The organism is Lentzea sp. NPDC036949, from assembly GCF_055608075.1.
This window is the reverse complement of record NZ_JBVJRA010000015.1, coordinates 1-162,463: the sequence shown is the minus strand read 5'-3', so window position 1 is coordinate 162,463 and position 162,463 is coordinate 1. Positions and strand designations below refer to the sequence as shown.

Annotated in this window: 149 protein-coding genes and 1 pseudogene; 75 read left to right on the top strand and 75 right to left on the bottom strand. The window is 71.5% G+C overall.

Annotated elements, in window-relative coordinates; all coding sequences use genetic code 11:
- Both ACZ7CD_RS33660 and ACZ7CD_RS33655 read left to right on the top strand, forming a co-directional pair.
- A partial coding sequence (locus tag ACZ7CD_RS33660) for an alpha-glucosidase C-terminal domain-containing protein (RefSeq protein ID WP_470376203.1) occupies positions 1 to 449 on the top strand: 449 nt, incomplete at its 5' end.
- Positions 446 to 1,801, top strand: a complete 1,356-nt coding sequence (locus ACZ7CD_RS33655) for a maltokinase N-terminal cap-like domain-containing protein (protein WP_470376202.1) — start codon at positions 446 to 448, stop codon at positions 1,799 to 1,801. The genes ACZ7CD_RS33660 and ACZ7CD_RS33655, both read left to right, overlap by 4 nt.
- Before the next feature lie 153 nt (positions 1,802 to 1,954).
- On the opposite strand, the gene ACZ7CD_RS33650 is transcribed toward ACZ7CD_RS33655, so the two are convergent.
- From ACZ7CD_RS33650 to ACZ7CD_RS33635, 4 genes are all read right to left on the bottom strand, one after another.
- Complete coding sequence (locus ACZ7CD_RS33650; RefSeq protein ID WP_470380504.1) at positions 1,955 to 2,845, bottom strand: hypothetical protein; 891 nt, start codon at positions 2,843 to 2,845, stop codon at positions 1,955 to 1,957.
- A gap of 276 nt (positions 2,846 to 3,121) precedes the next feature.
- Positions 3,122 to 3,520 (bottom strand): ankyrin repeat domain-containing protein, encoded by a 399-nt coding sequence (locus tag ACZ7CD_RS33645; protein ID WP_360388613.1) that lies wholly within the window; start codon positions 3,518 to 3,520, stop codon positions 3,122 to 3,124.
- Positions 3,517 to 5,709, bottom strand: coding sequence for a catalase (locus ACZ7CD_RS33640; RefSeq protein WP_470372021.1), 2,193 nt, complete (start codon positions 5,707 to 5,709; stop codon positions 3,517 to 3,519). The genes ACZ7CD_RS33645 and ACZ7CD_RS33640 overlap by 4 nt, the downstream gene beginning before the upstream one ends.
- 153 nt (positions 5,710 to 5,862) lie before the next feature.
- A complete protein-coding gene (locus tag ACZ7CD_RS33635; protein WP_360388607.1) occupies positions 5,863 to 6,234 on the bottom strand; it encodes a hypothetical protein in 372 nt (123 codons plus the stop codon).
- 211 nt (positions 6,235 to 6,445) lie between these two features.
- Here ACZ7CD_RS33635 and ACZ7CD_RS33630 point away from each other — a divergent pair, with 211 nt between their 5' ends.
- Positions 6,446 to 8,263: a trypsin-like serine protease gene (locus tag ACZ7CD_RS33630; protein WP_470372014.1), complete on the top strand. Its 1,818-nt coding sequence runs from the start codon at positions 6,446 to 6,448 to the stop codon at positions 8,261 to 8,263.
- 211 nt (positions 8,264 to 8,474) lie between these two features.
- Here ACZ7CD_RS33630 and ACZ7CD_RS33625 read toward each other — a convergent pair whose 3' ends face one another.
- Together ACZ7CD_RS33625 and ACZ7CD_RS33620 are read right to left on the bottom strand one after the other, a co-directional pair.
- Positions 8,475 to 10,022: a S8 family peptidase gene (locus tag ACZ7CD_RS33625; protein WP_470380503.1), complete on the bottom strand. Its 1,548-nt coding sequence runs from the start codon at positions 10,020 to 10,022 to the stop codon at positions 8,475 to 8,477.
- A 21-nt stretch (positions 10,023 to 10,043) separates the two neighbouring features.
- Positions 10,044 to 11,615, bottom strand: coding sequence for a S8 family peptidase (locus ACZ7CD_RS33620; protein ID WP_470372012.1), 1,572 nt, complete (start codon positions 11,613 to 11,615; stop codon positions 10,044 to 10,046).
- A 136-nt stretch (positions 11,616 to 11,751) separates the two neighbouring features.
- On the opposite strand from ACZ7CD_RS33620, the gene ACZ7CD_RS33615 reads away from it, so the two are divergent.
- On the top strand, positions 11,752 to 14,646 hold the full coding sequence (locus ACZ7CD_RS33615) for an ATP-binding protein (RefSeq protein WP_470380502.1): 2,895 nt from the start codon (positions 11,752 to 11,754) through the stop codon (positions 14,644 to 14,646).
- Between the two features lie 183 nt (positions 14,647 to 14,829).
- Positions 14,830 to 15,951, top strand: coding sequence for an FAD-dependent oxidoreductase (locus ACZ7CD_RS33610; RefSeq protein WP_470380501.1), 1,122 nt, complete (start codon positions 14,830 to 14,832; stop codon positions 15,949 to 15,951).
- A 19-nt stretch (positions 15,952 to 15,970) separates the two neighbouring features.
- Here ACZ7CD_RS33610 and ACZ7CD_RS33605 read toward each other — a convergent pair whose 3' ends face one another.
- On the bottom strand, positions 15,971 to 16,198 hold the full coding sequence (locus ACZ7CD_RS33605) for a hypothetical protein (protein ID WP_458432040.1): 228 nt from the start codon (positions 16,196 to 16,198) through the stop codon (positions 15,971 to 15,973).
- A 211-nt stretch (positions 16,199 to 16,409) separates the two neighbouring features.
- Here ACZ7CD_RS33605 and ACZ7CD_RS33600 point away from each other — a divergent pair, with 211 nt between their 5' ends.
- The 3 genes from ACZ7CD_RS33600 (at position 16,410) to ACZ7CD_RS33590 (ending at position 19,509) form a co-directional block, all read left to right on the top strand.
- A complete protein-coding gene (locus tag ACZ7CD_RS33600) occupies positions 16,410 to 17,375 on the top strand; it encodes a hypothetical protein (protein WP_360388591.1) in 966 nt (321 codons plus the stop codon).
- An 8-nt stretch (positions 17,376 to 17,383) separates the two neighbouring features.
- A complete protein-coding gene (locus ACZ7CD_RS33595) occupies positions 17,384 to 17,761 on the top strand; it encodes a sunset domain-containing protein (protein ID WP_360388589.1) in 378 nt (125 codons plus the stop codon).
- A gap of 209 nt (positions 17,762 to 17,970) precedes the next feature.
- Positions 17,971 to 19,509, top strand: coding sequence for a GMC oxidoreductase (locus ACZ7CD_RS33590; protein ID WP_470380500.1), 1,539 nt, complete (start codon positions 17,971 to 17,973; stop codon positions 19,507 to 19,509).
- A 16-nt stretch (positions 19,510 to 19,525) separates the two neighbouring features.
- On the opposite strand, the gene ACZ7CD_RS33585 is transcribed toward ACZ7CD_RS33590, so the two are convergent.
- From ACZ7CD_RS33585 to ACZ7CD_RS33570, 4 genes are all read right to left on the bottom strand, one after another.
- Positions 19,526 to 20,020 (bottom strand): carboxymuconolactone decarboxylase family protein, encoded by a 495-nt coding sequence (locus tag ACZ7CD_RS33585; RefSeq protein ID WP_470380499.1) that lies wholly within the window; start codon positions 20,018 to 20,020, stop codon positions 19,526 to 19,528.
- On the bottom strand, positions 20,017 to 21,096 hold the full coding sequence (locus ACZ7CD_RS33580; protein ID WP_470380498.1) for an NAD(P)H-dependent amine dehydrogenase family protein: 1,080 nt from the start codon (positions 21,094 to 21,096) through the stop codon (positions 20,017 to 20,019). The genes ACZ7CD_RS33585 and ACZ7CD_RS33580 overlap by 4 nt, the downstream gene beginning before the upstream one ends.
- 119 nt (positions 21,097 to 21,215) lie before the next feature.
- On the bottom strand, positions 21,216 to 24,272 hold the full coding sequence (gene ileS, locus ACZ7CD_RS33575; RefSeq protein WP_470376196.1) for an isoleucine--tRNA ligase: 3,057 nt from the start codon (positions 24,270 to 24,272) through the stop codon (positions 21,216 to 21,218).
- Positions 24,273 to 24,299: 27 nt separating this feature from the next.
- Positions 24,300 to 25,007, bottom strand: coding sequence for a hypothetical protein (locus ACZ7CD_RS33570; RefSeq protein WP_470380497.1), 708 nt, complete (start codon positions 25,005 to 25,007; stop codon positions 24,300 to 24,302).
- Between the two features lie 108 nt (positions 25,008 to 25,115).
- Here ACZ7CD_RS33570 and ACZ7CD_RS33565 point away from each other — a divergent pair, with 108 nt between their 5' ends.
- Both ACZ7CD_RS33565 and ACZ7CD_RS33560 read left to right on the top strand, forming a co-directional pair.
- Positions 25,116 to 25,988, top strand: a complete 873-nt coding sequence (locus ACZ7CD_RS33565; protein ID WP_470380496.1) for an alpha/beta fold hydrolase — start codon at positions 25,116 to 25,118, stop codon at positions 25,986 to 25,988.
- A gap of 9 nt (positions 25,989 to 25,997) precedes the next feature.
- Entirely contained in the window at positions 25,998 to 26,480 is a 483-nt protein-coding gene (locus ACZ7CD_RS33560) for a winged helix-turn-helix transcriptional regulator (RefSeq protein WP_360388572.1), read from the top strand.
- Here ACZ7CD_RS33560 and ACZ7CD_RS33555 read toward each other — a convergent pair.
- Together ACZ7CD_RS33555 and ACZ7CD_RS33550 are read right to left on the bottom strand one after the other, a co-directional pair.
- Complete coding sequence (locus ACZ7CD_RS33555) at positions 26,455 to 26,937, bottom strand: PaaI family thioesterase (protein WP_360388569.1); 483 nt, start codon at positions 26,935 to 26,937, stop codon at positions 26,455 to 26,457. The genes ACZ7CD_RS33560 and ACZ7CD_RS33555 overlap by 26 nt on opposite strands.
- A gap of 2 nt (positions 26,938 to 26,939) precedes the next feature.
- Complete coding sequence (locus ACZ7CD_RS33550; RefSeq protein WP_458432048.1) at positions 26,940 to 28,115, bottom strand: thiolase family protein; 1,176 nt, start codon at positions 28,113 to 28,115, stop codon at positions 26,940 to 26,942.
- 127 nt (positions 28,116 to 28,242) lie between these two features.
- On the opposite strand from ACZ7CD_RS33550, the gene ACZ7CD_RS33545 reads away from it, so the two are divergent.
- The 5 genes from ACZ7CD_RS33545 (at position 28,243) to ACZ7CD_RS33525 (ending at position 33,631) form a co-directional block, all read left to right on the top strand.
- Positions 28,243 to 28,905, top strand: coding sequence for a hypothetical protein (locus ACZ7CD_RS33545; RefSeq protein WP_470380495.1), 663 nt, complete (start codon positions 28,243 to 28,245; stop codon positions 28,903 to 28,905).
- Between the two features lie 261 nt (positions 28,906 to 29,166).
- Positions 29,167 to 31,863, top strand: a complete 2,697-nt coding sequence (locus tag ACZ7CD_RS33540) for a ricin-type beta-trefoil lectin domain protein (protein ID WP_470372000.1) — start codon at positions 29,167 to 29,169, stop codon at positions 31,861 to 31,863.
- Positions 31,864 to 31,971: 108 nt separating this feature from the next.
- A complete protein-coding gene (locus ACZ7CD_RS33535) occupies positions 31,972 to 32,469 on the top strand; it encodes a DUF2243 domain-containing protein (protein WP_360388558.1) in 498 nt (165 codons plus the stop codon).
- Positions 32,469 to 33,356, top strand: a complete 888-nt coding sequence (locus ACZ7CD_RS33530) for a cytochrome c oxidase assembly protein (protein WP_458432050.1) — start codon at positions 32,469 to 32,471, stop codon at positions 33,354 to 33,356. The genes ACZ7CD_RS33535 and ACZ7CD_RS33530 overlap by 1 nt, the downstream gene beginning before the upstream one ends.
- A gap of 8 nt (positions 33,357 to 33,364) precedes the next feature.
- Positions 33,365 to 33,631 carry an early set domain-containing protein gene (locus ACZ7CD_RS33525; protein ID WP_458432051.1) on the top strand — a complete coding sequence of 89 codons (267 nt, stop codon included), beginning with the start codon at positions 33,365 to 33,367 and terminating at the stop codon, positions 33,629 to 33,631.
- Between the two features lie 65 nt (positions 33,632 to 33,696).
- Here ACZ7CD_RS33525 and ACZ7CD_RS33520 read toward each other — a convergent pair whose 3' ends face one another.
- Positions 33,697 to 34,608, bottom strand: a complete 912-nt coding sequence (locus ACZ7CD_RS33520; RefSeq protein WP_470380494.1) for a LysR family transcriptional regulator — start codon at positions 34,606 to 34,608, stop codon at positions 33,697 to 33,699.
- A gap of 268 nt (positions 34,609 to 34,876) precedes the next feature.
- Here ACZ7CD_RS33520 and ACZ7CD_RS33515 point away from each other — a divergent pair, with 268 nt between their 5' ends.
- Positions 34,877 to 35,983, top strand: coding sequence for a PrpF domain-containing protein (locus ACZ7CD_RS33515; RefSeq protein WP_458432052.1), 1,107 nt, complete (start codon positions 34,877 to 34,879; stop codon positions 35,981 to 35,983).
- 56 nt (positions 35,984 to 36,039) lie between these two features.
- Positions 36,040 to 37,368, top strand: coding sequence for an SLC13 family permease (locus ACZ7CD_RS33510; protein WP_360388545.1), 1,329 nt, complete (start codon positions 36,040 to 36,042; stop codon positions 37,366 to 37,368).
- A gap of 56 nt (positions 37,369 to 37,424) precedes the next feature.
- Here the strand turns inward: ACZ7CD_RS33510 and ACZ7CD_RS33505 are convergent, their stop codons facing one another.
- On the bottom strand, positions 37,425 to 37,877 hold the full coding sequence (locus ACZ7CD_RS33505) for a MarR family winged helix-turn-helix transcriptional regulator (RefSeq protein ID WP_360388542.1): 453 nt from the start codon (positions 37,875 to 37,877) through the stop codon (positions 37,425 to 37,427).
- Positions 37,878 to 37,940: 63 nt separating this feature from the next.
- On the opposite strand from ACZ7CD_RS33505, the gene ACZ7CD_RS33500 reads away from it, so the two are divergent.
- Together ACZ7CD_RS33500 and ACZ7CD_RS33495 are read left to right on the top strand one after the other, a co-directional pair.
- Positions 37,941 to 38,309 carry a VOC family protein gene (locus tag ACZ7CD_RS33500; RefSeq protein WP_360388539.1) on the top strand — a complete coding sequence of 123 codons (369 nt, stop codon included), beginning with the start codon at positions 37,941 to 37,943 and terminating at the stop codon, positions 38,307 to 38,309.
- 96 nt (positions 38,310 to 38,405) lie between these two features.
- Positions 38,406 to 39,092 carry a type 1 glutamine amidotransferase domain-containing protein gene (locus ACZ7CD_RS33495; protein WP_470376189.1) on the top strand — a complete coding sequence of 229 codons (687 nt, stop codon included), beginning with the start codon at positions 38,406 to 38,408 and terminating at the stop codon, positions 39,090 to 39,092.
- A 132-nt stretch (positions 39,093 to 39,224) separates the two neighbouring features.
- Here the strand turns inward: ACZ7CD_RS33495 and ACZ7CD_RS33490 are convergent, their stop codons facing one another.
- Positions 39,225 to 40,091 (bottom strand): MBL fold metallo-hydrolase, encoded by an 867-nt coding sequence (locus ACZ7CD_RS33490; RefSeq protein ID WP_470376188.1) that lies wholly within the window; start codon positions 40,089 to 40,091, stop codon positions 39,225 to 39,227.
- A gap of 91 nt (positions 40,092 to 40,182) precedes the next feature.
- On the opposite strand from ACZ7CD_RS33490, the gene ACZ7CD_RS33485 reads away from it, so the two are divergent.
- The 10 genes from ACZ7CD_RS33485 to ACZ7CD_RS33440 all read left to right on the top strand — a co-directional run bounded on the left by ACZ7CD_RS33485 (position 40,183) and on the right by ACZ7CD_RS33440 (position 49,530).
- Positions 40,183 to 40,737: a TetR/AcrR family transcriptional regulator gene (locus tag ACZ7CD_RS33485; protein ID WP_470376187.1), complete on the top strand. Its 555-nt coding sequence runs from the start codon at positions 40,183 to 40,185 to the stop codon at positions 40,735 to 40,737.
- Positions 40,738 to 40,773: 36 nt separating this feature from the next.
- Positions 40,774 to 41,763: a hypothetical protein gene (locus ACZ7CD_RS33480; protein ID WP_470380493.1), complete on the top strand. Its 990-nt coding sequence runs from the start codon at positions 40,774 to 40,776 to the stop codon at positions 41,761 to 41,763.
- A gap of 20 nt (positions 41,764 to 41,783) precedes the next feature.
- Positions 41,784 to 42,914 (top strand): sensor histidine kinase, encoded by a 1,131-nt coding sequence (locus tag ACZ7CD_RS33475; RefSeq protein ID WP_470380492.1) that lies wholly within the window; start codon positions 41,784 to 41,786, stop codon positions 42,912 to 42,914.
- Positions 42,911 to 43,624: a response regulator transcription factor gene (locus ACZ7CD_RS33470; RefSeq protein WP_360388523.1), complete on the top strand. Its 714-nt coding sequence runs from the start codon at positions 42,911 to 42,913 to the stop codon at positions 43,622 to 43,624. Before ACZ7CD_RS33475 ends, ACZ7CD_RS33470 begins: the two co-directional genes overlap by 4 nt.
- Positions 43,625 to 43,678: 54 nt before the next feature.
- Positions 43,679 to 44,341, top strand: a complete 663-nt coding sequence (locus tag ACZ7CD_RS33465; RefSeq protein ID WP_458432061.1) for a DUF2306 domain-containing protein — start codon at positions 43,679 to 43,681, stop codon at positions 44,339 to 44,341.
- Positions 44,338 to 45,324 carry an NAD(P)-dependent alcohol dehydrogenase gene (locus tag ACZ7CD_RS33460; protein ID WP_470380491.1) on the top strand — a complete coding sequence of 329 codons (987 nt, stop codon included), beginning with the start codon at positions 44,338 to 44,340 and terminating at the stop codon, positions 45,322 to 45,324. The genes ACZ7CD_RS33465 and ACZ7CD_RS33460 overlap by 4 nt, the downstream gene beginning before the upstream one ends.
- A gap of 177 nt (positions 45,325 to 45,501) precedes the next feature.
- Positions 45,502 to 46,683 carry an FAD-dependent monooxygenase gene (locus ACZ7CD_RS33455; RefSeq protein WP_470380490.1) on the top strand — a complete coding sequence of 394 codons (1,182 nt, stop codon included), beginning with the start codon at positions 45,502 to 45,504 and terminating at the stop codon, positions 46,681 to 46,683.
- A 14-nt stretch (positions 46,684 to 46,697) separates the two neighbouring features.
- On the top strand, positions 46,698 to 47,396 hold the full coding sequence (locus ACZ7CD_RS33450; protein ID WP_470380489.1) for a hypothetical protein: 699 nt from the start codon (positions 46,698 to 46,700) through the stop codon (positions 47,394 to 47,396).
- A gap of 74 nt (positions 47,397 to 47,470) precedes the next feature.
- The gene (locus ACZ7CD_RS33445) at positions 47,471 to 47,731 is read left to right on the top strand and encodes an Atu4866 domain-containing protein (RefSeq protein WP_470371990.1); all 261 of its coding nucleotides are present in this window, start codon (positions 47,471 to 47,473) and stop codon (positions 47,729 to 47,731) included.
- 308 nt (positions 47,732 to 48,039) lie between these two features.
- Entirely contained in the window at positions 48,040 to 49,530 is a 1,491-nt protein-coding gene (locus ACZ7CD_RS33440; RefSeq protein ID WP_470380488.1) for a cellulase family glycosylhydrolase, read from the top strand.
- Positions 49,531 to 49,826: 296 nt separating this feature from the next.
- On the opposite strand, the gene ACZ7CD_RS33435 is transcribed toward ACZ7CD_RS33440, so the two are convergent.
- On the bottom strand, positions 49,827 to 50,204 hold the full coding sequence (locus ACZ7CD_RS33435; RefSeq protein ID WP_470376183.1) for a hypothetical protein: 378 nt from the start codon (positions 50,202 to 50,204) through the stop codon (positions 49,827 to 49,829).
- 272 nt (positions 50,205 to 50,476) lie between these two features.
- Here ACZ7CD_RS33435 and ACZ7CD_RS33430 point away from each other — a divergent pair, with 272 nt between their 5' ends.
- Positions 50,477 to 51,238, top strand: a complete 762-nt coding sequence (locus tag ACZ7CD_RS33430; RefSeq protein ID WP_470380487.1) for a hypothetical protein — start codon at positions 50,477 to 50,479, stop codon at positions 51,236 to 51,238.
- A gap of 25 nt (positions 51,239 to 51,263) precedes the next feature.
- On the opposite strand, the gene ACZ7CD_RS33425 is transcribed toward ACZ7CD_RS33430, so the two are convergent.
- Entirely contained in the window at positions 51,264 to 51,560 is a 297-nt protein-coding gene (locus ACZ7CD_RS33425) for an ArsR/SmtB family transcription factor (RefSeq protein ID WP_360388499.1), read from the bottom strand.
- Between the two features lie 70 nt (positions 51,561 to 51,630).
- Between ACZ7CD_RS33425 and ACZ7CD_RS33420 the strand changes: the two genes are divergently transcribed.
- Positions 51,631 to 52,017 carry a nuclear transport factor 2 family protein gene (locus ACZ7CD_RS33420; protein ID WP_360388496.1) on the top strand — a complete coding sequence of 129 codons (387 nt, stop codon included), beginning with the start codon at positions 51,631 to 51,633 and terminating at the stop codon, positions 52,015 to 52,017.
- 201 nt (positions 52,018 to 52,218) lie between these two features.
- Here the strand turns inward: ACZ7CD_RS33420 and ACZ7CD_RS33415 are convergent, their stop codons facing one another.
- Genes ACZ7CD_RS33415 through ACZ7CD_RS33405 form a run of 3 tightly spaced genes read right to left on the bottom strand, consistent with a single transcriptional unit; the run spans position 52,219 to position 55,302 of the window.
- The gene (locus ACZ7CD_RS33415; RefSeq protein ID WP_360388493.1) at positions 52,219 to 52,848 is read right to left on the bottom strand and encodes a response regulator transcription factor; all 630 of its coding nucleotides are present in this window, start codon (positions 52,846 to 52,848) and stop codon (positions 52,219 to 52,221) included.
- Entirely contained in the window at positions 52,845 to 54,137 is a 1,293-nt protein-coding gene (locus ACZ7CD_RS33410; protein ID WP_470380486.1) for a sensor histidine kinase, read from the bottom strand. The genes ACZ7CD_RS33415 and ACZ7CD_RS33410 overlap by 4 nt, the downstream gene beginning before the upstream one ends.
- 34 nt (positions 54,138 to 54,171) lie before the next feature.
- Positions 54,172 to 55,302, bottom strand: coding sequence for an acyltransferase family protein (locus tag ACZ7CD_RS33405; protein ID WP_470380485.1), 1,131 nt, complete (start codon positions 55,300 to 55,302; stop codon positions 54,172 to 54,174).
- Between the two features lie 286 nt (positions 55,303 to 55,588).
- On the opposite strand from ACZ7CD_RS33405, the gene ACZ7CD_RS33400 reads away from it, so the two are divergent.
- Both ACZ7CD_RS33400 and ACZ7CD_RS33395 read left to right on the top strand, forming a co-directional pair.
- Positions 55,589 to 55,915, top strand: a complete 327-nt coding sequence (locus ACZ7CD_RS33400; protein ID WP_360388485.1) for a hypothetical protein — start codon at positions 55,589 to 55,591, stop codon at positions 55,913 to 55,915.
- Positions 55,912 to 59,598, top strand: coding sequence for a hypothetical protein (locus ACZ7CD_RS33395; RefSeq protein WP_470380484.1), 3,687 nt, complete (start codon positions 55,912 to 55,914; stop codon positions 59,596 to 59,598). Before ACZ7CD_RS33400 ends, ACZ7CD_RS33395 begins: the two co-directional genes overlap by 4 nt.
- A gap of 161 nt (positions 59,599 to 59,759) precedes the next feature.
- On the opposite strand, the gene ACZ7CD_RS33390 is transcribed toward ACZ7CD_RS33395, so the two are convergent.
- Together ACZ7CD_RS33390 and ACZ7CD_RS33385 are read right to left on the bottom strand one after the other, a co-directional pair.
- Entirely contained in the window at positions 59,760 to 60,317 is a 558-nt protein-coding gene (locus tag ACZ7CD_RS33390; protein WP_470380483.1) for a hypothetical protein, read from the bottom strand.
- 8 nt (positions 60,318 to 60,325) lie between these two features.
- Positions 60,326 to 60,958, bottom strand: coding sequence for a DUF998 domain-containing protein (locus ACZ7CD_RS33385; RefSeq protein ID WP_470380509.1), 633 nt, complete (start codon positions 60,956 to 60,958; stop codon positions 60,326 to 60,328).
- Positions 60,959 to 60,981: 23 nt separating this feature from the next.
- Here ACZ7CD_RS33385 and ACZ7CD_RS33380 point away from each other — a divergent pair, with 23 nt between their 5' ends.
- Positions 60,982 to 61,767, top strand: coding sequence for an alpha/beta fold hydrolase (locus ACZ7CD_RS33380; protein ID WP_470380482.1), 786 nt, complete (start codon positions 60,982 to 60,984; stop codon positions 61,765 to 61,767).
- A gap of 55 nt (positions 61,768 to 61,822) precedes the next feature.
- Here ACZ7CD_RS33380 and ACZ7CD_RS33375 read toward each other — a convergent pair whose 3' ends face one another.
- The 5 genes from ACZ7CD_RS33375 to ACZ7CD_RS33355 form a co-directional block, all read right to left on the bottom strand.
- Positions 61,823 to 62,776: a cation diffusion facilitator family transporter gene (locus ACZ7CD_RS33375; protein WP_360388474.1), complete on the bottom strand. Its 954-nt coding sequence runs from the start codon at positions 62,774 to 62,776 to the stop codon at positions 61,823 to 61,825.
- Position 62,777: 1 nt separating this feature from the next.
- Positions 62,778 to 63,509, bottom strand: a complete 732-nt coding sequence (locus ACZ7CD_RS33370; RefSeq protein ID WP_470380481.1) for a substrate-binding periplasmic protein — start codon at positions 63,507 to 63,509, stop codon at positions 62,778 to 62,780.
- A 161-nt stretch (positions 63,510 to 63,670) separates the two neighbouring features.
- Positions 63,671 to 64,588, bottom strand: coding sequence for a Dyp-type peroxidase (locus ACZ7CD_RS33365; RefSeq protein WP_360388468.1), 918 nt, complete (start codon positions 64,586 to 64,588; stop codon positions 63,671 to 63,673).
- Positions 64,585 to 65,040, bottom strand: a complete 456-nt coding sequence (locus ACZ7CD_RS33360) for a hypothetical protein (protein ID WP_360388465.1) — start codon at positions 65,038 to 65,040, stop codon at positions 64,585 to 64,587. Before ACZ7CD_RS33360 ends, ACZ7CD_RS33365 begins: the two co-directional genes overlap by 4 nt.
- A 12-nt stretch (positions 65,041 to 65,052) precedes the next feature.
- Positions 65,053 to 72,861: an RHS repeat-associated core domain-containing protein gene (locus tag ACZ7CD_RS33355; protein ID WP_470380480.1), complete on the bottom strand. Its 7,809-nt coding sequence runs from the start codon at positions 72,859 to 72,861 to the stop codon at positions 65,053 to 65,055.
- Between the two features lie 454 nt (positions 72,862 to 73,315).
- On the opposite strand from ACZ7CD_RS33355, the gene ACZ7CD_RS33350 reads away from it, so the two are divergent.
- The gene (locus tag ACZ7CD_RS33350; RefSeq protein ID WP_470380479.1) at positions 73,316 to 75,049 is read left to right on the top strand and encodes an ABC transporter ATP-binding protein; all 1,734 of its coding nucleotides are present in this window, start codon (positions 73,316 to 73,318) and stop codon (positions 75,047 to 75,049) included.
- Between the two features lie 13 nt (positions 75,050 to 75,062).
- On the opposite strand, the gene ACZ7CD_RS33345 is transcribed toward ACZ7CD_RS33350, so the two are convergent.
- The 4 genes from ACZ7CD_RS33345 to ACZ7CD_RS33330 all read right to left on the bottom strand — a co-directional run bounded on the left by ACZ7CD_RS33345 (position 75,063) and on the right by ACZ7CD_RS33330 (position 79,388).
- Positions 75,063 to 76,166, bottom strand: a complete 1,104-nt coding sequence (locus ACZ7CD_RS33345; RefSeq protein WP_470376172.1) for a sensor histidine kinase — start codon at positions 76,164 to 76,166, stop codon at positions 75,063 to 75,065.
- Entirely contained in the window at positions 76,163 to 76,816 is a 654-nt protein-coding gene (locus ACZ7CD_RS33340; RefSeq protein ID WP_360388454.1) for a response regulator transcription factor, read from the bottom strand. The genes ACZ7CD_RS33345 and ACZ7CD_RS33340 overlap by 4 nt, the downstream gene beginning before the upstream one ends.
- 157 nt (positions 76,817 to 76,973) lie before the next feature.
- Positions 76,974 to 78,191 carry a DUF418 domain-containing protein gene (locus ACZ7CD_RS33335; protein ID WP_470380478.1) on the bottom strand — a complete coding sequence of 406 codons (1,218 nt, stop codon included), beginning with the start codon at positions 78,189 to 78,191 and terminating at the stop codon, positions 76,974 to 76,976.
- 111 nt (positions 78,192 to 78,302) lie between these two features.
- Positions 78,303 to 79,388 carry a sporulation protein gene (locus ACZ7CD_RS33330; RefSeq protein WP_470380477.1) on the bottom strand — a complete coding sequence of 362 codons (1,086 nt, stop codon included), beginning with the start codon at positions 79,386 to 79,388 and terminating at the stop codon, positions 78,303 to 78,305.
- 191 nt (positions 79,389 to 79,579) lie between these two features.
- Between ACZ7CD_RS33330 and ACZ7CD_RS33325 the strand changes: the two genes are divergently transcribed.
- From ACZ7CD_RS33325 to ACZ7CD_RS33310, 4 genes are all read left to right on the top strand, one after another.
- On the top strand, positions 79,580 to 80,563 hold the full coding sequence (locus tag ACZ7CD_RS33325) for a GlxA family transcriptional regulator (RefSeq protein ID WP_470380508.1): 984 nt from the start codon (positions 79,580 to 79,582) through the stop codon (positions 80,561 to 80,563).
- A gap of 97 nt (positions 80,564 to 80,660) precedes the next feature.
- A complete protein-coding gene (locus ACZ7CD_RS33320; RefSeq protein ID WP_360388445.1) occupies positions 80,661 to 81,287 on the top strand; it encodes a DJ-1/PfpI family protein in 627 nt (208 codons plus the stop codon).
- 144 nt (positions 81,288 to 81,431) lie between these two features.
- Positions 81,432 to 82,484, top strand: coding sequence for an aldo/keto reductase (locus ACZ7CD_RS33315; RefSeq protein ID WP_470376170.1), 1,053 nt, complete (start codon positions 81,432 to 81,434; stop codon positions 82,482 to 82,484).
- A complete protein-coding gene (locus ACZ7CD_RS33310) occupies positions 82,481 to 83,656 on the top strand; it encodes a winged helix DNA-binding domain-containing protein (RefSeq protein ID WP_470380476.1) in 1,176 nt (391 codons plus the stop codon). Before ACZ7CD_RS33315 ends, ACZ7CD_RS33310 begins: the two co-directional genes overlap by 4 nt.
- A gap of 37 nt (positions 83,657 to 83,693) precedes the next feature.
- On the opposite strand, the gene ACZ7CD_RS33305 is transcribed toward ACZ7CD_RS33310, so the two are convergent.
- The 5 genes from ACZ7CD_RS33305 to ACZ7CD_RS33285 all read right to left on the bottom strand — a co-directional run bounded on the left by ACZ7CD_RS33305 (position 83,694) and on the right by ACZ7CD_RS33285 (position 92,125).
- Positions 83,694 to 84,908 (bottom strand): cytochrome P450, encoded by a 1,215-nt coding sequence (locus ACZ7CD_RS33305; protein ID WP_470380475.1) that lies wholly within the window; start codon positions 84,906 to 84,908, stop codon positions 83,694 to 83,696.
- Positions 84,905 to 87,313 carry an SDR family NAD(P)-dependent oxidoreductase gene (locus ACZ7CD_RS33300; RefSeq protein WP_470380474.1) on the bottom strand — a complete coding sequence of 803 codons (2,409 nt, stop codon included), beginning with the start codon at positions 87,311 to 87,313 and terminating at the stop codon, positions 84,905 to 84,907. The genes ACZ7CD_RS33305 and ACZ7CD_RS33300 overlap by 4 nt, the downstream gene beginning before the upstream one ends.
- A complete protein-coding gene (locus ACZ7CD_RS33295) occupies positions 87,310 to 89,553 on the bottom strand; it encodes a beta-ketoacyl synthase N-terminal-like domain-containing protein (RefSeq protein WP_470380473.1) in 2,244 nt (747 codons plus the stop codon). Before ACZ7CD_RS33295 ends, ACZ7CD_RS33300 begins: the two co-directional genes overlap by 4 nt.
- Before the next feature lie 4 nt (positions 89,554 to 89,557).
- Entirely contained in the window at positions 89,558 to 90,625 is a 1,068-nt protein-coding gene (locus ACZ7CD_RS33290; RefSeq protein ID WP_470380472.1) for an acyltransferase domain-containing protein, read from the bottom strand.
- Positions 90,626 to 90,898: 273 nt separating this feature from the next.
- Positions 90,899 to 92,125, bottom strand: coding sequence for a metal-dependent hydrolase family protein (locus tag ACZ7CD_RS33285; RefSeq protein ID WP_470380471.1), 1,227 nt, complete (start codon positions 92,123 to 92,125; stop codon positions 90,899 to 90,901).
- Positions 92,126 to 92,467: 342 nt separating this feature from the next.
- Here ACZ7CD_RS33285 and ACZ7CD_RS33280 point away from each other — a divergent pair, with 342 nt between their 5' ends.
- The 3 genes from ACZ7CD_RS33280 to ACZ7CD_RS33270 are packed head-to-tail and all read left to right on the top strand — an operon-like array spanning position 92,468 to position 95,684.
- Positions 92,468 to 94,009 carry an HAL/PAL/TAL family ammonia-lyase gene (locus tag ACZ7CD_RS33280; protein WP_470371970.1) on the top strand — a complete coding sequence of 514 codons (1,542 nt, stop codon included), beginning with the start codon at positions 92,468 to 92,470 and terminating at the stop codon, positions 94,007 to 94,009.
- Positions 94,006 to 95,193: a carboxylate-amine ligase gene (locus ACZ7CD_RS33275; RefSeq protein WP_360388420.1), complete on the top strand. Its 1,188-nt coding sequence runs from the start codon at positions 94,006 to 94,008 to the stop codon at positions 95,191 to 95,193. The genes ACZ7CD_RS33280 and ACZ7CD_RS33275 overlap by 4 nt, the downstream gene beginning before the upstream one ends.
- Positions 95,194 to 95,198: 5 nt before the next feature.
- Positions 95,199 to 95,684: a phenolic acid decarboxylase gene (locus ACZ7CD_RS33270; protein WP_360388417.1), complete on the top strand. Its 486-nt coding sequence runs from the start codon at positions 95,199 to 95,201 to the stop codon at positions 95,682 to 95,684.
- Between the two features lie 10 nt (positions 95,685 to 95,694).
- On the opposite strand, the gene ACZ7CD_RS33265 is transcribed toward ACZ7CD_RS33270, so the two are convergent.
- Positions 95,695 to 96,846 (bottom strand): histidine decarboxylase, encoded by a 1,152-nt coding sequence (locus ACZ7CD_RS33265; RefSeq protein ID WP_360388414.1) that lies wholly within the window; start codon positions 96,844 to 96,846, stop codon positions 95,695 to 95,697.
- 39 nt (positions 96,847 to 96,885) lie between these two features.
- On the opposite strand from ACZ7CD_RS33265, the gene ACZ7CD_RS33260 reads away from it, so the two are divergent.
- From ACZ7CD_RS33260 to ACZ7CD_RS33225, 8 genes and pseudogenes are all read left to right on the top strand, one after another.
- Positions 96,886 to 97,086 carry a hypothetical protein gene (locus ACZ7CD_RS33260; RefSeq protein ID WP_470371969.1) on the top strand — a complete coding sequence of 67 codons (201 nt, stop codon included), beginning with the start codon at positions 96,886 to 96,888 and terminating at the stop codon, positions 97,084 to 97,086.
- A gap of 205 nt (positions 97,087 to 97,291) precedes the next feature.
- Positions 97,292 to 98,032 (top strand): glycine-rich domain-containing protein, encoded by a 741-nt coding sequence (locus ACZ7CD_RS33255; protein WP_360388410.1) that lies wholly within the window; start codon positions 97,292 to 97,294, stop codon positions 98,030 to 98,032.
- A 376-nt stretch (positions 98,033 to 98,408) separates the two neighbouring features.
- Positions 98,409 to 99,539, top strand: coding sequence for a cytochrome P450 (locus ACZ7CD_RS33250; protein ID WP_470380470.1), 1,131 nt, complete (start codon positions 98,409 to 98,411; stop codon positions 99,537 to 99,539).
- Positions 99,540 to 99,750: 211 nt separating this feature from the next.
- Positions 99,751 to 100,135: pseudogene (locus ACZ7CD_RS33245) on the top strand (discoidin domain-containing protein); the annotation flags it as partial.
- A 216-nt stretch (positions 100,136 to 100,351) separates the two neighbouring features.
- Complete coding sequence (locus tag ACZ7CD_RS33240; protein ID WP_470380507.1) at positions 100,352 to 101,866, top strand: discoidin domain-containing protein; 1,515 nt, start codon at positions 100,352 to 100,354, stop codon at positions 101,864 to 101,866.
- A gap of 55 nt (positions 101,867 to 101,921) precedes the next feature.
- A complete protein-coding gene (locus ACZ7CD_RS33235) occupies positions 101,922 to 102,353 on the top strand; it encodes a hypothetical protein (RefSeq protein ID WP_470380469.1) in 432 nt (143 codons plus the stop codon).
- A gap of 207 nt (positions 102,354 to 102,560) precedes the next feature.
- Positions 102,561 to 103,595 (top strand): S1 family peptidase, encoded by a 1,035-nt coding sequence (locus ACZ7CD_RS33230; protein WP_470380468.1) that lies wholly within the window; start codon positions 102,561 to 102,563, stop codon positions 103,593 to 103,595.
- A 48-nt stretch (positions 103,596 to 103,643) separates the two neighbouring features.
- Positions 103,644 to 104,636 (top strand): hypothetical protein, encoded by a 993-nt coding sequence (locus tag ACZ7CD_RS33225; protein WP_470380467.1) that lies wholly within the window; start codon positions 103,644 to 103,646, stop codon positions 104,634 to 104,636.
- Between the two features lie 8 nt (positions 104,637 to 104,644).
- Here the strand turns inward: ACZ7CD_RS33225 and ACZ7CD_RS33220 are convergent, their stop codons facing one another.
- The 4 genes from ACZ7CD_RS33220 to ACZ7CD_RS33205 are packed head-to-tail and all read right to left on the bottom strand — an operon-like array spanning position 104,645 to position 107,780.
- Positions 104,645 to 105,535: a class I SAM-dependent methyltransferase gene (locus ACZ7CD_RS33220; protein WP_360401020.1), complete on the bottom strand. Its 891-nt coding sequence runs from the start codon at positions 105,533 to 105,535 to the stop codon at positions 104,645 to 104,647.
- Complete coding sequence (locus tag ACZ7CD_RS33215; protein ID WP_458432101.1) at positions 105,502 to 106,149, bottom strand: cysteine hydrolase family protein; 648 nt, start codon at positions 106,147 to 106,149, stop codon at positions 105,502 to 105,504. The genes ACZ7CD_RS33220 and ACZ7CD_RS33215 overlap by 34 nt, the downstream gene beginning before the upstream one ends.
- Positions 106,146 to 107,222 carry an isocitrate/isopropylmalate family dehydrogenase gene (locus ACZ7CD_RS33210; RefSeq protein WP_470376341.1) on the bottom strand — a complete coding sequence of 359 codons (1,077 nt, stop codon included), beginning with the start codon at positions 107,220 to 107,222 and terminating at the stop codon, positions 106,146 to 106,148. Before ACZ7CD_RS33210 ends, ACZ7CD_RS33215 begins: the two co-directional genes overlap by 4 nt.
- A 27-nt stretch (positions 107,223 to 107,249) precedes the next feature.
- Positions 107,250 to 107,780 carry an EF-hand domain-containing protein gene (locus ACZ7CD_RS33205; RefSeq protein ID WP_360401029.1) on the bottom strand — a complete coding sequence of 177 codons (531 nt, stop codon included), beginning with the start codon at positions 107,778 to 107,780 and terminating at the stop codon, positions 107,250 to 107,252.
- A gap of 344 nt (positions 107,781 to 108,124) precedes the next feature.
- Here ACZ7CD_RS33205 and ACZ7CD_RS33200 point away from each other — a divergent pair, with 344 nt between their 5' ends.
- Complete coding sequence (locus ACZ7CD_RS33200; RefSeq protein WP_470380466.1) at positions 108,125 to 108,565, top strand: hypothetical protein; 441 nt, start codon at positions 108,125 to 108,127, stop codon at positions 108,563 to 108,565.
- Between the two features lie 35 nt (positions 108,566 to 108,600).
- Here ACZ7CD_RS33200 and ACZ7CD_RS33195 read toward each other — a convergent pair whose 3' ends face one another.
- The 13 genes from ACZ7CD_RS33195 to ACZ7CD_RS33135 form a co-directional block, all read right to left on the bottom strand.
- Positions 108,601 to 109,293, bottom strand: a complete 693-nt coding sequence (locus ACZ7CD_RS33195) for a SchA/CurD-like domain-containing protein (RefSeq protein ID WP_360401035.1) — start codon at positions 109,291 to 109,293, stop codon at positions 108,601 to 108,603.
- On the bottom strand, positions 109,290 to 110,843 hold the full coding sequence (locus ACZ7CD_RS33190; RefSeq protein ID WP_470380465.1) for an FAD-dependent monooxygenase: 1,554 nt from the start codon (positions 110,841 to 110,843) through the stop codon (positions 109,290 to 109,292). Before ACZ7CD_RS33190 ends, ACZ7CD_RS33195 begins: the two co-directional genes overlap by 4 nt.
- Positions 110,836 to 111,165: a TcmI family type II polyketide cyclase gene (locus ACZ7CD_RS33185; RefSeq protein ID WP_360401041.1), complete on the bottom strand. Its 330-nt coding sequence runs from the start codon at positions 111,163 to 111,165 to the stop codon at positions 110,836 to 110,838. Before ACZ7CD_RS33185 ends, ACZ7CD_RS33190 begins: the two co-directional genes overlap by 8 nt.
- The gene (locus ACZ7CD_RS33180) at positions 111,150 to 111,608 is read right to left on the bottom strand and encodes an SRPBCC family protein (protein WP_470380464.1); all 459 of its coding nucleotides are present in this window, start codon (positions 111,606 to 111,608) and stop codon (positions 111,150 to 111,152) included. The genes ACZ7CD_RS33185 and ACZ7CD_RS33180 overlap by 16 nt, the downstream gene beginning before the upstream one ends.
- Positions 111,609 to 111,610: 2 nt before the next feature.
- The gene (locus tag ACZ7CD_RS33175; RefSeq protein WP_470380463.1) at positions 111,611 to 111,853 is read right to left on the bottom strand and encodes an acyl carrier protein; all 243 of its coding nucleotides are present in this window, start codon (positions 111,851 to 111,853) and stop codon (positions 111,611 to 111,613) included.
- Between the two features lies 1 nt (position 111,854).
- On the bottom strand, positions 111,855 to 113,111 hold the full coding sequence (locus tag ACZ7CD_RS33170) for a beta-ketoacyl synthase N-terminal-like domain-containing protein (RefSeq protein ID WP_470380462.1): 1,257 nt from the start codon (positions 113,109 to 113,111) through the stop codon (positions 111,855 to 111,857).
- Positions 113,108 to 114,364 (bottom strand): beta-ketoacyl-[acyl-carrier-protein] synthase family protein, encoded by a 1,257-nt coding sequence (locus ACZ7CD_RS33165; RefSeq protein WP_360401053.1) that lies wholly within the window; start codon positions 114,362 to 114,364, stop codon positions 113,108 to 113,110. Before ACZ7CD_RS33165 ends, ACZ7CD_RS33170 begins: the two co-directional genes overlap by 4 nt.
- The gene (locus ACZ7CD_RS33160; RefSeq protein ID WP_360401056.1) at positions 114,361 to 114,750 is read right to left on the bottom strand and encodes a cupin domain-containing protein; all 390 of its coding nucleotides are present in this window, start codon (positions 114,748 to 114,750) and stop codon (positions 114,361 to 114,363) included. Before ACZ7CD_RS33160 ends, ACZ7CD_RS33165 begins: the two co-directional genes overlap by 4 nt.
- Positions 114,747 to 115,355, bottom strand: a complete 609-nt coding sequence (locus tag ACZ7CD_RS33155; RefSeq protein ID WP_360401059.1) for a SchA/CurD-like domain-containing protein — start codon at positions 115,353 to 115,355, stop codon at positions 114,747 to 114,749. Before ACZ7CD_RS33155 ends, ACZ7CD_RS33160 begins: the two co-directional genes overlap by 4 nt.
- The gene (locus ACZ7CD_RS33150; protein ID WP_360401062.1) at positions 115,352 to 115,726 is read right to left on the bottom strand and encodes an antibiotic biosynthesis monooxygenase family protein; all 375 of its coding nucleotides are present in this window, start codon (positions 115,724 to 115,726) and stop codon (positions 115,352 to 115,354) included. Before ACZ7CD_RS33150 ends, ACZ7CD_RS33155 begins: the two co-directional genes overlap by 4 nt.
- Positions 115,727 to 115,865: 139 nt before the next feature.
- Entirely contained in the window at positions 115,866 to 116,156 is a 291-nt protein-coding gene (locus ACZ7CD_RS33145) for a hypothetical protein (RefSeq protein WP_458432107.1), read from the bottom strand.
- Positions 116,157 to 116,233: 77 nt separating this feature from the next.
- Positions 116,234 to 116,383: a hypothetical protein gene (locus ACZ7CD_RS33140; protein ID WP_458432108.1), complete on the bottom strand. Its 150-nt coding sequence runs from the start codon at positions 116,381 to 116,383 to the stop codon at positions 116,234 to 116,236.
- Positions 116,384 to 116,588: 205 nt separating this feature from the next.
- Positions 116,589 to 117,134 (bottom strand): winged helix-turn-helix transcriptional regulator, encoded by a 546-nt coding sequence (locus ACZ7CD_RS33135; RefSeq protein WP_470380461.1) that lies wholly within the window; start codon positions 117,132 to 117,134, stop codon positions 116,589 to 116,591.
- A gap of 42 nt (positions 117,135 to 117,176) precedes the next feature.
- Here ACZ7CD_RS33135 and ACZ7CD_RS33130 point away from each other — a divergent pair, with 42 nt between their 5' ends.
- Genes ACZ7CD_RS33130 through ACZ7CD_RS33115 form a run of 4 tightly spaced genes read left to right on the top strand, consistent with a single transcriptional unit; the run spans position 117,177 to position 120,111 of the window.
- The gene (locus ACZ7CD_RS33130; RefSeq protein WP_470380460.1) at positions 117,177 to 117,956 is read left to right on the top strand and encodes an SGNH/GDSL hydrolase family protein; all 780 of its coding nucleotides are present in this window, start codon (positions 117,177 to 117,179) and stop codon (positions 117,954 to 117,956) included.
- A 44-nt stretch (positions 117,957 to 118,000) separates the two neighbouring features.
- The gene (locus ACZ7CD_RS33125) at positions 118,001 to 118,177 is read left to right on the top strand and encodes a hypothetical protein (RefSeq protein WP_360401077.1); all 177 of its coding nucleotides are present in this window, start codon (positions 118,001 to 118,003) and stop codon (positions 118,175 to 118,177) included.
- Positions 118,178 to 118,180: 3 nt separating this feature from the next.
- A complete protein-coding gene (locus ACZ7CD_RS33120) occupies positions 118,181 to 118,513 on the top strand; it encodes an ArsR/SmtB family transcription factor (protein WP_360401080.1) in 333 nt (110 codons plus the stop codon).
- Positions 118,510 to 120,111, top strand: a complete 1,602-nt coding sequence (locus ACZ7CD_RS33115) for a SulP family inorganic anion transporter (protein WP_360401083.1) — start codon at positions 118,510 to 118,512, stop codon at positions 120,109 to 120,111. Before ACZ7CD_RS33120 ends, ACZ7CD_RS33115 begins: the two co-directional genes overlap by 4 nt.
- Here the strand turns inward: ACZ7CD_RS33115 and ACZ7CD_RS33110 are convergent.
- The gene (locus tag ACZ7CD_RS33110) at positions 120,100 to 120,894 is read right to left on the bottom strand and encodes an SDR family oxidoreductase (protein ID WP_470380459.1); all 795 of its coding nucleotides are present in this window, start codon (positions 120,892 to 120,894) and stop codon (positions 120,100 to 120,102) included. The genes ACZ7CD_RS33115 and ACZ7CD_RS33110 overlap by 12 nt on opposite strands.
- A gap of 177 nt (positions 120,895 to 121,071) precedes the next feature.
- Here ACZ7CD_RS33110 and ACZ7CD_RS33105 point away from each other — a divergent pair, with 177 nt between their 5' ends.
- Positions 121,072 to 121,911, top strand: coding sequence for an RICIN domain-containing protein (locus ACZ7CD_RS33105; RefSeq protein ID WP_470380458.1), 840 nt, complete (start codon positions 121,072 to 121,074; stop codon positions 121,909 to 121,911).
- Here the strand turns inward: ACZ7CD_RS33105 and ACZ7CD_RS33100 are convergent.
- The 3 genes from ACZ7CD_RS33100 to ACZ7CD_RS33090 all read right to left on the bottom strand — a co-directional run bounded on the left by ACZ7CD_RS33100 (position 121,901) and on the right by ACZ7CD_RS33090 (position 123,967).
- Positions 121,901 to 122,263, bottom strand: a complete 363-nt coding sequence (locus ACZ7CD_RS33100; protein WP_360401092.1) for a hypothetical protein — start codon at positions 122,261 to 122,263, stop codon at positions 121,901 to 121,903. The two genes, ACZ7CD_RS33105 and ACZ7CD_RS33100, sit on opposite strands and share 11 nt — an antisense overlap.
- A 116-nt stretch (positions 122,264 to 122,379) precedes the next feature.
- The gene (locus ACZ7CD_RS33095) at positions 122,380 to 122,946 is read right to left on the bottom strand and encodes a dihydrofolate reductase family protein (RefSeq protein ID WP_360401095.1); all 567 of its coding nucleotides are present in this window, start codon (positions 122,944 to 122,946) and stop codon (positions 122,380 to 122,382) included.
- A gap of 79 nt (positions 122,947 to 123,025) precedes the next feature.
- Positions 123,026 to 123,967 (bottom strand): alpha/beta fold hydrolase, encoded by a 942-nt coding sequence (locus ACZ7CD_RS33090; protein WP_470380457.1) that lies wholly within the window; start codon positions 123,965 to 123,967, stop codon positions 123,026 to 123,028.
- A 63-nt stretch (positions 123,968 to 124,030) separates the two neighbouring features.
- Here ACZ7CD_RS33090 and ACZ7CD_RS33085 point away from each other — a divergent pair, with 63 nt between their 5' ends.
- From ACZ7CD_RS33085 to ACZ7CD_RS33070, 4 genes are all read left to right on the top strand, one after another.
- The gene (locus tag ACZ7CD_RS33085) at positions 124,031 to 124,975 is read left to right on the top strand and encodes a helix-turn-helix transcriptional regulator (protein WP_470380456.1); all 945 of its coding nucleotides are present in this window, start codon (positions 124,031 to 124,033) and stop codon (positions 124,973 to 124,975) included.
- 55 nt (positions 124,976 to 125,030) lie between these two features.
- Entirely contained in the window at positions 125,031 to 125,588 is a 558-nt protein-coding gene (locus ACZ7CD_RS33080; RefSeq protein ID WP_470380455.1) for an SMI1/KNR4 family protein, read from the top strand.
- A 266-nt stretch (positions 125,589 to 125,854) separates the two neighbouring features.
- The gene (locus ACZ7CD_RS33075; RefSeq protein WP_470380454.1) at positions 125,855 to 127,117 is read left to right on the top strand and encodes an FAD-dependent oxidoreductase; all 1,263 of its coding nucleotides are present in this window, start codon (positions 125,855 to 125,857) and stop codon (positions 127,115 to 127,117) included.
- A 34-nt stretch (positions 127,118 to 127,151) separates the two neighbouring features.
- Entirely contained in the window at positions 127,152 to 128,297 is a 1,146-nt protein-coding gene (locus ACZ7CD_RS33070; protein ID WP_470380506.1) for an MFS transporter, read from the top strand.
- Here ACZ7CD_RS33070 and ACZ7CD_RS33065 read toward each other — a convergent pair.
- Complete coding sequence (locus ACZ7CD_RS33065; protein ID WP_360401113.1) at positions 128,294 to 128,695, bottom strand: arsenate-mycothiol transferase ArsC; 402 nt, start codon at positions 128,693 to 128,695, stop codon at positions 128,294 to 128,296. The two genes, ACZ7CD_RS33070 and ACZ7CD_RS33065, sit on opposite strands and share 4 nt — an antisense overlap.
- Positions 128,696 to 128,781: 86 nt before the next feature.
- Between ACZ7CD_RS33065 and ACZ7CD_RS33060 the strand changes: the two genes are divergently transcribed.
- The 3 genes from ACZ7CD_RS33060 to ACZ7CD_RS33050 are packed head-to-tail and all read left to right on the top strand — an operon-like array spanning position 128,782 to position 131,167.
- On the top strand, positions 128,782 to 129,111 hold the full coding sequence (locus ACZ7CD_RS33060) for an ArsR/SmtB family transcription factor (RefSeq protein ID WP_470371948.1): 330 nt from the start codon (positions 128,782 to 128,784) through the stop codon (positions 129,109 to 129,111).
- Positions 129,112 to 129,135: 24 nt separating this feature from the next.
- The gene (gene arsB / locus ACZ7CD_RS33055; protein ID WP_470380453.1) at positions 129,136 to 130,209 is read left to right on the top strand and encodes an ACR3 family arsenite efflux transporter; all 1,074 of its coding nucleotides are present in this window, start codon (positions 129,136 to 129,138) and stop codon (positions 130,207 to 130,209) included.
- A complete protein-coding gene (locus ACZ7CD_RS33050; RefSeq protein WP_470380452.1) occupies positions 130,196 to 131,167 on the top strand; it encodes an ArsO family NAD(P)H-dependent flavin-containing monooxygenase in 972 nt (323 codons plus the stop codon). The genes arsB and ACZ7CD_RS33050 overlap by 14 nt, the downstream gene beginning before the upstream one ends.
- A 3-nt stretch (positions 131,168 to 131,170) precedes the next feature.
- On the opposite strand, the gene ACZ7CD_RS33045 is transcribed toward ACZ7CD_RS33050, so the two are convergent.
- Both ACZ7CD_RS33045 and ACZ7CD_RS33040 read right to left on the bottom strand, forming a co-directional pair.
- Positions 131,171 to 132,379: an NAD(P)/FAD-dependent oxidoreductase gene (locus tag ACZ7CD_RS33045; RefSeq protein ID WP_360401126.1), complete on the bottom strand. Its 1,209-nt coding sequence runs from the start codon at positions 132,377 to 132,379 to the stop codon at positions 131,171 to 131,173.
- 137 nt (positions 132,380 to 132,516) lie between these two features.
- Positions 132,517 to 132,681 (bottom strand): hypothetical protein, encoded by a 165-nt coding sequence (locus ACZ7CD_RS33040; RefSeq protein WP_360401129.1) that lies wholly within the window; start codon positions 132,679 to 132,681, stop codon positions 132,517 to 132,519.
- A 142-nt stretch (positions 132,682 to 132,823) separates the two neighbouring features.
- Between ACZ7CD_RS33040 and ACZ7CD_RS33035 the strand changes: the two genes are divergently transcribed.
- Positions 132,824 to 140,089, top strand: a complete 7,266-nt coding sequence (locus ACZ7CD_RS33035; RefSeq protein ID WP_470380451.1) for an SDR family NAD(P)-dependent oxidoreductase — start codon at positions 132,824 to 132,826, stop codon at positions 140,087 to 140,089.
- On the top strand, positions 140,086 to 141,684 hold the full coding sequence (locus ACZ7CD_RS33030) for an aldehyde dehydrogenase family protein (protein ID WP_470371945.1): 1,599 nt from the start codon (positions 140,086 to 140,088) through the stop codon (positions 141,682 to 141,684). Before ACZ7CD_RS33035 ends, ACZ7CD_RS33030 begins: the two co-directional genes overlap by 4 nt.
- A 64-nt stretch (positions 141,685 to 141,748) precedes the next feature.
- Here the strand turns inward: ACZ7CD_RS33030 and ACZ7CD_RS33025 are convergent, their stop codons facing one another.
- From ACZ7CD_RS33025 to ACZ7CD_RS33015, 3 genes are all read right to left on the bottom strand, one after another.
- Complete coding sequence (locus tag ACZ7CD_RS33025) at positions 141,749 to 142,384, bottom strand: hypothetical protein (RefSeq protein ID WP_458432128.1); 636 nt, start codon at positions 142,382 to 142,384, stop codon at positions 141,749 to 141,751.
- Between the two features lie 96 nt (positions 142,385 to 142,480).
- Complete coding sequence (locus ACZ7CD_RS33020) at positions 142,481 to 144,823, bottom strand: molybdopterin-dependent oxidoreductase (RefSeq protein ID WP_470371943.1); 2,343 nt, start codon at positions 144,821 to 144,823, stop codon at positions 142,481 to 142,483.
- A 139-nt stretch (positions 144,824 to 144,962) separates the two neighbouring features.
- Positions 144,963 to 145,514: an EF-hand domain-containing protein gene (locus ACZ7CD_RS33015; RefSeq protein WP_360401144.1), complete on the bottom strand. Its 552-nt coding sequence runs from the start codon at positions 145,512 to 145,514 to the stop codon at positions 144,963 to 144,965.
- A 323-nt stretch (positions 145,515 to 145,837) separates the two neighbouring features.
- Here ACZ7CD_RS33015 and ACZ7CD_RS33010 point away from each other — a divergent pair, with 323 nt between their 5' ends.
- The 4 genes from ACZ7CD_RS33010 (at position 145,838) to ACZ7CD_RS32995 (ending at position 149,542) form a co-directional block, all read left to right on the top strand.
- Positions 145,838 to 147,034 (top strand): zinc-dependent alcohol dehydrogenase, encoded by a 1,197-nt coding sequence (locus ACZ7CD_RS33010; protein ID WP_470380450.1) that lies wholly within the window; start codon positions 145,838 to 145,840, stop codon positions 147,032 to 147,034.
- Entirely contained in the window at positions 147,031 to 147,918 is an 888-nt protein-coding gene (locus tag ACZ7CD_RS33005) for an SDR family NAD(P)-dependent oxidoreductase (protein WP_458432130.1), read from the top strand. The genes ACZ7CD_RS33010 and ACZ7CD_RS33005 overlap by 4 nt, the downstream gene beginning before the upstream one ends.
- A gap of 68 nt (positions 147,919 to 147,986) precedes the next feature.
- Positions 147,987 to 148,487 (top strand): SigE family RNA polymerase sigma factor, encoded by a 501-nt coding sequence (locus tag ACZ7CD_RS33000; protein ID WP_470380449.1) that lies wholly within the window; start codon positions 147,987 to 147,989, stop codon positions 148,485 to 148,487.
- A complete protein-coding gene (locus tag ACZ7CD_RS32995) occupies positions 148,487 to 149,542 on the top strand; it encodes a hypothetical protein (protein WP_470380448.1) in 1,056 nt (351 codons plus the stop codon). Before ACZ7CD_RS33000 ends, ACZ7CD_RS32995 begins: the two co-directional genes overlap by 1 nt.
- Positions 149,543 to 149,591: 49 nt before the next feature.
- Here the strand turns inward: ACZ7CD_RS32995 and ACZ7CD_RS32990 are convergent, their stop codons facing one another.
- From ACZ7CD_RS32990 to ACZ7CD_RS32970, 5 genes are all read right to left on the bottom strand, one after another.
- On the bottom strand, positions 149,592 to 150,767 hold the full coding sequence (locus tag ACZ7CD_RS32990; RefSeq protein WP_360401159.1) for a zinc-dependent alcohol dehydrogenase: 1,176 nt from the start codon (positions 150,765 to 150,767) through the stop codon (positions 149,592 to 149,594).
- On the bottom strand, positions 150,764 to 151,306 hold the full coding sequence (locus ACZ7CD_RS32985) for an SRPBCC family protein (RefSeq protein WP_360401162.1): 543 nt from the start codon (positions 151,304 to 151,306) through the stop codon (positions 150,764 to 150,766). Before ACZ7CD_RS32985 ends, ACZ7CD_RS32990 begins: the two co-directional genes overlap by 4 nt.
- A 188-nt stretch (positions 151,307 to 151,494) precedes the next feature.
- Positions 151,495 to 151,833 (bottom strand): hypothetical protein, encoded by a 339-nt coding sequence (locus ACZ7CD_RS32980; RefSeq protein ID WP_470380447.1) that lies wholly within the window; start codon positions 151,831 to 151,833, stop codon positions 151,495 to 151,497.
- 209 nt (positions 151,834 to 152,042) lie between these two features.
- Positions 152,043 to 152,360: a hypothetical protein gene (locus tag ACZ7CD_RS32975; protein WP_360401168.1), complete on the bottom strand. Its 318-nt coding sequence runs from the start codon at positions 152,358 to 152,360 to the stop codon at positions 152,043 to 152,045.
- An 86-nt stretch (positions 152,361 to 152,446) separates the two neighbouring features.
- Positions 152,447 to 153,367, bottom strand: coding sequence for a LysR family transcriptional regulator (locus ACZ7CD_RS32970; RefSeq protein ID WP_360401171.1), 921 nt, complete (start codon positions 153,365 to 153,367; stop codon positions 152,447 to 152,449).
- A gap of 79 nt (positions 153,368 to 153,446) precedes the next feature.
- On the opposite strand from ACZ7CD_RS32970, the gene ACZ7CD_RS32965 reads away from it, so the two are divergent.
- Together ACZ7CD_RS32965 and ACZ7CD_RS32960 are read left to right on the top strand one after the other, a co-directional pair.
- Positions 153,447 to 154,382 carry an NAD-dependent epimerase/dehydratase family protein gene (locus ACZ7CD_RS32965; RefSeq protein WP_470380446.1) on the top strand — a complete coding sequence of 312 codons (936 nt, stop codon included), beginning with the start codon at positions 153,447 to 153,449 and terminating at the stop codon, positions 154,380 to 154,382.
- 182 nt (positions 154,383 to 154,564) lie between these two features.
- Positions 154,565 to 155,125, top strand: coding sequence for a snapalysin family zinc-dependent metalloprotease (locus tag ACZ7CD_RS32960; RefSeq protein ID WP_360401177.1), 561 nt, complete (start codon positions 154,565 to 154,567; stop codon positions 155,123 to 155,125).
- A 79-nt stretch (positions 155,126 to 155,204) separates the two neighbouring features.
- On the opposite strand, the gene ACZ7CD_RS32955 is transcribed toward ACZ7CD_RS32960, so the two are convergent.
- Both ACZ7CD_RS32955 and ACZ7CD_RS32950 read right to left on the bottom strand, forming a co-directional pair.
- The gene (locus ACZ7CD_RS32955; RefSeq protein ID WP_360401181.1) at positions 155,205 to 155,804 is read right to left on the bottom strand and encodes an NADPH-dependent F420 reductase; all 600 of its coding nucleotides are present in this window, start codon (positions 155,802 to 155,804) and stop codon (positions 155,205 to 155,207) included.
- Positions 155,805 to 155,876: 72 nt separating this feature from the next.
- Positions 155,877 to 156,845, bottom strand: a complete 969-nt coding sequence (locus tag ACZ7CD_RS32950) for an alpha/beta hydrolase family protein (RefSeq protein ID WP_360401184.1) — start codon at positions 156,843 to 156,845, stop codon at positions 155,877 to 155,879.
- Positions 156,846 to 157,086: 241 nt separating this feature from the next.
- Here ACZ7CD_RS32950 and ACZ7CD_RS32945 point away from each other — a divergent pair, with 241 nt between their 5' ends.
- From ACZ7CD_RS32945 to ACZ7CD_RS32935, 3 genes are all read left to right on the top strand, one after another.
- Positions 157,087 to 157,638 (top strand): TetR/AcrR family transcriptional regulator, encoded by a 552-nt coding sequence (locus tag ACZ7CD_RS32945; protein WP_458432137.1) that lies wholly within the window; start codon positions 157,087 to 157,089, stop codon positions 157,636 to 157,638.
- 326 nt (positions 157,639 to 157,964) lie between these two features.
- The gene (locus ACZ7CD_RS32940) at positions 157,965 to 158,528 is read left to right on the top strand and encodes a papain-like cysteine protease family protein (RefSeq protein ID WP_360401188.1); all 564 of its coding nucleotides are present in this window, start codon (positions 157,965 to 157,967) and stop codon (positions 158,526 to 158,528) included.
- Between the two features lie 10 nt (positions 158,529 to 158,538).
- Entirely contained in the window at positions 158,539 to 159,405 is an 867-nt protein-coding gene (locus ACZ7CD_RS32935; RefSeq protein ID WP_470371936.1) for an LPXTG cell wall anchor domain-containing protein, read from the top strand.
- Positions 159,406 to 160,091: 686 nt separating this feature from the next.
- Here the strand turns inward: ACZ7CD_RS32935 and ACZ7CD_RS32930 are convergent.
- Entirely contained in the window at positions 160,092 to 160,715 is a 624-nt protein-coding gene (locus tag ACZ7CD_RS32930; RefSeq protein WP_470371935.1) for an Imm1 family immunity protein, read from the bottom strand.
- The gene (locus tag ACZ7CD_RS32925) at positions 160,712 to 161,206 is read right to left on the bottom strand and encodes a DddA-like double-stranded DNA deaminase toxin (RefSeq protein ID WP_470380505.1); all 495 of its coding nucleotides are present in this window, start codon (positions 161,204 to 161,206) and stop codon (positions 160,712 to 160,714) included. The genes ACZ7CD_RS32930 and ACZ7CD_RS32925 overlap by 4 nt, the downstream gene beginning before the upstream one ends.
- Between ACZ7CD_RS32925 and ACZ7CD_RS32920 the strand changes: the two genes are divergently transcribed.
- Complete coding sequence (locus tag ACZ7CD_RS32920; protein ID WP_470380445.1) at positions 161,176 to 161,430, top strand: hypothetical protein; 255 nt, start codon at positions 161,176 to 161,178, stop codon at positions 161,428 to 161,430. The genes ACZ7CD_RS32925 and ACZ7CD_RS32920 overlap by 31 nt on opposite strands.
- A gap of 418 nt (positions 161,431 to 161,848) precedes the next feature.
- Here the strand turns inward: ACZ7CD_RS32920 and ACZ7CD_RS32915 are convergent.
- A partial coding sequence (locus ACZ7CD_RS32915) for an ANTAR domain-containing protein (RefSeq protein ID WP_470380444.1) occupies positions 161,849 to 162,463 on the bottom strand: 615 nt, incomplete at its 5' end.

The window sequence follows — 162,463 nt, the reverse complement described above, 5'->3', positions numbered from 1 at the left end:
ACGCGGGGTTCTCCTCCTGCGACCCGGGCCGGATCTACCTGCCGGTGATCATGGACCCGGTCTACGGCTACCAGGGCCTCAACGTCGAGGCGCAGGCCCGCAGCCAGTCCTCGCTGCTGAACTGGACCCGGCACCTGATCGCGGTGCGCAAGCAGCACCGGGCGTTCGGCCACGGCGACTTCACCGAGCTCGGCGCGTCGAACCCCACCGTGCTCGCCTACCGCCGCACGCTCGGCGCCGACGTGGTGCTCTGCGTCAACAACCTCTCCCGCTTCCCCCAGCCCGTCGAGCTCGACCTGGCCGAGCACGCGGGCAGCGTGCCGGTGGAGCTCACCGGCGGCGTGCGGTTCCCGGCGATCGGGGAGCTGCCGTACCAGCTCACCCTGACCGGTCACGGCTTCTACTGGTTCCAGCTGACCTCCGACGTGGAAGGTGGCGACAAGAAGTGACGACGAGCGAGGCCGTCGAGGTCGTGCCGGAGCAGCTGGACCGCTGGCTGGTGACCCAGCCCTGGTTCCGCGGCCGCGGGCCGGTGGAGTGCGAACGCGTGACCGTGCTGCGCGACGGTGACCCGACGCTGGCCCACGTCGTGCTGGCGGCGGGCGGACGCCGCTACCAGCTCCTCCTGGGCGTGCGCGACGAGCTGCCGGAACGGCTGGTGCACGCCAGGATCGGCGCCGCGGGCGACCGCCAGGTGTACGAGGCGGTGTACGACCCCGAGCTCACCGCCGTGCTGCTGCGGCACTTCGAGGAGTCCGCGCAGGTGGCGGGCCTGCGGTTCCGCGGCGACCTGCCGCCGCGCTACACCGACGCGCCGGTCGGGCGGCCGTTCCCGGGCCCGCAGCGCAACTGCTCCATCGTCTACGGCCAGCGTCACGTGCTGAAGTTCTTCCGCGAGCTGGTCGCGGGCGACAACCCGGAGCTCGTGCTGCACACCGCCCTGCACTCCATCGACGACCCGCACATCGCACCACCCCAGGGCGCGCTGGAGTCCGAGCTGGACGGGGAGCGCACCACGTTCGCGGTGCTGCACGAGTTCGTCCCGCTCGGCGCCCTGGGCTGGCCGATGGCGACCGCGAGCGTGCGGGACTTCCTCGCGAGCCCCGGCACGGACCCGCAGGCCGCGGGCGGCGACTTCGCCGCGGAGGCGCGCCGGCTCGGCAGGGCCGTCGCGCGGGTGCACGCCGACCTGCGCGAGACGCTCGGCGAGCAGACCGCGGGACCGGACGAGGAGGCCGAGTTCGTGGCGGCCCTGCACCACCGCCTGGACGCGGCACTGGCCGAGGTCCCCGCGCTGGCACCGTTCGAGGCGGGCCTGCGCGCCCGGTTCGACGCCGTCCTGGCCGCCGCGGAGCCGGTCCGCCTGCAGCGGGTGCACGGCGACCTGCACCTGGGCCAGGTGCTGCGCTCACCGCGCACGTGGGTGCTCGTCGACTTCGAGGGCGAACCCCACGGCGGTGCGGCGGAACGGGCCCGGCCACGCCCCGCGGAACACGACGTGGCCACCGCCCTGCGGTCCCTGCACTACGCGGCGGCACAGCTGCTGGTGGGCGCGGACGACGTGGCCACCCTGCTGCCGCGGGCCGCTCGGTGGCTGGACCGCAACCGCGGCGCGTTCTGCGACGGCTACGCCGAGGTGGCGCCGGACCGCCGTCCCGGTGGCGCGCTGCTGGCCGCGGTCGAGCTGGACCGGGCGGTGCTGGAGGTGTGCCACGAGCAGCGCTACCGTCCCGAGTGGACGGTCATCCCGCTGTCGGCGATCGCGGAGGCGGTGACCGGCGAGCCCGCCTGGCTGGTGTAGCCGGGTTTCGGACGGCGGCGGGCCTCAGCGGTCCGGCCGCCGTCCACGGCCGGCGTGATCGCATCGTCGGTGCGGTCGTTGTCGGCAAGCTCGTGGTGGGACCGCGAGCCAGGTCGTCGTCGGCTCTCCGCGTTCGGCACCGCCGCCCGCGGCTCAGCCGGACTTGAGCAGGTTCTGCGTGTCGCCCCGCCGCTGGGTGCCCACGGTCGCGTCCGTGCCGATCAACGACACCGCCGTCGTCCGCACCGGTTCGAGCACCGGGGTGGCCTGGGTCCAGCTGCGCAGCAGGTGCCGGCACAGGGACGCCTCCAGGGCGATCGCGGCGGCAGCGGCGTGCAGGAGGTCCTGGGTCCGGCCGGGGTGGGCGGACAGGTGTTCGCGGCTCTCGTTCAGCATCCTGGCCCAGCGCTCGTCCGGCGCCTCCGCGACGGACGGGACCGGGCGGCCGCCGACGCGGTGCAGGCCCGCGGTGAGGCGGCGGTCGAACAGCAGCGCGATGCCCGCCGCCGCGGTCCGGTGGCCGATGGCCGTGGCGGTGGTGAGGGCCAGTGCGCTCATCGTGTTGTGGGCGGCGATGGCGACGGCGGGCACGCGGTCGATCGCGGGATGCGGCTCGTGCAGCGACTTCGCGGTGACGAGCTCGCGCAGCTGCGTGGTGGTGGCCTTGGTCTCGATGAACGTGTACAGCGCGGTGTGGCTGCTGCGCATCAGGCTGATGAGGTGGTCGCCGATGCGGGCGGGGGAGGCGGTGTCACCGCCCGCGTCCCTGACCATCGGCGCGGTCATCTCCCGCAGGGCGGCCAGCCACCGCTCGCTCAGCAGCGCACGCCACCGCACGACCTCCGGCTCGGCCGCGCGCTCGGCGCCGACGCCGTCGAACTCGCCTTCGTGCAGGGCGATCCACAGGGCCAGCTGGAAGTCCGGGTCGGCCACCAGCCGCGCCGGCTCGTCGACCGCCGTGAGGGCGGGGGGTGCCGTGCGGACGTCGAGCAGTGCGGCGATGACGCCGGCGCTCAACGGTCCTCGGGCGGTGGGCAACAACATCAGTGCCTCCGACGGGGGTGATCGCGATCCCGTGATCACTTACCCCTCCCGGGGTTCGTCAAACGCCTTCCCGGATTCCGGTACCCGGACGTGGGCCCGCGCCCTGCCGCTGAGGCGCCGTACAGGGGCGGCGAGGTCGCGGTCTTCAGGTCGTGTCCGGCTGACCGGACACGACCTGAAGACCGCGCGAGCTGGAGCACCCGCAACCCCGATGACGGCAGGTCGGCGGTCATCTCCCCGGGGGACGACCGCCGCCGACCTCCCGGCCGACCCGGCTCAGGCCGTCCGGGACCCCAGCAGTTCCAGCATCTCCGGCAGGTCGAAGAACCGCGCCACGTCGAGCGCGGACCTCGGCCCGAGTGCCGGGTCCGCCCCGGCCTCCAGCAACAGCCGCACGGAGCGCTCGGAACGGCGGAACACCGCCGCCCCGAGCGCGGTCTGCCCGCGGTCGTTGACCCGCCCGGTGTCGGCGCCGCGCTCCAGCAGCGCGGCGACGGTGTCGGGGTGGTTGTGGTACGAGGCCAGGACCAGCAGCGAGTCACCGGCGCCGTTGGTGAGGTTCACCGGCACGCCCGCGTCGAGTGCCTCGGCCAGCCGCTCGGTGTCGCCGGTGCGGGCCAGGTCGAACATCGACTGCAGGAACGCGAGCTCCTCCTCCGTCAGCGCCCCGGTCATGCGATCGTCGCCGGGAACCGTTCCCACACGCGGTGGGCGCCGAGCAGCGTCATCAGCTCCGTGAACACCTTCGTCGCGTCCTCACCGGCCACCACGCCCGCGGCACCGGTGATCCCGGCGGCCTCCAGGGCAGCGCGGCCGGTGCCCCACGCGCCGATGGCCTTGGCGTGGCGGAAGCACTCCTCGACCATCAGCAGCACGCGCGGGTCGACGGTCGTGCCCGGCGCGCCCGCCTTCGCGTCCCTGGCCGGCACCGCGTCCGGGCCGGGCGGGGGAGCCGCGGCGAGCAGCAGGGCGTCGAACTCGATCGACCGGGCCGTGAGGAACGTGCGCTGCGCGACCAGGCCGGAGTCGCCGATGGGACCACCGGTCGGCGCGATCAGCAACGGCACCATCCCGCCGGCCAGGATCGTCTCGCGGACGGTCCGCACGCCGTCGAGGTCGGCCGGGTCGACCACGATGCCGATGAGGCGGCCGTCGGTCGGCCAGGTCTTCCCGACCTGGGAGAGCGCCGGGCTCGGCGTGACCTTCCTCGGCCGCACGGTGGGTTCGGGCGCGGGCAGGCCGAGGCCGCGGGCGACCTCCGCGCACAGCGTCGGGTCGACGTTGGCGAGCACCCGCAGCTGGCGTTCCTTGATCGCCTGCTCGTAGCACTTGCCGAGCTCGAAGGTGAACGCGCGCACCACGTGCTCCTTCTCCACCGGCGACAGGCTCAGCCAGAACAGCCGCGGCTGCGTGAAGTGGTCGGCGAACGACACGGGCGACTGCCGCACCTTCGCCGACTTCGGCAGCGGCTGCGCCACCTCGACGAACGCCCGGTCCTCCACGCCCGCGGTGAACGGGTTGCCGCCGTCAAGCGTGTTCGGCCGGTACGGCGCCACCCCGGCGTGCACCGCGTGCTGGTGGTAGCCGTCGCGGAACATGTCGTTGACCGGCACGTGCGGGCGGTTGATGGGGATCTGGTTGAAGTTCGGCCCTGCCAGCCGGGTCAGCTGGGTGTCCAGGTAGGAGAACAGCCGCGACTGGAACAGCGGGTCGTCGGTGACGTCGATGCCGGGCACCAGGTTGCCGAGGTGGAACGCGACCTGCTCGGTCTCGGCGAAGAAGTTCATGGTGTTGCGGTTGAGCGTCAGGAGGCCGACCGGCTGCACCGGCGCGAGCTCCTCCGGCACGATCTTCGTCGAGTCCAGCAGGTCGATGCCCTCGAACGTCTGCCGCGGGGTGTCCGGGAAGATCTGCAGGCCGAGCTCCCACTGCGGGTACGCGCCGGACTCGATCGCGTCGGCGAGGTCGCGGCGGTGGAAGTCCGGGTCGAAGCCGTTGGCCATCTGCGCCTCCTCCCACACCAGGGAGTGCACGCCCAGCTTCGGCTTCCAGTGGAACTTCGCGAGCGCGGTCTCACCCTCGGCGTTGACGAGCCGGAACGTGTGGACGCCGAAGCCCTCCATCGTCCGGTACGAGCGGGGGATGCCGCGGTCGGACATGTTCCACAGGACGTGGTGGGTGGCTTCGGTGTGGGTGGACACGAAGTCCCAGAACGTGTCGTGCGCGCTCTGCGCCTGCGGGATCTCCCGGTCCGGGTGGGGCTTGCCGGCGTGGATGATGTCCGGGAACTTGATGCCGTCCTGGATGAAGAAGACCGGGATGTTGTTGCCGACCAGGTCGAAGTTGCCCTCCTGGGTGTAGAACTTCGTCGCGAACCCGCGGGTGTCGCGGACCGTGTCGGCCGAACCGCGCGAGCCCAGCACGGTCGAGAACCGCACGAACACCTGCGTCTCGACGCCGTCGCCCAGGAACGCGGCCTTGCAGACGTTGGCGGCCGTGCCATAGCCGACGAACACGCCGTGCGCGCCGTAGCCGCGTGCGTGCACCACGCGCTCCGGGATGCGCTCGTGGTCGAAGTGCATGATCTTTTCGCGCAGGTGGTGGTCCTGCAGCAACGTCGGGCCGCGGTCACCGGCCTTGAGCGAGTGGTCGGTGTCGTACAGCCGCGCGCCGGCCGATGTGGTGAGGAACTCGCCCTGCTGACCGTTGGCGAGCTTCGGGGCACCGGTGGGCGCTCCCGTCGGTGACACCGTCTCCGGACCGGTCTGGTCCTGCTTGGGCGGCAACGGGCCCCGCGGCTCGGTCGGCTCCTCGAGCGAAGGCGGCTCGCTGTTCGGCACGCCGGGGATCGGCGGGTTCACCATCTCGGTGACCTTGTCGACCGCCTTCTCCAACGCCGCCTTCACGCGCTTGCCCGGCTTCTGGGTCGCCACTTGCTTCCTCCTCGGAGCTTGAACGTCAGCCAGGCAGTACCCGCCTAAACGCCATCTATGCGTGACAACCCGTCCGAGTATTGGTCAGCGCCGCCGTTTCTTCTCCTTCGCCTTCTTCTCCTTCGCGGCGGGCGCGGGCACGATCCGCTCCGCGACCGCAGGTGGCGCGGCGGCCAGCCCCGGTCCACCGGCCTCGACCCACTCGACGACGCCGTCCACCACCTCGTCCTCCAGCACCGACCCGACCCACACCGGCCGGGCGCCCGCGGCCCGTTCCCGCGCGCCGGGCAGCACGACCACGACGTTGGACACCTCGCACGCGTCCAGGCAGTCGGCGACCCGGACACCGGACAGGCGGGAACGCAGGACCGCGAGCTGGTGGTCGTGGTCGACGTCGGGGTGCTTGCGCGCGGTACCGCAGCAGCACCCCCGGCAGACGGTGATCTTGGGCGTCATGCCCTGAGTTCTACCCACCGACCGGCCGCGAGGGGTGTGAACGTGCTGCGGTTCTCAGTCCCGCGATCCGGGCGACCGGCCGATAAAGTGCCGTACCCCTACGGATGCGGACCCTGATTGTTCCTCACCGGACACCGCCTGACAGTGATCGGCAGTGAACTGCCGCCGTCCCTGCCTGAAGGCGAGCGTTCCTGATCCGAGAGGAACTGAAGTGAACAGAACACCACGGTCCTGGGGTCTGCTGGCCCTGGTCGCCGCGGCGGCGCTGGCCCCGGTCAGCACCGCGCACGCGGCACCGGAGAACGCCCAGCGGACCGCCCCGGCGGCCACCTACCTCGGCGACACCGTCCCTGCGAACCTCGGTGACGTCTCGCCCATGTTCGCCGGCGGCCAGAACGCCACGGTGAGCGAGTTCCCCGGCATCGTCGCGGGCATCCGCGCCGGTGGCTCCCGGCCGGAGGGCCAGACCTGCACCGGCACGGTCGTCGCCCCGCGCAAGATCCTCATCGCGGCGCACTGCGCGGACGCGGAGGGGGAGAAGAAGTTCGTCTACGGCCTCGACGACCTCAAGGACTACCGGGGCGGCGCCGGTTCCGGGTTCGCCGTGAACGTCGTCAGCTACAAGAAGCACCCGCGGTACGTCAACTTCGACCAGGGCTACGACGTGGCGGTCGTGACCGTCGACCGCGACATCGCGCTCAAGGGCGGGGCGGCCTACCCGAAGTTCGCCACCTCGGCGGATGCCGGCGGCGCGGCACCGGGCAAGACGGGCCAGGGCTTCGGCTACGGCAAGAAGGACTTCAACGACACCTCGCAGGACGTCACGCTGGACAAGGCGAGCCTGCCGGTCGTCGACGGCGACCGGGTCTGCCAGGGCGTCGGCGCGGGCTTCAAGTCGGCGACCATGATCTGCGCCGGCTACTCCGACGGCCGCACCACGATCCTGCCCGGTGACAGCGGTGGCCCGCTGGTCGTCGACGGCAAGGTCTACGGCGTCGCGTCGTGGAGCCGGTCGGACTTCAAGTGGTACTCGATCTACGGCCGCCTCGACAACGACATGGGCGACTGGGTGAAGACCGAGGTCGGCGAGCAGCCCCCGGTCGGTGACTTCGGGCTGACCGTCGCGCCGGGCAGCGGTTCGGTCGCCGCCGGCAAGGCGCTGTCCGCCGCGGTCAACACGACCGCGGGCTCGGGTGGTGCGGAGAACGCGACGCTGTCCGCCTCCGGCCTGCCCAGCGGCGTGAAGGCGGTCTTCCAGCCGACGTCGGTCACCACCGGTGGCTCGGGCAAGGTCACGTTCGACGCGAGCACCACCGCTCCGAACGGCACCTACGAGATCACCGTCACCGGCACCACGTCGAGCGGCAAGACCGCGTCCGGCAGGTACTCGCTGACCGTCACCGGCGGCGGCGACCCGCAGCCGGGCGACTTCACCCTGGCGGCGACCCCGAGCAGCGTGAAGGCGGCCAAGGGCAAGTACGTCTCGACCACCGTCGGCAGCACCGGCGACGGCCAGACCATCACCCTCTCAGCCTCCGGCGTGCCCACCGGCGTGAAGGCGGCCTTCCAGCCGTCGTCGATCGCCGCGGGCAGCGCGGCCAAGCTGACGCTCGACGTCTCCACCACCGCGGCCGCCGGCACCTCGTCGATCACGGTCACCGGCACCGACGCGGGCGGCAAGACCGCCACCACCACGGTCTCGCTCACCGTCGAGGGCACCGAACCGCCGACCGGTGAGGTCACCGTCACCGCGACGCCGTCGTCAGCGACCGTCAAGCAGGGCCTGCTCGCGCAGACCCTGGTGAAGGCCGCCGGCGGCACCGGGAACCTCACGCTGACCGCGTCCGGGGTGCCCGCGGGCGCGCAGCTGTCGTTCAACCCGGCCACCATCGGCCAGAACGGCAGCAGCAACGTCTGGATCTTCACGAACTTCTCCACCCCGCCCGGCACCTACCCGATCACCGTCAAGGCCACCTCGGCGGACGGCAAGACCGGCACGACGACGTTCACGCTGACCGTCACCCGCTAGCAGCAACAACGACGTGTGGGGTGTGACCGCTTCCCGCGGTCACACCCCACACGTGTTCTCGCTGCTGAGCAGGTTGCCAGCTGTCGTGCCTTCGCCCCCGAGTTCCCGCCCCTGGCTCTGCCGGCGTCTGCAAGTACCACCAACTGGTACTTGCAGACGCCTTGGGCAAGCAAGGAGGGGAGGGGCGGACAAGACTTCTGGCCCCGGGTGTTCAGACCGTGAGAGTCCAGGAGTCGATGGTGCCGACGTCGTAGGTGTAGACGTCCTTCACCTGGAGCTTCCACGTGCCGTTGCGCGTCTCCGAGGAGAGGTCGACGGTGTAGGTCTCGTGGACCCCCGCCGAAGACGACGCGCCGCCGGCCTTCTTGAGCACGTAGGACCGGCCGGACGGGCCGACCAGGTCGATGGCCAGGTCACCGGTGTAGGTGTGGTTGATGTCGACCTTGACGGTTGCCGAGGCCGTGGAGTTGCCGGTGCAGCCCGAGATCGTGACCGAGGACGAGACCGCGGTGCCGTTGTCCGGGATGGACACGTCCTCGCCGTTCGTGCCGGGGCCGCACTCCGGTGCCGGGCCGCCGCCGATGAACCCGCTGTGGAGCAGCTTGTTCGGCGAACCGGAACCGGGGTTGGTGACCTTGCCGCTCGTGGCGCCGTTCACCAGCGCGTCGCGCAGGGCCTGGGGGCTCGCGGACGGGTTGGCCGACAGGTACAGGGCCGCGACCCCCGCGACGTGCGGGGTGGCCATGGACGTGCCGGACATGTTCGTGGCACCGCCGTTCAGCCCGAGCGAGGTGATGTTGTCACCCGGCGCGAAGATGTCGGTGCAGGTGCCGTAGTTGGAGAACGAGGCACGGGCGTCGTTCGACGAGGTCGCGTTCACGGTGATCAGCGCCGCGATCTTCGCGGGGCCGGTGGAGCAGGCGTCGGTCGAGCTGTTGCCCGACGCGACGGCCATCTGCACGCCCGAGCTCACCATGCCGGCGATGGCGTCGTTGCCGATGTCGGCGGTGTCGAACGTCCAGGAGGCGTTGACCACCGCGGGCTTGCGGGCGTTCGCGGTGATCCACTCGATCGCCTTGACACCCGCGGAGTCCGGGCCGTTGCCGGTGCAGCTGGTGCCCAGCATCCGCACCGACACCAGCTTCGCCTTCTTGGCCACGCCGTAGGTCTTCGACCCGACCGTGCCCGCCACGTGCGTGCCGTGGCCGGAGCAGTCCTGGCCGTTCTGGCCGTCCTCGATGAAGTCCGCGCCGACGGTGGCACGGCCCTCGAAGTCGGCGATGCCGGTCTTGATGCCGGTGTCGGTGACGTAGACGGTGACGTTCGACGCGCCCCCGTCCGGGTAGCTGAACCTCTTGTCCAGCGGGAGGTTCGCCTGGTCGATCCGGTCCAGGCCCCAGGTCGGGTTGCTCTGCACCTCGCTGGCCCGCGCCGTGCCGTCCTGGTAGACGGCCTTGACCGCGGGGTCGGCCGCGAGCCTGCGGGCCTGCTGCGAGCTCAGGCCGGTGACCTGGAACCCCTGCATGGCGCGGGAGAACACGGTGTCGAGGGTGCCGCCGTAGCGCTGGACCAGCGTGGAGGAGGCGGCCTGGACACCGGCCAGCGAGATGCCGCCGGCCGGTTTGAGGGAGACGATGAAGCTGTCGCCGGGGGCGGGGTGCTCGGCCCGGACGAAGTCGGCCTCAGCGGCGTGCGCCGCCGGGGCGGTGATGACCGAGAGCGACGCCAGCACGGCGAGCCCGAGAGCGGTGCGTTGCATGACAGGTCCTTCCGGGCGTCGTCAGAACGTCAGGGTCCAGGAGTCGATGGTGCCGCTGTCGTAGCTCCACACGTCCGTGACCTGCAGCTTCCACGTGCCGTTGCGGTCCTCCGCGGACGCGTCGACGGTATAGGTCTCGTGCACACCGGTCGTGGACGACGCGCCGCCCGCCTTCTTGAGGCCGTACTTCGCGCCGGACGGGCCGACCAGGTCGATGGCCAGGTCAGCGGTGTAGGGGTGGTTGATGTCCACCTTCACCTTGGTGGTGGTGGACGCCTTGCCGGTGCAGTTCGAGACGGTCACCGAGGAGGAGACGGCGGTGTTGGTGTCCGGGATGGACACGTCGTCGCCGTTGGTGGCCGCCGCGCACGGCTCGGGGTCGGGGCCGCCGCCACCGATGAAGGAGATGTTGAGCAGCTTGTTCGGCGAGCCCTTGGTGTCCGAGATCTTGTCCGGCGTCGAGTTGTTCACCAGCGCGTCGCGGACCTGGGCAGGGGTGGCAGAAGGGTTCGCCGAGAGGTACAGCGCGGCCGCGCCGACCACGTGCGGGGTGGCCATCGAGGTGCCGCCCATCGACGTGGTGCCGCCGCCGTTCTTCGTGGAGGTGATGTTCGAGCCGGGCCCGAAGATGTCGACGCACGAACCCCAGTTGGAGGCCTGGCCGCCGGTGTAGATCGAGCGCTTGTCGGCCGAGTCGCTGGCGGCCACCGTGATGGCCTCCGGCGTGCGGGCGGGGGAGGTCTGGCAGGCGTCGCCGTTGTTGTTGCCCGCCGCCACGCCGAACGTGACGCCCGCCGCGATCGCCCGCTTCACCGCGCTGTCCACAGTGGAGTCGGCGCCGCCGCCGAGGCTCATGTTCGCCACGGCCGGCTTCTTCGCGTTCTGGGCGACCCAGTCGATGCCCTTGATGATCTGCGAGTACTGCCCGTTGCCCGAGCAGTCGAGCACGCGCACACCGACGAGGTTGACCTTCTTGGCCACGCCGTAGGTCTTCGACCCGACCGTGCCGGCGACGTGCGTGCCGTGGCCCTGGCAGTCCGAGGCGTCCGGGTCGTTGTCGATGAAGTCGTAGCCGTCCTTGGCACGTCCCTCGAACTCCGGGTGAGCCTTGTAGATGCCGGTGTCGAGGATGTACGCGGTGACGTTGGAGGCGGTGTTCGGGTAGGTGTAGCGCTGGTCGAGCGGCAGGTTCGCCTGGTCGATCCGGTCGAGGCCCCAGGTCGGGTTGGTCTGGGTCTCTGACATGCGCGCCCAGCCGTCCTGCTGCACGTAGGCGACCTGCGGGTCGGCCGCGAGCCGCCGGGCCGCCGCCTCGTCGAGCTTCACCGCGAAACCGCGCACGGAGGCGACGTAGGTGTTGCTGACCTTGCCGCCGTGCTTGCGGGCCAGGTCGAGTGCCTTGGCGTTCGTGGTCGGCGCGTCGCTCGCCCCGTCCTTGAACACCACGATGTAGCTGCCCGCGACGGGCTGCGCCACCGCCTTGACCTCGGCCTGCTGGGCGAAGGCGGGGGTCGCCGCCGCAGCCGCGGCGCACAGGGCGGCCACACCGAGTCCGGCCGTGACCAGCCGGCGGGATGTGCGATCGAGTCGCATCTGAGGTTCTCCGTTCTGGGCCGCCTCGGCAGGGAGTGGGCGGCCACGTGCGGATCACCATCGGTCGCGTGCGCACCGCGAACAATCCGGATATCGCTACGTAGGGATACCCGTCTTTCGCCTAAGATCAGTCCGGATGAGTCGGACACCGAGCCAGCGCCGGCCCGGCCCCGCCGCACTGGTGCGGACCAGCTCCCCGGTGCTCGTGGGGCGGGGGGACCAACTCGGCACGCTGCGCGCCGCCGTGCCGAGGCACCCCGCCGTGGTCATGGTCGAGGGCGAGGCCGGTGTGGGGAAGTCCCGCCTGGTCCGCGAGCTGCTCGACTCCGACCTCGGGCCGATCGCCGTGCTGATCGGGCACTGCCAGCCGGTGGGGGAGCCGTTCCCGTACGGGGCGGTGCTGGAGGCGTTGCGCGACTGCGCCGAACGGCTCGCGCGCGGTCCGCGGCTCAGCCCCGTGACCGGTGTGCTGGGCGCGTTGCTGCCGGAGATCGCCGAACACCTGCCGCCGCCACCGCCGCCGACCGGGGACCCGCGGGCCGAGCGGCACCGGGTGTTCCGCGCGGTGCGGGAGCTGGTGAGCGTCCTCGGGCCGGTGCTGCTGGTCGTGGAGGACCTGCACTGGGCCGACGACGGGTCGCGGCAGCTGCTGCGGTTCCTGATGGGCGACCCGCCCGCGAACCTCTCGATCGTGGTCACCTACCGGCGCGAGGACGTGCCCGGCGGGGTGCCGCTGGGGTCGGCGTACCGGCCGCCCGGTGGGACCACCAGCGCGGTGCTGGAGCTCGAGCCGCTCGACGTGGCCGAGGTGCGGGCGCTGACCTCGGCCATCCTCGACGGCGAGCCGGTGTCCGCGGAGTTCGCGGCCAAGCTGCACGAACGCACGGCGGGCATCCCGTTCGTCGTCGAGGAGACCCTGCGCGCGCTGCGGAACCCGGCCGGTGCCGTGCACGCCGACGGTGCCACGGCGCGGCGGCTGCTCGACCACGTGGACGTGCCGGTGCTGCTGCGCGACGCGATGGCCGAGCGGCTGGCCGCGTTGCCGGTGACCGCGACCCGGCTGGTGCAGGCAGCGGCCGTGCTCGGGGTACCCGCGACGGCCGAGCTGCTCGGTGCGGTGGCCGCCATCGGGGAGAACCGGGTGCGCACGGCGTTGACCCACGCGCTGACGGGCCACGTTCTGCACGAGGCCGACGCACGCACCTACGGCTTCCGCCACGCGCTGGCGCGCCAGGCCGTGTACGACACGTTGAGCGGACCGGACCGCCAGCAGCTGCACAGCCGGGCCGTCGAGGCGTTGTCCCAGGTCGAGCCGCTGCCGTTGGTGCAGCTGGCCGAGCACAGCGAACGCGCTGGTCACACCGCTGAGTGGCTGCGCTTCGGCGAGGCCGCCGCCGACCGGGCCGCCGAGCGCGGTGAGGCCGGGACCGCCACCGCCCTGCTGCAACGGCTGCTGTTCGACCCGGCCGTGCCCGCGGCCGACGTGGACCGGCTCGCGATCAAGCTCGGCGAGGTCGCCCACCGCGGCCTCGACCAGCACGCCCCGACCGAGGCGCTGGAACGCCTGCTGTCCGACCGGCGGCTGTCCGTCTCGGCGCGCGGCGAGGTGCGCCTGTTCCGCGGCCTGCTGCTGATCCGCCAGGCCGGCGGCCTGGAGGAAGCCCGCGTCGAGATCGAACGCGCCGTCGCCGACCTGGGCGAACGCCCCGACCTGGCCGCCCGCGGCGCCGCCGTGCTGGGCCTGCCCTACCTCGGCACCACCCCGGTCGGCGAGTGCATGCCGTGGCTGGACCTCGTCGAGGAGCACCGCGCGTCGACCGGCGACGCCGAGCTGCGGCTGTCGCTCTACGCCAACCAGCTCGGCTCGAAGATGCACACCGGCGACCCGTCCGTGCTGCGCGAGCTGGACTTCACCCCCGCCACGACCCCCGGCGAACTGCGCCAGCTCGCCCGCGCCCACTGCAACCTCGCCGACGCGCTGGCCACCACCGGCCACCTCGACCTGTGCGGTGACCTGCTGCGCGACGGCCTGCGCCTCGCCGCCGAGTGCGGCGCCCCGTTCGTGGTGAGCACCGCCCAGGCCACCCGCGTCCGCCTCGACTGGCTGACCGGCCGCTGGGACGGCCTCGCCGACCGCGCCCAGACCCTGCTCGACGAGTACCGCGACCTGTTCCCGGTGGCCAGCGAGCTGAACCTGGTGCTCGGCTCGCTGGCCACCGCGCGCGGCGAGTGGGCGGAGGCCACCAGCCACCTCACCGAGACCGGCGCGTTCGCCCCGGAGGAGTCGATCGCCCCGGTCGCCATCGCCGGCTGCGCCGCACTGGCGTGGACGGTGCTGTCGCAGGACGAGGTCACCCGCGCCTGCGTGGACGTGGACCGCGGCCTCGCCGTCGTGCGCGCCAAGGGCGTCTGGGTGTGGGCCACCGAACTGGGCCCGGTCGCCGTGGCCACGTTCCTCGCCGCCGGCCGCGAAACCGACGCCGAGACCCTGATCGCCGACATCGCCCGCGGCATCGAGGGCCGCGACGCACCAATGGCGGTGGCCGCACTGGCCCAGTGCCGCGCCCGCCTCGCCGAGGCCCGCGGTCAGCTCGACGTCGCCATGACGCTCTACCGGGAAGCCGCCGACCGCTACGCGGCGCTGCCCGCGCCGTACTTCACGGCCCTGGTGACCGAACGCGAGGCCGTCTGCCTGCTCCCGACCGGCCACGAGAAGGCGACCGAGGTCCTCTCCGCCCTGGTGGACACCTTCGACGCGCTGGGCGCGACCCGCGACGCCGCCCGGTGCCGCCACCTGCTGCGCAGCATCGGTGGCGGCAAACCCTCCCGCCGCGGCCGCCGCGGCTACGGCAACGAGCTGTCCCCGCGCGAACAGGAGGTCGCCCGCCTGCTCGCCGCCGGCCACACCAACCGCAAGATCGCCGACGTGCTGTTCCTGTCGCCGCGGACCGTGGAACAGCACGCGGCCAGGGTGCTGCGCAAGCTCGGGGTGTCGTCGCGGGCGGAGCTGCAGGCGGAGGACCTGGGCTGACCGGCTGCGCGGTGGTGTTCAGCCGAGCAGCCTGGCGCACGCCCTGGCCATGCTGTCGCGGTCGTCCGCTGACAGGGCCCGTCAGCGGCTGTCAGGCCCTGCCAGCCGCACGTGCGCCCGGTGCCAGCGCCTCCCACCAGCCTTCTGGGCGTACACCCCCAGAGCTGATCAGGAGTCCACCCCATGCACGTCACGATCATCGGCGCCGGTCTCGGCGGCCTCACCCTCGCCCGCGTGCTGCACGTGCACGGCATCGAGGCCGCGGTCTACGAGGCCGAGCCGTCACCGACCGCCCGCGCCCAGGGCGGCATGCTCGACATCCACGACTACAACGGCCAGCTCGCCATCACCGCCGCCGGGCTGATGGACGAGTTCCGCGCCATCGTCCTGGAGGGCCGCGAGGCCATGCGCGTCGTCGACCGCAACGGCACCGTCCTGATCGACAAGGCCAACGACGGCACCGGTGGCCGCCCGGAGGTGCAACGCGGCGAGCTGCGCACGTTGCTCATCGACTCGCTGCCCGAAGGCACTGTCCGATGGGGGCACAAGGTCAGCAGCGCGCGCACCCTCGACGACGGCCGCCATGAGGTCACGTTCGACAACGGCACCGTCATCGCCACCGACCTGCTCGTCGGCGCGGACGGCGCCTGGTCGCGCATCCGCCCGCTGCTGACGCCTGCGACCCCCGAGTACGCGGGCACGTCGTCCGTCGAGACCTTCCTGCTCGACGCCGACACCCGCCACCCGGGGGCCGCCGCACTGGTCGGCGGCGGCATGATGATGGCCGCCGCGCCGAACAAGGGCATCCACGCCCACCGGGAACGCGGGGGCACGCTGCACGTCTACGTGATGTTCACCGAAGCGCAGGAGTGGTTCGACCGCTTCGACTTCACCGACCCCGCCGCGGCCACCGCCGCGCTCGCGCGGGAGTTCGACGGCTGGGCCCCCGAACTGGTCGCGCTGATCACCGACACCGACACCCCGCCGCTGTGGCGGCCCCACTACGGCCTGCCCTCCGGCCACCGCTGGGAGCGCGTGCCGGGCGTGACGCTCGTCGGCGACGCCGCCCACGTCGCCGCACCGGACGGCGAGGGCGCCAACCTCGCGATGCTCGACGGCGCCGACCTCGCGCAGGCACTGGCCGCGCACCCGCACGACGTCGAGGCGGCGCTGGCGGAGTACGAGCGGAAGATGTTCGGGCGCGTGGAGGCGGGCGTCGACGAGGAGCAGCTGCTGCAAAGCCTGTTCGGGGAGAACGCGCCGCAGAACCTGGTGGACCTGTTCGCCGAGCACCAGGCGTCCTGACCCACGAGGAGCCGGTCCGTCAGACCAGGTCCGCCGGGGCACGGGCCGCGAGCGCCTCCGCGTCCGCCACGCCGAGCCGCCGTCCCCGGACCTGCCGTGCGCGGCCGGAACGCCGGTCGCACCCGCAGGTCTCGAAGCCCTCGTAGCGCAGCCCGGCCGCCAGCGCCGCGGCCACGGCCCTCCACCCGGAGTCGTCCGTGCGCCGCGGCGCCGTGAAGTCGTGGCCCGCGAACGCGTACCGGCACACGCCGCCGACGGTAGCAGGAGCCGCTCAACGTCCGAAGTGGACGAACCGCACCGCGGTGTGCAACGCCCGCGCCACCGGCTGAGCACGTCTTCACGACCGGCGACGTGCGCGGAGTCCACCACCCCGTTTCGGCCACCTGACCGGGTGAAGTTCCGCTCGAACGACGGCAGCGGCTGGCTTTTCGGCCGCGCGGTCCGGTAAGCCCTCCGGCGTGCGTTTGCCTCACGCGGTTTGGGTCGGCGGGCTGCTGGTGCCCGCCCTGCTCGCCGCCACCGGTGTGTTCGTCTACGGCAGTGGCGTCGAACGGTCGCTCGACGCCGATGTCCGCTCGGCGCTGACCAAGGCCGGCTACCACGGCGTCGTGGCGGTGGACGGGCGGTCGGTGGTGGTCAGCGAGGTGGCCCCGCGCGCGGCCGACGCCGTGCGCGCCGTGGTGTCCGACGTGGACGGTGTCGCCACCACCGAGATCCGCGCGGCCGGCCCCGAGCAACTGCTCGTGGCCGTGCGCGGCGCGGAGGTCCTGGTGTCCGGCGCGGTCGCCGACGACGCGGAACGCCGCGCGCTGGTCGACGCCGTCCAGACCCCCGGTCACCGGGTCACCGCGGCACTGCGCCTGGGAGGCACCCTGCCGATCCCGCCCGCGGTGGTCGGCCGGCTGGTGTCGGCCGCGTTGTCCGCCAGGGTGTCCGAGGTGACCACGACCGTCCACGGTGGACATGTCGCCGTGGCTGCCCGCGTGCCGGACGAGGAACGTGCCACCGCGGTCCGCGAGGCCATCCGCCAGGCCGCGAACGGCCTGCGGGTCACCGACCGCGTCGAGGTCGGCCCGTCCACCACCGCCGGCGACCTGGACGTCGCGGCCCTGCACGACTCGATCAGCCGCATGGTCAACGGCAACGGCGCGATCCGGTTCGTGCAGGGCACCACCGCCTGGGAGGGCCACGGCCCGGTGCTCGTGCACCGCGTCGGCCGCATGCTCCTGGTCGCACCCCGCGCCTCCGTCACGCTGGTCGCCCACGGCACCGACCCGGTAACGGCCACCACCCGCGGCCAGATGGTCCGCGACGAGCTCGTGGGCCAGGGCGTCTCCCCAGCCCTGATCGCCGTTGAGACCCGCCCCGCCCCCGACGGCGAGTACGACCCGGCCACCCGCCAGGTCGACGTCGTAGTCCGCTAGGAGTTCCCGTGCTCTGGTTGTTCTCGCAGATGTTCCTGCTGTGCCTGGCGTCCTTCGCCGCCGGCTGCCTGCTCACCTGGCTGGCCGTGCGCAAGCGCCACGCCGAGTCCCCGAAGCCCCGCCTCGCCCTGCCTGCACCCCGCACCGAGAACCCGATCGTGCGCCAGCAGCCGCTGCTCCAGGTCGCGGACGAACCCGTGGTGACGGTGCCCGCCGATGACGAGGAAGCGTTGCCCGTCAAGGGGAACTCGCGAACGATGGTCTACCACACGCCGGACTCGCCGTACTACCGGCGGATGAAGGGCGACGTGATGTTCGGGACCGAGACCGAGGCGCTGAAGGCCGGGTACCGGATGTGGACGACGAAGGCCCGCGTGAAGGCCTGATCGCACTTCTCCAGACCCCTCCGACGTCGAGGAAGGCCCCGTCGATCTGACTAGCAGGTAGTGACTTGCCGCACAAGCGCAGGTATAACTTGTTCTCATGCGGCAAGAGTGAGGATGATCACATGAACCACACAATGACGTGTGATAACGGTTTCAAGGGTCCCTCTCGACGTTCGTTCTTGACTGGAACAGGTTCTATTTTAGGTGGCATGGCCCTGGGTGCCGGTCTCGCACCGGCGGCCAGGGCGAGCACGATCGCCGACGCGGCGGTGGTTCCGGCGCTCGTCATCGGCACCGGGTACGGCGGGTGCGTCGCGGCGCTGCGCCTGGCCCAGGCCGGTGTCGACGTCCACATGGTCGAGATGGGCATGGCCTGGGACACGCCCGGTTCCGACGGCAAGGTCTTCGCCAACACGACCACGCCGGACCAGCGCTCGTTCTGGCTGCGCACCAGGACGAAACAGCCTTTGAGCAACTTCCTCGGCTTCCCGATCGACAAGGCGATCCCGAGGTACACCGGCATCCTCGACGCCGAGGAGTTCGGCGGCATCACCGTCTACCAGGGCCGCGGTGTCGGCGGCGGCTCCCTCGTCAACGGCGGCATGGCCGTCACGCCCCGGCGCGAGACCTTCGGCGACGTGCTGCCCGGCGTGAACGCCGACGAGATGTACGGCACCTACTACCCGCGGGCCAACGCCGAGCTCGGCGCCGGGCTCGTCAACCCGGCCTGGTTCGACAGCACCGCGTGCTACCAGTACGCGCGGGTCGGCCGCAAGCACGCCCAGCGCAGCAACTTCCCGTACGTGTTCGTGCCCACCGTGTACGACTGGGGCTACATGGAACAGGAGGCGGCGGGCACCGTCCCGAAGTCGGCGCTGGCCGGCGAGATCCTCTACGGCAACAACCACGGCAAGAAGTCCCTGCAGAAGTCCTACCTGCCCAAGATCAGGGCGACCGGGCGGGTCACCATCTCGCCGCTGCACCGGGTCGCCTCGGTCCGGCCCACGACCGGCGGCTACGCGGTCACCGTCGAGCAGCTCAACACCACCGGTGACGTCATCGCGACCAAGTCGGTGACCGCGGCGAAGGTGTTCTTCGCGGCGGGCAGCGTCGGCACCAGCAAGCTGCTGGTGAAGCTGAGGGCCACCGGTGCGCTGCCGAACCTGAACGGCGAGGTCGGCAAGGGCTGGGGTGACAACGGCAACGTCATGTGCGGCCGGGCCAACCACATGTGGGACGCCACGGGCGCGCTGCAGTCGTCCATCCCGACGCTGGGCATCGACAACTGGGCGGCCGGGGGAGCGTTCGCGGAGGTGGCGCCGCTACCGACCGGGATCGAGACCTACGCCTCGTTCTACCTGTCGATCACCAAGACCCCGCACCGCGCCGCGTTCTCCTGGAACGCCGCCACGAACAAGGTCGACCTCAACTGGCAGACGGTGTGGAAGGAGAAGTCCATCACCGCCGCCAAGACGATCTTCGACAAGATCAACGCGAAGGAGGGGACGATCTACCGAACCGACCTGTTCGGCGTGTACAAGATCTGGGGCGACCACCTGACCTACCACCCGCTCGGCGGCGCGGTCCTGGGCAGGGCCACCGACGCCTACGGCCGCCTGCACGGCTATCCGGGGCTGTACGTCATCGACGGGTCGCTCATCCCCGGCACGACCGTGGTGAACCCGTTCGTCACCATCACCGCGCTCGCGGAACGCAACATCGAGAAGATCATCGCCACGGACCTGTGACCGGGTCTGTGAAGTCCTACGTGGACGCTCCCAGCTGACTCGGCAGCACGCAGACCGCGTCGAGCCCGAGCACGTGGTTCAACCGGCCGAACGAGAGCCACGCGCCGATGCTCATGGTCAGCTCCACGATCTCCACCTGGCTGTACGACGCGGTCATGCGGGACCAGAAGTCCTCGTCGAGACCGTGGTGGTCCAGTGCGTACCGCTCGGCGTACTCGGCGGCCATCCTGGTGCGGTCGTCGAAGGCGTCGGTGGTGCGCCACTGGGTCACCGCGTCGAGGAACCCGTCCTCGACCTTCCGCCCGTCGCGCTCGGTCCGCCAGTCGAGGCAGAACAGGCACCCGTTGATCTGCGCGGTCCGCAGCCGGGCCGCCTCGAACTCGCGCAGCCCGAGCGTGGTGTGCTGGTAGACCGCGAGCGAGAAGTTCGCCGCGGCGACACCGATGCCCGGCACCATCTCGCCCCACACGTACCCGATGGGGTCCTTGCCCTGCGGGATGTCGACGTTCACCGCGCACTCCTCCCCAGCTTGCCCGCCACCGGTCGCAGCGGCACGTCCAACGCGTCGTAGAGACCGGGTTCCGCCGCGGCCAGCCAGTCGATGGCGTTCACGAGCCGCCCGACCGCCGTCGCGTTGCCGCCCGCGGACCGGTTCTCGCCCTCGTCGTCGGCCTCGACGGACACCTCGATGCGCGGCCGGCCCTCGATGATCACCTTGTGCGCGCCGTCGCCGGAGGGCGGCATCGGCCAGTCGGGCGCGCAGGACGGGTGGATGCGCGTGACGTGCTCGATCACGATCAACGGCTCGCCGCCGACGACCCCCTGCACCTCGAACCGGATCGCGCCCTGCGTGCCGGCCTCGAACTCGCCCATGGTCCGCGTCGTCACCGTCTCGTCGAGCGCACGCCGGTCGACGGTCTCGCGGATCTCGTCGACCTCCACGCCCAGCGCCCTGGCCATCAGCCGGATCTGCCCGCCCCACACCATGGTCGGCACCGCGGGCATCAGCATCGGCGCCTGGTAGTCGAGCGGCTGGCCCATGCCGATCAGCCACCGCACCGCGTCGGGCTGGTCGTAGGTCGAGTAGTCGAAGATCTCCTGGCAGCGCACCGCGTCGATCCGGCTGCCCAGTCCGCTGATCAGCAACGGCAGCACGTCGTTGCCCCAGCCGGGGTCCACACCCGACACGAACAGCGACCCGCCGCCGTCAGCTATCGCCTTCAGCACCGGGTCGCGCAGCTCCGGAGGTGCACTGCGGTGGTCGTAGAGCGCGTACAGCGACGGCGTCACCACCACCGCGCCCGCCGCGATCGCCCTGGTGATGTCGGCGAGCGCCTCGGCCGGCCGCACGTCACCCGAGGCCGCGTAGACGACGGCCCGTGGACCCGTGGCGAGCACCGCGCCGATGTCGTCGGTCGCGGCGATCCCTGTGTTGTAACCGGTTCCAGCGAGATCACCGGCGTCGCGTCCCACCTTGTTGGCGTCGTGCACGACCACCGCGGTCAACTTCAACCCAGGATGGGCCTCCACGGCCCGAATTGCCGCACGCCCGACGTTGCCCGTGCCCCACACCACTGTGGCGATCATGCGCTGTAGCCTAACTAGAACACGTTCCAGTTTCTAGTGCAGTCCCGTTCCCGCTCCCAAATCCACCCGCGGGGCGTAACCCCCTGCCTTCCACGGCATCTGCAACAAGCGGGGTGGGGCTAGGGTTTGTGGAGTTGGACGGTCAGCTCCTTGCCTGGGTGCAGGAGAAGGGACACGGCCAGCGTTTCGCGTTCGACGAAATCGCGGTGCGTGTGAACGGCCGCCGCGACGTCCTCGGGTGCCGTCAGGACGACCTCGATGCGGTCGGAGACGTCGAACCCGGAGTCCTTGCGGGCCTGCTGCACCAGCCGGACCACGTCCCGCGCCAGGCCCTCCGCCTCCAGCTCCGGCGTGAGCGCGGTGTCGAGCGCGATCGTCACGCCCTGCTGCGCACCCACGACCCAACCGCTGCGCGGCGCCTCGGTGACCAGCACGTCATCCGGCGAGAGCGTGACGGACCCGGCCAGCTCGGCCGCACCCGTGGCGCGCAGGGCCTCCGCCAACGAGCGGGGGTCCGCGGCCGTGATCGCCGCCGCCACCTCCTGGGTGCGCTTGCCGAACCGCTTGCCCAGTACGCGGAAGTTCGGCCGCACCTCGATGTCGACCACCTCGCTCGCGGCGTCGAGCGGCAGCACGACCTTGACGTTGAGCTCGTCACCGACGTCGTCGAGCAGCTCCCGCGGCAACGGAACGCTGACCAGCGCGCGGCTCAACGGCTGGCGGATGCGCAGACCCGCGGACTTGCGCGCGGCACGGCCCAGCTCCGCGACCACGCGGGCACTCGCGACCTGCGCGGACAGCTCGGGGGAGACGCGGGCGGGATCGCTGACGGGCCACGTGGCCAGGTGCACCGAGTCCGCGGCGGCGGGGTCGTGCGGCCTGATCACCCGCTGCCAGACCTCCTCGGTGATGAACGGCACGAACGGCGCCAGCAGCCGGGTGAGCACCTCCAGGCACTCGTGCAGCGTCGCCAGCGCGTTCTCGTCGCCGCGCGAGAACCGTTGCCGCGACCGGCGCACGTACCAGTTCGACAGGTCGTCGACGAACCCGGCGAGCAACCGGCCGGCCTGCGCGGTGTCGTACTGCTCCATCGCAACGTCGACAGCGGCCACGAGCGCGTGCAGCTCGGAGAGCACCCACCGGTCGAGCACCGGCCGGTCGGAGCCTGCGGTCCACGTGGCACCCGAGGCGTGGAGGCTGAAGAACGAGGCGGTGTTCCAGTACGTCAGCAGCACCTTGCGCACGATCTCGTCCAGCGGCCCGGCACCGACGCGGCGTGCCGACCACGGCGAGCCCGAGCAGGCCATGAACCACCGCAACGCGTCCGCGCCATGCGTGTCCATCAACGGGATCGGCTCGATGATGTTGCCCAGGTGCTTGCTCATCTTGCGGCCGTCCTCGGCCAGGATGTGGCCCAGGCACACGACGTTCTCGTACGGCGACTTGCCGAACACCAGAGTGCCGATCGCCATCAGCGTGTAGAACCAGCCGCGGGTCTGGTCGATCGCCTCGCAGATGTACTGCGCCGGGTAGGTGGCCTCGAACGCCTCGACGCTGCCGGGCAGGTGCGGGTAGCCGAGCGAGGCGAACGGCATCGCGCCCGAGTCGTACCAGGCGTCGATGACCTCCGGCACCCGCGTGGCCACCTCGCCGCAGTCCGGGCAGGCGAACGTGACCGCGTCCACGAACGGCCGGTGCGGGTCCAGTGTGGACAGATCAGCCCCGGCCAGCCGCCCCAGCTCCGCCCGCGAGCCCACGGCCGTGACGTGCCCGCCGTCGCAGCGCCACAGCGGCAGCGGCGTGCCCCAGTAGCGCGTCCGCGACAGCGCCCAGTCGACGTTGTTGACCAGCCAGTCGCCGTAGCGGCCGTGCTTGATGTGCTCGGGGAACCAGTTCGTCGCCTCGTTCTCCCGCAGCAGCTCCGCGCGCACCTCGGTCGTGCGGACGTACCACGACGGCTGCGCGTAATAGAGCAGCGGCCAGTGGCAACGCCAGCAGTGCGGGTACGGGTGCTCGAAGTCCTCGTAGCGGAACAGCCGGCCGGTCCGGCGCAGCTCCTCGACCAGCACGGGGTCGGCGTCCTTGAAGAACGTCCCGCCCACCAGCGGCACCTCTGCCAGGAACCGCCCGTCCCGCCCGACCGGGTTGACCAGCGGCAGCCCGTTCTCCCTCGCCACGGCCAGGTCCTCGGCGCCGAACGCCGGCGCCTGGTGCACCAGACCGGTGCCGTCAGTGGTCGTCACGTAGCCGGCGAGCACCACCCGGTGCGCGTCGGGGATGTCGATGAGCTCGAACGGCCGCTCGTACCGCAGCCCGGCCAGCTCCGCACCGGTGAGCGCCGCCAGCACCTCGGCGTCGCCGAGAACGGCCTCGACCCGCGGCTCGGCCACCACGAACACGCCGTCCCCGGTGCGCGCGACCACGTAGGTGACCTCCGGGTGCACGGCGACCGCGGTGTTGGACACCAGCGTCCACGGCGTCGTGGTCCAGATCAGCAGCTCGGCGCCGTCGATGCCGTGCAGCGGCTCGACGAGGGGGAGTCGCACGTAGGCGGACGGGTCCGTCACCGTCTCGTACCCCTGCGCCACCTCGTGGTCGGACAACGTGGTCTGGTCGTTCGCGCAGTACGGCGTGACCCGGAAGTCCTCGACCAACCGGCCGTCGGCGTGGATGCGCTGCAACGACCACCAGACGCTGTCGACGTACTCCGGCGTCATCGTCTCGTACGGGTGCGCCAGGTCGATCCAGTAGCCCATCCGCTCGGTGAGCTGCTCGAACGCGCCGACGTGCCGCAGCACGGACTCCCGGCAGTGCGCGTTGAACTCGGCGACGCCCATCCGCTCGACGTCGGGCTTGCCGGACAGCCCGAGCTCCTTCTCGACCGCCAGCTCCACCGGCAGCCCGTGGCAGTCCCACCCGGCCCTGCGCGGCACCGAGCAGCCCTTCATCGTGCGGTAGCGCGGGAACACGTCCTTGAACACGCGCGCTTCGACGTGGTGTGTGCCCGGCATGCCGTTCGCGGTCGGTGGTCCCTCGTAGAACACCCACGCGGGCCCTTGGGCGGTCTGCTCGACGCTGCGGGCGAACACGTCGTTGTCCTGCCACCACCGGATGATCCGGCGGTCCAGGTCACCGAGGTCCACCTTGGACGGCAGCGGGCGGGCGTTCTCGCTCATGCCGGCCATGATCCTCCAGCCGTGCGGTCAGCCGCCGAGCGGCGTGCGGAGCTTCGCGGCCGTGGCTGCTCCGTACCTGGTGGTCAGCAGCTGGTCGACCAGCTGCTCGGAGGTCAGGCCCTCGCGGTTCTTCTGCTGGTTGAACGCCAGGTCGGAGAGGTCGAACAGGGCCGGCAGGTCGAACTTCCACACACCGTCCTCGAGGCCGAAGCCGATCATGCCCGACGCCTGCTCGCCCCGGACGGCGTAGCGGGCCAGCGCGACGCCGTTGTGGATCGTCGGCCGGCTCAGCGCGATGTCGCGGGCGTCGTCCGCGTTGACCAGACCCCGGTCGATGATCGTCTTCACGAGGTCCTGCGGCGAGCCGGTGCGCAGCACGGCGTGGTCGAGCTCGGCGCGCATCGCGTACGTGAGGAGGCGGGCGCTCGGCCGCTGGGTCGCGACCGTCTGCTCGGTGCCGGTGACCGCTTCCCGCCTGATCCCGTCGTAGATCTTGAAGGTGTTGCTCAGCAGCACGGGGAGGGCGGCGGCGCCGTCCTTGGCCAGCGCGGCTTCCCGGTAGGTCTCGAAGGCGGCGGAGATGGCCTGCGGATCACCGGCGGACGTCGGCACGGTCGTCGGCACGGTCGTCGGCGCGCCGCTGGACGCCCCGGTCGAAGGCGGTGTGGCGTCCGGAGCCGGGGTGGTGCAGGCAGCCGCTGCCAGGCACAGGACGGCCGCGATGAGTCGCTTCACGGGCGGAGCGTAGTCGACGAAGCAGGCCGGGACCGCCGGGTTTTGACAACGCAGGCTAATGGCATTAGCTTTTGGCTAACGACATTAGCCGAGGCTCTGGAGAACAGCGTGACCGAGCACCTGGAGATCGACGGCAACACCCTCGCCTACGACCTGATCGGGCAGGGGCCGCTCGTCGTGCTCGCCCACGGCATCGGCGACAGCCGCCACTCCTACCGCTTCCTCGCCCCGGCACTGGCCGCGCAGGGGTACCGGGTGGCGAACGTCGACCTCCGCGGCTGCGGTGACTCCGGCGTCGGCTGGGACGGTTACAGCCGCACCGACATCGCGGGGGACCTGGTGGCCGTCATCCGCCACCTGGGCGGCCCGGCGGTGATCATCGGTCAGTCCATCAGCGGCGGTGCGGCCACGATCGCGGCCGCCGCCGCGCCCGACGTCGTCGCCGGTGTCGTGGAGCTCGCGCCGTTCACCCGCGCGCAGTCCTTCGACGTGGGCGGGCTGCTGCGGGTGCGCCGCTTCCGCGCCGGGTACGCGCAGCTCGCGAAGGTCATGATCGCGGGCAGCCTGCCGGGCTGGACGAGGTACCTCGACCTCGCGGTGCCGGTGAAGCCGGCGGACTGGACCGTGGAGCTCGCGCGCATCGAGGCCAAGCTGGGCGAACCCGGCCGGATGGGGGTGTTGCAGGCCATGTGCAAGACCAGCCCCGCCGACGCCGGTGCGCGGCTGGCCGACGTCACCTGCCCGGTGCTCGTCGTCATGGGCGACGCCGACCCCGACTGGGCCGACCCGCGGGCAGAGGGGGAGAAGGTGCTCGCCGGCCTGCCCCGGGGTCGCGGCGAGCTGGCCGTCATCGAGGGCGCCGGCCACTACCCGCACGTGCAGACCCCGGACGAGGTCCTCGCGCTGTGCCTGCCGTTCCTGGTCGCGACGCTGGCGGACCGCCCCGCCGAGCTGGGTATGTCCGACACTAGCCAGGTGTAGGCTCCCTGCATGCCCATGCAGATGAAGGGCCCGTTGGCCGCGCTGGACCAGTGGCAGCCGGACCGGTGCTCGATCGCGCTGGCGCTGGACGTCATCGGCACGAAGTCGGCGGTCCTCCTGCTGCGCGAGGCCTTCTACGGCACGACGAGGTTCGACGCGTTCGTGCGGCGCGTGGGCATCACCGAGGCCGTCGCGGCCAAGCGCCTCAAGGAACTGGTCGAGGCCGGCGTGCTGGCCAAACGCCCGTACCGGGAGCCCGGCGCGCGCACGCGGTACGAGTACGTGCTGACCGACATGGGCAACGCGCTGCTGCCGGTGGTCGTCGCCCTCATGCAGTGGGGCGACACCTACCTGCGCGAGGACGGCCCGTTGCAGGTGGTGGCCGCCGAGACCGGTGAACCGGTGAGCGTGCACGTCGTCCCCTCCGGCGCCGGGTCGCTCACGCCGGAGGGGTTGCAGGTGCGGATCAACCGAGGAGCAGGCACGTCGTGACGGCGTGCGCGATCACGCGGCCGGATGCGTCGGTGACGCGGCCCTCGGCCGTGGCGGTGCGGCGCCCGCTGGACACCACCCGGCCCTCGCACGTGAGCGTGCCGCTGCCGAGCGTGGCCGGGCGGGTGAACTTGATCGTGAGGTCCAGCGAGGTGTAGCCGGTGCCCGCGGGCAGCCTGCTGTGCACCGCGCACCCGAGCGCGGTGTCGGCGAGCGTCGACAGGACACCGCCGTGCACCGAGCCGATCGGGTTGTAGTGCCACTCGGCCGGTGTCAGCTCGAACCGCGCGTACCCGTCACCGATCTCGGCCATTCTCAGGCCGGTGGTCTCGGCGGCAGGGGGAGCGGGCAGGTCGCCGCTGCCGATCTTCTTGAGGAACTCGGCGCCGTCCAGCTCGCTCGCCGCCCGGGCGAGCAGCCGCGGGTCGCTCCAGCCGTAGGTGCGCGTCCGGTCCACCGTCAGACCCTCTCGATGATCGTCGCGTTGGCGAGTCCGCCCGCCTCGCACATGACCTGCAACCCGAACCGGCCGCCGGTCTGCTCCAGGGTGTTCAGCAACGTCGTCATCAGCCGCGCCCCGGACGCGCCCAGCGGGTGCCCGATCGCGATGGCGCCGCCGTTGACGTTGACCTTCGCCGGGTCCGCGCCGGTCTCCGCCTGCCACGCCAGCACGACCGGCGCGAACGCCTCGTTGACCTCGAACACGTCGATGTCGTTGATCGTGAGCCCGGCGCGGGCCAGCACCTTGTGCGTGGCGGGGATGATGCCGGTGAGCATGAGGACGGGGTCGTCGCCGGCGACGGCGAACGAGTGCACGCGGGCCCGTGGCCGCAGCCCGTGCCGCGCCGCCGCCTCCTCGCTGGTGACCAGCACGGCCGCGGCGCCGTCGTTGACCGGTGAGCTGTTGCCGGCGGTGATCCGCCAGTCCAGCTCGGGGAACCGCGTCTCCCAGTGCTCTGCCCGGAACGCCGGTCGCAGCCCGGCCAGCACCTCGGCGGTCGTGTCGGGGCGGATCGTCTCGTCCACCGCCAGGTCGGTCACCGCCACGACCTGCGCGTCGAAGAGCCCGTCCTTCCACGCCGCGGCGGCCTTCTGGTGCGACTCGGCGGAGAACTCGTCGAGCCGCGCCCGCGACAGGCCCCACCTCCGCGCGATCAGCTCCGCGCTGATGCCCTGCGGCACCAGCCCCTCCGGGTAGCGCGCGGCGACCTTCGTCCCGAGGAAGTCCCTGCCCAGCGCCTGCGACCCGATCGGGACGCGGCTCATCGACTCGACCCCGGACGCGACCACCACGTCGTAGGCGCCGGCCAGCACCCCCTGCGCCGCGAAGTGCAGCGCCTGCTGGCTCGACCCGCACTGCCGGTCCACGGTCACGCCCGGCACCGACTCCGGGAACCCGGCCGCGAGCGCCGCCCACCGCGCCGTGTTGCCCGACTGCTCGCCGACCTGGCCGACGGCGCCGCTGATGACGTCGTCGACCGCGGCCGGGTCGAGCCCGGTGCGGTCGACGAGTGCCTTGAGGACCGCGCTGTGCAGGTCCACCGGGTGGATCTCGGAGTACGCGCCACCGGGCTTGCCCTTGGCCAGCGGGGTGCGGACGGCGTCGACGACGACAGCCTGACTAGTGGAAGGCATAGTCAGGACGCTACCCCCTGACTGTGCTCAAGCCAAGCCAGGTTGCGAGGGAAAACCGCTGTGCCGGATTTGGTTAGATCATCTCCGTGCGCCCGTTGCCGGGCGCGTGACTCCTGGGGGAAACAAGTTGAAGAAGCGCATTTGTGCTGCCGTCGTGGCGATCGCCGCCCTGGCCACGACCGCCTGCGGTGGTGAGCCGGCTGCGGCGCCGCCGGTCACGACGACCACCACGACGACGGCGCCGCCGACCGCGGCGGAGCTGGACCTGCGCGCCAAGGCGGCGATCGCCCCGCCCGGTGCGTTCGACGCCCTGGGCGGCAAGGTCGGGTCGAGCACACCCGCCACCGACACCGACCCCGGCCTGGAGGGCGAGCCGGTCACCTTCGTCTGCAAGACCAGTGAGCTGTTCGCCGACGGCATGTCGGTCTCGCGGACGCGCACCTGGGACGGGCGGGTGGACCTGTTCCAGCGGGTTCACGCCACGGCCGGCCGCCCGGCGGCCACGCTGGTCGAGCGGGTGCGGACCTGGGCGCAGCAGTGCACCCAGTACCGCGGCGCCGACAAGATCAAGCTCGAACTCCCGCTCACCAAGCCGCAGGGCGTCGACGACTTCTACGCCTACTGCGAGACGACCGAGGACCCCGCGCTCATCGACTGGTCGTGCCACGCGGTCATGGGCCGCGGCACGCTCATCACGGTCGTGGTGGCGTTCGGCCCGACGCAGGCGGCGGCCGAGGCGCAGCTGACCTCCGCGGTGCCGATCTTCGCGGAGACGTTCGCGAAGGCGTGACCGTACGCGCCGGTGGTCCGCCACAGCGATGGCAGACCACCGGGTTGCGCAACGCTCACATCGAAACTGTTGCACAGATCTCGCCTGCTCAACAGCCACTAGCGCGGTGCCGTGCTCCATCCGGCCCTTGCTAAAACGTTAGCGCTCACAATCGTGGCAGATATCTGCCATCGGCTGCCCGCCCGCGCCCGGCGTGCTGGAAGGTGGCGGTGATCCGCGGGTGGCTCCCGGCCGGTTCGCGGGGTGAGCGAAGGGGAGAGCATGGGGAGCACAGCCGTGAACGCCGCGAGGTCGCTGGTCGCCCTCGCGGTGCTGGTGTCCGCCGCACTGCTGCCGGCCTCGGCAGGTCAGCTCCGCGCCTCCGCCGCCGTGCAGGAGACGTTCTACGTCGCACCGGACGGGAACGACTCCAACCCCGGCACGCTCACGGCGCCGTTCCGGACGCTGCCGCGTGCACGGGACGCCGTGCGCGCGGTGAACGCGAACATGTCCGGCGACATCCAGGTGCACCTGCGCGGCGGGAACTACCCGGTCACGAGCACCGTCGAGTTCACGCCGGGCGACTCGGGCACGAACGGCCACCGGGTCCTGTACTCCGCGTACCAGGACGAGGTGCCGGTGCTCAGCGGCGGCGTGCCGGTGACCGGCTGGACGCAGCACAGCGGCAACATCTGGAAGGCGCCGCTCAGCCGCGCGAACAAGCTGCGGGCGTTGTACGTCAACGACAAGCGCGCCTTCATGGCCACCAAGACGATCAGCTCGCAGGGCTGCTACGGCACCTACACCGTGACCGCAGGGCAGGCGCCGTGGGCGTGGGAGTCGGGCTCGCAGTGCGACGGCGCCCGCTACAACCCCGGCGACCTGCCCGCCATCACCCGCAACCCCGCCGACATCGAGATCGAGACCGCCACGACGTGGACGACGGCCATCGCCGGCGTCCGCCAGATCACCACGAGCAGCGACGGTGCGAGCCGGGTGGCGTTGTTCCAGCAGCCCGGCGGCGCCATCGCCCAGGGCGCGTTCAACGGCAACTTCCAGTCGGGCGGCAGCCACAAGTTCATGAACGCCTACGAGTTCCTCGACGCTCCGGGCGAGTTCTACTTCGACCGGTCGAGCCAGACGGTGTTCTACTACAAGGCCGACTCCGACAACATGGCGACCGCGTCGATCTTCGCGCCCAACAACGTCTCAACGCTGCTGCGGATCGCGGGCACCTCCACGGCCAACCGCGCGCGCAACATCACGTTCTCCGGTATCACCGTGCAGCACTCGGACTGGAACCTGTTCACCGTGGCCGGGTCGTCGTTCAAGCAGGCCCAGCAGGGCAACCTCGGCAACACCGCCTACGCCAAGGGCAACTTCCACGTCTACTACTACCGCAACGTCGACACCGCACCCGGCGCCGTGCAGCTGGAGAACGCCGAAGGCATCGCGTTGCTGCGCAACAGGGTCCAGCACACCGGCGTCGACGGCATCAGCATGGTCAACGACGTGCTGAACACCCAGCTGGTCGGCAACGTCACCAACGACGTCGCCGGGTCCGCGATCGTCGTCGGCCACCCGCAGCACGTCTACATCGGCGACCACACCTCGTCCAACCGCGAGAAGTACACCGCCCAGGCCGAGGGCCTGCCGAAGAACATCGAGATCAAGAACAACTACCTCTACGACAGCGCGGTGCTGTTCAACGGCCACAGCCCGATCTCCGCCTACTTCGCGGACACGCTGACGGTGCAGCACAACCGCATCGAGAAGGCGCCGTGGAACGGCATCACGCTCGGCTGGGGCTGGTGGAACTTCGACGGCTCATCGGGTTCCATCGCGCCGAACCGGCCGACGACCACGGCCCGCAACAACACCGTCAGCCACAACCACATCATCGACACGGTGCAGCGGCTCAACGACACCGCGCCCATCTACACGCTGGGCAGCCAGCCGGGCACCACGATCACGGACAACTACCTGCAAGGCGTCCCGTCCGGGCACAAGTACGGCCTGCACCCGGACGAGGGGTCGGCCTTCATGACCTTCCGCGACAACGTGCTCAGCGTCGACAAGAACGTCACCTGGCTGGTCAACTCCGACGACTTCGGCCGCAAGCACGACCTGAGCATCACGCAGACCTACGGGCCGATCAACAAGGTCTCGCAGAAGGTCCTGCCCAACAGCACCATCCACGACATCCTGGTGTCCTCGGACTACGTGTGGCCGGCCGCGGCCTACGGCATCGCCGTGCGCTCCGGCCTGGAGGACGCCTACCGCGACATCGTCCCCGCCGCCAACCTCTCCCGGCCCGACTACGCGCTGCCCGCCAGCACGTTCGTCGGCGCGGGCACGGCCTCGATCTCGATCCGCAGCACCGGTGACGCGACCAGGACCGTGTGGCTGGCGCCTTCCGGCACCACGAACTTCGCGGTGGGACCGACGATGACCAGGGCCGGTGGCACGGCGACGACCATCGACGTCCCGGCCACCAACGGCGACTACCGGCTGTTCGTCGTGGACGCGCAGGGCGTGCGGTCGGCCGAGTCGAAGTCGCTGGTGCGGCGCCAGGGCGGTGGCAGCCAGCAGAGCGGCACGATCGTGGGCGGCCAGTCCGGCCGGTGCGTCGACATCAACGGCGCGAGCACGGCCAACGGTGCCGCGGCCCAGCTGTGGGACTGCCACGGCAACACCAACCAGCGCTTCACCCTCACCTCGGCCAAGCAGTTGCAGGTGTACGGCACCAAGTGCCTGGTCGCGAGCGGCGGCGGCACCGGCAACGGCACCGCGGTCGTGATCGGGGACTGCGCGAACCAGACCAGTCAGCAGTGGAACGTCAACGCGAACGGCACGATCACCGGCGTGCAGTCCGGGTTGTGCTTCGACGCCAACGGCGCGGCCACCGCGAACGGCACCAGGATCATCCTCTGGACCTGCAACGGTGCGGCGAACCAGCAGTGGAGCCTGCGTTCCTGACCGGCTCGAAGTGGCCCCTTACGCGGCGGCGTGGGGGGCCACCAGAGTGGCAGCCATGACGAGAGCACCGATCTTCGACGAAGAAGCCCGGTCGAACGGACGGCCCAGGTGACCACCGTCGAACAGCGGACGAGCCTGAAAGCCCCCGGAATCCTGCTCGGGGTGGGCCTCGGCGGGTTCGCCGACGGCATCCTGCTGCACCAGCTCCTGCAGTGGCACCACATGTTGAGCAGCACGAACACCGACAACGCCGGAATCGACTTCTACGACCCGGACACCGTCTCCGGGCTGCGGATGAACACCGCGTGGGACGGCATCTTCCACACGGTCTGCTGGCTGGCGGTCCTGCTGGGGCTGGCCGTCCTGCACTCCAGGGTCACCGAGAACCGGCGCGGGACGTGGACCTCCCGCGCGCTGTGGGGGTGGGTCCTGGTCGGCTGGGGCACGTTCAACCTCGTCGAGGGCGTGCTCGACCACCACCTCCTCGGCGTGCACCACGTGCGCGGCGGGCCGCACCAGCTGTGGTGGGACCTCGCGTTCCTGGCCCTGGGCGCGGTTCTGGTCGTGGGCGGCTATCTGCTGCAACGCAGTCGGCGTGACTCCTGATGGACCACCACGCTCACGGCCCGAGCATCGGCGCGTGGCTGCCCATCGTCCCGTTGTTGTCGTGCGCGGTCGTCTACCTGCTGCTCGTCGGCCGCGCTCGACGGTCGAACCCGGTCCTGGGGTGGAGCCCGTGGCGCACAGCCGGGTTCCTCGGCGGCATCGCCCTGCTGGCCGTCGCGTTGCTGCCGCCGGTCGCACCATGGGCACACACCGACTTCCGCGGCCACATGGCGCAGCACCTGCTGATCGGCATGTACGCGCCGTTGGCACTCGTGCTGAGCGCACCGGTCACACTGCTGCTGCGAACGCTGCCGGTCCGTGCGGCGCGTCGGCTCGTCGCGGTGCTGCACAGCCCGCCGGCACGTTTCGCGGTACGACCGGCGGTCGCGTTCCTGTTGAGCACCGGCAGTCTCGTGCCGCTCTACTTCACGTCGCTGTACAACGTGATCACCGCCGACCCGGCGGGGCACTGGCTGCTGCACGCGCACTTCCTCGCCGCCGGGCTGCTGTTCGCCCACGTGATCGCCGGCCCCGACCCCGCTCCGGCACGACCCGGCGTCCGCACCCGGCTGGTCTACCTCGGCTGCGCCATCGCGGTGCACGCCGTGGTCTCCCAGCTGCTCTACGGCGGCTTCTGGACCCGGGTCGACGCACCCGCCGCCGAGGTCCGCACCGGTGCGGAGATCATGTACTACGGCGGCGACATCGCCGAGCTGCTGCTCGCCGCGATGATCACACCGCTGCTCGGCGAGCGCCGTGCCCGGCGGACGAACCACCCGATCCAGCGACTGTCCACTCGGGCGCGTCGGCTCGTCAGACGCGGCACTCCTCGACAGGCTGTCACGGCACAAAGACCGGAAAGCCTGAGAGGACCGACGTCTCGATGATCCGAATCGTGCCTGCGAAGGACCAGCAAGTGCGGGTGACCTGGGCGCTGCCCCGGCACGAGCCGTCAGGACCCGTCAGCGTGGTCGGCGACTTCAACGGCTGGACGCCGGGCGTGACCGAGCTGCGCGCCCGGTCCAACGGCCGCCGCACCGCCGCCGTCGTCGTCCCGCGGGGCACGACCCTGCGCTTCCGCTACCTCGGCTCCGACGGCCACTGGTTCGACGACGAGGACGCCGCCGCCCGCGACGACCACGGGTGCCTGATCACGGTCTGAGCCCGCGACCGGGCACCTTCGGCGTGGCCGGCGCGCAGCCCTGACCGCCTCGTGAGGCAGCGGTGTCAGGGTTTGGTCTGGTACTCGCGGGCGACGTCGACCAGCAACTGGTGCATCGCGAGCTCGGCCGGTGCGCGGAGCCGGTCCTGGCGGTGCGCGAGCAGCACCCGGCGGGCCGGCATGTCGCTGCCCAGTGCGAGGACGCGGACGTCCGGGTTCGGGTTGCGCACCGCGGTCCTGGGGGCGAGCGCGACGCCGAGGCCGACGCTGACCATGGCCTGCGCCTCCTGGTAGTCGTTGGCCTCGAACGCGATCCGCGGGGTGAACCCGGCCGCGCGGCAGCTGCGTTCGAGCACCTCGGCGACCGGGTGGTCGTGGGCGCGCACGATCCACTCCTCGTCGGCGAGCTCCGCCATGGTGGTGAACCTCTTGCGCGCCAGGCGGTGGTCGGCGGCGACGACCAGCACGGTCGGGTCGTCCAGCAGCGGCGTCAGCGAGATGTCCGGCACGTCGACCCGGTTCCACGCGTAGTCCCACAGCAGCGCGATGCCGACCGTGCCGTTCTCCAGCAGCTCGACCAGCTCGTCGAACCGCGTGCTGCGCACGTCCAGGCGCAGGTCCGGGTACTGGCGGCGGAACCGGCTGACGACCTGGGGGAGCAGCGCGCTCGCGACGGTCGGGAACACGCCCACCGCGATCGTGCCGCGGCGCAGGCCCGCCAGCTCGGCGAGGTCGGCCTCGGCGGCGCTGAGCCGGCGCAGCACGTGGCGGGCGTGACCGGCCAGCACCGCTCCGGCCTCGGTGGGCCGCACGCCCCTGGCCTGCCGGTGCAACAGCGGCTGACCGGCCTCCACCTCCAGCCGGCGCAGCTGCTGGGAGACCGCCGACGGCGTGTAGCCGAGCTGTTCCGCAGCGGCGGTCATCGAGCCCGTGTCCACCACGGCGGCGAGCAGTGCGAGGCGTCGGACGTCCAGCATGAGGCGCTCCTCGGCAGAAAAGTTCGATGCGGTCGTTTCACTGTGCGATGACTTCCGTACAGCTGTGCTTCAGGCTAGCCATAGCCATTGAACAGCGTTTCTCGGCCTCGATGCTGATCCATGGGCATTGATTAGGCTGTTTGAGCGTGAAGGAGGGCTTCACGGGTGTGCAGATTCTCGTGATTGTGTTCAACCTCGGTGCACGTCACGGTTGCCGTCATTCCCCGGTTGTCACGGCGGTGTTGCCACCGCCCGCGAAGGAGTGGCTGTGCGAGAGATACCGGCGACGTGGATGCGCGGAGGCACCAGCAAGTGCTGGGTGTTCGAGCGCGATGTGCTGGCGGTGCCCGGTCGCAGCGTGGACGAGGTCCTGCTGCGGCTGTACGGGAGCCCCGACCCGCGCCAGGTCGACGGTGTCGGCGGGGCGACGTCCACGACCAGCAAGGCCGTGGTGCTCGCGCGGAGCGACCGGCCGGGCATCGACGTCGAGTACACGTTCGCCCAGATCGGCATCGCCGACGGGCGCGTGGACTGGACGAGCAACTGCGGCAACTGCTCGGCCGTCGTCGGCCCGTACGCGCTGCGCCGCGGCTGGGTGACGCCCACCGGAGACGTGACGACGGTGCGGATCAACAACACCAACACCGGCCAGCTGATCGTGGTCGACGTGCCGACGCCGGCGGGCCGTGTCACCGAACGGGGCACCGACCGCATCCCCGGTGTCGCCCAGCCCGGTCTCGGCGTGCACCTGTGGTTCGTCGACCCGGCCGGCCGCACGACCGGTGCGTTGCTGCCCACCGGCAACGCCGTCGACGTGGTGGACGGCGTCCGCGTCACGCTCCTCGACGCCGGAGCACCGGTCGTCCTCGTGCCCGCCGACGAGCTCGGCGCGAACGGGGAGGCGTCCCCGGCCGCGCTCGACGCCCAGCCGGACCTGCTGGACCGGCTCGACCGCATCCGCCGCACCGCCGCCGTGCGCATGGGCCTCGCCGCCGAGGCCGAGCAGGCCGCCCGCGCCACCCCGAAGATCGCTCTCGTCAGCGCGGGCCGCCCCGGCCGCTCGGACGTGACCGTGCGGATGATGTCCATGGGCCGGACCCACCCCGCGCTGGCCGTCACCGGCAGCGTCGCCCTCACCGCCGCCGCCCGCACCGCGGGTACCGTCCTGTCCCGGTTCACCGCCGGTGACGAGGAGGTGCTGCGCCTGGACACCCCGGCCGGAGTCGTGACGACCCGCGCTGACACCCGCGACGGACAGCTCGCCATCGGGGTCACCCGGACGACGCGCCGCATCGGCGACGCGACCCTGGTCCTGCCCGACGACGAACCGCTGGAGCTCCCGCTCACGGAACTGGCCGCCCTGTCGGCCTCCTGACCCGACCGTCCTGCCCGGGCGGAAGCGTCGGGGCCGCATGACCCAAGAGGACAATGATGTCATCACAGCTGATCGCCATCCTGGTTCTGGGCGGCATGTTCGTCATCGCCACCGTGTTGCCCGTCAACATCGGGATCCTCGCGCTGGTCGCGTCCTTCCTCGTCGGCACGTTCGTGTTCGGCTTGGAGGACAAGGAGATCTTCGAGGGCTTCCCCGTTTCGCTGTTCATCACCGTCGTCGGCGTGACCTACCTGTTCTCCGTCGCCAAGCTGAACGGCACGATCGACCTGCTGGTGGAGGGCGGGATCCGGCTCGTGCGCGGCCGGGCGATCCTCGTGCCCTGGGTGCTGTTCGCCGTCGCCGCGACGCTGACCGCACTCGGCACGTTCACCCCGGCCGCGGTCGCACTGCTGGTGCCGATCGGCATGAGCTTCGCCTTCGCCTACCGCATCAGCCCGCTGATGATCGGCATGATGGTGATCTGCGGTGCCCACGCCGGCGCGTTCTCGCCGATGGCGGTGTCCGGCGCGCTGGTCCACGGCATCGTTGCGAAGTCCGGTCTCACGATCTCGCACGCCGCGTTGTTCTTCGCGAGCTTGGGCTTCAACGTGCTGCTGGCCGCCGTCACCTACGTGATGCTGCGCCGCCGTGGTGAGGAGAGCTTCGTCGAACGCCCGGACGACGTGGCCTCCGGCGGCGGGGTGTCCGGTGGTGGGGTGTCCGGTGGCGGGGTGGCGGAGCCGACCGGTGGTGGCGTCGCCACGGCGGTCCGCCCGGAGGCGGTGGCGGTGACCTGGCGCCAGCGGGCCACCCTCGCTGCCCTGGTGGTGCTCGTGATCGGCGCGCTGGCGTTCCACCTGCAGATCGGCTTCCTCGCCCTGGCCGCAGGAGCCGTGCTCGCCCTGCTCGACCGCGAGCACCTCGGCAAGGCCGTCGAGGGCATCAGCTGGCCGACGATCCTGCTGGTCGCGGGCATGGTCACCTACGTGGGCGTGCTGGAGCACTCCGGCACCATCGACTGGGTCGCCCACGGCGCGGTCGGCCTCGGCGCCCCGCTGCTCGTGGCGCTGGTGCTGTGCGTCATCGTCGGCGTCACCTCGGCGTTCGCCTCCTCGACGGCCATCCTCACCGCCACCATCCCGATGGCGATCCCGCTGCTGCTCACCGACGCGCTGCCGGTCGCGGGCGTCGTCGCCGCCATGGCCATCTCCACCACGATCGTCGACGTCTCCCCGTTCTCCACCAACGGCGCCCTGGTCCTCGCCAACGCCCGCGGCGTCGACCGCACCCGGTTCTACCGCCAGGTCATCTCCTACACCTGCGTGATCGTCGGCCTCGGGCCGATCGCGGCGTGGGCGGTGCTGGTGCTGCCCGGCTCGTTCTGATCCGCAGCCCTCGGGGCGGACGTCACCACGGCGTCCGCCCCGAGGGCTGTTCCGGTTCAGGCGCCTTCGTCGCGCAGCGCGTGCACCATGCTCCGCAGCACCCGGAACGCCTCCGCCCGCTCGCCCTCGGTGAGCCCCGCCAGCATCCTGACCTCCACCGCCCGCACCGCCGCCGACGCCTTCTCCAGGCTCCGCCGCCCGCGGGGGGTGAGCCGCGTGGGCAGCACCTTCCCGACCGGCGCCGCCGCGGGCCGGGTCACGTACCCGTCCCGCTCCAGGTTCTGCAGCAGCACGTTCATCGACTGCCGCGTCACGAACGCGCGGCGGGCGAGCTCGGAGTTCGACAGGCCCGGCCGCTGGGCCAGCAGCTCCAGGCACGAGTAGTGCGTCACGGTCATCCCGAGCGGGCGCAGCACCTGCTCCATGGCCGCGCGCAGGACGCTCGACGCCTCCTTCAGCAGGTAGCCGAGTGACGTGTCGAGGTCGATGCCCGCGTCGTCTTGACTCATGTCAGGATTCTGACATAGCGTGGTGCATGTCAGAAAACTGACACGTAGTGGAGGAGCCACGCCATGCCCGTCACCGGACCCGACTTCATCTCGCTGCAGGCCCGCGACCTCACGGCCTCGCAAGCGTTCTACGAGCGCTACCTCGGTCTCGTCCGCTCGCCGGCCGGGCCGCCGCACGCGGTGGTCTTCGAGACGAAGCCCATCGCGTTCGCGCTTCGCGACGTCGTCCCCGGCACCGACCTCGACGCCGTCGCCCAGCCCGGCATCGGTGCCGCGATCTGGTTGCACGCCACCGACGTCCAGGACATCCACGACGCGCTCGCCGCCGACGGGCACACCATCGTCGCCGCGCCGGTCGACGGTCCCTTCGGGCGGACGTTCACCTTCGCCGACCCCGACGGGTACCGGATCACGCTGCACGACCGCGGCTGACCGCCCGAGTCGCCGGGAGCGGACCCGTCGTCCAGGGTGGTGGGCGGACCGGCTTTGACCCTCAAGGCCCCACGACGACGACGGAAGGGTTCCGCGATGAACGTGCTGATCGTTCTGACCTCGCACGACGAGCTGGGGGACACGGGCCGCAAGACGGGTTTCTGGCTGGAGGAGCTCGCCGCGCCGTACTACCGGCTCAAGGAGGCCGGTGCGACGCTCACGCTCGCGTCCCCGAAGGGCGGCCGGCCGCCGCTGGACCCCAAGAGCGACGAACCGGACACGCAGACCGACGACACCCGCCGGTTCGCGGCGGACCCCGAGGCCGAGGCAGCGCTGAGCTCGACCGTCGCGCTGAGCGCGGTCGACCCCGCCGACTACGACGCGGTGTTCTACCCCGGCGGGCACGGGCCGCTGTGGGACCTCGCGGAGGACACCGACTCGATCCGGGTCATCCAGGACACCCTGCGGGCCGGGAAGCCGGTCGCGCTGGTGTGCCACGCGCCGGGCGTGCTGCGGCACGTGACCGGCGAGGACGGTGAGCCGCTGGTGAAGGGGCGGTCGGTCACCGGGTTCACCAACGGCGAGGAGGACGGTGCCGGGCTGACCGACGTGGTGCCGTTCCTCGTGGAGGACGAGCTGAAGGCCAAGGGCGGCGACTACTCGAAGGGTCCGGACTGGGGTTCCTACGTGGTGCGGGACGGGCTGCTGATCACCGGGCAGAACCCGGCCTCGTCCGCGGAGGCCGCCGACGCCCTCGTCGCCCTGCTGCGCGAGGGCGCCTGACCGCCGCCGGGACGGCTCCGGCGGGGGCCGTCCCGGCAAGCCGGTGCTGCCCGACGGTGGTGCTCTTCAGTGCCGCCGCGGTCCAGGTCGACAGCGGCGGGACCGCCGCCACCGCCGTCATCCGGGAGCTCCTCACCTGACCGTCAGCACCAGGCCGTCCGGCCCGCGAACGATCCGGCCGGCCGTCGGCGGCGGGAAGTGCGTGCCCAGCACGAGGGTGCCGGTGTCCGCGAGCGACTCGAGCAGCGCGCGCCGGGTGGCCTCGGCCTGGACCGGGTCGACGTCGGCGCAGCTGGTCACCTCCGGGTGCGCGACCTGCACCGGGTGGTGCAGGCAGTCGCCGGTGACCAGGGCGGTCTCGCCGCCGCTGGTCAGCTCCACCGCGACGTGCCCCGGCGTGTGCCCCGGCGTCGGGACGAGCCGCACCCCCTCGGCCACCTCTGCGCCGTGCGCGCCGACCTCGACCAGGTCCAGCAGGCCGGCGTCCTCGACCGGGTGCACGGAGTCGCGGAACACCTGCTGCCGCGGCTCGTCCAGCACCTGCCCGGCCCAGAACTCGCGCTCCAGCCTCGACGTGGCGTACCGCGCGTTCGGGAACAGCGGCACCCACTCGCCGTCCACGAGGTGCGTGTTCCAGCCGACGTGGTCGGTGTGCAGGTGGGTGAACAGGACGAGATCGACGGCGTCGGGCGTGGTCCCGGTGTCCACCAGCCGGTCGTGGTAGCCGGTGCGCAGGTCGTGCCACGCGGGGTTGGCCCGCTGCTTGCCGTTGCCGACACCGGTGTCGATCACGATCCGCCTGCCGTTGCCGACGACGACGAAGCTGTGGGTCGCGAGCCGCAAGGCGCCGTCCGCCGCGGCGAAGTCGGGGTGCAGCCAGTCGTGGCGCCGGACGAGGTCGGGCGTCGCCGCCGGGAGCAGCCACGGTCCGGTCTCCGGTGGTGCGATCGCTTCGTCGACCCGGTGCACGGTCAGGTCCCCGACGGTCCAGGTGGGCACAGGCCGACCTCCTAAAGCTAATTCTTCGCGTTAAGCGGACGGTAGCCTTGGCATCGGCATTAAAGCAACATCTTTGCTTTAGGCTGGTGTCGTGGACCGCAGAGCGACAGCACGTCCGGGTGGCCGGAGCGCCCGCGTGCAGGAGGCCGTGCACGCCGCCGTGCGAGAGCTGGAACCCGAGCTGGGACGGGAGAAGCTCACCGTTCCGCTCGTCGCCGCGCGGGCCGGTGTCACGCCCTCGACCATCTACCGCCGGTGGGGCGACCTGCAGGCGCTCCTGTCGGACATCGCGGTCGAACGCCTCCGGCCGGACTCGCCTCCGGAGGACCGGGGGAGCCTCATCGCGGACCTGCGGGCGTGGGCGGGGCAGTTCCTGGAGGAGATGTCGTCCGCACCCGGCCGCGCTTACCTGCGTGACGCGCTCATCGGCGATCCGGGCGTCAACGCCCTGCGGTGTTCCGACTACGCGGCCGACCAGATAAGCGTGATCCTCGGCCGTGCCGCCGCGCGCGGGGAACCGGCCGTCGACACCGAGACCGTGCTCGACCGCGTGGTCGCGCCGATCGTGTACCGGGTCCTGTGCCGTCCCACCGCGATCGGTCCCGGCTACGCCGAGGGACTGGTCGACGACCTCCTGCGGAGCTGAGGGAACGCCTGGTCGCCGCGAATACCATCTTCGGCCATGGTCCGCACCACTCCGCCGCGTCCCGTCGACGTCACGGCGCACTTCCCCGAACTCGCACCGCTGGCCCGCACCGCCGTGCGACTGCACCCGCGCCCCGGCGCACCGACCGCCGCGGACAGCTCCATCGGCGGCCCGCTGCTGTGGCCCGCGGGGGAGGAGTGGCCGGCCTGCGCCGAGCACGCCGGCCCCGAGCTGCATGGTGCGAGCGTGGCGGACGTGTTCGCACGGCGGCGGATTCTGACCGAAGCGTGGGCACGGCCGCAGGCCGAGGGCGTGAACCTGTTGACAGCGGACGAGAAGGTCGTCGTGGACCGGGTCGACCACGGCACCGGGATCGCGCAGGACGGGCCCGCACCGATGGTGCCGGTGGCCCAGCTGTACGCGCGGGACGTCCCCGGCCTGCCCCGTCCGGACGGTGCCGATCTGCTGCAGGTGCTGTGGTGCCCGTTCGACCACGAGGACGAGGGGTGCGCGCCCCGCACCGCGCTGCGGTGGCGGAAGGCGGCCGAGGTGACCGACCCGCTGGCCGAGGCCCCGCAGCCGGCCGCGGTCGAGGAGCACTACCTGCCGCAGCCGTGCGTGCTGCACCCGGAGGAGGTCACCGAGTACCCGGCCCCGCACTGCCTGCCCGCCGAGCTCCGCGAACGGGTGCGGCGGTGGGAGGAGCAGGAGGACCAGCACTACCAGTGCGCGCTGTCCGTGTCCTCCGGCTGCAAGGCCGGTGGGCACGGTCCGTGGAGCTTCTCCGACCCGTTCCCCCTGTCCTGCCCGGACTGCGGCGGGGCCGTCACGCCGTTGCTGACCCTCGCCACCAGCGAGTGGGACGGCACCACGAGCTGGCGGCCGGTCGAGGACGCCGACGCCGGCGGTGCGCTGTTCCCGCACGACAACGAGCCGACGATGCTGTCGATCGGCCGCAGCTACAACCTGCAGTTCTACGCCTGCGCCGACTTCCCGGCGCACCGGCACGTCACGAACATGCAGTAGCCGACTCGTAGGATGACGCCGTGTTCGCCCTTCTGCGGTCGGTGTGGGACGAGCCCCGGCCGGTGCGCGGGGCCGCGCGGCTGTGGTGGGACTGGGCGCTGGTCGCCGTGCTCCTGCCGGTCGCGGTGCTGGAGGCGGTGCTGCGGCCGGACCTGAGCTGGCGGGCCGGTTCGGTGGTGCTGGCCGTGGTGCTGCTGCCGTTGTTGCTGGTGCGCCGCAGCAGGCCGTTGCTCGCCGCCGGTGCCGCGTTCGGTGTGGCCGCGGTCGCGTCGCTGGTGTTCTGGGGCGAGCCGGACCTCAACACCCTGGTGTTCCTGCTGCTGTTCCCGTTCGCCCTGTTCCGCTGGGGATCGGGGCGGGAGGCAGTCGTCGGGCTGGCGGTCATGCTCGGCAAGGTCGGCCTGTCGGTGGCGCTCGGGTTCCTCGGCGTGGGGGACGCGGTGGCGGGCAGTGCCGTGCTGGCCGCGGCGTGTGCGCTCGGAGCCGCGGCGCGCTACCGGGGACGGGCGCGGGCCCGTGAGCTCGACCAGGTCAAGCTGCTCGAACGGGAACGGCTGGCCCGCGACCTGCACGACACGGTGGCCCACCACGTGTCGGCCATGGCGATCCGGGCGCAGGCCGGGCTCGCGACGGCGGCCACCCGCCCGGAGGCGGCGACCGAGGCGCTCGTGCTGATCGAGTCGGAGGCCTCACGGGCGCTCACCGAGATGCGCACGATGGTGCGGGCCCTGCGCCGCACCGACTCCGCGGACCTGGCGCCCAGCCCCGCGATCGCTGACGTCGCCCTGCTGGCGAGCCCCGGCCGGCCCGGTCCCGAGGTGGCCGTGCTGATCGAGGGGGCGGCCGACGACCTGCCGAAGTCGGTGGGAACCGCGGTCTACCGGCTCAGCCAGGAGGCGGTCACCAACGCGCGCCGCCACGCCCGGCACGCCACCCGCATCGAGGTGCACGTCGACGTCGGCGGCTCGGCGGTGCGGCTGCGGGTCAGCGACGACGGCGACCCGGTCACCGCACGCACCACCCGCGGACACGGGTTGATCGGCATGGAGGAACGCGCGGACCTGCTCGGCGGCACCTGCGCGGCGGGCCCGAACCCCGGCCGCGGCTGGACCGTGACCGCCGTGCTGCCGCTCACGGGGGCCGCCCGATGAGCATCCGCGTCGTCGTCGCGGACGACCAGGAGATCGTCCGCACCGGACTCGCGATGATCCTCGACGCTCAGCCGGACATCGAGGTCGTCGGTGCGGCACCGGACGGGCGGCAGGCCGTGGAGCTCGCCAGGAACGTGCGGCCCGACGTGTGCCTGTTCGACATCCGCATGCCCGGCATCGACGGCATCGAGGCCACCCGCCTCCTCGCCGGCCCCGGTGTCCCCGACCCGCTCGCCGTCGTCGTGATCACAACCTTCGACCTCGACGACTACGTCTACGCCGCTTTGCGGGCGGGCGCGAAGGGGTTCCTGCTCAAGGACGCCGGCCCCGCGCTGCTGTCGCAGGCCGTCCACGCCGCGGCCGCCGGTGACGCCCTGATCGCCCCCAGCGTCACCGCCCGGCTGATCGAGGCCTTCGCGGACACCGGTCCCGCCGGTCCCGCCGCGCAGCTCGCCGACCCGCTCACCGAACGGGAGGAGCAGGTCCTCGCCGCTGTCGCGGGCGGGCGCACCAACGGCGAGGTCGCCGCCGAGCTGCACATCACGCTCAGCACCGTGAAGTCCCACATCGCCAGCCTGATGGCCAAGATCGGCGCCAGGAACCGGGTGGAGATCGCCATCTGGGCCTACGAGACCAGGCGCGTGCGCGGCGGTCTCCGGCAGCGGTCAGCCGAAAGTACGACGACCGCACCCGACCATCGGCCAGGATGACCGAAGACCTTCTCCCGATGAGCCGGCACCGCCTCCCGCGCCACGATCTGGGGCATGACCTCCACCACCCGGCGGGACCTGCTCGTCCCGGCCGCGATCATCCTGTTCAGCCTCGTCCCCGTGCTCGGCGGCGCACTGCGGCTGACCGAGCTCGGAACCGGCGCGGAGATCACGCCGGACAACGCGCGGTTCTTCGCCTCACCCGTGCCCGTCGTGGTGCACGCCGTCACGGTGAGCGTCTACAGCGTGCTCGGCGCCTTCCAGTTCGCTCCCGGTTTCCGCCGCCGCAGACCGGGGTGGCACCGCGTCTCCGGCCGAATTCTGGTCCTCTGTGGACTCCTGGGGGCGTTGTCGGGGCTGTGGATGACCGTGTTCTACCCGAAACCGGCCGACGTGGGCGCGTTGCTCACCGGCTCCCGGCTGGTGTTCGGCACCGCGTGGGCGGTGTTCCTCGTCCTCGGTGTCGCCGCGGCCCTGCGCAGGGACCTCGCCGGCCACCGCGCGTGGATGGTCCGCGCGTTCGCGATCGGGCTGAGCGCCGGCACGCAGGCCGTGCTGATGGGACCCTGGATCGCCTTCAGCGGCCCGCTCGACCAGCTCACCAAGGCGGTGCTGATGCTCGCCGCCTGGCTCGTCAACCTCGCCGTGGCCGAGTGGGTCGTCCGCCGCCCGGCGCGGTCCGCCCGTTCCGCGCTCGCGCTCGGGGTGACGCGGTGAAGGCGATCGTCCAGGACCGGTACGGCTCCCCGGACGTGCTGGCGCTGCGTGACGTGGAACCGCCGTCGGCCGGCAGCGGCGAGCTGTTCGTGCGAGTGCACGCCGCCGCCGTCAACGCCTACGACTGGCACATCATGCGCGGAGACCCCTACCTCGCCCGCCTCACCGGGATCGGGTTCACCGCTCCCCGCGCCAAGATCCGCGGCCGCGACTTCGCCGGAACCGTGCAGGCGGTGGGCAGGGACGTGCGGCGCTTCCGCCCCGGCGACGAGGTGTTCGGCGACCTCGGTCCCGCCGACGGGGCCTTCGCACAGTACCTGCGCGTGGCCGAGGACCTCGTCGAACCCAAGCCCGCCTGCCTGAGCTTCGAGCAGGCGGCCGCGCTGTCGTTGGCCGGGCTCACCGCGTGGAAGGGCCTGTGCGACAGCGGGGGACTGCGACCCGGTCACCACGTGCTGGTCAACGGGGCGTCCGGCGGCGTCGGGACGTTCGCCGTGCAGATCGCGAAGTCGGTGGGCGCCACCGTGACCGGCGTGTGCCGGACGCGGAACGCCGAGCTCGTGACCTCGTTGGGCGCCGACCACGTCATCGACTACACCGGCTCCGACTTCACCACCGGCAGCACGCGGTACGACCTCGTCCTCGACCTGGTCGGCAACCACCCGCTGGCAGGACTGCGCCGCGTGGTCCGTCCCGGTGGGACGGTCGTGCTGTCGGGCGGGGGAGTGTTCGAGGGCGGCAGCCTCGTCGGTCCGCTGCGGCTCCTGCTGAAGGCGAAGCTGCGGTCCGCGTTCGTCCGCGACCGGCTGCACGTGCTCACCACCGCGCCCGACCGGACGGTCCTCGCGGAGCTGCGGCGCCTGGCCGAGTCCGGTGCCGTCACGCCGGTCGTCGACCGCACGTTCTCGCTCGCTCAGGCGCCCGATGCGATCCGGTACGTGGAAACCGGGCACGCCCGCGGCAAGGTCGTGATCACTGTCTAAAGCCCGCCCGCCGCCGCGACCGCCTCGGTGACCGCCGTGATCGCCGGACCGGCGGTGCCGGGCAGCCGGGCGACGAGGATTCACCGGACCTCCCGCGCTCCGGTGCCGAAACCCCGCGCGGCCACCCGGCCGCATTCCTATACTCCGGACCATCCTGACTGGACGATGGGGGCTGCGGTGAGCGGGAACAAGGTCTTGGTGGCAGGGGCGAGCATCGCGGGACCCGCGCTGGCCCACTGGCTGCACCGGTGCGGCGCCGAGGTGACCGTCGTGGAACGGGCACCCGCGCTGCGGCCGGGCGGCCAGGCCGTGGACGCGCGCGGCGTCGCCAAGGAGGTCATCCGGCGGATGGGCCTGGAGGACGCGGTGCGCGCGGCTCGCACGGACACCGCCGGCGCGCACACCGTGGACGCCGACGGCACCGTGCTGGAGACCTACCGCGCCGAGGACGACGGCGGCGACGGCTACATCGCGGACATCGAGATCCTGCGCGGAGACCTCTCCCGGGTGCTCCACGACGACACCCGCGACCACGCCGAGTACGTCTTCGGCGACCGCATCGCCGAGCTCACCCAGGACGCGGACGGCGTGGACGTGACGTTCGCGAGCGGCACCCGGCGCCGTTTCGACCTGGTGGTCGGCGCGGACGGCCTGCACTCGTCGCTGCGCGCCCTGGTCTTCGGGCCGCGCGAGCGGTTCCTGCGGCACCTCGGCCTGGTGCTGGCGTTCTACAGCGTGCCCAACGAGTTCGGCGTGGACCGCTGGATGATCGACCACCAGGACCGCGTCACCGGCCGCTCCGCCGGCCTGCGCCCCATCGGTGACGACACCAGGGCGATGGCGATGCTGTCGTTCCCCGCGGCCGACTTCACCGTCGACCACCGCGACGTGGAGGCGCAGAAAATCCTGCTGCGCGAACGGATGGCGGGCATGGGCTGGGTGACGCCGCAGATCCTCGCGCACCTCGACGACACCCCGGACTTCTACCTCGACCAGGTCGCCCAGGTCGTCATGGACCGCTGGTCGCACGGCCGCGTGGCGCTGATCGGCGACGCCGCGTTCAGCTCGTCGCCGATGTCCGGCGGCGGCACCGGCCTGGCCCTGGTCGGCGCCCACCTGCTGGCCGGTGAGCTCGCCACCGCCGGCTGGGACCCCGAGGCCGGGTTCGCGGCCTACGAGCAGCGGATGCGGCCGTTCGTGGAGGCCAACCAGGAGATCGGCCGCATGCACGTCCACAGCCTCCTGCCGCAGACCGAGCCCGCCCCCGAACCGGACATGGAGGCGTTCACCGCCCTGATCGACCGCGCGATCAACGGCGTCGAACTGCCCGACTACGCGTTTCCGGGAACGGCGGAGTGACGAGCCTGCTGCGCGTGTCCGTCGTTGCGCCGGAGCACTCCGCCTGGGGCAGGACCGAGCTGAAGCTCCTGGTGGACGACCGAGACCCGGTCGAACCGGTGTTCTCCGAAGGACCGCGGGAGGACCCCGACGTGCTGCTGGGGCCCACCAGCCCGCTGCTGCCCGGTGACGAGCCGCGTGAGGTGATGATCGCCGAGGCGGACTGCACGTGGGGGTGCTGCGGCGCGGTGTTCGTCCGCGTCCGCCGCGAGGGCGGCGAGGTCGTCTGGGACGGGTGGCGCAACCCCGACGACAACGGGCTGTCCCTGCCGGAGGTCCGCTTCGACCTGGCGCAGTACGAGGCCGAGCTCGCCCGCGCCGACCGCGACCGGTTCTGGGAGTGGCCCGGCCGGGAGGTGGCGCGGCTGGTGCGCGACGGGCTGCGCGAGCACCCCGCCGTGCTGGACCGGTGGGACAGCGGCGTCGACTGGGCGCAGTCCTTCCCCGGCACCCGCGACCAGGTCGACGTCACGTTCACCTCGCCACCGCGGCACGTCGTCGACAAGCACTGGAGGACGACCCGCGAGTCGTTGGAGCACAAGCAGTTCATCCTGCGGTTCCCCGTGACCGAGGAGCCCGTCGAACGCCAGGCCGAGCACATCATCGCGACGTTGCGCGACAGCGACCCGCGAGCGAGCGCCGAGGTCTGCGGCGGGTACACCGCGCCGAAGTGACGAGTCCTGGGTGTGCCACACCCAGGACCACCGCGTCCTGCCCGGGACGCGAGAAGTGGCCGATCCTCGACGTCATGAGCAACGACGACAACATCGACGTGGTGGGCATGTGGGTCACGGCGGACGGCCACATCCGGCAGGAGCTGCACGCCGACGGCCGTTACGACGAAGCCCGCGGCACCCGGCGCAGCGCCTACACCGGCTCCTACTCCGTGACCGGCGCGCACCTGGACTACGTCGACGACACCGGGTTCACCGCGACCGGCGACATCCGCGACGGCGTGCTGTACCACGAGCACCTCGTGCTGTACCGGGAGCCGGCGGCTGGCACGTGAGCAGGGCGTGGTCTTCGCGGCCTGGGTTCCCGCTGTGTGCCAAGTCGTCCACTCGGCACTGGGTTTCGCCCTGCCGCCGGGCGTGCCGGACCACCCGCACCAGTCCGAGACCGAGGTGCGGGAGACGACAGGACGAAGTCATCGGAGGGTTCGGTCGATCGACGAGCAGGAGTGGCCTCGGCCTCCTGGACTGACACCTCCCACACATCGGTTCTTTACGTGCCGCGGCATCTTCGCTACGGTCGGCTCTGGGAGCGCTCCCAGAATTGGGGTGGCGGCCTGTCCGTGACGCGCACGAAGGAGTGCTGATGTCGGGAACAGCCAAGAAGCGCCGTACCGTGCTCGCGGTGCTGGGGGCGGCGGTGGCCGTCGCGTGCACGGCTCTGACGGCGGTCGCGGGTGGCGCGAGCGCGGCCCCGTTCGGGTGCCGGGTCGACTACACGACCACCGACTGGGGCAGCGGCTTCAAGGCCGACGTGACCATCGCGAACGTCAGCTCGGCGGCGGTGGACGGCTGGACGCTGACCTACACCCACGCCGGCAACCAGACGTTGCAGCACGGCTGGAGCGGCACCTGGTCCCAGTCGGGCAAGAAGGTCACCGTCGCCAACATGAGCTGGAACGCCACCGTCCCCGCGGGCGGCAGCGTCAGCGCCGGGGCGAACTTCTCCTACAGCGGCAGCAACGCCAAGCCGACGGACTTCGCGGTCAACGGCACCGACTGCACCGGCACCGTGCCGACCACCACGACCACCCCGCCGCCCGACGGTTCCGCGCCGGAGCTGCGCGTCTCCGGCAACAGGATCGTCACCGCGCAGGGCGAGCCGTACCGGCTGCTGGGGGTGAGCCGGTCCAGCGGCGAGTTCGCCTGCGTGCAGGGCAAGGGCATGTGGGACGGCGGCCCGGTGGACCAGGCGTCGGTGGACGCGATGAAGACCTGGAACGTCCACGCGGTGCGGATCCCGTTGAACGAGGAGTGCTGGCTGGGCGTCCACGGCTCGCCCGGCGGCGTCGCCTACCAGCGGGCCGTGAAGGAGTACGTGGACCTGTTGGTGTCGAACGGCATCAACGTGATCCTCGACCTGCACTGGACCTGGGGCGCCTACCCGAACGGCCCGGACTGGCACTGCAAGGACGAGCACGCGGTGTGCCAGAAGCCGATGCCGGACGCGCAGTACGCCCCGCAATTCTGGACCGGCGTCGCCACCGCGTTCAAGGGCAACGACGCCGTGGTCTTCGACCTGTTCAACGAGCCGTACCCGGAGATCGCCAGCGACTGGAACAAGACCCTCGGCTGGCAGTGCTGGCGCGACGGCGGCACCTGCACCGGCCTGCCCTACGAGACCGCCGGCATGCAGGACCTGGTCGACGCGGTGCGGGCCACCGGCGCCACCAACGTCCTCATGCTCGGCGGCCTCGAATGGGCCAACGACATGCGGGAGTGGCTGGCCCACAAGCCGGTGGACCCGTTGAACAACATCGCAGCGTCGTGGCACGCCTACAGCTTCAACGCCTGCGCCAGCGAAGCCTGCTGGGACACCCAGATCGCCCCGCTCGCCGAGCAGGTTCCCGTGGTGGTGGGGGAGTTCGGGCAGGACAACTGCGGCTTCGACTACATGCAGCGGTTGGTGGACTGGGCGGACGCGCACGAGCTGAGCTACCTCGCGTGGACCTGGAACCCGTGGGGGTGCAGCTCCGGCGCCGTGCTCATCAAGGACTGGAACGGCACGCCGGAGCCCGGTGTCGGCGAGGGCTTCAAGGCCCACCTGCTCAGCCAGGACCCGTACGGCGCCCGGTAGAGCTCAACGCCCGAGCCTGGTCCACGAGCACGTGCTCGCGGACCAGACTCGGGCGGATCAGCTCACTGCGTCGCGCCTCCGATGTGCGTCACACAGGACTTGAACTCTCCTGGCACGAACGTCACTTCGGAAGCCATTACGGTACCTCGAAATCCACCGTCAACAGTGGACAACTAGATGACACCGCAGAGGCGGTGTGCGGTGGGAATGGCTTGGTCCAATGGAATGATCAGCGGGGAACGCGCCACCGCGCGTTCCCCGCTGATGTCATCCCGGCCTCACCGAACGTGGATCGTTCAGCTGAGGGTCTTGCACGCCGTGCCCTGGTAACCGGTGCTGTTGGACACGCCGGTGACGCAGTAGGTGCCGCTCCAGGCGTTCTGCAGGGAGTAGTCGGCCCAGTTGCCCTTGCCGCCCGTCCAGGTGCCGGTCTGGGACCAGTTCAGGCCGCCGGGACCGGTGAGCGTGAGCGAGCCGGTGAAGGTGGTGTTGCGCGCCCAGCCCTGCACCAGCGCGGTGCCGCCGGCGTTGCCGCCCAGGAAGATGCAGACGTTGCCGGAGCAGCCCTGCGCCGCGGCGTGGGCCGGGACGGCGCCCAGCACCACCGCTGCCGCGGCAGCGGTGGCCAAGGCCGAGGTGGTTGCGGCCGTGCGCAATCTGGACAAGATCGCCATGAGGTTCTCCCGGTGTCGATGATCGACCGGACGCTCGGGTTCGGCTGTCGCCTGCTTCGAGGCCGGTGCTGTCGGAGATCGACGCTAAGGCTCGTGACCTGCGTTGATGACCGTCCGGACGTCGGTCGGACATCCGACCGACGGTGCGTACGCGGTTACCAGGGGCGACAGCGCGGCCGTCTGCGGTCGGTGTTGTCCACTCGGCGGTGCGGAATGCACAAAGCCCCGAACAGACGACGACGAATCTCGTGCCGATGATGTTCTCTTGCTCCATGAACCTGCGGAGCAAGCGAAGACCTCAAGACACGATCACCGTTTTCTGGTCCGACTGGCACGCGCGTCGCGCGGACTCCGGCGTGCCGGTCAACGACATCGCCCACGCCGCCCAGAGCAACCGGACCTCGATCTACGACCTGGGCAAGCGCGGCAAGCTGTTCCCCGATCCGGAGTTCGTCACCAAGCTGTGCACCGCTCTGGGCATGAACGACGCCGAACAGCGCGAATGGCTGACGCGTTATCGCGCTTTGTCAGCTGTGTCCACAAATCAGCCGGAACGGCGGAACTGGACGACGTGGCACCTCGGGGCCGTCGGCGCGGTCGCGGTGGTTCTCGGCGCAGCGGCAACAGTTCTGGTGCTGGCGGTGACCGAGAGCCGCGACCACACCACCGCTCCTGCTGCTGCTGCGGTCATCGAGGTGCAGAACAAGACTGTCGCCGGGGAGAACGAGCTCGCCGAGGACGTGACCCCCGCCTACCTGTCCAGCAGAACCGTCCGCAGGTGCGCCGCACCGGAGAACGCCTGCAAGCTGGCGGGAACCGAGATGTCCAGTGGTGCTCTGGTCGTGGCGGTCTGCCGTGCCACCGGGGACGAGCTGGTGAACTACAACCGCGACTCGCCCTACCCCGACAACCCGCACCGAGCTGTGTCGAACGGCTGGTACCGCGTGGTGTGGCCGGACAAGCGTGAGGGTTACCTGTCCGAGGTCTACGTCCACCCCGCTCATCGGGGCGGCCGCGGCCTGCGCGACTGCTGACCCGCCCTCGCGGCACCCGGTGGGATCAGCCCCGCACCACCGCGTCGAGCACGCCGGGGAACCGGCTGTCCAGGTCCTCGCGCCGCAGCCGCAGGTACAGGTACCGGCCCTCGCGCCGTTGTTCGACGACCCCGGCCTCCCGCAGCACCTTCCAGTGGTGGCTGGCCGTGCTCTTGGTGATGTCCGGCAGGATCTCCTGGCAGTTCAGCTCCTCCGCCGCCGCCAGCGTCCTGACCACCCGCAGCCGCAGCGGGTGGTCGAGCGCCGCGAGCACCGCCTCGATGGTGATGTCCCCGCGGGCAGGGCCCTCTTCGGTCTCCACACACCCGATTGTACGACTTGACTCGAACTGTTACGGTTCGAATCAAATCGAACAGTTGAGGTGGGGCGTGATGACGACCGAACAGGTCAAGCAGGACGTGGCGGCGACGTTCATGAAGGCGCTGGCCGGCCAGGACTGGGACCTGCTGCGCGGGATTCTCACCGAGGACGTGACCTGGACGCTGCCGGGCGACAACCAGGTCTCCGGAACCGTGACCGGCCAGGACGGTGTGGTCGACCGGGTGCGGCTGATCAGCGGCTTCGGCGTGGACTTCGCCCTGCTGCACGTGCTGGTGAGCCGGGACAACGTCGCGCTGAACCTCCACAACACCGCGACGAGGGGCGAGGTCGTGCTCGACGAGCACCTCGCCACCGTCCTCACGCTGGCGGACGGCAAGGTGTCCCGGATCGAGACGTTCCTGTCCGATGTGGACGGCATGAACCGCTTCTTCGCCTGACGAACTGCGGGGGATGCTCACGCTGTGACCGGTCTGGTGGCCGAGCTCGGCGTCGAGGACCCCAGCAGCTCGTCACCCTCGCCGACGGCGCGATCAGCCGCACCATGGTCCTCAACGACCCCGGTTGCGGGCGGCACGCTCGTGCCGCCCCGGAGGTCCTCCTCGACCACGTACCACGCGGCGGGCGGAGGTGAGCGGCCGTCAGTCCTGCGGCGTCAGGTAGCCGCGGGAGAACGCGACGGCCACGGCGGCCGCCCGGTCGTTGACGCCCAGCTTCGCGTACACGTGCAGCAGGTGCGTCTTCACGGTCGTCTCGCTGATGAAGAGCCGCTTCGCTGCCTCGCGGTTCGTCGAGCCGCGCGCGATCAGCTCCAGCACCTCCAGCTCGCGCTGCGACAACGGTGCCGGAGCCGGTCTGCGCACCTGCCCCACGAGCCGGGTCGCCACGGCGGGGGAGAGCACCGCCTGCCCGCGTGCGGCGGCTTCCACCGCGCGGACGAGCTCCTCCCTCGGCGCCTCCTTGAGCAGGTAGCCGGTGGCGCCGGCCTCGATCGCGGCCAGCACGTGGCTGTCCGTGTCGTACGTGGTCAGCACCAGCACCCGGGACGGCACCCCGCGCTTGGCCAGCTCCCGGATGGCGGCGACCCCGTCCGTCCCGGGCATCCGCAGGTCCATGAGGATCACGTCGGGCCGCAGGCGTTCCCCGGCCGCGATCGCCTCCGCACCGTCACCGGCCTCGCCGACCACCTCGAAGCGCGGGTCGGAACCGAACATGCCGCGCAGCCCGTCGCGCACCACGGGGTGGTCGTCGACGATCAGCAGCGAGATCACCGCACACCTCCCGCGGGGATCGCCGGCACCGCCACGGTGATCGCGGTGCCCCCGCCCGGTTCGGACTCGACGTCCAGCCGCCCCGCGAGCAGCTGCACGCGCTGCCGCATGCCGGCGAGCCCGAAACCGCCGTCCGCGGAACCGCCCGTGCGCTGGGCGTCCGGTGCGAATCCCACCCCGTCGTCCAGCACGTCGAGCGTCACCAGGTCCTCCATGTACGACAGGGTCAGGGCCACCCGGCCGGCCCGCGCGTGCTTCGCGACGTTCGCCAGGGCCTCCTGGGCGGTCCGCAGCAGCGCCACCTCGACGTCGGTGTGCATCGGCCGGGCCTCACCGGTCGTGGTCAGCACCGCCTCCACCTGGTTCACCCGCGACCAGCGCCGGGCCACGTCGCCGATGGCGTCCGGGAGGCGCGTCCGCTCCAGCGCGGCCGGCTCCACCGCGTGCACCGTCCGCCGGGCCTCGGTGAGGCTCTCGCGGGCCAGTTCCACCGCGTTCGCCACGTGCCGGCGCGACACCACCGGTTCGTCGGCGGCCTGCTCGGCTGCCTGCAGCTGGGTGAGGATGCCCGCGAGGCCCTGGGCGAGGGTGTCGTGGATCTCCCGCGCCATCCGCTGCCGTTCGTCGAGCACACCGGCTTCGCGCGCCTGCGCCAGCAGCTGGGCGTGCAGGCCCGCGTTCTCCGCCAGCGCGGTCTCCAGCTCGGCGTTCGCCCTGTGCAGCTCCACCAGCGCCCGCTTCTGCCGGTGGTTGCGCCGGTCGGACATCACGTCGGCGGAGAAGGCCGCCGTGGCCAGCACCGCCGTGACCGCGCTGACGGCGGGCCACTTCCACCACTCGTCAGCACTGATGCCGTCCGCCCCGCCCACGTAGGAGATCGCGCAGACCGCGGCCGTGACGACCACGCCGGCGTAACGCCACCGGCCCTTGAGGTACTGGAACGCGTGCACGTAGCCGATGAAGGCGAAGAAGCCGAACCACGGCGTGACCAGCACCAGGCAGGCGGTCAACGCCACGAGCCCCGCGTAGTACCAGGCCATCCGCGCGCTGTCGCCGTGCCACTGCGGGTGCGAGGTGTGGAACCACACCACCCACGCGGTGAGCACGGCCGAAAGCACCAGCACCTCCGGCAGGTGCAGGGGAGCGCCCCAGAGCGGTTGCAGCAGCGTGAACACGACGCTGACCACCAGCAACGGGTACGGGAGCAGCTGCAGGACCGCGGTCTCCCTGTGCTCCCAGCGGTCGAACTCCTCGCGCAACTCGGCCTCGACCCCCACCCCGGGAATCATCGCACGACCGTTCCCGGGGCGAGGGGAGCCGTTGCTAGACAACCGCACGCACAGCGCGCACCCGGCGCAACGCCCCCGAGACCGCCCAGCTCGCGGTCGCGGCGATCACCAGTGCCAGCAGGAACTTCGGCACGGGCGCCGCGTCGAGTGGCTGCAAGACCGCCACGACACCGACGATGACGGGCGCGTGCACGAGGTACACGGCGAAGGCGTTGTCGGCGAGGTACCGGCTGAACCGCGACGAGCCGGCGGCGAACCGGGCGAACACCCGCAGCAGCACCAGGACGACGCCGACCGCGAACGCCGACTCCCACAGCGCCAGTGCCAGGTGCGGGAGGTCGTACCCGGCCAGTTCGCCGGCCGCCACGAACCCCCGGTACCCGCCCAGCGCCAGCGGCACGAACGACGTGACCACCAGGACCACGCCGAACCAGCCCGTCCGCTGCGGCAGCGACTCCAGCCACCGGCGCCGGTACGCCACGACACCGGCGAAGAAGAGCAGCACGTACTGCGGCAGGTAGGAAGGGCTGGGTAGCCCGAGCACCGGCTCGTCCGTGCCGAGCGGGACGAGGATGCGCCAGCCGTACGTGGCCACGGCGAGCACGAGCGTGAAGACGAGCAGATCCCGTCGCCGCAACGGTTGTGACCGCACCGGCGCAGCGGTCCCGCGCAGGTGCAGGAACAGCGCGTACCCGAGCGAGAAGATCAGCAGCACCTCCAGGAACCAGGCGGGCCCGACCTCCCAGGCCGTGAAGTAGTAGGCCACGAACGACGGCCGGGTGCCGGCCGGCAGGGCGAGGTAGGTCGGCAGGTCGAACAACGGGCGCAACAGCACCACGAACGCGAGCAGCGGAATCCCGAGCCGCCTCAGCCGCTCGACCGCGAACGCGCGCGGCCCCCTGCGGTCGGCCGCACCGGGCGCGAAGTACCCGGACAGCAGGAAGAAGAACCCCATGAAGAACGACTGGTTGACCACGAGCAGCAGCGTCAACGGCACCGCTTCGGCCTCCGACGCCGGCGGTTGCCAGTTCGGCCAGACGTCGATGGTGCTGTAGGGCGCCGCGCAGTGGTGCACGACCACGAGGAACGTCAGGAAGATCCGGAGGTTGTCGAGGTAGCGGATGCGTGCCGGACGAGAGGTGCGGACGACGTCGGACAATGCCATGCGGACAGCCTGCCGCCGCCCGCCCGCGCACCGGATCGACCACGCGGACGCGGATCACGGCGGGCGCGGTAGACCCCGTCCATCCTCCGATCGGAGGATGGACGCCGTCAGCACGGCAGGTTCGACGCTCCTCATCGGACAGCCGCAGCGCACGGGCCAACGCCGAGCACACCTGTGCTGACGGCGTCGCCACCGGTCCCTGCTCAAGACCCGCGAGTGGTTTCATCGACGTCGGAGATGTCACACCGGAGCCCGGTCCGCCGATGTCTTCCAGGGGAGGTCGATCATGGCGAGGGATGCGAGGCGCCGGCCGCTGGCCGGTGGGATCGTCGTGGGGATGTTGTTGCTGCCCAGCGCGGTCAACATCGCGACGGGGGCGTTGCCCGACACCTGGGCCCGGTTCGCCTGGGTGGGCGTGCCGGTCGCGGTCGTGCTGACCGCGGTCCTGGTGGTGCTGGAAAGACGCGCCCGCGCCGAGGCCGCCCCGGAGGAGCCGCGCGGCGGCAACCAGTACTACGTCACCGGCCCCCAGAGCACGCAGATCAACTCCCCGCAGGGCACGGTCAACGTCCAGTACGGCACGCAGCAGCAGCCCGAGCGCCGGGAACCATGACCGGCGACCAGCACTTCGTCACCGGGCCCGGCAGCGTCCAGATCAACCACCCGCAGGGGCCGGTCACCGTGACCGGAACGCCGCCGGCGCACCGGCTCGAGCCGTTCTCGTTCGTCCCCGCGGTGGACCCCGCGCGGCTGGCCCACCAGCCCAGCCGGCTGCTCGACGCGCGCAGCCAGGTCGTGCCGTTCAGCGGGCGCGACGACGAGCTCGCCGCGCTGGCGAGGTGGAGGGACACCGCGGTCGCGCCGATGTCCGCCCTGCTCATGCACGGCCCCGGCGGACAAGGCAAGACGCGGCTGGCCGCGCGGTTCGCCGAGGTGTCCGCCTCCGCCGGCTGGGAGGTGGCGCTGGCCCGTCACGCGTCCGAGGCGGCTCGGTCCGGCGCGACGTTCGAGCCGCGCACGGCCGGCGGTCTGCTGGTGGTCGTGGACTACGCCGACCGGTGGCCGCACCTGGAGCTCGTCGCGCTCCTGCGGGAGCTGGGGCAGGTGGGCAGACCCGTGCGGGTGCTGCTCGTCGGCCGGACGGTGCAGTGGTGGCCCGCTCTGCGCGGTGAGCTGCGGGAGATCGGTGCCGACGTCGGCGACCTCCTGCTGCCGGACTTCGCCGACGGCACTGACGACCGCGAACGCGCCTTCGCCGCCGCCCGCGACCGGTTCGCGGCCGTGCTCGGGGTGTCGGCGCCCGTCGACGAGGTCGCGCGCGGCCTGGACGGCGACGAGTTCGGGCAGGTCCTGACCATCCACATGGCCGCCCTCGTCACGGCCCTGCGCGCGCGGCACCCCGGCGGGCCGGTGCCCGACGGCGTCGAGGGCATCGCCGCGTACCTCCTCGATCGGGAACGCATGGGGTGGGAACGCCTGCAACCGCGTCCGGGGTTCAGGACGACGTCGGCCGACATGGCCCGCGCCGTGTTCACCTCCGTGCTCAGCGACAGCATGTCCCACCGCGACGGCCTCGCCCGGCTCACCCGCCTGCGGCTCGAACCCGCCCAGCAGGTCCTCGACGACCACCGGTTCTGCTACCCGCCGCACGACCGCTCCCGGGTGCTGCAACCGCTCCAGCCGGACCGCCTGGCCGAGGACTTCGTCGCACTCATGCTGCCGGGGCACGACATCACCGGCTACGACCCGGACCCGTGGGCCGGTGACGTGCCCGGCGTGCTGCTCGGTGTCGACGAACCGGACGCGGCGGTGCCGTCGACGGTGGCCAGGACGATCACGGTGCTCGCCTCGGCCGCCGGCCGGTGGCCGCACGTGGGCCGGCAGCTCGGCGCGCTGCTGGGCGAACGCCCCCAGGTCGCCGTCCACGCCGACAGCGCGGCGCTGATCGCGTTGGCCGAGGCCAGGCACGTCGACACGGACGTGCTGCTCGCCGTCGAGGTCCACCTGCCCGATGATCGCCAGGTCGACCTCGACGAGGGCGCCGCCGCGGTCACCGAGCGGCTCGTGCGCGAGCGGGTGACCGACACCGCCCGGCTCCAGGACGTCGCGTCCTGGTGCTCCCGGCTCGGGACCCGCCTGGGGCACGCCGGTCGCAAGCAGGAGGCGGTCCGGTACGGCCTCCAGGCGCTCGCGGCGCTGAGCCGGCTCGAAGAGCTCGACCCGCGGACCTACGGGGTCGACGTCGCGCTGTGCCTGATGCGCGTCGGCGCCCACCTGTCGGACCTCGGCCGGCACGACACCGCGGTCGGCTACACCGGTCGCGCGGTCGAGCTGCTGCGCGCCAAGACCGAGGACTCGGCCCGCGCCGGCCTGGCACTGGCCCTGTCGAACTACGGCAACCAGCTGCAGAACGTCGGCCAACGCGGGAACGCCGTCGCCGCCGCGGAGGAGTCCGTTGCGCTGCACCGGGTTCTGGAGGGCACCGCCGCCGCGGACCCGCCGATGTTCGCGTTCGCGCTCACCGCTCTCGGCACGAGGCTCATGGCCGTCGGCGAGGACGAAGCGGCGCTGCGGGCGCTCGGCGAGAGCGTGGAGAGGTACCGGAGCCTGGTGGACTCGGCCCCGAAAGCGCACCTGCCCGGCCTCGCACGGGCGTTGACGAACCTCGGCACCGCCTGCTTCCGGCTCGAACGTTCGGCTGAAGCACTCGAAGCCTCCGCGGAGGCCGTGGACATCCGGCGTGACCTCGTCGCGGTGAACCGAGAGGCCTACGCGCCCGATCTGGCGCTGTCGCTGATGAACCACGCGGGTCGGCTCTGCGACGTCGGCCGGGACGCGGAAGCCACGGCCACCGCCGACGAAGCCGTGGCCTCGGCCAGGAAACTCGCCCAAGCCGACCCCGTGCGCCACACAGCCCTGCTCGCCGCAACGCTGTCGAGCCGCGGCAGCGTCTACGCGCAGGTCGACCGCGACCGCGCGGTGGACTCGTTGCGTGAAGCGGTCGCGTTGTACGAACGCCTGGTGGTGAACAACGAAAGCCATCGATCCATGTTGGACACAGCCCTGCGCAACCTGCGAATCCTCGATTCCACACCGGCGGCCGGTGCCTCCCGGACACCGCAGCCGGAGACCGTCGAGTTGTTCAACCGCGGTGTGCTGCTGGAGAAAGCCGGTCGCACGACCGAAGCGGAACACTGCTACCTCGGAGCCGCCGACGCGGGTCTCGCCGAGGCGATGTTCAACCTCGGTCATCTGTACCGCGCCGACGGTCGGCCTGCGGACGCCGAGCGCTGGTTCACCGCCGCCGTCACCGCGGGCATGACCTCGGCGTGCTTCAACCTCGGCGCGCTGTGCCTGCAACAGGGGCGCCGGGACGAGGCCCGCCGGTGGTTCCACGCCGGCGCCGACGCGGGCATGGCGATCGCCATGACGGTGCTGGGAAGCATGTACCGCGACGACGGCGCACCGGCCGAGGCCGAGCGCTGGTTCATCGCGGCCACCGAACGCGGCGAACCGGAGGGCCACTACCGGTTCGGCCTGACCCTGGCGGAACAGGGCCGGCACGCGGAAGCCGCCGTCCAGCTCGCCAAGGCGGCCGAGGCGGGCCACGCCGACGCCGCCAAGGAGCTCGCTGACCACCAGATGCGGCACAACCAGACGCACCAGGCCCACAGGTGGTGGCGCATCGCCCGCGCCGGAAGAGCTCCCGCGCCACCGCCACCGACCGCCGCACCGCAGTCGGACCACCCCCTGGTGCAGGCGGCCCTCGACCGCGACATCCCGACGCACGTCGTCTCCCCGGCCGGTAGCGTGTCCGTGGCGGCGGAGCTGCGCGAAGCCCACGTGAGGCAGCTCCTCGACGCCGGACGGCTCGACGACGCCATCGACACCTACCTGGGCGCCGCACGGGACGCCGAGGCGCTGCTGGCCCACAGCCCCACCGGCTCCGACCTGACCTACAGCCTGCTCAGGCAGCGGGCCGTCGACCTCTCCAGGGCGGCAGCCCTCCAGCAGACCGCGGGCCGCACCACCGAAGCACTCGCTGCGAGCCAGACGGCGGTCACCGCACTCGGTGAGCTCGCGGCCCGCTCCGGTGACACGGCCACCCACGCCCGGGCCCAGCGGATCTTCGCCGCGATCCGCGCCGACGCGCGCACCGAGCTGGACCGGGCCGTCGTCGAGGTCGAGGAGGCCATCGCGACGTTCTCCCAGCTCGGCGGAGCGGACTACGCGGAGGGTGAGCTCCGGTTGTGCCGGATCGTCCTGAGCGCACTGCGGTCAGGACCGCGGAACTAGGGCCTGTGTCGAAGTCCGTGTTCGCGACAGCCGGGCCTGAGGCGGCCCCTGGGGGCACGGGCGGACAGCCCACATGCAACACCGGTATGCGGGCTGTCCGCCCGCACCGCCAGGAACCACCTCAGGCGCGACTCTCATCGAACGGGACCTCGACACAGGCCCTAGTCGTCGAGGCACCGGCCGTGGGGCAGGAGCCCTCCCAGGAAGCTCCCGCCCCCTCCACCCGGCACGCTCGTGACGTACCCGACGAGGCAGGCGTTCTCCGCGACGGGCACCGCGTAGAGCAGGGCCCCGGAAGGCGCGGGGTCGTCCGGGCGGGCGATGCGCACCACGCTGTTCACGAACCCGGCCCGTTCCAGGGCCGTGCGGCGGCGATCCGCGTCGTCGGTGACCGGTGGACGCCTGGAGGGCACGACGCACCTGTCGTTCGGCGCGGAACTGCAGCGCGAGTCGACCGACATGGCGCGCTGAACGTTGTTGTAGACCTGTTCAGCGGCGGTGCGCTGCGCGGAGGTGAGGGGCGTGCGCCGGGCGATGTCGGCCGCGACCCGCCCGCAGTGGTCGTCCTTCTCGTCCTGCGCCGTGATGCACGAGACCGAGGTCCCCGACGACGAACCCGTCGGCCGGTGCCGGGTGCTCAGCCACCACGCGCCTGCGAGCAGGCAGACCGCGAGCGCGAAGCAGACGACCAGCATGGCCTGGCGGCGCCGTGATGGCATGACCCGTGTCACCGCGGCTCGTGCGGCGGGGCAGCCGGCCCGGTGCGAGCCCACCGGGCCGACGCCCGTGCCCCGAGCAGCAGTCCTGTCGCGACGGTCAGCAGCTGCACGCGCTGCACCAGACCGGCACCGGGGTGGTTGACCAGCACCGCGGACAGCACCCCCGTCACGGCCAGCAGCACCGCCACCACCCAGGCGCTCCACCACCGTGTGCTCCGTGCGAAACCCACGGCGGCAACCAGTGCGCTGAGGAACGTCAGCACGCTCGTCACCTGGTGCAACTGATGTCCGAGCGACACCGACCCGCTGCTCTCCCGGGCGCGGCACACCATGTCCACGCTCGGCGCGCAGTCCAGGGCGAGCGCGGTGTCGGCGAGGGTCGCGCCCGCGAAGACGAGCACAGCGGCGACGACCAGTCGTCCGCGCATCCCGCGGGCGGCGAGCAGCAGGCAGCAGGCGGCCAGCGAGTCGGTGACGCGGAACAGCCACCGGTACGGCTGGTCGTCGGCGAGCAGCTCGCTCACGTAGCTGTCCACTGAGGACAACCCGGTCGGCAGGACCAGCTCCAGCAGCCAGCACGAGTACAGGACCGCGGCAGCGACCAACCACCCGTGCGGCCGGCGGGACGACAGTTCCCGCATCACGCTCGCCTCATCCTTGCGCCATGCTGTGTCCCGTGGCCAACGTCGTGGGATCGACCCTGCACCTGCTGGTGGACGGACCGGCGGACGCGCCGCCGGTGGTGCTCACCTCGGGCCTGGCCGGCGCTGTCGCCGACTGGGACGCCGTGACCCGCCTGCTCACCCCGTCCGCGCGGGTGCTGCGCTTCGACCGGCCCGGCACCGGCGCGAGCACCCCGTCGCCCGAACCACCGTCGGCCCGGCGCGAGGTGGCGGTGCTGGACGCGGTCCTCGACGTCGCCGGAGCCCCGGCCGTGCTGGTCGGGCACTCGCTCGCCGGTCTGCACGTGGAGGCGTACGCGCGGTTGCGCCCCGAACGCGTGCGCGGCGCGGTGCTCGTGGACCCCAGCCTCGTCCCGCCCGGAGTCGGCCGCCCGTTCGACCTCTCCGCCGTGTTCGCGCAGGCCCTGCTCCGGGTGGGTGCCGCAGGACCGGCCGCACGCTGCGCCGGTCCGCTGCTCCGGCTCTTCGGCAGGCCACCGGCCACCGCCGCCGTGGTCGAAGAGCTCGCCGGTTATCCCGCTTTGGTTGCGGAGGTGGACGCGTTGCGCACGCACCCGTTGCCGGACGTGCCGTGGCAGGTGCTCACGGCGGGAGGGACGCTGGGCGGTGCGAGGTCGGCGTTGCACATCCTCACCGCCCACGGATCGATGGCCTCCCTTTCCGCTCATGGCCTTCATCGCATCGTGCCAGAAGCGTCGCACATGGTGCAGTTGGACGATCCCGGTGCGGTGGCCGATGCGGTGCGGCGCTGCCTCTCGTCGTCCTGACAGTTCCCGGCCGCGTGTTCAAGATCGGCGTTGCACGCGGCGAGCGGATGCCGGGTCACCGGCGGATCTCGCGCACGGGCATGACGGCGATGTCGTGCATGCGCCAGTCGGCGTCGCGCAGCCGGTGGCTGAGCCGGTCGAGCCGTTCGACGAGGTCGTCGGTGCCGGGCCGGGGTACGACGAGCATCTCGCCGACGAACACGTGGCCTTCTTCCCGCAGCCGGATCCAGGCGTCGGTGACCCAGGGCTGGTCCAGGGCGAGTGCGGTGAGCTGAGCGGGCAGGGGGTGCGGTTGGTCGTCGGTGACGGTGCGGGGCCGGCGGTCCATCAGGTCGGCGACGGCGGTGCGGGTGGTGCGCAGGCCGTCGCGGACGATGTCGGCGGAGATGATGATCGCGGCGACGGCGTCGGCCCACCACAGGCCGGCGCCGATGCCGAGGATGCCGAGGACGGCGGCGCCGGCGGTGAGCCAGTCCGCGCGGTTCATCTCCGCGTCGGCGTGCAGGACCTTGTCGTGCAGTTGTGCGGCCAGCTTCGTCTTGGCGCGGCCGAGCAGGATCGCGGGGACCATGGTGGCCAGCAGGACGGCGATCATCGGCCACCCCAGCCACACCGCGTGGTCGAAGACCTCGATCAACCCGATCGGCGGGCGCTCGCCCTGCACGAGCCGCAGCACGGACTCGACGAGGATGTAGCCGCCGAGGATCAGCAGTGCCAAGGCGGAGGCCAGGAACGCGATGGCCACCGAGCGGTGATGCCCATAGGGGTGTTCCTCGTCGACGGGCCGGTTGCGGTAGCGATCGGCGACCAGGAACGCGATGGGCGGCGCGAGAGCGAGGATGTCCTCCACCCAGGCCGCTTTCATGGCCTGCGACTGGCCCAGCACGACGGCCAGCACGGTGATGGCCACGACGAAGAACGCGACCGTCCACCACTCCAGGCGCACGGCCCGGCGGTGCAGCGCCGCCTTGTCGGGCGGAAGCTCGAAGCTGTCGTGGATCGCGGCCATGTCACGCCCCCTCACGGCGGGCGTCGAGCAGCAGCCGGCGCACCTCGTCGGGCTTCAGGTCCAGCAGGAACCGCTCGACCGTGCTCTGCCAGGCGTTCTCTCCGGCGGGCACCGCCATGACGTGATCGGCACTGGACAGGTGGATGCCGGAGTCGGTCAGGCCGGCCGCGTCCACCCGCCAGTCCGGGACGACCGCGGCACCGCCGGGGCGTTCGGGGACGTCGGCGACGGGGACGGCGGTCGCGTCTTCGTCGGACAGCAGCGCGGCCTCGGCGCTGCCTTCCCGCACCAGCACCCGTTGCCCGGTGATGTCAGCCGCTGCTCCCGCGGGCACGGCGACGACCATGTCCGTGGTGAGGTAGTCGGTGGTCAGTGCGACGTCCTTCTCCCAGGGCGACTCGGCGTCCAGCCCCGCGACGACGAGGTCGAGGCTGCGTTCGGACAGCGCGGTCATGAGCTCGGCCTCACCGCCGGACACCCACTGCACGCGCGCGCCCAGGCTGTCGGCCAAGCGCTGCACCAAGACCGTCTCGGCACCGCCCGGTGCCTGGTTCCCGTCCGTGATCGTCCACGGCGGGCGGTGCGCGACCCCGACCCGGAGCGTGCCCTCCCGCACCCGGTTCAAGGTGCCGTCGGCGTCGCGCGGCCACTGGCAACCGCCCACCGACACCAGGACCAGGACCACCGCGGCCGCTCGTTGCCACACGTGTCGAGCCAGTGCAACCGATGCCATGCGGGTGATGTTGCCCAAGACCACCCCGTTCAACCATCGGATGATCCACTCAGGAACGCCTTTCACAGGCGCAACCGGGATGAAACGCCCGAAAGCGGTGTCTTCTCACCGCAGCCACCGGAACGGCACCGCTCGCGCGGGGGAGAACGCGAGGACCGGGGTCAGGCGGGCACCCGGTAGTACCCGCCCGCCGTGGTCAGCAGGTACGGGTGCAGCGCGTCCGAGGCCAGGCGGGACTGTGCGCGGGCGAAGCCGTCCTCGAAGGACGACTGGAACGCCATGAACACCACACCGGTCTCGGCAGGGGTCTCCTGGTAGATCCACGACCGGCGCAGCATGCGCGGCGCCGGGGTGTCCCCGGTGCGCGGGTTCATGGCGCGCACGTGCGAGTTCAGCGGGATCGCCACACCGTCCGGGTCGCCGGCGTAGTCGGGGACGCGGCCGGGCGGGGTGCCGTCGAGCCAGGTGCCGTCCGGGTGGCGGCCGATGATCCTGGCCTGCGCCTCGGCGCTGTCGGCGTCCCACAGCGGGTGGGCCAGCCGGATGACGCGCAGCGCGGCGAGGGTGTCGCCGTCGGGCAGCAGCACCGACTGCTCGTTGGTCTGCCCCTCGACGAAGCCGAACGGGTTGCGCTGCAGGGGTTTGCCGTCCAGCGGCGGGGCGACGTCGCGGTGGACCGGCACCGTCCACACCGGCGTGAGGCCGGGCAGCTCGGCGAGCACCTCGGCCAGCCGGTCCGCGCAGTCGTCCCGGTCGTCCCCCTCGACCTGGACGAACGCGTCGGTGCGGGACCGGTCGCGGTCCAGGGTCTCGCCGGGGAAGTCGGGCATCACGGGCACGTCCGCGAGCGTCGGGCCGAGGCCGACCATCACGTCGTCGCCGCGCACGCCGAGCAACCGCGCCCTGGCGTCCGTCCCCCGTGCCCGCAGCAGGGCCAGCGCCCCGGCCGGACGCGGGGTGCGCAGCACCGGGTGGGTGCCGGGCGGGTCGGTGCCCGGTGTGCCGCAGCCGGACAGGCCCAGGCACGCCAGCAGCGTGCCGAGGCCGGCGCCGACCAGCAGGTCGCGGCGGTCGATCACCGGGCGACCGCGACCACGAGGTCGTCGAACGAGGGGTCGTCGTAGCCGTCGCTGCACCGCAGCACCGCCCCGTCGCCGGTCTCCTCCACGACGATCCCCGCGTTGCCGACCCACGCCTGGTCGACGCCGGTGTCGTCGACCCAGGTGTTCCACATCCGCACCAGCAGCGCCCCGCGCCCTGACCGGCGCACGGTCAGCTCGACCAGCGGCGGTGCGGTGTCGGTCCACAGCACCACCTCGGCGAGCCGCTGGCCGTTGACCTCCAGCACCCCGCCCCTGGCCTTGACCACCAGACCCTCCCGCCGGTCCCGGCGGGCGCCGGTGAACGCGATCCGCAGGGTCTGGCCGTCGGCGGGGTCGGGCAGCTCGTAGGTCATCGTCACGCGCTGCCCGGCCACGTCGAGGGGCGCACCCCGCCCCTCGGCGAACAACTCGCCCAGCTTCTTGGCCATCACAGTCCCTCGTCAGTACCCGGGGTGCCGGAACGGGTCCCTGGCCGCGTGGTCCTGCGGCCAGCGCGGCACGACCCGCTTGCCGCCGTCGCGCATGGGGATCGGCTCGTGGGACAGCTCCATCGACTCCATGCCGCCCTTGTCGGGATTGTAGCGAGTGGGCGGTTGCCCGGACCGCATCCTGGCGAGGTCGGCGTCGGACCACTGCCGGCTCGCGCTGGGGTGCTCCGCGGCGTTCTTCCAGTACCGCGACCGCACGGTCGACCAGGCCGGGTCGTTGCCCGCCGCGGTCTTGGAGTAGATGTCCTGACCGCGCTGCCAGCCCTTCCCGTTCGCCGCCTTCCACCCGTTCTGGATGTCGCGCATGTCCGCGGCCTTCGACAGCCACTTGCCGATCCCGGCGCCGAGCATCCCGCCGAGGCAGCCGGCCGCGGCGGCACCGCCGACGCCGCCCCAGCCCCAGTCGACCTTGCGCCCGGACAGGCGCTGCCCGGCGTAGTCCATCGCCGCGTCCATCGCGGCCCCGCCGAGGCAGCCGAGCAGCAGCGGGTTGGTGCCGTTCGGGTCGGTGGCGTTGGCCGGCGAGTTGCCGACGTAGGCGTAGAGGTTGCCGCCGCCCTGGTAGCCGATCGGGTCCTCGGAGATGAACCGGCCCAGCGCGGGGCTGTAGTAGCGCTCGCGGTACTGGAGCAGGCCGGTGCCGTCGTCCTGCCGCCCGGTGAACGACAGGTCCGAGCCGCGGGCGTCACCGGTGGTGGCCGGCACGCCGAACGGGTCGTAGGACTGGGCCGCGGCCAGCGTCCCGTCCGCTCGCCCGAGCGCCAGCGGCGACCCGAGCCCGTCGGTCAGGACGCTGTCGGTGATGCCCGCCTTGGCCCGCCCCGCCCACTTGTCGGTGCCCATGGCGAGCAGCCCGGCCGACAACGTGCCCGCGGCGTCGAGCTCGGCCGCGGCGTTGGCGCCGTCGTAGACGAACCGGGTGGTGGCCGAGCCGACCGTGCGGGTGTCCCGGACCCCGGTGGGGCCGTAGACGTTGGTGCTGGTCAGCCCGGACCGGCTGGTGCCGGTCAGCTCGCCGCGCGCGTTCCACGTGTAGGTGGTGGTGCCGTCGGAGAGCAGGTTGCCGTCGTTGTCGTAGGTCAGCGCCGTGCCACCGGCGGAGACCAGCCGGTTGCCGTTGTCGTAGGCCAGGTCCGACCTGGCGGCCGGCAGCGCCACGTTCGCGAGCGAGCCGGTGACCGAGGTCCGCCTGCTCACCGCGTCGTAGGTGTAGCCGAGGTCGCCCTTGGCGGTGCCGTTGTGGCTGTAGGCGATGCCGGTGACCTGCCCGATCGCGTCCCGGGTGAAGGCCTGCCGCCAGCCGCCCTGCAACGCGACCGCGCTGGCCCGCCCGGCCGCGTCCCGCGTCACGGTGACCGTGTCGCCGCCGCGGGTCGCGCCGGTGAGCTGGTCGGCGTTGTCGTAGGTGTAGGTGGTGGCGGGCAGCCCCGGCACCGTGACACCGGTCGTGCGGCCGAGGACGTCGTAGGTGTAGCCGACCGTGCCGTTGGGTCCGGTGGTGGTGGCGAGCCGGTCGAACGAGTCCCAGGTCTGGCTGGTGGTGCCGCCCGCCGTGTCGGTGAGCGTGGTGAGCCGGTCCAGGGCGTCGTAGCCGTAGGTGATCTTCGACTGCTGCGTGCCGGCGCCGGTCACCCCGTACCTGATGCTCGTCGGCCGGTTGAGCTGGTCGTAGGTCATCTCGGTGCGCAGCCCGGCGCGGCTGACCGTCGCGGTGACCCGGCCGGTGCCGTCGTAGGTGGTGGTGTCGGTGCGGTTGAACGGGTCGACGCGGGTGACCGCCCTGTCGGCCTTGTCGTAGGTCCACGAGGTCGTCTTGCCACGCGGGTCGGTGTAGGCGGTCCGGTTGCCGTTGGCGTCGTAGGTGAACGTGCTGACGCCGCCGAGCGCGTCGGTGACCTTCACCGGGTTGTTCAGCGCGTCGTAGGCGACGAGCTTGCGCGCCCCCGCCGCGTCGGTCCACAGCACCGGCCGGCCGGCCGCGTCGTGGAAGGTCGTCGCGGTGCGGCCGAGCGCGTCGCGCACCCCGGTCAGCGTGCCGGACTCCCAGGTGAACGTGGTGGTCGCGCCCGCGGGGTCGCGCAGGGTCGCGACCTGCCCCGCCGACGTGCGGGTGGTGGTCGTGGTGCGGCCGAGCGGGTCGGTCGCGGTGAGCAGGTTGCCCTTCGCGTCGTAGGTGAAGGTGCTGGTGCGCCCGGCCGCGTCCTTGGTGGTCGTCGGCTGGTCGTACGGCCCCCAGGTGGCCTCGGCCGAGGTGTACTCGCCCGCGGTGTCCGCGAGGCCGGACGCCTTCACGACCCGGTCTGCGGCGTCGTAGGTGTACTCGGCGCGCCGGCCGTACGGGTCGACCACGGCGTCGAGCCGGTTGCCTGCGCCGCGTTCGTAGGTGGTGGTCCGCGCCAGCGACGTGCCGAAGGCGGTGGTGTCGGTGGCGACCATCCCGGTGGCGGTGAAGGTCACCCGCCGCACCGACCCGTTCGGCTGGGTCACCCTGGTCTCGGTGACCTGGTTCTGCGCGTCGAGGGTGTAGGCGAAGGTGAAGGAGCCGCCGTCGGCGATGTCCTGCCGCGACACCCTGCCGTTCGCGTCGTAGGCGACGCTCAGGTAGGTGTTGCCGCGCCCGTCGGTGATGCCGGTGACCCGGTTCGCGGTGTCGTAGGTGTAGGTGGTGACCTTGCCCGCCGGGTCGGTGACGGTCGCGAGCCGGCCCGCCGTGTCGTAGGTGTAGCCGACCTGGCGGCCGATGTTGTCGCTGGCCCTGATCACGCGGGCCGAGGCGTCGTACTCCAGCCCGATCCAGCGGCCGTTGGGCGAGACGATCTGGGTGACCTCGCCGTTGGCGCCGCTCGGCCGCACGAACGTGACCTCGTTGCCGTTGCGGTCACGCATGGCACGCGGCCTGCTGTACCAGGGGAAGAACCACTTGGTGCCGTCCCGCAGGGTCAGCACCCAGTCGCCGTTCTCCTGCGCGATGGTGGAGCCGGTGTAGCGGCCGGGGGAGCCGACCGCGGCGAACACCGCGTCGCCGTAGCCGGTGCCGGGCGAGGTGCGGACGTAGTGCGCGCGCCCGCCGCCCGGGGTGTAGAGGTCGACCTCCTGGTACTGCTGTTCGGAGGCCAGGTACATGTTGTGGTCGGCGCCGGAGTTCAGCCCGAAGTCGCGGCTGTGGTTGTCGCCCTGCCAGTACTGCCGGTTCAGCGCGATCGGCACCGTGTCGTCGAGGCCGAGATCGGTGTGGGTGTCGGTCAGCAGACCGGTGGACAGGTCGACCGGGTCACCGGAGAGCTTGTCGAGCAGGTCCTGCCACCACGGCTTGTCCGGCTTCGGGTTGCCGCCGGTGTTGAACATCGCGCCGTCGAGGGTCCACAGCTTGGTCTTCTCGTCCGGGATCACCCGGCTGGCGTCCGCGTTGACCTTGCCGTGGCCGTAGACGTACCACTGCTTCTCGGCCGGGTCGTAGTTCCAGAAGTCGACAACGGTGCCGGCGGGCAACTTGGTGTAGTTCGGGTACACCACGCTCGCGCCGTCCGGGAAGATCGTCGCCCCGCCCGGCTGGACGGTGAAGAACGTCGGCACGATTCCGTTGCGCGGCAACGGGTAGGGCGGCCGGTCGATCGGGATGGCGGTGATGCCCAGCTCCGTGACGACCTTGCCGTCCATGTCGCGCACGACGGTGCCGGCCGGGATGTGGACCTCGAGGCCGGGGATGGCCGGCGTGGTCAGGACCGTGTCGTTCGCGGTCGGCGCGGCGAGCTTGACCGTGTGCGCCATGTCCAGCTTGGGCAGCCACACCGGCGCGTCCAGCGGCGTCGTCCTGCCCCGCTCGACCCTGGCGTGGATGCGGAACGTGCCGTACCTGCTCTTGCCGGTGGCCGCCGCGTACCCGTCGACCACGATCATGGTCGCGTTGGCGCGGACACCGGACAGCAGGAACCGGCCGCTCGCGTCGGTGGTGGTGCGGATCGAGTCGACGCGCACCGGGATGCCGGCCAGCGGCCTGCCGTCGAGCCCGAGCACGTGCCCGCTGATCGCGGTGACGCCCTTGGGCGCGGTCAGGTCGGTCACCGGTGTGGCCGGGCCGCGCCGCGTCAGCCAGTCACGGCCGTCGAGGTTGCCCGCGTCCGGCGTCCAGGCCGCGTCGAGCCGGTCGTCGCGGACCAGCGTCGCGGCGTTCGGGGAGGCCGGGTCGGGGTCGACCCGCAGCGAGTCGTCCCGCAGCCGCGTCGGCAGGAGCTGGGGCTTGGTCCTGGTCTCGTGCTTCGGCTCAGCGACGGCCGTGACTGCGGGAGCCTGCTCGGTCCGCTCGTTCTGCTTGGCCTGCTCGGCCGGTGGTGCGACCGCCGCGGCGAGGGCGGTGGCGGTCCGCGCGGTGAAGGTCGTGGCGCCGGTGTTGATGCCGTAGGGGCCGAACCACACCTTGTACGTGCCGGTCTGCGGCAACGTGCGCCCGGTGACCTCGGTGTTCATGTACTGGTCGGTCAACCGCTGTCCGTCCGGCGCGATGATCTGCCAGGCCGCGCCGCAGCAGCCCAGCGAGCCGGAGGTGTTGCTGGACCCGATGGTCACGGCCTGGCCGGCCGTGCCGGAGAAGGTGACGAAGGCGTCCTGGCCGGGGTTGGTGACCGTGACGGTCTTCGCGGTGCCGTCGAGGGTGATCGTGCCCGCGTCGAGGTCGGCCGGGACGGTCCACGCCTTGAAGGTCGTCGCGCCGGTGTTGGTGCCGTACGGCCCGAAGGAGATCTTGTAGGTCCCGGTCTGCGACAACGTCTTGGTGTCGACGGTGGAGTTCATGTACTCGTCGGACATCCGCGTGCCGTCCGGGGCGAACACCTGCCACGCGGCGCCACAGCAACCCAGGTTGGCCGACGTGTCGGTGGACTGGAAGATCACTCGCTGGCCCGTGGCGCCGGAGAAGGTGACGTAGCCGTCCTGGCCCGGGTTGGTGATGGAGATGGTCTTGCCCGTGCCGTCGAGGGTGATCGTGCCCGCGTTGACGTCCGCCGGGACGGTCCACGCCTTGAACGTGGTCGAGCCGGTGTTGGTGCCGTAGGGGCCGAAGGAGATCTTGTAGGTTCCGGTCTGCGGCAACGTCTTCGTGTCCACCGTGGAGTTCATGTACTCGTCCGACATGCGGGTGCCGTCCGGGGCGAACACCTGCCACGCGGCGCCGCAGCAGCCCAGGTTCGCTGACGTGTCGAGGGACTGGAAGATCACGCGCTGGCCGGTCGTGCCGGAGAAGGTGACGTAGCCGTCCTGGCCGGGGCTGGCGATCGAGATGGTCTTGCCCGTGCCGTCGAGCGTGAGGGTGCCGGCGTTGAGGTCGGCGGGCACGGTCCACGCTTTGAACGTGGTGGAGCCGGTGTTGGCGGCGTAGGGGCCGAAGGAGATCTTGTAGGTTCCGGTCTGCGTCAACGTCTTGGTGTCGACGGTGGAGTTCATGTACTCGTCGGAGATCCGCGTGCCGTCGGGTGCGAAGACCTGCCAGGCGGCGCCGCAGCAGCCCAGGTTGGCCGACGTGTCGAGGGACTGGAAGATCACCCGCTGACCCGCGGTCGCGGAGAAGGTGACGTAACCGTCCTGGCCCGGGTTAGTGATCGAGACGGTCTTGCCGGTGCCGTCGAGCGTCAAGGTGCCGGCGTTGAGGTCCGCGGGCACGGTCCACGCCTTGAACGTGGTGGAGCCGGTGTTGGTGCCGCGCGGGCCGAACCAGATCTTGTACGTGCCGGTCTGGGGCAGCGTGCGCGTGTCCACAGTGGAGTTCATGTACTCGTCGGACAAACGCGTGCCGTCCGGCGCGATCACCTGCCAGGTCGCGCCGCAGCAGCCCAGGTTGGCGGACGTGTCGAGGGACTGGAACAGCACGCGCTGACCCGTCGTGGCCGAGAACGTGACGTAGGCGTCCTGGCCGGCGCTGGAGATCGTGACGGTCTTGGCCGTGCCGTCGAGGGTCAGGGTGCCCGCGTTGAGGTCGGCGGGCACCGTCCACGCGGTGAACGTGACCGAGCCGATCAGCACCGACGACGGGTCGGCCACGATCCGGTAGGTGCCGGTCTGGGGGAGCGTGATCGTGTCGAGGGTGTCGTTGGCGTACTTCGTGTCGCCGACGCGGGTGCCGTCCGGTGCGACGAGCCACCAGTACAGGCCGCAGCAGCCGAACTGCGACGACGCGTTCGTGGACTGGACGGTGACCCGGTTCCCGGCCGTGCCGGCGAAGGTCGTGTACGCGTTCTGGCCGGGCTTGGTGAAGGTGACGGTCTTCGCGGTGCCGTCGAGCGGCTGGGTGCCCGCGTTGAGGTCCGCCGGGACCGACCACGCGCTGACCGTGACCGAACCGGTGTTGGCGCCACCCGGATCGAGGAAGACGCGGTAGGTGCCGGTCTGCGGCAGGGTGGTCGTGTCGAGGGTGTCGTTGGGGTACTTGGTGTCGCCGACGCGGGTGCCGTCCGGTGCGACGAGCCACCAGTACAGGCCGCAGCAGCCGAACTGCGACGACGCGTTGGTGGTCTGGATGATGACGCGGCCGCCCGCCGTGCCGGAGAACGTCGTGTAGGCGTTCTGGCCGGGGTTGGCGACCGTCACCGTCTTCGCGGTGCCGGACAGGGACTGCGCGCCGGCGTTGAGGTCGGCCGGCACCTTCCGCACGGTCACCGTGGTGGTGCCGGCGGTGTCGGTGTCGTTGCGCAGGAAGATCGTGCGCAGCCCGGGACCGCTCGTGGGGCCGGTGTCGATCCAGCCGCCGGTGCCGACGCAGCTGCCGGTGGCGGTCTGCCGGTTGCGCTCGTCATGGACGCGGGCGTACAGGCCGCAGGAGCCGAAGGTGCCGTCGCTGAGCGAGAAGGCGAACCGGTCCCCGTCGGCGGCTGAGAAGTACCGCACCGCCCACTTGCGCGCCGCCACCGGCACCTGGGTCGCGGTGCCCGCGGTGATGGCCGCGGCGGTGTCGATGCTCGCCGGGTCGATGCCGGTGGGCGGCACGACCAGCACGGCCGAGCTGGTGCCGGTGCCGGCCGGGGTGCTGAGCGACACGGTGCCGGTCGCGGCGCCCGGCGGAATCCGGACGGTGAGGGAGCCGCCGGAGCGTGCGGTGACCGCGGCCAGCATCCCGTTGACCCGCACCAGGTTGTTGGCGAACTCGGGGTCGGAGTTGGTCGTGGTGACGGTGACGGTCGACCCGGCGGCGGCGATCTTCGGCGTGACGTCGGTGACGGTCGGCTTGTCGTTGCGGACGACGGTGACCACCGGGCCGGTGCCGGTGCCGGCCGACGTGGTCACGGTGACCGCGCCGGTCGTCGCCGACGTCGGCACGGTGACCGTCAGCCGGTCGGCGGCGGCCGTCTTGACCGTCGCCGTGACACCGTTGACCTTCACGGTGTTGGCCGTCGCGGTGGTGCCGAAGCCCTTGCCGGACACCACCATCGCGTCGCCGGGACGCACGATGCCGGGCACGGTCGACAGGACCGCGACGGCCGGCGTGCCGAGCCGCTCGACCGACAACGGGTTGCCCGCCGGGTCGTAGGTGTACCGCGCGACCGAGCCGTCGGCGCCGACCATGCCGGCGACCCGTCCGAGCGCGTCGTACGCGTAGGTCGCGGGACCGGGTGGTGGGTCGACGAGGGGTGCCGCCGCGCGGGGTGCCGCCACCTCCGTCCTGGCCGGCAGGTCGCGGGGAGCGGCCGCTACCGGCACGCCGGTGGCCGTGACCGCCGAGGAGACCACCGCCACCACCGACACCAGGACCGAGTACTGCCGCAGCCTCGTGTGCACGTCGTCTCCTCGACCGCTCGGCGCGGGGTCTGCCGACTCCCCCCGGAACTATCGCCGGTCCCGCCGCCCGTGTGTCCACTCAAACCGGAAAACCGAGAAAATTACTCGTTTGTCGTAGCGACCGGGACGAAAAAGACCGACGAGGCGGCCGATCGGTTCATCGTGTCCGCCTATGACGAGTTCATCAAGGGCTATGGCTGCGGCTTGACAACCGGGCAGGATTTTGTGCTGCTGCACGACATCCGGAAGCTCCAAAGCCCAGGACGAGCGATCCCAACGGGTTTGCTCCACCCCCCGGGTGACGGGCGTTGTCCAGCCATCTGACCGGTGCACCCAGCCGCGTCACCGGTGCCGCACGGTGCACCGGGGCGTGACGATGGTGGAGCCGGTCCGCGGTGGCGCTTCCGCCTGCCCGGACCACCCACACAGCCACAACAAACGGAGTCGTGTCACCGTGCGCACCCTGATCGACCGCACGACCTGGCGAACCCTCCTGGGGTATGCCGAACCACAGCGGCGCACCATCCTCTGTGGAGGGTTCCTCGTCCTGCTGAGCGGTCTCGCCGCCGCCGCGCTGCCGTTGGCGGCCAAAGCGCTGGTGGACCGGCTGGGCTCGGGGGAGGGGGTTGCCGGGCTGCTGGCGTTGCTCGTCGGCATCGCGCTGGCCGGTGCCGTGATCGCGATGGCCGGCGGTTACCTGCTCGAACGTGCCGCGGAGTCGGTCGTGCTCGGGGCCAGGAAACGGCTGGCCGCGCGGTTGCTGTCGTTGCGGGTGCCCGCGGTGCAGCGAGCCGAGCCCGGTGACCTGCTGTCCCGGTTCACCGGCGACACGACGTTGCTGCGCGAGGTCTGCACCCACGCTCTGGTCGGGCTCGTCACGGGGTCGGCGACGACCGTCGTGATGGTCGTGATGATGGGGGTGATGGACCTCGTCCTGCTCGGCATCACCCTGGCCGTGCTCGCCGTGGTGGGGCTGCTCGCCCTCGCCGGGATGCCGATGATCGAGAAGGCCTCCCACGCCGCTCAGAGCGCTGTCGGGGAGACGGGCGCGCGGCTGGAGCGCGTGCTCGGGGCTTTCCGGACCGTGAAGGCCGCGGGTACCGAGGCCGTGGAGCTCGCCGCCATCGAGCGGGGTGCGCAGGACGCGTGGCGTGCCGGTGTGCGGTCGGCGCGGTGGGAGGCGCTGGTGCACGGCTTCAACGGCCTTGCGGTGCAGGCGTCGTTCCTCGCCGTGCTCGGTGTCGGTGGTGCTCGCGTCGCGACCGGGGCGATCCCGCTGTCCACCCTGGTGGCCTTCCTGCTGTTCCTGTTCTTCCTCGAAGAGCCGATCGGGCAGCTGCTGCACGCCGGCAGCAAGCTGCAGATCGGACTCGCCGCGGTGCGCAGGCTGGGCGAGGTCGAGCAGCTGCAGACCGAACCGGTCGGCACGGGCACCACCGCCGCGGCACCGGGTGCGGCCCGCGTGAGCTTCTCAGGCGTGCGGTTCCGGTACGGCCCGGACCTGCCGGAGGTCCTGCGCGGCGTGGACGTCGAGGTTCCGCCGGTGGGCCTGACCGCGTTCGTCGGCCCGTCCGGTGCCGGGAAGTCCACGCTGTTCGCGTTGATCGAGAGGTTCTACGAGCCGGACTCCGGCCGCATCCGCCTCGACGGCCGCGACCTCGCGGACTGGGACCTCGCCGAGCTGCGCGCGGGCATCGGGTACGTCGAGCAGGACGCGCCGCTGCTGTCCGGGTCGTTGCGCGAGAACATCGTCTACGGCCGCCAGGACGCGACCGAGCAGGAGATCCGCGACGTGGTCGCGCACACCCGCCTCGACGCGCTCGTCGAGCGGTTGCCGGACGGGCTCGACACCCCGGTCGGGCACCGCGGCACCTTCCTGTCCGGCGGTGAACGGCAACGGGTCGCGCTCGCTCGCGCGCTGATCACCTGGCCGCGGTTGCTGCTGCTCGACGAGATCACCTCGCAGCTCGACGCCGCGAACGAGATGGCGATCAGGGACGTGGTCACCGCCGTCGCGAAGACCACGACGGTGCTCGTGGTGGCGCACCGGCTGTCGACGGTGACCCAGGCCGACCGGATCGTCGTGCTGGACGGCGGAACGGTGCGGGCCACCGGCACCCACGACGAGCTGGTCGGTCAAGATCCGCTGTACGCGGAGTTCGCCACCACGCAGCTGCTCAGCGGCTGACCCGGCGGCAGGCTCAGCCGCGGGCGGTGACCGGCAGGCTCAGCCGCAGCCGGAAGCCGCCGTCGGCGGTGGGGCCGGTGTGGAGCGTGCCGTCCAGCAGGGCGGCGCGCTCCCGCAGCCCGACCAGGCCGTGCCGTGCGCTGGGCAGCGCGAGGTGCGGCCGCGTGGGCGGGGTGTTGGTGACGGTCACGGTGAGGTCGGTGTCGTCGTGGCTGATCTCGACGGTGGCACCGGCGCCGGGCGCGTGTTTGCGCACGTTGGTCAGCGCTTCCTGGATGGTGCGGTAGATGGCGCGCTGCACCGGCGGTTCGAGGCCCTCGGGTGCGGTGCCGACCATGCGGGCGTCGATCGCGCTGTTCGCGATGAGGCGCTCCAGGTCGGTCAGCGTGGGCTGCGGGGTGAGCTCGGTGGCCGGGGTACCGGAGGCCCGCAGCAGGTTCACCATGTGCCGCAGCTCGTCGAGCGTGTTCACCGACAGCAGCCGCACGTTCTCGGCGGCCTTCCTCGCCTCCGGGTCAGGCGTGCTGACCTGGAGCGCCCCCGCCTGCACCGCGATCAGGCTGACCTGGTGGGAGACGACGTCGTGCATCTCGCGGGCGAGCTGGTTGCGTTCGCGGGCCAAGATCGCCTCGGCGTCGAGCCGCCGCTCGTGCTCACGGGCTTCCTTGACCTCCTCCAGCCGCAGCGCCAGCTCGTGCCGGGACCGCAGGAACTGGCCGAGCAGGACCGGTGCGAACGCGGTCATCGTGGCGTAGATGACGCCGAGCAGGGTGTAGGTGTCCCAGATGGTCGGAGCGAACTCCGACATGGGGAACGCGAAACCGGCCGCGGCGAGCAGCCAGCACCCCGCGAGCAGCCACCAGTCGCGGTAGCGGCTCGAGACCACGTACAGCGCGATGATCGTGGGGACGATCGCTCCGGGGAAGAGCACCGCCGGCAGCGTCGCCAGGAAGGCGGGCACCGGGACGCGGTGGACGAGCAGGAGAGCGGCGACGGCGACCGCGATGGTGACGATCCCGCCCAGGTCCTCCTCGCTGACCATGGTGAGCACCCCCTCGGCCACCGCGAGTGCGAGCGCCGCCGCGTCGACCAGCCACCGGGGCGGGCGGCGGCTCACCGCTCGGTCCCGTCGAGCAGGCCGGCGCGCTGCGCCACCAGGGCCGCCTGCACCCTGCTGCCCACGCGCAGCTTCGTGAGGATGGCGCTGACGTGGTCCTTCACCGTGCCGACGCTGAGGTGGAGCTGCGCGCCGATGTCGGTGTTGGACAGCCCCTCGGCGATCAGCACGAGCACCGCGCGTTCGCGTTCGGTGAGCAGGCCGACCTGCTCGGAGGCCGGCGAGCCCGAACCGGAGCCCAGGTACCCGTCGACGACCGTGCGGGTCACCTTGGGGGACAGGACCACACCGCCGCAGGCGAGCGTGCGGACCATCTGGGCCAGCTGCTCGGGCCCGGTGTCCTTGAGCACGAACCCGGCCGCACCGGTCCGCAACGCCGTGGCGATGTACTCGTCGGAGTCGAACGTCGTGAGCATCGCCACCACCGGCGGCGGCTTGAGGCCCTGCAACTGGCGCAGGACCGTGAGGCCGTCGACGTCCGGCATCCGGATGTCGAGCAGCACGACGTCCGGCTTCCGCAGGCCGATCTCCCGCACCGCCTGCGCGCCGGTCGTGGTCGCGACCACCTCGATGTCCCCCGCCGCCTGCAGGATGAGGCGGAACCCCGTCCGCACCAGCTCCTCGTCGTCCACGACGACCACCCGGATCATGCACCGCTCCTTTGTGGATACTGTCCGTGCAGTGTCCCCAGGAGTCGTGCGAGCGCGCCATCCGGGGACCGGCCGGACCCCTCCGCCGACCGGCGGGCGCGACCAGCCGGTCGGCGGAGGGGAGCCGGCGCAGGGAAGTCGGTTCGGGGGAGCCGGCTCAGCGGACGTGCTTCGCCGGTGTGGTGGCGAGGTGGAGCAGGTGCTCCAGCGGTCCCCTGCGGAAGAACCGCGACCAGACGCCGGCGAACACCGTGACGCCGACGACGAACACGAGCACCGGCACCCAGGACGCCGTGGACTCGGCGCCGGTGCTTCCCGATGCCCCGGCCAGTTGTGGCGACAGGACGAAGTGCCCGACGTAGGCGGTCAGCGACATCGTCCCGACCGCGATGACCGGCGTGGCCAGGCGGCGCAGCAGCGGCAGGCGGTCGAGCAGCACCGTCGCGCCGATGACCACGGTGATCGCGACTCCGACGCAGCCGATGACGTCGAGCGGCATGCCGCTGTGCGGACCTGCCGTGAGCAACGACCACGCCGACCCGACGGCGTCAGCGCCGAGGTCCTCCGGTCCCGCCTTCCCGGCGGCAGAGGGACGCTGCACCTCCGCAGCCGACCGGACGCCCTCGAACAGCCGCGACATCAGCCAGGAGGTGCCGTAGGCGAACACGGCCAGGGCGGGACCGAACACGGCCAGCCGGCGCCGCACGGTGCCCGAGGACAGGTCCAGCCGGCCCAGCGCCATGCCGGAGACGACGAACGCCATCCAGGGGAGCGCCGGGTAGAAGCCGGTGAGCAGGAGGTCGAGCACCCCGACACCACCGACGCGGTCGAGCGGGTCGTGGGCCTTGAGCGCGGCCGAGACCGGGTCGCTCAGCAGCGACCGGAGCCCCAGCGCCAGCGGCGGCAGGACGACGGCGAGCGCGGTCGCGACGATCGCGAGCGTGCGGGCGCGCAACCGCACCAGCGGAAGGGCGAGCAGGAAGTAGAGACCGTAGAAGGCGAGGATCACCACGCCGCCGTAGACGGTGGCCATCACCGTGCCCAGCGCCAGCAGGACCACGGCCCTGATCGCGATGCGGGCCTTGGCCTGCCGTCCGGCCACACCGGTCCTGGGTTCCAGGCGACCGGCGAGCAGCACCAGCGAGAACCCGGCCAGGGTGGCGAACAGCGCCGAGGACCGGCCCTCTGCCAGGTGGCGCACCCAGATACCGATGCCGGACGTGGCGTCCGCGGCCGGGCCGAGGTGCACGACGTACATGCCGAAGACGGCCAGTGCGCGGGCCAGGTCCACCCCGACCAGCCGTGCCGTCGAGGGTGTGACCGGTGTGCCGGGCTGGTGGGCGGTGGAGATGTCCTGTGGTGGCAGCTGTTTCACACAGCCACTTTTTCGGTGCGGCCCGGTGGCGGACCACCCGTCAGGTCGCGGTGCGCACCCCGCCGGTCGGCCGGAACCGCCCGGCCGACCGGAACCGTCCGCAGTGGACGGTCATCCCTCGTCGTCGTCGCCGAAGAACTCCTCGGCCATGCCGCTCAACGCCATGCCGCCGAGCACACCGCCCGCGGCACCGGCGGCACCGGCGGCGAGCATGCCGCCCATGCCGGCTCCGCGCCGCTGGTCCTGCTGGTGGTAGTGGTGGTCGTCGTCGTGACCACGGCCGCGGTAGCCCTGCTGCCCGCCGTACCCGGTCGGGGTGCCGAAGGCGGGGTGGTGCCCGGGTTGCCCGCTGAACGCGGGGTTCTGCGCACCACCGAAGGCGGGGTTCTGGGCGCCACCACCGAACGCCGGGTTCGCCCCGCGCTCGGCGACCTGCGCCAACCAGCCGCTGATCGCGGCCACCCAGTCGGTGACCAGCGCTTCCTGGTGGGAGACCCGCAGGTGCCCGGAGGTGTCGCCGCCGATCGAGAACCCGCCCCGCCGCCGGTCGGCTTCGAGCACCACGTGCAGCTCGTGCGCGGTGGCGACGAAGGTCAGCTCGACCTGGCTCACCCGGCCCGCGAACCGCCCCGGCGGGAAGAACTCCAGCTCCTGGTAGAAGCCGAGCTCGTGCGGCACACCGGGCAACCGCCCGTTCTCCACACCCGCACCGCGGAACGAGAACCCGAGCTGCCCGACCGCGTCCAGCACCTTGTTCTGCGACGGCAGCGGACCGACCAGGACCGGGTCGAGATCACCCTTGTCGGGCGCACCCGCGACGACGAGCTCGGTCCGCAGCCCCACCCCCATCCCGGGCAGCGCAGCACCGCCGACCGCGGTGATCGGCGTCTCCCACGGCAGCTCCAGCTGGAACGGCACCGCCACCAGCTGCCCCGCGGGCACCCGCACACCCTGCTGCACCACCGCCCGGAAGAACTCCGCGCCACCGTGCTCGTCGTCGCGGGCGAAGGCGAACCCACCCCGCTCGACCTGCGCCACCAGCGACAGCACGACCTGGCCGATGTCGGCGTCGGCACTGCCGCCCTGGATGCGCACCTGCCCGGTGACGGGCTGACCGGGCACGGCGTGCGGCGAGTCCAGCACGGTGTCGACGGACGGGCCACCGATGCCGAAGGCGCTCAGCATCCGATTGAACATGAGAAGCTCTCCTCCTGGGACGAACGGGTCGAACCTGTTGCCGTGTCCCAGCTTCGTGAGCCCGTCGGACCGTGCACAGCTGCCGGACGTCCGGAACACCCCGCTACCCGGCTGGACCTGACCCCGCCGATCGGCGGGGTGGGCCACGTCCCGCCGAGGCTGAACCTGTCCTCGGTAGCCTCGGCGGTGTGATGGACGATCGTCGCGGCGTTGCCACAACACGCACCCACTCGGTGCTCGTCGTCCTGTTCGACGGCGTGCAACCCCTTGACGTCGCGGGTCCTCTGGACGTGTTCTCGTTGGCAGCGCGTTGCGTCGGAACAGCGGACACCCCGCCCTACGTCGTCCGCACGGCCTCACTGGGCGGCGGAACGATCCGCGCGGCCGGCGGCCTGCGGGTGGTCCCGGACCTCGACCTCGCCGCTGCCGACACCCCGGACCTGCTCCTGGTGCCGGGCGGTCCCGGCGTGGGGGACGTCGACGAGCGGCTCGTCGCGTGGCTGCGTGAGCGGGCTCCCGGTTCGCGACGAGTGGTGTCGGTGTGCACGGGGGCGTGGCTCCTGGCCGAGGCCGGTCTCCTGGACGGGAGACGGGCCACGACGCACTGGGAGTCCTGCGGTCACCTCGCCGACAAGCACCCGCGGGTGCGGGTGGAGACCGAACCGATCTTCGTCCAGGACGGCCCGTTCTACACGTCGGCGGGTGTCACCGCGGGTGTGGACCTCGCCATCGCCCTGGTCGAGGAGGACTTCGGCCGCGCGGTGGCCCACGAGATCGCCCGTCTGCTGGTGGTGTTCCTGCGCAGGCCGGGGAACCAGGCCCAGTTCAGCGCGCAGCTGTCGGCCCAGGCCGCGTACTCCGACCCGCTTCGGGACGTCCAGCACTGGGCCACCGCGAACCTCGCGGCGGACCTGTCCGTTCCGGCGCTGGCGGGCAGGGCCGGGCTGTCGCCACGTCAGTTCGCTCGCGCGTTCGCCGAGCAGGCCGGCGTGACACCGGGCCGCTTCGTGGACCTCATCCGGCTGGAGGCCGCGCAACGCATGCTGGCGGACACCGGGGAAGGGGTGCTGCGGATCGCGCGCCGGTGCGGGTACGGGACGCAGGAAGGGATGCGCCGCGCGTTCCTGCGCGAGCTCGGCGTGTCGCCCACGGAGTACCGGCGCAGCCGGGCCTGATCCGGGACGGATGGCAGATTCGTTGGGGTGCACGACATGGGCACGGCGACCGACCGGATCTACCGTTGCCCACATCGTCTGACTGAAGGGTTCCGACATGCAGGTCGCCATCGTGCTCTACCCCGGCTTCACCTCCTTGGACGTCCTCGGGCCCTACGAGGTCCTTGGCCGCCTTCCCGACACCGAGGTCGTCTTCGTGGCCGAGAAGCCGGGCCTGGTGGTCAACGACCTGAAGAGCCTGTCGATCGACGTCGTCGCCACCCTGGCCGATGTCACGGCACCCGACGTCGTTCTCGTCGGCGGAGGCCCGGGCCAGGTGGAGCAGATGTCCAACCACGCCTTGCTGGAGTGGCTGCGCACGACCGACCGGACGAGCAGGTGGACGACGGCCGTCTGCACCGGCACCTTCCTGCTCGCGGGTGCCGGACTGCTCGGCGGACGCAGGGCAACGACCCACTGGGGCGGGCTCGACCAGCTCGCCGAGTTCGGTGTGACTCCTTCGAAGGAGCGGGTGGTCGTCGACGGTCACTACGCGACCGCGGCCGGCGTGTCCGCCGGCATCGACATGGCGTTGACCCTGGCCGGTCTGATCGCGGGCGACGACGTGGCGCAGACGGTGCAGCTCATCATCGAGTACGCGCCGGAGCCGCCCTACGACGCGGGTTCGGTGGACTCCGCTCCCGCGGCCGTGGTCGAGAACGCGATGCGGATGATGTCGAGCTGACCCACCTCCGGCGGATCACCGCCGTTGACATGCCGGTGGGCACGAGTAGAGGACGAACGCTGACCGGTACTTGCGACACAGTGCCCTTGTCATCGGAAGCGTCCGGGGACGAAGTCCACTCGCAGTCAACGCAGGAGAACAGTCATGCGAACCCGTCCGCTCGGCCGCACCGGCATCCAGGTCAGTCCCTACGCGCTGGGCACGATGCTGCTCAACTCGTACGGCAACCCGGACCAGGACGAGTGCGTCCGCATCGTGCACCGCGCCCTTGACGCCGGCATCAACGTCGTCGACACCGCCGACGTCTACGGCCCCGACGGGGAGTCGGAGACGATCCTCGGGAAGGCCCTGCGCGGCCGCCGCGACGAGGTCGTGCTGGCCACCAAGTTCAACGGCGCCATGGGCACCGACCCCAACCAGCGCGGCAGCTCCCGCCGCTGGATCGTCTCCGCCGTCGAAGGATCGCTGCGCCGCCTCGGGGTCGACCACATCGACCTCCACCAGGTCCACCACCCCGAACCCGGCACCGACGTCGAGGAGACGCTCGCCGCGCTGACCGACCTGCTGCGAGCGGGCAAGGTCCGCGCCATCGGGCACTCCAACCTGCCCGCCGCGGAGATCGTCGAGGCCCAGTGGGTGGCCGAGCGGCGCGGGCTGGCCCGCTTCCGCTCGGAGCAGCCGCACTACTCGATCCTCAACCGCGGGATCGAACGCGAGGTGCTCCCGGTGTGCGAGCGCTACGGACTGGGCGTCGTGGTGTGGAGCCCGCTGGCGATGGGCCTGCTCGGAGGCCGTCTGCGCAAGGGCAGCGCCGAGACCGCCTCGGCCGGCCGCCTGCACTGGGCCGGGAAGCACCTGACCGACGAACGCAAGCTCGACGCCGTCGAAGCACTCGCACAGGTCGCGGAGGAGGCCGGGGTGTCGTTGCCCCACCTCGCACTGGCCTTCGTGACCGCCCACCCCGCGGTCACGTCCGCGATCATCGGCCCGCGCACCCTGGACCAGCTCGACGACCTGATCGCGGGAGCCGACACCCTGCTCGGCGACGACGTGCTCGACCGCATCGACGAGATCGTGCCGCCGGGCACTGATGTGGGGCCCATGGACGTCGCCTACGTCACCCCGCCAGTCGCTCACCCTCATCTCCGCCGTCGCCCTGTTGCCACCCGCGCCGCACGGCAACGGTCTCCGCAGTGAAGGTCGACGTCGGACAACGCCGGGCTCGTCTCGGTGTCCGGCACCACCTGGCCACGGCCGCGACCACAGTCCAGGAGGCCATCGAGGGCGTCGTCGCGCTGCACGCCACCGATCCCGCGACGGTGTACCTCTCAGCGGCCGCACGGCTCATGCGCCCGGCCGTTGCGGAGGTCGAGCACGCGCTGTACCAGGAGCGCACCTGCTTGCGGCTGCTCGGGATGCGCCGCACGATGTTCGTGACAGACCTCGACACCGCAGCTCTGGTGCAGCACGGTTGTTCCGCCGACGTCGCGACGAAGCAACGGCGGCTGCTGGAGAGAGAACTCGGGCAGCAGGGACACCCGGAGAACGTGCCGGAACCGGCGACGTGGCTGACCGAGGTCGAAACCGCCGTCGAGGCCGCTCTGCACAGGCTCGGGTCGGCGACAGCGACGCAACTGGCCGATGAAGAGCCACGGCTGCGCCAGCAACTGCGGATGTTCGAGGGCAAGCCGTACGAGGCGATCAGCAACGTCACCAGCCGGGTGTTGTTCCAGCTGGCGGCGGACGGCCGGATCGTCCGCGGCCGTCCACGCGGCACGTGGCTGAGCACGCAGTACGTCTGGCACCCCTTGCGGGACTGGGTTCCGGACGGCCTGCGGTCGTGGGAGCCCGACGCGGCGCGGACGGAGCTGGCACGGTTGTGGTTGCGCGCGTACGGTCCGGCGCCGGTGTCGGACCTGCGGTGGTGGACGGGCTGGACGGTCAGCCAGACCAGGAGCGCCCTGGCCGGGGTGGCGACGGCGGAGGTCGATCTGGCGGGCGTGCCGGGGCTGGTGCTGGCCGACGACCTGGACCCGGTGCCCGTGCCGGAGCCGTGGGCGGCGTTGCTGCCGAGCATGGACCCGACGTCGATGGGCTGGCAGGACCGCGACTGGTTCCTGGGTGAGCACCGGGCGGCGCTGTTCGACCGCGCGGGCAACATCGGCCCGACGGTCTGGGTGAACGGCCGCGTCGTGGGCGGCTGGGCGCAGCGCGCGAGCGGCGAGGTCGTGCACCGGCTGCTGGAAGACGTGTCGTCGGACGAACGGGAGCTGGTGGAGGAGGCAGCCGGCCGCTGTGCGACCTGGCTGGGCGGGGTCCGGGTGACACCGCGGATGCGCACTCCGCTGGAGCGCGAGCTGGCGGCATGACCGCCGAGGACGTCTCGGCGGGGATCGGCTGCACGGCTCACCGCCGGGTGACGTCGACGACGAGCCGGGTGTGCCGGCGGACCACGGCACGCGCCTGGCGCTGGGGCTGCTCGGCCTCCCTGATCGCGTCCACCCGCAGCGCCAGCTGCCGGAACGCGACCTCAGCGGTGACGAGTCCCAACTCGGCTCCAGCGCACCGGTGCGCGCCCAGCCCGAACGACAGGACGTCGCGTGGCCCGGTGTCCGGCGTGAGGAACCGGTCCGCCACGAACGAGTCCGGATCACCGAACCTGCCGGGATCCCGGCCGAGCGCACCGAAGCACACGAGCACCACGCTGTCGCGGGCGACGGGGACACCGGCCAGTTCGGTGTCCTGCGCCGCGACCCTGACGCCGTACTGGACAGGAGGGTCGTACCGCAGTGCCTCCAGGACGAACGACCTCAGCAGTGCGTCGTCGTCGCGCAGACCCGGCAACAGGTCGTTGTGCGCCGCGAGCTGACGCAGGCCGCTGCCGAGCAGCGACGCGGTGGTCGCGGTGCCCGCGCCGAGCAGGAACACCAGGTTGCTGACGAGGTCCCGCTCGTCGATCTGGCTGTGCTCCCTGAGCGAACGGACGAGCGGAGCTTCGCTTCCCCGCTTCGCCAGGACCGTGTTCGTGATGTGGTCGACGAGGTGTGAAGATGCCTCTTCGGCGGCTGCGAGCGCCTTGTCCGGCGGGTGCATCTCGTTGCGTTCCAGGAACCTGTCGAGCCAGCCGGCCACTCGTTCGCCGTCGTGCCGCGGCAGACCGAGCAGTTCGCCCATCACGGAGTCGGGGATGGTCGTGAACGACCGGGCGGCGTCCACCAGGCCGTCGCCCTCGCCGAACGGCGCTGTGCCGGCGCCGGCGTGCCGCGTGATCATCGGGCGCATCCGCTCGACCTGGTCGGGGGCGAAGAAGCGCGCGATGAGGCGGCGGGCGGGTTGGTTGTCGGGTGCGTTGCGGAAGAGCAGGCTGCGGTAGAGCAGATCGGTCGACGGGACCGTGTACCAGGTGGGCCACAGCCGGTCGGCGTAGTGGCGGTCGGGTACGGGGAAGAGCCTCGGGTTCACCAGGACGTCCACGCACTCCCGGTAGCCGGTGACGAGCAGGCGCTGAGGGGTGATCGGCAGCACCGGCCAGTGTTCGACCAGCTCGCGGTAGTGGCGGTAGGGCGCGGTCCGCCCCTCGGGGGACAGCAGCCGCAGCAGCACGTCGTGAGGACTGGTCACGGCATGCCGTCCCGTCCGCTCAGCACGAGTCCGGACAGTGTCACGAGTGGACTGCCGTCGGCCGTGCCGGCGATGCCGTCGGCAACACCGTCGGCAACACCGTCCACATGCGTCACGTGCAGGTGGATGCCGTTCTTCGCCTGTGCTGCCAACGCGAGGTCGTTGTGCCCGGTGTGCAGCCTCAGCTCGGCGATCGAGTGGGGCGTCGCGTACCGGTGCGGGGTGTCGATGGCGCAGGCGGTCTGCAACAGGGCGTCGACGAGCAGCCACGGTGTCCGGTGCGCGGCGAAGAACTCGCCGTCCGGGAGCGGGGGTTCCCAGCGAGCCGAGGTCGTGCCGGTCGTGAACCTGAGGTCGCGAACCTGGTCGAACAGGCCCGACATGGACATCGTCGCCGGCGCGCGCCGGACGCTGAGCTGACGGGGCCGGGCAGGCGTGACGGTGCTGTCGGTGGTGCCGCCGACCGGAACCAGAACCTCGACGTGGTGGACACGGCGGCTGCGGTGTCCGGCCCTGAGGTGCGATCGGACGGTGACGCGCACGACGCCGGCATCCGGACCCGCCGGCGTGAACGACGCGGCCAGGGTGTACTCCGCAACCTGGGGGTCGACGGCGATGGGAGCCTCGAAGCGGACGTCCCGGAACCTGTCCACGACAGCGCCGCCGGTGAGGTGGCCGGTGACGGCGGCCGCGAGCTCCAGCACGAGCGCACCCGGCACGAGCGCGCGCGACTGCCGCACGTGGCCCCGCAGGTGTTCGTGCCGCGAGAGGTCAAGTCGCCAGACGGTGTCGTCCCGGTCGGTGTGGGACGGGCTGCCCACGTAGGGGAGTCCGGCGCCGTCGCCCACGAGGCCGGGGAACCGCGATCCCGCCAGCCGCCACTCCGCTTCGCCCAGCAGGACCGGTGCCGCGTGCCGCCCGAGGCGGTTCGCCGGCACCAGCGTGGTGAAGATCCGCTGTCCCTCGGCGTCGCTGATCAGGCCGAGCTGCCCGGTCTTCGCCGTGTAGTCGGTGAAACCGCTTCGTGGCCCCAGCCCGGACTCACCCCACAGGCTCCAGCCGATCGCGCACTCGGCGCCCGAGCTGCGGCCGGACTCGTACCGGGCAGCCGCGTTGAGCACGTCGTTGGCCGGTCCGTAGTCGATCTCGCCGGGCAGGCCGAACGCGCCGGCGACGGAGCTGAAGTGGCACCACGCGAGCGGTGCGGGGTCGCGGAACGCCGCCCTGAGGTTGTGGTAGCCCATGACCTTGGTGTCACGCACCCGTCGGAACGTCGAGAGGTCCTTGGCCCTCAGCCTGCGGGCGCCGCTGATCCCCGCGCCGTTCAGCACCAGGTCGATGCGGGGCGTCGTCGCGGTGATCACCGCCGCCGCGCGCCGGACCGCGGCGGGGTCCGTCACGTCGCACCCCAGGTAGTGCACCCGGTCCGCCCCGATCCGGTCGCGCAGGGCGGCGATGGTCGCACGCGCCTCCCGCGACCTGCGGCAACGGTCGTAGGTCGCCCGCAGGCCACCGATGTGGGCATCTGGGTCCTCGTGGCGCCTCCTGCGCACGTAGTCGGCGCTGCTCAGGTCACCGATCTCCGCGGACTCGGCAGCCATGGTGTCCAGTTCGGTGCTGCCGAGCAGCCACAGCACCGACGGCGGAGGGCTCATCGCCTCCAAGCACCGTGCGGTGATGCCACGTGCGCCGCCCACCGCGACCACGACGGGGCCGGTGACGGCTGGGTCCTCGACGGCAGGTGACGGCTCTTCGAGCGGGAGAAGTCGTTCCTCCCACCTGACCGCCGGGGCCGACCCGGTCCGGTAGTAGGCGACGGGCAGGCCTCTGCCGCACCCGGACTCCGCGCGAAACCGTGCCAACGCGGCAGCGAGGCCGACGTCGTCGGTGACCACGGCGAGCACGTGCGCCGCCGGCAGCTCCCACGCGACCGACTTCGCCATCCCGGTCAGCAGCGCGCAGTGCGGATGTGGTGTTCCGCCGTCGAAACGGTCGAGCACGAGGAGCGCGACCGACGAGTTCTCGTGAGCCGGGTCGGCGCGCTGCTTCAACGCGACGAAGGTCGCCTCCTGCAGGGCGAGGAGGCCCGGACGTGGCGCGTCGGGCCACGCGGCACCGCGCAGGGACGTGATCACGCACAGCCGGTCGCTGACCGGTCCCGGCGAGGTGACGAGGTTCGTCACCGCCTCCTCGTCCCAGGTGGCCGCGGCGTCCGGCACGAGCACGACCGTCACCTCGTGCGCCGCGATGGCGCGCACCTGGTCCGCGATCTCCGCGTCGTCGGTGAGCACCAGCGCTCCGGCGGGCAGCGGATCGCGTTCGGGGAAGCGGGCCACAGCGGGACGTGGCACCAAGCGGAGGTCGTACGGCCGCACAGTCGTCTCCACCGCGTCCGTGGCCGTCATGGCAGCGGTGGGAGCACGTGGACGGTCGGGCCGGACTCCGCGGAGAACCGTTGAGGCAGGGTGTCCCGCACGACGCTCCGGATGACGTCGAGCACCCCGTCCGCGGCGAGGTAGCTCTTGCTCCGGCGTGGCGGTGCCGCCGCGGATGCGGGCGTCAGTTCGGTTCGCACGCGTGCGAGCACCCGCCAGCCACGGGCGGCAGCGGTTTCGGGACGGGCGAGCGCCACCGCGAACGCACCCTCGGCGCTCTCCCCGCCCTCGCTGACGACCGAGCCGGTGCTGCCGAAGGCATCGGTGTTCCACGCCATCACCAGCGCGAGATCGATGTCGCCCCGGCGCAGGTAGCAGCCGGCGGTGTGCACGGCGGCGAGCCCTGACGCCCCTCCGGCGTCGACCATCATCGTCGGCCCGCGCAGGTTCCTCCGGTTGCTGATCCACCCGAGTGCGATGGACGACATGCGTCCGACCAGGCTGTACGGGCCGATGGCCCGGCTGCGGTCGCGGAGCTCTCGCAGGTACTGCTCCGCAGCCGCCTTCTCCTCGCCGTCCAACGTCTCCGCGAGCCCGTCACCCAGGCACCGCACGGTGGACTCGACAGCCGACCTGCTGACGCCGTACCGGGCGCCGAAGACACCCGTGCGTTCCTCAAGTCCCTGCCACCACGGTGTGTCGTCCCCCGATCCGGCCAGCCGGCCCGCCAGTTCGGCCGCGAGCAGCTGACTCATGTCCAGCTGAGCCGCGACCTTGGGCACGATCAACGAGCTCGCGAACGGAGGAAGCGGGTACGGGGCCTCGAACCGGGTCGTGTCGGCGGGATCGTCGCCTCGGGACAGCCGGTGCGCGACCGACTCGTCCTCCGGCTTGCCCGGCAGCAACGCGCTCCACCGCACCAGCACCAGCTCGTCGCAGGACGCGGGCGGAGCGGACCGCACGGCACGGGTCTGCGTCCCGGGCGGGCAGAGCAGCTGATGTCCGTTGATGCCACCGAGTCCACAGGCGAAGACCCCGACGAACGACCGTTCCTCCGCCGCCAGCGGCACCGGTGCCGACGGCACCCGGACGGAAAGGGAGCGGGCGTACTCCGGCAGCGACGCGTGGTTGGGCTGCCGGGGCACCGTCGACCGGTGCAGGCCGATCGCGGCCTGGATCAGCGAGACGATCCCGCAGGCCATGCCGGTGTGGCCGAGCATCGCCTTGTTCCCCGTGACCCACGGCGTGCCACCGGCGTGGGCGGCGGCGATGGAGCGCAACTCCGTCGCGTCCCCTGCCAGGGTCGCGGTCCCGTGCCCGATGATCCACGAGACCTCGGCGCCGACGACGCCGTTGACATCTCTGGCCCGCGTCATCGCACGGGTCTGGCCCTCCTGGCTCGGTGCGAAGATCGCTTTGCTCTTGCCGTCGCACGCCGCGCCGAACCCGGCGAGCACCGCGAGCACCGTGTCGTCGTCCCGCAGGGCGTCGCTCATCCGCTTGAGCGCGACGACGCCGGCGCCTTCGGAGAACACCGTGCCGTCCGCCGCCGCGTCGAAGGCGCGCAGCTGTCCCGTGCGCGACAGCGTGCCCATCTCGCCGAAGTACACCTGGCGCAACGGTCCGTGTGAGCTCACGCCACCGCAGAACGCGACGTCCACCTCGCCGTCCAGCAGGTGTCTGACGCCGAGGTCCACCGAGTACAGCGCCGACGGGCAGATGTTGTCGGAGACGAGCACGTGCGTGTCGGGAGGCAGCAGTCCCTTCGCGGCGCGGACGGCCTGGTGGTGGGGGAGGAACTCGGTGTGTCCGCGGTGCGCGCAGGGGTCCGCTTGCGCGAGCTTCCGCCTGATCGCGTCGCGCCGGTCTCCCGGCAGCCGTGCCGCGGTCTGGGCGGCGAGGGCGTCCGCGGCGAGCGCGAGGTCCATCTCGTAGCTCGTGTCCGTGGACGAGGCGAGGAACAGACCGGTGCGGCCGGTCGGACCGGGCGACGTGGTCGTGACGCATTGATGCAGCGCACGACGCAGCCAGGACACCTGGAGGTCGCCGGCGTCGTCCCCCGGCGCCGCCGGAACCTCGCCGAACCGGAGCTCGTACGGCTCACCCGTGTCGCTGTGGGTCAACCGCGCCAACGACTCGAGCCCGCGGAACCGGGCGGAGGGCCCGAACACGAGAGGGCCGTCCTGCGCGCGCCTCCACAACTCCTCGACGTCGTCGCAACCCGGCGTCACGACACCGGCGGCGACGACGCAGACCTGGTCGGCGTGCATCGGATCAAGCCGTTTCCCGCGCCGCACCGGCGTCTTTCAGCAGCTGGGCCACCGTGCGGACGGTGATGGTCGCGGGCGACTCGACCTGACCGAGCTCGACCGACCACCGCTGCTGGGCCTTGACCAGCACGAGGTGGTGCTGGAGGGAGTCCAGGCCGAACTCGGCTTCGAGGTCGACATCCGGGGTGACCATGTCCTCCGGGATCTCGAGCGCGGCAGCGTAGCTTTCGCGCAGGTAGGTGGTCACCACGTCGTCTGAGCTGGTCATGGCTGACTCCCTGGGGCTGGTGAGAAGAGTGGTCAACTGTCGGACATCGGTCTCGGTCACGCGTTTCCTGAACGGCGCCCACACCCGCGCCCTGCTGCCGAGGGTCTCGGAGACGAGCCGGGTCAGCGTGTCCTTCAGGCCGCATTCCACGAACTCCGCCACCCCCTCCGAGCTCAGCTCCGTGACGGCGTGGCAGAAGTCCAGCGGCCGCACCATCTGGAGCGCGGCGAGCAGGACGAGGTCGTCGTCGGCCCCCAGTGCTCGCCCCAGCACAGGCGACCACACGGCCGTTTTCAGAGGAGCTGACCGGATTCCACGCACGGACTCCAGGTACCGTTCGAACGCGGGGCCGAGCGTGACGTGGTGCTGGGCGTAGGGTCCCGCGCGCAGTGCGGTCACCGTGGTGCCCTGCGCACGGGCGTGGTGCGCCAGCCGTTCGACCTCTTCCGCCGGGCCGGAGAGGATCACCTGCGTCGGGCTGTTCACCGCGGCGACCACGACGCTCCTGGCACCTGCCACGACCGCTGCCGCTTGGCGGGACGACAGCATGAACGCCGCGGTGGCGGCATCGGCGTTTGCGTGTGCCTGCAACGCTTTGGCGCGTTCGCACAACAGGCGGGCGCCGTCCTCGACGGTGATGCCCTCCGCGGCGACCATCGCGGTGATCTCACCGAGGCTGTGTCCGAGCAGGACGTCCGGGCGAAGCCCGAACTCCTCCAGGAGCACCCGGTGACAGCTCAGTTGTGCGTGGTAGGTCTGCATCTCGCTCAACGGGCTCCACGCCGTGGGCTCGGGCTCGCTCAAGACGGACGGCCACCCGAGGTCAGCCGTCACGGCGTCGATCCGGCTCGCGAGCTCGGCCGCGTGCCGTCGACCTGCTGCGTAGTGGGCGAACGGATCAGTGAAGAGCGATCCGAGGCCGGGAAAGACGAACGCGGTCTTCATGGAATCCCGTCATGTCGAACCTCTGCGCTGCTGTGCGGATCGAAGCTGACCTGTCCCGCTGGACGGTATGGCACCAGGACTTCGCCTTCCACGAGCCGTCCCATTCGATGGAACGACCCGTTCCGGCGTGCCTCACCGAACATCCGGATGGGCGTGCCGCTTGATGTGACCGTTCTGCATGACGAAGTCGACGTTCCCGGTGCAGCCGATGTCCTCGAAGGGGTTGCCGGGCATCGCGACGAGGTCGGCGAGCGCGCCGGGGCGGATGGTGCCGCGGTCGGGGGTGGCGAGCAGCGCGGCGGCTTCGGAGGTAGCGGCGCGGAGCGCGCGCAGCTCGCTGATGCCGTTGGAGACCATGGTGGGGAACTCGCGCCAGTTGTCGCGGTGGGGCAGGACGCTGGCGTCGGAGCCGAACGCGATCCGGGCCGCTGAGCCGGCGGGATGGGTGGCGCACTGGTGCAGGCGGTCGGCGTGCGTGCGGAAGGTGTCTCTGAGGTGGTCCGGCTTGTCAGTCCAGAAGTCGTCGTCGTCGAGGTGGCGCAGGCATTCGACGGTGACGAACTGGGTGGGGACGAGCCAGATGCCCTTGTCCGCGAGCACGGTGAGCGTGGAAGGGGTGGCGAGTGAGGCGTGTTCGACGGAGCGGACGCCGGCGTGGGCGGCGCGCAGGACGCCTTCGTCGTTGAACGCGTGGACAGCGGTGGGCATCCCGAGGTCGCGCGCGGTGGTGACGAGGGCGTCGACTTCCGCCTGGGAGTAGGTGACCAGTTCGGGGTCGTCGTGTTCGGAGCCGAATCCGCCGGTGCCGGCGAACTTGATCCAGTCCGCGCCCTGCCGTGCTTCGACGCGGACGGCCTGGACGACCTCGTCGACGCCGTCAGCGAGGGCGCCCAGTTCGACGCCGAAGCGTTCGCCCAACCCGGCGGACTTGTCGCCGTGGCCACCTCTGCCGGAGATGATGCGGGGCGCCACGATCATGCGCGGACCGTCGACGACCCCTTCGCGCTGCGCTTGCTTCAGGTCGACGGTGACGGACGGGGGTGCGCACCCGAGGTCGCGCACCGTCGTGAAGCCGTTGTGCAGCAGGGTCCGCAACGACGTCAGTGCCGCCAGGGTCTGCGCACTGACGGAGGTGTCGGGTGGCAGGTCGGGCACGACGTGGACGTGGCAGTCGATGAACCCCGGAACCAGGGTGCGATCGCCCAGGTCGACCACCTCCGCCCCCCGCGTCCGCGTCGGGCCGACCTCCTCCACGCGGCCTCCTGCGACGAGCACCGAGGTCCGCCCGGAAGGACGGTCGGCGATCCCGTCCCAGAACCGGTCGGCGACCACGATCAAGGGGTTCGTCGCGATTGACATCGATTGCCCTTCACTTTCACCGGTCGACTGGTCGCAGGGCCACTCTTTTGTGGTAATCCGCACCCGGAAAGCGCAGTACCGGTGGACGTGTTGCTGCTGACCGTAGGCTCCTGCGCCTGTTCGAGTGACGGGTTTCCCTCCATTTCGATCTTACCAATGAATGAGGTGCTCCGTGGTGGATTAGCGGGCTTCCCGTGCGGGCATCACCAATTAAGGGAACTGTGCGGTTGAATTCCGAGCGAAATCGAATACGCGTGAATACCGTGGAGGACGACGGTGGAGGACACGACGGCCGGAGACCGGTCATTGATCTTGGGCGAGGATTCTCTCGACCCGCGAACGGTGGCAGAGGTCGCCTCCCGTGAGCTCCGCGGCGGGATACGGCTGTCCGACGGGGCGGCCGAGCGGGTCGACGGCAGCGCGGCGCTGCGCGGGGAACTGGTCGAGGCCGGACAACCCCTGTACGGGGTGACCACCGGTTTCGGTGACAGCGCGCGCCGGGTGGTGTCCGCGGACAAGGCGGTGGAGCTGCAACTGGGCCTGGCCGAGTACCACTTGGCGGGGGTCGGTCCGCAGACCCCGCCGGAGGTGGTGCGGGCGGCGATGCTGATCCGGGCCAACTGCTTGGCCAAGGGCGCCTCCGGGGTCCGGCGCGGCCTGGTCGAGCTGCTGCTGTCCTGTCTGGAGAACGACCTGGTTCCCGTTGTGCCCCAGCGCGGTTCGGTCGGCGCGAGCGGTGACCTGACGCCGTTGTGCTACATCGCGAACGTCCTGCTGGGCCGGGGCGAGGTGGTGGTCGGGGGTGAACGGCGACCGGCGTCCGAAGCGCTGCGGGAGTGCGGGTTGACGCCGTGGGAGCCGGAGCCCAAGGAGGTGCTGGCGCTGATCAACGGCACGTCGTTCTCCTCGGCCTTCGCGGTCGTCGCGCTGCAGCGCGCCACCCGCCTGGCCCACGCCGCCGAGGTGTGCACGGCGATGGCCTGCGAAGCCCTCGACGCCGACCGCAGCCACTACGACCCCGTGATCCACGAGCACAAGCCGCACCCGGGGCAGCGGGCGAGCGCTGAAGCCCTGCTGTCGCTGCTGGACCGGTCCGGCCTGGTCGAGGACCACCCCGCGTCCCTGGGCGATGACGACCAGGTCGACGGCGACTACGAGGAGCTGGACCAGCCGATCCAGGAGCCGTACAGCCTGCGGTGCGCCCCGCAGGTGATCGGGGTGTTGCGCGACACCCTCGACTGGGTCGGCCGCTGGCTGGAGGTGGAGATCAATTCGGTGGACGACAACCCGCTGTTCGACACGCGCACGGGCCAGGCGTACAGCGGCGGCAACTTCTACGCGGGCCACGTCGGCCAGGCGATGGACTCGCTCAAGGTGGTGACGGCGTCCATCGGCGACCTGCTGGACCGGCAGGTCGCGCTGCTGGTGGACGAGCAGTACAACCGCGACCTGACCCCGAACCTCATTCCCCGCGTGGACGACGACGACCCGCACGCCGGGCTGCGCCACGGTTTCAAAGCCGCCCAGATCACCTGCTCCGCCCTGGCGGCCGAAGCGCTGAAGAACACCATGCCCGCCACCGCCTTCTCCCGTTCCACCGAGTGCCACAACCAGGACAAGGTCAGCATGGGCACCATCGCCGCCCGCGACGCGCACACCGTGGTGGAGCTGGTGGAGAACATCGCCGCGGTCCACCTGCTGGCCTCCTGCCAGGCGTTGGACCTCCGCGGCGCCGACCGGGCCGCGCCCGCCACGAAAGCCGTGCGCGACCTCGTCCGCGAACACGTGCCGCCGGTCGAGGACGACCGCGGCGTGGGAGGTGACGTCAGCGTCGTCGCACGACTGCTGCGCACCGGGGCCGTCATGCGGACCGGTGAGCGGTGAACGCCGGCCACAGCGCTCTCGGCGCGTCGACCGGCCTGCCGGAGGGCACCGGCGTGACGATGGGCGTGGAGGAGGAGTTCCTCCTGGTGAGCCGCGGTTCCCGGCTGCCGGTCGGCGACGCCGCAGCGGTGCTGGCCGGTGTGCCTCCCGCGGACCTGCCCGGTGAGAGCCGCGTGGTGCACGAGCTGTGGGACACCCAGGTCGAGGCGACCACCGGAATCTGCTCCGACCTCGCGCAGGTGCGCGACGAGCTCACCCGCAACCGCGCCGCGCTGCGACGGTCGGCCCGGTCACTGGGCCTGGAGCTGGTGCCCTCGGGACACCCGCTGTTCGGCGCCGAGACCGCGCCTCCCCGGTGCGACGGCCACTACGGGTGGATGAGCGAGACCTACGCCGGGGCCCTGGCCGACCAGGAGATCTGCGGCTGCCACGTCCACATCGGGCTCGGCGACCGCGAGATCGGCGTCGCCGTGCTCAACCACCTGGCACCGTGGTTGCCGACGCTGCTGGCGCTCACCGCCAACTCACCCTTCCGGCGAGGCCGGGACAGTGGGTTCCACAGCTGGCGGATGATGGTGCTGACCCGCCTGCCGGCCTCCGGCATCCCGCCGTGGTTCGGTTCGACCGCCGAGTACGACGCCGACCTGGCCCGCCTGCGGGAGTGCGGGCTGCTGCCCCCCGACCACGGCGGCCTGCGCCTGGCCCGCCTGTCCGACCACCTGCCCACCGTGGAGGTCAGGGTCGCCGACACCACGGCCACGACCGACGAGGCGGTGCTCCACGCTGCTCTGGTCCGCGGTCTCGTGCGCACCGCGCTGGGCGAGCTGGACGCCGGCCGGGAGGCCCGCCGCCTCGGGGACACCGTGCTGGGCGACGCGTTGTGGGCGGCCGCTCGACACGGCCTCGACGGCCCGGCCGTGGACCCGTGGAGCGGCACGCGCACAGCACCGGGCGCGATGGTGTCCCGCCTGTTCCGGCACGTCGAGGACGCACTGGCCGCGACCGGTGACCTCGACGAGGTGCGCACGCTGCTCCACGCGGTGCTCACCGGCGGCAACGGGGCCATGCGGCAGCGCCTGGCCGCTGTTCTGCACGGCGTGCCCGGCGCGCTCGACCTGCTCGTCCGGGACGCGGAAGGTGGGACACCGCCACCGGCCGGACCGGTGACACCACTCAGGAGGTGAGCGACGTGAACGACGCCCTGCTCGGAAAGCACCTGATCTACACCTACGACAGCGGATGGCGGTACGAGTTGTACGTCAAGAACGCCACCGGCATCGACTACCGCATCCACAGCGGGCCCGTCGGCGGCCGGTGGGTCAAGGACCAGGCCGTCCACATCACCCGCCTCGACTCCGGCGCCCACACCGTGTCCTGGACCGAACCCACCGGCACCTCGGTCGCCCTGGTCGTCGACCTGGAGCACCGCCAGTTGCACGGCGCGATCTTCTTCCCCCGCTGGGTGTGGGACGACCCCGCCGAGACCGCGTGCTTCCAGAACGACCACCTCGACCGGATGACCGCCCTCCGCGACGCCGGACCCACCTACCCGGTCGAGGTGGTCGACGAGGCCGCGCGGATCACCTTCGTCGACCAGCGGGACACCGACGACGACACCGTGATCGACCGCGCACCCGAGGACCTGCCCGACGGGTACGCCGACCGCACGCGGTGAACCGGCCGGCTCAGGCGCGCTGACCGGTCAGGTCCGCGCAGAGCTGGTCGATGAGCTCGGTGGTGACGTGGGGCATGACGGACAGGTGCGCGCGCCCGTCCACGTCGAGCAGGTGCCAGGCGCTCATGGCCTCGTCCTCGGGACGGTCGAACAGCACGACGTTGCCGCCGGGGAAGCGGGTCGGGTTGAGCCCCGCTTCCCCCAGGCGCCGGACCGCGTGCTCGGTGACCTCCAGGCAGTGCCGGACCCGTTCGGCGAGCCCGTCGCGTCCCAGTCCGCGCAAGGCATACCACAGCAGCAACGGCGACAGCGCGTCCCGGGACCCGCCGATCGTGTCGTCGTCGCTGCCCACCGCCACCCCCGGCCTGCGGATCGCGTCCGCGTCCACCTCGCGCACGAGGACCGCACTGCTGGGCAGGGGCGACCCGATGATCTTGTGGCCGCTGATCGACACGCTGTCCGCGCCGTCGGGGAACGACCAGGGGCGGCGTGGTCGACCGAACTCGGCGAGCGGCCCGCCGAACGCCGCGTCGGAGTGGACGAACACCCGGTCCACCCCCGCGTCGGTGGCGGCCCGCCGGATGCCGGGGATGTCGTCGACAGCGCTCCTGCCGGTGGTGCCGATGGTGGCGACCACGACCGCCGGCACGCCTCTGCTGCCGATCTCGTGCCCGAGCGCGGCGAGATCCAGCACGCCGCGCTCGTCGACGTCCACCGCCACGTAGGGCATGCGCAGGAGCTTCGCGATCTTCGGCATGGAGTAGTGCGCCTCGCGCGAGGCGAACAGCACGCCGTCCGGGTACCGCTCACGCGCCACGTAGGCCGCGAACAGGTTCGCCTCCGTCCCGCCGTGCGCCAGGTGACCGAACACCTCGTCCGGTGACCCGCCGGCGAGCTCGACGAAGAACGTCATCACCGCCTGTTCGAACGGCTTGGTGTCGAGCCCGTACTCGCTCGCCTGGTCAGGGCTGCCCGCGTTGTTGAGGTGCATCGACAGGAACGGGGCCAACGGGCCGTAGTCGAACTCCAGGTTGACCGGAAAACCGGTCATGTGCCGGGAACGCTCTTGGACCGAGGCCGCGAAGCGCTGCAACAGTTCGACGTCCGCGCCTCGGCGGGCGTCGCCGTGCACCGGGATCCGCAGTTCTTCCGGTGAGAACACGAAGACCACCTATTGGGCAGGAGCACCGTCGTCACCGCCGTGCTGCCCGCGCTCGCCCTGCGGCGGCAGACGATGTCGTTTCCGACATGGACCGTGTTCCATCATGCCGGGCAGACGACGGCCACCGTCAGCGCGAAACAGGTGAAATTCGATCCGCCCGTTCACGGACGCGGCTTCACACACCTGCGGCGCCGCGGCGAGGAATGGGCGACCCGTTGCTCCTCGCGGGTGAACCGCTGACCAGGCACTGTCCCAGCCGGGGTGTCCACTTCTGGTCCGAGCCGTTCCGCGCCCTTCTTCGTTCGCGATCGAGGTGGGATCTCGACTTTCGCCGGAAATTGGAATAGATCGACACCGGGGTGCGAGCTTCACCTAATCGAACCTGTTGTTCCCAGTGTGTTCCGAGTACGAATGAACACCGCCACTTGCAATCTTTGGAGGATTCATGTCACCTGTCGACTCAGCCGGCCGCTCGTTCACCCGAAGAGGGCTGGCAGCAGCGGCGCTGACAGCGTTGTTGCTGCCGTTGACCGCGCCGGCGCCCGCTCACGCGGCCTTGGTCAACACCTACACCAACCCCGGCAACTTCACCTTCACCGTGCCGGCCGGAGTCACCGCCGTCACCGTGCACGTCGTCGGGGCAGGCGGCGGGGGCGGTGGCAGTGGTTGGGGGTTCTTCCCCGTGCCCGGACCCGGTGGTGGCGGCGGCGGAGGCGGGGCGAACGCGACCTGCACGCTGGCCGTCACCGCGGGTGCCGTCCTGAAGATCTCGGTCGGTGCGGGGGGCACCGGAGGCGGTCCGCGCGAGGGCGTCTACCAGGCCAAGGCCGGCGCGTCCGGCGGGAGCTCCGGCATCACCATCGGCACGACCGTGCGGGCCAACGGTGGCGGCGGTCAAGGCGGGCAAGGTTCCCTCGGCGACAACACCGGCGGGGTCGGGGGCAACGGGAGCAGCTCGGCGAGCTGCAGCGGCACGGTGGTCACCACAACCCCCGGCGCTGCTGGAGCCACCGGAGGCAACGGTGTGCTGAGCAGCGGCGGAGGTCCAGGCGGTGCGCCCGGTTCGACGGTGCCCGCCGAATGCGCGGCCGGCACCGGACGAGGGGGCAACGGCGCCAACGGCGGTGTGTTCAACGGGTTCACCGGCGACGTCGGCAGCAACGGCTGCGTCGTCCTCAGGTACTGATCCGGCTCTGTCCGGACGAGGCCGCTGACCCTCCCTCCTCGCCGGTGTGGGGTCAGTGGCAGACCTGACTGATCAGGTCCGGTGCGGTAGGCAGGTGCCTGAGAGTTGAGCTCCGTGCCGCCGCCTGCGCCCACTCGGTCGGACAGTTCGGGCGGAACACCGCAGTGCCTCGTTTGTCGCAACGCCAGCCTGTTGACTGCGGGTAATCGCCCGAGAACACTGGGTGTTCCCGAGGTGAGGAGTGGTCTGGTGAAACTGCTGAAGAGGATTGTCCGTCGTCGCTTCGCCAAGCCCGGTTACTACGCCTACCCGGCGGTGTGATCCGGTCCTGTTTCCGGACCGCCCGCTCGGGCGACCCGGACCGGGAGCCGTCCGCGTGAGAGACCCGCGGCAGGCGTTGACCGCCGTGGCGCGGTCCGGGGGTGGCGTGGTCGAGCTGCGGCCCGGTACGTGGCTGGTGACCGATCCCGCCACCACCGAGCGCCTGCTGGCGAGCCGGCACGCCCTGACCGCCAGGACCGAGCAGGGCGCGGATGTCATCTCCTGGGGCGAGGACGGCCTGGAGCGGTGGATGGCGGCCCGCCGCGCCATGCGCCCAGGACTGACCGCGGCTGCCGCTGCCCGGTTCGAGCCGACCACCGGCTCGTACGCCCGACGGGCCGTCACCGGGTGGGCGTCGATGACGAGCATCGACGCGATGGCCGAAGCCACCCGCCTGATGGCGGCGGTCAACACCCACTACGTCCTGGGCGAACCGGCGCCGGCCATCACCGCCCTCGTCGGGAACGAGCTGTCGGCCGCGCAGCGGACCCGTTTCCCCGTGTCCCGCCGGTTGCCGCGCAGGCAGCTCGCCACGTACACCGCCCTGCGCACCCACCTGCGCGACCGAACGCCGGCCAGAGGACTCGTCGCTGACCTGGCCGCCGCGGGACTGGACGAGCGGAGCACCACGCTGGCGGTGCGGGCCATGCTGCTGTCCAGCCACCACGTTCCCGCCGCCGCCTTGGCGTGGGCGCTGCACGAGCTGTCCCGGTGTCCCGATCTCCAGCGGAAGATCCGCGACGAAGCCACCGCACTTCCGGACCCTGGCGCCGCTGACCTGCCCCTGTGCCGGGCGGTCGTCAGGGAAACCCTGCGCCTGCACCCGCCGATCTGGCAGCTGCGGCGCGTCCTGGACGCCCCCGTCCCCGGCTTCCCGGCCGGCGCCGAGGTGCTGTTCAGCCCGTACCTCAACCACCGCGACCCGGCAGTCCACCTCGACCCGGACCGGTTCGACCCCCACCGGTGGACCTCCGCTCCGCGCCCTTCCCCTGGCTCCTACCTGCCCTTCGGGCTGGGGCACCGCTTCTGCCCCGGCTCCCACCTGGCCACCGCCGAACTCACCGTCGTCCTCGCCGCGGTCCTCGCAGGTCACCACGTCCTGCCGCGCCAGACGCCCAAGCCGCTGCGAGGTGTCCTGAACGCACCGCACCGCCTGCGTGTGGCCCTGGTTCCGCGTCCCCGGTGAATCGGTGTTGTCGAAGTTCTTGGTCGCCTGTCCTCCTGCTCACGCGGACGATGACTGGAGAGCGCTCTCCCAAACAGCGTTCCGCTGGGCGCCGGGAAGTGTCAAGAGGGCTCGTTGACATCGCTGACCTGCGTTCGTAACATTCGTCGGCAGGGGCTGTGAGAGCGCTCTCCCGCATCTCTCGTCCCCAGTCGACCCTGCAGGAGACGCAATGTCCCGCCTCCGCTCCATCGGCACAGTCATCGCCGTACTCGTAGGACTCGCAGTAGTGCCGGGCCCGGTCAGCGCCGCACCCTCACTGCTGTCCCAGGGAAAACCCGCCACCGCCTCGTCGGCGGAGGGCGCGGGCACCCCGGCATCCGCTGCTGTCGACGGTGACGCCGGCACCCGCTGGTCCAGCGCGTGGAGCGACCCGCAGTGGCTGCGGGTCGACCTCGGCGCGTCCTCGTCCATCACCCGCGTCGAGCTCGACTGAGGGTGCCTACGCCACGGCGTTCGAGATCCAGGTCTCCGCCACCGGTGACGCGTGGACGCCGGTCCGCTCGGTCACCGGTGGCACCGGCGGCCGGCAGGGCTTCGACGTCAGCGGCACCGGCCGGTACGTCCGGGTCCACTCGACACAGCGCGCCAACGGTTACGGCGTCTCGCTGTGGGAGTTCCGGGTGTTCGGCGAGCAGGGTTCCACCCCGCAGCCGGGCACCGGGGTGCGGGTGACCGGCTCGCAGGGCAACTGGCAGCTGACCGTGGACGGCCGGCCGTGGACGGTGAAGGGCCTGACGTGGGGCCCGCCCGCCGCGGACGCCGCGCGGTACATGCCGGAGCTGAAGTCCATGGGCGCCAACACGGTGCGCACCTGGGGCACGGACGCCTCCACCCGCCCGCTGCTGGACGCGGCGGCGGCGAACGGGCTGCGCGTGATCAACGGCTTCTGGTTGCAGCCCGGTGGCGGTCCCGGTTCTGGCGGCTGCGTCAACTACGTGACCGACGCGCAGTACAAGGCGGACACGCTCGGTCAGATCCGGCAGTGGGTGACCGCCTACCGGGACCACCCCGGCGTGCTGATGTGGAACGTGGGCAACGAGTCCATCCTCGGGCTGCAGAACTGCTACTCCGGCGCCGAGCTGGAGAACCAGCGCGTCGCCTACGCCAAGTACGTCAACGAGGCCGCCCGCGCGATCCACGCGATCGACACCAACCACCCGGTGACCAACACCGACGCCTGGACCGGTGCGTGGGTGTACCTGAAGGCCCACGCTCCCGACCTCGACCTGTACGCGGTCAACTCCTACGGCAACGTCTGCAAGGTGCGGCAGGACTGGGTCGGCGGCGGCTACACCAAGCCGTACATCCTCACCGAGGCCGGCCCGGCCGGTGAGTGGGAGGTCCCCAACGACGCCAACGGCGTTCCGGCCGAGCCCACGGACGTCCAGAAGCGCGACGGCTACACCCAGGCGTGGAACTGCATCACCGGCCACACCGGCGTTTCCTTCGGCGGCACGCTGTTCCACTACGGCACCGAGTACGACTTCGGCGCCGTGTGGTTCAACCTGACCCCGGCGGGCAAGAAGCGGCTGTCGTTCTACTCGGTGCAGCGCGCGTTCGGCGGTGCGACGCCGGCGAACACCCCGCCGGTGGTCTCCGCGATGACCGTCCCGCAGACCGTCGCCGCCGGTGCGCCGCTCACGATCGACGTCGCGGCGTCGGACCCCGACGGGGACGGCATCGCCTGGTCTGCGGCGTTCAACAGCAAGTACGTCGACAACAGCGGCGGCCTCGCGAACGCGCCGGTGCGGGTGAACGGCAACCGGCTGACCGTGACCGCACCCGACCGGCTCGGCGTGTGGAAGGTCTACGTGATCGCCGAGGACGGCCGCGGCAACATCGGCATCGAGACGAGGTCCGTCCGGGTCGTGGCACCGCAGCCCGCCGGGGTGGACGTCGCGCGGGGCAAGGCGGTCACCGCGTCGTCGTACCAGCAGGTCGGTGACGGCGCCCCGTTCCCACCGGCCAACGCGGTCGACGGCAACGGCGCGACCCGCTGGGCCACCGACTGGGCCGACCCGCAGTGGCTGCGCGTCGACCTCGGCGCGGTGACGACGTTCCAGCACGTGCAGCTGGTGTGGGAGGGCGCGTTCGGCCGGGCGTACGAGGTCCAGGTGTCCGACGACGGCATGAACTGGCGTTCGGTGTACGGCACGACCACCGGCAACGGCGGCGTGGACTCGATCGACGTCACCGCGACCGGGCGGTACGTGCGGCTGTACGCCACCCAACGCGGAACCGGCTGGGGTTACTCGCTCTACGAGCTGGGCGTCTACCGCAGGTGATGCCCGGCGCACCGAACCGGCCCACGGCACCACGTGATCCGGTTAAGGTGCCGGAATGGCGGAGAGCGGATTCGTCGAGATCCACGGGGCCAACCGGGGCAACAACGTGTTCCTGCACCTGTTCGCCGTGGCGTTGATGCTCACCGGACCGATCGTCTACGCGGCCAACGACGGCGGCACCGTCGGCATCGTGCTCACCGCGGTGCTGGTGCCGCTGGGCATCTCCGTGTGGCGCGGGATCGGGCGGGCCGAGCGGCGGCTGCTGCGACTGGACGAGGTGGGTCTGCCCGCGACCGCCCACGTGCTGACCATGGAGCCGATCAGCGAGGACGCCACGGTCCGCGTCCGGCTCTGGATCAGCGGCCCCGACGTGCCCGGCTTCGTGGCCGAGCACGACGCCAGGTACGACCCGAGCCTGCGGCCGGGCAACGAGCTGGCCGCGACGGTCGACCCCGACGACCACCACGACTTCGAGCTTGACTACTAGGGCTGGGCACGGCCGGAAGCACAGCGGAATGGCATTCTTGAAAGCGCTAATACTATTTTCCGCCCTTTGCGGCTTGACGCTCTCGCTGATCTCGTGACCTGCGAGAAATAAATATTATCGTCTGGACGTCCCTCTTTTGGTCGAGCACTCTGCTGTGCACACCCGGCGCGCCGCCCGCCGTCCGTCGAGAACAGCCGAGGAGAGACGATGAACGGTTGCACCGCCGCCCTCAAGCTGGCATCGGTCGTGGCCCTGGCAGCCGGTCTGGTCGTGACCGCGCCCGTCGCGCACGCCGCACCCGATCCCGGTCAGCTGGCTGACGTCCTCGCAGACCGGCTCGGAGCCGCGAGCGCCGGGTCCTACGTGGACGGGGGAGGAAGACTCGTCGTCACGGTGACCGACCGGGCCGCGGCGGACACCGTCACCGCGACCGGTGCGCGTGCCGAGATCGTCAAGCACAGCGCGGCGACTCTCGGTGCCAGCGCCGCCGTCCTGGACCGCACGGCGCGGATTCCCGGCACCTCCTGGGGGATCGACCCCGCGAACAACCAGGTCGTGGTGTCCGCCGACGCGACCGTCACCGGCTCCGCGCTCGCCCGGCTGAGGTCCGTGGTCGGCGGTCTCGGCGACACGGCACGGCTGGAGCAGGTCAGCGGCTCGTTCCGGCCCACCATCACCGGCGGTGACGCCATCCTCGGCGGTGGCGTGCGGTGCTCGCTCGGGTTCAACGTCAAGACGCCCGGCACCAGCACCGCCTACCTGCTGACCGCCGGTCACTGCGGCAACCTCACGTCCACCTGGAGCACCTCCGGCGGTCAGGTCGTCGCGTCCCGCACGGGAACCAGCTTCCCCGGCAACGACTACGCCCTGTTCCGCTACACCAGCGGCATCAGCCGGCCCGGCTCGGTCAACCTGTACAACGGCTCCCAGCGCGACATCGCCCGCGCCGGCGACCCCGTGGTGGGGCAGACCGTCGGCCGCAGCGGCAGCACCACCGGGTTCCACCGGGGCAAGGTCACCGGCCTGAACGTCACGGTGAACTACGCGGACGGCACCACCGTGACCGGCATGATCGCGACGACGGTCTGCGTCGAGGGCGGCGACAGCGGGGGGCCGCTGTTCGCCGACAACACCGCACTCGGCCTGACCTCGGGCGGCAGCGGCAACTGCACCAGCGGCGGCCGGTCGTTCTACCAGCCCGTCACCGAAGCCCTCCGTGCCTACGGCGTGGCGATCTACTGACGTCCGCCGTCACTCCACAATGGATTCTTCAGCGTCGAGGAGCGTTCCATGACAGTCAACCGTCGCCGTCTTCTGCTGGGCAGTGCGGCTCTGCTGGCGGGCACCGCGGGTGCGACCGGTGCGGCCGGTACCGCCGCCGCGGCGCCGGCGGGGTTTCCCGACTACCGCTACCGCAGGCTCGCCCTGGTCAAGAGCAAGCTGCGGTACAACCCGACCGGTGAGCTGATCTTCCCGACGATCCGGGGCACGAAGGACCGCATCCCCGGCGCCAGGGCGGCCTACTACCTGTACTACGCGCCGCACGACGCACCGGGCGGGATCTGCCTGGCCTATGCCAACACCCTCGACGAGGAGTTCACCGAGTACCCGGGCAACCCGATCATCACCCGCAGCTGGCCCGGCGAGTACAGCGTGAGCCACGTGTCGTCCCCGCACGCGATGTGGAACGACGACGTCAAGCGCATGTACCTGTACTTCCACGGCGAGAACACCGTGACCCGGCTGGCCAGCTCCGCCGACGGCATCAACTTCCGCTACGAGAAGGAGGTCCTGTCCACCCGGCTGATGCCCGCGGGCACCACCGAGACCTCCTACGCCAGGGTCTTCCGCCACGACCTGCCCGCACGCGGCGCCCGCTACGTCATGGTCTTCATGACCAACAACAAGACCAACCACCGCGACATCGGCTGGGGCTGGTCACCGAATGCCCGCGACTGGACCTTCTCCCAGACCCCGCTCATCCGCCACCAGGACGTCGGCGCCGTCAACATCGGCGGACCCCACCTGCTCTTCCGCAACAACAGCGCCTACGTCGTCTACAACACCGACATCGGCAGCGGCGGCAACATCCTCATCACCGAACTCGGCCGCGACTTCACCCAGCGCCGCCACCTCGGCGTCTTCCACGACTCCCTCACCGGCGCACCCGACAACGGCCGCTCCGCCGCACCCTCGTTCGGCACCTACCAAGGCCACGAATACATGATCTACGAAGCAGGAGACCGGCTCGCGGGCAACATCGCCATCGCACGGGCGATCTGACGGCTTCGTCAGAGCCGCGCCGCGAACACCCACCGGTTGCTCGCCAGCGCGTCGTCGGGCTCCGGTCGCGGACCGCGCCCGAACTCCGCGGTGAAGTCGAACGGGGTCGTCACCCGCGTGACCCAGCCCCTGTTCGCGAGGTCGCCGGCGGAGTCCGGGCGCGGTTCGGCGTCGAACAGCCTGAGCAGGTCGACGCCGATCCGCTGCCTCGCCGCCGAGTACACGGCGCTGGAGCGGACCTCCGGCCGTTCCACGCCGAGCTTGACCTCGAACGCCATCGAGCTGCCCCGCGCGCTCAGCTCGTCGACGACGTCGATCACGCGCCGTTCCGCGTCGCCGGGCAGGTAGAGCAGCAGGCCCTCGGCGAGCCAGACGCTCGGCGCGGCGGGATCGAACCCCGCGTCGCGCAACGACGTCTTCCAGTCGTCGCGCAGGTCGACCGCGATCGGCACCCGGTGTGCGCGTGACCTCGCACCGAGGTCGTCGAGCACGTTCTGCTTGAAGCGCAGCACCGGGTCCTGGTCGAGCTCGAACACCACGCAGCGCCGCGGCCAGCCCAGCCGGAAGGCCCGCGTGTCGAGACCGGCGCCCAGCAGCACCACCTGCCGTGCCCCGGTCTGCGCCGACCGCAGCACGAAGTCGTCGAGCACCCTCGTCCGCAGGCCGAAGTACCGCCCGAGCCTGCCCCACAACGGGTCGTCGTCGCCGTCCGGGACCGCGTCGAGGCGCAGCGGCCAGTCCTCGCAGGTGCCGGCCGCGCGCACGAAGTGCTCGGCGTACTCGTCACGTGCGAGCGAGTCCGGCCGGTGGGTCTCGATGGCACGGGCCGCGGCGACCATGAGGGCGGTGCGCGCGACCCCGTGCTCTACGGTCTGGCTGCCGTGTCCGGTACCCGGCACCTGTCCTGCCTCTCCTGGTCGTGCCGCACCGGCGCCGACCACACGTCCGGGTCGGCCAGCGTCGTCAGCCGGGCGCCGTAGACGGTGGCCATGAACCGCTGGACCGTGTCGTCGGGCAGGTGCAGGCTCGTCGTGCAGTCGGTCAGCACGCTCACGTGGAAACCGTGCTGGAACGCCGTTCGCGCCGTGGTGTCCACGCAGACGTCGGCGTACAGGCCCGCGAACACCAGGTGCTCGACGCCCGTGCGGCGCAGGTGCTCCTCGAAACCGTCGCTGAGGAACGCGTCGAACCGCGCCTGCTTGGTGAACACGCGTTCTCCCGGCATCGGCCGCACCCGGTGGAACTCGGCTCCCCACGTGCCCTCCAGGCACTTGGGGCTCTTGCCGAGCACCAGGTCGCGCCGCCGCCAGCTCGGGCCCTGGTGCTCGACGTCGCCGTGGAACCGCACGAACAGCACCTCCACCGCCCGGTTCCTCGCCACGGCGACGGCACGGGCGGCGTTGCCGGCCACCGCGTCCAGCGCGGCGGGATCGCCCCGGTAGCGGGCGGCGACGGCAGGGCCGGTGCAGAAGTCGTTCTGCAGGTCGATGACGACGAGCGCCGTCGTGCTCACGCTTCGCCCGCCGGCACCGGTGCCGCGTGCCGGCCGCGATGACCCGGCTCCCGCAGCAGTTCGAGCACCGCGGCCACCACCTCGCCGGTCGAGTTCCGCCCGCCGAGGTCCGGGGTGCGCACACCCTGGTTCGCCACGGCGGTGAGAGCGCTTTCCGCACGCGCGATCGCACCGGTGGCCCCGGCGTGCCGCTCCGCGATCGCCGCTGCCGCGCGGATCGTCGCCGTCGGGTTGACGATGCCCAGGCCCTCCAGATCGTCGGCAGAGCCGTGCACCGTCTGGTACTCCACCAGGTTCTGCACGTCGGGGTGCAGGTGGAGGTTCTCGGTGCAGCGGTTCTCCTGGCGCTCGCGGCCCAGCCGGTCGAGCAGGACGACGTGCATGACGTCGGCCCACTCGTTGGACCCGATGACGACGCTGCGGGCGGGCAGTCCGTGCTCGATGATGTTGCGGTTGACCGTGTCCGGCTGCGCCAGCCGCAGGTCCACGCCGTGCCGCGCACCGATGTCGGCCACCCACTCGCCCAGCGCACCGTCGAGCAGGTGGAACTTGTAGGCCATGACGACCTGCCCCAGCGGTTCGCCCGGCCAGTACCGCCTGGCCTGCCGCAGCGCGGCGAGGACGACCTTCTCGGTGATCTCCCTGCTGAAGACCGTGGTGCGGCGCACGACGCCGGGCTCGTGGTGGTTCTCGCCGGTGTAGAAGCCCTGGGCCTGGTCGCGGACCAGGAGCAGCGAGGTGTCCCGGCCGGCGATGAGGTCGACCTTCACCGCCTGCAACCGTTCGCGGACCAGGTACAGCGACTGGGCGTTGATCGCGGTGCGGAAGATCGCGGTCGTGCCCGCGCGTGCCTGTTCGCGGCAGAACTGCTCGTAGTGGTCGGCGTCCTGCCCGGTCAGCAGCCCGACCTCCGCGATCCCGCTCGCCTCCGCCTTGAGGGAGAAGTACGAGTGGTAGAGCCTGGGGGAGCGGACGATGCGGACGTCCCCGAACGTGGTCACGACCCGTTCGAAGACGTCGGCGAGCTCAGGACCGGTGCCGCGGCCGACGGCGAGCCCGATGGTGGGGACCAAGGCGTTCCTCTCCTGCTCGTCGGCCGGTCAGACCCTGCTGGTGACCAGGTGGTCGCCGGGGATGCCGGTCTTCGCGGGGCTGTAGTAGTCCTTGATCCCGGCGACCCAGGTCGACACGGTGATCTCGTCGTCCGGCGTGGGCCCGAAGGCGTCGAACAGCGCGTGGATCGCGTCCTGCTCGAACCCGATCGCGGTCATGAGCGCCAGGAAGACGGGCCGTTCGATGAGCCCGTCGCCGTCCGGGTCGCCCAGGTCGGCGAGCGCCTCGGCGAACTCGCTGATCGTGTGGTCGAACCGCTCCGGCGCCAGCACGCAGGCCGTGAACTCCTCGAAGGTGATCGTGCCGTCGCGGTCGGCGTCCAGTTCGGTGACCAGGGTCTCCCAGTAGCGCTCGAACGCTTCGCGCATCGCGCTCTTGGCCGCCTGGCCTGACTGCGGTGCCGCCGCCACGACGTCGTCCGCCATGATCTCGAAGTCCTCGGCCTGGAGGTGGCCGTCCCCGTTGCGGTCGAAGAGGCTGAAGACGACCGCGACGCGGTCGAGGGCGTTGCTCTGCATTGCTGGACCACTCTTTCCGGGTGAACGTGATCAGGAACCGTGGCGACCGTAGCCCGGAGAAGGCACGCGACTGACCGGTCATGACCGCAAAGTGTGAATTTCGGCTGGAGCCGTCCGAATCCCCCGGATGTGGGTGTTGCTCCCGGGTCTCGGCACATCTGGAGCGCATGGTCGTCGTCGGAGGCGCACTGCCGGGTTCTTCCGTTACTGCGAACGATTCGCCTCGCCGCGGTCGTTCTCCCGATCGGGGGGCGGCCTGCGACGCACCGTGCAGGCGTAGACCGGCGCCCTTCGGGGTAGAGGAGATCGAGTTGCGGACAACCCCACCAGTGAAGGGCACACCGATGAGCGACAAGAACGTCCCCGCCGACGCGGCCGAGCAGGCCGGCGCGGTCCGCGAGAAGGCGACCGCCGTGGCCGCTCAGGTGAGCGAGAAGGCGACCGTCATCGCGGGCCAGGTCGGCGAGAAGGCCGGTGCGGTTGCCGAGCAGGTGAGCGGGAAGGCCGGTGCGGTTGCCGAGCAGGTGAGCAGCAAGGCCGGTGCGGTCGCCGAGCAGGTGAGCGGCAAGGCGAGCGCCGTCGCGGGTCAGGTCGGCGAGAAGGTCGGCGTCGTGACCACGCAGGTCGGCGTCACCGCCATCGAGGCGGTCGAGGCGCTGCCCGAGCCCGTGCGGCAGCGGGTCGAGCAGGGTGTCCGGCAGGCCCGGCAGCACCCGGCGGTGGTCGCGGCCGGTGCGGCGGCGCTCGTGCTGGTGCTGTGGAAGCTGCTGCGGCGGGGGCGGTGAACCGCCACTGACACCGAGGCGGAGTTCGGATGGGCTCACCGCCGGGTGCTGCCGGCGGTCACCGCCGCATCGACCGCGAGGTCGGTCACCAGGGTCATCGGCCGTGCCAGCCGCGCGAACGGCGCGACGAGGCCGACCAGCGGCACCGGTGGTGCCTCGTCGTCCGACTCGATCAGGTGCACCACCAGGTCGCGCCGCCGGAACACGGTGGTGCCACCTGAGGCGACGGTGATGCCGGCGAGCCGCCGGGCCAGTTCGCCGGCGTGCCCCGGCAGCGACTCGTACAGGACCGCTCTGCGCGGCAGCCGGCCGGTGCGGCCGTTGCCGGACGCCACCCGCATCACGGCGGTCGCCACGAACCAGCGGAGCCTCGCCTCGTCGGTCGCGTCGCGGTCGTGGACCAGGTGCGGCCGCAGCCGCTGCTCCAGCGCCTGGATGCGGGGTTGCCCCGCCAGGTGCTGGACGGCCTCCGAGGGCGGGCAGGTGATGTCCACGACCCGCACCACGACACGCCCTGCCATGAAGACCGAGGTGCGCTCCAGCGGCGCCCACCCGGTCTCCGGTCCGCGTTCGGGAAGGGCCGTGCACCGGGAGAGGAGCTCGGCCACGACCTCCTCCGACCCGGCCCGCACCGGGAACATCAACGCGTAGCGGTCCACGGTCCGGCTCCCCGTCATCGTGACCGCCGGGAAGCCGCCGCAATGGCCGCTGAGGAGCCGCTCGTTCATCGGAACAGCACCTGGTCGACCACAGCCGACAGGACGCCGGGACGGGGTGCGGTCGGACTGCGCCACGCGATGAACCCGTCCGGGCGGATCAGGACGGCGCCGTCGTCGGTGATGCCGCAGCGGCGGGCGAGGTCGCCGGTGGGGTCGAGCAGGGTGTCGCCGATGCGGTGGTGTTCGACCCCGGCACCGGAGGAGGTCGCGTCCGGCTGCCAGTCGGCGCCCGTGACGAGCACCAGGCCGCGTCCCATCAGGTCGACTGTGGACAGTGCGGTGCCGTTGTGCTCCAGGGGAACGTGCGGTGCGCGGCAGCCCGGCGCGGCGGTGGGGTGGTCGGGGTCCTCCACCGGGTGCGGAGCGGGGGTGTCGTCCGCGACGAAAGCGCCTTCGGGGTAGGTGTAGCCGAACATCGTCGCCCGTTGGCGGATGGCGCTCTCGCGCGCGTCTCCCGGTTTGCCGTTGACCAGGCCGTACCGCTCGACGGTCAGCGCGGTGGTGTGCCGGGCCACGGGGAGGCGTTCGGTCTCGTAGGTGGCCGGCAGTCCCGGGCCGGCCACGCCGCGGTGGTGCAGGCCGATCTTCCACGCCAGGTTGAAGGCGTCCTGGACAGCGGTGGCCACGCCGAAGGTGCCGACGGGCGGCATGGCGTGAGCGGCGTCGCCTGCGATGAACGCCCTGCCGACGTGCATGCGGTGGGCGACCTGGCCGGAGATCTCCCACGGCGTCTCGGACACGTGGTCGATGACGATCGGCAGGTCGCCGACGCCGATGGCCGTGCGCAGCAGGTGCACGCACCGCTCCTCGGTGAAGTCGGCGACGTCGTCACCCGGACGCAGGGAGACGGCGAACCGCCACCGCTTCGCGCCGTCGATGGACGTGAGGAACCCGTGCACGGCGGGGTTGCGCACGGTCAGCGCCACGATCTTGCGCCCGTCCAGCGGCTCGCGGAGGTCGGCGTCGAAGTAGATGTTGACCTTGCGTGCCAGGAGGTCCGAGCTGTCCTGCCCGACGCCGAGCATGCGGCGGACGGGACTGTGCGCGCCGTCCGCCACGACGAGGTGATCGGCGCGCACACGTTCTTCCCGCCCGGTGCGGTGGTCGCGCACCACCGCGACGACACCGTCGGGCCCGTTGTCCACCGCCACCACCTCCTGGTGGTAGCGCACGTCCGCGCCGGTCTCGACGGCGTGTGCGCGCAGCAGTGGTTCGAGCTGGTTCTGGTCGATCGCGGCCCACCGGCAGGGGCTCAGCGAGTCAGGGCCGGTGTCGAGGCGGTTGGGCAGCCGCAGCAGTTCCGGGCCCGCCACGGTCTCGGCGTGCGCGACGACGGTGTGGTCGGCGATCGGTGACCGCACCTGCCCGATGGCCTCCTCCAGGCCCACGGCCCGGTAGAGCTCCATCGTGCGCGGGTTGAGCGCACGGGCCCTGGGATCGGTCGACGGTTCGGGGTGGCGCTCCACCAGCACGGTCGGCACGCCGTACCAGGAGAGGAACACGGCGGCGGACAGGCCGGTCACGCCGCCGCCCGCGATCAGCACGGGAACGTCAGACATGGCGCTCCCACCGGTAGAACTCCTGCGCCATCGCATCCTTGGGCTCACGCCACGTGTCGGGGTCGTAGGCGGAGACGAACGGGCTCAGCTCCTCGCTGATCCGCCGGAAGCGGGGGTCGTCGCGATGCGCGCTCACCGCCTCGGGCAACGGGCGGTCGCTCTCCACCAGGTGCAGGTAGAGCTCGCCGAACCGGAACAGGCTGCGCCCTCGCACGCCGAGCGCGGTGGGCAGGCCGGAGTGGTCGTCGGAGCCGGCGAACACGGCGGCGACCTCGTCCGCGGCCTCTGGCACCATGCGGGCGACGATCAGTGTGCGGTGCACGCGACCTCCTCGACCTTCCGCTTGATCAGGGACATCTGGACGCGGCTGTTGGCGTTGATGCGCTTGGTCATCGCGGCGTCGTCCATGGGGGCGTCGGGTTTCATCGCGAAGTCCTGCACCCAGCGCATGCGCACGCCCGTGTCCAGCTGTTCGTAGGTCCAGCGGATGTGCATCCGCTCGAACGGCCCGGTCTCGACGCGCCGGGCGGTGACCGTCCTGGTGGCCCGGTCCGCGACGCGCTCGGACACCCAGCTCCACACCCGGCCTGCCTCGTCCGGGTGCATGGTGAGGCGGAACAGCACGCGGTCACCGTCGCGTTCGAGCACCTCGGCCGAGGCGTACTCGCTGAACAGCTCCGGCCAGTGCTCGACGTCGTTGGTGCGTTCCCACACCAGCTCCATCGGCGCGTCGATGACGATCTCGTTCTCGGTGTGCCCGCTCATCCTCAGGCCCTCCCCGGCAGCAGGGCCAGCAGTTCGCGCGGCGACTGGTGCGTCAGCAGCTCGGCGTCCTTGGCCACGCCGTGGTCGCGTTGCAGCTCGGCCAGCACGCCCATCACGCCCAGGGAGTCCACGCCGAGGTCGTCGAAGGTGCGGCCGGGGTCCGTGACCTGCTCGCTCGTCACGGGAACCCCGGTGCACCGGCTGATCAGCGCTGCCAGGTCGTCGGGGGAAAGTCGGGTGTCCACGTCACACACCTCCGATGGTCGGTGATTCCGGGTGGCGCAGCACGAGCGCCGAGTTCCCGCCGTACACGCCGCGGGACAGCACCAGGACGGTGCACAGGTCGACCGGACGTGCGGCGCCGGTGACCAGGTCGAGGTCGAACCGGCAGTCGCGCACGCCGGGGGTGGGCGGCACGAGGCCGTGTTCGAGGGCCAGCACCGCGGCGGCGACGTCGAGCACGGCCGCTGCGGCGTAGCAGCGCCCGTACCCGGCTTTGGGCGCGGTCACCGGCACCCGGTTCGCGCGCTCGCCCAGCAGCAGGTGCAGCGCCTCGGCTTCGGCGGCGTCGGCACACGGGTCGGCCATCGCGTCGAGGAACACCGCGTCCACGTCGTCGGGGGTCAGCCCCGCCTCGGCCAGCGCGCCCGTGGCGGCCCGCAGCAGTCCCTGCGTCGACCGGTCGAACCGCCGCCGGCCGGTGTAGGTCGCGCCGTGCCCCGCCACCACCGCTTTCACGGTGGCGCCCCGCTGGTGCGCGGCGCCGGCGTCCTCCACGACGAGGATGGCGCCGCCCTCGGCCGGTGCGAACCCGCCGGCCCGCTCGGTGAACGGCTGGTAGGCCGCTGCCGGGTCACCGGACGTGCTGAGCAGCCCCAGCCCGAGCTGGCAGCACATCGCGTACGGGCAGAACGGGGCCTCCGCGCCGCCGACGAGCATGGCCCGCGCGCCTCGGCGCAGCTCACCGCCGGCAGCGGCGAGGACGTCCAGGCCGCCCGCCTCGTCGGCGACCAGCACCCCGGACGGGCCGCGCAGGCCGTTGCCGATGGAGACCTGACCGGAGCACGCGGCGTAGAACCAGGCGATCGACTGGTAGGGGCCCACGTGCGCGGGACCGTTCCGCCACAGCCGTTCGATCTCCCGCTGGCCGAACTCCACACCGCCGCTGTAGCTGGCCGTCATCACGCCGAACTCGAAGGGGTCCACCTCCGCCGGGTGCAGCGCGGCATCGCGCAGCGCAAGGTCGGCGGCGGCGAGGGCGAAGTGGGTGAACCGGTCGGTCTGCACGGTGATCCGCGGGTCGACCCACCCGGCCGGTTCGAACCCGGTCACCTCGCCCGCCACGGTGACCGGGTAGGGGTTGGGCTCGAACCGCCCGATCGGTGCCAGCGCCAGCTGCCCGTCCCGCACGGCGGCCCAGAACTCGCCGACCCCGAGTCCGTTCGGGGCGATCACACCGAGACCGGTCACGACGGGCGCCGGACCGGTGGTCGCGGGGCTCACGGCCGTCCCGCTCTCGTCAGCACCACCGCGGACTGGAACCCGCCGAAGCCGCTGCCGACCGACAGCACCACGTCCAGCCGGCGTTCCCTGGCGGTGTGCGGCACGTAGTCCAGGTCGCACTCGGGGTCCGGCGTGTCCAGGTTGGCGGTCGGCGGGACCACGCCGTGGACGAGGGCCAGCGCGCAGGCGGCCAGCTCGATGGAGCCGATCGCGCCCAGCGAGTGGCCGATCATCGACTTGATCGAGCTGACCGGCACCTGGTGCGCGCGCTCGCCCAGCAGCCGGTGGAACGCGGCGGTCTCGTGCCGGTCGTTCTGCCGGGTGCCGGAGCCGTGCGCGTTGATGTAGCCGATCTCCTCTGACGCCACCCCGGCGTGGTACAGCGCGCGCCGCGCGGCCTCGGCCATCTCGACGCCCTCCGTCGTCAGGCCGGTCATGTGGTGGGCGTTGCTGCGGGTGGCGAACCCCTCGACCTGCGCCAGCACCTCCGCGCCCCGGCGGCGGGCGTGGCCGAGCTCCTCCAGCACCAGCACGGCCGCGCCCTCACCGAGCACGAACCCGTCCCGGTCGCGGTCGAACGGGCGGGCCGCGTGCGCGGGGTCGTCGTTGCGCGTCGAGGTCGCGCGGATCGCGTCGAAACACGCCACCGTGATCGGTGAGATGGGGGATTCCGAGGCTCCCGCCACCACCACGTCGGCCCGGCCGTCCTCGATGAGGCGGGCGCCGTGGCCCACCGCGTCCAGTCCGGCCGTGCACCCGGTCGACACCGTCCGCACCGGCCCGCAGGCGCCGACCCGGTCGGCGACCTCCGCGGCCAGCGCGGCGGGGGACAGGGCGCAGTGCAGGAACGGCGAGGCCGCGCCCGCGTCGACCACCCACTGCTGCCCGCGGCGCGAGGTGGCCACGTAGTCCTGCTCCAGCAGCGTCGTGCCGCCCACGGCGGACCCCATGCAGACACCCAGCCGCCACGGGTCGGTGACGGGCACCTGCGCCTGTCGCCACGCCTCGTCGGCGGCAACGGCGGCGAACTGGACGTAGCGGTCCATCCGGGCGATCTCCGCGGCGGTCAGGCCCGCGTGCACCGGGTCGAAGTCGCACTCGGCGGCGATCCTCGACCGGAACTCCTCCGCGGCGAACAGGGTGATCGGCCGGGTGGTGGTGCGCCCGGACGTGATCAGCTCCCAGAAGGCCTTCGTCCCGATGCCGCCCGGTGCCACCACCCCCAGGCCGGTGACCGCCACCCGGCGCGTCACGACTCGTGCTCCGTGTCCACGTGCCCCAGCTCCGGCCGGGGCGCCAACGGGGACAGCTGGAACACCACGCGGGCCGGTGACGTCCCGGGGTTGCGGAGGCGGTGCCGCACCCCGATCGGCACCAGGATCGCCTGGTCCGTGCGCACCTCGTGCGGCACGTCGTCCAGGTCCAGCACCACAGAACCCTCGACGACGTAGAGGAACTCCTCGGAGTACGGGTGGTAGTGCTCGTTCACCTGTTCGCCCGGCCCGACCAGCACGACACCCATGAACCCGGAGGTGGCACCGACCGTCGCGGGGCCGAGCAGGACGCGGATGTCGCCACCGCGGCGGGTGTTGGGCGCGGCGTCGTCCTGGCTGACCGCGCGGTGGAGCTGGCCGGTCATGCCACCGCCCCCACCACGCGGTCGGTCACCAGCGACATCGGGCAGGCCTGGTGCACCAGCGGCGCCAGCCTGTCGGCGAGCGGCACGACAGGCATGCCGTTCGAGGACTCCACGAGGTGCACGACCATGTCCCTTCGTAGGAAAACCGTTGTGCCGCAGTCAGAATCCGACCCCGCGGAGGCGAGCAGCCGAGCCACCTCACCGGCCCGGCCCGGCAACGCCCGGTAGAACGCCGCCGCACGGGGCAGGTGACCGGGACTGCCGTCGCGGGAGGCGACCAGGCGCATGACCGAGCCGGCCAGGAAACGCCGCCTGCCGTCGTCGTCGGACAGGTCGCGGTCCTGCACCAGGTGTGGCCGCAACCGCTGCTCCACGGCCTGGATCTGCGGCTGCACGGCCAAGTGCCGGATCGCCTCCCCCGGCGGGCAGGTGATGTCCACGACCCGCACCACCACCGGCCCGACCATGAAGACCGACGTGCGGCTCAGCAGCGGGCGCGCGGCCTGCGGCCGGCCGGGCGGGGGTCCGGCGTAACCGGCCAGGATCTCGGCCACCGCCGCCTCCGACTCCGGGCGCACCGGGAACGTCAACGCATAGCGGTTCACGACTTCGCCTCCAGCAGTTGTCGTACGGCTTCGGTGCCCTGCGCGGTGGTCAGGCGGACGTGGTAGCGCGAGGACTCCCGCGTCGTCGCGCACGCGACCAGCGGGGCCGCCAGCCGCCGGTGGTCGGCGCCGCGCTCCCACGCGTGGAAGTGCGCGGCGCTCGACCACTCGCTGGTGATCATCCAGTCCTCCGGGTCGTCCTCGGACTGGCACAGCTGGTCGCCGAGGTAGCCCTCCACTTGCGACACCTGGAACCTGATCCCCCGGTAGGCGTCGAGGAAGCGGTCCTGCTCCGCTTCCGGGACCCGCAGGCGGAAGACCACCCGCAGCCGGTCGCGTTCGGATGTCTGGTGCTCCGCCGTCGACACCATCTCGTCTCCTCAGTGTGCACAGGATGAACGGGCAACCGCGTAGTCACCGAGCGTTGATCTGCCTGCGCCCGCCAGCAAGCCGGGGTCGGGCGTCAGGCAGAAGATCCACCCGATCGAGAGGACAAACCTCGGGATTCGGTCAGGAAGCCGGGTCCGGCTCGGAGGCGATCCGGCAGGCGTGCGAGGCCACCTCGCGCTCCACGCCCTCGGCGCGCAGCATCCGGAGGCACGTCCTGACGTCTTCCCTCTTGCCCGTCTTCGCGATCTTGCACGCCTTGAGCACGTTGCTGGTCGCCTCGTGCCCGTTCTCCATCACGTGGTCGATGCAGATGCCGGGGTCGGCCTGGGCGGGCGGCCCGATGAACGAGAACAAAGCCGTGGCGGTGAACACCATGCCGGTCAGACCGGCCGCTCGGGACAAACGCGACATCGGGTCGTCCTCTCCTGATCGCGCCGAACACGGCGCTGCGCCGACACCCGGCCGGGCGCCGGTCGCCATCGAGTACCTCAGGACGCGTCCGACAAGCCGATCCGGCCGGCCCAGCCCTCGATCGAGCGCAACGCCGCCCGTTCGAGGGAGGACGCTCCTCGCGGCGTGCGCGGCGGGTTGATCACCACCGCGTTCGGCAGCCCGATCGAGCACGGAATCCACTGCACGGGTGGGGGTTGCCGACGACGGCGGGAACCACTGTCCCAAGAGGATCGAGTGCCAGAGGATGAGCGACAGCACCGCGAGGTGCACCAGGTCCGGTCGCTGCGAAGGACCACCGGGGTGGGGCCGTGCTGGAACGTTTTCCCGCCACCGCAAGGGTTGCCGCAGCGCGGCTGAACGAGCACGCCCCGAGCACCGGGACCCCGTCGCTCAGGACGAGGGTGCGGGCTGTGCGCCGGGACCGGGCTGGGCCCGGATGTCCCCGATGTCGCCGACCTGGTGCCCCTCACCGCAGCGGATCTCGGTGCCGACCGGTGCGCCGCAGTCGCGGTGGGTCAGCACGACCGTGGGCCCGTCCGGGCTGGGCAGCCAGCGGTCGGCCCAGGTGAGCAGGCTGATGATCGCCGCGGCCAGGTCCCGCCCCTTGCCGGTGAGCCGGTACTCGTGCCGGCCGCGGGAGCCGGCGTCGTGGTAGGCGACCTTGGTCAGGATGTCCTGGGCGGTCAGCTCCCGCAGCCGGGCCGACAGCACGCCGCGGGTCATGCCGGTGTGGCGCAGGAAGTCGTCGAAGCGGCGGGTGCCGTAGAACGCCTCCCGCACGATCTGCCCTGCGCTGCGCGGCACGAGCACGTCCAGGGCGCGTTGCGCGGAGTCCGGGTCGAGCCGCCACGCCTCGCGGTCCCACCGCAGCTCGCGCGCGTCGTCGGTGGACTGCGCCTGCTGTGCGGCGGTGGCACCGGTCTGGTCGGGCTGCATGCGCGCACTCTGTCACAGGCGGCGTGCGCTACCTTGCTGAGTATGGTCAACAGTACTCAGCCCGTGCGGCGGTTCGTGGCGCTGGGCGACAGCCTCACCGAGGGAGTGGGCGACCCCCGCCCGGACGGGAGCCTGCGGGGCTGGGCGGACGTCCTGGCCGGCGAGCTCGACCACGCCTGGCCCGGCCTGCGGTACGACAACCTCGCCGTGCGCGGGTGGTGCGCGCGGCACGTGCTGGAACACCAGGTGGAGCCGGCGCTGCGGCTGAAGCCCGACCTGGTCAGCGTCATGGTCGGCGCCAACGACGCGTTCGACCGGACCGGCTTCGACAGCACGGCGGTCGGCCGCGCGCTGTCCGACACCGTGGCCGCCCTGCGCGACGGTGGCGCCCGCGTGATCATGGCGACCCTGCCAGACATCACCCGCCGCTGGCCGGGACCCGCGAACCTGCACCAGGCGACGCGCTCGCGGTTCCGGCACGTCAACGACCTCGTGCGCACGATCGCGGACCAGCACGACGCGGTCATGCACGACCTGTGGCACGACGAGCGCACCTACGCGCCGCGCATGTGGTCCATCGACCGCGTCCACCCCGGCACCCACGGCCACGCGGGCATCGCCCACACCTTCGCCGAGCTCCTCGTCGGCCGCGCCCGCACGCCCTGGCTCCCCGCCGGACCACCGGTCAGCGCGGCACAGCGGCTGGCCGAGGTCCGTTCGCTGTACGCCATCGTCCGGTCCGACTTCCGCCGCAGCCTGCCCAGTCAGCTCCCACGCGGCCGGTGGGACGCGATCGGCCCGGGCCACTTGACGGGACCGTAGACTGTTGAATTGAAGAATTCTTCAAGTCGACAGGTCGTGGGCCGGTGAACGAGTTCGAGGACAACCTGCTCCTGCGCGTCGAGCAGGCGCAGAGCGCGGTGCGCAGGGCGGTGGAGCAGCAGGACGAGTACGCCGCCGAGATGCACGCGGCAGATCTGGCCAACCTGCGGCGCCTGGCCGCCGAGCACGGTGTGGCGGTCGACGCGCCGCGGGAGGGATGAGCGGTGCCCGTTCCGCTGTACCAGGCGAAGGCGGAGTTCTTCCGCATGCTCGGCCACCCGGTGCGCATCCGGGTGTTGGAACTCCTCCAGGACGGTCCCCAGGCCGTGCGCGACCTGCTGGCCGAGATCGAGGTGGAGCCGTCCAACCTGTCCGCCCAGCTGGCCGTGCTGCGCAGGTCCGGCATCGTCACGGCGACGCGTGAGGGTTCGACCGTGGTGTACGCGCTCGCCGGTGCCGACGTGGCCGATCTGATGAAGGCCGCGCGGCGGATCCTGACCGAGCTGCTGGTGGGGCAGAACGAGCTGCTGGAGCAGCTGCGCGAGAACTCCGCGTGAGAACCTTCCTGCCCGCCAAGGCGGACTGGTCGGCCGCGGCACCTCGGGATCTCGTCGCGGGGTTGACGGTCGCGGTGGTGGCGTTGCCGCTGGCGCTGGGGTTCGGCGTTGCGTCGGGGCTGGGTGCGGCCGCGGGGCTGGCGACGGCCGTCGTCGCGGGGGCGCTGGCGGCCGTGTTCGGCGGGTCGAGCCTGCAGGTCTCCGGTCCCACCGGTGCGATGACGGTGGTGCTGGTGCCGATCGTGGCGGAGTTCGGTCCGGGCGGGGTGCTGACCGTCGGGCTGATGGCGGGGGTGTTGCTGCTCGTGCTGGCGGCGGCCAGGGCCGGGCGGTACATGCGGTACGTGCCGGCTCCGGTGGTCGAGGGCTTCACCATCGGCATCGCGGCGGTGATCGCGCTGCAACAGGTGCCCGCCGCTCTGGGTGTTCAGGCCGGGGGCGGGCACAACGTCGTGGTCGGCGCCGTGCGCGCGTTCGGCTCCGGGCCGTCCTGGCCCGCCGCCGCGTTGGCCGGGGGAGTGGCCGTGGTCATGCTCCTCGGCGCACGGTGGAAGCCGGCGATCCCGTTCTCGCTCCTGGCGGTCGCGCTGGGCACGGTGGTCGCGGAGCTGTGGTCCCTGCCCGTGGCGCGGATCGGTGCGCTACCGGCGTTCCTGCCGGCACCTTCACTGTCCTTTGTGGATGTGACGGCGCTGTGGTCGCTGCTGCCGTCGGCGGTGGCCGTGGCGGCGCTGGCCGCGTTGGAGAGCCTGCTGTCCGCGACGGTCGCCGACGGCATGAGCGTGAACCAGCGGCACGACCCGGACCGCGAGCTGTTCGGCCAGGGCATCGCGAACGTCGTCGCACCCGTCTTCGGTGGCGTGCCGGCCACCGCGGCCATCGCGCGAACGGCGGTCAACGTCCGGTCCGGTGCCGGCTCACGACTGGCGGCCCTCGTGCACGCCGTGACGCTCGCCGTGATCATGCTGGCGGCCGCTCCCATGGTCGGGCGGGTGCCGCTGGCCGTGCTGGCGGGCGTGCTGATCGCCACCGCGGTGCGCATGGTCGAGGTCGGCTCGGTGCGGGTGCTGATGCGCGCCAACCGGTCCGACGCCGTCGTGCTCGCCCTCACGGCGGTCGCGACGCTGGTCCTCGACCTCGTCACCGCCGTGATCCTGGGCCTGGTCGTCGCCGGTGCCCTCGCGTTGCGCGCCGTCGCCCGGTCGGTCCGGGTCGACGAGGAACCGCTCGAACCCGGCGACCACGCCGAGGAGGAGCACGCCCTGCTCGCCGAGCACATCGTCGCCTACCGGCTCGACGGGCCGCTGTTCTTCGCCGCCGCGCACCGGTTCCTGCTGGAGCTGACCGAGATCGCCGAGGTCTCGGTGGTGGTGCTGCGCCTGTCCCACGTGTCCACGATGGACGGAACGGGTGCGCTGGTGCTGCGCGACGCCGTGGAGCGGCTGGAACGCCGGGGCATCACGGTGTTGCTGTCCGGAGTGCGGGAGGAGCACCGCCGGCAGCTCGAAACCCACGGGGTGCGCATGTTCGCGACCACTCCCGAGGCCATCGAGCACGCGCGTGGCCTGCTGCACGGCAACGGAACGCTACCGAGCTGACCTCCGCTGGTTCCGGCGTCCCTGCGCCACCATGAGCGGGATCGCGCGCAGCCCGAACCGCGGGAAGACGTCACCGAACCGGGCCAGCGCCCCACGCCACTTCGGAACGGTGACGACCGGCCGCGGCCTGTCGAGCACACGGGCCACAGCGGCGGCGATGTCGGCGGGCTGCAACAGCGTGCCGGAGAACGACAGCGCCGCCGACGGGTCGTCCAGCTTGTCGTAGAGCATCGGTGTCCAGATGCCGTCCGGGCAGATGCACGAGATGTCGACGTCCCGCACGCCCGCCACCCGCAGGTCGGCGAGGGTGCTGAGGCTGAAGCCGATGGCCGCGTGCTTGGAGGCCGCGTACACCGCCTCGCCCGCGACGGCCGTGATGCCCGCCAGCGACACGATGTTCACGACGTGCCCGCCACCGTGACCGCGCATGGCCTCGATGGCGGCCACGGTTCCGTTGATGGTCCCGAGGGTGTTGACCTCGATCATCAGCCTGCGGGTGGCGGCGTCCTGCTCCCACGCCGGCCCGGTCACCAGCACTCCCGCGTTGTTGACCCACACGTCGAGCCGGCCCGCGCGGGCCACGATGTCGTCGCGCGCCGCTTCCACCGCCTCGTGGTCGCGCACGTCGAGCACCCGTGCCGCGGCACCGATCTCGGCGGCCGTCGCGGTCGCGGTGGCCTCGTCGACATCGGTCACCAGCACCGTGTAGCCGCGTTGCACCAGCATCTTCGCCACGAGCTTGCCCACGCCGCGCCCGGCACCGGTGACGACCGCGCCCCTCATCGCAGACCCGCCGGGGTCTTCTCCCTGATCATCGAGTCGTACCGGTCCAGCAACGCCATCGCTCACTCCCACCCGGTTCGGTTCACGCCACCGTAAGCGGTGAGCGGTGGAGCAGGGACCCTGAACCGTTCGGGCTAAAGATCGGCATTCGACGGGCTTGCGGCACTCTGCGGTGACGTGGCCATCACTCCTCCTGACCCGGACGACATCACCAGCGCGGCGGACTTCGTGGCCGGCCTGCGCCGCCTGCGGCAGTGGTCGGGGTACACGTTCCGCCAGCTGGAAGGCAAGGCCGCGGCGGTCGGCGACGTGCTGCCGTCGAGCACCACCGCGACGGCGCTCAACCGCTCCTCCCTGCCCCGCGAACAGCTGGTGTCCGCATTCGTCCGCGCCTGCGGTCTCGACGACGACGCCGTGCGGAAGTGGCTCGACGCCCGTCAGCGCCTCGCGACGGGCATCGAGCCACCTCCCCCTGTTCCCACTCCTCGCAAACGGCGCAGGTTCGTGGTGCCGCTGGCGATCGGGTTCGTGGTGGTGATCGCCGCGACGGCCACCTTCCTGCTGTGGCCGACGGGTCCGCGCAACGGCCGCTCCCTGTTGAAGGTCGGCGACCTGTGCGTGGGCGAGGGCCGCGAGCGCAACGGCCGGACGGACCGCGAGCTGGCGGTGCTGCGCCCGTGCGAGGGCGTCGTGCCCGAGACGTCGCTGACCGAGGTCGCACCGGACACGTTCCAGATCGAGTGGTTCCACCCCAGGCACGGCGTGGGCTGCCTGGGCGTGGACGACGCGAAGCTGGAGGCGGAGGCGCTGGTGTCACCGCACAACTGCACGGGCGCGGCGCACCAGCGCTTCCTGTTCGAGGCCGACGACGACGGCGGCTACCGCCTCCGGCCCGTGCACAGCGGTCTGTGCATCGGGGTGCTGGGCGGCCCGTCGGACCTCGTCGCCGGCTCCGAGCTCGCCCAGCAACACTGCTCCGGCGAGGAGGACCAGCGGTTCACGCTGGTCAGCACCTGACCGCGGACCCGCCGCCCACGAGGTTCTCGTCCCACACCCAGCCGGCCACCGGCTGGTCGACGACGCGCACCCAGGTCCAGGTGTTGCCCGCGCTGTTCGTGACGTAGCAGTGGTAGTGCAGGTTGACCGTGTTGTCGACGTACCCGTCGATGCTGCAGCCCGAGTAGGGGCCGGCGGACCGGATCGGGATGCTCGACTTGGCCGCACGGCCTCGGTTGAAGGTGTCCTTCGCCGAGTGCGAGTGCTGGCTGCACGCCAGCGCGCCGACGTCGGACGCGGAAGCCGAAACCGGGATCGCGACACCACCGGCGGCGAGCGCCGCGATGGCGAACAAAGCCTTGAACGAAGCCATGACCAACCTTCCGTGAGTCGAACCGAACGGCCTCAACCCTCGGACCGGAAGATCGGTCGGCACAACGGAAACGCCTGTTCGGAACAGTTCCGAACAGGCGTTCCCGGCCGGGGCCGCTACCTGACGACCCGGTACCGCAGGTGGTCGACGGCGGGGGAGTGGTGCGTCTCGACGCGTTCGAGCCTGATCGCGGAGCCGAGCGCGCCGAACAGCGGTGTGCCGCCGCCGACGAGCAACGGGACCACGTGCACGAAGATCTCGTCGACCAGTCCGAGCGGCAGCGCCTGCTGCATCACCGTGGCGCCGTGCAGACCGACCCACCGGTCGCCGGCCGCCTCCTGGGCCTGCTCGATCGCGCTCGCCACGCCGTCGGTGACGAAGGTGTAGCCGGGGTGCTCCCCCGCCGGCGCGGTGTGGGTCACCACGAAGCTCCGACAGCCGGGGGCCGGGCCGCCGGGACCCCACGCGTCCACGGTCTTGTCGAACGACGTGCGGCCCATCACCACGGCGCCGCAGAGGGCGACCGCCTCCTCGAGGTACCGGCGGTCCGCGTCGGCCGGGTCCTCGAACAGCCAGTCGTGCAGGCTGCCGGCACCGTCGCCGAACGGGTTGTCGCGACTGGCACCGGGACCGGTGACGTAGCCGTCGAGCGAGATCGACATGTCGCAGATGACGAGTCCCATGGTTCGTGTCCTTCCGCCTCAACCGTGCTCTCGCGGACACGTCGAACGGGCGGAGGTCTTTTCGACAGCCCGAGGACGTTCAGGAACCCCGCCGCTCCAGCCAGTCCAGGATCGCCGTCGTGGTCTCCTCCGGCTTCTCCTGCTGGATCCAGTGGCCGGAGTCGAGGCTGACCACCTCCGCACCGGGCACGAAGTCGGTCAGGTTCTCCAACCTCGCGACCGCGTCCCGATCGCCGTAGATCATGAGCGCCGGCTGGTGGACGACCGGGTCGGCCTCTCCCAGCAGATGCCAGTCGCGGTCGAGGTTGCGGTACCAGTTGACGCTGCCGGTGAAGCCCGTCGACTCGAACGCGGCCACGTAGACGGCCAGCTCGTCGTCGCTCAGCAGCGGCTCGCCGAGCGGCGTCTCCTGCCGGGCGAGGTCGATCAGCGCCATGCCCGGCCTCGGCGCCCTGGGCGGCTCGTTCTTGCGGTAGAGGTTGCGCAGGAACCGGTGCGTGTTCGCGTCGAACACGGCGTCCGCCACGCCCGGCTGCCGGGTGAAGTGGACGAAGTAGAAGTCGGGGCCGAGCACCTCCTCCACGACCTCGACCCACGGCCGGTCGCCGCGCACCTGGTAGGGCAGGCTGAGGCCGACCACCCCGTTCACCCGCTTCGGGTGCAGCAGGGCCAGCCCCCAGACGGCGAACGAGCCCCAGTCGTGCCCGACGAACGTGGCGTCCTCGTAGCCGAAGTGGTCGAGGAGCGCGACGAGGTCACCCGTCAGGTGCGCGATGTCGTAGTCCGCCACCCCCGCAGGCCGCGACGAACGGCCGTACCCCCGCTGGTTCGGGACGATGACGTGGTACCCGGCTTCGGCGAGGGCGGGCATCTGGTGGCGCCACGAGAAGGCGTGCTCCGGCCAGCCGTGGCAGAGCACGATCGGCTTGCCCGCGTTGTGCCGGCCTGCTTCGAAGACTTCGAGCTCCACGCCGTTGACGGGGATGAGGGTGGGCTCGGGGAACGCGGTCGGTGAGGTCATGCGGCGATCCTGCTGACCGAAACCGGTCATCCCATGACCGCTTTCCGTGGAAATCTGTCCGGCGTGCGAACCGACCGGCTGGTGGCCGTCCTCCTGCTGCTGCAACGCCGTGGGCAGGTGACCGCAGCGGAGGTCGCGCGCGAGCTGGAGGTCTCCGAACGCACCGCCCGCCGCGACCTCGACGCCCTGGCCATGGCCGGGGTACCCCTGTACTCCACGCAGGGCCGTGGCGGCGGCTGGCGCCTGGTGGGCGGCGCCCGCACCGACCTGTCCGGCCTGACCGCGGGGGAGGCCCGCGCCCTGTTCCTGGTCGCCGGGCCGGCCTCGGTCGCGACCCCGGCCGTGAAGACAGCCCTGCGCAAGCTCGTGCACGCCCTGCCGGAACCGTTCCGCGTGCAGGCCGAGGCGGCGGCGTCGTCGATGGTCGTGGACCCGCGGCACTGGGGGTCGGGCTCGTTCCCGCCACCACCTCGTTCCCTCGACGCGCTCCAGGACGCGGTGATCCGCGGCCTCCAGGTGCGCCTCGGTTACGTCGACCGCGAGCAGGCGCCGACCGAACGGACCGTCCACCCGCTGGGCATCGTCGCCAAAGGACAGTCGTGGTACCTCGTCGCCCACACCGAGGCCGGTCGGCGGACCTTCCGGGTCGATCGGGTGACGTCGGTCGACGTGACCGGCGAACCCGCGCACCGACCGGCGGACTTCGACCTCGCCGAGAGCTGGCGCGAGATCGCCGACGAGGTCGATCGCAAGCGGGCACCCCTGGAGGTGCGGGCGGTGTGCGTGCCTGGTGCGGTGGGCGTGCTCCGGATCGCCTTCGGTGGCCGGCTGGAAGTGGGAGGGGCTGCCGCGGACGGCCGGGTGGAGGTCGTGATCCGCGGACGGGACGAGCACGTGGTGGCCGGTGAGCTCGCGGGGCTGGTCGAGTGGGTGGAGGTGACCGGTCCCGCGGGCGTGCGGGAGCACCTGGCCGGGATCGGCAGGACGCTGGTGTCGCGGTACGGGTGAGCGGTGAGATCCGGTCGGTGCACGCGCCGGACGACCACAGGTCAGACTTGCCGGTATGAACGAGACCGTCCAGGAGTTCACGCGGCTGCGAGCCGCCATCGAGGGGCACCTGCCCGACACCGCGCCGTTCCGGCCCGGCGCAACCCAGGACGACCTGGACCGGCTCGCCGCCGCGACCGGCCTCGTGCTGCCGGAGGAGCTGTGCGCGCTGCTGCGGGCCTCGGACGGTCAGGACGATCCCGACCAGCTGTACGGCTCGATCAACTACCTCCACTTCCTGCCCGTGGACGAGATCATCGAGATGCACCGGATGCTGACCGAGGTGGTCGAGGACATGGCCACTCCTCTTGAGCAGCCCGCCCACTACCGGTGGACCGTGTGGTCGCGGTCTTGGCTGCCGTTCCTCGCGTTCCAGGGCGACTGCTACCTGCTGGACCTGGAGCCCGGTGAGCTGGGGACGGTGGGGCAGGTCGTGTTCCGGCCGAACGTGCCCGACCTGGGGGAGCCGATCGCGCCGTCGCTGACGGCGTTCCTCGCGCGTGCTGCCGATCTGATCGAGAGTGGTCGGGCCCAGGTGGAGGAGAGCACGCTCGTTCTTGCCGACCTGTACTGACGTTGGTCGGCGTGCGCTCGCCAGACCGACCACGTCGGGCTGCACGACCACTGCGCACCACGTGACCGTTGCGCTGGGTTGAGGACGATCCCGCCCGGCAGGAACGACAGGGTCGCGTTCTCGACTCGGTCGGACAGCAGCCGGCGTGTCGCGTCCGCACGGTGGGCAACGTCCAATGCGACCATCGACGCCGATCGATGATTGCTTCCATCGAAGACGATCGATAGAGTCTTGCTTCGAAACTCTTCGATGCAAGGAGTCGTGCAGTGAGCGATCACCCGGTCGTCGTCGTAGGCGCCGGCCCCACAGGCCTGGCCGCGGCAGCACATCTGGTCCAGCGGGGCGAGCACGTCCTCGTGCTGGAAGCGGGCGACCGGGCAGGAGCGGCGGTGTCGCAGTGGAACCACGTCCGCCTGTTCTCACGCTGGGACGAGCTGATCGACCCCGCTGCCGAAAAGCTGCTCACCGCAACAGGATGGGTACGCCCGCAGGCCGGCACCTGCCCGACCGGCGCGGACTGGGTCGACCTGTACCTCGCACCGCTCGCCGAGGCGCTCGGCGACCGCGTCCGGTTCGGTGCGCGCGTGGTCGGTGTCGCACGGCGTGGCCGGGACCGGGTGGTGGACGCGGGCCGGCAAACCGAGCCCTTGACGGTGCACGTCCACAGCGAGTCCGGTGAGGAGCGCATCGCGGCACGAGCGGTGATCGACGCATCCGGCACGTGGAACTCGCCCAACCCCCTGGGCGGCGACGGCCTGCCGGCCAAAGGGGAGAAGGCAGCGCGGATCAGCTACCGGACACCGGACCTCGCGGCGCAGCGCGATCGGTACGCGGGAAAGCGGATCGCGGTCGCCGGAAGCGGCCACTCGGCGCTCACCGCTCTCGTCGCACTCGCGGAACCGGAGTTGGGTGCGACGATCGTGTGGCTGTTGCGCCGGGACTCGGTCGGCACGACGTTCGGTGGCGGAGAAGCCGACCAACTGCCGGCTCGTGGTGCCCTGGGACTGAAGGCGCAGAAGGCGGTGGACGCCGGTCGCGTCGAGATCGTCACCGGGTTCTGCACCGCCGCGGTCGAGCGCGAAGACGACGGCAGGCTGACGCTGGAGTCGTTCGACGGACGAAAGGTCGGCGGCCTCGACGAGGTCGTGGCGCTGACCGGGTTCCGGCCGGACCTGTCGTGGCTGTCGGAGGTCCGGCTCGACCTCGACCCGGTGCTGCAGGCGCCGACGGGGCTGGCGCCGCTGATCGACCCGAACGTGCACTCGTGCGGCACGGTCTACCCACATGGTGAAAGCGAGTTGCGGCACCCCGAGCCGGGCGTTTACCTGGTGGGCATGAAGAGCTACGGCCGTGCGCCGACCTTCCTCGCGCTGACCGGCTACGAGCAGGTGCGTTCGGTGGTCGCGCGGATCGCGGGGGACCACGAGGCCGCGGGGCGGGTCGAGCTCGTGTTGCCGGAGACCGGGGTGTGCGGTGGTGCGGGTGTGTTCGACGCTCCCGCCGGAGAGTGCAGCGGCCTTGTCGGCTGACACCACGACGGCGCGGCCCGGCGTCGACCGCGGGATGCGGCGCGTGCTGGTCGTGCTGTGCACCACCGAGATCATCAGCTGGGGCGTGCTCTACTACGCGTTCCCGGTCCTGCTGCCGACGATCAGCGCGCGCACCGGGTGGTCGCTAGCGGCGATCACGGCCGGGTTCTCCGCGAGCCAGGTCGTGGCGGGTCTGGTCGGCATCCCGGTCGGCAGGCTGCTCGACCGGCACGGGCCGCGCGCCATCATGACCACCGGTTCCGCCCTCGCCGTGGTCGCGCTCGTCGCGCTGGCCAGTGCGCGTTCTCCGGTGTGGTTCTCCGCCGCGTGGCTGCTGACCGGCGTCGCCATGGCCGGGGTGTTCTACGCGCCCGCGTTCGCCGCGCTGACCCGCTGGTACGGAACGCGCCGGGTCACGGCGCTGACCGCGGTGACGTTGGTCGGCGGGCTGGCCAGCACGGTGTTCGCGCCGCTGACGGCCGTGCTGAACGACCGCCTGGACTGGCGCGGCACCTACCTCGTGCTGGCCGCAATCCTCGCCGTCACAACGGTTCCACTGCACTTCCTGGGTTTGCGGCTGCCGTGGCCCGCGGTCGAGCACGAAACCGTCCACACCCCGTCGGTGGTGGCGCGCAGCAGGCCGTTCCTGGTGCTCGTGGTCGCGATGAGCCTGGCCGCGTTCAGCGTGTACGCCGTCGTGATCAACCTCGTGCCGCTGCTCACCGAACGCGGCATGACGACGACCGCGGCCGCCGTCGCGCTCGGGCTGGGCGGGATCGGCCAGGTGCTCGGCAGGCTCGGGTACGGCAGGTTGTCCGCGCGGACGTCGGTGCGCGTGCGGACCTTGCTGGTGCTGCTGGTCAGCGCGGCGGTGACGGTGGCGCTGGGCGTGGTGCCCGGACCGGCTCTGCTGCTGGTCGCCGGGTCGGTGCTCGCCGGCGTCACGCGCGGGATCTTCACGCTGGTGCAGGCGACCGCGATCACGGACCGGTGGGGTGCTGTCCACTACGGACGGTTGAACGGCCTGCTGACCGCGCCGGTGATGCTCACGTCGGCGGTCGCACCGTGGGCGGGCAGTGCGCTGGCGGCGTGGCTGGGTGGTTACGCGGCCGTGTTCGTCGTGCTGGGGGTGGTCGGGGTGCTGGCGGCCGCGTTGTCGACCGCCAGCGTGCCGCGTTAGCCGAGCAGTTCGGCGAGCAGGGCGCGCACCCGCCGGTCGATGTCGTCGCGGATCGGCCGCACCGCGTCGACGCCCCGGCCAGCGGGGTCGTCGAGCTGCCAGTCCAGGTAGCGCTTGCCGGGGAACACCGGGCAGGTGTCACCGCACCCCATCGTGATCACCACGTCGGACGCCTCGACATCCTCGGTCGTGAGCTTCGAGGGCACCTCGGCGGTGATGTCCAGCCCCCACTCGGCCAGCGCCGCGGCGGCGGCCGGGTTGACCTCCTCCGCCGGCGCCGACCCGGCGGAGCGCACCGCGATGCGGCCCATGCCGTGGTGTTGCAACAGCGCGGCGGCCATCTGTGAGCGGCCGGCGTTGTGCACGCAGACGAACAGCACCTCGGGGGTGTGGGACACGGCGCTCTCCTCGGACCGGAGTTTGTCGATGCGGATCACACCCGCTGTATCGACTTTTGTCAATCCAAGTCGCTATGGTTCACGCCATGACGAGCCAGGACCAGGTGCTGCTCGACTCGGCGACCGCCGCCCGCCTGTTCAAGGCGCTCGGCGACCCGATCCGGGTCGAGCTGGTCGGGCTGGTGCGCCGGACGCAGGGGCAGGAGGCGTGCTTCTGCGACCTCGCCGACCAGTTCGACATGCCGCAGTCCTCGCTCAGCCACCACCTCAAGATCCTCGTGCAGGCCGGTGTGCTGAGCAGGGAACGCCGCGGGACGTGGAGCTGGTACCGCGTCGACAACGCCGCGATCGACGCGCTGGCGGCCGTGCTGGCGCCGGGCGGGCCGCTGCGCGACGCCAGCACCTGCTGCGACTGACCCGACCACATCCCGGAGAACCCGTTGAGCACCACTCAGACCGCAGCACCGGACGTGCTGCACCGACTGTCCTTCCTGGACAGGCTGCTGCCGGTGTGGATCGGCCTCGCCGTGGTCGCAGGCCTGCTGCTCGGCCGGTTGGTGCCGGGCCTGCAGAGCGTGCTGGACGCGGTGCGGATCGGCGAGGTGTCGCTGCCGATCGCCCTGGGCCTGCTGCTGATGATGTACCCGGTGCTCGCGAAGGTCCGCTACGACGAGCTCGGCACCGTCACCCGCGACCGGCGGACGATGCTGCTGTCGCTGGTGCTGAACTGGGTCCTCGGGCCCGCGCTGATGTTCGCGCTGGCCTGGACCTTCCTGGCCGACCTGCCCGAGTACCGCACCGGACTGGTCGTCGTCGGCCTCGCCCGCTGCATCGCGATGGTCATCATCTGGAACGACCTGGCCTGCGGCGACCGTGAGGCAGCCGCAGTGCTCGTCGCGCTGAACTCGGTGTTCCAGGTGGTCATGTTCGGTGTGCTCGGCTGGTTCTACCTCGACCTGCTACCCGGCCGGCTCGGCTTGGACACCGCATCCGTCGACTTCTCCGCGTGGGAGATCGCCAAGTCCGTTCTCATCTTCCTCGGCATCCCGCTGCTGGCCGGCTACCTCAGCCGCAAGCTGGGGGAGCGGTCGAAGGGCCGGGAGTGGTACGAGTCGAAGTACCTGCCGCGCGTCGGCCCGATCGCCCTCTACGGGCTGCTGTTCACGATCGTCATCCTGTTCGCGCTGCAAGGCGAGAACATCACCAGCCGCCCGCTCGACGTCGCCCGCATTGCTCTGCCGCTGCTGGTCTACTTCGCCATCATGTGGGCCGGCTCCTACGCGCTGGGCAAGGCCGCTGGGCTCTCCTACGAGCGGACCACAACGCTCGCGTTCACCGCGGCGGGCAACAACTTCGAGCTCGCCATCGCCGTGGCGATCGGAGTGTTCGGCGTGACCTCCGGGCAGGCGCTCGCGGGCGTGGTCGGTCCGTTGATCGAGGTTCCGGTGCTCGTCGCACTCGTCTACGTGAGCCTGTGGCTCCGGCGTCGCTGGGCAGCTCGTGCCCAGCTCTGACGTCGTGGTGATCGGCGGCGGGCAGGCGGGGCTCGCTGCTGCCTTCTACCTGCGCCGCGCGGGCATCGACCACGTGGTGCTCGACGCACGACCCGTGCCGGGCGGCGCCTGGCCGCTCACGTGGAACTCGCTGCGGCTGTTCTCCGTCGCGCGCCACAGCTCGTTGCCCGGCTGGCCGATGTCGCCGTTCCCGGACGGTTACCCGACCGCGCAGCACGTCGTCGACTACCTCACCGCCTACGAGAAGCGCTACGACATCCCCGTGCAGCGGCCGGTCCAGGTGCGCGAGGTCGGCCGGGACGAGCACGGCCTGCTCGTCCACACCGACAACGGAACGTGGTCGGCACGGCACGTCGTCAGCGCGACCGGCACGTGGTGGCGGCCGTTCCGGCCGTCGGTGCGGCTGCCTGGGCGTCAGCTGCACACCGTGGACTACGCCGGCCCACAGGAGTTCGCGGGCCGGAAGGTCGTCGTGGTCGGCGGCGGCAACTCCGGTGCGCAGATCGCGGCCGACCTGCTGCCTCACGTCGAGCTGACGTGGATGACCCGCCGGCCACCGCGGTACATGCCCGACGAGATCGACGGCAAGGCCCTGTTCGACATCGCCACCCGCCACGGCGGCGTCGGCGAGCTCGGTGACATCGTCGCGGTGCCGGCCGTGCGGGAGGCACGCGACAGCGGCCTCCTCGTCGCCACACCGATGGATGACGGCGTCCTCGCCGACGCTGACGCCGTCCTTTGGTGCACCGGCTTCCGGGCTGCGCTCGGCCACCTCGCACCGTTGCGGCTGCGCGCCGCCAACGGCCGCATCGCCGTCGACGGCACCACCGCGGTCGAGGAACCACGCCTGCACCTGGTCGGGTACGGCAGCTGGACCGGTCCGGCGTCCGCCACGCTCATCGGCGTCGGGCCGACCGCCAAAGCGACCGTCGCGAAGATCGCCGCCTCCCTCGCGTGACGGTCAGACCCGCTGTTCGGCCGGCTCCTGGAGCTCAGCGCGGTGCGCGTCCAGCAGCCGCCGGCGCTTCTCGGCACCGCCCCGCAGCCGGTGCAGGCGGTACGAACCGGGCTTGCGCCCCTCGTCGGCCAGGTGGTCGGGGATGCCCTTGCAGATGCTCTCCTTGACCTTGGCGCCGAGGCTGCCGCCGACGTGCACGCCGACCGCGACGTCGGACCTGGTGGCGAGCTGGAAGATGCCCGCCGCGCGGCCCAGGCTGATGCACTGCGCGTAGAAGCCCTGGTGCAGGAGCTCCGGCTGCTCGCCCGCGAGCCGGCTGAGCACGGTGTCGGCGGCGCGCGCACCCGTCGGGATCGCGTTCAGGCAGCTCATCCGCAGTGCCAGACCGGACGGCGCCATGGCGTCCCCGGCCGCGACGACGCGCTCGTCGTCCACGCTCGTCAGCGTCTCGTCGGTGAGCAGCCTGCCCGCCGTGTCGGTGGTGAGACCGCTGCGCAACGCCAGGTCCGGAACGGCGAAGCCCACCGTCCACACGGTGACCGCGCTCGCCAGCTCCCTGCCGTCGGCCAGCCGCACGGCGTCCCTGGTCACCGCCGTCACCTTCGCGTCGCCGCCCTCGACCACGGTCACGCCGAGCGCCGCCAGCCGCCGTGCGACCGCGCGCCGGCCGCGGGCGTGCAGGTACGGGCCGAGAACACCGCCGCACACCAGCGTGACCCGGCGGCCCAGCTCCGCCAGCTCGGCCGCGGTCTCGATGCCGGTGGGACCGGCTCCGACCACCGTCACCGGCGCGGCGAGGGCCGTGTCGGCGAGAACCGAACGCAGCCGCTGCGCCGTCTCCAGCGTGGCGATCGGGAACGCGAACTCAGCCGCCCCCGGCACGTCCGGCTCGGCGTTGCCGCTGCCCACGGCGTAGACGAGGTAGTCGTAGCCGAGCGCCGAGCCGTCGGACAGCCGCACCCGGCGCCCGGCCGCGTCGATGACGTCCACCGCGTCCACCACGAGCCGAACGCCCTGCGCCAGAACGTCCTCGTACGCGACGACCGCCGCGTCCGACCCGCCCACCAGCTGGTGCAGGCGCACCCGGTGCACGAACTCGGACCGCGGGTTGACCAACGTGACCGCGACGTCCTCGCGCTGCGTCAGCCGGTTCGCGGCCATGACACCCGCGTACCCGCCACCGATAACGACCACGTGCGTGCTGCCGGCCATGACTGCCTCCTCCGTCTTTCGGGAATCGGCATGGAGACGGCGCGTCGCCGGACTTCGTGACACGACGTGTCCCAGGTCACTTCACGTGCTGACGGCCGGCTGCCGCTGCACACCGGCGAGCAGCACGTGGTCTCGCGTCAGCGGCGGCGCAGGGAGTTCCACACCACGTAGCCCCCCAGCAGCCATCCGGCGGCGAACAGCAGGATCGGCACGACCAGGGGCCACCCGAGCAGCAGGGTCGTCAGCGACGCAGCCGCCGCCAGGACCATGCCCACAAGGCCGTTGCGACTCCGCGGATCCATCGCCCTCCTCACGGTCGATCATCGGGCTTCCCGACGGCTTCACCACCGAAACGCGGTGGCGGTGTCACCTGATGGGTTGGTCATCCGGGTGAGTGCCTGCGCCAGCGTGGATCCGGCACCCGCGGTCCGAAATGATCCGGGCGTGCTGGACAAGATCGCAATCGTGGGCGTGGCGTGTCGTTTTCCCGGCGGGGTCGGCGATCTGGAGGGGCTGTGGTCGCTGCTGGCCGCGGGGCGTGAGGCGGTCGGGGCGCCGCCGCCCGGCCGGTTCGACGTCGAGCGGTACTGGGACTCCAACCAGATGCGGCCGGGCAAGTCCTACACGTTCGCGGGCGGTTACCTCGACGACATCACCGGGTTCGACGCGGACTTCTTCGGGATCAGCCCGCGTGAGGCGGTGTGCATCGATCCCCAGCAGCGGCTGCTGCTGGAGCTGGGTGTCGAGGCGCTCGACGACGCCGGGATCGACCCGGCGGCGCTGGCCGGTACGGATGCCGCCGTGTTCGTCGGCGTGTCCGCGCTGGACTACGGAGGGCAGCAGATGCTCATCCCGTCCGCGGTCGGTCCCTACACGAACTCCGGTGCCGCCCTGTCCAACACGGCGAACCGGCTGTCCCACCAGCTCGACGTGCACGGGCCCAGTCTCAAGGTGGACACGGCGTGCGCCTCGTCGCTGAACGCGGTCCACCTGGCCTGCGAGCACCTGCGGCACGGCGGCGGACGCGTCGCCTTCGCCGCCGGGGTCAACCTGCTGCTCAACCCCATCACCTACGTCGGGTTCGCCAAGGCGGGGTTCCTGTCGCCGACCGGGCGGTGCCGCCCGTTCTCGGCCCAGTCCGACGGGTACGTCCGCGCCGAGGGCGGTGGCGTGCTGGTCCTCAAGCGCCTGGCCGACGCGGTTGCCGACGGCGACCGCGTCCACGCCGTGATCGCGGGGTCCGGGACGAACAGCGACGGGCACACCAGCGGGCTGGTGCTGCCCAGCTGTGCGGCCCAGGAAGCGTTGCTGCGCCAGGTCTACGACCGGTTCGAGCTCGACCCGGACGACCTGGCCTACCTGGAGGCGCACGGCACCGGCACGCCGATCGGCGACCCGGTCGAGTGCCGGGCGATCGGCGGCGCCCTCGGACTCCGCCGGACCGGCGCGGCGCTCCCGATCGGCTCGGTCAAGGCGAACCTGGGGCACCTGGAACCGGCGTCGGGCATGGCCGGGCTGTGCAAGGCGGTGCTCGTGCTGCGCCACGGAGAAATCCCCGCGACCCCGCACGCGAGCCCGCGCAGCACGGAGATCGACTTCGACGGCCTGGCGCTGACGCCGGTGGAGCGGTCGCGGCCGGCGGAGGGCCGGTTGATCGGGGTGAACTCGTTCGGGTTCGGCGGTGCGAACGTCCACGTCGTCCTGGAGGAACCACCCGCGGCTCCGCCCGCGCTGCGCGTGGCGACCGCGGTGCCGATCGTCGTCTCGGCGCACACCGAGGCCGCCCTGGCCGACGCGGTGGCCCGGATGGACCGGCGGCTGGCCGACTGCACGGACTTCGCCGACCTCGCCTACACCTCCTCCCAGCGACGGGGGAAGCACGCCCACCGCCGGGTGGTGCTCGCCGCCGACGCGGACGAGGCGCGGCAACGGCTGGCGAAGCAGGTTCCGCCGCAGCGGGCGACCGAGCGGGGCCGCGTCGCCTTCGCCTTCTCCGGTCACGGCGCGCAGTGGGCCGGCATGGCGGCCGACCTCGTCGACACCGACCCGGTGTTCGCCGCCGCGGTCGCCGGGATCGACGCCGTGCTGGCGCCGCTCGCCGGCTGGACGGTCGCCGACGAGCTGCGGTCGGCCGAGCCGCGGTTCCACGACACGAGCGTGGTCCAGCCCGTTCTCTTCGCGGTGCAGGCCGGCATCGTGGCGGTGCTCGCGGAACGCGGCCTGCGGCCGGAAGCGGTGTACGGCCACAGCGTGGGTGAGGTCGCCGCTGCTTTCACCGCCGGGATCTACGACGTGGAGCAGGCCGTGCGGCTGGTGGTGGCGCGCAGCCGGGCCCAGGCGACCACCGCGGGCACCGGCACCATGGCCGCGGTCAGCCTCGGGCAGGACGAGACCGAGGCCCTGCTCGCGCGGTACGACGGGCGTATGGAGATCGCGGGGATCAACAGCGCGAACGACGTCACGGTCGCCGGGCCGAGGGCCGACCTGCACGACCTCGCCGACCGGCTGGCCGAGCGCGAGGTCTTCTGCCGCCTGCTCGAACTGGACTACCCGTTCCACAGCACGGCGATGGAACCGGTGCGCGCCCCGTTGCTGGCGGACCTGGCCGGTCTGGCGCCGAAAGCCACCACCGTCGACTTCGTCTCCACGGTCACCGGCGCGCCCCTGGCGGGGGAGCGGCTGGACGCCGGGTACTGGTGGCGCAACGTCCGCGAGCCCGTCCGGTTCGCCGCGGCCACCGACCACCTGGTCGCGGCCGGGTTCGACACGATCATCGAGATCGGGCCGAAACCGGTGCTGCGGACGTACCTGAAGCGAGCGGCGAAGGACAGCGTGCTCGCCGTGCTGCCGACGCTCACCCGCGACGAGCCCGGACCAGCCGCTCTGCTGAGCTCGGTGGAGTCCGCGCTGGCCGCGGGCGTGCCGATCGCGGGGGAACGGTTCTTCCCCCGCCGGGGCCGGGTCGTGCCGTCGCCCGCCTACCCGTGGCGGCGCGAGCGGTTCTGGCTGGGCGACCAGCACACCTGGGGCGGTGCCAGCGCGCCGCCCGACCACGTGCTGCTCGGGGACCGGGTCGCCGTCTCCGACCCGACGTGGCAGACCACCGTGGACCCTGCGCGGTGGCCGTGGCTGGCCGGTCACCGGGCGGCGGGGACGCCGATCATGCCGGCGGCCGGCTACCTGGAGATGGGCTGGGCGGCCGGGCAGCTCGTGTTCGACGGACCGGCGGAGGTGAGGGAGCTGCACATCACCAAGCCGCTGGTGGCTCCCGACGACGAGTCCGTGCTGCCCCGCATGCAGGTGTCGCTGTCCGAAGAGGACGGTGTCTTCCGGGTCGCCACGTGCTCGGCCGAGGGGAAGGTGTGGCTGACCCACGCACGGGGGCGGGTGCGCCGCCAGGTGGCCCCGGCCCCGCCACCGCTCGACCTGGCCGAGCTGCGCACGCGGTTCGCCGGGAGGGGCGAGCACGTGGACCGGGAGACGCTGTACGCCGACGGTGAGCGGATCGGCCTCGGCTACGGCCCCGAGTTCCTCGTCATCTCCGACCTGTGGGTCGACGGCACGGAGGTGCTGGCCGACTACGACTGCGGCCACCTGGACCTCACCGGGTTCCACGCGCACCCGGCGTGGACCGACGTCGCCCCGCAGGCCGCGATCCAGCTCGGCCGCATCCGCCGCGGCCACGTCGCCGACGAGGACTCCTACCTGCCCGTGGCGGTCGGCTCAGCCCGCTTGTGGAGCCCGCCCACCAAGACCGGCGCCGTGCACTTCCGCTGCCGCACGCTCGCGGAGTCCTGGGCCTCGGCCGACATCACGCTCACCGACGACGCGGGCACCGTCCAGCTGGAACTGCTCGACTGCCGGTTCCTGCGGGTCAAGGTGCCCAGCCGGCGCGTGGTCCTGCGCCAGCACACCGAGCTCCGCGCCGCACCGCGCGGCCTGCCGCCCACCGCGGCGGTGCCCTGCCCGTCGCCCCTGGTCGAGGGGCGGCCGGTCACCGGGTACGCGGAGCTGCGGCGACGGCGGCTCGCGGCGACCGCCGCCTTCACGGTGCGCGCGTTCACCACCGTCCTCGACGGCGCGGAGGTGTTCTTCACCGACGACCTGCTGGCCGCCGGAGTGCGCCCGGAGTTCGGCCGCCTGCTCGACCTGCTGACCGGACTCGCCGCCGACCACGACCACCTGGAGTGGCTCGGTGAGTTCCAGGGGCGCACCCGCTGGCGGATCCGCCCCGACGTCGCCGAACCCGCGTTCGCGGGCCTGGTCATCGACTTCCCCGAGCACGTCGCGGAACTGACCCTGTTCGGCCGGTGCGGCCTGCACCTGGCCGCACTGCTGCGCGGTGAACGCGACGCGCTGGACATCCTTTCTCCCGCGCACGGCAGCGACACCCTGGCGCACCACTACGACCTGTCTCCGTCACTGCGGTCTTGCAACCAGGCCGCCGCGGAGGTCATGCGCGCCTTGGTCGAAGCGTGGCCGGCGGATCGTCCACTCAGGATTCTCGAGGTGGGCGGCGGCACCGGTGCGCTGACCGCGGCGTTGCTGCCCGTGCTGCCGGCGGACCGCACGCGGTACGTGTTCACGGACGTCTCGCAGGTCTGCCTCGCTCCGGCGGAGGCACGGTTCGCGCGGTACGACTTCGTCGAGTACCGGACCCTGGACCTCGACCAGCCCGACGTCGAGGCAGGTGGCTTCGACGTGGTGGTCGCCGGGAACGCCCTCCACGCGGCCAAGGACGTGCGTGCGGCGCTGCGCGCGGTGTCGGAGGTGCTGACCGACAACGGACGTCTGCTGTTCGTCGAGGCCCACGACCCGCTGCTGCTCGCCCTGCCGTTCGGCCTGGTACCGGAGTTCTGGTCGATGACCGACCTCGACCTGCGGCCCGCCTCGCCGGTGCTGTCCGCTCAGCAGTGGCGTGACCTGTTGCCGGGCAACGGTTTCCACGCCGCGCGCACGGTCCTCGAAGGCGAGCTGTGCTCGCTGACGACAGCGAGCAGGGTGCCGCGCACCGCTCCGGTGCAGGAGGCGACGAGCGTCGCGACCACCGGCCGTGTCGTGGTCGTCGCCGAGGACGACACCGACGACGGACTGGCCGCGACGCTCACGACGAGGCTGGCGGAGCTGGGCGCCGACGCGGTGCGGACCACCGCCGGCACCGGCACAGCCGACTGGTTCACCGCTTCCGAGACCGATGTGGTGCTCGTGCTCGCCGAGACCGGTCCGGACCCGGCGGCCGCCGTCGAGGCGACCACCCGGCGGTTCGAGCTCGTGCGCGCGCTCGCGGTCAGGTCGGCCGAGCTCCCCGCAGGAGCGGTGACGCGGCTCTGGCTGGTCAGCCGCCCCACCGGCGTCAACCCGGCGCCCGAGGGGGCCGCGGACCCGGCCGGCGCCGCGTTCTGGGGCGCCACGCGCACCGTGGCCGCCGAACACAGCCTGCTCGGCATCCGGCGCGTGTCGGCCGGGCACGACGTCCCGGTCGACCGGATCGCACGTGAGGTCCTCGATCCGGCGGACGAGGACGAGGTGGTGCTCACCGCGTCGGGCCGGTTCGTGCCGCGGCTGCGCGACCTGCCCGCACCGGCTGCCGACGACCCCGCCACCCCGTACCGGCTCATCGCCCGTGACGCGGGACCGTCCTACGAGCTGGCGTGGGTGGCCGCGGAGATGCCGGAACCCGGCCCCGGACAGGTCGCCGTCGAGGTCCGCGCGACGGGCATCAACTACCGCGACGCGCTGCTCGCGGTCGGGCTGCTGCCGGGCTGGGTGGTGGAGGCCGGCATGACCGGCACGCACCTCGGCGGCGAGTGCGCGGGAGTGGTCACGGCGGTCGGCCCCGGCGTGACCCGGTACCGGCCGGGTGACCGGGTCTTCGGGTCCGTCGCCGGTTCCTTCGCCTCGCACGTGCTGGCGGACGAGAACCTGGTGGGACCGGTGCCCGACGGGATCGACCTGGTCGCCGCGGCGACCATGCCCGTCGCGTTGATCAGCGCGAGCTACGGGCTGGTGAACCAGGCCGGGCTCGCCAAGGGCGAGACGGTCCTGGTGCACGGCGCCGCCGGTGGCGTCGGGCTGGCAGCCCTCCAGTGCGCCCGCCACCTGGGTGCCGCGGTGATCGCTACCGCGGGCACCGAGGAGAAGCGCGACTTCCTCAGGCTGCTCGGCGTGGAGCACGTCTTCGACTCGCGCAGCCTCAGCTTCGCCGCCGACGTGCTCGCCGTCACCGGCGGGCAGGGCGTCGACGTGGTGCTGAACTCGCTGGGCGGTGAGTTCATCGGGCGCAGCCTGGAGCTGCTGCGGTTCGGCGGCCGGTTCGTCGAGCTCGGCAAGCGCGACCTCTACAGCGACCGCAACGTCTCGCTGTTCCCGTTGCGCAACAACATCAGCTACTTCGCCGTGGACGTCGACCAGCTGGGCAGCCACCGGCTGCAGGAGATCGCCGCCGAGCACGACCGGATCATCGACCACGTCCGGTCGGGCGCCGTCCACCCCATCCCGCACCGGGCGTTCCCGGCTGCCCAGGCCGCAGAGGCGTTCCGGTCCCTCCAGCACTCCCGGCACATCGGCAAACTGGTCGTCACCTTCGACCGGCGGCCACCGGTCGAGCGGGCTGCCCGGTCGAGCGCCTTCGCGGCCGACCCGTGCGGCACCTACCTGGTCACCGGCGGCGCGAGCGGGTTCGGCGCCGAGACGGCGCGCTGGCTCGTGGACCGCGGGGCCAGGCACCTCGCACTGGTGAACCGGCGGGGAACGGCCGTGCCGGGGGCCGGGGACCTCGTCGCCGAGCTGACCGCGCGGGAGGTGGCGGTGTCCGTGCACGCCGCCGACGTGACCGACGAGTCCGCCATGCGCGCTGTCATCGACTCCATCGACGGCGGTGGCGCCCCGCTGCGGGGCGTGGTGCACGCGGCGATGGTGCTCGACGACGCGATGATCGCGGACCTGACGCCGGAGCGGTTCCGCGCCGTGCTCGCACCGAAGATGGCCGGCGCGATGGTCCTCGACCGCCTCACCGGTGACCACGACCTCGACCTCTTCCTCCTGTTCTCCTCGGGGGCGGCCGTGGTGGGCAACGCCGGTCAGGCCGCCTACTGCGCGGGGAACCTCTTCCTGGAAGCGCTGGCCCGTGCTCGCCGCGCCAGGGGACTGGCCGGGCAGACGATCGCCTGGGGTGCCCTCGCCGAGGTCGGCTACGTCGCGCGCAACGAGGCCACGGCCAAGACGGTGACCAGGGCGGGGTTGAACCTGCTGCCGCTGCGCGCCGTGCGCCGTGCGCTGGACGACCTGGTCGGCGGTCCCGAGGTGGCATTGGTGTGGAGCCACGACGGCCAGTTCCTGCGCCGCCTCTACTCCCACCTCACCACCCCGAGGCTCGGCGAGCTCACAGGGGGCGACCAGACCGCTGACGGCGAGGACGAGGACCTGGTCGCCCGGCTGCGCGAGGCCTCGGTGGACGAGGCGGTCGAGCTCGTCGCCGACCACGTCGTGAAGACGCTCGCCGAGGTGCTGGGCGTCGCACCGGACCGCATCGACCGCAACCGGCCGCTGGACCAGCTGGGCGTGGACTCCCTGATGGGTGCGGAGCTGGTCACCAAGATGCGGCGCCGGTTCGGCCGGGAGATCCCGGTCATGCGGGTGGTCGCGAGCACCGGCATCAACGACCTGGCCCGTTCCCTGGCCACCTACTTCAAGACCGAGGACGACCAGTGACCCAGACGACCGTGCGGCACTTCCCGCTCTACATCGGCGGCGCGTTCGTCGACACCGACGAACGCGCGTACGGCATGAGCGTGCGCGCCGTCCTGGACCCCGGCGGGGCCACCGCGGCGTCGCTGTTCCGCCTGCTCCGCGAGGGCACCGAGGAGGAGGTGCACGCCCACCCGCACATCCTCTGCTCGGTCGCGTTGTCCACGCCGGAACAGGGGCAGGCAGCGCTGCGGGCGGCAGCGGAGGCGGCGGCACGGCTGCGCCTGGTGCCGTTCACCGACCGCCTGGCGTGCGTCAGCGACCTGTACGAGAGGTTCCTGGAGCACCGCGAGGAGCTCGCGCGGCTGATGCGCATGGAGGGGTGCCCGCGTCTACTGGCGGAGGCGCAGCTCAACGCGGTGCTGCACCTCGTCCGCCCGGAGAGCCTGGAGCTGGCGCGTTCCCTGCTGCGGCAGGAGATCAGCACGCCGCACCACACGATCGTGCTGCAACGCCAGCCCGACGGCGTGGTCTGCGTCGACCCGCCGGCCAACGTCCCGCTGTACGGGCTGATCGCCTCCCTGGTGCTGCTGGCGGGCAACAGCGTGGTGATCCGGGTGCCGCGCAGCTGTGCCAGCTCGCTGGCCCACGCGCTGCACAACGTCATCATCCCGGCGTTGGAGGCGAACGGGGCGCCGCCGGGAACGATCAACGTGTTGTGCGCCGACTTCGAGGTCACCATGCGGCAGTGGCTGGACAGCCCGCTGGTGAACACCATCTACTACTTCGGCTCCAGCGCCCGCGGGCTGGCACTGGAACGCGAGTGCGTGGAGCGGGGCAAGCGGGCGATCCTGGAGCTGTCCGGCAACGACGGTCTGCTGGTGTGGCACGACGCCGACCTCGAACACGCCACCGCGGCGCTGGTCGAGTCGTTCTACGCCTCCGGCCAGGCCTGCATCGGCCCGAAGTACGCCGTCGTCCACCCCGCCGTCGCCGACCAGCTGCTCGCCCGGCTGCGGGAGGCCGCGTCCGCGCTGCGCCCCGGTGACCCGGAGGACTCCGACACGGTGCTCAGCCCCGTCCTGCGCGCCACGGCCTTCCGGCGCTGCCTCGACGAGGCGTTGCGCGCGGGCGCCACGAAGGTCTGCGGTGGCGCGCAGATCGACCTGCGCGGCGAACCCGATCCCCAGGGGCTGTTCATCGAACCGACCGTGGTGCGCATCGACGGCTTCGAGCTCGCCGAGACCATGTCCGCCGTGCGCGAGGAGTGCTTCTTCCCGCTGCTGTCGGTGGTGGTGCCGGAGGACGGTCCTGACCTGCTCGACCGCTGCATCGCGTTCCTCAACGGCAACAGGTTCGGTCTGCGCAACTCCCTGTGGGCGGAGAGCCGGGAGGTGGTCGAGCGGTTCACCACGGCGGTGACCAACGGGGGAGTGCTCAAGGTCAACGACTCCCACATGGCCCACGCCCCGTACACGCCGGGGCTCGGCGGCACCGGGGACAGCGGAGGCCCGCACGGTGAGGCCGCCTACCCCTTCCTGCGCGCCAGCCGCCTCCAGGCCGTCGCCATCGCCACGACCAGGACCCACCCCTGGGAAGCCGTCATGGGGGTGAACTGACACGAAGACGACCACCGGCGCACGGGGTTCTCCCGGTGCGCCGGTGGTCGTCGTTCCGAAGTGGTCAGACGGGCAGTGAGTCCGGCACGGGCCACGCACGGCCCCCGCCCGTCGCGGTGAACACCGTGTCCGTGACGGAGAACAACGCAACGCCGAAAGCCTTCGTGAAGGCGTCCACGCCCTCCTTGGTGGGGGTGATCGGGATGTTGCTGCCCTTGATCACGGTCGGCTGACCCGGCGCCCCCGGTTGCACGGACAGCCTCACCGCGCTGACATCGCCGGCGTACAGCGGCAGCTCGCCGACCCACTGGTCGTTGATCTTCAGGAAGGCGAAGACCCGCCCGTCCGGAACCGACCCCCGGATTCCGGCGATCTCCATCCGGGCTTTCGCGTTGCGCAGCACCACCCCGCCCAGCGCACGTCCGGACCCCTTCCCGGGTTGCCCCACCGGGCTGATGGTGCCGGTGCTGTACTCCGGGGGGAGCTTGACGCCCACGACGGTCGTGCCGTCCGCCCCCATGATCGCGGTGGCCGGCGCCAGGGCCTGCACCTCGATCTTCTCCGTCGCGAGCCGCTCGCGCGCGACGTCGGTCAGCCGCATCTCACCCAGTCCGTCCAGCAGGGTGAACGCCGCGTCAGCGGTCGGGCTCGCGCTCGCGGACGTCCCTCCGTGCAGCTGCGCGAGAACAGGCGCCGCCATTGCGCCGCTGACAAACATGCGTCGAGTGATCGCCATGATCCCCAGTGTCACGCATTCCGGGGAGAACTTCGCCGCACGTAACTCGAAAGAGGAGGTTCACGTGTGCCGCAACGGGTTTTGGTGCTGATCACCCAGAATCCGCGGCGGGGTGAAGGCCAGCACGTCGGGGAGCGGGCCGTCATGGGGTTCGACGTCGACGAGAACGCTGTGGGCGCTGGGTCCCTGGGACAGGCGCGAGCACGGCCGGTCCGCGGTGAGGGCGTTCGGGTTGCCGTGGCGGTCCAGCGTCCCGCTCACGCCCGGCTCGACCGGGTCCCACCACGCTCCGGTGGACAGCTGCACGACACCGGGCATGACGTCGTCCGACAGGACCGCGCCCGCGAGGCAGCTCCCCCGGTCGTTGTGGACGCGCACGACCATGCCGTCCTCGATGCCGCGCGCCGCGGCGTCCGAGGGGTTGATCGTCACGGGTTCGCGCCCGCGGATCTTCGAGGCGAGGCTGTGGCCGCCGTTGTCGTACTGGCTGTGCAGGCGTGAGGCGGGCTGGTTCGAGATCAGGTGCAGCGGGAACCGGTCCGCCAGCCCGGCGCGGAGCCACTCCACCGGCTCGAACCACGTGGGGTGCCCTGCGCAGTCGTCGTAGCCGAACGAGTCGATCTCCTCGGAGAAGATCTCGATCCGGCCCGACGGCGTGGTCAGGGGGAACTGCCGCGGATCCGAGCGGAGGGCTGCGAAGCTACCGGGGAACGGTCCGGTCGAGGCCGGCAGCGCGGCGGTGGAGCTGCGCCAGAAGTCGTCGAAGTCCGGCAGCGCGGCGGTGTCACCGAGCTGGGCCTTCGTCTCCTCGTAGAGGTGGCGGACCCAGTCGAGCTCGGAGCGCGACTCGGTGAACTCCTCGTGGTACCCGAGCCGGGCGGCCAGGTCGGCGAAGATGTGGTGGTCGGTGCGCGACTCGCCGGCGGGCTCGCGGACCTTCGGCATCGCGACGAGGTGGGGGTCGGAGAAACCGGCGGCGAAGTCGTCGCGTTCGAGGCTGGTGGCGACGGGCAGGACGATGTCCGCGAACTTGGCCGTCGTGTTCCACCAGGCTTCGTGCACCACGACCGTGTCGGGAACCTGCCACGCGCGGGTCAACCGGTGCAGGTCCTGGTGGTGGTGGAACGGGTTGCCCCCGCACCAGTAGACGAGGCGGAGCTCGGGCAGCATGAGCCTGCTGCCGTCGTAGTCGATGACCTCACCGGGGTGCAGCAGGGCGTCGGCGATCCTGGCGACGGGGATGAAGTCGGGAACCGGGTTGGGGACCGCGGGGATGGTCCCGACGAACGGGCGGTCCGGAGCGACGCCGGTCGCGTCCATCGTCGCGTAGCCCGCACCCCAGCCGCAGCCGGGCCGGCCCAGGGAGCCCGCCATGGCGGCCAGCACGACGGACATCCAGATCGGTTGTTCACCGTGGTCCGCGCGTTGCACCGCGTAGTTGACCATGATGAGTGACCGCTGGGCGGTGAGGCGGCGGGCGAGACCGGTGAGCACGTCCTGGTCGAGGCCGGTGATCCCCGCGGCCCAGGCCGCGTCCTTGCGGACGCCGTCGAGCTCGCCGGTCAGGTAGGCGGCGAAGCGGTCGAACCCGACGCAGCACCGGCTCAGGAAGTCCTCGTCGTGCCAGCCGTTGACCAGCATCGTGTGTGCGATGCCGAGCATCGCGGCGGTGTCGGTGTTGGGGACGACGGGCAGCCACTCGGCGTCGAGGAACCCGGCGGTGTCGCTGCGGATCGGGCTGACGTTCACGAACCGGACGCCGGCCTCGCGGCACCGGCGCTGCAGGTCCCGCGTCTGGTGCCGGGCCAGCCCGCCGGGGTTGATCTGGCTGTTCTTGAGGGCGAGCCCGCCGAACGCCACCACGAGTTCGCAGTGCTCGGCTATCTCGTCCCACATCGGCATCCGGCTCTGGTAGCTCCACGGGTGCCCGCCGATCACGTGGGGGAGGATGACCTCCAGAGCCGCGGTGCTGTAGGTGTTGCGCGAGTCGGTGAAGCCCCCGCCCAGCGCCAGGAACCGGTGCAGCTGTCCCTGCGCGTGGTGGAACCTGCCCGCGCTCGCCCACCCGTAGGACCCGCCGAACACCGCGCTGTCCCCGTGCTCCGCGCGGACCCGGCGGAGCTCGTCGCTCACCAGCGTGATCGCACGGTCCCAGCTCACCTCGACGAAGGCGTCGGAGCCCCTGGCGGTGCCGTGGGCGCGCGGCTCGCCGTCCAACCAGCCCTTGCGCACGGCGGGGCGCAGCACGCGCGCGCTGTCGTCTGCGGCCCGCACCATCCCGGGGCCGATGGGGGAGGGAGCGGGGTCACCGGGCTTCGGCTCGATCCGCACCAACCGGCCGGACTCGACCACGGCGACGAAACTGCCCCAATGGGTCGCGACCGACATGCGTTGCTCGACCATGCATCACCTCTGCCACCGAAGTTCCCGGCCCGGGACCATGGTTGCTCATGCGGCTGGCGGAGTGATGTAGTGCAAATGGGTCCTGTCCGGCCGCTGCCTCGGCTTCGGGTGCAGCGGGCCGGACGACACGGCGTGGCGGTTATGCGGTGATCTTGCCGAACAGGTGGGCGGCGGGCGCGTGCGGGTCGTCGCCGTAGAAGAACTCCGCGAGCGCCTGGTGGAACTCGGCGCGGTCGAGCCCGCCGGAGCCGTCGACGTCCAGCGCGTCGAAGACGGCGGCGCAGTCCTCGGGGGAGACGTTGCCCGCGAGGCGGAAGATCTCCTCGAACTCCGTGCGGTCGACCCGGTCGTCCCCGTCGAGGTCGATCAGGTCGAAGTAGCAGTCGGCCACGGGTCCGACCTGCTGCGGGTACAGGCCGCGATCGCCCAGCGCCCGCCGGAACCCCTCGGTCATCTCCCGCAGGTCGACCTTCCCGTCACCGTCCTGGTCCATCGGCGCGATCACACCGGTCCAGAACGCCTCCAGCCCCTCGACGAGGTGGCGGGCGGTCGCGGGCTGCAGCGCGGCACCGCGGGCCGCGACGTACCGCTCGCCCATCAGCCGGACGTCCTCGCAGGTGATGACTCCGTCGCCGTCGACATCGGCGCCTTTGAACCACTGCCGGTACTTGAGATCACGAACTTCGGTCATGACGACGCAACCTAGGCAACCCGTTTCGCGAATGCCCGGCGACACGGCTACCGGAAAGGGTGAACCAGCCGACCAGGTGACGCTGCCCCTACGCCGAGGGGCCGTTCGAGCGGCGGGGTCCGTCCATTACCACGAACAGGTTGAAACGGTTTTGAGTCGATTTTGCGGGGTACTGCTGACCTGTCCACCAGTGTCACGAGGGGAAGTCGGATGTCTCGAATCACCCGCTCGACGGCGGTCGTGCGCACGGCGCTGAACGCGTCGCCGCGCACCCCGGCCAGGTCAGCAAGTACCACCACGCCAGCGTCAGAGGTGAGGCACCCGTGAAGGCGCTGACGTGGCAGGGCAACGAGAAGGTGCAGGTGGTCGACGTTCCGGACCCGCGGATCGAGGAGCCCACCGATGCGATCATCAGGGTGACCTCGACCGCGATCTGCGGATCCGACCTCCACCTGTACGGGGTGCTGGGGCCCTATCTGAAGCCGGGCGACGTGCTCGGCCATGAGGCGATGGGCGTCGTCGAGGAGGTCGGTTCCGAGGCGAGCGGTCACCTCAAGGTGGGCGACCGGGTCGTGGTGCCGTTCAACATCTCGTGCGGGCACTGCTGGATGTGCGAGCGCGACCTGTTCGCGCAGTGCGAGACGACGCAGGTGCGCGGCGAGGGCAAGGGCGCGAGCCTGTTCGGCTACACCTCGCTCTACGGTTCGGTGCCCGGCGGCCAGGCCGAGTACCTGCGGGTGCCGCAGGCCCAGTTCGGGCCGATCGTCGTTCCGGACGGCACGCCCGACGAGCAGTTCCTGTTCCTGTCCGACATCCTGCCGACCGCGTGGCAGGCCGTCCGCTACGCCGACGTGCCTCCCGGTGGCACCGTCGCCGTGCTCGGGCTGGGCCCGGTCGGGCAGTTCGCCGCCCGGATCGCCAGGCACCTCGGCGCCGGCCGCGTCATCGGCGTCGACCGGGTTCCCGAACGGCTCGCGCTGGCCGAACGCCACGGGGCCGAACCCGTGAACCTCGACGAGTTCGACGGCTCCGGCGAGGTGGCGGCCAAGCTGATCGAGATGGTGGACGGCCGCGGGCCGGACGCCACCATCGACGCCGTCGGCATGGAGGCCCACGGCGGGGGACTGGTCGCCGCGGCGCAGAAGGCCGCTGGACTGCTCCCCGACGGCATCGCCCAGAAGGTGATCGACAAGGTCGCACTGGACCGCCTCGACGCCCTGCACACCGCGGTGAAGGGAGTGCGCCGCGGTGGCACGGTGTCGGTGTCCGGCGTGTACGGCGGCGAGCAGGACCCGATGCCGATGATGGAGATGTTCGACCGCGGGATCCAGCTGCGCATGGGACAGGCCCACGTGCGCCGGTGGACCGACGAGATCCTGCCGCTGGTCCTCGACCCGGCCGATCCGCTCGGCACCCTGGACCTGACCACGCACCACCTCCCGCTCGCCGAGGCCGCGCGCGGCTACGAGATGTTCCGCGCCAAGAGCGACGGCTGCATCAAGGTCGTGCTGAACCCATGACCGGCCGAGTGGTGCTCGTGGTGGGCGCGAGCAGCGGGATCGGGCTGGCCGCGGCGGTGGCGTTCTCCTCCCGCGGCGATGCCGTGGTCCTGGCCTCCCGCAGCGGTGCGGCGCTCGACGCCGCGGAGAAGGCCTGCCGGGCGGTGGGAACCGCCGCGGTCGACGTCGTCGCCGACGACATCGGCGATCCCGGTGGCGCCGGCCGGATCGTCGGGAAGGCCATGGACCTGCACGGGCGCATCGACGTCGTCGTGCACAGTGCGACGGTGATGGGGTACGGGACCGTGGAGGAGATGCCTGCCGAGGTGTTCACCACGGTCGTGGACACCGCGGTGCACGGCACGCTGCACCTGGCGCAGGCGGTCCTCCCCGTTCTGCGCCGCCAGCGCACCGGCGTGTTCATCGGCGTGAACTCGCTGCTCGGCTCCATCACCGTGCCGCAGATGGGCGCCTACTCCACGGCCAAGTGGGGGCAACGCGCCGTACTCCGCACCCTGCAACAGGAAACGCGCGACGAGCCAGGCGTGCACGTGTGCATCGTGAGCCCCGGCAGCATCAACACGCCGATCTACGACCAGGCCGCCAACTACACCGGTCGTGCGGCGCGGCCACCTGTTCCGGTCCTGAGCCCCGAGCGGGTCGCCGCCGCGATCGTCCGCCTGGCCGACCACCCGCAGCGGCACGTCAGCGTGCCGGTAGGACCCGCGAACCCGCTCATCGTCGCCGGTTTCCGGTTCCTGCCCGGCCTTTACGACCTGCTCGTCGGGCCCCTGTTCCGCCTCGCGGCGCTGACGAGGAAGGCGGTGCCGCCCACACCGGGCACCGTTCTCCGGCCGCACCCCGCCGGTGAGGGGACGCACGGGCGCTGGCCCGCCGAACGGTGAAGGTGTGGCCGGCGCGTTGTCCGAGAAGCCGGTAAACGGATCGCCGTCGGCGTGAGTCTTCAAGGGTGATGGCTGACTACGACGACTTCGCCCGAGCACAGCTGCCGCGGTTGCTGCGGTACGCGACGATGCTCACCGGCGAACGGGAACAGGCTGCTGATCTGGTGCAGGACGTGCTGGTCAAGATGTACCGGCACTGGTCACGGATCAGCCGCGCGAACCACCCCGAGCGGTACGTGCTGCGGATGGTGACCAACGGCTACCTGTCCTGGCGACATAGCCGGTCCGCACGTGTGACCGCGTCGGGGGACCTCCCCGACGAGGCACGGGCGGACGACTTCGCGTCGGACCACGCCGCGCGGGAGGACATGTGGCAGCGCTTGGCGCGGCTGCCCAAGCGCCAGCGCGCCGTGGTGGTGCTGCGGTACTACGAGCAGCTGCCCGACTCCGAGATCGCCGGGCTGCTCGGTTGCGCCCAGGCGACCGTCCGCGCACACGCCCACAAGGCGTTGGCCGCACTGCGAAACGGCTTGGTCATCGAGCAGATGGCGGAGGCCAGGGAGACGTGATGAACATCGAGAACCTGATCAAGGACACCTTCACGGCGCGCGAGGCCGACGCACCCGACAGCGACGCGGTGCTCGCCGCAGCGCGCCGGCGCATCGACAGCAGGCGCTCCGCGCTGGGCCGGCCGCTGGTGGTCGCCGCCGGGGCGACCGTGCTGACCCTCGGCGCGGTCACGGCCGTGGTGCTGAACCGGCCGGACCCCGCGGTGCAGTCCCGGCCGATGGCCACCGCCGGTGGAGCCGAGACCCCGGCCCCCACGAGCCAGGCCGCGGCGGCGGGTCTGCGGATGCCCTACTCGCTGGGCTGGCTCCCACCGGGCTCGGTCGCCCACCGGGTGCACCGGATCAACGTCGGGTTCAGCGCGGAGGACCCGGCCACGCCCCTGTACGGCGGTGAGTACATGCTGACCGTCACGGCCGGCGACCAGGTGCTGGAGATCGGCGTCCAGCAGTTCCGGATGGTGTCGCTGGACGAGGCGATGTTCAAGTCGGGTCCCGGCCAGGCCGTGACGGTCAAGGGACAGCGCGGGGTGGAGAGCTCGGTGTCCACCGGGCCGGGCGGGTACGAGCTGTACGTGGCGCACCCCGACGGCGGCTCGATGTACGTGCACGTGGCCGCCGCGCACGGCAGCACCGCACCCGCGCAGCAGCTCGCCGACACCGGCCGCCGGATCGCGGAGAACATCCAGTTCCCCGGCGCGACGACGGTCACCCCGGCCTACGGCCTGCGCGACCTGCCCGACGGGATGCGGATCTGCGCGTTCAACGTCCAGCAGGGCCTGGACCGGTCCCCGGCCATGCCGGAGACCACCACGGGCTACTCGCTGGGCACGTGCACCGTTCAGCCGACGGTCCACGTCAGCAGCGCCGTCGTCGGCGAACCGGCCGGTACGCCGGGGCAGTTCGTGCAGGGCCACGCGACGCGCTACACCGACGAAGACGGCTACCGCCGCCTGTGGGTCCTCGACGCGATCGGGGGAGCCCCGGTCGTCGTCGCCGGCGGGGTGCCCCAGGCCGACCTGTACGACATCGCCAACCGGCTCGTGCTGCCGAGCTGACCGCGGTTCGGTCACCGCGTTCGCCGCGGTGACCGAACGCCGTGGCCCGTCAGGGTTTGAGGACGACCTTCTCGCAGTTGTCCTGCTTGTTCTTGAAGATGTCGAAGCCATGTGCCGCCTCGTCGAGCGGGAGCGTGTGGGTGATGATCCGGGTCGGATCCAGCTTCCCGCTTTCGATGAGCTCCAGCAGCGGCTTCATGTAGCGGTGGACGTGGCACTGGCCGGTGCGCAGGGTCAGTGAGCGGTTCATCCACGCGCCCGCCGGGAACTTGTCGATCAGTCCACCGTAGACGCCGATCACCGAGACCACACCGCCGCTGCGGCACGACATGATGGCCTGGCGCAGTGCGTGCGGGCGGTCGGTCTCGGACTTGACGGCCTGCTTGACCCGGTCGTAGGCGGAGACGTGCGCGCTGCCGTGCGTGGCTTCCAGGCCGACCGCGTCGATGCACTTGTCGGGCCCGCGCCCACCGGTCAGCTCCAGCAGCCGGGACCGCACGTCGACCTCGTCGAAGTTCACCGGCGTGTAACCCGCCTGCTCGGCCATCTGCAGCCGGTAGGGCTCCTTGTCGATGGCGATGACCTTCGCGGCGCCCAGGACCCTGGCGCTGTCCATGGCGAACTGGCCGACCGGCCCGGCACCCCACACCGCGACCACGTCACCGGGCTGGATGTCGCACATCTCGGCGCCCATGTAGCCGGTGGGCAGGATGTCGGAGAGGAACAGCACCTGCTCGTCGGTCAGGTCCGACTCGATCTTCAACGGGCCGACGTCGGCGAACGGCACGCGCGCGTACTGGGCCTGCCCGCCCGCGTAACCGCCGGTCAGGTGCGAGTAGCCGAAGATGCCGGCGACCGGGTGCCCGAACATCTTCTCCGCGATCCCGGCGTTCGGGTTGCTGTTCTCGCAGCACGAGAACAGCCCGGCCGCGCAGGCGGCACACGCACCGCAGGCGATCGGGAACGGCACGACGACCCGGTCCCCGACGCGCAGCCGGTCCGCGGCGACACCCGAGCCGACCTCGACGACCTCGCCCATGAACTCGTGGCCCAGGACGTCACCGTCCTGCATGGTCGGCACGTAGCCGTCGACCAGGTGCAGGTCGGAACCGCAGATCGCGGTGGAGGTGATCCGGACGATCGCGTCGCGGCTGTTGAGGATCTTCGGGTCCGGCACGTCGCGGACCTCGACCTTGTTGCGGCCGGCCCAGGTGGTCGCCCTCATGCGCCCGCTCCCTTCTCCAGCTCGGCGTCCGACAGCGGCTGCGCCGGGCGTTGCGGGAACTCCTCGCGCGCCCGCTTGCCCCACGGGGCACCGTCGGACCGGACGACCTCACCGGTCTCCAGCACCTGCTTGAACCGGCGCAGGTCGTCGTCGAGCTGCTGGTGCGGCTCCTCGCCGAAGTACCGGGCGACCGCCTTGCCGATCGCACCGCCCGGGATCTCGTACACCAGTCCGACGTGGACCTCGGTGCTCTCCCCGTCGGGGGCGGCCACGAACCGGACCGTGCCGGCGTTGGGCACGTCGGCGTCACCGGTCGAACGCCAGGCGATCTTCTCGGCGGGCACCTCGTCGGTGATCTCGGCGTCCCACTCGACGTTCGTCCCGAACGGCGCGTCGGCGACCCAGTGGCTCGTCCGGGCACCGGTGGTGCGGACCTCCTCGAGATGCCCCATGAACGTCGGGAGGTTCTGCAGATCGCGCCAGAACGCGAACACCTCCGCCACGGGTTTGCGGACAGTGGTCGTAGCAGTCAGTTCCACGGATCCTCCTTCGCGTGCCCCGCACCACCGGTGGGGGCTCGCTGCGGACGCGGCGACGTCGCAGCGCGGCCAGGCACGCCGCCTCGTCCGAGCCGGGGTGGTCTCACCTGGGCCTGACTACCCCTCGGCACTGCGCCTAACCCCGTTGCGGGAGAGGTGACCGGTGCCGCCGTCGCTCCGCGCGGGGATCAGCTCCCGGTGACCGTGACGTCCGCGACGCCCCAGAAGCAGTTCGAGTCGGCCCGGGACTGCGTCGTGCCACCGAGGTAGTTGTTCTGCCAGTTGCCGTAGTACGTGAGGCCCCAGGTGCACTTGACGACGGACCGCCAGTTGGTGCCTTGCTGGCCCGTGCATTCCACCAGGCCGTCGCCGTCGGCGGCGGCCAGTGCCTTGCAGCTCAGCGCCCCGTACTGGAACAGGGGCCCCGGCGCGAGGGCCGAGGCCGCAGGCGACGTGACGAGGGAGACCCCGGTCAGCGTCGCGGCGACGGCTGCGGCGGTGGCGAGACGGCGGGTGAGGTGCCGCATGGCTTGCTCCTTCTCCGATCAGCGGTGGCGGGGGTTTCCCGCGACCGAACCGATCGTCGCGCAGGGGAGCGGCACGCCCCAGTACCACTGCTCGACCGCTCACGGTGCACCACTTCGCACGCGAGCCGGTGGGCGGTGGCGAGCAGAAGGCCTACGGCAGAAGGGCCGTCACCACTCGGGTGACGGCCCTTCTGTCCTGGCAGGACGGTTCAGCACGCCCTGACGACGGCGGTGTGCGCCTTGCCGCCGAGGTCGAGGATCGTCACCGTGCGGCTCCCGGCGGGCACGCGGACCACGTAGGTGCCGGGGTCGACCGGGTAGCCGAAGTAGCTGCCGGCCGGTGCGGCCGAGGTGCCCGCGATCATCGCACCGCTGGTGCGGTGGATCGTCGTGGAGACCGCCGCGCCGCAGTTGTTGGAGATGTAGATCTTGCCCTTGGTGGCGGCGGTGGCGGATCCCGCGCCGAGGACGGAGATGAACAGTCCTGCGGTGGCCAGACCGGTGAGAATCCGCCGGGCGGTCGTCATGGTGCTCCTCCAGCTGTTGCGGGCGTTCCTCGCAAGATATCCACCGGTGTGGCGGCGCACAGTCGGTTGAACGACCGACATCTCGATCAGCGTTGTTCCGAGGTCGCGGAGGCGAGCTGGTCCGCGACGTCGCCGGGCACGTGCAGCCCTCCGTCGCGCAGGTCCGTGATGAGTTGAGCGATGAGCGGGTCGTGGGGGCCCGCGGTCAGGGCGACCAGGCGGCGTGTCCACCGCGGGTCGAAGGAGCGGACCACGCCGGTGAAACCCGCGGTGATGGCGCTGACCGGCACCACGGAGAGCCCCAGGCCCGCCGCTGCCAGCTGGGGCGCGTGCGTCGTCACGGCGGTGCGGGCCACCACCGACCCCCTCAGGTCGGCGTCGAGGTTGCTCTCGATCCACGCGCCGAGGTTGTTCTCCGGCGTGAAGTGCACGAAGGACCGGCCGTGCAGGTCGTCCTGCCGGATGGCGGGCTGTGCGGCCAGCGGATGCCGGACCGGCAGTGCCACCACGATCTCCTCTTCGGCGACCGTGGTCTCGTGGAAGCCGGTGGCGCCGAGGTCGGGCACGAGCAGGACGTCGGCCTCCCCGGACTCCAGCGCGGCGAGGGCCGGCTCCGGGTCCGTGCTCTCGCGGAAGGCGATCGTCACGCCGGGCCGGTCGGCGTTCCACCGGGCCAGCACCGGTGCCAGCAACGCCACCGTGAGGCTCTGCGCGCACACCACGCGGACCGTGCCTCCGGCGGCCTGACCCACCGCACGGGCGAGGCGAACCGCGTCGTCGGCGGCGGCCACGGCCCGGCGAGCCTCGGGCAGCGCGGCGCGTCCGGCGGCCGTGAGACGCACTCCGCGGCGGTCGCGGATCAGCAGGGCGGTGCCGGCCTCACGTTCGAGGGCGACCAGTTGGTGCGAGATCGCCGGCTGGGACAGGTGCAGGTGCTGCGCGGCGCGCGTCACCGAACCCAGGTCGGCCGCGGCGAGCAGGCATTCCAGCGCGCGCAGAGTTGGCATAAACAAAAGTTATCATTAGGGCAATTTATATCGATCCTGCGACGGGAAGTGTTCTCCCTGCACCGCCGTTGGACCTGACATGTCATCAGCATTCGTCACCGGCGGGTCCGGTTTCATCGGAAGTGCCCTGATCCGCCGCCTGGTCGCCGACGGCCACGCGGTGTCCGCCCTGGCGCGCAGCGACGCAGCGGCCGCCGCAGTCGAGCACGCGGGCGCCACCGCCGTCCGGGGAGACCTCCTCGACCCCTCCACCTGGGCCCGTCCCGGCGACACCTACGACGTGGTCTTCCACCTCGCCGCGGAGACCGACCTCGCGGCGAGCCCGGAACGGCACCGGCTCGTGACGGTGGACGGGACCGCAGCCGCCCTGGAAGGCGCACGCCGCGTGCACGCCCGCAGGTTTGTCCACTGTGGATCGGAAGCCGCGCTGCTGGCCGGCGACCCCCTGGTCGACGCGGACGAGACCGCTCCGCTGCGCCCGGACTCGCCCGCGGCCTACTCCGCCACCAAGGCGCAGGCGGAACAGCTCGTCGCGGAGGCCTCGGACGACCGGCTCGGCACCGTCGTCATCCGCCCGCGGTTCGTGTGGGGACCGCACAGCAGCCTGATCGGCGCGATCGTGGCGGCGGCGCGCGAAGGCCGGTTCGCCTGGATCGAGGGCAGCAGGGTGCGCACCGACGTGACCTACGTCGACAACGCCGTGGAAGGACTGGTCCTCGGCTGGTTGCACGGCCAGCCAGGAGAGGCGTACTTCATCACCGACCGCGAGCCGGTGGAGCTGAGGTCGTTCCTCGAGACGCAGTTCCGGCTCCACGCGGTGGAGCCGTCGGTACCGGATCTCGACCTCCCCACGGCCGTGGAGAACGTGCCGGTGCCGTTGCTCTGGTTCTTCTCGCAGCCGTGCACTGTGGACACGGCGAAGGCGGTGGCGGAGCTGGGCTACCGGCCCGTGATCACCCGCGCCCAGGCGCTCGCCACTACCGGGGCGGTCAGCTGGGCATCTGACGCACAGTGACGACCATTCGCCCCGCTTTCGTTGGTTGTGCTGCTTTCGTCCGAATAGCGGGCTACGTCAACCGTGAAGAGCGCTGAACCGCTTCACGCCAATGGCGGGCGAACGGGCACGACGACTCTCCTTACGTTGGGTGGCGGAACCCCGAGGTTCCATTCTTCGCACCCTGCAAGCGAGGAGAACCCATGTTCAAGAAAGTCGTCCTGTCCGTCGCGCTCGCCGCGGCCACAACCGTCGTCGCACCCCTGACGGGCCAGGCGTCGGCCGCCGAGGCCCCGCCCACCGCGGCGGCGGTCACCGTGTACTACGACACCAGCAGCGCCCCCACGTTCGCGAGCGCCATCCGGCAAGGCGCGGCGAACTGGAACGCGCGGGTGTCCAACGTGAAGCTGGTGGAGAACCGCAGCGCGGCCACCCTGCGCTACCGCGAGGGCAACGACCCGCGCGGTTCGTACGCCTCGACCAACGGCCACGGCAGCGGCACGATCTTCATCGACTACACGCAGGCGAGGCAGTACTACGTCACCCGCATCACCGCGCACGAGACCGGGCACGCCCTCGGCCTGCCCGACCACTACAGCGGCCCGTGCTCGGAGCTGATGTCGGGCGGTGGCCCCGGCACGTCCTGCACCGTCGCCTCGCCCAACGCCACCGAGGCGGCTCGGGTGAACTCCCTGTGGGCCAACGGGTTCGCCGGCACCTACGAGTGGAAGGTGATCTACGAGCAGATCCCCGTCCACTCCTGATCACGCACGACCGCGGGGCCTGGGTCTCCTGTGGACCCGGCCCCGCGGGCGTTGTGCGTCCATCGCGACGACCTGTGTGTCACCGCGAGACGGAGATGTTGAACTTCGCGGTTCCCAGGGCCCTGACGGTCGAGAAGAACAACGGAGCGACGTGCTCGGTGGCCAAGGCGGTGTGGACGCCGCCCAGGTCCAGGACGCTGCTCCCGGGCCACCCCAGGTCGCCGAGCAAGCCCGTGACCACGGTCTTGGCCGCGCTGTCGTCGCCGCTGAGGAAAACGGTCGCCTGGGACACCGACGCCAGCGGGTCGACCATGATGGTGAAGTTCATCGTGTTGAGCGTCTTCACGACACGGGCCCGTGGGAAACGCGCCTGCACCTGCTGGGCCACGCTGTCACCGGGGTAGGCCATCGTCATCTGCGGGGTGAAAGCGGCCGAGGGGTCGAGCACGATCTTCTCGGCCAGCACGTCCTCCCCGATGTCTTCCAAGGCGGCGACCACGGCCGTGCCGGGGATGGCGGTGACGACCACGTCGCTGGACGCGACGGCTTCGCGCGGGCTGACCGTTCCCGCTTCGCCTGCGCGCGTCCGTGATCCGTAGACCACGTGGTGACCGGTGGATGCCAGTCGTGTCCCCAATGCGGAACCGACCTTGCCCGTGCCGAGGATCGCGATGTTCATGGGTTCCTCCTGAGGTGGTCTGACGAGCGACATGCGGGGATGCGGTGTCGACCGCGGTCCGCACGTCGCGGGCTACTTGGTCTCGACCTGCGCAAGAGGCGTCTTCCGGCTCTCCAGTGCCTTCACGGCGATGTCCCAGGACATGTCGCCGGGGAACAGTTGGGACCGCAGGTAGGACCACACCAGCGCCCGCAGCGCGGCAACCCGTTCGGGGTTCTCGTCGGAGGTTTCCACGGCGTCGTAGCCCGAGATCCCGCCGAACAGGTGCTGTGCGCCCAGGAGGGTCAGCAGCGTCTTGTTCCCGCCGGGGCTGTGGGTGTAGGCGTCCCAGCGGTAGCTGAGCCGGGAGGAGAAGTGGGGGTTCAGGTCCTCGTCGCCGGCGATGACGAGCGCGGCACCGGTCATCTGCCCGAAGTCGATGTGCTTCATCATCGGGTAGTGCTCCGCGGCCCACGGCGAGAAGTGCTCGTCGGCGATGCCAGGTCCTCCGATCACGACGCCGGCCTTGACCCTGGGGTCGGAGAGGTCCTTCTCCCGGGGGTCGTCCGGGTCGGACACCTGCGAGCCCAGCAGCAGTGAGACCGTGTGGCCACCGGCCGAGTGCCCGACCGCGGCCACCTTCTCGGTGTCGACACGGCCCGGGAGCCCCGGAATCGCGGCGATGACCTCCTCCAGGTGATCGAGGACGATCCGCATGTCGACGGCGCGGTCGCGCCAGAACAGCGGCGCGTCGGGCAGGTCCTGGTCGCGCAGCCCGAGCACCGTGGAGTCCAGGTGCGTCGGCTGGACGACGACGAACCCGTGAGCGGCCCAGAAGTCCGCGAGGGGCCCGTAGCCGCGCAGCGAGGAGAGGAAGTTGGTCATGCCGTGGCCGTGCGAGAGCAGCAGCACCGGCAGGTCGGTCCCGGTCACGGGCGCCGAGATCTTGATCTCCAGCGGCACGGGCCTGCCCGGCACCTCCAGCGAGACGGGACTGCAGCTGAGGACGGGGGTGGGGTCGCTGACCGGGAAGCCGGCGGCGTCCGCGTAGGACGTGTTCATGGTGTTCCTCTCAGGCGGTTCGTCCGTGAACGCGTTGCTCGACGGACTCGGAGGGTGATCGACTCCGACCGCCCGGCAAAAGATTGCCATGGACGGCAAGTTTGCACAAGACGGCATTTTAGCCATGGGAAGCATGTATGCTGAGGTGCACGCAGGCGGTGGTCAACGGAGTGCGGGAGGGGTGCGGGTGGCCAGTGACGGTCCGGGGCTTCGGGAGCGGTCCAAAGCACGACGCCGGCGGTTGATCCTGCACACGGCTCTGCGCCTGTTCGCCGAACACGGGTACGAACGGACCACGATCGCCGACATCGCCGAGGCGGCCGAGGTCGCGCCGCGGACCGTGACGGGCTACTTCCCCTCGAAGCTCGACTTCATCACCGAATGGCCCGCGTCCATCGAGCAGCGGATCATCGCGCTGCACCGGGAGGACCCCGCGCTGGAGTTCATCGACCTGGTGGACAGGTGGTGGCACGACCTGCGCGACAACGTCGACCAGGAGGAAGCCGCGCTCACCCGCGCCATGGCCCTGGCCAACCCCGGCGTGGTCGCCATGGCGGAGGCCGAGGTCTCCCAGCGAACTCCCGGAACCGGCTTCCCCTTCGACGGAACCGGTCGTGACGACCTGTCGGGAGCCGCGGGCCGAGCCGCGATCAGGGGTGTCAACCAGGTGTTCCTCCGCGGTGTCGCCGAGGACCGCATGACCGACGAGCTCCACGACGACCTGCTGAACCTGATCCGTGCCATCGCCGACAGCACCGACGTCGGTCACGGTTCGCTCAAGCTGGACCCTTAGGTATCGGGACCTCCTGGCATTCACCTCAAAGTGTTCGAGTCACCCTCGCATTCCGTGGGCGGATGCGGATGGTGGCCTTTTCGGACCGTCTTCGACACCGTAAAGAGTGCAATACCGCAACCTTCACGGGCAAAGACCGGAAACCAGTGGCGGTTTCGGCAGCTCGTTGTTGATGTTCGGTAATTCGTGACTCCGGCCTGGGAGCTGGAATTCATGGAGTTCACTCTTGTGGGCGTATTTGTGTGTTGTTTCTGCGTGGCAGCGAATTTTCGCGCTTTCATGTCCTCAGGTCTCCCGGTACTCGTCACATCCAGGAGGACAAGGAAATGGGTAGATCCACATTCGCGATCACGGCATCGGCCATCGCGCTGACGACCTCGTGGTTGCTCGTGACCGCGGCAGGCGCGGCGCAAGCGGAGGCAGCGTACGACGGCATCGCCATGTACAAGCAGGAGAAGACCCAGTGGTGCTGGGCCGCCTCGGGCCTGACGATCGCCAAGTACCAGGGCGTCGGCAGCACGCAGGCGGACTTCTGCACTCGGGCCCAGCCCTACTACGGCTGCAACAACCAGCCTGCCACGCTCGACGACATGGCCAGGGGCTGGCAGAGCCTCGGCATGGCCCACCCCGGCTCGGGCCTGGGCAGCGCGGCCTCGTTCAACCAGATCTACACCGACGTCAAGGCCTCCCGCCCCATCGGTGCGCGCATCGGGTGGACCTCAGGCGGGGGCCACATGAACGTCGTCTACGGCTTCGACACGTCGAACAACACCATCGCGGTCGCCGACCCGTGGCCGGACACCGCCACCTACACGTGGTGGAACTACAACGACTACGTCAACAACAGCTCGTTCAAGTGGACCCACTCCCGGATCGGCATCTCCCGTTAAGGCAGGCATCATGTGCGAACCAAGAACGGTCTGGCGGCGGGCTGCTTCGCGCCTTTCCCGCCTGACCGCGGTCCTGGCACTGGGCGCATCCGCGCTCCTGTCCGTCGCGGGCCCCGCCCACGCGGCCCCGGCCGAGGACCCGCTCCCGGTGGACATCCCCGACTACCAGGCCGCTCTCAACGCCGTGAAGTCGGCCGACGTCCGCAACGCCGTGTGCCGCTTCCTCGCCGTGCCGGTGCCCCAGGGCGGGTCCCAACCCGCGCAGATGGTTCCGGACAAGGCCAATCCGTGCGAGGGCATGCCCGCCTTCACGATCAAGGACCCGCTGGCGGTCAGCGAGATCACGCCGGGCTTCGTCGCGGGCACCTCCCCGCCGATCGCCACGGAGGCGGTCAAGCTGGCCCGCCTGGTGTCCTCGCTGAGCAACACCGTCAACGACCGCCAGGCCACCGTCATGCTCGCCCCCACGCAGGGCGGCGGCTGGCACCTGGCGGCGGTGCGCGAGGGCGACGACGAGGCCGAGTACGCCGGCAAGGCCGGTGCGGGGGTCCTGGTGTTCTCAGAGCCGCAGATCCGCGGCTGGTACCAGCTGAAGCTCACCACGGTGGAGCCGCTCAACGACCAGGCACGGCAAGGACTGGGCGGCAAGGCGTCCATGTCGCTGAGCGAGTACCAGAAGCTGGTCAAGGCCCGCTACGCCGACAAGCTGCCCGCATCGGATTACGACACCAAGGGGATGTCGAGCGGCTACGGCATTGCAAGCGGAACGGACAGCACGTCGTCCATCGCGCCGTTGCTCGTCGGCGGTTCGAGCGCGGCGCTCGTGCTCGCGGGCGGCGCCTTCTTCTTCCGTCGCCGGCGCAACAACGCTGGGTGATTCTTCGGCTCGGTCCCGGTGGACACGGCGAACGACAGCCGTTCTGGGCCGTTATGAGCGTGCGTTCAGGGCTGTTGACCTGCGCTTTGGTGCAGTTGGGCGCAGTTCAGGCCGATCCGAGGGCTCCATCTGTGTGACCTGCAACGCCAGGAACGCGCTGACCTGCGTAAACGGGACTCCTGCAGGTCGGCGCGGTTCCGTTCAGGTCCATTGAGGGCTGTTCTGGCACGTTCAACGCACGGAGTCGCTCCCAATGGTCGCCATCACATGAGCGATCCACCAGGGTCTCTCAATCGCACGAATGTGCGAACTTTTTCATGTGCGCTCTATGGGGCGAGTGTGTGCGCATGATTATCGGTGCGGACGTTGGCCCACCTCATTGGCCGAGCCCCTGAGGGACACGTCGCAGAATACGCTGCGCGCTTGCAGCTCAGAACCTGTCGACCCAGGCTCTGACTGTCATCGCGGCGGTGAACCGTTATGGCGTAACCGCTGTTCCCAGGGATCAGCGGGCAGTATGGTGGCTGCCAATCCCTGGCAGGTTGCGGAAAGGCGCGAGTGCAGATTCGACGCTGTCGTTCGGCGTCGTCCTCCACGACAAGCTGCTGTCTTCAAGCATGCCGGCGCTGACGTGGTGCCCTCGTCTGGTGTTCCGCGAGGCACCGATCGGCACTGTGAGCCGTTGGTCAGTAAGTCTCGAACGGCTGCCATTGAACAGATTCCGGACGCACGCCGGTCACCGCGAACTCGAGCAGCGCCGCGACCGCGAGGTCGCGTGGAATGATCGCGTCGCGCGGGAACTCCGTCTCGTTCGCCGAATCGACGTACAGGGTCGGCACGTCGTCCGGGACGGCAGTAGGAGATGACGTCACCCAGGGGTGTCGTTCCAGGGTGAGGTCCAGGTCGTGCTCCGGCGGGGGCATCGCATCCACAGTGGACGGCGGTAGGTCACCCGCGTGCCGCAGGACCAGCGTTTCGACCTGGGTCGACCGTGACCGAGTCTGCTCCGGTGCGCTCTGCTTGGCCCACATCGTCACCATTCGCACCGCCCGCCGCGGGTCCGTCGGCCCGAAGTAGTGCAGTGCCACGTGCTCTCCGGTCGGCGATACGTCCATCTTGAACATGCGGTCGGGAATCTTCGCCGGACCGAACCGGGGGAGCTCGCGCGCGGCGATCTGGGTCGGATGTGGCTGTGGTTCGGCCAGGATCGCTGCCAGCGCACGGTTGAGGTCGGACTCGGATCGGACCTCGAACGGCTCACGAGCGCGGTTGGCGCCGCTGTAGAAGTACCAGTCCAGCGTGTACGTCACCGTGCATCCCTTCCCTGGAACGTGTGCGAACCCATCGGATCGTGCACCGTCAGTGTCTGACCGGCGCCCAGTACGAGCGGTAGCACCTCCCGGCAACCCAACATGCCCTCGCACACTTCCTTGTTCACGACCACTTCGGCACGGTTGACGCCGGACTGCCGCATGCGCCAGGCGACCTTGGTTTCGACGTGCTTGGTGACCTCGGCGTTCTGACCCGGCCACAGCACACCCACCTTCGTCAGGTGATCATTGATGCGGGTGTGCTCGCCGTCGGGCTCCCGGCCGCTCTGCACGAGGTCTTCATTGCCGTCATCATCGCGGCAGATCCCGCTGGTCTTGAACGCGGGAAGGCTCGATCGTGCACGCCGCGCCCAGGTATCCGGCTGCCGGCCGCCACCTCCGCCTGCTGTCCCGCCGGACGTCGGGGTGGGGCTGTCGGCGGCTTGGTCGCGAACTGCTGATGAACCTTCTCGATGCCCTGCAGGCCCGATACCAGGACGTCCAGCAGGTCCTTTGCGCCGACTCGCACAGCGGCGAACTGACTGGTGACCATCTCAGCATCGGCCTGCTCGCCGGTTCCGGCCATGACGTCGGTGAGCGCCGTCGCGCACTCCTCGGCCATCTCCACGACCTGCTGGAGCATCTGCTGCACCTGCTGGGCCTTGTCCGCGGCGGCGTTGAGCGTGGCCTCAACATCGCTGAACGTCGTCGGTAGCACACCGGTCCCTTCCCGTGGACCCGCACCGATCCTGACACGAGGCACGCGTACGGCCGAACCGCAGTTCAGCCGCATGGGTGATGGGCTCGTACCGCGTCCGCCTGGCCTGCGTCTGATCACCATGCACGAGACCCACTCGGGGCATCCCGGCTGCGTCATGATGCCGGTTCGGGCTCGCCTTCTCGGTCCCGCCAGCGGAGCCGCGATCATCCGCAGGATGGGTTGCCGCGAGGTCTCCTGCTGGATGGTGGCTTGCCGGGTTCGTGACCTGCGTGATCACGGTGCTGTGATTCGGGTGTTCGATCTCCGGGCGCCACGACGAGCTCCTCCAGCGGCGCCTCAAACGCCTGCGGGCTCAAGACGAATGACCGCTGAGGTGAGGTGTTACGCGACTGCCACGAACGGCACCGGCTGTTCAGGAACCGGCGACCGAGTCGAGGAGGTTCTTGGCGATGTCGCGGAGTTTGACGTTCTCGTGCTGTGAGCGTTGCACGAGCATCGTGAAGGCTTCGTCGGCGCTGCAGGAGTGCACGGCCATCAGGACACCTTTTGCTTGGTCGATGACGGCCCGGGAGGCGAGAGCCTTTTCCAGGCTGTCGATGTGGTCTCGTGAGCGTTGCCAGCGCTGGGCGCTGGCGATCGTGACCGACGCGGCTGTCGTGAACAGCCGCATGAGCCCTTCGTCGAAGGGGTCGAACGCCGCGGCCGTGTGGCTGTAGATGTTGAGTGAACCGAGGTGCTTTTCGTCGGAGGAGTTCGAGGAGGGCAGCAGCACCGGCACGGACAGGTAGGCGCGGATCGCGTGCGCCGCGGCGGCTGCCTCGAACTCCGGCCACTCGTCGAGGTGCTCGCCGACGACAGCCCGCACAGGCCGCAGGGTGCGCGCGGACTCCAGGCACGGGCCCCGGTCAGCGGCGTACTGCTTCTCGTCGATCTCGATCAACTCGGGGCTCGTGGAGGCGGCAGTGCGCGGCCGCGCCGGATCCATCAGCGACACCGTCACCGAGTCGGCATCCGGGATCGCCCTGCT

Bases quoted from the DNA above. Each gene is read 5' to 3' on its own strand.
- ACZ7CD_RS33650 (WP_470380504.1), bottom strand. From the start codon at position 2,845: ATGTTGTTGCCCACCGCCCGAGGACCGTTGAGCGCCGGCGTCATCGCC.
- ACZ7CD_RS33645 (WP_360388613.1), bottom strand. From the start codon at position 3,520: ATGACCGGGGCGCTGACGGAGGAGGAGCTCGCGTTCCTGCAGTCGATG.
- ACZ7CD_RS33640 (WP_470372021.1), bottom strand. From the start codon at position 5,709: ATGGTGAACCCGCCGATCCCCGGCGTGCCGAACAGCGAGCCGCCTTCG.
- ACZ7CD_RS33635 (WP_360388607.1), bottom strand. From the start codon at position 6,234: ATGACGCCCAAGATCACCGTCTGCCGGGGGTGCTGCTGCGGTACCGCG.
- ACZ7CD_RS33625 (WP_470380503.1), bottom strand. From the start codon at position 10,022: ATGCAACGCACCGCTCTCGGGCTCGCCGTGCTGGCGTCGCTCTCGGTC.
- ACZ7CD_RS33620 (WP_470372012.1), bottom strand. From the start codon at position 11,615: ATGCGACTCGATCGCACATCCCGCCGGCTGGTCACGGCCGGACTCGGT.
- ACZ7CD_RS33615 (WP_470380502.1), top strand. From the start codon at position 11,752: ATGAGTCGGACACCGAGCCAGCGCCGGCCCGGCCCCGCCGCACTGGTG.
- ACZ7CD_RS33610 (WP_470380501.1), top strand. From the start codon at position 14,830: ATGCACGTCACGATCATCGGCGCCGGTCTCGGCGGCCTCACCCTCGCC.
- ACZ7CD_RS33590 (WP_470380500.1), top strand. From the start codon at position 17,971: ATGGCCCTGGGTGCCGGTCTCGCACCGGCGGCCAGGGCGAGCACGATC.
- ACZ7CD_RS33580 (WP_470380498.1), bottom strand. From the start codon at position 21,096: ATGATCGCCACAGTGGTGTGGGGCACGGGCAACGTCGGGCGTGCGGCA.
- ileS (WP_470376196.1), bottom strand. From the start codon at position 24,272: ATGAGCGAGAACGCCCGCCCGCTGCCGTCCAAGGTGGACCTCGGTGAC.
- ACZ7CD_RS33560 (WP_360388572.1), top strand. From the start codon at position 25,998: ATGCCCATGCAGATGAAGGGCCCGTTGGCCGCGCTGGACCAGTGGCAG.
- ACZ7CD_RS33550 (WP_458432048.1), bottom strand. From the start codon at position 28,115: ATGCCTTCCACTAGTCAGGCTGTCGTCGTCGACGCCGTCCGCACCCCG.
- ACZ7CD_RS33540 (WP_470372000.1), top strand. From the start codon at position 29,167: ATGGGGAGCACAGCCGTGAACGCCGCGAGGTCGCTGGTCGCCCTCGCG.
- ACZ7CD_RS33530 (WP_458432050.1), top strand. From the start codon at position 32,469: ATGGACCACCACGCTCACGGCCCGAGCATCGGCGCGTGGCTGCCCATC.
- ACZ7CD_RS33520 (WP_470380494.1), bottom strand. From the start codon at position 34,608: ATGCTGGACGTCCGACGCCTCGCACTGCTCGCCGCCGTGGTGGACACG.
- ACZ7CD_RS33510 (WP_360388545.1), top strand. From the start codon at position 36,040: ATGTCATCACAGCTGATCGCCATCCTGGTTCTGGGCGGCATGTTCGTC.
- ACZ7CD_RS33505 (WP_360388542.1), bottom strand. From the start codon at position 37,877: ATGAGTCAAGACGACGCGGGCATCGACCTCGACACGTCACTCGGCTAC.
- ACZ7CD_RS33500 (WP_360388539.1), top strand. From the start codon at position 37,941: ATGCCCGTCACCGGACCCGACTTCATCTCGCTGCAGGCCCGCGACCTC.
- ACZ7CD_RS33495 (WP_470376189.1), top strand. From the start codon at position 38,406: ATGAACGTGCTGATCGTTCTGACCTCGCACGACGAGCTGGGGGACACG.
- ACZ7CD_RS33480 (WP_470380493.1), top strand. From the start codon at position 40,774: ATGGTCCGCACCACTCCGCCGCGTCCCGTCGACGTCACGGCGCACTTC.
- ACZ7CD_RS33470 (WP_360388523.1), top strand. From the start codon at position 42,911: ATGAGCATCCGCGTCGTCGTCGCGGACGACCAGGAGATCGTCCGCACC.
- ACZ7CD_RS33465 (WP_458432061.1), top strand. From the start codon at position 43,679: ATGACCTCCACCACCCGGCGGGACCTGCTCGTCCCGGCCGCGATCATC.
- ACZ7CD_RS33445 (WP_470371990.1), top strand. From the start codon at position 47,471: ATGAGCAACGACGACAACATCGACGTGGTGGGCATGTGGGTCACGGCG.
- ACZ7CD_RS33440 (WP_470380488.1), top strand. From the start codon at position 48,040: ATGTCGGGAACAGCCAAGAAGCGCCGTACCGTGCTCGCGGTGCTGGGG.
- ACZ7CD_RS33435 (WP_470376183.1), bottom strand. From the start codon at position 50,204: ATGGCGATCTTGTCCAGATTGCGCACGGCCGCAACCACCTCGGCCTTG.
- ACZ7CD_RS33430 (WP_470380487.1), top strand. From the start codon at position 50,477: ATGAACCTGCGGAGCAAGCGAAGACCTCAAGACACGATCACCGTTTTC.
- ACZ7CD_RS33420 (WP_360388496.1), top strand. From the start codon at position 51,631: ATGACGACCGAACAGGTCAAGCAGGACGTGGCGGCGACGTTCATGAAG.
- ACZ7CD_RS33410 (WP_470380486.1), bottom strand. From the start codon at position 54,137: ATGATTCCCGGGGTGGGGGTCGAGGCCGAGTTGCGCGAGGAGTTCGAC.
- ACZ7CD_RS33405 (WP_470380485.1), bottom strand. From the start codon at position 55,302: ATGGCATTGTCCGACGTCGTCCGCACCTCTCGTCCGGCACGCATCCGC.
- ACZ7CD_RS33400 (WP_360388485.1), top strand. From the start codon at position 55,589: ATGGCGAGGGATGCGAGGCGCCGGCCGCTGGCCGGTGGGATCGTCGTG.
- ACZ7CD_RS33395 (WP_470380484.1), top strand. From the start codon at position 55,912: ATGACCGGCGACCAGCACTTCGTCACCGGGCCCGGCAGCGTCCAGATC.
- ACZ7CD_RS33390 (WP_470380483.1), bottom strand. From the start codon at position 60,317: ATGCCATCACGGCGCCGCCAGGCCATGCTGGTCGTCTGCTTCGCGCTC.
- ACZ7CD_RS33385 (WP_470380509.1), bottom strand. From the start codon at position 60,958: ATGCGGGAACTGTCGTCCCGCCGGCCGCACGGGTGGTTGGTCGCTGCC.
- ACZ7CD_RS33380 (WP_470380482.1), top strand. From the start codon at position 60,982: ATGCTGTGTCCCGTGGCCAACGTCGTGGGATCGACCCTGCACCTGCTG.
- ACZ7CD_RS33375 (WP_360388474.1), bottom strand. From the start codon at position 62,776: ATGGCCGCGATCCACGACAGCTTCGAGCTTCCGCCCGACAAGGCGGCG.
- ACZ7CD_RS33370 (WP_470380481.1), bottom strand. From the start codon at position 63,509: ATGGCATCGGTTGCACTGGCTCGACACGTGTGGCAACGAGCGGCCGCG.
- ACZ7CD_RS33360 (WP_360388465.1), bottom strand. From the start codon at position 65,040: ATGGCCAAGAAGCTGGGCGAGTTGTTCGCCGAGGGGCGGGGTGCGCCC.
- ACZ7CD_RS33340 (WP_360388454.1), bottom strand. From the start codon at position 76,816: ATGATCCGGGTGGTCGTCGTGGACGACGAGGAGCTGGTGCGGACGGGG.
- ACZ7CD_RS33330 (WP_470380477.1), bottom strand. From the start codon at position 79,388: ATGTTCAATCGGATGCTGAGCGCCTTCGGCATCGGTGGCCCGTCCGTC.
- ACZ7CD_RS33325 (WP_470380508.1), top strand. From the start codon at position 79,580: ATGGACGATCGTCGCGGCGTTGCCACAACACGCACCCACTCGGTGCTC.
- ACZ7CD_RS33320 (WP_360388445.1), top strand. From the start codon at position 80,661: ATGCAGGTCGCCATCGTGCTCTACCCCGGCTTCACCTCCTTGGACGTC.
- ACZ7CD_RS33315 (WP_470376170.1), top strand. From the start codon at position 81,432: ATGCGAACCCGTCCGCTCGGCCGCACCGGCATCCAGGTCAGTCCCTAC.
- ACZ7CD_RS33300 (WP_470380474.1), bottom strand. From the start codon at position 87,313: ATGACGGCCACGGACGCGGTGGAGACGACTGTGCGGCCGTACGACCTC.
- ACZ7CD_RS33295 (WP_470380473.1), bottom strand. From the start codon at position 89,553: ATGCACGCCGACCAGGTCTGCGTCGTCGCCGCCGGTGTCGTGACGCCG.
- ACZ7CD_RS33285 (WP_470380471.1), bottom strand. From the start codon at position 92,125: ATGTCAATCGCGACGAACCCCTTGATCGTGGTCGCCGACCGGTTCTGG.
- ACZ7CD_RS33255 (WP_360388410.1), top strand. From the start codon at position 97,292: ATGTCACCTGTCGACTCAGCCGGCCGCTCGTTCACCCGAAGAGGGCTG.
- ACZ7CD_RS33240 (WP_470380507.1), top strand. From the start codon at position 100,352: ATGCCGGAGCTGAAGTCCATGGGCGCCAACACGGTGCGCACCTGGGGC.
- ACZ7CD_RS33235 (WP_470380469.1), top strand. From the start codon at position 101,922: ATGGCGGAGAGCGGATTCGTCGAGATCCACGGGGCCAACCGGGGCAAC.
- ACZ7CD_RS33230 (WP_470380468.1), top strand. From the start codon at position 102,561: ATGAACGGTTGCACCGCCGCCCTCAAGCTGGCATCGGTCGTGGCCCTG.
- ACZ7CD_RS33225 (WP_470380467.1), top strand. From the start codon at position 103,644: ATGACAGTCAACCGTCGCCGTCTTCTGCTGGGCAGTGCGGCTCTGCTG.
- ACZ7CD_RS33205 (WP_360401029.1), bottom strand. From the start codon at position 107,780: ATGCAGAGCAACGCCCTCGACCGCGTCGCGGTCGTCTTCAGCCTCTTC.
- ACZ7CD_RS33200 (WP_470380466.1), top strand. From the start codon at position 108,125: ATGAGCGACAAGAACGTCCCCGCCGACGCGGCCGAGCAGGCCGGCGCG.
- ACZ7CD_RS33195 (WP_360401035.1), bottom strand. From the start codon at position 109,293: ATGAACGAGCGGCTCCTCAGCGGCCATTGCGGCGGCTTCCCGGCGGTC.
- ACZ7CD_RS33190 (WP_470380465.1), bottom strand. From the start codon at position 110,843: ATGTCTGACGTTCCCGTGCTGATCGCGGGCGGCGGCGTGACCGGCCTG.
- ACZ7CD_RS33180 (WP_470380464.1), bottom strand. From the start codon at position 111,608: ATGAGCGGGCACACCGAGAACGAGATCGTCATCGACGCGCCGATGGAG.
- ACZ7CD_RS33160 (WP_360401056.1), bottom strand. From the start codon at position 114,750: ATGACCGGCCAGCTCCACCGCGCGGTCAGCCAGGACGACGCCGCGCCC.
- ACZ7CD_RS33150 (WP_360401062.1), bottom strand. From the start codon at position 115,726: ATGGTGTCGACGGCGGAGCACCAGACATCCGAACGCGACCGGCTGCGG.
- ACZ7CD_RS33145 (WP_458432107.1), bottom strand. From the start codon at position 116,156: ATGTCGCGTTTGTCCCGAGCGGCCGGTCTGACCGGCATGGTGTTCACC.
- ACZ7CD_RS33135 (WP_470380461.1), bottom strand. From the start codon at position 117,134: ATGCAGCCCGACCAGACCGGTGCCACCGCCGCACAGCAGGCGCAGTCC.
- ACZ7CD_RS33130 (WP_470380460.1), top strand. From the start codon at position 117,177: ATGGTCAACAGTACTCAGCCCGTGCGGCGGTTCGTGGCGCTGGGCGAC.
- ACZ7CD_RS33110 (WP_470380459.1), bottom strand. From the start codon at position 120,894: ATGAGGGGCGCGGTCGTCACCGGTGCCGGGCGCGGCGTGGGCAAGCTC.
- ACZ7CD_RS33100 (WP_360401092.1), bottom strand. From the start codon at position 122,263: ATGGCTTCGTTCAAGGCTTTGTTCGCCATCGCGGCGCTCGCCGCCGGT.
- ACZ7CD_RS33095 (WP_360401095.1), bottom strand. From the start codon at position 122,946: ATGGGACTCGTCATCTGCGACATGTCGATCTCGCTCGACGGCTACGTC.
- ACZ7CD_RS33090 (WP_470380457.1), bottom strand. From the start codon at position 123,967: ATGACCTCACCGACCGCGTTCCCCGAGCCCACCCTCATCCCCGTCAAC.
- ACZ7CD_RS33080 (WP_470380455.1), top strand. From the start codon at position 125,031: ATGAACGAGACCGTCCAGGAGTTCACGCGGCTGCGAGCCGCCATCGAG.
- ACZ7CD_RS33070 (WP_470380506.1), top strand. From the start codon at position 127,152: ATGCGGCGCGTGCTGGTCGTGCTGTGCACCACCGAGATCATCAGCTGG.
- ACZ7CD_RS33060 (WP_470371948.1), top strand. From the start codon at position 128,782: ATGACGAGCCAGGACCAGGTGCTGCTCGACTCGGCGACCGCCGCCCGC.
- ACZ7CD_RS33045 (WP_360401126.1), bottom strand. From the start codon at position 132,379: ATGGCCGGCAGCACGCACGTGGTCGTTATCGGTGGCGGGTACGCGGGT.
- ACZ7CD_RS33040 (WP_360401129.1), bottom strand. From the start codon at position 132,681: ATGGATCCGCGGAGTCGCAACGGCCTTGTGGGCATGGTCCTGGCGGCG.
- ACZ7CD_RS33025 (WP_458432128.1), bottom strand. From the start codon at position 142,384: ATGGCGGCGCCTGTTCTCGCGCAGCTGCACGGAGGGACGTCCGCGAGC.
- ACZ7CD_RS33020 (WP_470371943.1), bottom strand. From the start codon at position 144,823: ATGGTCGAGCAACGCATGTCGGTCGCGACCCATTGGGGCAGTTTCGTC.
- ACZ7CD_RS33015 (WP_360401144.1), bottom strand. From the start codon at position 145,514: ATGACCGAAGTTCGTGATCTCAAGTACCGGCAGTGGTTCAAAGGCGCC.
- ACZ7CD_RS33005 (WP_458432130.1), top strand. From the start codon at position 147,031: ATGACCGGCCGAGTGGTGCTCGTGGTGGGCGCGAGCAGCGGGATCGGG.
- ACZ7CD_RS33000 (WP_470380449.1), top strand. From the start codon at position 147,987: ATGGCTGACTACGACGACTTCGCCCGAGCACAGCTGCCGCGGTTGCTG.
- ACZ7CD_RS32995 (WP_470380448.1), top strand. From the start codon at position 148,487: ATGAACATCGAGAACCTGATCAAGGACACCTTCACGGCGCGCGAGGCC.
- ACZ7CD_RS32990 (WP_360401159.1), bottom strand. From the start codon at position 150,767: ATGAGGGCGACCACCTGGGCCGGCCGCAACAAGGTCGAGGTCCGCGAC.
- ACZ7CD_RS32980 (WP_470380447.1), bottom strand. From the start codon at position 151,833: ATGCGGCACCTCACCCGCCGTCTCGCCACCGCCGCAGCCGTCGCCGCG.
- ACZ7CD_RS32975 (WP_360401168.1), bottom strand. From the start codon at position 152,360: ATGACGACCGCCCGGCGGATTCTCACCGGTCTGGCCACCGCAGGACTG.
- ACZ7CD_RS32970 (WP_360401171.1), bottom strand. From the start codon at position 153,367: ATGCCAACTCTGCGCGCGCTGGAATGCCTGCTCGCCGCGGCCGACCTG.
- ACZ7CD_RS32965 (WP_470380446.1), top strand. From the start codon at position 153,447: ATGTCATCAGCATTCGTCACCGGCGGGTCCGGTTTCATCGGAAGTGCC.
- ACZ7CD_RS32960 (WP_360401177.1), top strand. From the start codon at position 154,565: ATGTTCAAGAAAGTCGTCCTGTCCGTCGCGCTCGCCGCGGCCACAACC.
- ACZ7CD_RS32955 (WP_360401181.1), bottom strand. From the start codon at position 155,804: ATGAACATCGCGATCCTCGGCACGGGCAAGGTCGGTTCCGCATTGGGG.
- ACZ7CD_RS32950 (WP_360401184.1), bottom strand. From the start codon at position 156,845: ATGAACACGTCCTACGCGGACGCCGCCGGCTTCCCGGTCAGCGACCCC.
- ACZ7CD_RS32940 (WP_360401188.1), top strand. From the start codon at position 157,965: ATGGGTAGATCCACATTCGCGATCACGGCATCGGCCATCGCGCTGACG.
- ACZ7CD_RS32935 (WP_470371936.1), top strand. From the start codon at position 158,539: ATGTGCGAACCAAGAACGGTCTGGCGGCGGGCTGCTTCGCGCCTTTCC.
- ACZ7CD_RS32920 (WP_470380445.1), top strand. From the start codon at position 161,176: ATGAACCTTCTCGATGCCCTGCAGGCCCGATACCAGGACGTCCAGCAG.